Below are 230686 nucleotides of genomic sequence, written 5' to 3'. Positions count from 1 at the left end.
TCCACAGCGCAATGCCGTGTCCGTGCCACCACCAGATCAGGTTGGGCAGGATCAACAATGCAACCAGTGAGAACAACGCGATCACCGCCCACTTGCGACGTGAAGTGAATCCCTGAGTCATGATTGATTTTTTTGATCCGATGGCGAGGTGTGTTGTCCGCTGGATGCGTGAGTATCGACAGGCGACTGGTCGCTGGGGGCTACGTGCTCTTTCGCCTGCTCAAGCAGGGTGGCGCGTAAGTGCTTGAGTTCATGCGGCCAGTAGTTCTGCCGCGTCAGCACCCACTCATGCACTGTTGGCATGCCAAAGTCCGGTGGTATGACCTGATCTTTTTCCTGTTGATAGTGATCAAGTAATTGGATGCCCTGCGTGGGGTAGCCGGCGGCACCCAGCCTTGCGGCGACTTCCAGTGCGAATCCGGGGCGGATTTGCAAATCCAGCGCGCGGAGATAGTCCTCAAGCGCCGCATCAGGCTGGTGCTGTGCGAGTGCAATGCAGCCTCGCATGTAGAGGAAGTCCTGTTGTCGGCCGGTGCCTGCCAGCTTTGGGTTCTGGAGCCCATCGTTGATCAGATCGAGCAGGACTGCCGGCGTCAAGCCGGGGCAATCGCCGGTCACTGCTACCTGCAGGGTGCGGTCAAACCAGTTGGTAAACAACGATCCCGTGTTGGCGCTACCGCGCATGGCGGTGCGCGCTGCGGCGATGTCGTCCGGTCTGATTCCGCCGGTCATGCAGCGCGCGCCGATCAGGTTGAAGGCAAGTTGTACCTGGTCAGGTTGGGTGGTGAGCAGTTTTTCCAGTCGGCGTGCTGCGTCGTGTGGGTGACCGGCTTGCATCTGGACTTGCGCGGCGTTGGTCTGTGCTCTAGCCGAGTTGGGGTTGATGTCTGCCCAAATCAGTGCTTGTGCGTGCACATCGCCCCACACCTCGGTACTAGCATGGGTCATCAGCGCCAAGCCGAGCGGCAGCACAATCATCAGGCCACGCTTGAGTAAGGACCGTGTCCGGGTATCCGCCAGCCACAGCCCCAACGGCCAGAACATCAGTAATGCGGGCACGTAATTGCGATGTTCGAAATACAGCTCCAAACCAATCGATGTGGATTCGAGCAGCTGTCCTGCGAAGTAAAACAGGATAACCAGCGACCACTCGGGGCGGTATTTGCGCAACCGCCAGGCGACGCCGATCATTATAAGAACGGCAATGATGGCCGGTAATGTTGTTGCGGGGTGCAACAACGAGGCTGATGCGATGTATTGGTCGTTGAACAGTCCACTCGAAAACGCTCGCGGCACCCACAACAACGACAGGTAATCCAGCAGTATTCGCGGCTCAGTCAACAGGCGTTGCGTGGTCGACCAAGGCCGTACTCCTATGTTGTCACCTTGCAACACGCCAAGTACGGCGATACGAGTCAGGTACGCAAGAATGGCCGTCGCAGGAACAACCCCCAGTATCCACATGACGCCGCGATGGGCGAGTATCGCCTGCCCCGAAGGCAATGCGTACCGCGGTTTCAAGACAATGACTTCTATCAGCAGTGCATAGAAAGGCAACAGGGCGCCGTTGGCTTTGGCCAGGATGCCCAGCAGGGTGAAACCGCCTAGTCCAATCACGCTCCAGATCAGCCCGCTGCGGATGTTTCCTCGGGACAGTTGATCGCGCCCATGTAGCCAGATCAGAAGACCAGCCAGTACGCAAGTAGCGGGCAGCATCGCTTCGCGCTGGACGATATACAGGGTGGTGGATACTAGCAGCGGATGCAGCAGCCATAGCGCGGCGCCGAGCAGGGCGCCGATCTGATAGTCGCGGTATTCAAACGCAAATAATCGGCCAAGTTTGGAGAGCAGCGCATACAGCAACGCGCCGTTGAGCAGGTGCAAAATCAAGCTGGTGCGTTTGAACGGGTATGGATCAGCTGGCCAGTTGCGCGCGTCGAGCAGGAAGGTTAGCAGGGTCAACGGCCGACCGGTGGGATCGGCGGTGCCAGCGGTGATGTAACGCCAGAAGTTGGGCCAAGTGTCGATGGGGCCGGTCGCACCCAACGCCGGCAGATTCGCGAAATCGTCGAACAGGAAGCCGCCTTGCAAGCCGGGCCAGTAGGCGGCCAGCGTCAGTGACATGAATGCCGCCAGGGCGAGGAGTGGCTTTATGGTGTGGCGATGGGGCATGTACCGTCCGAAAAAAAAGGGCCGCCTAAGGCGGCCCTTCTGGGTATATGTCTTGCGGAAATTATTTGCGGCAGGAGGTCGGAAGATACTTGTCCGGCACTGTGCCACCGGCGCAATGCCACTCAACACTACCGCCGTGGGTGATGGCCGAAAGAACCAAGGTGCTCGGAGCGGTCGAGATGGCTTTATTGGCCTTGGGGCCGCCATAAGTGGCGGTAATCAGGCCAGCGGTCACAGCAACCTTGCTCACGTACTGACCAGAGATGCTGGAATCTTTGGCGAGACCTGCAGACGCATTGTTAGTAGGGAAAACGCCCCTGTTGCTGTAGAACTCGCCGATTGCGGTCTTGGCACCATCGGCCAACACAGCACCTTCAGACACCTGTGTGCGAATCAGATAGTCCTGGTAAGCCGGGATGGCGATGGCAGCAAGGATCGCGATGATCGCAACCACGATCATCAGTTCGATCAGGGTAAAGCCCTTCTGCATACTCTTCTTCATGGTGGTTCCTCTGTATTGGTTAGCTAACCGTTTGATGCCCCCTGAGCCCCAGTCCCGTGTCCCCCTAGGCGGGATCGGACCCCATACTCATGGTCAGGAACGACCAGGAAGCTCGCGGTAGAATCAAGCAGGTTATGTGCCACTTCTACCGCAGGTGTATTCCCGCACAACCGCAGGCATGGGGATTGTGCCTCTCGTCACGAAAGGCCGCAAGCGTTGTCTCGCCCCGTCTCCGAGTGCGCAAAATGTGATTTCAGTGGCGATCCTGTCATCTGTCGCGAGCGGGCAAATAGTGACGTTATTTGTCAGTTTGTGCGGTGGGCGTTGTAGATCGGCAAAGCTACTTCCGGCAAGTCGTAGGCAGGTACTTGTCCGCGACTGTTCCACCATTGCAACTCCAGGTGATGCTTCCAGAGTGGGTGATGGCAGAAAGTACCAGGGTGCTGGCTTTAATGCTGTTGTTGGCCTTGGGTCCGGCGAACGCGACCGTAATTTTGCCGGCAGGAGCCAGATCGAGGCTGGAAACGTATTCGCCGACGATTGAGGTATTTTTTGCCAGGCCTGCGGATTCGTTGGATCTAGGGAGCCGTCCTGTATTGGAGACGAAGTCCCATTCCGCCGCCTTGGCGCCGGTGGCCAGAACCATGCCTTCACTAACTTGCGTGCGCACCAGATAATCCTGGTACGCCGGAATCGCAATGGCAGCAAGGACCGCGATGATCGCCACCACGATCATCAGTTCAATCAAGGTAAAACCGGCGGAAATGCGCTCGCGCAACATGGTGTACTCCCCTGTGAGTGGCCATGAGACAGGCACGTTTTGTACCAAATGTGAAGAACTGGTGTGCGCTGGATCACACGGTGACAGGGAAGAAGCTTGGCTCGTTGGAAGGGGCGACCGGGTTGGCAAAGGGCGTGCTGCTTGCGTCGACTCCGCGCCACGCTTACCGTCGGGGTTTCGCCCAACCCTGAGGACAACCGATGAAACCCCTGATTGCAGCGATGCTGCTCGCGTTGGCTGTTGCGCCCGCGATGGCGGGCGATGTTGTGGACACTGCCTTCGTCAAGACCGAGGGCGTGCATGCATTCAATGTGCGCGACCTGGTGATGATGGATCGGGTCGGCGATCCGCAGCTGTCGCCGGACGGGCGATATGCCGCGTTTGGCGTGCGCAGCACGGATTACGCGGCGAACAAGGGTGTCAACGCGGTCTATGTGCTGGACCTGAGCAAGGACGGCCAGCCGGTGAAGGTGGTGGACAAGGGTAGTTCGGCGCGCTGGTCGGCGGATGGGCGCAGCCTGTATTTCGTGGCGCCGGCCAAGGGCGTGGCGCAGTTGTGGCGAGTGGATCTGGGCGGCAAGGGTGGTTTGAATCTTGCCAAACATGCGGCGGCTGTACAGGTGAGTCACGGCGTGCTGGATCTGGGTGGCTACAAGCTGTCACCGGATGGCAAGCAGGTACTGCTGTCGTATGAGGTGTTCACCGACTGCACCACGCTGATGTGCACCCAGCAGCGCGTCGCGGCACGCGACAAGGACAAGGCGAGCGGCACGCTCTACACCAAATTGTTCGTGCGGCATTGGGATACCTGGTCCAATGGCGGGCGCAACCAGTTGTTCGTCGCGGGCTTCGACGGCAAGGGGCAGTTGCCCGCCGAACCGAAACTGCTGAGCCGCGGCATCGATGGCGACATTCCGAGCAAGCCCTTCGGCGACGAGGGCGAGTTCGCGTTTGCGCCGGATGGCAAGAGCGTGTACTTCGACGTGCGCATTGCGGGCACGACCGAACCGTGGTCGACCAATTTCGACGTGTACAGCGTGCCGGTGGATGGCTCGGCCCTGCCGAAGAATCTCACCGTCGACAATAAGGCATGGGATGCATTTCCGGTGGCGTCACCGGACGGGAAGACGCTGTACTACCTGGCGATGAAGACGCCGGGTTTCGAGGCCGATCGCTTCGCGGTCATGGCGCTGGATCTGGCCAGCGGCACCCGGCGTGAAGTGGATCCGAACTGGGATCGTTCGCCTGGTGGCCTGACGATTTCCGCCGACGGCAAGACGCTGTATGCCACCGCCGACGACAACGGCCAGCATCCGCTGTTCGCGATCGACGCAGCCAGCGGCAAGGTCAGCCAGCTGGTGGGTGAGGGCACGGTAGGCGGCTATTCCATGGCTGCCGGCAAGTTGCTGCTGACACGTGATGATCTGAAGCGCCCGGCAGACGTCTATCTTGCTCAAGCCGATGGCAGCGCGCTGAAGCGGGTCACCCACTACAACGCGGCAGCCCTGAGGAACGCGAAGGTCGGCGATTTCGAGTTTTTCAACTTCAAGGGGGCGAACAACGCAACGGTGCAGGGCTACGTGGTCAAGCCGGTCGACTACCAGAGCGGCAAGACTTATCCGGTGGCGTTCATCATCCACGGCGGTCCGCAGGGCGCGATGGAGAACGGCTGGAGTTACCGCTGGAATCCCCAGACTTATGCCGGCCAGGGCTTTGCCGTGGTGACGGTGAACTTCCACGGTTCCACCGGTTACGGCCAGGCCTTCACCGACGCGATCTCCGGCGACTGGGGCGGCAAGCCGCTGGAGGATCTGAAGCTGGGCTGGAAGGCGGCGCTCGACAAGTACAGCTTCCTCGACGGCGATCGCGCCTGCGCGCTCGGCGCCAGCTACGGCGGCTACATGACGTACTGGATTGCCGGTGTGTGGAACCAGCCGTGGAAGTGCCTGATCGATCATGACGGCGTGTTCGACACGCGCGCGATGTACTACGACACCGAGGAGCTGTGGTTCGAGGAGCGCGAGAACGGCGGCACGCAGTACGAGCATCCGGAGAACTACGAGAAGTTCAACCCGCTCAACCACGTCAAGGACTGGCGCGTGCCGATGCTGGTAGTGCATAGCGGCAACGATTTCCGCATCCCGATCACCCAGGGCCTGGGCGCGTTCACGGCATTGCAGCGCCGCGGCATCCCCAGTGAATTCCTGACTTTTCCGGACGAGAACCACTGGGTGCTGAAGCCGCACAACAGCGTGCAGTGGCACGACGCGGTCAATGGGTGGTTGAAGAAATGGACGGCCAAGGACGCGCAGGGCGCAGTGTCGCACTGAGGCATCCCGCGCAATGAAAACGGCGGCCTTTGAGCCGCCGCTTTTTCATGTCTGTCCGAAGAGAGGCTGCGGATCATGTCCGCATCCCGATGCGGAAACGATCAAAACCACTTGGCCCGCTTCAGGCCCAGGTAGATGCCGCCGACGACCAGGATCATCACCGTGATCATCGCCGGATACGCCCAGGGCTTGCCGAGCTCGGGCATGTGCTGGAAGTTCATGCCGTACCAGCTGGTGAGCAGGGTCGGGGCGGCGAGCATGGCAGCCCAGCCGGCCAGTTTCTTCATCACTTCGTTCTGGCCGAAGCTGACCAGCGACAGGTTCACGGTGATGGCTGCTGCGAGCATTTCTCGCATGGCGCCGATGGATTCGTTGACGCGGAACACGTGGTCGTGGACGTCGCGGAAATACGCACGCAGCTCATCCGGGATCAGGCTCGGGTGCAGCCGTACCAATTGGCTGATGATGTCCTGCAGCGGTGCTACCGCCAGGCGCAGCGTCATCAGGTCGCGCTGCATGTCGTACAGCCGGTGCACGGTGCTGCGTTTGAAGGTTTCGGCGAAGATGTCCTGTTCCAGCTGCTGCAGCTCTTCGCGGAAGTCGCGCACGATCGGCAGCAGGTTGTCGACGATGAAATCGAGCACCCCATACAGCGCATAGCTGGGTCCGTTCGCCAGCAGTTTCGGCGTGTGTTCGCAGGTGCGCCGCGCCGGGGCGTAGGACAGCGAGGCACCATGGCGAACGGTGACCAGATAGCGCGGACCGAAGAAGATGTGCGTTTCGCCGAAGGCGAGATGGCTGTCGATCAGCTGGGCTGTCTGCACCACCAGGAACAGCGAGTCGCCGTAGGTTTCGATCTTGGTGCGCTGATGCGCGCTGTGCGCATCTTCGATCGCCAGATCATGCAGGCCGAATTCTTCCTGCAGCTTCAGCAGCAGGTACTCGTCCGGTTCGTGCAGGCCGACCCAGACGAAGGTATCCGGTTGTGCCAGCACATCGCTGATCGCGTCGAGCGTGACGTCGCCGATCCGGCTGCCATCCTTGCGATACGCAATGCAATTGACCACCATCGGCTGGGGGGGCATCGGTGGGGACGGCGCTGGCGGGGCGAGCAGGTTCATGCACGCATCATGCCCCGCGCTGGGAGATGGGGCAATTGCGCCTCGCTGCGCGCTAGCGGTTTCGGCGCAGGCTCCAGGCCAGTGCCAGCCAGCACGGCAGGGCAAACAGCAGCCAAGGCAGGTTCTGCTGCGTGGTGCCTGGCAGGAGGTGCAGCAACACGGCGGCCACGATGGCGAGCAGTTGCAGCACGATCACGCCGTCGATGAATCGCGAAGCGGCGAAGCCACGGCGTGAGCGCCACAGCGTCGGCAGCAACAGCAAGGCCAGCGGATTGAACAGCAGCAGGTTGGCGTTGGCCCACGCTGAGTGATGCGTGGTGAGCGTCCACAGCGCCAGTAGAACCAGGCCAATGAGGGTGGCTGAAACCAGATACAGGGTGCCGAGCAGGGCGTAGCCCGTCGGCCACCGGCGCCGCGTCATCACGAGGATCGCGCCGAAGAACAGACCGGCGAAGGCGAGCGGTACCCGCAAATCGGGGGCTGCCGCCGGCGGCACCTCCAGTCGATTGGGCGAGGTCAGCTGTTCGTCGCGCACCAGCGGCCGCAACCGGCCGTTGCCGTCATCGACGCGGACTTCGCGCAACTGGTCCTGCAGCACTTCGGGCAGGAAACTTTCCTGCCACGCGTTGAGCGGTTGATCGGCATAAGGCCCCAGGCCCAGATCGATCGCCAGCATCAGCCAGGGCTGCGCACTCATCAGGCGATCGGTCTGCTGGCGATAGGTCATGCCGCCGGCGCGCGGGGTCAGCTGCGCTTCCATCACGCCGCCCAAGGCCTTGTTCAGCGCGTCGCGCACACGCGTGGTGCAATTGTCGGCGTAGTAATCGTAGTCGTAGCGGGCATTTTCCGGGCGCAGGTTCCACAGCAGAAAGTCGCGCAGGGCAGCTGCCTGGTCGGCCGTCATCGCCAGTGCCTGCCGGGTGACCGAGCGGCCGCTCCCGATGTAGAAGCGTTCATCGACATCGCTGGGAGCCGCATCCATCAGGTAGTGCATGCGACCGCGGGCGAAGTTGAGGAAGAAATTCTCCTCGTTGAAATCGAACACCCCATAGTTGAAGTTGATCGCCTCGCCCGAGGCGCGGTCGCGCAGTTCGATCGCGTCGTGGCCGAAGCGCTCCCAGTAGGTTTCGCCCGGGCCGTAAGTTACCAGCGACACCTCGAGATTCGCGCCCGGTGCATTGGCGACGCCGGCATGGACGGGTGGGAGTGCGACAAGCAGCAGCAAGACGAATAGAAGCGCGTGTAGACGAGGGCGGATTCGCAGCGTGGAATGGGTCATGCAGACGCCTGTGCGCTTTTGCTCCTCCCGGGTTTGCGGGAGGCGGTAGGGAAGATGCTGTTTGCAGTGTAGCGGCAAGCGCTTCACCTCACGCCAGCCATTCCTGCGACCGAAGGGAGTCCCGTGAGGGGACAGTCAGTGGGCAAGACGAGCTACTTACGCATTACGCGGAACTGCTGCACGCGTCGGTCGTCGGCTTCGGTGACGTGGAACCGGTAGTCGCCGATGCACACCTCCTCGCCGACCTCCGGCAGATGGCCGAACTCGGAGGTCACCATGCCGCCGACGGTGTCGTATTCCTCGTCGGAGAAATCGGCGCCGGTCTGTTCGTTGAAATCCTCGATCGGAGTCAGTGCACTGACCAGCCAGCCGCCGCCGGGCTGTTCGTGCATCAGCTCGGGCTCTTCCTCGTCATCGTGTTCGTCGTCGATCTCGCCGACGATCTGCTCGAGCACGTCCTCGATGGTGATCAGCCCGGCGACACCGCCATATTCGTTGACCACCAGCGCCATGTGATTGCGCGAAAGCCGGAACTCCTCCAGCAACACGTTCAGGCGCATCGATTCGGGAATAAGCACGGCCGGGCGCAGGATGGTGCGGATGTCGAAATGCTCCGCCGCGCCGAAGAACTTGAGCAGATCCTTGGCCAGCAGGATGCCGAGGATCTCGTCCTTGTCGTCGCCGTGTACAGGGAAGCGCGAGTGGCCCGATTCGACCACGGCAGCGAGGATATCGGGCAGCGGCGACTCGGCCGCCAGCATCACGATCTGCGCGCGCGGCACCATCACGTCGTCCACGCTCAGTTCGGTGACCTTGATCGCACCCTCGACCATGGTGAGGGTGTCGACGGACAGCAGTCCGTTGGTCTGGGCGGAGCGCAGCTCCTCGATCAGCTCGCTGCGGTTGCGTGGCTCGCCGGAAAACATGTGGCCCAGACGGTCCCACCAGGTACGGTGTGCCGGGCCGCTGGTACTGCCAGGGTCGTCGTTCATCACTCGTTGGAATTCAGCCCGAAACCGGGCGGAAGGCCGATTCTAGCCGAAAAACCGTGACGGTTCGGGGCACAGGGCCTGGAGCTGCCTCACCTGCCATGCCCGATTGCCCGGGCTTGTCGCCGTAGCCCGCTGGCGGCGATGCGCTTGGCACGAGCACGACCTTTAGGCGTACGGATCGGCGATGCCCAGGCCGGCGAGGATACGCGTTTCCAGTGTCTCCATGGTCTCGGCTTCGGCGTCTTCGATGTGGTCGTAGCCGAGCAGGTGCAGCACGCCATGGATGGTCAGGTGGGCCCAGTGATCGCGCGGCCGCTTGCCCTGTTCGGCGGCTTCGCGCAGCACCACCGGCGCACAGATCGCCAGGTCGCCGATCAGCGGCAGCGCCACGCCCGGCGGCAACTCGGCGGGAAACGACAACACGTTGGTGGCGTAGTCCTTGCCCCGGTAGTCGCGGTTGAGCGCGCAGCCTTCGTCGAGATCGACGATGCGTATCGCCAGCTCTGCCGGTTTGCGCCGCCTGGCGCCGCGCAGCGCGGCTTCCGCCCAGCGGCGAAAACTGGCCGCGGAGGGTAGGCCGGCGCGGGGTACCGCGTAACCGACGGCGAGGGCGAGTTGCCGGCTCAAGGAGCGTCCTCGTCCTTTTGTTCGAATGCCTCGTACGCGCGCACGATCTTCGCCACCAGCGGATGGCGCACCACGTCTCGCGAGGTGAAGAACGTGAAGCTGATCCCGCTGACGTCGCGCAGCACTTCCACCGCCTGGCGCAGACCCGAGCGGGTGTTGCGCGGCAGGTCGACCTGGGTGACGTCGCCGGTGATCACCGCGACCGTGCCGAAACCGATGCGGGTCAGGAACATCTTCATCTGCTCGACCGTGGTGTTCTGCGCCTCGTCGAGAATCACGTACGAATCGTTGAGGGTGCGCCCGCGCATGTACGCGAGCGGGGCGATCTCGATCACGTTGCGCTCGATCAGCTTGGCCACCTTCTCGAAGCCGAGCATCTCGTACAGGGCGTCGTACAGCGGGCGCAGGTAGGGATCGACCTTCTGCGACAGATCGCCGGGCAGGAAGCCGAGCTTTTCGCCGGCCTCCACCGCCGGCCGCACCAGCAGCAGGCGCTGCACGCGGTTCGCCTCCAGCGCCTCGACCGCGCTGGCCACGGCCAGATAGGTTTTGCCGGTGCCGGCCGGGCCCACGCCGAAATTGATGTCGTGACTGGCGATCGCGTGCAGATAGCGCGCCTGGTTCGCGCCGCGGCCCTTGATCACGCCGCGCTTGACCCGGATCGCCACTTCCTGGGTACCCTCGGTCGACGGTTCGGTGATCGCGTCGATGCCCGATTCGGCCAGGTGCAGGTTGATTCGCGCGCCGGTCAGCGATTCGTCCCCGGTGGTGGCGTACAGCGAGCGCAGCACTTTTTCGGCGGCTCGGGCCGGCGCATTTTCGCCGATCACCTGGAAGATGCCGCCGCGATGGTTGATCTCCACACCGAGCCGCAATTCGATCTGCCGCAGGTGCTCATCGAACGACCCGCACAAGTTGGCCAGGCGGGCGTTGTCTTCGGGGTCAAGGGTGAAGTCGCGCTGGTTGAGTTCGCTCATAGGGCCGCGAGAGTAGCGCGCCGCTGGTGGAAGGGCCATCACGAGGGGGCTCGGCTATTGGCCAGGAGCAGGCAATTTGCGAAAAATTAAATTATGAATTAATTTATGGGAATGAACACTTCGGCCAGACCTGCAGCACCCCGCAAGCGCCGCGCCGGGCGTCCCAGCGGAGATGACCAGGACCTGCGCGCGCACTTGCTGGGCGTCGCGACAACGCAGTTCTCGCGCATGGGCATCGCGGCGACATCGCTGCGGATGATTGCCGGCGAGGCGAACGTGACGCCGGCCATGCTGCATTACTACTTCGGCGACAAGCCCCGCCTGGTCCAGGCCGTGATCGACGAGCAGCTGCTGCCGGCGTTGATGCCGTTGCGTGCGCAGATGAAACGCGCCGGCAGCGATCCCGCCGTGCTGATCGAGGCGTTCGTGAGCGGCATCGCTGGCGTGATGTCGAGTCATCCATGGCTGCCTACGCTGTGGGTGCGCGAGGTGCTGTGCGAAGGCGGCGAGTTGCGCGAGGTGCTGTTCGATCAGGTCGTTCCGGGCCTGCCGCAATGGCTGGCGCAGTGTTTCGCGGCGGCCCAGGCGGATGGACGGCTGAACGCCGATCTGGATCCGCGCCTGCTGGTGGTTTCACTGGTCGGTCTTACCCTGTTTCCCGCCGCTGGCGCACCGATCTGGCGTCGTGCATTCGGCGCCGAAGGGCTGGGACCGGAGGTCATGCTCAAACATACGCTTGCGCTGCTCGATCGCGGCGTGGGCACAGCGACATCAGGAGAAGCCGCATGAACGTCGTACGCATGATTCGCCGGATGGCCGTCCTGTTCGTCGTCGCCGGTCTTGCCGCCTGCAGCAAGCCGCCACCGCAGGCGTTGGGCACGCTTGAATACGATCGCATCACCCTGCCGGCGCCGGCCGCCGAACGCATCGTGGCGATCGACGTGCGCGAGGGTGAGCAGGTCGGGGCGGGCCAGCCACTGCTGCAACTGGACCCCACGCATGCCCGCTCCGAACTCGCTGCCGCCGAAGCGCAGGCGCAGCAGCAACGCGAGGTGCTGGCCGAACTCAGGACCGGGCCGCGCAGCGAGGAAATCGACAAGGCGCGAGCGAACCTGGCGGCGGCACTCGCGCAGGCGCGCGAGGCACGTGCTTATTACGCACGGCTGGCGCCCCTGAAAGGCAAGGGTTACGTGGCCGCAGCCGATCTCGATCGGGCCCGCGCGTCGGCTGGCGATGCCGGCGGACAAGTGGCGGCGGCTAGGGCCGCGCTGGACCAACTGCTGCATGGCACCCGCCCGGAGCAGATCGCGCAGGCGCAGGCCGCACTTGCGGCGGCGGTTGCGCAGGCCAGCGCGCAGCAGGTGCTGCTGGGCAAACTGGCCATCGTGGCACCGCGCGCCGGACGCATCGACAGCCTGCCGTACAGGCTCGGCGACCAGGCCCCCGTCGGTGCGCCGGTGGCGATCCTGCTGGCCGGCGATGCGCCGTACGCGCGCATCTACGTGCCCGAGCCGCTTCGCGCCGGCGTGCATCTCGGCGACGCGATCCAGGTGTTCGTTGCCGGACGCGACAAGCCGTATGCAGGCAAGGTGCGGATGATCCGCAGCGAGCCGAACTTCACCCCGTACTACGCGCTGACCGGCGATGACGCCGCGCGGCTGAGCTACCTGGCCGAAGTCACGCTTGGCACGGATGCTCTCGAGCTGCCCGCCGGCCTGCCGGTACGCGTCGAGTTCCGCGGGTCCACAAGGTGACGGCCGATGCCGACAGCCCGGCCATCCGTGCGCGCGGCCTGACCAAACGCTTCGGCAATCTGGTCGCGGTCGACCGCGTCGATCTCGAAGTGCCGGCCAGGCGTGTATACGGTTTCCTCGGCCCGAACGGTTCGGGCAAGTCGACCACCATCCGCATGCTGTGTGGCCTGCTGACGCCTACCGACGGTGAGATCGAGGTGCTCGGCCTCAGGATTCCGGCACAAGCCGACGAGCTGCGCCCGCATATCGGCTACATGACGCAGAAATTCTCCCTGTTTGAAGACCTCACCGTGCGTGAGAACCTGGAATTCCTTGCCGCGATCCAGGGCGTGCCGAAGGCGAAGACGAAAGCCCGCATCGACACGCTGGTCGAGCAATACCATTTCGGCGATCGGCAGAAGCAACTCGCCGGCACCATGAGCGGCGGCCAGAAGCAGCGCCTCGCGCTTGCCGGCGCGGTGATCCATGAGCCGGAGCTGCTGTTCCTGGACGAGCCGACCAGCGCGGTCGATCCGGAATCACGACGCGACTTCTGGGAGAGGTTGTTCGAGTTGGCCGACATCGGCACCACGCTGCTGGTCTCCACCCATCTGATGGACGAGGCCGAGCGCTGTCATCGGCTCGCGATCCTCGATCGTGGCGCGCTGGTCGCCGACGGCACGCCGCGCGAGCTGACCGCGCAACTGGAAGGGCGCACCTTCATCGTCGACACCGCCGATCCACGGCGTGCGCAGAAACTGATTGTCGATCTGCCGGGGGTACTCGGCGTCGCCCAGGTCGGCAACAGCCTGCGCGTGCTGATGGCCGATCGCGCGGCCGATGGCGGGGGCGCAGAGCATACCTGCCGGGTCATCGACGAGGCCCTGGCCGGGGCCGGTCAGCAGGCGAGCGCGAGTGCGACACCGGCGAACCTCGAGGACGTATTCGTCGCAGTCACCCGCGGTGGTGCAGATCAGCGCGAGCAGGCGGCATGAACTGGCGCCGGCTCTGGGCGATCGTGGTCAAGGAGCTGCGGCAGCTGAGCCGCGACCGGATCACGCTGGCGATGGTGATCGGCATCCCGGTGATCCAGCTTGTACTGTTCGGCTACGCGATCAACCTCAACCTGCGCGGGCTCGATGCCGGCATCGTGGACCAGGCCAATTCGGCCGGTTCGCGGGCGCTGGTGATGGACATGCTGGCCACCGACGTGGTCGCTCCGACCGCCCATGCGGATACGCCGCAGCAGCTGATGGCGATGATCCGTCGCGGCCAGATCAGCATCGGCATCGTGGTACCGGCGGATTTCGAGCTACGACGCGTCGACGGTCGTCCTGTCGCCCAGATCCTGGTCGATGGCAGCGACAGCACGGTGCAGGTGGCGGCGTCCCAGCTCGCGCAGACTCCGCTGGACAGCGCCGCGCCAGACACCCGCGCGCCGGCCACCAGCACGCCGGCGCAGCCGCGGATCACCGTGGTCGGTTTCTACAATCCGCAGCGGCGCTCGGCGATCAACATCGTGCCGGGTCTGATCGGGGTGATCCTGACCATGACGATGGTGTTGTTTACCGCCATCGCGATCGTGCGTGAGCGCGAGCGCGGCAACATGGAGCTGCTGATCGCCACTCCGCTGACCAGCGCCGAGCTGATGGTCGGCAAGGTACTGCCGTATGTGGTGATCGGGCTGGTGCAGACCACGGTCATCCTGGCGCTGGGCATCTGGCTGTTCCAGGTGCCGGTTCGCGGCAGCCTGCTGGACGTCTACCTGGCCACCGGTCTGCTAATTCTGGCCAACCTCTCGCTGGGCCTGTTGATCTCAAGCCGGGCACAGTCGCAGTTCCAGGCGATGCAGATCACCTTTTTCGTGTTTCTGCCATCGATCCTGCTGTCGGGCTTCATGTTCCCGTTCGCCGGCATGCCGAAGGTGGCGCAATGGATCGCCGAAGTGCTGCCGCTGACCCATTTCCTGCGATTGATCCGCGGCGTGATGCTGCGCGGTGCCAGCCTGTGGGAGCTGTGGCCCGACGGGCTGGCGCTGCTCGCGTTCATCGTGGTGATGATGGCCGCCGCGATCATGCGCTTCCGCAAGCGGCTGGATTGAACCGGCGCGCCTCGCGCAGCGGCTGGTTCAGAGGGCGCGGTGCATCACGTAGATATCGGTGGGCCCGAGTTGCGCGTGACGGAATGCGCCGGGCACCTGGCCGACGATACGGAAACCATGGCGCAGCCACAGGCGCACCGCGATCGCATTGCTGGCGACGACGCAATTGAACTGCATGGCGGTGAAACCGGCCTGGCGCGCCTGTTCAAGCGAGTGCTCGCACAATGCCGACGCAATGCCCTGGCCGCGAGCTTGCGGCGCCACCATGTAGCTGCCATTGGCCACGTGATCACCCAGGCCGATCTGGTTCGGTGCCAGCCGGTAGCAACCCAGCACCACGCCGTCGCGTTCGGAGACAAAACATCGCGATGGCGGTGTGGTCCACATCGCGCACGCGCGATCGATGCCGAGATCGGGCGGATACATGTAGGTGTCGCCACCGGCGAGGACTGCCTGAAACAACGGCCATACCCGCTCGAATTCTTCCGCGCCGATTTCCCGGATCACAGGATCGCTCATGAAGCCAGCGCCGCCGGCTCATCGGCCAGCTTCACGCGGCCACGCAGCGAGTTGCTCATCGCCTCGGTGATCTCCACGTCGACGAACTGGCCGATCAGGCGCGGATTGCCCGGAAAATTGACGAAGCGCATGTTTTCGGTGCGGCCGGTGAGTTCGCTGGGGTCGCGGGTACTGGGCTTTTCGACCAGCACGCGCTGCACGCTGCCGATCATCGCCTGGCTGATGGCCTTCGCATTCGCATTGATCGCCCCCTGCAGCCGGTTCAGCCGCGCATGTTTCTCCGCCGCCGGCGTGTCGTCGGCGAGGCCCGCCGCGGGCGTGCCCGGACGCGAGGAGAAGATGAAGGAGAAACTCTGGTCGAAGCCGATGTCGTCGATCAGCTTCATGGTCTTTTCGAAGTCTGCCTCGGTCTCGCCGGGAAAGCCGACGATGAAATCCGACGAGACGCAGATGTCCGGCCGCACCGCGCGCAGCTTTCGGATCTTCTGCTTGAATTCCAGCGCGGTGTAGCCGCGCTTCATCGCGCTGAGGATGCGGTCGGAACCGGCCTGCACCGGCAGGTGCAGGTAGTTGGCCAATTGCGGCACGTTGGCGTAAGCCTCGATCAGCGAGTCGGAGAACTCCAGCGGGTGCGAGGTGGTGAAGCGGATGCGGCCGATGCCATCGATCTGCGCGATAGCGTGGATCAGCACGGCGAGGTCGGCGATGCCGCCGTCGTGGGTGGGGCCGCGATAAGCGTTGACGTTCTGGCCGAGCAGGTTGACCTCGCGCACGCCTTGCGCGGCGAGCTGGGCGACCTCGACAAGTACATCGTCGAACGGGCGGCTGAGTTCCTCGCCGCGTGTGTACGGCACCACGCAGTAGCTGCAGTACTTCGAGCAGCCTTCCATGATCGAGACGAAGGCGGTCGGACCTTCCGCGCGCGGCGCGGGCAGGCAGTCGAACTTCTCGATCTCGGGGAAGCTGATGTCGACCTGCGGCAAGCCGCTGGCGCGCTGCGCCTCGATCAGTTGCGGCAGCCGATGCAGGGTCTGCGGGCCGAACACCAGGTCGACGTAAGGGGCGCGCTTGACGATCGCCGCGCCTTCCTGCGACGCCACGCAGCCACCCACGCCGATCAGTACCGGCTTGCCGTCCTTCTTGTGCTGCTTCCAGCGGCCGAGCTGGCTGAATACCTTCTCCTGCGCCTTCTCGCGGATCGAGCAGGTATTGATCAGGATCACGTCCGCCTCGGCCTCGTCCTGGGTCAACTCCATGCCGTGCGACGCCTTCAGCACGTCGGCCATCTTGGCCGAGTCGTACTCGTTCATCTGGCAGCCGTGGGTCTTGATGAAAAGTTTCATGGGAGCTGGCTTGCCGCTCATGGGTGGATACCGTGGTTCGTGAAGCAGGAGTTGCGATCCGCTGAACCGCGCAGTTTACCCGCGTGCCGGTGCGCTCGCCAGCTGATCGGCATGCTGGATCAAGCACTTGCGCCGGCCGTGCGGTGGTGTTGCCGAGGGCGGCCGGCTGCTTCAGGTTCTGCCATCGTCGGCGGAAGCCGGACTGCCCTGCGGTCGGCGCCTCCCTACCCAAATGCGCTGGATGGCTCACGAAATGGCCCGCGCACACTTGGCGCGGGCGGCGCATGGCGGCACACTGCCGGCCATGTCCGACGTCGCACGACATGGGGGAAGCGTCGATCCCGCGGGGAGCTTCCTGTTGCATCCGATCCTCTCCTGGGTCGCGCTGTGCTGTGCTCTGCTCTGGTGGCCGGCCGCCCACGCCGGCACGCTGTATCAATGCACCGGGGGCAGCGGCGAAACGGTGTTCAGCAGCAGCAAGGCCGGCTATCACCACTGCAGGGCGATCAGCGGCTACGACGCCCCGGTGCCGCGTCGTCCGGCGGCGCCACCGCTGCGGATATCGTTGACCGGGGTGACCGGATCGGTCGCGACCAGTGCGCGCGACCTCGCGGCTAACGGCACCCAGGCCATCTCGCTGTCCGGCGTACGAAGCAGCGTCGAGAGCAGCGCACGGCGCCTTGGCGACGTTCTGGTACAGCGCGCGTCACTGGGGTCCGTGAGCGGCTCGGCAGAAACCAGCGCAAAGCTTTCGTCGGCCGGGGGCGCCGCCGCGCCGGGTCAGTGGAACTATCGCGAATCGCACGACGCCCAGGCACTGGCCACACCGATGGCAGCGGCTCCGGGCAATCGCGTGCTGCGCGGCGCGGTCTATCGCATTGTGCGTGCTGACGGCAGCGTGGAGTACACCAACCTGCGTCCGGCCGGCCAGAAGGGTCGCGCCGTGACCATGCTCTTCAGCTATATCGCCACCTGCGCCGCATGCAATCTGCATTCGACGATTCGCTGGGGCAGCGTGTCGCTCAACCTCACCGCGTATGCCGACTCGATCCGCGCGGCCAGCATCGAATACGGTGTGGACGAGGCGTTCCTGCGCGCGATCATCCATGCCGAAAGCGCCTTCAATCCGCGTGCGCTGTCGCTCAAGGGTGCGCAGGGGCTGATGCAGTTGATGCCGGGCACGGCCAGCGACATGGGCGTGCTGGACGCGTTCAACTCCGATCAGAATATTCGCGGCGGCGCGCGCTACCTGGGCCTGCTGCTGCACGATTTCGACGGCAATGAACGGCTGGCCGCCGCGGCGTACAACGCCGGTCCCGGCGCGGTCCAGCGTTACAGGGGCGTGCCGCCTTATGCGGAAACCCAAGTCTATGTGGAGCGGGTGGACACCTTGCGCAAGCGTTATGGCGCCGCGATCCATCCGCCGCTGGCGTCGCGCGGATCGGGCTGACTCAGCGGTCGGGCAGCGCGTTTGCGCTCATTGCCGGCCGCTGCGCAAGAGTGACCTCGAGATGGAACGGGTTGCCATTGCGCAGGCCGGAGATCTGCACCTTGCTGCCAGGCTTGAGCGCCGCCTCACGGCGGCGCAGATCGGCCGGATCCAGGATGTCGTCGGTGCCGATGCGAAGCAGGATGTCGCGCGGCTGGATGCCGGCCTGCGCCGCCGGGCTGCCCGGATAGACCGTGGTCACCTGGGCGCCGCGCGCCGCTGCCGGCAGGCCGCTGTCGGCGGCCACCGGGACGAACGCGTAGTCGGCACCGATCCAGCCGCGCACCACGTGACCGGTGGCGATGATCTGGTCCAGCACTTTTTTCGCGGTGGTCACCGGTATGGCAAAGCCGATGCCCTCGGCGCCCGCGGCCTTGCCGATCAGCAGCGTGTTGATGCCGACCAGTTGCCCTTCGGCGTTGACCAGCGCACCGCCGGAATTGCCGAGGTTGATGGCCGCATCGGTCTGGATGAAATCCTCGGCGCTCGAACTGTTCAACTGGCGGCCGATCGCGCTGACGATGCCCATCGTCACGGTCTGGTTGAGTCCCAGCGGATTGCCGATCGCCAGCACCACGTCGCCAGGCCGCAATGGCTGCTGGCCGGCCATCTGGATCACCGGGAGATTGCTGGCGTCGATCTTCAGCACCGCCAGATCGGATTCCTCGTCCGCCCCCACCAGGGTGGCCTTGGCGATGCGGCCGTCGTACAGCAGTACCTGGATGTCGGCGGCGTGGGCGATCACGTGATTGTTGGTGAGCACGTAGCCCTGATCCTGTGCGCTGACGATCACGCCCGAACCCAGCGTCTGTTCGCGATGCTGGAACGTGGTGGGCTGGCCGCCGAACAGTTGCTGCAGCACCGGATTGTCGTACATGCGCACGGCCTGCTCGGTGACGATCTTGTTGGCATAGATGTTCACCACCGAAGGCGCGGCGGCGGCTACCGCATCCGCATAGGAGACCGGGCCGCGGCCCGGCTGATGCTGACCGAGTGTTGCCGTGGAAAAGGGGGCCAGGCCGAAGCGTTGGCGCAGGCGTTCGCCGCTGCCGGGCCAGAACAGGCCCACGACGAAAGCCATGGCTAGCCCGAGGATGGCGAATCGTGCAATGAACAGGAGCGTGCCGGCGGCATGTTTCATGTCGAAAGGAGAGCGTCCCGGCAAGTCGTGGCGAATGTTGCGGTGAAAGGGCTTCGCCCGATCCGGTTTATTGTACGAGGCCAGGCCTGACGCTACACTAACGCGATTTTTGCGGGGTCCCAAACCCCACCACAGACAGACATTGCAAGTACCGGAGAGCCTGATGGCGAACGAAGTCGTCGATCACGGCCGCCGCCGTTTCCTGACAGCAACCACCGCGGTGGTTGGTGGCATCGGAATCGTGTCGGCAGCTGTGCCCTTCATCAAGTCGTGGGAACCCAGCGCCCGTGCCAAGGCTGCTGGCGCTCCGGTTACCCAGTCGTTGGCCAAGATCGAGGCGGGCCAGATGTTGAGCGTGTCCTGGCGCGGCCTGCCGGTGTTCGTGCTCAACCGCACCAAGGCCCAGCTCGACACGCTGCCGATGGTGGACTCGCGTCTGGTCGACCCGAAGTCCGACGGCGCTTCCGCCGGGCAGCAACCGAAGTACGCGCAGAACGAAGCCCGCTCGATCAAGCCGGAATGGCTGGTGATCGTGGGCATATGCACGCACCTCGGCTGCGTGCCGGAGTTCGTGCCCGAGATCAAGCCCGAGCCGTTCGATCCGAACTGGAAGGGCGGCTTCTACTGCCCTTGCCACAAATCGCGCTATGACCTCGCCGGCCGCGTGTTCAGCGGCGTCCCGGCGCCGAAGAACCTCCAGGTGCCGCCGTACCATTTCATCGACGACAGCACCATCCAGATTGGCGTGGATCCGAAGGAGGCTGGCTAATGGCCAACGTATTCACAAGCATCGGTGACTGGGTCAATGAACGCGCACCGGGCATGATGCCGATGTACCGCGCGCACATGACCGAGTATTACGCGCCGAAGAATTTCAATCTCTGGTACTACTTCGGTTCGCTGGCCCTGCTGGTACTGGTCAACCAGATCGTCACCGGGATCTTCCTCACCATGAACTTCAACCCGAGCGCGGCGGGAGCCTTCGCCTCGGTCGAGTACATCATGCGTGACGTGGAGTGGGGCTGGTTGATCCGCTACATGCACTCCACCGGCGCTTCGCTGTTCTTCGTGGTGGTGTTCCTGCACATGTTCCGCGGCATGATGTACGGCTCGTACAAGAAGCCGCGCGAGCTGGTGTGGCTGCTCGGCATGCTGATCTTCCTGGTGTTGATGGCCGAGGCATTCATGGGCTACGTGCTGCCGTGGGGCAACATGTCGTTCTGGGGCGCCAAGGTGATCATCTCGCTGTTCGGCACCATTCCCTACATCGGCGGCACGCTGGTGGAGTGGATCATGGGCGATTTCCTGCCGGCCGATGCCACGCTCAACCGTTTCTTCGCGCTGCACGTGATAGCTCTGCCGATCGTGCTTTTGCTGCTGGTGGTGCTGCACATCGCCGCGCTGCACGAAGTGGGTTCGAACAACCCCGACGGCGTGGAGATCAAGAAGGGTCCCAAGGGCAACCGCTGGGATGCGTTGAAGCCGGCCGACGGCATTCCGTTCCATCCGTACTACACGGTGAAGGACCTGGTCGGTGTGGGCTTCTTCCTGCTGATCGCCGCGTTCATCATCTTCTTCGCACCGACGTTCGGCGGCTGGTTCCTGGAGCACGACAACTTCATTCCGGCGAACAACCTGGTCACGCCGTCGCATATCAAGCCGGTGTGGTACTTCACCCCGTTCTACGCGATCGTGCGCATGATCCCGTCCTTCCTCGGCTCGGCCGTGTGGGGCGTGATCGCCATGTTCGGTTCCATCGCGGTGTTGTTCGCACTGCCGTGGTTCGATCGCGGCAAGGTCAAGTCGATCCGCTATCGCGGCACCGGATACAAGGTGGCACTGGGGCTGTTCGTACTGTCGTTCTTCATGCTCGGTGCGGTCGGCGCGGGCATTACCGCCGAGGTGATTCCGGCGTGGTTCGGCGATATCGACGTGACGTTCTGGGAGAACCTGTTCGGCCGCTTGATGACGCTGATCTACTTCGGGTTCTTCGCCTTCCTTTGGGCTTACACATATTTCGGCTGGGAAAAGACCAAGCCGGTTCCGGAACGGGTGACGACGCATGACTAAGCGGCAGCTGCTAATGAAGCGGTACATCTTCCCGGTGGCGTTGGCGTTCAGTCTGATCGTCGGCAGTGTGTCGGTGCAGGCCGCGGAAGAGGGCGGCCTGCCTTCCGCCGGTACCAATGTGCAGGATCAGGCTTCGCTGCAACGCGGTGCCAAGCTGTTCTTCAACTACTGCGTCGGCTGCCACTCGCTGAAGTACGTGCGTTACGAGCGGATCGCCACGGACCTGGGCCTGTCCGAACAGGAGGTGATGCAGAACCTCAATTTCACCGGGGCCAAATTCGGTGAAAACGTGGTTTCGCACATGCCGGAAGATTCGGCCGCCAAGTGGTTCGGGAAGACACCGCCGGATCTGTCGCTGGAAGTGCGTGCGAAGGGCGCGGACTGGGTTTACGGCTACCTGAACTCGTTCTATCTGGACCCGAGTCGCCCGGTGGGCTGGAACAATACGGTGTTCCCGAACGCATCGATGCCGTTTCCGCTGTGGGAGTTGCAGGGCCTGCAGACGGCCGAAATGAAGCCGGCCAAGCCGGGTGCGGATCCGGAAGTGGAGAAGCTGGTGCTGTCGAAGCCGGGCAAGCTGACCCCGGCGCAGTTCCAGCAGGCCACCCGCGACCTGACCAGCTTCCTGGAATACGCTTCCGAACCGGCCGCGCTGCAGCGTCATCATTACGGTATCTGGGTGCTGTTGTTCCTGGCGTTCTTCACCTTGCTGGCGGCGATGCTCAAGAAGGAATACTGGAAAGACGTCCACTGAGCCGGGTCGCATCATCCGATTGCGGCGGCCATGAGCCGCCGCAATCGTCTTACCGATAGGGAATCGCCAATGGTCCAAAGCGTTCGCTCACGTACCGTACTGACGCTCTACACCACGGCTGATGACATCCAGTGTCATCGCGCCCGCCTGGTGCTGGCCGCCAAGGGCGTCAGCTACGAACGGGTACTGGTGGACCCGGCCAAGCCGCCGGAGGACCTGGTCGACCTCAACCCCTATGCGAGCACGCCGACCCTGGTCGACCGTGATCTGACCCTGTTCGACACCTCGGTGGTGTGCGAATACCTGGACGAGCGCTATCCGCACCCGCCGTTGATGCCGATCGATCCGCAGTCGCGGGCGCGCCTGCGGGTGGCGGCAGTGCGCATCGAGAAGGACTGGCTGACCGAGGTGGACATCATTCGGGCTGGTGGCCGCCCGGCGGACGCGGCGCGCAAGCGTCTGCGCGAGCAGCTGCTGTCGGCGGTGCCGCTGTTCAAGGCATCGAAATTCTTCCTCAACCCCGAGATGAGCCTGGCCGATTGCCTGGTGGCGCCGGTGATCTGGCGGCTGCCGTGGCTGGGCGTGGAGCTGGGTCGCGAAGGCAAGCCTGTCATCGACTATGGCGAGCGTTTGTTTCACAGTCAGGGTTTTGCGCGCAGCATGACCGATCAGGAAAAGGCGATGCGTCCCCTCCATGAGCAAGAATGAAACCGTGCCAATGACCTCCAATCGTCCGTATCTGTTGCGGGCGATCTATGACTGGATCAGCGACAACAACCTGACGCCGTACGTGCTGGTCGATGCCGGTTTCGCTGGCGTCCGGGTGCCGCCTCAGGTGGTCAAGAATGGCCAGGTGGTGCTCAACCTGGCGATGCGCGCCGTGGCCAACCTGGATCTGGGCAACGAGTGGATCAGCTTTCAGGCGCGCTTCTCCGGCGTCAGCCAGACGATCCAGATTCCGGTGCTGGCGGTGCTTGCGCTGTATGCGCAGGAAAACGGCCAGGGCATGATGTTTCCAGCCGAGGAAGAAGGCGGTGACATTCCGCCGCCCTCCGCGCCTCAGCCCGACCATGCGGAACCGGCGCCGCATGCCGATGCGGGCGGCGACAAACCCAAACGTGGCGCGCCGCATTTGCGGGTGGTCAAGTAACGGAGTGGTTGCGGCTGCCTGGTAGCAGGTGATCAGTGCAGCCGGTTCCCCGCGCGAGGTCGCAGCGGCACGACATTGTCCGATGGCGGCGGCAATGCTGTCCGGGTACCGGTCTCTTCGTGCGCCAGCAATTCGATCGTCGGCAGGCTGAGGCCGCTGAGCGCATCGCCGATCATCCACAGCCGGCCTGGTTCGCGGTCGTGACCATCGATGCTCACCTCGAAGCCGTAACAGCGTTCGAGCATGCGTAGTCCGTTGACGCGCCGCAGGCGCGCGCCGCGAAGCCCCACCGTTTCATCGAGCAACTGCAGGCCATGCTGCTGGCATTGCCGCCGAGCCTCCCGGGTCGCGCGCTCGCATGCCAGGCTCAGCTTCAGCCACAGTCCGACGATGCCGGCCAGGGCCAGCAACAGCAGAAGGTTGGAAAGATCGCTCATCGCTGCAGTGTGTGGGCCCCACCGATCGCGCGCAAGCGGGAGCGGTTCAGGCCAGCTGCAAACGCAGCGACAAGTCGATGGCGCGCACATGCTTGGTCAGCGCGCCGACCGAAATGAAGTCGACGCCGGTGCGCGCGAACTTGCCGATCGTTTGCAGGTCGACGTTGCCGGATACCTCCAGCGGCGTGCGACCGGCGGCGCGGCGCACCGCCTCGGCCATTCGGGCCAGGTCGAAATTGTCCAGCATGATCCGGTCCACGCCGGCATCGAGCGCCAGCGCCAGCTCATCGAGGTCTTCGACCTCGATCTCGAGCAGCAGGTCAGGGTGCAATTGGCGCGCCGCCCGAACCGCGGCAGCGATGCTGCCGGCGGCGATGATGTGGTTTTCCTTGATCAGGATCGCGTCGTACAGGCCGATGCGGTGGTTATGCCCGCCGCCACATCGCACCGCATACTTCTGCGCGATGCGCAGGCCCGGGATGGTCTTGCGGGTATCCAGGATGCGCACGCTGGTGCCAGCGACGGCGGCAACGTGCGCCGCGGTCACCGTCGCCGTGGCGGAGAGCAGTTGCAGGAAGTTCAGCGCCGAGCGCTCGGCCGTGACCAGCGCGCGCGCGTTCCCCGACAGGTGGCAGATCACGGCGCCGGCTTCGACCATTTCGCCATCGCTCACCTGCCAGTCGATCTGCACGGCCGGATCGAGCCGGTGGAAGCACGCATCGAACCATGCGGTGCCGGCGATCACTGCCGCGTCGCGGCAGGTCAGGACGGCGTGGGCATGGGCATCGCCAGGCAGGAGTTCCGCCGTGGCGTCGCCTGTACCCAGATCCTCGGCAAGGGCGCGCTCGACATCGACCGCGATCTGCGCGGCGTCCGGCGCAGCAAGCGATGGTGCACGGCTCATTCGATGTGGCTACCCGTGGCCGGCGTTGTTTCCGGCTGACTCAGCTTGCCGACGATGGCGTTCATCGCCCGGTCGAACAACGCGTTGGCGGCCAGCACGCGGGCCTGGCCGCCAGCGAGCAGCGCAGCGAGTTCCTGCGGGGGGTAATCGGCCACTTTCAGGCCACGCCGATTGACGAACAGATAACGGCCGCTCATCGGGCTGATCCACGACAGCTTGGCCCGGGTCATCGCTTCGTCCGCGAGGCAGAACTCCAGCCAGGTGCCTGGTTGCAGTGCCTGCACCTGATGCCATTCCGGGCTGTCCAGCGGAACTTCGACGGTTTCTTCCTCATCGTCGTCCTGCGTGGCCGCCGTGGTGCCGTGGTCGATGACCGGTTGAATGCTGTCGGGGATCGCCAGCATGGCCGCGTCCTCCTCGATGGCGACAACCTCGGCCTCCGCCAGCGTCTCGCCAAGCTGCTGCCGATAATAGGTGTGCAACTGGGCAAGCAGGCGCTCGACGTCCTGCTCCTGGAACGCCACGTTGGCCAGGCCCTGGCGCAGCGCCCGCTCGATTCCCGGCAGCATCTGGCGCAGGGCCTGGCGGCTTTCCGGCTGGGTCGCCGGGCGCGTGCTGGCGATGAAATCGTCGACAAAGCGCAGCGCGCTTCTGAACTCCGGGGATGCTTCGCCCTGCCGCAGCAGGGTCAGCACCAGGTGATTGGCCCAGGCTCGTGCCAGGATGCCATGCACCAGCGGCGGCAGTTTCTGCTCACCGATGCGATCGAGGATCTCGCGCGCGGCGCGGCGGCGCGCCTGTTCAAGTTTTTCGCGGCCGCGGGTGGATTCGGCCACACGCTGTTCGGCCAGCTCGGAGCGGCGCTTGTTGATGTCCTGGAACTGCTGCAGGTCGACCAGCAGGCGTTCGAAAATGCCCATGTCATCGTCGAAATCGTGCAGCAGCTGATCGACGATCGACTTCACCTTCTCGTGCAGGCGGTGGTCGCGGTCGGATTCCTCCGACCAGCCCTTGGCCTGTTCGGCCAGGCAATCCAGCAGCCGGCGCGCAGGGTGCTGGCGATGGGCGAACAGCTTGCGATCGAGAATCGCCGCCTTGAGATAGGGAATCTGCAGCCGCGCCAGCATCACCTGCATCGCGGCGGGCAGGTTGCGATCTTCCAGAATGAATTCGAACAGCATGCCTACCAGGTCGATGGTGTCCTCATCGATGGTGGCGACATGGCTGGGTCGCTCGCCGCGCAATGCGCCGATCTGGGTCAGCAGCTGGCCCTTCAGTTGCAGTACTTCGCGACTGAGTTCGGCGGCATCGCCCGGTTGCGCGTAAGGCAGCGGCCCGGCGCTGGCGATCTGGCTCTGCAGCACGCTGAGCGCGCCAAGCAACTCATTGGCCGAAGGCAACGGCCCGCTCATCGCATGCTTGCCCGCTCCGCCGCCGCCATTCACCCCACCGATGGCGGGTGCGCGGCGCGCACTGAACAGAGCGTGCAGGGTCTGCAGCAGATCGCTGGGAATTTCGCCGCCTTCGTCCGGCGTGGCGGTGGCGGCGCCGGTTTGCTGGTTGCCGCCATGGACGCTCCCGTCGGCGGCCTTTGCGTTGCCGCCGCGCACCACTTCGTGGCGCATCTGCGGGAGCACGCCGGCGCGCACCAGCTCGGCGTTGATTTCCTGGTAGAGCTCTTCCAGCGACGACAGCACGTAACGATCGAACAGCTTGTAGATGATCAGCTTGACGCGCATGTCCGCGCTGAGTTCGTGTAGCGCCTGGCGGAACGCCTGTGACAGGATGGCCGGCGCGACAGGGTTGCTGGCGTCGTCGACCTTGTGCCCGCCACAGATCACCGACAGCCGCTGATTGACCGCGAACAGGTCGCGCGACAGCCGCGATTCGTTCTTGCCGATCATGCTGGTGATTGCCAGCGACTCTTCCAATTCGTTGTCCGCCACCAGCGACAGCTCGACCGGACCGGACGACATCACGCCTGCGCTGGCCTGGGGCGGCTGCGCCGGATGGGCCAGTTCGCCAAGGTCGCGGTTGATCGTGCCGAGAAAGCTGCGCTCCACTGCGGGGCGGCGCTTGCGGACCTCGCGCATGCCATCGAAATAATGCATCTGGGCGGCGTTGTTCTCCGCCTTTTCGGCCAGATCGAACAGCGCATCGTCGACGTGCTCGAAGGCATTGCCGATCCACTGCTGCAGGCGTTTGCCGGCAATGCTGCGCACTGCGTTGAGCAACTCGCCGATGCGCTCGCTGGCGGGGCCTTGGCGCTGGCTCAGGTTGACGACTTTGGATGGATCACCGGCTTCGTTCATCGCCAACCCCTGAAAAACATTGCGGCGCACCACGCGACCCGAACCCGCCCGCAGACGCTGACGATAAGCCAAAGCGGGTGCCCGTGTCATGCATCGGGAGCCCGCGCCGGTCGGAGCGATCAAGCAGGACGTCAGGCGGGGGGGAAATCCGTCAGCTGCAGCGTACCGATACCTTCCTCGGGCAACATGACCGGAATGCCATCCTCGACCCGATAAACCACTTTTCGATCCGTCGTTATCAGTGCTTCGGCGATGCGCTCTCGCACCGCAGCGCCGGCGACGGATTCGACCTTGCCGGCAGCAATGGCGTCGTTCAGGGCATCGAGTTCGCGCTTGCTCAGCGGGCGCACCGGCGTTTTGCTGACCGGGCAGCACAGGATGTCGAGGAGGCGCTTGTCCATGGTGGTTGCGGGTGTGCCAAGGCTGGGAAAGCCCGTACAATAGCCGTTTTTGGGCGACCGGGCCATGACAGGAACTACCAAGCCGCCGCGCGTTGGCGTCGTAATGGGGTCGCGTTCGGACTGGGAAACCATGCAACACGCCGCCAATGTCCTTACCGAGCTGGGCGTGCCGCACGAGGTGCGGGTGGTCTCCGCCCATCGCACGCCGGATCTGCTGTTCAGTTATGCCGAACAGGCACGGTCGCGGGGTGTCCACGTGATCATCGCCGGCGCCGGCGGTGCCGCCCATCTCCCCGGCATGCTGGCAGCGAAGACCCGCCTGCCCGTGTTTGGCGTGCCTGTGCAGTCCCTGGCACTGAATGGCATGGACTCGCTGCTGTCGATCGCGCAGATGCCGGCAGGCATTCCCGTGGGCACGCTGGCCATTGGCCGCGCTGGCGCGGTGAACGCCGGCCTGCTGGCGGTCGCGGTGCTGGCGCTGCATGACCCCGGGCTGGCCACGGCACTGGACAACTGGCGTACGCGACAGACCCAGGCCGTGCTCGAGCAACCGGATCCCCGTCAATGAACGAACGTCGGCAGCCCGTGCTGGGTGTGCTCGGCGGCGGCCAACTGGCGCGCATGCTGGCGCTGGCGGCGGCACCGCTGGGCGTGAAGACGCTGGTGGTGGACAGTTCTGCCGATGCGTGCGCGGGGCAGGTCGCGCCATTGGCCGTGGCTGATTGGGCCGACTACGCGGCGCTGGAGATCTTCGCCAGGCAGGTCGACGTGGTCACCTTCGATTTCGAGAACGTACCTGCCCAGAGCGCGCACTGGCTAGCCGAGCGGGTGGCGGTTTTCCCGGCACCGGGGGCCTTGGCGGTGGCGCAGGACCGGCTGGCCGAGAAAACCCTGTTCCGCGAGTGCGGCCTTCCCACCCCGGACTTCAGGACGGTGGACACGCGAGAACAACTGGACGCGGCGCTGGCCGCGGTCGGCGTGCCGGCGATCCTGAAAACGCGTCGGCTCGGCTATGACGGCAAGGGCCAGTTCCGGCTGCGCGAGCTGGCCGATGCGGATGCGGCGTGGGCCGCGCTTGGCGCGCAGGCGTCGAAGCACGGCCTGATCCTGGAGGCGTTCGTAGCGTTCGAGCGGGAGCTGTCGGTGCTTGCGGTGCGCGGGCGCGACGGCGATTTCCGCACCTGGCCGCTGACCGGCAACTGGCATGTCGATGGCGTGCTGTCGATGAGCCTGGCGCCGGCGCCAGGCATCGACCTGCTGCAGCATCGTGCCACCGAACTTGCCCGCACCCTCGCCGAGCGGCTGGGTTACGTCGGCGTGTTCGCGCTGGAGCTGTTCGTCAAGGACGGCGAGCTGCTCGGCAACGAGATGGCGCCGCGCGTGCACAACTCGGGCCACTGGACGATCGAGGGGGCGCACACCAGCCAGTTCGAGAATCATGTGCGTGCCGTGCTTGGCTTGCCGCTGGGCGACACCGGTGCGCGCGGCATGTCGGCAATGTTCAACTGGATCGGTGACCTGCCCGATGCATCGCCGGTACTGCAGACGGTCGATGCGCACTGGCACGACTACGGCAAGCAGGCTCGGCCGGGGCGGAAAGTCGGTCACGCTACGGTTTGCGCGCCGGACGCCGAACGGCTGACCGCGCGATTGGCCGAGGTCGCCGGTCTACTCGGGCGCGAGGCCCAGGTGGCTCCGGTGCTGCGGCATTTGACCGAATCGTTTCGTTGAGGCTGTCGTAAACGGCCCGCCGGACAAAAAAAAACGGAGCCGCGAGGCTCCGTTCCTGTTTCGCCCGGTGAATCAGGCCAGGTTGCCGGCCGCGAACTCCCAGTTCACCAGATTCCAGAACGCTTCCACATATTTCGGGCGGGCGTTGCGGTAGTCGATGTAGTAGGCGTGCTCCCACACGTCGGTCGTGAACAGCGGCTTGTCGCTGCCGGTGATCGGCGTGGCGGCGTTCGAGGTGTTGACGATGCCGAGCGAGCCGTCAGGGCGCTGTACCAGCCAGGTCCAGCCGGAGCCGAAATTGCCGGCGGCGGACTTGCTGAATTCTTCCTTGAACTTGTCGAACGAACCAAATGCCTTGTTGATCGCGTCGGCCAGTTTGCCGCTGGGCTCGCCACCGCCTTTGGGGCTCATCGAGTTCCAGTAGAAGGTGTGGTTCCAGACCTGCGCGGCATTGTTGAACACGCCACCGGATGACTTCTTGATGATGTCCACCAGCGGGGCGTCGGCGAACTCGGTGCCTTCGATCAGCTTGTTGAGGTTGGTCACGTAGGCCTGATGATGCTTGCCGTAGTGGAACTCCAGCGTTTCGGCGGAAATGTGCGGCTCCAGTGCGTTCTTTTCATACGGCAGCGGAGGAAGTTCGATCGCCATGATGAGGCTCCTTAGCGGTGGCGGGGGAGAAGGGTCGGCGCCGGGCACGGCAGCTGACGGGTGACTGATACAATATCGGTCTGCCCGTATTGTAAAGATGAATCGTCAGCCTATGGACATCAACGAGCGAATCAAGGCGATGCTGGCCGAGCATCCCATCGTGCTTTTCATGAAAGGCACGCCGGAATTCCCGATGTGTGGTTTCTCCAGCCGGGCCGCGCAGGCGTTGACCGAGGCAGGCGCGGTGTTCCATGCGGCGAACGTGCTCGCCGATCCTCAGCTGCGCGCGGCCCTGCCGCATTTCGCAAACTGGCCGACGTTTCCGCAACTGTTCATCCAGGGTGAGTTGATCGGTGGCTGCGACATCATCGAGGATCTGAAATCCGCCGGTGAGTTGAGCCGCATGGCTCGTGACGTGGCGGGAGCGACGCCTTGACGGCACTGCCGCTTTCCCGCTTGCCTGCCGGCTGGCTGCCCACGGCCGATACCCTGGTCGATCGGGTGGTACTGGTCACCGGTGCCTACGGTGGCCTGGGCGGTGCGGTGGCGCGCGCGGCATCGCGCGCGGGCGCCACCGTGGTAATCACCGGCAAGCGCAAACGCCAGCTCGAGCAGTTGTACGACAGCATGCGCGCCGAGGGTCTGGCCGAGCCGGTGATCCATCCGTTGGACATGGAAGTGGCCACGCCACGCGAGTACGCCGCGCTGGCCGAAGGCCTGGAGCGCGATTTCGGTCGACTCGACGGGATCGTGCACGCGGCGGTCAGTTTCAGCGGGTTGACGCCGATCACCATGCACAAGCCCGACGCATGGCTGCGTGCGATGCACGTCAATGTGAACGCACCATTCGCATTGACCCAGGCGTGTCTGCCGTTGTTGACCCAGGCCGGCGACAGCGCGGTGGTGTTCGTGCTGGACGACCCGGCCCTGCTGCAGCGTGCCCACTGGGGCGGTTACGGTGTTTCGAAGGCGGCGCTGGAGCGGTTCGTGGCGATCCTGCATGAGGAAACGGACAGCAGTCCGTTGCGCGTGCATGCGATGCTGCCGGCGCCGATGCGCACGGCGTTGCGGCAACAGGCGTATTTCGGTGAAGACATCATGCAGCGAGTGCCGCCGGATGCCGCCGCCGCCGCAGCGGTCTACCTGCTGAGCGCACAGGGTATTGCGGCACGCGGTGCGGCACTGGATCTTCGAGGCGATTGAAGCCGGACTCCGGGTCCGCCGGAGCCGTAGCGCCTCATCACGAGGGAGCTGAGATGGAAACGCAGATGACCACGTTGTCGGCGGGAATCATGTTGTTTCTGATCATGGACCCGCTGGGCAACATCCCGTTTTTCCTGAGCCTGCTGAAGGATGTGCCGCCCCGCCGCCGCCGCCGTGTGATGGTGCGCGAGCTGCTGATTGCGCTGGGCGTGTTGCTGGCCTTCCTGTTCGGCGGCCAGTACATCCTCAAGCTGCTGCAGCTGAAACAGGAGTCAATCAGCATCGCCGGTGGCATCGTGCTTTTCCTGATCGGCATCCGCATGGTGTTTCCGCCGGCGGATGGCGGCGGCATTTTCGGCAAGCCCGGCCAAGGCGAGCCGTTCATCGTGCCGATGGCGATCCCCGGGGTCGCCGGCCCGTCGGCGATGGCGGCACTGTTGCTGCTGACGAACAGCCAACCCGGACGCACCGCCGACTGGGTGATCGCCCTGCTGCTGGCGTGGCTTGCCACCTCGGTGATCCTGCTCAGCGCCACCTATCTTTTCCGCTGGCTCGGCGAAAGCGTGCTTACCGCGCTGGAGCGGGTGATGGGCATGCTGCTGATCGCGCTGTCGGTGCAGATGTTCATGGCTGGCGTGGCCGCGTTCCTGCATCTGACTGTTTGAAACGATAGCACCGTCGAATCCGTCGTCCGTGACACTGCGAGCCACCGCTCAGCTGTCATAATTGCCCGCCAGGATGGGGAGGAATCCGAGGGCGCAGACATGCTGAGTATCGAACGATCCCTTACCGAACGTCTGCCGTGGCTGGCGCAATACCCGCGTATCCGGCGCCCGATGGCCGGGATGCTCGGGCGACTGGCCGACGAAGACGGTTTCAATCGCGTGCTGGCCCGGGTCGGCGGTGCTGAAGATTTCGATTTTGTCGAGCGCGTGCTGGATGTGCTTGGCACCAGTTATCGAGTCGATCCGGGCGAACGCGAGCACATTCCGGTGGACGGCCCGCTGTTGGTGGTGGCCAACCACCCGCTGGGCATGCAGGACGCCCTGGCATTGCTGCGACTGATCGGGTCGGTGCGCCGGGACGTGCGTTTTCTCGGCAACGACTGGCTGGCGGTGATTCCGCAACTGGGCAAGCTGATGTTGCCGGTGGATGTGTTCGGCAAGGGTGCGGCATCGCGCCTGCGCGGCATCTACCGGGCACTGGACCGGGGCGAGGCGCTGATCGTCTTTCCGGCTGGCGAAGTCTCGCGCGTTCGCCCCGGCGGTGTTCGCGACGGGCAGTGGTCAGACGGCTTTGCGAGGCTGTCGCTGCGCAGCAGGGCGCCGGTGTTGCCGATCCATGTCGCCGCACGCAATTCGGCGATGTTCTACGGTTTGTCGATGCTGGCCAAGCCGCTGAGTACGGCGATGCTGCCCCGCGAGGCGGTGGCGCCCGGTCAGCGGCAGATCGGTTTCAGCATCGGTGCGCTGGTCAGTGCCGAAGAGCTCGAGCAGCGCAGCGGCGGTTCGTCGAAACAGGCCACCCGGTTGATGCGCCGGCATGTATATCGAATCGGCCAACGCCGCTCCCCGATCTTCGGCGGGCAGGCGCCGCTGGCGTTGCCGGAGCCGGCCGATCAGGTGGCGGCGGAACTGGCGTGTTCGGAAAAGCTGGCTGATCTCGGCGACGGCAAGCAGGCATGGTTGTTCCGGGGCGCGATCGACAGCGTGGTGATGCGCGAGATAGGCCGCCTGCGCGAGTTGACCTTCCGCAAGGTCGGCGAGGGTACCGGTGCGCGACGCGACCTGGATGCCTTCGATCCCCTTTACGAACATCTTGTGCTGTGGGACCCGCAGGCACAGCGCATCGTCGGCGCCTACCGCTTCGGCCATGGGGGGCGGCTGATCGGGGAACGCGGCATCACAGGCTTGTATACCTCCAGCCTCTTCAACTATTCGCCGGCATTGGAATCGCGGTTGGCGCACGGCGTGGAACTGGGCCGCAGTTTCGTGGCGCCTGCGTACTGGCGTTCGCGGGCGCTGGATCAGCTGTGGCAAGGCATTGGCCTCTATCTGCAGCGACATCCGGAGCTGCGCTATCTGTTCGGTCCGGTCAGCATGTCGGTGCGCCTGCCACGCGAGGCGCGTGAATGGATCGCGGTGGCCTACCAGCATTACTTCGGTGCTCCGGGGTTGGCCGCCGCACGGCAACCTTTCGTGATTTCGCCTGAGGTCGTGCAGGTGGTGCGTGCTGCGCTGGAAGGCCTCGATGCCGCCGCGGGACTGGGCAAGCTCAAGCACCACCTGGATGCGCTGGGCGTCAGTCTTCCGATGCTCTATCGGCAGTACGTCGACCTGGTCGAGCCCGCAGGCGTGCAGTTTCTCGACTTCGGCGAAGACCCGGATTTTTCCGGCTGCGTGGACGGGCTGGTGATGCTGGACCTGGCCAACCTGAGGCCGGCAAAGCGGGAACGCTATCTTGGAAGATCAGCCTGAGCACGGAAGCGCGATGAATGGTGCTGCGATGGTGACGGGCTTTGGCCGGGTGCTTCGGCCGTTCCGGTGATCCGGCTTGAAGCAGCCCTTCCGGACGACGGTGTTGAAGTCGCAACGTGATGTCGATGTTATAAAAGTGTCATACAATGTCGTTAAGTTACGTTAACAATCGGCTGGCGGGCGGGAAAGGCGCAGCTAGCTGAAACATCCGGATCCGTCATCGCGATGAGTTCGGAAGTTCCACAACCGGGGTCTCCATGCGTGTATCGATGCCCTGCCTGGCGTGCGCCCGGGCAAGGCCGCGTTTGCACCCTGCAATTGAACACTTTTCGTTGCGAAGCCAAGGGTCGATCAAGAATGAATAGCCGAATCCGCACCAAACTTCTCCCGTTTGCCATTGCTTCGTTGCTGGCAGCGTCGCCAGGCATGGCCCAGAACGTGACTACGTCCGCTGTCAGCGGCCGCGTGGTTGATGGCACGGGCCGGGCGGTGGCCGGTGTGACCGTCCAGATCGTGCATGTGCCGTCGGGTACTACCAAGATCGTGACTACCGATGCCGATGGTCGCTACACCGCACAAGGACTGCGCGTCGGCGGTCCATTCAATGTCACCGCGTCGAAGGCCGGCCTGACCCAGGCCGAACAGGACAACGTCTACCTGCAGCTGGGCCAGTCGTCGGCCATCAACCTGCAGATGACCTCCGCTGCCGCGGCGGAAGCGAAGGATCTCGGCGCCGTTACCGTCAGCGCATCGGCACTTGCGCAGACTTTTTCCTCGGACAACAAGGGCCTGTCGACCAACATCTCGCAGGCCCAGCTGCAGGCAACGCCGCAGGGCAACCGCTCGATCGATGATGTGGCACGGCTGGATCCGCGCATCAACGTGACCGACCAAGGCACGGGTGCAATCTCCGCCAACGGCATGAACAACCGCTACAACAACGTCAGCGTCGACGGCGTCAGCCAGGGCGATCCGTTCGGCCTCAACGCCAACGGCCTGCCGTATCAGAAGTCGCCGATCTCGCCGGAAACGATCGCCGAGTACAACATCTCCACTGCCACCTACGACACCACTTCCGACACCGTCGGTGCCGACGTCAACGCGGTGACCAAGAGCGGCACCAACCAGTTCCACGGCTCGGTCTACTACGCTTATCGCAATGCCAATCACCTGGTAGGCGATGCCGGCTGGCTGGACAGCAGCAACCCCGGCTACCACTACAAGGGGTACCAGAAGGATTCCACCGGCGGCTTCAACGTGGGCGGTCCGATCATCAAGGACAAGCTGTTCTTCTTCGTCTCGGCCGAGCACGAGAAGACCACCGGCATCGGCGCCGATTCCGCCAACGGCCTGGACAACTCGCTGGGCCAGGGCCCATCGACCAGCAACAAGGTGTCACCGGGCGACCTGCAGAAAGTGATCGATGCGGCCAAGCAACTGGGCCTCACGCCGGGCGCGTTCGGAGGCCCGACCGGGCTGACCTACGATGACAAGCGCTACCTCGGCAAGATCGACTGGAACATCAGCAACGATCACCGAGCCAGCTTCACCTACCAGAACACCGAAGAGCAGTTGCCCGCAGTAGGCGGCAACAGTCCGAACAGCGTCGGCCTGACCAGCTACACCTATACCAAGGCCATCAGCACCAAGAACTATGTCGCCCACGTGTTCGACGACTGGTCGGACAGCTTCTCCACCGAGGCCAAGGTCGGGTTTCAGAAGTTCGTGCAGGACACCACCGCTCCCTATCAGCAGCCAGCGGTCAACGTGAACCTCTCGCCCACCGGCAAGGGCCCGTCGATCAACCTGGGCGAGGAACGCTTCCGCCACTACAACCACATCGATACCAAGAAATTCAGCGTGTTCCTGGCTGGCACCTACTACCTTGGTGACCACGCGATCAAGGGCGGCGTCGACTACCAGCGCAACAAGATCAACAACCTGTTCGGCCAGACCGAGTTCGGCCAATACAACTTCTGGGGCATCGACAACTTCCTGGCTGGCAACTACAACCGCTACGACCTGTACCACCCGGCGCCGGGCTACACGCTCAACGATATCGCCGGCAAGTGGACGTACAGCCAGTACAGCCCGTTCCTGCAGGACACCTGGCAGGTCAACCAGAATCTGTCGGTGCAGTACGGCGTGCGCGTGGACATCCCGCATTCGAGCACTCCGCCGGTCGCGAACACCGCGTTCGAGCAGACATTCGGCTATCGCAACAACTACACGGTCGGTTCCAGCAACCGGGTGGTGGAGCCGCGGCTGTCGTTCAACTATGCGTTCGACAGCGAGTACAAGACCCAGCTGCGCGGCGGTGTTGGCCTGTTCCAGACCTCGCCACCCACGGTGTGGATGACCAACCCGTACCAGAACAACGGCGTCACCCTGCTGAACTACACCTCGTTCGATCCGTCCACCGCGGCCTTCAGCCCGGATCCGTTCAACCAGAACATTCCGGCCGGCGGTGGCGCCGGCTCGATCGACACGATCGCCAAGGACTTCCGTCTGCCCACCGTGTGGAAGGCCAGCCTGGCGCTGGACCGCGAACTGCCATGGTGGGGTCTGGTGGCGTCGGCCGAGTACCAGCACATCCAGGTGCGCGACGGCATCCTGTACCAGGCGGCGAATTTCGGCGCACCCACCGGCGTGTTGCCCGATGGGCGCCTGCAATACTGGAAGACACCGGGCGAGGCGCCCACCTCGAAGGACGCGCTGGCCAACCATAACCGCGCTTTCAGCACGCAATCGACCCTGCTCACGAATACTCACAAGGGCAAATCCGACAGCTTCACGATGGCGTTGAGCAAGCCGTTCTCCGACGGCTTCTCGGGCAATGTCAGCCTGACCTTCAACCACGCCACCGACGTCGATCCGGGTACCGACACCATCGCCTACAACGGCTACCAGCGCGTGGCGCGACTGAACCCGAACAGTGACGTGGCTGCCACCTCCAACTACAGCATCGCCAAGAGTTTCAAGGCCTCGCTGAACTGGCAGCACAACTTCTTCGGCGACTATCGCACCCAGGTATCGATGTTCTACAACGGTCGCACCGGCAACCCGTACACATGGGTATTCACCAACGATGCCAATGGCGACAGCATCGCCGGCTGGGATCCGGCCTATATCCCGGCGGCCAACGATGCCAAGGTGGCGTATGCGGCGGGCACCAGCGCGCAAGTGATCAAGCAGTTCCAGGATTTCCTCGCCAGCGACAGCTATCTCCGCAATCACCGCGGCCAAGTTGCCAGCCGCAACGGGGACCGCACCGCCTGGGTCAACTCGCTCGACATGAGCTTCTCGCAGGAAGTGCCCGGCATCTTCAAGGGCAACAAGGGCGAGGTACGGCTCGACGTGTACAACTTCCTCAACCTCCTCAACAAGAACTGGGGCGAGGCGCGCAACACCGGCATCTATCCGACCCGCACGCTGGCCAGCTACGGCGGCGTGAACGCACAGGGCCAGTACGTCTACTCGCTGCCCACCGACAAGGCTGGCAACTACCAGCCGCAGCAGCTGCAGGTGTATGACGGCGGCTTCTACGACCCCAGCCGGGTGGTCTCGCGCTGGTCGGCCATGCTGACGCTGCGTTACACGTTCTGACCGGTTCGGCGGTCGCTTCACCATGAAGAAGCCGGCGCCCTCGGGCGCCGGCTTTTTCGTTGTCTTGACCTGCTCATGCGCGCGCATGAAGCTAAGCGGTCAGCCGCGGCACTGCATGAGGCAGCCACGCCGTTGGCGACTGGAGATCCGCAGGAATGAATCAGATGCAAACACTTGGCGCAAGCAAGTCAGCCACGGTAAGCGCCCGCATTTCGCCGGTTGGCGGGCTGGATATCCTCTCGCGCAACGAGGTGGTTAGGCTGCGTGGCGCCAGCGGTTCCGGGCTGCATGCGCTGTTGCGCCGCTGTGCGCTGGCGGTGCTGACCTCGGGCAATGTCAGTGATGACCCGCGCGCGATTCTTGAGCAGTATCCGGATTTCGACATCCAGGTGCTGCAACAGGATCGCGGCATCAAGATCGAACTCACCCATGCGCCGGCACAAGCTTTCGTGGACGGCCAGATCATTCGCGGCATCAACGAACTCCTGGTCGCCGTGGTGCGCGACATCGTCTACGTGTCGACGCAACTGGAACAAGTCGGGCTTGATCTGGATGGGTCGGCCGGCTTGACCCAGGGCGTTTTCGAAATTCTGCGCAATGCGCGCATCCTCAAGCCGCACATCGATCCCAATCTCGTGGTGTGCTGGGGCGGCCATTCGATATCGCGCGACGAATACGACTACACCAAGCTGGTCGGCTATCAACTTGGATTGCGTGGGCTGGACATCTGCACTGGCTGCGGGCCGGGTGCAATGAAAGGACCGATGAAGGGTGCGACCATCGCGCACGCAAAGCAGCGGCGCCGGAACAATCGCTACATCGGCATCACCGAACCGGGCATCATCGCCGCCGAGTCGCCGAATCCGATCGTCAACCATCTGGTGATCATGCCGGATATCGAGAAGCGGCTTGAGGCGTTCGTGCGCATGGGGCACGGCATTCTCGTATTCCCCGGCGGCGTGGGTACGGCCGAGGAGATCCTTTATCTGCTGGGCATCCTGCTGCATCCGGACAACGCAGGCATACCCTTTCCTTTGATCTTCACCGGGCCGCGCGAATCAGCCGCCTACTTCGAGCAGATCGATCGTTTCCTGCGACTCAGCCTGGGCGATGAGGTGGCACAGCACTACCAGATCATCGTGGACGATCCAGCGGCAGTGGCTCGCGCCATGATCAAAGGCGTCGACAAGGTGCGCAACAATCGCCTGGATACGAAGGATGCGTTTTTCTTCAACTGGGCGCTGCAGATTCCGCTCGAGTTCCAGCTGCCGTTCCGCCCGACGCATGTGGCGATGCGTGCATTGCAGATCCACCGCGAGCGGCCGCGACATGAGCTGGCGGCCGACCTGCGCCGGGTGTTTTCGGGCATCGTTGCAGGTAACGTGAAGGAGGAGGGCGTGCTGGCCATCGAGCAACATGGCCCGTTCGAGATCGATGGCGACATGGACATCATGCGTGCGCTGGACAAGCTGTTGCAGGCCTTCGTTGGCCAGCACCGCATGAAGCTGCCAGGCGGCACCGCCTACGTTCCCTGCTATCGAGTCGTGACCGCGTAACACTCTTGCGGTGTCTATCGGTGACGGGCTTGACAGCCAGTCACACCATCGACAAACTACGCAGCTCACGCCCGAATAGCTCAGCTGGTTAGAGCACTTGACTGTTAATCAGGGGGTCGCTGGTTCGAGTCCAGCTTCGGGCGCCAAGCATCACGGAAAGCCGGCAGATTGCCGGCTTTCTGCGTTAAGCGAGGGGCGGGCGCGCATTACGTCCCCTGGGCACAGGCGGCCGCTTGCTCTGCGTCGGCCGGGGCGCCGCGGATGCGGCCCGAGTTGGAGACGAAGACACTGAGTGCGTGCGCCGGATCGTGTGGCCGGCAAAACACGAGGGTGATGTTGCTCCCGCTGGCGCTGCCATCGGGGCGAAAGCGCACGACATGGCGACCAGCGCTGCTTCGGACAATGAGTTTTCCACCATAACCAGGGCCGGTATACAGCGGCCCGTGATCGGGCTGGTCGTCTGCATCCGTATCGTGGCCGAGCAGCCAGCCGTTGTCCCATCGCATGTCGTCGCTGCAACTTCCGCCGTCGCGAGAGGGGCAGAAAAGCGTGCGCTTGCCGCTGATGACGGCAGCCTCGCGTGCGTGTTGCAACGCCGCGATGAAATCGGTCTGGGCAACCTGCAACGCATTGCGATTCATCAGATTCCGCAGGGGTGGCGCCGCGATGCCGGCAAGCACCGCGGAAATGGCAAGCACCATGATCTGCTCAACCAGGGTCACTCCGCGCTGTCCATGGCGTCGCCTCGAACTCCTGGGAACCGTCATGGCACCGCTTCCTGCGTATCCGGAGACCCATGGTAGAGCGCTGGCGTCTTCGGGCCAGTAGCCCGCGAGGTGGCGTGAACGTCGGTATATGCTGACGCTTCCTGTCAGCAGGCTCGATTTAAAATGGCGCATCTCGCCCACATATGTAGCCGATGACCGACCGTTTCGAACTCGTTGCCCCTTATCAGCCCGCCGGAGATCAGCCGCTGGCGATCCAGCGCCTCGCCGAAGGATTCGAGGCGGGCCTTGCTGCCCAGACACTGCTCGGCGTGACCGGCTCGGGCAAGACCTACACGATCGCAAATGTCATCGAAAAGGTGCAGCGTCCAACCATCGTGATGGCGCCGAACAAGACGCTTGCGGCGCAATTGTACGGAGAGTTCAAGGAATTTTTCCCCAACAACGCGGTGGAGTACTTCGTCAGCTACTACGACTACTACCAGCCGGAAGCTTACGTGGTGGCGTCGGATACCTTCATCGAGAAAGATGCCTCGATCAACGAGCACATCGAGCAGATGCGGCTGTCTGCGACGAAGGCGCTGCTGTCGCGGCGCGACTCGATCATCGTAGCCACCGTGTCCGCCATCTACGGCCTTGGCAATCCGGAGGACTACCTCAGCCTGCGCCTGATCCTGGCCAAGGGCGAGCGTATCGACCAGCGCAAGTTGATCCACCAGCTGACCGAGCTGCAGTACACGCGCAACGAGATGGAGCTGCGTCGCGGCACCTATCGGGTGCGCGGCGAAATTGTCGACGTATTCCCGGCGGAGTCGGAGACCGAGGCTCTGCGCATCGAATTGTTCGACGGCGAAGTGGAGAGCATGGCGCTGTTCGATCCCCTCACCGGCGAGACCCTTCGCAAGGTGCAGCGCTACACTGTCTATCCGCGAACGCATTACGCCAGCACGCGTGAGAGCGTGCTCAACGCGATCGAGACGATCAAAGTCGAGTTGAAGGATCGGCTGGAGTTGCTCTACCGCGAGAACAAGCTGGTCGAAGCGCAACGCCTCGATCAGCGCACGCGCTTCGATATCGAGATGATGACCGAGGTCGGCTACTGTCAAGGCATCGAAAACTACTCGCGTCATCTGACCCGGCGCGCGCCCGGCGAGCCGCCACCGACGCTGTTCGATTACCTGCCATCGGATGGCTTGCTGGTCGTCGACGAATCGCACGTCACCGTGCCGCAGCTGGGCGCGATGTACAAGGGCGATCGCTCGCGCAAGGAGACCCTGGTGGAGTTCGGCTTTCGCCTGCCATCGGCAATGGACAACCGGCCGCTGAAGTTCGAGGAGTGGGAACAACGCGTGCCGCGCTCGATCTTCATCTCGGCCACGCCGCGCACTTACGAACTGGATAAATCCGGAGAGGCGGTAGTTGAACTGCTGGTTCGTCCGACAGGTCTGGTGGATCCCGAAGTGGAAGTGCGCCCTGTTCGCACTCAGGTCGACGATCTGCTCAGCGAAGTGCACAAGCGCGTGGCGTTCGGCGATCGCGTGCTCGTCACCACGCTGACCAAGCGAATGGCCGAGAACCTCACCGAGTATCTGGCCGAGCATGACGTGAAAGTGCGTTACCTGCATTCGGACATCGAGACGGTCGAGCGCAGTGAGATCATCCGTGATCTGCGTCTGGGGGAGTTCGACGTGCTCGTCGGCATCAATCTGTTGCGCGAAGGGCTGGACATGCCTGAGGTATCGCTGGTCGCGATTCTCGATGCCGACAAGGAGGGTTTTTTGCGTTCCACCGGTTCGCTGATCCAGACCATTGGCCGGGCTGCCCGCAATGTGCGCGGCAAGGCGATCCTCTATGGCGATCAGGTCACCCGTTCGATGCAGGCCGCGATCGACGAAACGGCCCGCCGCCGCGAAAAGCAGATGGCCTGGAACGAGCAGCAAGGCATCGTGCCGACCACCATCGTTCGGCGTATCGCCGATATCATGGAAGGTGCGCGGAGCGAGGCCGGCAATCGTCGTGGCAGCAAGTCTTCACGCAGCCGCGCGGTGGTGGCCGAGCAGGCCGCCGATTATGCCGGGCTGACTGCACAGCAGGCGGCGGGCATGCTGAAAAAATTCGAAACTCAGATGTACAAACACGCGCAGAACCTGGAGTTTGAGGACGCTGCCCGGCTGCGCGACCAGATCCACCGGCTGCGGGAACAGGCCTTGCGCTGAATGCCGGCCGCCGTATTGTCGGCAGCCGGTGTCTCCCGTATACTGCGCGGCTCGCGGACAGGGCAGCATCGCGAGACGGGCGGTTAGCTCAGCGGTAGAGCACTACCTTGACATGGTAGGGGTCACAAGTTCGATCCTTGTACCGCCCACCACATTGAATGCATCCGGCCGGCGGTTCCACAGATGCCCCGGCGGTTGCGCGAAATAGTCCAGAAGGCCGCCTAGCAGGGCGGCCTTCTGCTTTCATGTTTTCCGATGTCGTTTCTTGAGGAAGCGGCCCCGCCGGCGCGACGCCGTGCAGGAGCGCCTGAAGAACCCCAGGTCCTGTCTCTCCGCGGAACCAGCCGCCTGGCAACAGCGAACTGGTCATCCGGGTAGACGCCACGTAGGCTCGCGCCGTGGGGCGACGGTCCATCAGCGTTTTCCCGCCAACCGAAATTGTGGGTTGTTGTGTCCCTTCATCCGGCGGTTCCGTGTCATTGAAGTTGCGCGTGCGACGCGCCACCTGACCGAGCTTAAATTCAGCTTGCAGACAGCCGTTGAGCGATGTACGTTAAGGAACGGAACAGTCCTCGTTCAGGATGACGACGTGTACTGTCAACCAGCGGTCGTTGCGATGGCTTTTTTTTGTCATGCGACGGCGCCGGAAAGCTCGGAATGTTGGCTGCGAACAGGGTGTTGGACGCCTGTCGCCGCGCAGATGGGGTCATTGTTCATCGCCAACCGGTGAACACTGATGGGGTGGACGGGGAAGGGCGTGAATGCTTTTTCGCTGTCCCATACATGGAGTGAATAGGGGGACGATCGCGCTTGCGAACGCTTTTTGCGACGACGGGTCGAGCCGAGTTGGGCCTGCGGCTGCCTGAATGCATCGGCGCCGGCACAGATACCGCGTAGCGCGAATTCAAGAACACATAACCAGACACGGCTCGCTCGTGATCGGAAGCTCGCCGCCAGGTGCCTTTCCGGATCGCGAGACGGAGGCGCCTGGGAGCCGTCAATGCGGGGATTGGCGAACGCAGAGATGGTGCATACCTGACAAACGGCATTACTGGCGTCCTGCTTTCCCATGACGGACCAAGCATGCCGTGCAGAGCCGATCGCCCGAATTCAAAACTGGAAGCGCATTTACTGGGAGACATCGCATGGCCAAGCAAAGCAGTCAGAAGTTCATCGCACGCAATCGCGCACCGCGCGTGCAGATCGAATACGACGTCGAGGTGTACGGCGCGCAGAAAAAGGTGCAGGTGCCATTCGTGATGGGCGTGATGTCGGACCTCTCCGGCGCCAACGCGGGTGAACTGCCGGCCATTGAGGACCGCAAGGCACTGGAGATCGACGTCGACAATTTCGATAACCGCCTGCAGTCGATGAAGCCGCGAGTCACCTTTGCGGTGCCGAACACCCTGACTGGCGAAGGCAATCTCGCGGTCGACATCACGTTCGAAAGCATGGATGACTTCTCCCCGGCCGCCGTCGCCAGGAAAGTCGGTGCCGTGGCCAAGCTTCTTGAGGCGCGCACGCAGCTCGCCAATCTGGATACATACATGGACGGCAAGGCCGGCGCCGAAAACCTTATCGCGCAGGCGCTGAAGGATCCGGCCCTTCTGCAGTCATTGGTTTCGGCGCCCAAGCCCGCCGATGACAACAACAAAGACGGGGAGTAAGCACGCATGGCAACCGAAAATCTGGCCGAACAGGGCGGCGCCGTACAAACTCTGGATGCCGGCGACTTTGCTGCGCTGCTGAGCAAGGAATTCAAGCCCAAGAGTGATCGTGCGAAGGAAGAGGTGGAGTCCGCGGTCCGCACCTTGGCCGAGCAGGTATTGAACAAATCCGACATCGTGTCCGACGATGTGGCCCAGACCATCAGCGCCTATATCGCCGAGATTGATCGCAAGCTCAGCGAGCAGATCAACCTGATCATGCACCACGCCGACTTCCAGAAGCTGGAGAGCGCCTGGCGTGGCCTGCATCACCTGGTCAACAATACCGAGACGGATCAGCAGCTGAAGATCCGCGTGATGAACATCTCCAAGAAGGAGTTGGCCAAGACCCTCAAGCGCTACAAGGGCACGGCCTGGGACCAGAGCCCGATCTTCAAGAAGATGTATGAGGAGGAATACGGCCAGCTGGGCGGCGAGCCCTACGGCTGTCTGGTCGGCGACTACTACTTCGATCACAGCCCGCCTGATGTCGAGTTGCTTGCCGGCATCGCGCAAGTCGCTGCCGCCGCGCACGCACCGTTCATCTCGGCCGCGGCCTCCACCCTGATGGGCATGGACAGCTGGAACGAACTGGCCAACCCACGCGACCTGGCCAAAGTGTTCTCCACGCCGGATTACGCCGCATGGCGTTCGCTGCGCGAATCGGACGACGCCAAGTACATCGGGCTGACCATGCCGCGCACATTGGCCCGGTTGCCTTACGGCGCAGCCACGGATCCGGTCGAGGAGTTCAATTTCGAGGAAGACACCGCCGGCGCGGATTCGTCCAAGTACACCTGGCAGAACGCCGCCTACGCGATGGCGGTAAACATCAACCGCTCGTTCAAGATGTACGGCTGGTGCTCGCGCATTCGCGGCATCGAGTCCGGCGGCGCCGTGGAAGGCTTGCCGGCGCATACCTTCCCTACAGACGATGGCGGCGTGGACATGAAATGCCCCACCGAGATCGCGATCACCGACCGGCGTTCGGCGGAACTGGACAAGATGGGCATGATGCCGCTGGTGCATCGCAAGAACTCGGACATGGCCGCCTTCATCAGCGCCCAGTCGTTGGCCAAGCCGGAGGAGTACGACGATCCGGATGCCACGGCCAATGCCGCACTGGGTGCGCGTCTTCCCTACATGTTCGCGTGCTGCCGTTTCGCGCACTACCTGAAGTGCATCGTGCGAGACAAGATTGGTTCGTTCAAGGACCGCGATGCGATGGAGCGCTGGCTGACGTCATGGATCCTGCAGTACGTCGATGGCGATCCGGCGAACTCCAGCGAGGAAACGAAGGCGCGCAAACCATTGTCCGCAGCAGAGGTCGTGGTGGAGGAAGTCGAGGGTGCGCCTGGCTATTACACCTCGAAGTTCTTCCTCAAGCCGCATTACCAGTTGGAAGGTCTGACGGTGTCCCTGAGGCTCGTGTCCCGTCTGCCGTCCGCGGCGAAGGGTTGACCAGCATTGGTGTCACCTGGTTTCACAAAGCGTACGACGTAGCAAGACAACCACCAGCAGCTGTCGATGAAGATCGCACGGCCCGGCTGGTTCAACTTAAAACAGATGGTCCAGGAGAATTCTGATGGCACTAGACATGCATTTGAAATTGGAAGGCGGTTCGGTCAAGTTCACCGGCGAATCGAAGCATGCCAAGCACAAGGACGAGATTCAGGTCCTGGCGTGGTCGTGGGGGATGTCGCAGAGTGGTTCGTTCGGCCACGGCAGCGGTGGTGGTGCCGGCAAGGCGAATGTGCAGGACATCAGCATCACCAAGTACATCGACAAGAGTTCGACCTCGTTCATCAAGGCGCTGGTTACCGGCGACCACATGGACACGGTGACGCTGGCGGTGTCCAAGGCTGGCGGCAAGCAGGAGGATTACCTGACGATCAAGCTCACGAGCGCGATGGTTACCAGCTACAGCACGGGCGGGTCCGGTGGCGAAGACATGCTGACCGAGAACATCTCGATCAGCTTTGCGAAATTCGACGTCGAGTACTTCGCACAGAACGACAAGGGTGTCGTGGCATCGGCAGGCACCGTGGGTTACAGCGTCGAAGAAGTGGCGGTTAGCTGAACCCAGCTCCTCCGTTGCTGGCCGGAGTCCGAAACCTCCGGCGAATGTATGGGCAAGTCGGCTCTTAGGTCGCACGCCGGGCACCGTCCCGGCGTGCGACGGTTGGGGACAGCCTGTGCAGGTTTCAGCCGGTCATTGATCCATCCCCACTGATTGGGCGAGTCATCGACATCGCCCGGATGTGCTTGCGAGAAACGAAATGACGCCCGAAAGCAAGCTCAAAGAAGGTCGACTCGATGAAGCGCTGCAACTGCTGACTGTGGAAGTCCGCAGCAACCCGGCGGATGCCAAGCGCCGGGTTTTTTTGTTCCAGTTGCTGGCCCTGCTTGGGCAATGGGAACGAGCCCGCAACCAGTTGAATGTCAGTGGCGAGCTGGAGCCGCTCAACGCGATGATGGTTGGCGCCTATACGGAGGCGTTGAAAGGCGAGGCGGTGCGGGCGGACGTCTTTGCCGGCTTGCGTCTGCCGGTAGTCATAGGCGAGCCGGAACAATGGCTGGCTCTGCTGCTGCAGGCGCTCAAGCTGACCGCGGAAGGCCATCACGGGCAGGCTGCCAGCCTGCGCGACCAGGCCTTCGATCAGGCCATGGCCGTGAGTGGCAGCATCGATGGCACCCGGTTTGAATGGATCGCGGACGCCGACCCGCGACTGGGACCCTGCCTGGAAATCGTCGTTAACGGCGGGTATTCCTGGGTCCCGTTCTCGCGCCTGCGGGAACTGAAATTCGAAGCGCCCACGGACCTTCGCGACAAGATCTGGGTACCGGTGGAAGTCACCTGGGCCAATGGCGGCAAGGCCATTGGATTCATCCCCGGCCGCTACCCCGGCTCGGAGCGCAGCGGCGACAGCGACGTGGTGCTTGGTCGCAAGACGGAATGGATCGATGCCGAGGAGGGACTCCAGACCGGACTCGGTCAACGGATGCTGGCCACCGATGCAGGCGAGTACCCGTTGCTCGATGTCAGGCTGATCTCGTTCGACGCCAACTGATGGAGATACGTGCGAGCCATGGCTGAGTTGACCACCCAGGAAAGGCTTCAGCCATCGCTGCTGGATCGTCTTACCGACGACGAGCCGGGCAAGTTGGAGGAAAGTCGGGAGAAACGCGTGATCTCGGCCACACGGCTGCGCGATTGCGTTACGCGCGATGTCTCATGGTTGCTCAATTGCGTAAGTCTGGATGTGAGCGTGGATCTCGACGATTACCCCGACGTTACGCGCTCGGTGCTCAATTTCGGCATCCCTGACCTTACCGGCGTGTCGCTGTCGGGTATCAACTCGGAAACCCTGCAACGCCAGATCAAGGATGTGATTCTCGCCTTCGAGCCGCGGCTCACAGCCAGCACCCTTCGGGTCACGGTGAACTCCAATCAGAAGCGCATGGATCGCCAGGCGTTGAGGTTCAACATCGAATCGGAGATGTGGGCCCAGCCGATCCCGCTCAATCTCTACCTGAAAACCGAGGTGGACCTGGAGACCGGCAACTTCAAGGTCACGGAGGGCTTCGGCTGATCCATCATGGACCCACGCCTGCTGCGCTATTACAACCGGGAACTTCTACACGTCCGTGAAATGGGCGGCGAGTTTGCGCGCGAGTACCCCAAGATCGCCGGACGCCTCGGGCTGGAGGGCTTCGAATGCGCCGACCCTTACGTGGAACGCTTGCTGGAAGGTTTTGCGTTCCTGGCGGCCCGGGTCCAGCTCAAGCTGGACGCGCAGTATCCGGTGTTCACCCAGCATCTGCTGGAGATGATCTATCCGCACTACCTTGCGCCGATCCCTTCGATGGCCGTCGTGCAGATGCAACCGGATCTGAAGGAAAGCGGCCTGCTCGCCGGACACACGGTTGCCCGACACACCGCGCTGCGCAGCCTGACTGGAAAGGACGACCGCACCGCTTGCGAATATCGCACCGCCCACGATGTCACCTTGTGGCCATTGGAGCTTGTCGACGCGAAGTACTTTGAGACACCTGCAGCGATCGCGGCAGCCGGCGTGGCGTTGCCCGCGGGCAAGCCGGTGCGGGCCGGCCTGCGACTGAAGTTCAGGGTGACCGCTGGCGCCCAGGCCAACATGCTCGCGCTCGACAGTCTTCCGGTGTTCATTGCCGGTGCGGACGAGCTGCCCAAGCGGCTGTACGAACAACTTCTGGGTAACGCGGTGAGCTTCATCGTGCGGGCGCAGGGCGCCGCCGGCGAAATAAGCCAGAGCTTCGATGCCACGCACATCCATCGCAAGGGCTTCGAGGACGACGAGGCGCTGATTCCCTACAGCGGCCGTTCGTTCAGCGGCTATCGGCTGCTGCAGGAATATTTTGCATGCCCCGAACGCTTCCTGTTTGCCGAATTCACCGGGTTGAAATCCGTGCTGGCCCGTTCCAAAGGGAGCGAATTCGAGATCGTCGTGCTGCTCGATCGCAGCGTGGCAAGCCTCCACAATGCGGTCGATGTGAGCAACTTCCGTTTGTTCTGCACGCCAGCCATCAACTTGTTCCCGCGACGCGCCGATCGTATCCACCTGCAACAGGGCAAAGCCGAGTATCACATCGTCGCCGACCGAACACGGCCGATGGATTTCGAGATCCACAGCATCGGCAACGTGGAGGGCTTCGGCGACAAGCAGGAGCCGGAGCAACGCTTCCTGCCGTTCTACGGCTGCGACGAGCGCACCTGGCACAGCCAGCACTCCGCCTACTACACCATCCGTCGCGAGCCCAGGCTGATTTCGTCCCGTCAGAAGCGGCAGGGTGCGCGTTCCAGTTACATCGGCAATGAAATGTTCATTGCGCTGGTCGACTCCAGCGAAGCGCCTTATTCCACACAGCTGCGCCAACTCGGCATGCAACTGATGTGCACCAATCGCGACCTGCCACTGCAGATGCCGGTAGGCAAATCCAAGACCGATTTCACGCTGGAAACCGGCGCACCCGTGGAGGCCATCCGTTGCGTGGCCGGGCCGACCAAGCCCCGCGCATCGGTGGCCACCGGTGAAACCGCATGGCGATTGCTCAGCCACCTGCAGCTGAACTACGTGTCGTTGCTCGAGAACAACAGCGGCGAAGGCGCGTCGGCCCTGCGCGAAATGCTGACACTGTATTGCGACGAATTCGACTCGGCGGCATTGCGCCAGATCGAGGGCGTGAAGACGGTCAGCTCGCAACCCATCGTGCGTCGCGTGCCCGTGCCGGGCCCGATCACGTTCGGCCGCGGCCTGGAGATCACGCTCACCTGCGATGACGGCGCGTTCGAAGGCACCGGTTCCTTTCTTCTGGGCGCGGTGATGCAGCAGTTCTTCACGCGTTACGTCTCCATCAATTCCTTCACAGAAACCGTTCTGCGCACGCTGGAACGCAATGAGGTCGCCCGATGGCCCGCCCGGTTGGGAACACGCCAGATGCTGTAGCGCTGGAGAACGCGCTGCGCGACCACCCGGAGGCATTCGAGTTCTTCGATGCCGCCCGCAGGCTCGAGTGCGCGTTTCCCGAGTGGCCGCGGCTGGGCCATTCGGCCAAGGCGACGGACGATTTCGTGCGGCTGTGCCAGACGCCGTCGCTGGCGTTTGCGCCGAAGACGGTCGATCGCTATCAGCCGGGCGGCGCCGGCAAACCGGCACGTCTGCATGGGTTGTTCTTCGGGCTGTTCGGACCCAACGCGCCGCTGCCGTTGCACCTCACCGAATACGCCCTGGATCGCCAGATCAACGCGAAGGACTCCACCTTCAGCGCGTTTGCGAACATTTTTCATCATCGCATGATGAGCCTGTTCTATCGGGCCTGGGCCGACTCGCAGCCTACGGTGCACCTGGACCGCCCATCCGAGGATCGCTTTCGCCTTTATATGGGCGCGATGGTGGGCCTGGCCACGCCGAACCTCGACGACCGCGATGCGCTGCCGGATCAGTTCAAGCGCTTTTTTGCCGGCCGTCTGTTGCAGCAGACGCGCAACGCCGAGGGTCTCAAGGGGTTGCTTGAGCGGTTCTTCCGCATTCCCGTCGGCATTGTGGAGTTTGTGGCCGAATGGATGCGGCTGCCGCCGACGTCCCACCTTCGGCTCGGCGGCTCTGCCGAGGTAGCTGCATTGGGGCTCACCGCCGTCACCGGCGAATATGTATGGGGCAGCCAGCAGCGCTTTCGGCTGCGCCTGGGGCCGCTGAGCCGTGCCGAGTTCAACAATTTCCTGCCGGGCGGCAAAGCGCTCAGCCAGCTGGTTGCCGCAGTGAAAACCTATGTCGGCGAAGAAAAGGCATGGGATGTCCAACTCGTGCTCAAAAGGAACGACGTGCCCGCGACCCGGCTGGGCCAGAACGGGCGGATGGGCCTGACCACCTGGATGGGACAGCCGAAGCAGAGTGCCGATGTCGATGATGTCGTGTTGAAACCGGTGGGCTAGCTGGGCGCACGGGCCTGCACCGCATCGCCGGCACGAACCGAAAAGAATTCGCAACACCGGATTGGCTTCACACCAAAGGCAACCGGATCGACAACTACCCCAAAAGGATCAACAACCATGGCCGAGATCAGTCGCGGCGCCTTGTTCGGAAAGCTCAACAAGCTGGCTTTCCGGGGCATCGAAAGCGCTACCGTATTCTGCAAGCTGCGCGGCAATCCGTACGTGGAGCTGGTGCACTGGATCCACCAGATCCTGCAACTGCAGGACTCCGACCTGCATCGGATCATCAAGCAGTTCAACCTCAATCCCTCGAACCTGGCGCGCGACATCACCGACGCGCTGGATCGGCTGCCCCGTGGCTCCTCGTCCATCTCCGACCTGTCCAGCAATGTCGAGGAAGCGGTCGAACGCGGCTGGGTGTTCGCCACCCTGATGTTCGGCGAGGCGCAGGTGCGCACCGGCTACCTGATCGTCGGCTGCATGCGCACGCGCAACCTGCGCAATGCGCTGGTGAACATTTCGGCCGAGTTCGACAAGGTCAAGCCCGAGGCGCTGATGGATAAGTTCGCCGAGGTCGTCGCCGGTTCACCGGAGGATGGGCAGCTTGCGAACGACGGCTTCCGCATGGGCGGCGGCAGCGCGCCGGGCGATGCCAGCGGCGCGATGTCGCCGGCGCAGATGGGTAAACAGGAAGCGCTGGCGCAGTTCACCATCGACCTCACCGAGCAGGCGCGCAGCGGCAAGATGGACCCGATCGTCGGCCGCGACGACGAGATCCGCCAGCTGGTCGACATCCTCATGCGCCGGCGCCAGAACAACCCGATGCTGGTCGGCGAAGCCGGCGTGGGCAAGACCGCGGTGATCGAGGGCTTCGCCATGCGCATCGCCATCGGCGACGTGCCGCCGCCGCTGAAGGACGTGCAGCTGCGCGTGCTCGACGTGGGCCTGCTGCAGGCCGGCGCCAGCATGAAGGGCGAATTCGAGAACCGCCTGAAGCAGGTGATCGAGGAGGTGCAGTCGTCGACCCGGCCGATCATCCTGTTCATCGACGAGGCGCACACCCTGGTCGGCGCCGGCGGCGCGGCCGGCACCGGTGACGCGGCGAACCTGCTCAAGCCGGCGCTGGCGCGCGGCAACCTGCGCACGATCGGCGCCACCACCTGGGCCGAATACAAGAAACACATCGAGAAGGATCCGGCGTTGACCCGCCGCTTCCAGACCGTGCAGATCGACGAACCCAGCGAGGAGAAGGCGATCCTGATGATGCGCGGCGTCGCCAGCGTGATGGAGAAGCACCACAAGGTGCAGATCCTCGACGAGGCGCTGGAGGCCGCAGTGAAGCTGTCGCATCGCTACATCCCTGCACGGCAACTGCCGGACAAATCGGTCAGCCTGCTCGACACCGCCTGCGCACGCGTGGCGATCAGCCAGCATGCGGTGCCGGCGGAGGTGGACGACACCCGCAAGCGCATCCAGGCGCTGGAAACCGAACTGGGCATCATCGGCCGCGAGAAGAACGTCGGCGTCGAGGTGGCGGCGCGCGAGGAAGCCGCCAGCGAAAAGCTGGCGACGCAGAAGGCGCGGCTGGAAACGCTGGAGGCAAACTGGATCACGGAGAAGGAGCTGGTCGAGAAGATTCTCGATATCCGTTCCAGGTTGCGCGGCACCAGCGCGCCGGTCGAAGGCACCGGCAGCTCGCTGGAGGAGTCGGCCAACAAGGAGGCGGCGGCGGAAGGCGCGGCCGCGCTTGAAGGATCCGACCGTGCCGCGGCGCTGGAGGAGCTCAAGGGATTGCAGACGCAGCTGGCCGAGCTGCAGGGCGAGCACCCTCTGATCCTGGCGTCGGTGGACCAGCAGGCGGTCGGGTCGGTGGTGTCGGACTGGACCGGCATCCCGGTGGGTCGCATGGTCAAGAGCGAGGTCGAGACCGTGATGAACCTGGCCAAGCTGATGGGCGCACGCGTCATCGGCCAGGACCACGCGATGGAGATGATCGCCAAGCGCATCCAGACCTCGCGCGCGGGGCTGGTCGACCCGAACAAGCCGATCGGCGTGTTCATGCTCGCCGGCACCTCCGGCGTCGGCAAGACCGAGACCGCGCTGGCGCTGGCCGAGGCACTCTACGGCGGCGAGCAGAACATCATCACCATCAACATGAGCGAGTTCCAGGAAGCACACACCGTCTCCACTCTGAAAGGAGCGCCTCCGGGCTACGTCGGCTATGGCGAGGGCGGCGTGCTGACCGAGGCGGTACGCCGCAAGCCGTATTCCGTGGTGCTGCTGGACGAGGTCGAAAAGGCCCATCCGGATGTGCACGAGATCTTCTTCCAGGTCTTCGACAAGGGCGTGATGGAAGACGGCGAGGGCCGCCAGATCGACTTCAAGAACACCCTGATCCTGCTCACCACCAACGCCGGCACCGACATGATCGCCGGTCTGTGCAAGGACCCGGAGTTGATGCCCGACCATGAGGGCATGGCCAAGGCGTTGCGCGAGCCGCTGCTGAAGATATTCCCGCCCGCACTGCTGGGTCGACTGGTGACGATCCCGTACTACCCGCTGAGCCCGGAGATGCTGGGCAAGATCGTCCAGCTGCAGATCAACCGCATCAAGAAGCGCGTGGAAGCCCGCTACAAGATCCCGTTCGAGTACGACGAGGCCGTGGTGAGGCTGGTCGTCGAACGCTGCACCGAGACCGAGTCCGGCGGGCGCATGATCGACGCGATCCTCACCAATTCGATGCTGCCGGATATCTCGCGCGCGTTCCTGACCAGGATGATGGAGGGGGAACAGGTGGCGAAGGTGCAGGTGCGCGTTGAGGATGGGAATTTTTCCTACGGGTTCGGTTGAGACTCGGTCGGGCTGCAGATTTCCGCTCATTGTTGCCGGGCATTGCCGACTGCCACATGCCCTGCCGAGAGTGAGATCTCCAGTGGGGTACAGGCTGGCAATGCGGGCAGGACCTCGGGCGATGCACGCTGGCGGGCCGGATGTGGCGAGCGCAGTCCGCCGGCCTGCCGGCCGAAGAAGGTCTTCGAGTTTCGTTTCGATTGGGATGGATGAACCAAGTCAGGGGGAGTGAGCATGAACGAGCTGGCAACCAAGTTCGCGGCACGTGCGGCGGCATCGGCGATAAGCACCAAGCGCTACCGGCACATCTGGACGCAGGAGCAGGGTGGCGTCACTTATGGCGATGGCGTCAGCACATGGCCGGCGGTGTACGAACTGTCGACTTCCGCCACATCCACGGCACTGACGGTCAAGGTACTGATAGGCGCAACCGACGGAGGCGGCGGTTTTACGGCCGAGGTGGCAACCCGCTGGTCCATGGCGATCAAACGCGTATGGAGCGACAAGGCGGCGGTGTCAATCAATGAGACGACCGGCGGCACCTTGAAGACCCACACCAGAAGGATTCTTTTCGAAATTTCCTGGAACGATGCCAACGCCGAATATTCGGTGCAGTGCCGGCCCACACCAGGCATGGTGGGGCTGATCGCTTCCATCGATAGCGGAGCGGACAATGCCGCCCGGCGCCTCCACGTGGAGGCGCTGGGCGTGCCAAGCATCAAAGCTGCGGATTACGATATTGCATGGCCGCTTTGGAAAAAGACCGCGCTATTGCGCGACGTGGACCGTGACGCCGTATTCCACGGCACACCCAACATGCTCGAATGGGGCGCCCACGACAGCGAAGCAGTGCCGCACGAGTTCGGCCACACGATCGGTCTTCCGGACGAATATTTGACGACCCGGTACAACGGCGTGGCGGTCGACGCCGCGATCTACAACCAGCAGCCGTTCGGCACGAAAAGCATCATGAACAATACGGTGTCGAGCCGTGGATCCACGCTATATCCGCGGCACTTCAGCCTGATCGCCACCGATTTCAGGGATTTGATGAGCACGCTCGTCAATCCCGGAGGCACGTTTGGCGTGCCGACGATAAGCATGTTGTAAGGCGCAGGAAAGCCGAAGTGTCGTGACCGGATCGCTTGCCCTGCAGAATTCGATTGGGTACCGATGACCATTGCCGGTTTTACGTGTCGATGCAGCTGGCGGCGACGATGACCGTGCGGTCATTGCGGCGGGTTCTGCTCCGGCTCTGCGCATCATTCCCACCCGAAGGAGACTGAAAACTTGGCCATCGAATACCATCTCCTGGGCGCCAACAAGAAGGTCAACGAGATCGTCATGCTCGGCAGTCACGACGCCGCCATCACCTCGGGCGGTATCCGGGCGCGTACCCAGAACAAGTCGATCTACCATCAGGCCAAATGCGGCGTACGGATTTTCGATGTCCGTATTTCGGGGCAGCGGACAGGTCATGGCGGCGCCAAGCTTTCGGCGTTCCACGGCAAGAACACGCCCGAGATGAAATCGAAAACCGTCGGTGGCGTCACCCGGAATATCGAGGTCACCCGCATGGTTCTCGGCGATTGGGGCATGGATCTGGACGACATCCTCGACGGCGCCAAGCGTTTCGTGGACAAGTACCAGACCGAATTCCTGATACTCAAGTTCGACAAGTCAGCCAATTACGAGCTGATCCTGGAGGCTTGCCAGAACAAACTGGGCAACCGTATCTACAAGAAGACCGGCAACCTCGCCAACCACACGCTCAGCGACATGGCCGGCAAGGTGGTATGCGCCTTCATGCCGGACGGGTTCGCTGCGTTGAGCCATGCGGGCGCCACCATCGCTGACGGAGCGGCGCAGATCGTCAGCCTGTATCCCCATGGCACCATGCCGGACACCATCAACGGGCTGGTCTACTACGGCAAGGGCGGCACCTCGATCGCCCAACCGTCCAAGTACGCGCTGAACGCACCGGTCAAGGGCAAGTTCCTCGAGAACATCGACAAGCAGCGCAGGATTCTTGGCGATGCGAACACCGCGCACTACTCGCGCAACGTGCTGCGCATGATGTACTGGACCCAGACCGGCATGGTGCGAAGCATCAAGGGGCGCGACAAGAAGGCGTGGACGACGGGCTCAAAACTGCGCCTGAAATCGTTATGGGCCGAAGGTGGTTACAACTACCTCAGCAACAGCGTGCCGGAAGCCTTTCCGATGGATTCTCACGCCACCAATTTTCAGATCTACCTGCCGAATTTCGTCATGGTCGATTTTGCGGACGAACACAAGGGTCAGACGATTTACGACCTGAATTTGCTGACCCGGGCGGAAATCATCCAGTTGAACGGCAGCATCGGTCAGCCGGGCAACACCGTCAGTTTCAACGTCTAGTCGATGGCCGAGGGGCGGGGTTGCGCGCACTTTGCGCTATCCGGCAGAGCCTGAATACACAACCAATCCAGGGGCAACTCATGCCATCCAAACCACTAAGCATGGGCGAGTTCAAGGCCATGGGCGAGCTGGCACGCGCACGCCAGCAACTGGTCGTCAACATGTTCGGCGGCACCAAGTTGAAGTTCGGCACCAGCAGCCAGCTGTCAGCGGCCAAGCAGGTGTTGTCCACGGGCAAGAAGATCGTCTCGTCGGGCAACAAGCTGGCAAAAGGCGGCAAGGCCGCCAGTACGGTGGCAAGCGTGCCGGGCATGAAGGAGGCGGTGCAGGATTTCATCGTCCAGTGTGCCGACGTCGACAACATCCACGAGGTCATCGCGGCCATCACCGGCGAGGTGCTGGCGAACCTGGTGCATGAGATCACCCCGATTCTCGGGGTGGTGACCAGCGGTGTGAAGTTGGTCAAGGCCGGCAAGGCCGTGGCCGAGGATGGCTATCACCTGTACAAGAGCGACGACTACAAGGCCGGTTTTCGGCTGGGCGACCCCAGTGCGGCGGCCGAGGCGATCCAGATCATCATCAAGCGCGATCTCGCCAAACACTCGGTGCAGCTGGGGCAGCAGACGCTTGCCACCGGCGCCAAGATCGGTGGGCTTTTCGCGGATTTCGGCACCGCCACCACGGCCGGTATCGGTATCGCCAATTCACTGGCCAGCCTGGGCCTGCAGCTCTACGGGTTGGGCCTGGACATCAAGGACATGCGCGCCGGCAACAAGCGGCTGGCGGCGCCCAGCACGCTGAACCTCACGGTGTTCAACGAGTGCCCGATCCTTGGCTGCTACCTGCTGACGTGCGCCGATACGTCGGCGGTGGCCAACATGTTCATCGCCGACATCGGTTTGCCGGGCTGGATGGACAAGGTCGAACTGATGAAGAGGAAACAGATGGACCCCATGCTGAAGATCGCCACCAAGAACATCAGCAGTTCGCGGCTGCAATTGGAAGGGCTGGGCAGCGACAAGGGAACGCACACCAAGAAGGGCTTCTTCGCGGGAATCAAGAGCAAGGCGATGAAGCAGATCGGGCTGAGCTGAGGTGATCCGGTCGACAACAGGGTGGCGTCGCCTGGCGCTTTGCATGGCGAGTGCGCCGGGTCTGGTGGCAGCTGCGTTCGGCATGCCACAGTCCAACGCCGGTGGTCACGCGATCCATGACGGTGCCTGCACGCGCCGTGGCAAGCCGGGCTTGCCCCGCCGGTGCTGCCATGGGCGCGGGCAGTGTCGAAGGAGATTTCACGTGATGAAGGGCAAGGGGGCCGTACCGGTCTGCAATGAAGATGAAGCGGCACCGCGCCCGGGCAGTTTTGCACCGCGAAGCCTTGCCCGCGGCATGGTGGTTGCCGCAGTCTTGTTACTCGGCTTTTCTGGAGGGTGTGCCATGGGAGCGTCATCGCGGCTGGTTCTTTTCTCGGAGGTTCACGGCACCGTGCTCAAGGACGGCGTGCCGGTGGCCGGTGCCGAGATCCGGCAGGAGGCGGTATGGTCTGACAACAAGGATGAGATTCCCGCGCGGGTAGCCACAAGCGACGGGAACGGCAGGTTCTCGTTCCCTGCCTTGGAGCACGCCGCGGGAGCACTGCGGGTGGTTCCGCACCAGCCGGTGATCCTGCAGAAGCTGTTCATTCGCTACAACGGCGTCGATTACCCCGCATGGCGTCACACGAAGAACAGCTACGAGGAAAATTCGGAGCTGGACGGCAGGCGCATGGATCTGGTTTGCGAGTTGTCGCGCGAGCCCGATTTCGAAGGAACGCATTACGGAATATGCCGGGCTTCCTGAATCCGGAGCCTGCTCACCACGACGGAGGGGAACGACGATGTCAGTGGAACTTTCACCCGGCGAATCGGCCGAGATCGCCAACAGCGCATACGCGTTGCGCCTGTCGACCGACATGCTCGATGTGGCGACCGCCGCACCCAAGGCTCGCGATGCTTTCGACCTGCGCGGCGGCGTGCGCCTGACCGGCGTGACCGGCCTCGGTGCACCCGCGCTGCAGCAACGGACGGGTTTCGGCTACGTCGCCTTCGGCAAGGGCCCGCGCCAAGGCGAATGCCTGATTTCGGTGCGCGGCACGTTCAAGACCAGCGCCTGCGACTGGATCACGAATGCCCGCATGGCGGGAGTTCGCGGGCCGAGCGGCTTCTCGGTGCATGCCGGCTTCTGGGCTGCTGCCCAGTCGCTGCTGCCGCAGGTAAGAAGCGAGCTGCGCGGCCGCCACGATGTTTCCACCATCCACATTGTCGGCCACAGTCTCGGTGGGGCGATCGCCACGCTGATGGCGGACAGCCTCGGCGACACCGGCTGCGGTCTGAAGCTCTACACGTTCGGTGCGCCGCGATCCGGCGTGGAGCTGCACGCCGAATACCTCACCGGCAAGCTCGGCGCCGGCAACATCCACCGCGCATGGCACGACACCGATCCGGTACCGATGGTGCCGATCTTCCCGTACAGCCATGTGCCGTGCCGGTCGCTCGCCCATGCCATGAAGGGACCAGGCAAGCGGGTCAACGTGGATGCCCACCTGATGCCCGAATACATTCGTTCGGTGGGGGAATCCTCGTGGGCGTCGCTGCCGGTGCTGCAGCCGAAACTTGGCAGCCTGGAGAGCGCCGAGGCGTGGCTGGCCGAGGCGGCGGACAACGGTGGCATCAGTATCATGCTGTCGGCCACCGCGCTGCGGCTTATCCTGTCCGCGCTGGACTGGATCCTGAAGCAACTGGGTAACGCGGCGGGGCTAACGCTGCTAGGCGGCGCCACCATCATCGACAGTCTCGCCCGGCTGCTCTACAGCGGCGCGCTGCAGTCGATCCGCCTGGCGGGCATGGTCAGGAACCTGATGCTCGCTGCGATGCGGTTCATGGGGCGCGTTGTGGGCGCCGGCGTGAACATCACGGTAGGCTTCGTGCAGTACGTACTGGGCCTGTTGTTCAGATTCATCGCCACGGTGGCGCTGCGTGCCGTGGAGACGTTTACGGGTTAGCAGCCAGGACGGGTGACGTGCCCGGCCGCAGATCATCGAAGGTATGGCGGCCCGCGTCGCCGATCGACCCATCATCACTGGAGACCCATATGCCCCCAGCAGCGCGAATCACCGATATGCATGTCTGTCCGATGGTGACGGGCGTGGTGCCGCACGTGGGCGGCCCGATCCTGCCGCCCGGCGCGGTGACGGTACTGGTCGGCGGTCTGCCCGCTGCGCGGGTCGGCGACATGGCCACTTGCGTGGGGCCGCCCGATGTCATCGCGATGGGCTCGTTCAAGGTGCTCATCAACAAGATGCCCGCCGCACGCATGGGCGATGTGACGGCGCATGGCGGAAGCATCGTGCTGGGTTGTCCCACGGTGCTGATCAGCTGAAGGCGGCGTGCAACCGGTATGGACGCCAGCGACATGGAGGATGGCAATGAGGGCAGCTGGAAGGCCGATCGTGAATAGCCTGCGCGTGCCGGGATGAGGAGGGTGCCCGTCAGCCGTGCCCGGCACAAGCGCCATGCGGCGGGTGTCGATCACGGTGTGGTCGCCATGCTGCGCCAGGCGGTCGAGCTGCATCGGACAGGGCAGCTCGATGCAGCGGAAGCGTTCTACCGCAGGGCGCTGCAAACGCAGGCCGGGCAGCCCGATGCACTGCATTTTCTCGGCGTGCTGTGCCATCAGCGAGGGCGCAGCGATGAAGGGATACGGCTGATCCGGATGGCCTTGCGGGCCACCCCCTTGCATGCCGATGCGCACAACAATCTCGGCAACATCCACAAGGAAACCGGCGAACTCGCCGAGGCCGAGGCCTGCTATCGCCAGGCGTTGGCATGCCATGGGCAGCATCATGACGCGCTGAGTAATCTTGCGCTGGTGCTGGAGACCCAGGAGCGCTTCGAGGAGGCATTGCAAGCCTATGTCAAGCTGCTTGAGGAGGCGCCGCAGCTCAGCCTCGCGCATTACCTGATGGGCATGTACCTGCGCAGGCACGTGAACGAAATCGGAGATCTGGAGCAGGCTGTGGCCTGTTTCAGGGACGCGATCCGCTGCGACGCCAGCAATGTGCGCGCCCTCGATGCGCTGGGTGTGACGCTGTACATGCTGGGCCGGCAGGATGAGGCGGTGGGTGCCTATCGCGACTGGCTCGTCCGTGAGCCGGAGAACCCCGTGCCAAGGCACATGCTCGCTGCGTGCGGCGGCGAAGTTGCGCCGCCGCGGGCGGACGACGCCTATGTGCGCGAGGTGTTCGATCGGTTCGCCGAAAGCTTCGACGAGCAGTTGCTGAAAAACCTGGATTATCGTGCGCCGCAGGTCCTGGTCGGCGCGCTGATCGGCGTGCTCGGAGTGGCCGAAGGCGCGCTTGATGTGCTCGATGCCGGTTGCGGTACCGGCCTGTGCGGTCCGTTGATCAGGCCGCATGCGCGCCGGCTGGACGGCGTGGACCTGTCCGGCGGCATGCTCGACAAAGCCCGTCTGCGCGGCGGCTACGACGAACTGGCAGTGGCCGAACTGACGGCGTATCTGCAGGATCACCCGGAGGCCTGGGACGTCGTGTTGTCCGCCGACACGCTGGTCTACTTCGGCGATCTGGCCGAGGTGCTTGCAGCGACATCTGCGGCGCTGCGGGCTGGCGGCCGGGTGGCCTTCACGCTCGAGGCGATGGAGGGCGACCAGGACCGTCCCGTACTGGCGTCCAGCGGTCGCTATCGGCATGCGCGCGGCTATGTCGAACGCGTGCTGGATGCGGCAGGTTTCGTGGAGGTAAGCATTGCCCCATCGGCGTTGCGCAAGGAGGTAGGGCAGCCGGTGAATGGTTGGGTCGTGCTGGCCCGCAAGCGCGGGCACGGATTCGGATAGCGGGGGCGCGCGAGTTCACCGTGTTCCGCCGGCCCCGCGCATGGGCGACTCCGCGGTCAAGGCGGCGGATCGTCCAGGGTTGCCCGACGGTGTGAATCGGCTGAAGGCAGGCGTTCACCACGTCGCTTTCGGCCCGGTTCTATTGCTGCATCAGCTGGTCGGTGCGCTCGCGCATGCTTTTGGCCAGGCACCCGGCATCGCCGCCGCAGGCGTTCCTGGTCGTGAGCCAATGAGTCTGTTCCCGACGCACGTCGGCCGATTCTTCGCCAGCCAGCGAAAGAGCGCGCCGATAGGCCGCGGCAACGCTGCGGTCGTAGCCAGCCAACGCCGCCGATGTACAGATCGCCTGCTCGGCGGCGCTTTGGGCCTTGGCGCAGGCGAACGACGGCTTGATCGGGCTCGCTGCATTTCGGCGCTCAAGCACCAGTACAAAACCCGAATTATCGTAGTTCGTCAGCAGATGGTCGGGTGCCACGGGCACGATCCATGAGGCGTTCCATTCGGACGCTCCGTTGCTGCAGCCGATCTGTTCCGGAAGAACGGCGGCATCTGCCATAGCCAGCTCGAAATCGGACAGGGTGGGGTGCGTGGGCGTCCCCTCTTGCGGCGGCCGTGCAAACCGTTGGCTGATGAATTCCTGCAAGCCCGCTTTCGGTAGCGCAGTGACTGACGGGTTCTGGCAATCGCGCGTATTGTTATCGATGCTGATTGCCGAGGCGCTGATCGATACCGACCTGCCAAGCAGGCGCGGATCCTCCGGGAAGTACAGCCAGTGCGGCTGGTCCCGGTGGTCCACCGCGACATGAACCACCTCCCACGTGCCCGTCAGGGCAGCAAGCGGAGTCGTCGCCTGAGCGCTCCTCGCGCCGCAGCCGGCAAGCAACCAGACCACAGGCCAGGACAAAGCCCGAACACAAGAGCGCGGCATGGTCGGAATCATCGGGTTTCTCCGGCGGCAGCAGGTGCGCCGGACAGGCGCAGGCGCATGCCTGATCGATGGCTAGGGAGCATGGGTGTCCGGGGTATCAGCCGAGGCCTGCGCTTTGGCCTGGATCAGGATGGTTTCGAAATTGCCCGCCATCCTGGCAATGATCGCGGCCTTGTCATGGCCGTTGACCATCTGCCGCGCGCCGACATAGTCGGTATGCGCGCCATGGAAGTATCTGGCCAAGGTGTGGCCGTTGGCGAAACCCTTGCCGGTCAGCATCCCGTAGGCCATCAGCTTGTAGGCAGTCTCGGGTTGCAGCACCCGCTCGGGATTCAGCAGCAAGTCCAGGCCCATGTCCAGATTTGCGCCGGCGGAGGCGTAGTTGGACCACCATGTCAGTTGCACATAACCACGGCCGTAATAGCGCTGTTCGGTGCCGTCATCATCGGCATAGGCTTTCGCCGCCTTCGTGCCGGGCTTCGCGCCCATGCTGGCGCCCTTGTTGATGGCCACTTGCGAGCCCTTTGCGGTGACCGTGAACTGGTCGCCATCCTGTTCCGTGACACGCGCCTGGCCATCGGGCAGCGCTTTGACTTTGACCGCCAGGAAATAATTGCGGTTTGCTCCCCGCCCCACCTCGGGAACCGGCGACATGGTGATCACCCATCGCGTCGTGGACCGCACCAGCGGTTTGCCACTCTTGTCTCTTTGCGGCTTGCCGTGCTTGTCCAGCACGGCCTTGGGTTCGCTTTTCGGATGTGTGGTTTCCAGGCATGCGGTGGCGAGCATATAGGCCATCCAGCGGATGTCCTTGATGCGGCCATCGTTTTCCATGAACCCCACAAGCAGCTCCAGGTGCGGGATCGCCTCGATGTCGAAATGCGGATCCTTGCCGAAGTGCGTGATGAATCCATTGCGCAGTTTGATCCGGTCGAAGGTGCCGTTCCACGCATAGATCGCCATGGCGGCAAGGTCGGCCTTGGCCGAGGCCGCGGCGTCCGGCGCGCGGGCTGCCGGCTTTTGCTTCGCGGCCGCTACCGGCGCGTGGCCGCGGTGGGCCTTGCGCGCAGCCGGAACGTGGCCGGCTACCGGCTGCTGGGCGGTGGCACGCGTGTGGCCAGGATGGGTGGTCTGAAAATGGGCCATGGGGGTTCCGGTTCCCGATTGAGCCTGGTTGCGCAGTCTACCCGCATCGCGGCGGTGGTCGCCCGCCGTTGCCCCTCGCTGGCTGCGGGACTGGAAATGTCGTTCTGACGCGCCACCTCCCGCACGCCGCCCCGTTATGGTAAATAATGCCGTTCGCAAGACGCCGTGGCGGGCATTCGGGGGAGGGGATCTAGCAATGACCCAGCTAATGACATTGACGTCGGATCTCGGCGATAAACTGCTGCCCGCAAGCCTTTCCGGCAGCGAGCAACTCGGGCAGTTGTTCTCCTATCGCCTCAAGCTGCTGAGCAAGGACGGGGCGGTCAACCTGCTCGATCTGCTGGGCAGTTCGATGACCGTGAAGCTGGAAACCGACGGCTACACGCGTCATTTCAACGGCATGGTCGCCGAGGCCGCCCAGACTGGCTACGAGAGCTTCCAGGACGAGCGCTACGCCGAATATTCCGTGAGCCTGGTGCCCAAGCCCTGGCTGCTGCAGCACAAGTCCGATTGCCGCATCTACACCAACCAGTCGGTGCCGGATATCGTCAAGGCGGTGCTGGCCGAGATCGGTTACAGCGACGTCAAACTGAGCCTCAGCGGCAGTTATCCGGCGCGCGAATACTGCGTGCAATACCGCGAGGACTACTTCAACTTCATCAGCCGGCTGATGGAGCAGGAGGGCATCTATTATTTCTTCCAGCATGCCGCAGGCGTGCACACGATGGTGCTGGCCGACGCGCTGGGCGCCCACGCCAGCACCGACGGGTTTGCCGAGCTGCCGTACCGGCCGCAGGCGGCCGACCGCTCCGGCGCACAAGAGGCCGCCATCCACGAGTTCGCGGCGTCGCGCTCGGTACACACGCTCAAGTATTCGCTGACCGACTACGATCCGCTCAAGCCCAGGACCTCGTTGCAGGGGGTGGAAACGATCAGCAATGCCGATGAGAACCATGCCGTGGACGGGCTGGAATCATTCGACTACCCGGGCGACCACGACACCGCGGAGAACGGCAAGCACTACGCGCAGGTTCGCCTGGAGGCGCTCAACGTGGCGCAATCGCAATGCGCCGGATCCACCACCGCCTTCGGGTTGCTGACCGGGGCATTGTTCAAGTTGAAGGAGTTCCCGCGAGCGGAACTGAACAAGGAATACCTGGTTACCGCATCCACCGTGCATATCGACAACGCTGGCGTGATCTCCGGCGCGCAGGACGGCGATCTGTTCACTTGCAGCTTCTCGGCGATCCAGAGCCGGCAGTCGTTCCGCACCATGCCGACCGCGCTCAAGCCGATGGTCGCCGGCCTGCAGACCGCCGTGGTCGCCGGCAGCGACACGGCCGAAGACATTTCGGTGGACAAGTACGGACGTATCCAGGTGACGTTCCACTGGAACAAGCCGGACAAGAAGAACGCGCACATCTCCTGCCCGGTTCGGGTGGCCTCGTCGTGGGCCGGCAAGAACTGGGGCGCCGTGCATATCCCGCGCGTCGGGCAGGAAGTGGTGGTGAGCTTCCTGGAAGGCGATCCCGATCGCCCGCTGGTGATCGGCAGCGTCTACAACGCCGACAACATGCCGCCCTACACGCTGCCGGACAACAAGACGCAGAGCGGCATCAAGAGCCGCAGCCACGAAGGCGGCGCCGCCGCGGACTTCAACGAGATCCGCTTCGAGGACAAGAAGGGTAGCGAAGAGCTTTTCCTGCACGCGCAGAAGGACATGCGCGAGGAAGTCGAGAACGACCACTTCGTGCAGATCGACCACGACGAAACGGTCACCATCAAGAACGACCAGACCGAAGAGATCAAGCACGATCGCAAGCTCAAGGTGGGCAACGACGACACCCTGGACGTCACCCAGAACGGCACCACCACGATCGGCCAGAAGTTCAAGCTCAGCGCCGGTACCGAGATCGAACTGGTTACCGGGGCCTCCAGCATCGTCATGAAAAGCGATGGAACGATCGAGATCAAGGGCGTCAACATCAAGGTCACCGGCAGCATGGGCGTGAAAGTCGATGGCCAGGTGGAAGTCGGCATCAAGGCGGGCGCCACCATGGACATCGGTGCGGGAGCGTCCCTGAAGATGCATTCGGACGCGATACTGGAAGTCGCCGGCGGCGCCATGACGACGGTGAAGGGCCCCATGCTGATGCTGAAAGGCGAGGCGATGACGCAGGTGTCCGGCGGCATCATCATGATCGGGTAAGCGGGAGAACACACAGATGTCCGCAGTACTGCAAGCATCCATGCAGATGGAATTGTCCGAGCCGGCCAGCGCGATGCTCAAGGCCGACATGACACCGCAGACGGCGGTGCAGGCCCTGGTGGGTGCCGGCCAGGTGCAGGACGCACTGAAACTGCTGGCGCGGCTGCTTCCGAAGCGCTACGCGGTGGCCTGGCTGTGCCAGTGTGCACGCGATCAGCTGGTGAGCCCCGAGGACAAGGCCGGTGCTTCGCTGGCGGAGAAGTGGGTACGCGAGCCCAATGAAAGCAACCGGCGGGCGGCCTTCGAATTTGCCAACGCCGGCGGCTACAAATCGACCGGCGCGTGGCTGGCCGCCGCCGCCGGATGGTCGGGTGGCAGCCTGGCGCCGGCATCGCAAGCAACACCGGTGCCGCCGGCGGATCATCTGACCGCCTGTGCCGTGGTGGCCGGAATCAACATGCTGGCCGCGCTGGTGGCCGACAGGTTCGAGGCCCGCCGTGCCGGCTACATCGAGCCGGCAATGAACCTGCTCAACGGCGGTGCTGCTGCGGGCGCCGCCTGAGCCCACGCATAGCGCTTAAGCAAGCTTGCCCGATGTGCGGATGGGCGATACGATTGTGAACGGTCGTTTCGTCGTGCGCCGGGCTGGTCGAGAAGCGTCGAAGGGACCCGCGGCTCCCGAGCAGCAGAGTTCTCCGGGGGGCATCGGTATACCGGCGAAAGGCGCACTGTCGGGGACCGCCTGTTCAATCTGCAGCAGCCGCAAACAGGCCGTCCGCGGAGCGTGGTCCGGAGTGGCAGGGCGAGTCGGCATGCTGACGCGTTGCATGAGCAAGGGCGATCCATCCATCGCCGTCCAGGTTGGCTGACAGTTGCAGGGGAAATACGAGCGTGTCGATGTCGCAGAGCCTGATCCTCGCAGTTGCCGGCCGCCAGGCTGCCCAGTTCGGCAGTCGCAGCCGCAAGACGTTCGAGGCCGTGGGCGGCAGCATCGGCCGCTCCGAGGATTGCGACTGGGTGCTGAGTGCGTCCGGTGTTTCCCGCGTCCACGCCATGATCCGCTATCTCAACGGCATGTACTTCATCGAGGATCGCAGCACCAACGGCATGCTGCTGAACGATGCGCCGCTGATCAAGGGTGACCCTTCCGCATTGAAGGATGGTGACCGGCTGCTGATCGACACCTTCGAAGTCGAAGTTCACCTGCAGGCAGCCGTCGCCGAGTTGGCCATGACCGACCTGTTGGCGCCGGCGCCCGCAACGATCGCGCCCGCCGTCGCAGCCATCGATCCCCTGGAATTCGACCTGCTCGCTCCGGCGCCGTCGGTCGCGGCCCATTCGACTTCAGCCGCCGCCGTTCCGCTGGACGCCGGTCTGATTCCCGGCGCGCTCGAAGTGCACGCTGGCGGAGATCTTGATCCGTTGAGCTTTCTCGGCTCGGCCAACACCTCCTCCGGACTCCTGTCGGGTGCCACCACCGGCAATGCGAGTTCGAGCTGGAACCATTCGGCCAGTACCGAAGATTATTTCCGCCCGCCGATGACCACCGATCAGCGGCAAGCCAATGCCCTGCCGGAGAACTGGGATCTGACGATGGGCGATTTTTCGTCACCGCCCGCAGCATCCCGCCCACCGCCTGCCGCACCCGCACCCGCACCCGTCGCGCGCGCGCCGGCCGCGCCGGCGATGGCGACGACGAACGGCTCGGCGGCGTTACCTGCGGATGTCGACCAGATCTTCCGTGTCGTTGTCGACGGCGTGATGGAGGTCCTGCGCGCCCGTGCCGAAATCAAGAACACCTTCCGGCTGCCGGTCACCATCATCCAGCGCTCGGAGAACAATCCGCTGAAGTTCGCGCCGAATCCGGACGAGGCGCTGCAGAAGATCATGGCCCCGTCCAACGGCGCCTTCATGTCCGGCACGGCAGCGTTCGAGGATGCCTTCGATGATATCCGCTGCCATCAGATGGCAATGCTCGCCGGTGTTCGCGCAGCGTTCGAGTCGCTGCTGGTGCATTTCAATCCGGACAGGTTCGAGCAGGAGGCGGACGGCTCATCGAAGCGTTCGGCGTTCGCCGGCAAGGGCAAGTACTGGGACAAGTACCGCGAGAACTTCGACGGGCTGTCGCGCGACCCTGATGAATGCTTTCGCCGGCTGTTCGGCGACGAGTTCGCGCGCGCCTACGAAGAACAGTTGTCACGCCTGAAATCGGCGTGGAGAATGCAGAAGGCGGCACGTCCCTAGAGCACGAACGGGGCGGGGGAAGAATTCAGGGGACGCGGGGGCAAGCGGCATGCCGCCGCCGCGGGAATGCCCGGCAGCGCAGCCGGGGGCATCTCACAGGGGCAGGCGCGACGCATGACGGATAACAACAAGGTCGTCTGGAGCGAAGGTTTGTTCCTTCGTCCCCAGCATCTGCAGCAGCAGGAACGCTACCTCGAACGCTTCGTGGAACTGCGCGCCGGCAGCCTGCGCCCCTATGCGTGGGGGTTTTCCGAACTGGAGCTGGAGACCGACCTGCTCGCCATCGGCAAGCTGGGCATCAAGCGTGCCCGCGGCATTTTTCCGGACGGCACGCCTTTTTCGATGCCTGGCGACGACCCCTTGCCGCTGGCGCTGGAGGTCGACGGAAACTGGCGCGACCAGACCGTATTTCTGACCCTCCCACTGCGCTCGCCGGCGCAACCCGATAGTGGCCGACCCGACGCGCCCGCCGAAAAACTGTTCCGTTTCCGGGTACGCGAAACCGAGGTGCGCGATGCCTCCGGCAGTGTCGATGGGCTGACTCCGCTGGAGGTGGGCGGGCTCAACAGCCGGCTTCTGCCGCAGTCGCAACCGCTGGAAGGCCTGGCGCAGATTCCGCTGGCACGGATCGTGGAATGCCGTTCCGACCGGCGGGTGATCCTTGAGGATTCCTTCATGCCGACGGCGCTCAGTTGCCATGCTGCGCCACGGCTCACGACGTTTCTGACCGAGTTGCTCGGTTTGCTGCATCAGCGCGGCGAGGCGTTGGCCAGCCGTGTGGCGGTCACCGACCGCGGCGGTGCCGCCGAGATCGCCGACTTCCTGCTGTTGCAGGTGGTGAATCGCTATCAGCCGCTGATCGCACATCTGGCCGCGGCGCCGACACTGCATCCGGAAGATTTCTACCGCGTGCTGGCGGGCATGGCTGGCGAGTTGTCCACGTTCACCGCCAGCGGCAAACGCCCGCCGGCATTCCCGCCGTATCGGCACGAGGCGTTGTACGGAAGTTTCGAGCCGCTGATCGTTGCGTTGCGCAACAGCCTCAGTGCGGTCATGGAACAGACCGCCATTCCGATCCCCCTGCAGCAACGCAAGTTCGGCGTATGGGTGGCCGTCGTGCCGGACCTGAGCCTGCTCGACACGGCCGGCTTCGTGCTGGCGGCCAAGGCGGACCTCAAGTCCGAGGACCTGCGGCGGCAGCTGCCTGCACAATCGAAGATCGGTCCGGTCGAGAAGATCCGCGATCTGGTGAACCTGCAGTTGCCGGGCATCCCGGTGTCACCGATGCCGGTGGCGCCTCGGCAGATTCCGTACAACTCCGGCTACCTGTATTTCGAGTTCGACAAGAATTCGCCGATGTGGCGGGACCTGAAGACGTCCGGCGGCATCGCCTTCCACTTCGGTGGCGAGTTCGCCGGTCTCGACCTGCAACTGTGGGCGATCAGAGGTTGAGCGCATGAGCATCAACGGTCCCAATGACGACGATCCCCTGCGGGACGCCACGGTAGTGCGTCCGCGCGGTGCGCCGCCGCCAGCCCCCGCTCCGGCACCTGCAGCGAGGCCGGCGACGGCGCCGGCACGGGCCCCCGTCTCGCGCGCCGACATGGTGCCGCCGGCAGCCATCAGTGATTTTCTGGGCGGCGGATTGAACGCATTGGTGCAGGCGGCAAGCCCGCTGTTGCTGCTCGCCGTACAGCTGCGCAACAGCGTATCCCAGCCCGATGCGGCACACCTGCGCGATCAGGTGATTGCCCAGGTGCGTCAGTTCGAAAGCCATGCTCAGGCTGCCGGCATTGCCACGCAGACCATAACGGCGGCGCGCTACGTGCTGTGTTCCACGCTGGACGAATCGGTGATGAACACCCCATGGGGCCAGCAAAGCGGCTGGGCGGCCAAAACGCTGCTGGTGATCTTCCATGGCGAATCCTACGGTGGCGAGAAATTCTTCGTCATCCTCGATCGGCTGTGCGCGGACTTCTCGCGGCATATCGATCTGATCGAACTGATGTACATCTGCCTCGCATTGGGTTTTGGCGGACGCTACCAGATCGAGGCCGATGGCCGCGCCAAGCTGGCCGACATCCAGGAAGACCTGTATCGGCGGTTGAAAGGGCAGCGCGCTCCGGCAGCGGAGGAACTGGCGCCGCACTGGAAGGGCATCGAGGATCGGCGCAACCCGCTGGTTCGCCACGTGCCATTGTGGGTGATCGTGGCTGCCGGGGCGTGCCTGTTGCTGGGAGCCTTCCTGTACTTCTACACGCGGTTGAACGAGCTGTCTTCGCCGGTGAGCGCGCAGGTCGCGCAGATCGGGCTGAAGAGTGTGGTGCCGCCGGACGAGGCACGGCTCAGGCAGACGCAACCCCAGGTGGCGCGCAAGAGCCTGAAACAGTTGCTGGCGCCTGAAGAGCAGGCTGGCGCGCTGACGGTTGACGAGAAGCCGGACGGCTCCGCATTGGTCCGACTGAATGCCGCGGTCATGTTCGCCTCGGGCGGTACCGAGGTCGCCGCGAAGCAGATCCCGATGCTGCACGCGATCACCGCGGCGCTGAACCAGGTGCCGGGGCGCGTGATCGTGGTTGGCCATACCGACGATCAGCCCGTGCACTCGCTGAAGTTCAAGGACAACTACGCACTTTCGGCAGAACGTGCGCGTTCGGTGCTGCAGATCCTGGGTCAGGGCATCGACAACGCGGGACGGCTGGAGTCCAGCGGCGCGGGCTCATCGCAACCGATCGCGACGCCGGCCAACCTTCCGGAAAATCGCGCGCGCAACCGCCGTGTCGAAATCCTTTACAGCCCGGAGGACTGACCATCGTGGGCAAGCTTCTTGCGCTGTTCAAATCCCGCCTGTTCATCACCCTCGTCGGCCTGTTGCTGCTGTCGTTGCTGATCTGGTTTGGCGGTCCTTATCTCGGCTTCGGCGAATCGCAGCCGCTGGCGAGCCCGGTGGTGCGGTTGTTGCTGATCATCGCGATCGTGGTGGTCTGGGCGGTGTGGCTGCAGATCGCGCAGATGCGGGTGCGAGGCAAGGCCAACCAGATGGCCAGCGACCTGAGCGACCAGGGCGCACCGGCCGGCAGCGGTGAGCGCGATGAGCGCTCCGCCAACGAGCGCGCCCAGTTGCAGGGCCGCTTCCAGGAAGCCGTGGACACGTTGCGCAAGAATCGCAGCGGCGGCACCAATCTCTACGCGCTGCCGTGGTACGTGGTGATCGGACCGCCCGGCTCCGGCAAGAGCACCTTGCTGCAGAACTCCGGCCTCAATTTCCCGCTGTCGAACAAGTTCGGCAAGGAAGCGATTCGCGGCGTCGGCGGCACTCGCAACTGCGATTGGTGGTTCACCGACGAGGCCGTGTTCCTGGATACCGCCGGCCGCTACACCACACAGGATTCCGACCGCGGCGCGGACGCTTCCGCATGGACGGAATTTCTCACCTTGCTGCGCAGGTACCGCAAGCGCCGTCCAATCAACGGCGTGATCGTGGCGATGAGCCTGTCGGATCTGCTGACGCTCGATGCCAACGGTCGACAGCAGCACATCATGGCGATCCGTCAACGCCTGGACGAACTCGCCAAGCATCTGCGCATCGGCGTGCCGGCCTACCTGGTGTTCACCAAATGCGACCTTGTAGCGGGCTTTACCGAATTCTTCGACGACCTCAACCCGCAGTTGCGCAGCCAGGTGTGGGGCATGTCGTTTCCGGTCGACAAGACCATGGACGGCACCGCCGCGAAGCAGTTTCTCGATGAGTTCAACCTGCTGCTGGACCGGCTCAATACGCGCATCCTCGACCGTCTGCATGGCGAGCGCGACCGCAGCCGGCGCGCGGCGATCCTGTCGTTCCCGCAGCAACTGGGCGCCCTGCGCGAAATCACCCGGCAGTTTGTCGAAGGCGTGTTCACGGGCCACCAGTACGATGCGCCGCTGCTGCTGCGCGGTGCCTATTTCACTTCGGGCACGCAGGAAGGCACGCCGATCGACCGCATGATGGGTGCGGTGGCGCGCACGTTCGGCCTGGACGCTTCGCGGTTGCACGTGCCGGGTGCGCAGAGCCGCACTTTCTTCGTCGAGCGACTGCTCAAGGACGTACTGTTCAAGGAATCGGGTTTCGCCGGCACCAACCCGAAGCTGGAACGGCAGAAGACCCTGCTGCAGGCAGCGTCCTACGTCGGCGTGCTGCTGGTCTGCGCATTGCTCGTTTCCGGACTCGCCAGCAGCTATCGCCGAAACGGCGCCTATCTGGCGCAAGTGCAAGGGGCCTTGCAGAAGTATCCGGCGCGGAGCGACATGTCGCTGGCACCGAACCAGCAGGCGTACTTCGCGCTGGTGCTGGAACGGTTGGAGGCGCTGTCGGCCGCGGTGGATGTCGCCGAACAGCACAAGGCCGACGTGCCGCTGTCGATGCGCTTCGGGCTGTACCAGGGCAACGCCGTGGGCGGTGAAGTGCGTGACGCCTATTACCGCGAGCTCAACAGCATCCTGTTGCCGGGCGTGGCGTCGCAGTTCCGCGCCGGCCTCGCCGCGAATGCGGCCGATCCGCAGATGCTCTACTACTACCTGAAGGGCTACCTGATGCTGGGCGAGCCCAAGCATCTGGACCATGACCAGATCGTGGCCTTGGCCGGCATCGAATGGCGGCGGCTGTTTCCGAACGACCCAGTGTTGCAGAAGGCCCTGAGCAAGCACTTCGATGCGCTGGTAGGGCACGAGGGGCGCCTGCGTGCACTGAACCTCGATGCCGGGCTGGTGGAGCAGGCGCGCAATACCTTGCGGACCGCGGACCTGCCCACGCTGATCTACGGCAGCATCAAGCTCACCGCGGACAACGGCGGCTATGCGCCACTGCAGCTGGACAAGGAGCTCGGCTTGCTCGGCAACGTGTACCGACGCAAGAGCGGCGCGGCATTGTCCGATCCGCTGCCGGCGCTGTTCACCCAGCCGGCGTTCAAGGGCGAGGTCGACAAGGGGATCGAGCAGGCGGTGACGCAATTCGCCGACGACGACTGGGTATTCGGCGCGAGCAAGATCGACTCGCTGCAGAAGGCCCGGTTGGCGCAGCAGGTGCTTGCGCTCTACGAGCAGGATTACATCAAGGCCTGGGACGCCATCCTCGGCGATCTGGAATTGCAGCCGATCAACAACATCCAGGATGCCAGCGCCATCGCCGCCAAACTGGCCGGCCCCAATTCACCGATGAAGCTGTTGCTGAAGGTGGTCCGTGACAACACCCACGACCTGATGCGCGCGCCGCCTGCCGATGCCGCCGACAAGGCCGAGGACGTGGCAAAGAAGCTGGCGCAGAAGAAGGCCACCCAGACCGCGCTGGCGAGAGCGCTGGCGCAGGCCGGCGCGGGCGGTGGGGATGCCCCGGGAGCGGACGCGGCCAGCGCCAAGCCAGGCCAGGTGATCAGCGATCATTTCGAACAGATCAACAAGCTCAGCGAAGGCGCGCCCGGTGCCGCACCAGTCGACCAGACGCTGAAGGTGCTCGACGATCTCAGCAAGACCCTGCTGACGATGGGCGACTTCAGCTCCAGCGCAGGGCAGCCCAACCCGCAGTTGCTCATGGCACAGCAGGCAGCGGCGCAGTTGCCTGCGCCGGCTTCCGGCTGGTTCGCGGCACTCACCGGCAAGAGCCAGGCGTTGGTGGCCAGTGGCACCAAGGGTGCGCTCGACGACCAGTTCCAGCAGGTAGTCGCGAAGGATTGCGCGGACTACACGCGTGGTCGTTATCCGTTCTCGCCATCCAGCAACAACGACATTCCGTTGCAGAACTTCGGAGAGATGTTCGGCTACGGCGGCCGCTTCGACAGCTTTTACACGCAGACGGTCGGCAAGCTGATCGATGCGAGCGGTCGCAGCTGGCAATGGAAGACCGGCCCCGGTGCGGTCAGCGGTTCGGCCGGCATGCTGGCGCAGATGCAGGGCGCCGATCGCATCAAGCAGATGTTCTTCCGCAGCGGCAACCTGCCGGAGGTCGATTTCACCCTGCTCACCCCGGTGCTCGATGCCGGCATCGGCAAGCTGGTCATCAACGTCGATGGACAGAAGTACGAGTACCAAGCAGGTGGACCGACCAACGTCACCATGAAATGGCCGGGCCCGACGCCGGGCTCCGTCTCCATTTCCGCCTTCGATCCCGCCGGCGCGCTGCTGACGACGTTCGACTATCACGGTGACTGGGCGTTCTTCCGCGCGCTGCAGGCGGCCAGCCTGCAGAAGCAATCCGACCTGCGATTCGTCGCCAGCTTCAACTTTGGCGGCCACGTGGCGAAGGTGACGCTGCAGGCCAACAATCTCAAGAACCCATTCCTCAGCAACGCCTTGTCCAGCTTCCGGTGCGGGGGATAAGCGCGTGCCGAATCCCGCCGCCGGCTTTTTCGGGAAGCTGCCCAGTGCTGGGGATTTCGTGCAACGGCGCCTGCCGCCCGGCTTCGTCGACGCCTGGGATCGCCATTTCGAAAACGCAGTGGCGGAGAGCCGCAACGCACTGAATGCAGCCTGGCACGAGGCCTATCACGCCAGCCCGGCCTGGCGCTTCATGCTGTCGCCCGCTGTGTGCGGGGAATCGGCCTGGGCTGGGGTCATGGGGCCGGGCGTGGATCGGGTCGGCCGTTGTTTCCCGATGGTCATCGCCGCGCCGATCGCCGCTGATGCCGGGTTCTGCGCCCGCGCGCTGGTGGCAGGCGACAGCTGGTTCGAGCTGGCCGAGCAGGTGCACTTCGCCGCGCAAGCCGACGCTTCGGTCAGCGTGGATGTGTTCGACGAGCAGGTTGCCGCATTGGCCGGTCCGCTTGAGGCAAGGCAGCCAGACCCGCTGCAGTTTCTGCAAGGCATCGATTGGAACGCAGCCAGCCACTGGCGTCTGCCGCTGCCGGTGTGCACCGGCACGGGAGCGTTTCTCGGGGATCTATGGTCGCGCCTGGCGACCACGCCCGGCAGCTGGTGTCTGTGGTGGACGACGGGAACCGAGCGGGTGCCGGCAAGTGTATTGATCACCAACGGCCTGCCGCAGCCGGCGGCGTATGCCGGGTTTCTCGATGCCGGGTACAGCAGCTCGCCATGGCAGTCGATGGGGATGTTCGACAACGTGGCTCAGCATCCGGGAACTGTCGCCGACTTTGCCGCCAGGTCGATCGATGTGGCTCCGGCGACGCCGCCGCCAGCAACACCTGTTGCGTGGCTGCCGGACGATCTGGAGCTGTTCTCCGATCTGGGTGCGGTGCCGGCGTCCGCGGTTTCGCCAGTTCCTCTTTCCCATGCCGGCATCGACACGGCGGCGCCCGCTCCCGGGGGCGCTGGCGCTGCGGCATTGAGCCGGACCGATTGCGCGCTGACCCTGCTGGCTGCCGAGGTCGGCGCCCCGGATCCGCGACAGCGGGCGGCCGCCGCGGTCTTCGCGATTGGTCGGGATCTGGCCCCGGGCGACCTGACTGCCGGCATGCAGACCTTGCGCACGCGGATCATGGCGCTGAACCCGCCGCTTCGGCAGTCCAGCGAGGACCTGATCGATCCGGTGCTGGAGGATTGCGCGGTGATCGCCGTGCATGTTGCGGATGGCCAGGCCGATCTGCTGCGGATCGGCACGGCGGCTGCGTGGCATTGGAGGCGAGGGCGGCTGCAACCTTTCTTTGCCAGGAGCACGCCGTCGCCGATCGGCGATGCCGGAGCCGACGATGATTTCAATGATTTGCTGTTCAGCCGGGTTTCGCTGACCGCGCCCGGCCTTGGCGCGACGATGCAGCCGACCTGCAGCGAGGTCTTCTGTGCTGTCGAGGCAGGCGATCGCCTGCTGCTGATGGCAACCCAGCAATTGCTGCAACTGCCACCGGAAGTCCTCGCGTGCAGCCTTGCGATGCCGTCATGCGACGACGCGCGCCTGCACCTTGCCACCGCTGCAGGCCTTGGCGCGGATGCGACCCGGTGGCCGTTGGCGATCATCGAGATTGACGCATGACGACTCGATATGTTTCGGCGGGCCAGACGGTGACCGGGAAGGTCCGCAAGCACAACGAGGATGCGATCCTGATCCGCGACGAGGTCGGCCTGTGGGTGGTTGCCGATGGCCTGGGAGGTCATTCGGCCGGCGACTATGCCAGCACCATGATCGTCGAGCGGCTCGCCGCGTTGCCGCGTGCCGGCAGCGTCTTCGACTTCATCGAAACGATCGAGGACACCCTGGTCCAGATCAACGCCGATCTGCTGCAGACCGCGGCCACCCGCGGTGTCGACCTGATCGGTTCGACCGTGGTGGTGCTCGTGCATGACAAGGAGTTCATGCTGTGCGGCTGGGTCGGCGACAGTCGCGCCTATTGCTTCGAAGACAACCGCCTGCGCCAGATCACCCGCGATCACGTGCACGGTGGTGAAGACGACGTCACCCATTTCGGTGCCAATCCGGCGCCTCCGCAGGCTGGCTCCGGCGTGCTTACGCGCGCCGTCGGCGCCGAGGAGCAGTTGTTCGTGGACTGGGTCATTGCGGGCAATCGCCCGGGCACGGAGTTCGTGCTCTGTTCCGATGGCATCAACAAGGAAATGTCCGATGCGGAACTGGATGACGAATGCCGCCGCAACCAGCAACCGCAGGACCTCATTGTCAGCCTGTTCGAGCTTGCCATGAGCCGTGCCGGGCGGGACAACATTTCGGCAGTGGCCGTGCGCATCCAAGCATGAAAAATCCCCAATCATGAACTCCCTAGCCGAACTGGTCCGTGCCTACCAGGCCGAGACGCTGAAGCTCCCTGCGCTGTTCGAAGCGCTGGCGGCGCGCGGTGCCCTGCCCGATGCCGAGCATCGGGCGGAAACCGCGTGGCTTGAACAACAACGCAGCGCGGGTGACCTCGAGTCGCTTGTCATCAAGGCGCTGCTGGCCAAGCTGGCCGTCGTGCAGTCGCAGGCCGGTCCGGCACAGCCCGATCACGATGCCGACGCCACCATGGTCAAGCCGGCGACCCAGCGCCCGCCCGCGTCGATCGCCACGCCCGACGACGATGATGTCACCCGTTTGCAGCCGGCTTCGCAGCCCGCACCGGCCGACCTCGACGAGATCACCGTGGTCAAGCCGACCTCGCGCCCCGAACAGGTAGTGGCGGGGGATGAAGCCACGATGGTCAAGCCGGCCTCGGGGGCGTCGCGGCCGCAGGCGCCCGAACGCACCGGCACGCAAGGCACGCGCTCCGGCGTCAGCAGCAGCCAATCGAGCTGGCAGCACATTTCCGATGCGGAAGAGGGCGACTTCGTCACCGTGGGGTCTCTGCTCAAAGGCCGCTTCTATCTCGAGCGGGAGATTGGCCGCGGCGGCATGGGCGTGGTATTCAAGGCGCGTGATGAGCGCAAGGTGGAGGCGCGCGACCGCGATCCGTACGTCGCGGTAAAAGTGTTGAACGACGAGTTCCGCCGTCATCCCGATTCGCTGATCTCGCTGCAGCGCGAATCGCGCCGCTCGCAGCAGCTGGCGCACGACAACATCGTGCGCGTCTACGATTTCGACAAGGACCGCACCATCGTCTTCATGACGATGGAGTACGTCGACGGCTCGGACCTCAAGCAGGTCATTCGCGAGCGGGCCTTCAACGGCCTGCCGCTGGCCGAGGCCAGGCCGCTGATCGAAGGCATGGCGCGGGCGCTCACGCGGGCCCATGCGGCTGGCGTGGTGCACTCTGATTTCAAGCCTGCCAACGTCATGGTGACGCGCGAGGGCGTGCCCAAGGTTTTCGATTTCGGCATAGCGCGCGCCGGCAAGCACATGGGCGATGCGGTGGGCGAACAGACCGTGTTCGATGCCGGCACACTGGGCGCGCTGACACCGGCGTACGCCAGCCTCGAGATGATCCAGGGCAAGGATCCGGTGCCGGGCGATGACGTCTATGCGCTGGGTTGTGTCGCCTTCGAACTGCTGACCGGCAAGCATCCCTACGACAAGGCCAGTGCCGAAGTCGCCATGAAGGAAGGCCGCAAGCCGCCGCCGGTGAAAGGTCTGACCAAGCACCAGTACAAGGTGTTGTGCGCCAGCGTGGCGTTCACCAACGCACAGCGCCTGAAAAGCGCCAACGAACTGGTCGAGGGCTTGCGCGAGGTGGGCTTGCGCGAGCGGACCATGCCGTACCTGATCTATGGCGTGCCGGCGCTGCTGGCGGTGGCCGGCGGCGTGTGGGCCTGGACCAGCTACCGGCATAGTCATCAGGTGGCGGAGGTGATCGGCCGCTTCACCATGGTGCGGCCGGATCACTACGCCAACGAGAACCAGGCGCTGCAGGCGCTCAATGCGCTCGGCGACGACGATCGCAAGCGCATCGTGGTCGACCAGAACGACCTGATCCAGAATTTCCTGCTGAGCCGCATCGATGCCTACTGGGACCCGGCGAAGGATCGCTACGACTACGCCGGGACACAGCGGGTGTTCAAGCTGCGCGATGACCTGAAGTTGTATTCGCCGGCCCTGGACATCAAACGCAGCGCCGTGGAGAAACAGCGCAACGACCTGCTCAACACCCTGGATACCCAGCTGAGCCAGCAGATCAGCGCCGACGCCATCTTCGAGAATCAGCCTGACAACGTCGTCACGACCCTGGCGCACATCCGCGCCATCGATCCGGGCAGCGCGCTGCTCAGGAACGCCGAGCTCGAGCTCAAGTACGACGCGGCGATCGGCAAGGCCATTGACGCTGGACACGTGGACGAGGCCATGGCGGACCTCAAGCTCGCCAGCAGCCTGTTTCCCGACTCCAGTCACCTGAAGCAGCGCGCTGCGCAACTGGATGAACTGGGCAAGGCGCTGGCGGCACAACAGCAGCAGCAACAGCAGGCGAAGCTGCTGCAGCAGCAACGCGAGCAGACCTTGCAGACGCTGACCAGCTTGCTCGGCCATGCCAGCAATGCCGATGACTGGCGCAACCAGGCAGCCGCTGCGTACCGCGATACCGCAAAGCTGCTGCCGGATGATCCGCGCCTGGCGGAACAGGCCACCCGACTCAAGCAGGCATTGACGGCCCAGGCGACCGAGAAGCAGGCCGCCGGCGATCTGGCCAGTGCGATCGGCATCGCCGGGTTTGGCATCGAACTGTTTCCCGGCGATTCGGCGCTGTCGGCAACGCGCCAGACCTTGCTGGACCAGCAGAACAAGCTGGCGCAGCAGGCGGCTACGGAAGCTCAGCGCAATGCGCTGGCCAAGGGCCGGGTGACCGATTTGCTGGCGCGGCCGCTCGGCACGGTGGTCTGGTTGCAGGACCTCAAGAGCGCGCTGAACAATGCGCGCACCCAGATCGGCGCCGATTCGCCCGATTTCGCCGCGTTGCGTGGCGGTGTCGATGCCAGCGTGATCAAGCTCGCCCGCGATCGCATCGCCGCAGGCGATCTGGATGCGGCCGAGCGTATCGGCAAGGCGGGCCAGCAACTCGATCCCGCGGAAGCGGGTTATGCGAAAGTGCTGGCCGAGGTCAGCAACGCCCGCACCGTGGCCCAGCAAAAGAACCTGCAGCAGCAGGCACAGGCGCTCGCCGATGCCCGCACCCGCCTGGCCGCGCTCGGCGCGAAGCCGGCGCTGACGCCGGACTGGCAGCAGTCGGTGACGAGTGCCTTGCAGACCTTGCGTGCCGATACCTCGCCGGAGACTGCTCGCACCCTGGATGCCTTGGGTACGGCCATCGCGGGTGAGGCCAGTCGGTTCGCCGACCCGCAGCATCTGCCGCAGGCCCGCCTGGCGGTGGACTTCGGCCTGAAGTACATGCCGAAGTCGGCGCCCTTGCTCGCCGAAGATGCCAAGCTCGATGCGCTTCAGCAGACTCTCCAGGCGAAGGCTGCGCAGGAGAGTGCCGATGCCGAAGTGAAATCTCGCATCGAATCGATGAAGAGCGCCGTGGCGGCTGGCGATGTGGGCAAGGCCAGCCAGTCGCTGGCACGCATCCAGACCCTGCAACCGGACAACCCGTTCCTCAAGACCGAAGGACCGAAACTGCTCGCCGATGCCTATCTGGGCCAGGCGCAGGACACGTTCCAGAAAGGCCGCTACCAGAAGGCCGCGGATGTCATGGCGCAGGCCGTCAAGACCCTTGGCGGCAACGCCGAACTGCGTTCGGCCAAGGCGCGCTACGACCTCATAGCCGCCATCATGGCAGCGGGCAGACGGCCACTGGCCAGCGCCGACTACGACCAGTTGAAACGGCAGCTCGAGAGCGTTCGCCGCCTGGACGCCAGCGCGCTGGCCGAGCTGGAATCGGAGATGCGCATCCGCGGTCAGTTGCCCGCGAAATCGCTGGCCGAACAGCTGGATCGACTGAAACCGACCGGTGCCACACCGACCGGTGCCTCGACGCCCTTGCCGGCTTCGCCCGCCAATCCTGCCGAAGAGCCGCAGCCAACCGTCGTACCCGGCGCGACGCCGGGAATCGCCGGCAAGCCGGGTACTGCAACCCGGCCGACCCCGACCGGCGCACCGGCCGCGCCGGCCGAGCCCCCGGGGGCGGATCCCTGCGCCAGGCCCGGGCTGGCCGGCAAGGGCAAGTTCTGTTCCGACAGTATCGGCGGCGCGCGTGGCCCGCTGCTGGTCGTGGTGCCGGGGCCTGGCGGTGGCAAGGCGTATGCCATGTCGCGCGCAGAGATTTCGATCAACGAGTTCAATCAGTTCTGCCGGGCTACCGGCAAGTGTGCAGCCACCGCGGTGAACGACCAGGATCTGGGCAACGCGCCGATCAGCAACATCAGCCTTGATCAGGCCCGGGCCTATGCACGCTGGCTCAGCGACCTCAGTGGCGGCTATGCCTACCGACTGCCCACCGACGAGGAATGGGTGCGCGCGGCGAAGGCGGGCGGCGGCTGGAAGCAGGCTGAGGACAGCAACTGCATCCCGCCATCGGCCGGCGGCGCCGACGGCAGTGGTGCGGCGGTGTCGCCGCGCGGGCGTTCGCGCAACCCGTGGGGACTGGTCAACATGACCGGTAACGTGTGGGAGTGGGTGGTCGACGGCGGCAGCGTGATGGCGCGCGGTGGCAGCTTCAGCAGCTACTGGTCCGACTGCAGCGTCGACACCCGCCGCGCCGACAGTGGCTCACCTCAAAAAGATGTAGGTTTCCGGGTGCTCAGGGAGCTGAAATGACCGAACGCGAGCGGGCCATCAATCAGGATCTGCACGTGCTGGACGAAGCGCACCGGCTGGGCAGGATCACGCGTGCCGAATACCGCGCCCGTCGTCGTCGGGTGCTGGGTTCGCTGTACGACAGCAGCGGCGTGGTCACCGCACGCAAGACCCTGGTGCCCGGCATTGCAACGACACAGCGCGCACGCCACGTGCACCAGGGCCCGGCCGATGCGTCGGCGGCATCGGGACGCGCCTTGACTACCTTGCTGACAATGCGGCCGGGGCTCCCCTGGAAGCCGCTGCTGGCCATCCTGGCCGGCGCCGTCCTGCTGGTCTTCGTGGCCTGCTGGCTGCTGCGCGGAGCTTGACGGCAGTCGCCTTGGCCGGGCGGCTCGTTCTTCAGCCGGTCATGGGGCCGCCTGGTCTTTGCCCGACGTCATTCTTCATGCCTGGTCAGGTAAAGCAGCCCGCATCCCAACAGCGCAAGCGTGCCGGTCAGTCCGGACAAGTCCATCACCTGTCGATGGCGGCGCCATTCCTGTTCGTAGCTCCAATGAATCGTGCTGACAGCGGATTCGATCTGCATGATCACGCCAGCCCCGTTGACCAGCAGGTTCATCTGTTCACCGCGCAGCAGCCTGGCGCGCGGCGCGGCGCGGGGGTAGAGCGTGAATAGTCGATGCCAGGTTTCGCCGCGCTGGTTAACCGCGATCTCGATGAGCGAATCGCCGCCCGGGCCGATATAGACGCCGTCCATGACCCGCAGATCGGCCTTGCCGGGCAAGCCTGCAAAGCCGTAGCGACCCGCCTCGCCGAACCAGCAAATGGCCGCCAGGGCGACGATGGCCTGCAGGACCGGAAGCAGCGTCCTGTGCCGGCTCAGGCGCGGCATGCCAGTTGTCCCTGGACCTCGTTGATCGAATCGCGGATGCGCTTGCTGAAGACTGAATCGTCGTGGTGGATCAGTAGCAGGTGTTCAGTGGCACGGGTCATGGCGACGTAGAGCAGGCGGGCTTCGTCGGCTTCGCTCTGGCCGGGCTTGGGCAGCGAGCCGAGGCCGGGGATGATCACGAACGGAAACTCCAGGCCTTTGCTGGAATGCATGGTGACCAGCTTGACGCTGTCCTCGACCACGAACAGGGTGTGCTTGCCGGTGCCGTCGGCAAGCCGGCTGGGAATGCCGATGCGCTGCAATGCTTCGTGCAGCTTCTCGCCTTCCCACTGGTTGCGAAACAGTACGGCCATGTCGGAGTACGGGCGGCCGCCGGCGTATTCGTCGCGCAGCCGCGCGATCAACACGTCGAGTTGCGCGCGCGCGGTGTCGGTGCGTACCAGTTCGGGCAGCGCGCCGCGACGGCCGGCGCTCTGCGGCGCGATCAACGGTACGCCATCGTCATCGTCGCCGCGCGAGTCGAGCAGTTCGTTGGCGAACAAGCGCGCCACCGAGAGAATCTCCAGCGTATTGCGGTAGTTGAGCTTGAGGATGGTGGTGCGGCCCTGCGCCTGCACGCCGAGGCTCTTCCAGCTGATCTTGCGCCGATCGGCGTTGCCGTAGATGTTCTGTGCGTCGTCGTACAGCACCAGCAGCGAATTGGTGGCCGGATCGATCATCTGCACGATCAGCTTGTACCAGTCCGGCTCGAAATCGTGACCTTCGTCGATCAACACGGCGCCGTACTGGAAGCGCGGAATCTGGCCGCGATCCACGCCGGCGATCACCGCCGGCGGCAACGCCTCGAAGAACGCCTTGCCGTTGCCCGGCGGCAGCGGCTCGTTATAGGCCACCAGCATCTTGCGGCACCATTTGTGGAAGTTGTAGACCTGCACCTTCTCGCTGAGGCCGCGTTCGCCGATCAGCTGTTCGAGCCGTGCAGCCAGCGTCTTGTTGTAGCAGAGCACCAGGATGGGCTTGGATAGCTCACGCGCCAGCTGCATCGCACGGAAACCCAGGATCATCGTCTTGCCCGAGCCCGCCACGCCGTGGATGATCCGGTGCTCGTCGCCGAGCGAACGCGCCAGCTGCTCCTGCTGCGAGTCCATCACCTTGACCAGGTCGGGAATCTCCAGCGGACGCACGGCCGTATCGGTGGGGCCGAACAGGCCGAACTGGCCGCTGCCCGGTTCCACCCGCAACTCGGGGAAAAGGTGCCAGCGCACACGGTCGATCTGCGGCAGGGTCAGCGTTACCGGGAACACTTGCGGGAACATCGCCCACAGCCGCTCCTGGAACGCTTCGGCGTCGACCGTCTCGTACAGCTCGTCGCGACAGATCACCAGATGCTCGGGCAGCACCTCGCCCAGCGCACCTTCGCCGAATTGTCGGCGGGTGATATTGGCCAGCACCACGCCCCAGGCCCAGGGCATGATCAGCTTGCCGGCGTGGCGGGAACCCTGCGGATGGCGCAGCGCCGGATCGCGCTCCAGCACCACGCCGATTTCCAGCGCGTAGGCGCGCGCCTGCAACAGCGGGTTGTTCTCCTTGACCAGGCCGCGCTCGGTGACCAGGGTGAACTGGGTACTGTCGGCATGACGGATGGTGTCGGCCTTCCAGTCCTTCACCTCCAGCACCAGCAGGCCGCGGCGCGGGTGGAACACCACGAAGTCCGGATGGCGCTGCTTCAAGCCTACCGGCACGTCGTACCAGAGCAGGTAGTCGTCCTCCAGCTTTTGCTCCAGCCGCTCGGACACACGCTTCTCGCCGCCGGTCATGCGCGGCAGACAGCTATTGCGGGAGGGAATGAGTGTTGCCACGGGAGCCCCTGACTGACGTGTCCGGTGGACGTTAGCCGATAGGGCTGGGCTGTCAATGCTGACCGGAGCGCACGGGATTGCGGACACCGCCCGAGCAGGCGATGAACTCGCCCATCACCAATGCAGCAAGTGCTCCGGCGGCACATCCATGCGTCGGCAGGCGCGGCTGGCGATACCGTCCTTCAATGCGGCGCGGAATACGGGCGCGACCGCCCACAGCGCGTGGGCCGCTAGTCGGGCCTGGCGCTGTCGCCGGGAGGTGAAGCCCAGCATGTCGATGGCCCAGCCTGGAAGAAGCGCCGCGCCAGCGTGCAGAAACAGATCGCGCGACAACGCGGCCGCAGGCACCGGCAGGCGTACCTGGGACAACAGTTCGAGCACCGCGCGCGAGCGCTCGGTGAAAGCCAGTTCCGGCTGGATGCGGTGGAAGTAGTCAGCGACGGCCCGCTCCGAAGCAGGCACCGCGCGGGCACCCAGCGCCTCGGCGATCCGGCGCACCTCGTCGTAATAGCGATCGCCGGCCCCGGCGGGCGGCACCACATGGCTGTAGCGGCGATAGCCCTGCAGGAAACAGTAGGCCTCGGTGACGTGCACCCAGGTCAGCAGTGCAGGATCGTTGGCGGCGTAGGGACGTCCATCCTCGCCATGGCCGGTGATGTGCGTGTGGATCATGCGCACATGTTCGATCAATGCATCGGTCTGCGCGCGCGGGGCGTAGGTAGTGCCGCCGACAAAGGCGGTGGTGCGGCGCAGCCGGCCGAGCAGATCGCCGCGGAAATTGGAATGATCCCAGACGCCAGCCAGTGCCAGCGGATGCAGCGTCTGCAAGGTCAGCGCCGCCAGTCCGCCGGCCAGCATGCCGGGGAAGTCCGAATGCACACGCCAGGTGGCGCTGTCCGGACCGAACCAGCCCGGATCGCCCGGGGGATGATCGTAGTCGACACCGCCGGTCCGGGCGCGAGGAAAGGCGCTCAGCACCCAATGCCGGATCGCGGCGCGAGCGGGGCGGATTGGCGCGGCGGCAACCCGCGCAAGGAAAGTCGATGGCGATGGCATGGCAGCAGTCTAACCGGCGGCCATGCGCGCCAATCCACGTTCAGTTCTCGAGTGCGGCATCCAGCGTAATGGTGGCCTTGAGCACTTTCGAGACCGGGCAGCCCAGCTTGGTTTCCTGTGCGATCTTCTCGAACGTGGCTGCATCCGCGCCAGGCACCTTGGCCCGGCAATCCAGGTGGACGGAGGTGATCGAGAAGCCGTCGCCATCCTTGTCCAGCGTCACCGCCGCCCGGGTGTCGATGCTGTCGGCGGTGAGTCCGGCGTTGCCTAGTCCAAGCGCAAGCGCCATGGAGAAGCAGCCGGCATGGGCAGCCCCTATCAGTTCCTCCGGATTGGTGCCCGGACCGTCCTCGAAGCGGGACCTGAAGCCGTAGGGTGCCTCGCGCAGCACGCCGGTGTCGGTCGAAATGGTGCCTTGGCCGTCCTTGATGCCACCGGACCAATGCGCCGATGCGGACTTTTTCATGGCTTATTCTCCTGGAACGGCCTGTGCCGGTGGGCTGACGAACAAGTGCGCACTGTGCCGCGCGGTTCATGCAGGCGGCGCGAACGTATCGCCCGGAGGGCTTCACGCGCGATTGCCCGCGCAGCCCGTATGCTTGGTGATCGCCGCCCATCGGAGTTCGCATGCCGTTTGCCATTCAGCACGATCGCGCCGCGCATCGCTTCGAGACACGGGTGGAGGGTGCCAGCTGCGAGCTTGACTACACGTTGACGTCAGGCGCGAAGCCCGAGGTCATGACCATCACGCATACTCGTGTACCGGCCGAAGTGGGCGGGCGCGGCATCGCTGCCGCTCTGATGGAGGCAGCGGTGCAGACTGCCCGCGATGAAGGCTGGACGGTGCTGCCGGTCTGCTCCTACGCCGCCGTGTGGATGCAGCGCCACCCGGCATATCGGGATCTGCTGGGCTGAAACATCGCTATCATCCAAGGCATGGCCGACGTCACCACCTCCTGGAGAGATTGCCTTGTCCCGCTGGCTTGATCCATCCGCGCTGGTCGGCGCGGCGTGCCGTCCATGACCAAGTCGGCCAAACAAGGCGCCGTTGCGCGACAGGCAGGCGGCTGGCGTCCGTGGCGTTTCGTCAAAGGCCGCCCGCGCATGATCCTGTCGCTGGCAATCTTCATTGGCGTCGCCGGGGCCTTGTCGGCGTCGGGAATGCGCCTGTCCAACGCGGTGCTGCTCAGTTTCGATCTCGCCGCCGTGGTTTTTCTCGGTGGACTCGCGTACCTGTTCAACCATGCCGAGCCCGCGCACATGCGCAGCCAGTCCCTGGCACTGGATACCGGCCGATGGGGTGTACTGTGGGGGGGCGTGGCCCTGTCGGCGGTAGTTCTGATCGCGCTGGGCGGCGAACTGCATGCGGCCAAGGGCGGCGGCCTGCTGGAACTGGCCGTTGCGGTGGGGAGCATCATCCTGAGCTGGCTGTTCCTCAGCGCGATGTTCGCGATCCACTACGCGCATGGCTATTACGGCGACTACGGCGACAAGCACAAGGGCCTGGAATTCCCCGACACCCCCGAGCCCGACTATTGGGATTTCGTGTATTTCTCCACCGTGATCGGCATGACGTTCCAGGTCTCCGACGTGCAGATCACCAGCGACTACCTGCGCCGCGTGGTATTGCTGCACAGCGTGATTGCGTTCTTCTTCAACGTGTTCATCATCGCCATCACGGTGAACATCGTGGCCGGGCAGGGCGGCTGATCACACCGTCCAGCCGCAGGCCGGCAGGCAGCGAAGGACGCGAAGGGGCGGCATCGCCGCTCCATCCCGTTCTTTCAAGCATCCTCCGATGAACGCACGATCCGCCGCTTTTCCAGCCGCTGCCCTGGGCTGCGCCCTCGTCACCGCGCCCGCGATCCGCAGGCAGGTGAATCCGCCGGCGGCTTCTGCTGTGCGCGGCAGCGGCGGATACTTGGCACTACCGTCCGCAGGTCCTCGCGCATGAGCTCGTCGTTTGCCCGCCAGCTTGGTATCGAACATCCGCTGATCCAGGCCCCGATGTCCAGCTCGACACCACCGGCGCTGGTGGCCGCCGTGTCGAATGCGGGCGGGCTGGGCTCGCTGGGTGCCGGCTACCTGGAGCCGTCGGCGATCATCGAGCAGGCGGGGCAGATCCGCGCGCTGGGCGACCGGCCTTACGCCATCGGCCTGTTCGTGTTGCCGGATGAGTTCGATGCCGACATGGCCGCAGTGGCGAAGGCGCGCGCGCAACTCGATGCACTGATGGCGCGCGAAGGCCTCGACGTGCGTACCAGCCTGCCGTCGCGCTGGGCGCCGCGCTTCTCCGATCAGTTTGCCGCGCTGTGCGAAGCGCGCCCGGCGGTGGCGATGTTTGCCTTTGGCGTGATCAGCCCGGCGCAGCGGCGCGAACTTCAACGACGCGGGATCTACGTCATCGGCACGGCCACCACGGTCGCCGAGGCGCGTGCCTGGGCGGATGCCGGGGCCGACGCGGTGTGCGTGCAGGGTGCCGAGGCCGGTGGCCATCGCGGCACGTTCCTGCACCACGAGGAAGACGCGATGATCGGCCTGTTCGCGCTGCTTCCGCTGGTGGTCGGGGCGTTGTCCATCCCGGTGATCGCTGCCGGCGGAATCATGCACGGCCGCGGCGTGTTGGCTGCGGAGGTGCTCGGTGCGGCGGCCAGCCAGCTCGGCACGGCCTTCCTGGCTTGTCCGGAGTGCTCAGCCGCCGAGGCGTGGAAGCGGGATCTGCCGCACGTCGAGGATCACCAGGTCACCACGATCCGGGGTTTCTCCGGACGTGCGGCTCGCGGCCTGCGCAACCGCTTTGTCGAGGCGATGCCGGAGCCGGCGCAGGGGTTGCCGTATCCGGTATTGAATGCGCTCACCGCGCCGCTGCGCCGGGCGGCGGCGGCGTCTGGCCGCGGCGATCTGCTGTCGGAGTGGTGCGGTCAGGCGGCCAGCCTGGTACGGCCGCAGCCGGCTGCCGAGCTGGTGGCGCGCCTGATGTACGAATATCGCCTGGCACGCAGGGCGCTGGTGTCCTGACCGGGCTTCCGCGTCAAGGCGCCCTTGACGGCAAGCCGGTTATACTTCGCCCGCGCCATGTCGCGCTGCTCTTCCGCATCGAGGCTCATCCTCTTGAGTACTGCCCGCACGAACAAGTCCGTCACCACGGCCACCCTGCGCAAGTCGGTCATCGACGCGCTCGAAGAACTGAAAGCCAAGGATGTGCGCGAAATCGACGTTCGCGGCAAGACCTCCATCGCCGACCTGCTGGTGATTGCATCCGGCACCTCCGCACGCCATGTCAAATCCATCGCCGATGAAGTCGGCAAGTTCGCCAAGAAAGCGGGTGTGATGCCGCTGGGCGTGGAAGGCGAGCAGGAGGGCGAATGGGTACTGGTCGACCTGGGTGATGTGATCGTCCACGTGATGCTGCCACGCATCCGCGAGTTCTACGGCCTGGAAAGGTTGTGGACGGTGGGCGACCACGGGCACGAAGTCGACGCCGCGCAAGCGAGTTGAGTTTCGTGTGGGGCGCGTTGCCAGATTGCCCGCTCGCGTCAATCCCCTCCCGGCAGGGGAGACGATGCAGGCGCGGTGCTGCGCGCGAATTGCTCCATGAGAGCGGCGCATGCGCGCACGCCTGATCGCCGTCGGCGAACGCATGCCAGGCTGGGTGGCCGAGGGCTTTGCCGAGTACCGCAAGCGGCTCTCGCATGACCTGCCGCTGGAGTTGATCGAACTGAAGCCCGGCATGCGTGGCAAGGGCCGCGACGATGCCCGGGCGATACAGGACGAGGGCGCCGCAATACTCGCCGCCTTGCCGCACGATAGCCATGTGGTCGCGCTTGATGGCCGCGGCAAATGCTGGTCCAGCGAGGAGCTGGCCGCACAACTGGCGAAGTGGCGCATGACCGGGCGCGATCTGGCCTTTCTGATCGGTGGCCCCGATGGCCACGCGCCCGACGTGCTGGGGCGCGCTGACCAGCGCTGGTCGCTCGGTCCGTTGACCCTGCCGCACATGCTGGTGCGACTGGTGCTGGTCGAGCAGCTATACCGTGCCACCACGATCATGGGGGGGCATCCCTACCATCGCGGCTAGGCCGCGATATGCTTGGCCCCTCCCCATTCGCGGCCATACCTGCATGCCCATACAGATCAGGCAAGCCACCATCCTCGATCTCGACGCTGTGGCGCCACTGTTCGACAGCTATCGCCAGTTCTACGGCCAGCCAGCCGATCTGGCGCGAGCGCAGGATTTTCTGGCCGAGCGCATTCGCCTGCACGAATCGGTGATCCTGCTGGCCCATGACGATGAGGACGGAGAATGGCTGGGATTCACCCAGTTGTATCCGCTGTTTTCCTCGGTGCGCACGGTGCGCACCTGGTTGCTCAACGATTTGTTTGTCGCCGCGGCCGCACGTCGGCGAGGCGTGGCGAAGGCTCTGCTGGATGCGGCAGCCGGGCATGCGCGGGCGCTGGGTGCGGCCAGTCTGTCGCTGTCGACTGCGCTGGACAATGCACCGGCGCAGGCGCTGTACGAATCGATGGGCTGGGAGCGTGACCGCCAGTTCTGCGAGTACAGCCTCACCCTGTAAGGCGTTACGCTGGCGGCTCTTTCACCGGGCGTAACTCGCATGCTTCATCTCGCTTCGCAGTCGCCGCGCCGCCGCCAGCTGCTGGAACAGATCGGTGTGGCGTTCGCCGTGCTCCAGGTCGACGTGGCAGAACAGCGGGCCGCGAATGAATCACCGCGGGACTACGTGAGCCGGGTGGCGTGCGACAAGGCGCGTGCCGGCTGGGCCAGCTTGGATCATGCCGGCGACGTCGTGGTGCTCGGCGCCGATACCGAGGTGGTGCTGGACGACGAAGTCTTTGGCAAGCCGCGGGACGCGGACGCGGCGGCGGCGATGTTGCGTCGCCTGTCGGGACGTACGCATGCAGTGATCTCGGTGGTCTGGCTGGTCGGTGCCGCGGGCGAACAGTGCGGGAGCTGTGTATCGCAGGTACGCTTTGCGCAGCTGGACGAGCCCACCATCGCCGCCTATGTGGCCACCGGTGAGCCGTTCGGCAAGGCCGGTGCGTATGCGATCCAGGGTCGCGGCGCGATGCTGGTCGAGCATTTGCAGGGCAGTTACTCCGGGGTGATGGGGTTGCCGGTGTTCGAGACGGCCCGGTTGCTGCGCCGGTTCGGCATCATTCCGCCATGATGCCTTTCATCCGGCAAGGCCGAGCAGCACGAACCAACCGGCCACGCCCAGCAGGTTGTTGAGGCCGTGGGCGAGCACGCCGGGCCAGATCGAACCCGAGCGCAGCCGCAACCACGTCAGCACCAGTGCCAGCAGCAGCAGGTCCGGCAATGCGTACCACTGGAAATCCAGGCCGGGCAGGTGGATCAGCGCAAACGCCAGCGAACTGATCGCCACACCCCGGCCGATGCCCCAGCGTTCCAGCAGCGCCGACAACAGCACGCCGCGAAACAGCAACTCCTCCACCAGCGGGCCGACGCTCACCACTGCCAGCATCAACGGAATGCGCAGCGCCAGCGGTGCGCTGCTGCCCAGTTGCTGGATGGCCTGTGGCACCGCATGGCCGTGCGCCAGCAGCCAGGTCAACAGCGCACCCAGCCATGGCGCCATCAATCCGACCGCAACCGCCAGGGCGAAGAACCGTTGCCGACGTGGCGATGCAACCCCCAGTCCCGGCGGTTGTGCCTGCGACCACAGCAGAGGCCATCTGCGATGCGCCAGCCACAGCGTCAGTGGTGCTGCAATACCGAGCGACAGCGTCGCCAGCAAGGCCCCGGCGACAGGCTGTTCCAGCGCGGTGGGAATGGCATGACCGGGGCCCGGCCCATTGCGCTGGAGGGCCGCCATCAGGCTGATCATTCCCGCCGCCAGGGTACTGACGACCACTTGCAGCACGAAATAGGTGGCGATCAATCCCGCTGCGCTCCACAGGCCGGGAGCGCGTTCTGGCGTCGGCGGTGGGCGCGATGGCAAGGAAGGTGGCGGGGCAGAGCGGTTCACTTCCACATGGAAACCAGGCTGGACGATGTGTGCGTAGACGGGGCCGGGTGCGGTAATCGCAACCGGCCCCGGCGAGGATCGAAAGCCGGTTTCAGCCGATCAGCATGGCCCGGCCCACGCCAAACGAGGCCATCACCAGTACCGCGGCCCAGGCCAGCATGCCCATCACGAAGCCCGGGCCGCGTTTGCCGGCATCGGCGAGATAGGCCACCGCGTACCAGGCCCGGCCGACGATCCATACCAGGCCCGCGACGCCGGCCCAGCCGGTGAAGCCATAGTTCGCGGCCAGCCACAGCAGGGGCAGGAACATCACGGTCTGCTCCAGCGTGTTCATCTGAACCCGGTATGCGCGTTCGAATGCCGGGTCGCCGCTGGTCGCGGGCGCCTTCACCCCGTACTTGCCGCGGGCATGGCCGACGGCCCACATGGTGCCGAACAGCAGCAGCACGGTGAGCAGGGTCACCAGGGCGGGCAGATGGGTCATGCGGTGTTCCTCACGAAAGGTGGACTACTGTAGCCGCAGCAGCGCTTTGGCGCTGGCGCGACCGGCGCGCTATCGTCGGCCGGCGTCTGGACGCGAGCATCAGTCAACGAGGAACTTTATGGATTGGCGGAAAGGCGGCAGCAGCAGCAACATCGAGGTCGGCAGCAGCGGCGGTGGCCGGGGCTTCGGCGGTGGCGGCGGACGCATGGGAATCGGCGGTCTGATCGTGCTGGCCCTCATCGGCTGGGTGTTCTTCAAGAACCCGCTGGCCTTGCTCGATCAAGGTGGCCAGTCATCCGCGCCCACCGAGAACAGCACGCCGACGCAGGTGGATCCACAGCAGAAGGCCTTCGTCAGCGCGATCCTTCATTCTACCGAGCAGAGCTGGGGCGCGATCTTCCAGGCCAGGGGGGCGACCTACATCGAGCCCAAGCTGCACCTGTTCAGCGGCGGCGTGGACACGGCCTGCGGTGGCGCCGGCACGGCAGTGGGGCCGTTCTATTGTCCGGGCGATCAGAAGGTCTACCTAGACGTGGCGTTCTTCCAGCAGCTGCAGGACGAGCTGCAGTCCTCGGGCGATTTCGCGCGAGCGTATGTGATTGCGCACGAGATCGGTCATCACGTGCAGAAGCTCACCGGCGTGTTCGACAAGGTCGACGCGGCACGCCGTCGGGGTGCGCCGATGGACGGTGCCGACGGCTTGTCGGTGCGGCAGGAGTTGCAGGCCGACTGTTATGCCGGCGTGTGGGCCAACCACAGCCAGCAGGAGCTGAACTGGCTGCAGCCGGGCGATATCGAGGAGGCACTCAATGCCGCCAGCCACATTGGCGACGACACCTTGCAGCAGCAGGCGCAAGGTCGGGTACGCCCCGACACGTTCACGCATGGCACCTCCGAGCAGCGCGTGAGATGGTTCAAGACCGGCTTTGCCGGTGGCGACATGGATCAGTGCAATACGTTTGCCGGCGAACCCTGAGCGGGTTCTCTCCGTCCGGGCAGTGAAAGGCCCGCCGCACGGCGGGCCTTTCTCGTTCTAGAATTCACGGCTGCGCGCCTCGGGGTGCGCCTGAGTCGATTCGATGCAACATCCCTGTCTGCGCTGCGGTGTCTGCTGCAAGTTTTTTCGCGTGTCCTTTCACTGGTCGGAGGCCGAGGCCTCGCTGGGCGGATGCGTACCGCCGGAATTGACCGAAAAGTTCGACCCCCACCGGCTGGTGATGCGCGGTACCAATGCCGCGCAGCCGTACTGCGTGGCATTGCAGGGCACGGTCGGCGAAGCCGCGCACTGCGGCATCTACCCGCGACGCCCTTCGGTATGCCGCGAGGTCCCGCCGTCGTGGGAGTTCGGCGCGAGCAGCCCCCAATGCGACAAGGCGCGGCTCGCCCATGGCCTGCCGCTGCTGACACCTGCCGACTGGGTCGAGCCGTTCGATCCTGCCGGCCCGCTGACGCAGATCGCCTGACCGCATCGATCGAGTGCGCCTAGGGTGATGTGCCGGCGTCGTTGCGGAAGGCGAGCACGAACTGCTTCAGATCGCCGGCGCTGACGTCGGAGATGGCGACGTAGCGCATGCCGTCGGCCGTCCAGCGGATGACGGTGTAACCGTGGCGCTGTACTTCGGGTTGCGCGGTTGTCGTCGAATCTGTCGGCCACTGGTAGAGGTTGATCACATGCAGGTGCCGCTTGTAGATCAGGGCAGCGACGCTGCGTCCGCCGATCGCATCGAGACGGCCGCCGATCAACGGGAACCCCTCGCCGGCCAGGTCCTTCACTCGCGGCGAGAAGTCAAGCTTGCCCTCGAACCAGGGCTTTACTGTGTGCTGATCGGTCGACACCACGTCCGTCAGGTGGTGCGCCTGCAGCGAGCGGACGTGGCTGGAGACCGCCTCGGCCACGACCGGATTGCCGTCCTCCGCGCTGCGTTGCCGCAACGCGGTGATCCAGGCCGGGCTGGTGAGCAGCAGCGCGCCGGCAAACCCGGCGGCCATCGCGTAGGCGAGCGGCATGCGCCGGGGCCGGGAGGATGTCGGCGGGGCGGGCCTCGCCGTGGGTTGCGCGGCAATCCAGCGTTCGCGCAATGCATCGGGCGCGCGGTGGTAGAGCCCTGGTTGTGCCAGTGCCTTGCGCAGCCGCTCGTGGATGCCATAGCTCGCCGCGCATGCGGCGCAATCCTGCAGGTGCCTGGCCATGTCCGCGCTTTGCGCGGCGTCCAGTTCGTCGTCGAGATAGGCGTGCACCAGCAGCCGGGCGTCGTCACACGTCATGGCGGCGTACCTCCCTGGGACGGTGGGTCAGTTCTGCTCTCAGGCGGTCGCGGGCCCGGGCAAGCCGGGACATGACGGTGCCGATCTTCTGTCCGGTGATCGCGGCGATCTCCTTGTAGGAGCACTCTTCCAGCTCGCGCAGCACGAGCACTTCGCGCAGTGGAGAAGGCAGCCGTTGGAGCGCCAGCTGCAGGGTGCCGACGTCGACCGCCAGCAAGGTCAGGGTCTCCGGGGAAGGGCCTTCATCGACGAGCGGGCGGGTGTCTTCGTCCAGTGACTCGTGCAGGCCGCTTTGCGGAGTTTTCGTGCGCAGCGTGAAGTAGGTGTTCCGCACAATGGCGAGCAGCCAGACCCTCACGTCGTTGCCGTGGAAGCTGTCGAAGTAGCGCAGCGCCCGCAGCATCGCTTCCTGCACCACATCCTGCGCATCCGCATCATTGCGCGCGAGCCAGCGTGCGAGGTTGTAGGCCGCGTCAAGACAAGGCAGCACGAGCGCCTCGAAGCGTGCGCTGCGGATGCTGTCCGGGTTTGGCGGCATGACATGCAGATCGGCGGTCATAAGAGGACTACCTCGATTGACCTGACTTTATTCCGGACGCGCAGAAGCGGGAATAGGCGATCCAGGCGAGCGGTAATGCATGGAGAAGGGCAGCAAGGCATACGCGGCTTCCCATCCCCGGAGCGGTTGTTCGACCGCTCTCTCCTGCGGAGTGTTCATCATGCAAAAACACGACAACGAAGCCGGCAGCCGACGGCAGTTCCTCAAATGCATGGCCTGGGCCGGGGCCGGCACGCTCTGGTTGATGAAGGGCGGCGTGCTGCGCGCCCAGCCGTTCGGTGATGGTGCGACCACGGCATCTTCGGCAGACGCCAGCTTCAGCTTTGCGCAGATCAGCGACTCTCACATCGGCTTCCACAAGGAACCCAACATGGACGTGGTGGGCACCCTGCGCGCGTCGGTGGCGCAGGCCAATGCGCAGGCTGCGCCTCCGGATTTCCTGCTGCACACCGGCGATCTCACGCATCTGTCGAAACCTTCGGAGTTCGACACGCTGGCCGGCGTGATGCAGGAATCGCACGCGCGCAAGGTGTTCTACGTGCCCGGCGAGCACGACGTGATCGGCGACAATGGCGCCGAATTCTTTCGCCGCTTCGGCGAACGCCAGCACGCCGGCGGCTGGTACAGCTTCGACCATCGCGGCGTGCATTTCGTCGGTTTGATCAACGTGCTCAATCTCAAGGCCGGCGGGCTCGGCTCGCTGGGTGGAGCACAGCTGGCCTGGCTGAAAAAGGATCTTGCCGGGCTGTCGGCCGAAACCCCGCTGGTGGTGTTCGCCCACATGCCGCTGTGGCCGCTGTATCCGCCATGGGGCTGGGGCACGGAGGACAGCGCCGAGGCGATGGGCTGCCTGCGGCGTTTTGGTTCGGTCAGCGTGCTCAACGGCCATATCCACCAGATCCAGCAGAAAGTGGAAGGCAGCATCACGTTCTACACGGCGCGCTCGACGGCCTACCCGCAGCCGGCACCCGGTGTCGGCGCCGGGCCCGGGCCCATGAAGGAGGTCGCGCCGGGCGCGCTGCATCGCTATCTCGGCATCCGCGACATACGCCATGTGCGGGGCAGCCAGGCGCTCGCCGTGACCGAGGAGGTGCTGTCATGAAAGCGGCTGGCCCTGGATCGGCGCGACCGCGCGCGTCGTGTTGGTCTGCCGGCGCGCTGGTGATGGTGGCGTTCTGCTGCGTCGGCATCGTCTCGCCCGCCGCCATGGCTGCCTCGGCCTCGAAAGCCGTGCAGCCGCAGCAGCAGATACGGATACGCAACTTCGCCTTCGCGCCCTCGACGTTGACGGTGCCCGCAGGTACCCGCGTGGTGTGGACCAACCAGGACGAGGAGCCCCACGTGATCGCCAGCGCCGGCGCACTGTTCGCCTCCTCGAAGGGGCTGGACACTAGCGACTCCTACGCCGTGACGTTCTCCAGGCCGGGCACCTACGCCTACTACTGCTCGATCCACCCGATGATGGTCGGCGTGATCATCGTGCAGTAAGCGGGGCGATCGGGCCGTCGAAGCGGTAGATGTCCATCGCCAGCAGGCCCATGTCGATGCCGGCGTCGATCCGTTGCGCCTGCGTGTTCGCGCCCGCCGCGCCAAGCGCCACGAACAACGGCAGCAGGTGCTCGTCGGTGGGGTGGGCGCGCTCGGCGAACGGTGCCTGGCGGCGATAGTCGAGCAGCGCCTCGATATCGCCGGCAGCGAGCTTCTGTTCGATCCAGTCGATGAACGGCTTCACGTACGGCGCCTGCCGCTCGTCGCTGTAGCCAGCGCCAAGGTCATGCAGGTTGTGGGTGATGCTGCCGGAGCCGATCACCAGCACCCCTTCGTCGCGCAACGGCGCCAGCGCCTGACCCAGCGCGTACTGGTGGGCGGGGCCGAGTTCGGGGTGGATCGAGACCGGTACTACGGGAATGTCGGCGTCCGGATACAGCAGGCGCAGCGGCACCCACGCGCCGTGGTCCAGTCCGCGCGTGGGGTCGGCCCTCGGCGTCAGCTGCGCCTGATCCAGCAACTGCACGACGCGATCGGCCAGGACCGGCGAACCGGGTGCCGGGTAGCGCAGTTGATGCAGCGCCGCGGGAAAGCCGCCGAAGTCGTGGATGGTTTCCGGTGCGGCTGCGCTGCCGACCAGCGGCCGTCGCGACAGCCAGTGCGCGCTGGCCATGACGATCGCCTTCGGTCGCGGCAACACGGCCGCCAGTTCGGCCAGTCGTTTGCCGGTCAGCCCGGGTTGCAGGGCGGTCATCGGCGAACCGTGCGAGATGTACAGACTGGGCAGGGTGGTCATTGGGGGTTTGCTCCGCGGGAATCCATGCCGTCATGGTGGGGGCGCATGGAGGATATGCGGAGCCCGCTGGCGGAAACGATGTGTCGTCGGCAGCGCACGATGGCGGTGCGTCACTTGATCGTGGGGATGCCAAGCCCGAACCGCAGCGGATCGAGCAGCGCACCGTAGTGGCCTGCGCGCGCGGTATCGCGCTGCAGCGGCCGGCGCACCTGTGCCGCGCTGGCAGTGCGCACGCTGCGCGTTGCCCGATCGTAGTGGAGGCAGGCTGGATCGAACGGCAGTCCGCAGAATGCCAGCAGCGCGCGGATCTCATGTTCCGGCTCGGCCAGCAGCGCTTCGTAGCGCTGGATGCGGATGCGCCGCGGATCGGCGGCCTGCCACTGCGCCATCACGCGTTCGTAGTCGCGGATATAGGCGGCGATGTCGGTCAGCGTGCAGGCGAAATGCGGCAGCCGGTAGAACTGCTGCTTGTAGCAGGACCAGCCGGCCTCCAGCGCAGTGCGGCGGGCGTCCACGATGCGTGCGCCCGGCAGCATCGCAGCGAGCACGCCGGTGAGCAGCCAGTTGGACGGCAGCTTGTCAGTGTGGCGTGGCCTGGTCCGGCGCCAGCGCGCGGTGCGTTGCAGATAGCGCTGGCCCAGTCGCTGCCAGTCGTCGGCGCTGGCGCCGCCGATCCACTGCAGCAGCGGCTGGCGGCGGCGGGTGGATTCCTCGCCGAGCACCTGTTCCAGGTCGGGCAGTTCACTGGCGCCTTCGACCTCGGGATGGGTGGCGAGGATCTGCTCGAACAGCGTGGAACCGGAGCGCGGCAACCCGACGATGAAGATCACCTCGTGGCCGAGCGTGGCATCCGCAGGTGTCGGCAGGCCGGCCGAGGCGGCGAGCATCGCGTCGACGTGTGCATGGAACGCTCCCGCATGCCATGTCGCCAGCTCGCGCAGTTGCGCGTTGGCTGTGTTCAGTGCGGCAAACGCCTGCTCGTACTGGCACTGGTCCTCGTACGCCTTGCCCAGCGCAAAGCCCATCGCGATACGGTCAGGCGGGTCGATGTCGGTGCGGCGCAGCGCCGTCGCCAGCTGTTCGCGATCGATCCCGGACAAGGGCCGCGTCTTCATGTTCGCCAGCCCGCGCCAGGCGTCGCCGCAGGCGGGATGCAGCGCGAGTGCCTCGCGATAGCGAGCATCGGCATCGTCGAAACGGCCTGCGTGCACCAGTGCGTCGCCAAGCAGGATCAGCGCGGGCAGGAAATCCGGCGCCAGTGCGTGAACCTGCCGCAGCGCGTCGATCGCCGCGCCGGTATCGCCCTGTTGCTGCAGGTTGCGGCCGAGGTTGAACCACGGCATCGCTGACTCCGGCGCCAGCGCACAGGCCTGTCGCCAGCTGGCGAAGGCGTCATCCAGCTCGCCGGCGGCCTGTTGTACGTTGCCCAGATCGGAATGCGCCAGCGCGTAGTCCGGCCATTGCGCGATGGCCCGTTGCAACATGGCCCGCGCCTCGTCATGCCGCTGCGCGCGGGTGTGCAGGATGCCGTACAGCCGCAGCGCTTCCGGATGCTCCGGCGTCATCGCGAGAACCGTATCCAGCGCCTGCCGTGCGGCGCCTTCGACACCTTCACGAATGGCCTGTGCCGCCGCCTGCAGTTGCTGCACGGCTGCAGGTGCGAGACCGTCGAGACACGGTTCGGCACGGTTGCGCTGGCACTGTTCGATGGAAGGGCTGGACATGCGACGGTTTCGCAGCGGCGACGATCCAGCCGATGGTACGTCGTCGCGCGGGTGCTTATCGAGCGGCCCGTCGCCATCCTGTTTCTGCACGCATCAGTCGAACGACAAGATGATCGTGTTGGTGCGCCTGGTCGCGCCGCTGGCCCAGGGGCGAACGGCGCGATCCGAAACGGTTACTTGCGACGCGGCGGTTTGCCGCCGCTCGGCCGCGGCTTGAAGCCACCTGGCTTCTTGAAGCCACCCGGCTTGTGCGATGGCGGCGCACTGGTGCCGGTGTCGGTGCCGTCCCACTCGTGGATGCGCAACTGTTGCTGCACCACCCACACTTTCTTGAGGTGCTCGAACACTTCCGCCGGCATGCCTTCGGGCAGATCGATCAGGCTGTAGTGATCGCGGATGCTGAGGCGGCCGATGAACTGGCTTTCCAGGCCGGCCTCGTTGGCAATCGCGCCGACGATGTTGCCCGGCTTCACGCCATGTTCGTGGCCGACCTCGACGCGATACGTCCGCTTGCCTTCCTCGGTGGCATGCGCGCGCACCGGACGATGGCCGACGTCGCGCGGTGCCGCGTTCTCGTGCGCGCCATGTTCGCGCGGACGCTGCTCGTGCGCCCTGGGCTCGCGCGGCGGATGGCTGGCACCAGTCGTTTCGCGCGCACTCGGCGGACGTCGCTCGCTGCTCGTACGCTCGCGCGGTGCCGCGCGGTCGACGCGCTCGCGCGAGGCGGGTTCGTACTTTTCGCGCTTCGGCTGCGGCGCCAGCAGCAACGGCTGATCGCCCTGGGCGATGCGTGCCAATGCGGCGGCGATCTCGATCGCCGGCACGTTGTGCTCCTGCTCGTACTGTTCGATCAGCTGCTGAAACTGGCCGAGATCGCCCTGCGCTAGCATGTCGCTGATGCGCTGCTTGAACTTGCCGATGCGCACGTCGTTGACCACGTCGACCGACGGCAGCTGCATCTGCTCGATCGGCTGGCGGGTGGCACGCTCGATCGCGTTCAGCATGCCGCGCTCGCGCGGGCTGACGAACAGGATCGCGTCGCCGGCGCGGCCGGCCCGGCCGGTGCGGCCAATCCGGTGCACGTAGCTTTCGGTGTCGTAGGGAATGTCGTAGTTCAGCACGTGGCTGATGCGGTCCACGTCGAGGCCGCGCGCAGCCACGTCGGTGGCGACCAGGATGTCGAGCTTGCCGTCCTTCAGTTGCTGGATGACCCGCTCACGCTGTGGCTGGGCGATATCGCCGTTGATGGCGGCGGCGGCGAGCCCGCGCGCCTGCAGCTTGCCCGCCAGTTCCTCGGTGGCCTGCTTGGTGCGCGCGAAGATGATCATCGCGTCGAACGGTTCGGCCTCCAGGATGCGGGTCATCGCATCGAGCTTGTGCATGCCGCTGACGAACCAGTAGCGCTGGCGGATGTTCGGCGCGGTGCTGGTGGAAGTCTTGATGGTGACTTCGACCGGATCCTTCAGGTGCTTCTGTGCGATCTTGCGGATCACGCTGGGCATGGTCGCCGAGAACAGCGCGATCTGGCGTTGCGGCGGCGTCGCCTGCAATACCTTCTCGACATCGTCGATGAAGCCCATGCGCAACATTTCGTCGGCTTCGTCGAGCACCAGGAAACGCAGCTCGGACAGATCCAGAGTGCCCTTGTCCATGTGATCGATCACGCGGCCGGGCGTGCCGACCACGACGTGCACGCCGCGCTTCAGCGAATGCAGCTGTGGGCCGTAGCTCTGACCGCCGTAGATCGGCAGCACCTGGAAACCGGGGATGTGCGCGGCGTAGCGCTGGAACGCTTCAGCCACCTGGATGGCCAGTTCACGCGTGGGCGCCAGCACCAGAGCCTGCGGCTTGCCGGCGCGCGGGTTGATCCGCGACAGGATCGGCAGCGCGAACGCGGCGGTCTTGCCGGTGCCGGTCTGCGCCTGGCCGAGCACGTCGCGACCTTCCAGCAAGGGCGGGATCGTGGCAGCCTGGATCGGCGAGGGGGATTCATAGCCGACGTCGGCGAGTACACGCAGAACGTCGGGGTGCAGTGCGAGTGCGCCAAAGCCGGACGGAACCGGGGCGTTGTCGGAAATGGGGGCTGACATGGGGTACCTCAGAACAGATGGCAGCGTCGGAAATGCGACGCGCGGGTCGTGCATTCTACCAGCCTCCGCGTTGGTGCGTCCGGCTTCTCGCTGAACGCGGCACGGGCCGGGTAGCGGTTATGCTCTGCGGCCTGCCGGACGCGAGGATGCGCATGCCCGAAACGATTTCCGAACAGCGTCTGCATGGCGGCGTGCAGGGTTTCTATCGGCATCATTCCGAAGCCTGTGCCGGACCGATGCGCTTCGCCGTGTATCAGCCTCCGCAGGCCAGGGTGAAGCCGTGTCCGGTGTTGTATTTCCTTGCCGGGCTGACCTGCAGCGAGGAGACCGCCACGATCAAGGCGGGCGCACAACGGGCGGCGGCCGAACTGGGCCTGGTGCTGGTGATGCCGGACACCAGTCCGCGCGGCACCGGCATCGACGGCGCCACCGGTGACTGGGAGTTCGGCGAAGGCGCCGGGTTCTATGTCGATGCCACCGAAGCGCCTTGGTCGTCGCGCTTTCGCATGCACAGTTACGTGGTTGACGAACTGCCGGCCCTGATAGCCGCGCAGTTCCCGGTGGATGCGTCACGCAGCGGCATTTGCGGCCATTCGATGGGCGGTCATGGCGCCTTGACCATCGCCCTGAGGCATCCGGCGCGTTACCGGTCGGTGTCGGCGTTCGCGCCCATCGTGGCGCCCACCCAGGTGCCGTGGGGGCGCAAGGCGCTACCGCGCTATCTGGGCGACGACCCGCAGGGATGGACCGGCTACGACGCCTGCGAGCTGGTACGGCGACAGACGTTTCCCGGCACGATCCTGATCGACCAGGGCGAGGCTGATCAGTTCCTGGAAACCCAGCTGAAACCCGAGCTGTTCGACCAGGTCTGCGCCGAAGCGGGACAGCTGCTGCTGCTGCGCCGGCATGCCGGCTACGACCACAGCTACTGGTTCATCACCAGCTTCATCGACGATCACCTGCGCCACCATGCCGGGGCGATGGGATTGTTGTGAGGGAGGTTCATTCCCACGAAAGCGGGAATCCAATGTCTTCGATCTTGCGAAGTTCCTGCGAAGGCGAATGGAGCCGTGCTTTCGCGGGAACGGCGAGCGTGGCGAGCTTGCCACCCGGAGGAGTACCGCGTTCACCGGTGCCGATGGCTACCGCAAACGAACAGGGCGGCCACAAGGCCGCCCTGTTCGACATCACCTAAGCATTGGCTCAGGCCTTGGCGGCCGGGCGCGAGTTCGAGCGGCGGCGCTGATTGCCGGCGGCGTGATCGCCACGGCTTTGCGGCGCATAACCGTTCGGCCGCGCCGACCCGGCCGGCTTGCCCTGGCGCGGTGCACGCGACTGGCGCTGCCCGCCACCACCGCCACCGCCACCCTGTTTCGGGCGTGGCGCGCCGGCATCCAGACGCAGCGGGGCGGAGGGCTCATAGCCGGCGATCGGCGTGATCGCGATGTCCTGCTTGAGCAACTTGCGGATATCGAACAGCAGACCGCTTTCGTCATGGCTGACCAGCGAGATCGCCAGGCCTTCCATGCCGGCGCGACCGGTGCGGCCGATGCGGTGGACGTAGTCTTCGGCTACCGACGGCAGGTCGAAGTTGATCACGATCGGCAGCTGCTCGATGTCGATGCCGCGGGCAGCGATGTCGGTGGCCACCAGCACGGTAACGCGACCGCTCTTGAAGTCGCTGAGCGCACGAGTGCGCGCATTCTGGCTTTTGTTGCCGTGGATCGCGGCACTGCGCAGGCCCGAAGCATTCAGAAAAGTCACCAGCTTGTCGGCGCCATGCTTGGTGCGGCTGAACACAAGCGACTGGCGGCGACTGTCGACCGAGAGCAGGTGCAGCAGCAGGTCGCGCTTGCGCGAGGTATCGACCGGATGCACCTGGTGGCTGACCAGGGTGGTGACGGTATTCGGCGCCGAGACCGAGATCTCGCGCGGGTTGTGCATGAACTCCATCGCCAGCGTCTTGATCGCCGGTGCGAAGGTGGCAGAGAACAGCAGGGTCTGGCGCTTCTTCGGCAGCGTGGCGAGAATCCGCTTCAATGCCGGCAGGAAGCCCATGTCGAGCATGCGATCGGCTTCGTCCAGCACCAGCGTTTCCACGGCGGACAAGTCCAGCGTGCGCTGCTGCATGTGGTCCATCAGCCGGCCAGGCGTGGCGATGACGATGTCGACGCCGCGGCGCAGCGCGTTGATCTGCGGACCCATGCTGACGCCGCCGAAGATGGTGGTGGCGCTGACCTGCATGTGCTTGCCGTAGTCGCGCAGGTTCTCATGCACCTGGGCCGCCAGTTCGCGGGTCGGAGTGAGCACCAGCGCACGAGGGCGGCGGGTCATGGTCTGACCGGCGGTGGACAGCTTCTGCAGCAGCGGCAGCGCGAACGCGGCGGTCTTGCCGGTGCCGGTCTGGGCAGCGGCGAGCAGGTCGTGACCTTCCAGCGCGGGCGGAATGGCGGCGGCCTGGATCGGGGTGGGCTGGGTGTAGCCGTAATCGGCAAGCGCACGCAGCAACGCGGGCGCAAGGCCCAGCGAATCAAAAGACATGTAACACTCCTGAGCAACCCGGAGTGTTCATACCGTGTTGCAAACTAAGGGAAAGGGGCGGCATACACCGCAGCAATCAGAGCGACTGCGCCGACAAGTATAGCGGGACAAGGGCCCGGCGTCTGCATGGGCCGCGATCAACCTGAACAGAGTCGTTTCCGAGGGGGCATGAAGCCGCCTCAGCGGTGCGCGCGCGCCACGATCAGATAGCTGTTGTACGGGGTGCGTCCGCGCAGTGATTCGATGCACACGTCAAGCCCGGCATCTTCCAGCGGCCTGCGCAATTCGGCCGCCGTGGGATAGTGCTGCGCACCGCCGGGAATCCAGCCCGAGACGCGCAGGAAGAACTCCTCCACGCGGGTGGCATGAAAGCGCCAGTTCGGTTCGCGCAGCACGCTGCGGATGACCAGACAGCCGTCGGGCGCCAGGTGCCCTGCGGCTGCCTGCAGCAGGCTGCGTTGTCGCTCGGCGCTCAGATAGTGCAGCACGTCGAGCAGGGCAACGTGGCCGCGCACGGCGGGGAGTTCATCTGCACCGGCATGTTGCAGGTTCACCACGGCGTCGAGTCCGCCGCGATGTGCCGCACTCTGCGCAGCAAGGATCTTGCGGCGATCGTGGTCAAGCCCGACGTACGGCTGCACATGTCCCAGGGCATTCAGATACTGACCGAGCAGGCCGAGGCCGCAACCGATGTCCAGCAACGGCAACGGGGTGCCGGCGATGGCCGCCGCGGTGGCGGCATACGCGGGGTCGACGCGGAGCTTCCAGCGCACATGGCCTCGCTGCAGCCGGCCGTCGTAGCGCCTGGCGATAATTTCGTGGGTGGTGCGATCCATCCTGATCCTGCGTGACGGCGGATGCTGGCAGCCTAGGTCATCGCATGCGGATGTGCCATCGGCCGTCGCATGGTCGCGGTTGCGCGGCTGGGCACTGCGGCGTCTACGATATGGCCTCGTGCCATGTGTTCCGGGGAGAGTCCAGATGTCGCTGCTTGCACCTTTGCGTGAACTCGGTTCCACCCAGCGGCACACGGTGCTGGCCAGCTTTCTCGGCTGGACCCTGGACGCCTTCGATTACTTCCTGCTGACCTTCGTCATCGTCACGGTGGCTAAAGAATTCGAGGTGGGTACGGCGCAGATCACCTATGCGCTGTTCCTGACCCTGGCTGCACGGCCGCTGGGCGCGCTGCTGTTCGGACGGCTGGCCGACCGCTTCGGACGGCGGCCGATCCTGATGCTCGACGTGATCCTGTTTTCGGTGTTCGAGTTCGCCACGGCGTTCTCGACGTCACTCACCATGTTGCTGGTACTGCGCTTCCTGTTCGGCATCGCGATGGGTGGCGAGTGGGGCATCGGTGCGTCGCTGGCGATGGAGTCGATACCGGCGAAGGCACGCGGCGCGGTTTCGGGCCTGTTGCAGAGTGGTTATCCCTGCGGCTTTTTCCTCGCCGCGCTGGCGAACTGGCTGCTGGTTGACCACATCGGCTGGCGCGGCCTGTTCGTGGTCGGCGCGGTTCCGGCGCTGCTGGTGCTGTACATCCGCCGCAAGGTGCCGGAGTCGGAGGTATGGAAAGAAGGCGCGCGTGCTGCCAGCCGACCCGGTCTGTTCGAAGCGATGCGCGGGCGCTGGAAGCTGGCGATCTACCTGATGCTGCTGATGATGGCGTTCAACATGTTCAGCCATGGCTCGCAGGACATGTACCACACCTTCGAGGAAACCAGCCTGCATCTGCCCACGGGTTCGGCGGCGGCCTTCGTACTGGTCGCGTTGCTCAATCTGGGGGCGCTGGTGGGTGGGCTGTATTTCGGCGCGTTGTCCGAACGGATCGGTCGACGCAAGGCCATGATGATTGCCGCGTTGCTGGCGATCCCGGCGATTCCGTTGTGGATGTATGGCGGCTCGTTGATCCTGCTGGGCATCGGCGCGTTCCTGATCCAGGTGATGGTGCAGGGTGCCTGGGGCGTGGTGCCGACGCATCTGAACGAGCTGTCGCCGGTGGCGGTGCGCGGCACCTTGCCCGGATTCGCCTATCAGATGGGCAACCTGCTGGCAGCCGTCACCGCCACGGCACAAACGTGGCTCGCGCAGTGGCATGGGGGCGATTTCGCGTTCGCGATGTCCCTGTGGATGGTGCTGGTGGCCTTGTTGCTGGCCTTGCTGTTGTGGCTGGGGCCGGAGGCGCGCGGCGTGCGTTTTGGTTCGGCCGAGCGATCACCCTGAGCCGCGGCCACGGTTTCCGCCAGCTGCTAGAATCCGCCGTTTGATCCCCATCGACGAGACAGGCAATGAAGGCTGGCAAAGACAAGGTCATCGCAATCCATTACACGCTGAAGGTGGATGGCGAAAAAGTGGAAAGCTCGCACGATCGGGACGAGCAACTGTGGATCCTGCTCGGCCACGGTCAGCTGATCCCCGGGCTGGAAACCGCACTGGACGGCCATGAGCCCGGCGACACGCTGTCGGTGGACGTGGCTGCCGCCGACGGCTACGGCGAGCGCCAGGAAGGCCAGATCCAGCGCATGTCGAAAAAGTATTTCCCGCAGGCCAATCGCCTGAAGCCGGGCATGACCACCGTGCTGCAATTGAAGGAAGGCGGCCAGCGCGCGGTGACCGTGCACAAGGTCGGCATGAGCACGATCGACGTGGACGTCAACCACCCGATGGCTGGCAAGACGCTGCATTTCGACGTGACGGTGGGTGACGTGCGCGACGCCACCGAGGAAGAGATCCAGCATGGCCATGCGCACGCGCCCGGTGCCGAAACACATTGAGGGTGCGTGCATCGAGTAGACCAACGGCGCCCTTGGGCGCCGTTTTTTTGTTCCCGCGCCCGTGGGCAGGGCGGTGGAATCGTCGGATGCTCCGCTCCGTTCATCCGGTCACGCGAAGCGGTCGCAAGCCTGCTCAGTCCAGCACCCGCTTTCCATAAGCGAAGTGATCGCCCCAGTACGGCCCGTCGATGTCGTCCAGCCGTACGGTTCCGCCGCTGTTCGGCGCGTGCACGAAGCGGCCCTTGCCCACGTAGACCCCCACATGGCTGATGGCGCCGTCGATATCGAAGAACACCAGGTCACCGCTTGCCAACTGGGTCATGCGGCGCACATTGCGGCCGCCCATTGTGGCCATGTCGTGCGATGTACGCGGCAGCTTGATGCGCGCGGCAGTGCGATAGATGTAATCGACCAGGCCGCTGCAATCGAAACCGCCCGCCGGCGTGTTGCCGCCCCAGCGATACCGTGTGCCGACCAGCCCGATCGCGCGAAACAGGATGTCGTTCGCCTCACCTGCGCTGGCGGCCGAGGGCGCCCGGGGAGGCAGGTCGGCCAAGGCTGAGTGCGAAGTCCTGAACGTGGGTTGGCGATGCGGGCTGCCGGCGCACGCGGCCAGCAGCACAGGCACCAGGCATGGCAGCAGCCGCCAGGCCCAGCGCTTCAGTGCGGGCAGGGCGCCGCGGCTCGGAGGATCCGGATAACGCATGGAATAACCTCGGCGGAAGTTGGGCCGAGGTTATCAAATCAATAACTTGTATGGAAGTTTTCAGAAACTGGACGAGCCCTTGGGCGGTGCGGGGGGCAACGGAGCCAGGCTGAATTTCACGGGGACGCGCGCATGGCCTTCCACCGCCTTGCCGTGCCTTGTCGTGGGATGGAAATGCCACAGCATCGCGGTATCGGTGGCAGCCTTGACCAGGCTCGCGGCGACTTGCGGCGCAGGCTCGGCCCTGACCGTGCGCGGCTTGCCGTCGGCACCCACCAGAACGTCGAGGATGACCGTTCCCTGCTGGTTGTTCTTGATCGCATCCGCCGGGTAATGTGGCTGGATCAACGTGTTGTAGCTGAGGTCGGCGGATGCGGGCTGATCGGGCTGGGCAGGCACCAGGGCCTGCGTCGCAAACGCGCCACCCGCCATCATGGCCGCCATTGCGATGAAACCGAGCCGGCGACGCAGGGTGCCGGGACGATGACGCTGGATCATGTTCAGTCGCTCCTTCAGTTGGGGCTCGGACAGCCAGGGAATCAGCACCGGGGCGATGTTCATGCCGGCGCTGTGCAGCAAGGTATGTGCATATTTCCTTTCGTCCTGCGGCGCGCGGCGCAATACGCGGTCGTCGCACGCCAGTTCCTGATCCAGCCGCAACCGGGGCAGTGCCAACCAGACCAGCGGATGGAACCAGAGCAGGGCCGCGGCGAGGTCGGCCAGCAGGCTCCACCACGCGTCGCCGCGACGCAGATGCGCGAGTTCGTGCTGAAGCATCAGCCGCCGTTCGTGGGCATCGAAGCGGCCCAGGAAATCCGGCCGCAGCAACACCCGGCTGCGTGGCGCCCACAACACGGCCGGGCCTGCCGGATGCAGCCGCAAGCGGCCCGGGTCCAGATCACCCAGGTCCGCCTGCAGCGCACGCAGCATCCCGGCAGGCAGTGGGTTGCTCTGCCTCAGCACGCGTTCGTAGCCCAGCGCCAGCCGCAGCACGCATCCAAGAACACCGATCAGCCAGAGCAGGGTGACCCCATGCGGAGTGGACCCGGCAGGCAAGATCAGTTCGTCGATTGCGGTCGACGCAGGCAAAACCAGCAAGCTGGGAGCCGTTGTCCAGGTTGCAGGCGGCGACGGCAACCACGGCAGCAACGCCAGCAGCGGCGGCAACAACCACAATGTGAACGCCGGCCCGGCACCGAACGCCCGACGGGCCGGCTTGCGCAGCGCCAGCACCAAGGCCAGCCCGAGCGTCGCGTAGACCAATATGCCGGGCATCGTCAGCGCGACCTCTTCTCGATCGCGTCGAGCAGCTTGCGCAGCTCGGCGACGTCCTTCGCCGACAGCGCTTCATGCTGGCTGAAATGCGTCAGCAAGGGCGCGATCTTGCCGCCGAAGACGCGGTCCAGCAGGCTGCGGCTTTCCTGAAGCTGCCAGGCCTCTCGACCCAGCAACGGGGAATACAGAAAGCGGCGGCCGTCCTTCTGCGCGCTCACGGCACCCTTGCGGAGCAGGCGGTTGAGCAGGGTGCGGATGGTCTTGCCATGCCAGCCGGTGGGTTGCTGCAGGGCGGCGACGATGTCTTCCGAGCTTTGCGGCGCACGTTGCCACAACACCCCCATCACCCGGCTTTCCGCATCGCTGATGGAAACCTGTTTGTCCGGCATGTCGCCCGCCCCAAGGATTACATATGTAGTCTTCGCCGAACTATAGCGCCAGCGGCGACTTTCGCAACACTTTTCTCAAAGCAGTGGTTGTGATGCGGAGCCAACGGCGAGAGCGCTTGCGCCCGATACCAGCCAAATCTAATCTGGCGGCGGGTAACGCATGGGAGCAAGTCATGCATCGGTGCCTGTTTACGGTCCTGGGAATCCTGGTTGCGATGGCGTGTGTTGAAGCGCGCGCAGCGCCGGCGCCGCCGCCGGCGCCGCAAAGCCTGCTTGGCGATCTGCAACCGCTGAAGCAGGAGCTGTCCCGTTATACCTATCTCGTCGGGGCGATCCCCGGATTGTCGAAGAGCGACCAGCCGATGGCCCAGCAGTTGCTGGCGTCCGCCGAGGCGGAGCTGGGGCTGTACAGCGAGGCCGTCCGCGATTTTCCGCTGCGCACCCTGCTGCCCGCCGGTCTGACGCTGCCAAACGCGGCAGACTGGCATGGCGTGGATGCGGCCGATGCGATCGTGGCATTGGCCCGTGATCGCCGCCTCGTGATGGTGAACGAGGCGCATCACGATGCGCACACGCGGGCGCTGACCCTCGCCCTGCTGCCGCGGCTGCGCGCCATGGGGTTTACCCACTTTGCCGCCGAGGCTCTCGACGAACGCGACGCCGGCTTGATGCAGCGGGGCTATCCGGTTCGCCGCAGCGGCAGCGAGTACCTCCGCGAGCCGCTATATGGCGACATCGTTCGCGAAGCCATCCGGCTCGGCTACATCATCGTTCCCTACGACACGGACGGAACGCCGCAGGCGCGGGAAGACGGTCAGGCCAAAAACCTGTACGAACGGGTCTTCGCCGGGAATCCCCACGCCAAGCTTTTTGTCCATGCCGGTTACGCGCATATCGACAAGCAGCGAGGCCGTCTTGGCCCGGTCGAGCCGATGGCCATGCAATTGGCCAAGCTGAGCGGGGTCGAAGCGCTATCCATCGACCAGACCGACATTCGGGAAGAGAACCCCCGCAGTGAGGAACTGGCCTACCACGCTTTCCTGCACGCGCTGAAAAAATTCGAGACCATACTGCAGCCGATGCAGCCGCGCTTCGGTTCGGGCCCCGGTGACGTGCCGCAGCGGCCTGCCTCGGACGCTTACGCCCACCTCATCGCCGAGTTTCATCCGGCCCATGCCATCGTGTTGCTGCGGAATGCCGACCAGGTTCCCTGGAGCGCCCGGCCCGGTGTCTACGACCTCAACGTGATCCTGCCGCCGGCGAATACCGTCTCGTCCGATTACTCGCAGGGTCCGATCGTGCTGAATATCGATCATCGCAGGACGGCAATCCTGCCACCGGCAAATGGCGGACATCGGCCTGACTGGCTCCCGCTGGGCGATCAACGGATAGCGCTGCCGATCGACAGCGGATTCTGTGCGGGAAACTATCCCTGCATGGTCGAGGCGGACTATGCCGCCGAGTCAGCCGACGCTGTCGCGGCGGACCGCTACGTGTTCCTGCAGAAGGCGAAAAACAGCCTTTACCTGCGGCCGGGCAGGTACCGGCTGCGCACCGTCAATGTCGGCGGACACACGCTGGACGAACGCGACATCCGGATTGCGCAGCCCTGATCGACAGGGTTTCGTCCCGCCTGCATGGAATGGCGCACGCTATCGCGAGTGGACTTCGATCTCCTGCTCGGACAGCGTCTTGCCGCGGATGTCCCAGGCGCGCAGGCGGTAGCGACCCGGCCGCAGATACAGCTTGCTCACCGTATCCCCCTGTATGAAGGTGTAGCGATCGGCAGCGATCGCGTCGTCCGATTCACCCGCATATAGCGCTTCGACGACACACGGCGTGGTGACCTTGCAAAGCGTGGTACTCACGGCGTACGGAAAACGCTCATCGTGCAGGGTGAGCCATTCGGGACGCTGCGTGTTGACGAAATGCGCCAGCATATTCTGATTGCGTACCATGTCGTGCACGATCGTCGAAGGCTGCACATAGCCGCTCTCGACCGCTCCGAGGCCCGAGGTTGGCAGGATCACGTTGACATCGTACTGCTCCGGGTGGGCGCTCCACGGCTTGTTGCTGGCCCGGTTGAGCAATACGGTGGGACCGTCGGGTTTGAACACCTCGACGAGTTTCCGGTAGGCATCCGCTTCGCTCGGGATCTGCTCGCGGAACTGGGTCTGGTCGATCGACAGCGGCGTAATGCCGGTCAGATTCTGCAACTGCATCGCCATCGGTACCGTGCCGCCCAGGCGACCAGTGGCCTTGTCGATGTGCGCATACCCGGCATGCACGAACAGGCGGGCATCGGGATCCTTGGCAAATACCTTCCGATTGAGATTCTCGGCCTGGCCGAGTTCGCGTTCCTGCGTGGTGCCGCTGTCCACGTCGTAGGACACCACCTTGAAGCCCAGCTTGAGCGCCCGCCGCACGATGTCGCCGTACGATGGTTCGCGCAGATACTCGGTGCCGCTGCTCTTCACCGGATAGCCGCGTCGCTTCAGCTGCTCGTCCTTGTCCAGCAGCGCTTCGGCAGCGAAGTAGTTGAAGCCCAGTGCACGAAGGCGTGGCAGCAGGGCGAGCGTGAGCTGTCGAGTGTGCGCGTCATGGTGCGCCTCGTTGATCAACACCACGCGACGATCAGTCGCCATGCCGGCGATGACTTCGACGGCATCGGCTGACCTCCACTCTGCTGCGGTGGGCAGCGTGGTGTCCGCGGCGGTGTGGCTCTTCAGCGGGAAATCGCGGAGTGCCTCGTTGTACAGGCCAAGTTCGTCCTCGGTGGAGGCGAACATCTGCATCGCCAGTGCGTGGTCGGATTCCGGGAGATCCTGCATCGTCTTGACCAGATAGACATATCGGGCCAGGTCGTTGGGCTGCCGGTTCAGCGCGTGGAACATCGAGACAGCCTCGGGGCTGAACTTCTGCGCCGCGGCCGCTGGTACCAGCAGGGCGCCGAGAAAGAGCAGGGTGGAAAACCTTCGGAACGACATTCGGATCGGCATGCTCGGACCCCCTGGATGGTTCGCAGCTAGCGTGCCCGCGAAGCGGTCGCCAGGCAAGCACCCGGCGTCGCTCCTGCCGATCCAGCGCAGCGCGGTGAGCGCGACCGGTTTTGCGGCTGTCTCGGCGCCATCTGTGCCACCGCTGCCGGCGTGCGCTAGATTCGGAGCGTCCACGAGGGCATTGCGATGGCCACAAGTCATGACCTGATCGTTCTGGGCGCCGGGTCCGGTGGCCTGGCGACCGCTCTTCGAGCCGCCCAGCATGGTGCCAGGGTGGCTTTGCTTGAGCCGGCGGCGCTGGGCGGCACCTGCGTGCATCGCGGCTGCGTGCCGAAGAAGGCGCTGTGGTTCGCCGCGCAATGGGCGCAGGCGCAGCAGTTTGCGGTCGATGTCGGGTTCGCTTCGCGGCCGGGTCCGTTGGACTGGGAGCAGTTCCGCCAGGTGCGTGCACGATATATCGACGCGATCGACCAGCGCTACGCGCAGCGTCTGCATGATGCAGGCATCGAAACAATCCGCCAGGCCGGCCGCTTCGTCGCCGCGGACGCGATCGAGCTGACCGACGGCAGCCGCCTGCATGCGGCGCACATCGTGATCGCCACCGGCGCCGGTCCGCGCACATTGCCGTTGCCGGGGTTCCGGCTGGGCATGGTCTCCGACGACGTCTTCGCGCTGCATGCATTGCCACGGCGGGTGGCGGTCGTGGGCGGCGGCTATGTGGCGATGGAGTTCGCCAGCTTGCTGCGGACGTTCGGCAGCGAGGTGCAGGTGCTGGCGCATGATCGCCTGCTGGAAAGCTTCGACGCTGAGATGGTGGCTGCGCTACAAGGCCTGATGGAAGCACAAGGCATTCGCTTCGCCATGCGCAGCGCGGTGCAGACGGTGCACCGTGGCGACGACGGCATCCTGATCGGCGACGCCGTGGCCGGTTCACGCGGACCGTACGATGCCTTGCTGTGGGCGGTCGGCCGCGTGCCTGCCACAGAAGCGCTGCAGCTCGCCGCTATCGGCGTGGCGGTCGACGACCGCGGCCATGTACAGACCGATGCATGGCAGGACACCAATGTGGAAGGCGTGCATGCGATCGGCGACGTGACCGCGCGCAAGGCGCTGACGCCGGTAGCCGTGGCGGCCGGCCGCCGATTGGCGGATCGGCTTTTCGGCGGCCAGCCGGATGCCCGGCTCGACTACGCCAACATTCCCGGCGTGGTGTTCTGCACGCCGCCGCTGGGCATGGTCGGCCTGACCGAGGAAGCGGCTCGCGAGTTGCACGGCGACGCGGTCATCGTCCATCGCGGCCGCTTCGCGCCCATGCAATGGGCGTTGGCCGGCAGGCAGGGGCAAAGCTTGATGAAGCTGGTCTGCGTTGGCGACGACGAACGCGTGCTCGGCATCCATGCGCTGGGCCCGGGCGTCGACGAAATGCTGCAGGGCTTCGCCGTGGCGCTGAAGCTCGGTCTGCGCAAACGCGACCTGGAAGCGACCGTGGCGATCCACCCCAGCTCGGCCGAGGAGCTCGTGCTGCTGGACTGAGTACAATGATGCGCATGGACAATTTCACCTTGCATCGCGGCCAGGTGCCGCTATTGATCAGCCTGCCGCACGACGGCAGTTTCATCCCTGACGAAATCGCCGCGCGGATGCACCCGGCAGCCCGCCGCTCGCCGGATACCGACTGGCATGTCGGCAGGCTGTACGAACCGCTCGCGCGGGCGCTGGGTGCCAGCGTGCTGAAGCCGTTGATGTCACGTTACGTCATCGACCTCAACCGGCCTGCCGACGGACATTTGCTGTATCCGGGGCAGCGCGAAACCGGCCTGATACCCACGATCGGGTTCGACGGAGAACCGCTGTACCTGGACGGAGAAGCCCCAGACAGCAGCGAAGTTCAACGGCGGATGAATGATTTCTGGCAGCCTTACCACCAGGCGCTCACGCACGAACTTGCGAGGCTCTGCGCGGAGCACGGCAGGGCGGTGCTGTGGGAAGGCCATTCCATCCGCAGCCACGTGCCGATGTTGTTCGACGGCCGGCTGCCGGACTTCAACCTCGGCACGGCCGCGGGAGCAAGCTGTGGCGCGGCGCTGCAATCGCGGCTGCAGGCTTGCCTGGAATCGCAGTCGCGCTTCAGTTTTGCGGTCAATGGCCGCTTCCAGGGCGGCTACATAACCCGTCATTATGGCGACCTCGCGGCGGGTGTGCAGGCTGTGCAACTGGAGCTTGCGCAGCTCAATTACATGGACGAAGCGAGTTTCGAGTACGCCGCGGAGCGGGCACCGGCGGTGCAGGAACTGATCGGCCGGATGCTGCAGGTTTGCCTCGGCTAGACGCAAGGTTTTGCGCGCCTGCCCGCACGGGATGAAAGTCAATATCTTGCGTGCGGCGGCTGCTTGAACATTCGCTTTTGCGTTCAGCGGCGGTATGCGGTTTTCGCCGCATTGTCGATGCGTCGCGCCACCCGAGTTGCCGGGTTCCGGCCGGGTTCGCGATACCTTGAGAGGCCCGACATCATGATCCGTAAACTTCTGGCTGCTTCCCTGATCGTTGCCGGCATTGGACTTTCCGGTTTCGTACTGGCTCAGGCAACAACTCCGCAGACCACCCCGGCACCGCAGGCAGCTTCCGCAGCTCCCGCCGCATCGGCCACAGCGGCCAGTCCCACCATGGCTGCGAAACCGAAAACCCATCATCGCAAGCGTCACCATCACAAGGCGTCCACCGCTCCGGCGTCCGCCGCCCCGGCGTCCGCCAGCACCGCGGGCTGAGCCCTGCCGGGCAATACCTGAGTCGAGACCCCGCCGGTGCAGATCGGTGGGGTTTTCTTTGGCGATTGCTTGAACCCGGCTCAGTCCGAGGCCGGCCCGAGCGCCGCAGTGCATTTCAGTTCGATGGCGATTGGCGTCGGCAGCGCGCTGATGCCCAGCGTGGTGCGGCAGGCGTCGACTCCGGCGAAATATTCGGTATACAGCCGGTTGTAGATGGCAAAGTCGCGCCGCATGTCGGTCAGGAACACGGTCACGTCGACCAGGTCGCTCCACGCTGCGCCGCTTGCTTCCAGCACCGCGCGCACGTTCGCGAACACCTGCCTGCACTGCGCCTCGATGTCATAGCTCAGCAGCCGGCCGTCCACGTCATGCACATTGCCCGGGATCGCGTTGTCGCCAGGGCGGCGCGGGCCTACCCCGGAAAGGAACAACAGGTTGCCGACGCGACGCGCATGCGGATAGGCGCCGACGGGTGCGGGTGCGGTGTCGGTGCGGATGCTGCGGCTCACCCGGATGTCTTCCAGCGTTCGGCGAGGTTGGCCAGTGCCGTCTGATAGGCCTCTTGCAACTGTTCGTGACCACGGACATCCAGGCCGAGGTCATGGATGCAGCCGTCGTCCAGGCCATAGATCCAGGCATGCACGGCCAGCGGCTGACCCCGTTCCCAAGCCTCGCGCACCACCGTGGTATGGCACACGTTGAGTGCCTGCTCGATGGCATTCAGTTCGCACAGGCGGGCCTGGCGCACCGCGAAAGCCTGCGCCGGGTCGAGCTTGTCGGCGTGCTTCATGGCGATGTCGTCGATGTGCTTGAGCCAGTTGTCGATCAGGCCCAGACGGGAATGCTTGAGTACTGCGCCGACACCGCCGCAGCCGTAGTGGCCAACGACGAGGATGTGCTTGACCTCGAGCACGTCCACCGCGAACTGGATGGTGCTCAGCGCGTTGAGGTCGGTGTGCACCACCACGTTCGCCACGTTGCGGTGGACGAAGATCTCGCCGGGTGGCAGGTCGACGATCTGGGTCGCCGGGACGCGGGAGTCGGAGCAGCCGATCCACAGGTACTTCGGTGCCTGCTGTTGCGACAGGTGCTCGAAGAAGTGCGGGTCCTGCGCGGTGACGCTGGCGGCCCAGCGCCGGTTGTTGGCAAGCAGGTCTTTCAGTGAGTTCATCGACAATCCCGTAGGGGTGTTCAATAGCGTATGCAAATGTTTTTCGGCTCGGTGAAGAAGTGCAATGCGTCGGTGCCACCCTCGCGGCCGAGGCCGGATTGCTTGGCGCCGCCGAACGGCGTGCGCAGGTCGCGCAGCAGCCAGCAGTTGATCCACACGATGCCGAACTCGAGCTGGCTGGCGAGCCGATGAGCGCGCGACAGGTCCTGCGTCCACAGCGAGGCGGCCAGCCCGTAGCGGCTGTCGTTGGCGATCGCCAACGCCTCGGCTTCGTCCTCGAACGGGATGAGGCTGACCACCGGGCCGAAGATTTCCTGCTGGTTGGTCTGTGCCGCGGATGGCAGGCCTTCGATCACGGTCGGCGCGATGAACCAGCCGTTGGCGCAGCGCCCGAGCAGGGTGATCGCCTCGCCGCCGCACAGCACGCGGCCGCCTTCGGCTCGAGCCTGCTCGATGCAGCCGAGCACCTTGTCGTAGTGGGTCTTCGAGACAATGGCACCGAGGTCGCTGCCGGCGTCGGCCGGATCGCCGACGCGCAGTGCCTGCACGCGGGCCAGGTAGCGCGCGCGGAAGGCTTCAAGGATCGACCGCTGCACCAGCAGACGCGATCCGCACAGGCAGATCTCGCCCTGATTGGCGAAGCCCGAGCGCACGATGGTGTCCAGGTTCACATCGGAAAGGTCGGCGTCGGCGAACACGATCGCCGGATTCTTGCCGCCCATCTCCAGCGAGACCTTCTTGAACTGCGCCGCCGTCACGCCGGCGATGCGGGCGCCGGTGACCGTACTGCCGGTGAAGGAGATCGCCTTCACCAGCGGGTGTTCGGCGATGGCCTGGCCGACCGTGGGGCCACGGCCCTGCACGATGTTCAGCACGCCAGGCGGAAAGCCGGCCTCGATGCTCAGTTCGCCGAGCAGCGCGGCAGTGCAGGGCGTTACCTCCGAGGGTTTGGCCACCACCGTGTCGCCGGCGGCGAGCGCGGGCGCGATTTTCCAGGTGAACAGGTACAGCGGCAGATTCCACGGGCTGATGCAGCCGACCACGCCGAGCGGCTGGCGCAAGGTGTAGTTGATCGCGCCGGTGCCGGCTGCGCCGGTTTCCATGGCGTGCGACTGGCTGCCCCAACCGATGATCGCCGCCGCGAAGTAGCGCAGGTTGCTTACCGCACGGGGAATATCGAGCCGTCGCGCCAGGCTCAGCGGCTTGCCGCTGTCGCGCGATTCAAGTGCGGCGAATTCTTCCAGCCGTGCTTCGATCAGATCGGCCAGGCGCTGCAGCAGACGGGCGCGTTGCTCGATCGGAGTGCTGGCCCAGTTGGCCGCCGCGCGTCCAGCCGCTTCGACTGCGCTGTCGACATCGAATGAGTCCGAATCGGGGCAGCTCGCAAATACCGCCCCGCTGGCTGGTTCATGCACATCGAGCCAGGCATCGTGGTGGGGCGCCTGCAGGCGACCGTCGATCAGATTGGCTAAGCGCGGGATAGACATCTGCGCAAGCTTAAAACCTGCGTGCCGCAATTGCACCGGCTCCGGGAGCAACGTCAGCCGCGATGCCCCCCGCGCGGCCGGAACGCACCGCGATTGAACTCGCTTCCACGGCGACGATCCGCTCAACTCAACGCGCGCGTACGGCCGCCGTCCACCGCGATGCTGACGCCGTTGACATAGGCGGCGGCGGGGGTGCACAGGAATGCGATCACCGCGGCCACTTCGCTGGCCTCGCCGAAACGGCGGGCGGGGATCGTGGAGATCAGATCCTGCGCGACTTCGTCCTCGCTTTGATGCGCGGCAGCCGCCTTTGCGGCGAGCAGGCTGTCGAGGCGCCCGGTGCGCGTATAGCCGGGCAGCACGTTGTTCACCGTGATGCCATCGGCAGCCAGTTCGCCGGCCAGGGTCTTGGCCCAGCCGGCGACGGCAGCGCGCACGGTGTTGGAAACGCCCAGTCCGGCGATCGGTTCCTTCACCGACGTGGAGATCACGTTGACGATGCGGCCGTAGCCGCTGGCGCGCATGCCGGGCAGCAACGCCTGAAGCAGCGCATGGGCACCGAGCAGATGTTGCCGGAACGCGTTCTCGAACGCAGTCGTGGCCGCCGTGTTCGCCGATCCGCCCGGCGGCCCGCCCGTGTTGTTGATGAGGATATGCACGGGCGCGCTGGCGGCGATCTCCAGGGCGGCAGCACTGACACTGCTGGTGTCCAGCATGTCGACGCTGCGCCAGTCGTGGCGCTGCCCGGCGAAGGGGCGCGGCAGGCCCCCGGCGACCGTCTGCAGCACATCGGCAGAGCGCGCCAGCAGGGTGACGCTGGCGCCGAGTTCGGCCAGTTCGATCGCGCTGGCGCGGCCGATGCCTTGCGAGGCGCCGCAGACCAGCGCGTGGCGTCCGCTAAGATCCAGTTGCATGGGCTTTCCTCGGGTCAGTGCAGCAACAGGCGCATGGCGAGCGCCGCAAACCAGCACAGCCAGCCCAGCCATGGGCCGTAACGCCAGACTTGGCGCCAGCCATTGATGGTTGCATCGCCCAATGCGGGCAACACGGGCGAGCGCAGCACGTGCTGCATGCGGATCCAGGTGCGGAAGGCCGAAGCTCTGCCGTGGTCAGGCTCGGCAATGACCTGCCAATGTTCGGGATAGCGCTTGCGCAGCAGCCCGGCCAGCCGGAACTGGGCCAGGTAGGACATCAGGAACAGGCCGACGCCACCCACCAGCAAGGCGAGATACAGGACGATCACGGCGATCGGGTGTGACTGGCGGCCGGGTCGCTATCACCCTGGGCGCCACTGCTGGTGCTCCAGGGCAGCGGCAAGGTGGCACGCAAGGTGTTGAGCAGGCCATCGCCTTCGGACGCCTTCTGGCAGATCGCGCTATCGATGGTTTTCTTGTAGGTCTTGTTCATCATGCCGACCCACAGCGTACCGTCGGGGCCATGAGGAATGCTGAAGCTGCCGGCGGAGTTCATCTGCAAGGTCGCGGCGCTGCTGTTGGAGATCGACGCGGGCGATTGTTCCCAGTAGGTCTTGCCGGACTGCTGTTCGGCGGAGCTGTAGACCAACAGGTAGCGAGTCTTCGGATCGGTCACCTTGAGGCTGCCGAACGCGCCGGTGGTTTCGTCGCTCCAGCCCATGTGTTCGCACAATCCGATGTCCTCGGAATGGATCGGCTGAAAGCCTTCGTCCAGCAGCACGATGGTGGGAGCGAACAGATAGCTGGCGTGCAGCCAGCGACCATTCAATTCCGATTTCAGGGCGACCTGGTACGGCAGCTTCACGTCGGCGGGCAGGCGAAAGGCAAGAAAATAGCTGTGCACGCCGTTGAGGTTGGCGACCATGCTGCCGCTGCCCAGCGTGAACTTCTGCGGTTGCCACGGCAGCATGGAGCGATAGGAGAAATCGGCAAAGCTGCTGCAGCACGGCGTGGCCTGCAGCAACTGCTGCCGAGCTTGCTTGAGTGCGCCGGCCGCGTTCTCCGCTGGCGGCCGCAGGTTGGGCGGGATCAGCGCCTTGGCGTTATGGCATCCCGCCAACAGAGCGGTGAGGGCCAGGGCAGCGGCGATGGCGGCGAAGCGATACGGCATGGCAGGCAGGGTACTCAGAATTCTGCGGTTCCCGCAGCGCGCGGGTAGGGGATGGCATCACGGATGTTGGCCAGGCCGCAAATGTAGACCAGCAGGCGCTCGAAGCCGAGACCGAAGCCGGCATGCGGCACGGTTCCGTAGCGGCGCAGGTCACGATACCAGCCGTAGGTGGCGGGATCGAGCCCGAACTGGACCATGCGCCGGTCGAGATAATCCAGCCGCTCCTCGCGCTGGCTGCCACCGATGATCTCGCCGATGCCCGGCGCCAGCACGTCCATTGCCGCGACGGTTCTCCCGTCATCGTTCAATCGCATGTAGAACGCCTTGATCGCCTCGGGATAGTTCATGACGACCACGGGACGGCCAATGTGTTTCTCGGCCAGATAGCGTTCGTGCTCGGTCTGCAGATCGATGCCCCAGGCCACCGGATACTCGAATTTCTGTCCCGATTTCTGCAGGATCGCGATGGCGTCGGTGTAGTCGATGCGTTCGAACGGCTGCGCGACGAACGCTTCCATCCGGCTGATCGCGTCCGGCTGCACGCGCTCGGCGAAAAACGCCATGTCGTCCGGGCGCTCGTCCAGCACGGCCTTGAAGATCGCCTTGAGGAAACCCTCGGCGCAGTCGGCGTTGGCGGCGAGATCGGCGAATGCGATCTCGGGCTCTACCATCCAGAACTCCGCCAGGTGGCGCGGAGTGTTGGAGTTCTCGGCGCGGAAGGTGGGGCCGAAGGTATACACCTTGCTCATCGCCAGGCAGTACGCCTCGACGTTGAGCTGGCCGGACACGGTGAGAAATGCCTCGCGGCCGAAAAAATCCTTGCGGAAGTCGATCTTCCCGTCCGGTGTGCGCGGCAGGTTGGCGAGGTCCAGCGTGGACAGCCGGAACATGTCGCCGGCGCCCTCGGCGTCGGAGGTGGTGATGATCGGCGTGTTGATCCAGAAAAAGCCCTGCTCGGTGAGGTGGCGATGGATCGCCGTCATCATCGTGTGGCGCACACGGGTGATTGCGCCGAACAGGTTGGTGCGCGGGCGCAGGTGGGCGACCTCGCGCAGGAACTCCATCGAGTGCTGTTTGGGCTGGATCGGGTAAGTTTCCGGATCGTCGACCAGGCCGGTGACGATCAGCTCGCTCGCCTGCAGCTCGAAACGCTGGCCCTTGCCCTGCGATGGCACGAGGGTGCCGCTGACGATCACGCCGGCACCGGCGGTGAGGTGCCTCACCTCGCTCTCGTAATTGGCCAGCGTGGCTGGTACCACCGCCTGGATCGGGTCGAAACAGGAACCGTCAGTGACGTTGACGAAAGACAGACCGGCCTTGGAATCGCGGCGCGTGCGTACCCATCCACGCACCGTCACCGTGCTGCCGGGCTCCTCCTTGCCGGACAGAGCCTGTTTTACGCTCACTAACGTCGGGCTGACCACGGCCATCGTTGAAACTCCTGCTGATGCACCGCATGTCGGCGCAAGAATGAACGGCGTGCGCACCGCGGCGCGCAGGCCCAAACCGGCATGATAATGTAGCCGTTGCCCGCGCCGCGACTTTCCGGGCGACTCGAATCAGGTTGAATCCATCGTCATGAGCATCACCATCACTCCCGCCGCCCATGAACGCATGAGCCATTTCCTGGCAGGCACGCCGGCCGCCGCAGGTGTGCGTTTCGGGGTCAAGCGCACCGGCTGCTCCGGCTTTGCATATGTCGTGGATCTGGCCGAGTCGATCGACGAAGGCGATCAACTGGTGGAAGTGGACGGCCTGCCGTTGATCGTCAACGACAAAAGCCTGGCGATGGTCGAGGGCACGGTGATCGACTTCCAGCGGCAAGGCCTCAACGCCAGCTTCGTGTTTCACAACCCCAACGCCACGGGCGAATGCGGTTGTGGGGAGAGTTTCACCGTCAGCTGAGTCGTGTTGCATCGCCGGTCATGTATTTCAACGACTTGCGTGACTCTGGGGCGGCATCGTACAATCCCGCTTCTGTCTGCACGCGTTCAGGTGTCGGCAGGACACTTGCCTCACCGCATCGGCGGGAGGCTGCAAGGCCGCAAGGCCGCATCCACAAGGAGTCAAACCCCAATGACCCTGCGTCATTACGAAGTTGTGTTCATGGTCCATCCCGACCAGAGCGAGCAGGTTCCGGCCATGCTCGAGCGCTACAAGGCGCTGATCGAAACCGACGGCGGCAAGATCCATCGCCTGGAAGACTGGGGCCGTCGTCAGCTGGCCTACCCGATCGTGAACCTGGCCAAGGCACATTACGTGCTGCTCAACATCGAAGTCAGCCAGAACGCGCTGAACGAGCTGGAGTCGGGTTTCCGTTTCAACGACGCGGTGCTGCGCCACCTGGTGATTCGTCGTGACGAAGCCGATACCGAACCGTCCTTCATCCTGAAGTCGAAGGAAAAAGACGACGCCAAGTCCACCCGTCGCCGCGATGACGACAGCGATGGCGAAGGCGAGGGCCGCCCGCGTGGGCGTGACCGCGATGACAACGATCGCGACAGCGACGACTGATAGGAACCCAGACCATGTCCAAGTTTTTCCGCCGCCGCAAGTTCTGCCGCTTCACTGCCGAAGACGTGAAGGAGATCGATTACAAGGATCTCAACACCCTGCGCCAGTACGTCACCGAGAACGGCAAGATCGTGCCGAGCCGCATCACCGGCACCAAGGCGCGCTATCAGCGTCAGCTGGCCACCGCGATCAAGCGCGCCCGCTTCCTCTCGCTGCTGCCGTACACCGACAACCACGACGTCTGATCGCGGGCTGCCACAGCCTCGTGCTGTGGTGGCGGTTTCGCCCGGCTACGGCCGGACGCGACTTCAGAACACCCTTCGGACAACCGTCCTCTGGCTGCGCCGGGCCACACCGGTGCTAACGAACAGGAAAGCATCATGGAACTCATTCTTCTGCAAAAAGTCCGTGGCCTCGGCACGCTCGGCGACAAGGTCGTCGTCAAGCCGGGTTATGGCCGCAACTTTCTCCTGCCGCAGGGCAAGGCCGTTCGCGTCAATGCCGCCAACCTGGCGGCGTTCGAGCAGCGTCGCACCGAGTACGAAGCCAAGGCCAGCACGGCGCTGGCTGACGCGGAGGCGCGCAAGGCCAAGCTGGCCGATGCTTCGGTGACCATCTCCGCGCATGCCAGTGCGGAGGGCAAGCTGTTCGGTTCGGTCGGTCCGCGCGACATCGCCGAAGCGCTGGCTGCCGCCGGCCATGCCGTCAACAAGGGTGAAGTGATCCTGGGCGAAGGCCCGCTTCGCAACACCGGCGAGTACGACGTGGTGGTGAGCCTGCATGCCGACGTGCAGACCACGGTCAAGGTGATCGTGGTCGGCGACAAGTAAGCCGATTGCATGTGATACCAGGAACGGGCGCCGCAAGGTGCCCGTTTTTTGTGGAAGCGGCTCGTTTCCATCGAGCACGCTGCCGTGCGCTCCGGATCGAGCCCGGCGCGCGGCTGGGAGAGGACGGAAGCAGAGGGCTCCCGCGACGCCGCTGTCCGCTCTTATCCCCCGTCATCCCCAGCTTATCCACAGACTTGTTGTCTCGACGGGTGAGACGGCGCCGCGCATGATGGGTGTCGGTATGACCACCCGCACGATGTCGGCGCCAAGCGGGTCGGTCGTGGGGGCAATTCTCCTGAGGTAAGTCGATGTCCTTCGTGCCCGAACGCAAACCTTCGTCTCCCGCCATCGAGGCGCTGCGCGTGCCGCCGCATTCCATCGACGCCGAACAGGCGGTGCTGGGTGGCCTGATGCTGGCGCCGGATGCGCTGGACAAGGTGGCCGACAGGCTGGCCGAGCAGGATTTCTACCGCAAGGACCATCGGCTGATCTGGCGGGCGATCAACGAACTGGCGAACAAGGGCATGCCGTGCGATGCGGTGACCCTGGGCGACTGGTTCGACAGCAACGGTCTGGCCGAGATGGTCGGCGGCGCCAGCTACCTGATCGAGCTGGCCAACAGCACGCCGAGCGCGGCGAACATCGCGGCGTATGGCGATATCGTGCGCGAGAAGTCGGTAATGCGGCAGCTGATCGACGCCGGCACCTCGATCACCGAGGACGGCTATCGGCCCGAAGGCAAGAGCGTGCAGGAGGTGCTGGAAAGCGCCGAGCAGCGCGTGTTCCACATTGCCGAATCCGGCGCGCGCGGCAAGAAGGACTCCGTTTCGATGCGCGAGGCGGTGAAGGATGCCTTCCGCCTGCTCACCGAGCGCTACGAGAATCGCGGCCAGCTGACCGGCATCACCACGGGCTTCAATGACCTGGACAATCTCACCTCGGGTCTGCAGCCGTCCGACCTGATCATCGTGGCGGCGCGCCCGTCGATGGGCAAGACCGCGTTTGCGCTGAACATCGCCGAGACCGCCGCGCTGCGCAGCAAGAAGGCGGTGGTGGTGTTCTCGATGGAAATGTCGGCCTCGCAGCTGGCGTTCCGCCTGATCTCCTCGGTCGGCCGCATCCATCAGCAGCACCTGCGCAATGGCGATCTGCAGGAGGAAGACTGGCCGCGCGTCTCCAACGCGATCTCGATCCTGTCCGATGCCAAGATCTTCATCGACGACACGCCCAGCCTGTCGCCGGTGGAGTTGCGCTCGCGCTCGCGCCGCCTGCATCGCGAGCATGGCGGGCTGGGTTTGATCGTGATCGATTACCTGCAGCTGATGCAGGTGCCCGGCAACAAGGAGAATCGCGCCACCGAAATTTCAGAAATCTCGCGTTCACTCAAGGGCCTCGCCAAGGAGTTGAACGTGCCGGTGATTGCCCTGTCGCAGTTGAACCGTTCGCTGGAACAGCGCGCCGACAAGCGCCCGATGATGTCCGACCTGCGCGAATCCGGCGCGATCGAGCAGGACGCAGACGTGATCATGTTCATCTATCGTGACGAGTACTACAACAAGGAATCGCCCGACAAGGGCATGGCCGAGATCATCATCGGCAAGCAGCGCAACGGCCCCACGGACACCTGCAAACTGACCTTCCTCGGTCATTACACCAAGTTCGAGAACTACGCGCCGGACTCGTTCGTGGGAAGTTTCGATTGAGAGCCGGGAAACGGGGGTCGGGAATGCCGATTCGGAACTCCTGCAAGGCGACGCGTCTCTGCACCCGCTCCCATGCGCGCAGCTCGAAGGAGCGGTCCGGGGGGAGGGGAGCGCTCCTGCCTCAGCCTCCAGCAACATCCGGCGCCCGCGTGTTCCGCGGTTGCCGATGCCCCATGCGGGACGTCCGGCCGTCATGAGTCGCGCTACCGTAGCCACCATCCATCTCGGCGCCTTGCGCCACAATCTGGCGCGGCTGAAGATGCTGGCCGCGCCTGCGCAAGTGATGGCGGTGGTCAAGGCCGACGCCTATGGCCATGGGCTGGAACGGGTCGCCCGCGCACTCGATGGCGAGGCAGAAGCGTTCGCGGTGGCTGCGCTCGGTGACGGCCTGCGCCTGCGCGCAGCGGGGCATCGCCAGCGCATCGTGGTGCTGTCCGGCCCGGATACGGCCCGCGACATCGCCGAGATGCAGCGGCTGCAGCTGGACGCGGCGATCCATCACGACGTGCAACTGCAATGGCTGGCGCAAGCCGACCCGGCGCGCGGACGTCTGCGCACCTGGCTGAAGATCGACAGCGGCATGCACAGGCTCGGTTTCGCCCCAGAGCGGGTGGCAGCGGTGCATGCGCAACTTGCGGCCACGCCGGGCGTGGATCCGGATATCGGCTTGCTCACGCACTTCTCCGATTCCGAGGTGTTCGATGGCGGGCAGACGCCGGCGCAGATTGCCCGCTTCGCCGAAGCAACACGGATGTTCGGCGGCCCGCGATCGCTGTCCAACTCCGCGGCCGTACTCGGCTGGCCCGACGCGCGTGGCGACTGGGTGCGTACCGGCGGACTGCTGTACGGCTTGTCGGTGGTCGACGGCAAAAGCGGCGCCGACTTCGGCTTCCGTCCGGCAATGACGCTGACAACGCGCCTGATCGCGATCAACCCGATCAAGCGCGGCGAGCGGGTCGGCTACAACGGCACCTGGATCTGCCCCGAGGACATGCCGGTCGGCGTGGCCGCCGTCGGCTACGGCGACGGTTATCCGCGCAGCGCCATCGCCGGCACGCCGGTGCTGGTGGGCGAGCAGCGCGTGCCGCTGATCGGTCGCGTCTCGATGGATCTGATCACGCTCGACCTGCGCGACGCGCCGGCCGCGAAAATCGGCGATCGCGTATTGCTGTGGGGGCCGGAACTGCCGGTCGAACACATTGCCGCACAGTCCGGCACGATCTCCTACGACCTCACCTGCGGCATGACCCGGAGGGTGCTGTTTGTGGAAGACGAAAGCTGACGAGACCCTGCGCCAACGCGTCTCGCGGTTTGCGCCAGTCGCAGGCTAAGCTCACCGCTATCATCAGCATCGACAGGAAAACCGCATGGCCAAGGCCAAGACTGCCTACGTCTGCACCGAGTGCGGTGCCGAGCACAACAAGTGGCAGGGTCAATGTGTGGAATGTGGGGTGTGGAACACGCTCAGCGCGATCGTGCTGACGCCGGCATCGGCAGCCGTGTCGTCGGTCGGCGCGCAGCGTTCCAGCTATGCCGGCAACGCCGCGGGATCGGCGCGGATCACGCCGCTGACCGAGGTGGCGCTGACCACCGAGGCGCGCACACTGACCGGCATCGGGGAGCTGGACCGGGTGTTGGGCGGCGGCCTGGTGCAGGGCTCGGTGGTGTTGATCGGTGGCGATCCCGGCATCGGCAAATCGACCCTGTTGCTGCAGATGCTCGGCACACTGGGTGCGCACCTGCCCAGCGTGTATGTCACCGGCGAGGAATCGCTGTCGCAGGTGGCTTCCCGCGCGCAGCGCCTGGGCCTGCCGCTGGAACCGCTGCAGGCGCTGGCCGAGACCTGCATCGAGCGGATTCTCGAACAGGCCATGACGACCCGCCCGCGCGTGCTGGTGATCGATTCGATCCAGACCATCTGGACCGAGCTGCTCACCGCCGCGCCCGGCTCGGTGTCGCAGGTGCGCGAGTCCGCGGCCAAGCTGACCCGCTTCGCCAAGGAGACCGGCACTTCCGTGTTTCTGGTCGGTCACGTCACCAAGGAGGGCGGTATCGCCGGCCCGCGCGTGCTCGAGCACATGGTCGATGCAGTGCTCTATTTCGAGGGCGAATCGGGCTCGCGCTTTCGCATCCTGCGCGCGTTCAAGAACCGCTTCGGTGCGGTCAACGAGCTGGGCGTGTTCGCGATGTCGGACAAGGGCCTGCGCGAGGTGCCGAATCCGTCGGCGATCTTCCTGTCCTCGCATGCGGGGCCGACCTCGGGCAGCGCGGTGATGGTGACGCGCGAGGGCAGCCGGCCGCTGCTGGTCGAGGTGCAGGCGCTGGTCGATCAATCTTCCCTGGGCAATCCGCGCCGCTTCGCGCTGGGGCTGGATCAGAACCGCCTGGCCATGTTGCTGGCGGTGCTGCATCGGCACGGTGGCGTGGCGGCCTACGACCAGGACGTGTTCGTCAACGTCGTCGGCGGCATCCGCGTGCAGGAAACGGCGGCCGACCTGCCGGTGGTGCTGGCGGTGTTGTCGAGCCTGCGCGATCGGCCGTTGCCCGAACAGGCCATCGTGTATGGCGAGGTGGGCCTGTCGGGCGAGATCCGCCCGGTGCCGAATGGCGAGGAGCGTCTGAAGGAGGCGGCCCACCACGGCTTCCGCCGCGCGATCGTGCCGAAGGCGAATGCACCGAAGAAGGGCAGGGTCGGCGAGATGGAGGTGGTCGGGGTGGAGCGCTTGAGCGAGGCGATCGACGCCTGCCGCTGAACGGCTTCAGGCCATCGAGCGATGCAGGATCACTTCGAGCACGAATTTCGAACCGAAGAACGCCAGTACCAGCATCGCCATGCCCAGCAGGGTGAGGTTGACCGCGCTGCGTCCACGCCAGCCGTGGCGCCAGCGGCCCCAAAGCAGGGCGCCGAAAATCAGCCAGGCAACAATGGTCAGCACGGTGGTATGCACCAGATGCTGCGCGCGGATGTTGGCGATGAACAACAGGCCGCTGAGCAGGGTCAGGGTAAGCAGGGCGAAACCGACACCGATCAGGCTGAAGAGCAGGGACTCGGTCTGGGTAAGCGGCGGCAGAGCACGGATCAGCCGCCCGGGCCGATGCGTGCGCAGGGCACGTTCCTGCACGGACAGCAGGATGGCCAGCACCGCGGCGATCGACAACAGGCTGTAGGCGAGCAGGGCGATCACCACGTGCAGCTTGATCTGCCAATCGATCGGCACCGGCGTGGTCGCCGGTGCGAGAAAGACATCCAGCGCCAGCAGCAGCGCCGCCAGCGGAAACACGATCACGCCAAGTCCGGCAACCGGCCGCGACAGGTTGACCAACAAGGTCAGCGCCGCGACCACGCAGGCTACCAGCGACAACGCCGCAAAGAAATGCAGATCGACCCTGCCGCCATGCGCACCCAACAGGACGCCGGCATGCAGCAGCACGGCCAGGGTCGCGGTGCCCAGGCCCAGGCGTCGAGGCGTGCGCGGGCAACCGGTCAACGGTGCTGCCAACAGGCTGGCGGCGCCGATGTACAGCGCGATGGCAAGGATGGAAGGCAGGGTAAGTGACATGACGCGCAAGTGTCGCACAGGGCCGATCGTGGCGTGAATGCGCACCGGCGGCCATCGAGCACTTGCAATATTTAGATATTTGTCTAAATATATAAACACGACGAACGAGCGATGCAATCGATGAAGCAGCAGGAAGTCTTCAAAGCCATGGCCGATCCGACCCGTCGGGCGATTCTCAAGCGCCTGCAAAGCGGCGCGCTTAGCGCCGGCGAGATCGGTGAGGCGTTCGACATTACGCCGGCGTCGCTGTCGCATCACTTCAACGTGCTCAAGCAGGCCGATCTGGTGCGTACGGAGCGGCGCGGCCAGTACATCGTGTATTCGCTCAACAGCACCGTGTTTGAAGACCTGGCGCGGATGCTGATGGACCTGTTCCCGTCGAAAGGGAACGCTGGAGGCAAGAAATGAAATCCGTGCGCACCTTGATCGTCTCGGTCCTCTTCATGGCCATCGCCGTTGGCACGACGGTCTGGCTGTACCCCCGGTTGCCGGCGCAGGTACCGATCCACTGGGACATGAATGGGCTGGCGAACGGCTATGCACCCAGGTTTTGGGGCGCGGCCATGTGGCCTCTGCTGATTTCCGGTCTGGCCGTGCTGACAGTGGTGCTGCCGGCGATTTCGCCGCGCCGGTTCGAGATCGAGCCCTTCGCCGGCATTTACGGTGCGCTGATGCTGGTGATCCAAGGCGTGATGCTGGTGATCGGAATGACCGCACTGCTGGTCGGGGCCGGGTTCGCGTTGCCTTTGTCGACCATCGTGCCACTTGCCGTCGGCGTGCTGTTGATGGTGTTGGGCAACTACATGGGCAAGTTGCGCAAAAACTTCTTCATCGGCATCCGCACCCCGTGGACGCTGGCCAGCGACGCGGTGTGGGAACGCACGCATCGTCTGGCCGGCTGGGTATTCGTGCTGGCTGGCATGGCGATGGTGATCGCCACGCTAGCTCACGCCATGCCGGGCTGGGGGCTGGTGGCGATCGTGGCCATGCTGCTGATCCCGTATGTGTACTCGTTCTTCGCATACCGCGCCATCGAAGGGCGCCACTGACCATTCCTCCAATCTCATCCTGGACACCCTGCAAGGAGATACCTGATGAAACTGCTATCGCGCACGCTGGCTGCGCTGTCGGCGGCCCTGCTTCTCGCTGCGCCGCCCGCGCATGCGGGTGACGCCTGTGTGGAGAACTCGGCGGCATCGCTGGAGGCGCTCACTAGAGGCGACTTTGCCGATGCGCGCGCGCATTTCAATGCTGCGATCGGCAAGCAACTCGATGCCGCCAGGCTGAAGCAGGCATGGACGCAAGTACAGGCGAGCGCCGGCGCTTATGGCGGTCACGCTGCATCCGCGCGCCAGTTGCTCCAGGGCGAACCGGCGGTGGTCACGCCGATCACTTTCGCCAAGATGCCGTTGGACCTGGTAACTAGCTGCGATGCACAGGGCTCCATTGCTCACTTCCGTTTTCTGCCTGCCGCGATGGTCACGTCGGTCGAACCGGTGAAGGCACAGGTCGAGGCCGACGGCGTGCGGGTGTCACCGCTGGATGTGCCGACGCCGGTTGGCCCGCTGCAAGGGGCCCTCACCATGCCGGTTGGACGAGGGCCGTTCCCGGCGGTTGTGCTGGTGGCCGGTTCCGGAGCGCATGACATGGACGAGAGCATCGGCCCCAACAAGCCGTTCCGCGATATTGCAGAGGGTCTGGCGCGTGCCGGTATTGCCTCGCTGCGCTACGACAAGCGTCCTTTCGACTACCCGCGGGGCTGGGGTGGCAAGGACGGTCCTGTCATCGATGCGGAAGTGACGGATGATGCGGTAGCGGCTGTCCGTCTGCTGGCTGCACAGAAGGTAGTCGATCCGCGGCGCGTGTTTGTGCTTGGTCATAGCCTGGGCGCGATGATGGCGCCGCGCATCGGCAAGCGCGCCCCCCAGCTGGCTGGTTTGATCCTGATGGCTGCGCCGACGCGTACATTGCTGAGCGTGCTGGCGCAGCAAATACACGACCAGAATCCGCAAGGTCCCGACAAGTCGGCCCTGCGGGATATCGAAGCCATCCGCAACGAGCAGCGATTGCTGGCGCAGGTCGGACCGGGTCTGCCCCCGCAAGGCACGTTCATGCGACAACCCCAGAGCTATTGGCTGAGCCTGCACGACTATCACCAGATGGCCGTGGCTAAGTCGCTGTCCGTGCCGATGCTGTTCCTGCAAGGCGATGCCGATTTCCAGGTCTCGCCGACGCTGGATTTCGCACAGTGGAAGCAGGGTATGGCCGGCAGGTCCAATGCGACCTTTCACCTTTATCCGGGCTTGAGCCACCTGTTCATGCCAGCCAACCAGACCGGCGACGACTACTCGAAACCGAGTCGCGTCGACCCGCATGTCATCGGCGACATCGCCAGCTGGATCAAGGCGTAGCCATCGATCCAGCATTGAGCAGGCGCTGCGTCCGCTATAATCAGCGGTTTCCAGCCCAGTGCCGATCCCATGTTCGAGTCGCTCAGCCAACGCCTTTCCACCACCGTCAACCGCCTGCGCGGCCGCGGGCGGCTGACCGAGGAAAACATCCGCGAGGCCCTGCGTGAAGTGCGCATCGCACTGCTGGAAGCGGACGTGGCGTTGCCGGTGGTGCAGGCGCTGATCCAGCGAATCAAGGTTCGCGCAGTCGGCCAGGACGTGATCAAGAGTCTGTCGCCCGGACAGGCGCTGGTGAAGGTGGTCAGCGACGAGTTGACCGTGGTGATGGGTACCGCCAACAGCGAACTGAACCTGGCCCAGCAACCCCCGGCCGTGGTGCTGATGGCAGGCCTGCAGGGTGCCGGCAAGACCACGACGGTTGCCAAGCTGGCGCGCTTGTTGACCGAGCGCAAGAAGAAAAAGGTAATGGTCGTCAGCTGCGACGTCTATCGTCCGGCGGCGATCGAACAGTTGCGTACGCTGGCCGAACAGGTCGGGGTTAAGTTTTTCCCGTCGGAGGCGGGCCAGAACCCGGTGCAGATCGCGAAGGACGCCATCGCCGCCGCGCGACGCGAGGTGATCGACGTGCTGATCGTCGACACCGCCGGCCGGCTGCACGTGGACGAGGCGATGATGGCCGAGATCAAGGCGTTGCACGCCGCGATCACGCCGGTCGAAACCCTGTTCGTGGTCGACTCGATGACCGGCCAGGACGCCGCCAACACGGCCAAGGCGTTCAACGAGGCGCTGCCGCTGACCGGCGTGATCCTGACCAAGACCGATGGCGACGCCCGCGGCGGCGCGGCGCTGTCGGTGCGCTACGTCACCGGCAAGCCGATCAAGTTCCTCGGCGCCGGCGAAAAGAGCGATGCGCTGGAACCGTTCCACCCGGATCGCCTGGCCCAGCGCATCCTCGGCATGGGCGACGTGCTGTCGCTGGTCGAGGAGGTGGAGCGCAAGGTCGACCAGGACAAGGCGCAGAAGCTGGCCCAGAAGGTGATGAAGGGCAAGCGCTTCGACCTGAACGACATGAAGGACCAGCTGGAGCAGATGGGCAACATGGGCGGCCTCGCCGGCCTGATGGACAAATTGCCGGGCATGTCCAGCCTGCCGGACAGCGTCAAGTCCAAGGTCAACGATGGCGAAATGAACCGGATGATCGCGATCATCTGTTCGATGACCAAGAAGGAACGCCGCCACCCGGACCTGCTGAACGGCTCGCGCCGCGCCCGCGTGGCGCGCGGCTCGGGCACCCAGCCGGCCGACGTCAACCGGCTGCTGAAGCAGTACATGCAGATGGAAAAGATGATGTCCAAGCTGTCAAAGGGTGGAACCAAGGGCCTTATGCGGCAGATGCGCGGCGCCATGAAAGGCATGGGCGGCATGGGTGGGTTGCCTCCTGTGCGTTGATTACGTATCGGGAGCGGGTGGCCGTTGCTCCGTTCAAAGATTTCAAAGTCTTCCCTTTTCCCGAAAACCCGCTAAAATGCCCCGTTTACCGCGCACGTCTCTCGTGTGCCTGCCGCCCGTCCGGCAATTCTGGAGTTTTACCATGGTCAAGATTCGTCTTTCGCGCGGTGGCGCCAAGGGCCGTCCGTTCTACCACGTCGTCGTGACCGACCAGCGCAGCAAGCGCGACGGCCGCAACATCGAGAACATCGGCTATTACAACCCGGTCGCGTCGGGCAAGGACAAGCGCCTTGAGCTGAACGTCGAGCGTGTCAAGGAATGGGTAGGCAAGGGTGCGCAGTTGACCGACAAGGTCGCCGCCCTGGTCAAGGAAGCGGGCAAGCAGCAGGCCGCTGCCTGAGTATGGCTGCAGCCAGTCGGCGCGTCCTGATCGGACGCATCGTCGGGCTGTACGGTGTGCAAGGCTGGCTCAAGATCGAATCCTGGGCTGAGCCGCGCATGCGGATCTTCGACTACCAGCCGTGGCTGCTCACCGCAGCGCCGGGTGTGGAGACGCAGATTGCGGGAGCGAAGGGTCGCACGCAGGGCAAGGGCATCGTGGCCCAACTGCCCGGTGTGGACGACCGGGAACAGGCAGCAGCGCTGATCGGCCATGACATCTATGTCACCCGTGACCAGTTGCCGCCTACCGCGAAGGATGAGTATTACTGGGTCGATCTCGAAGGACTTGAGGTCGTCACCACGGAAGACGTGAAGCTGGGGCGGGTCAGTCACCTGTTCGCCACCGGTGCCAACGATGTCGTGGTAGTGAGGGATGGCGCTCGCGAGCGGTTGATCCCCTTCATCCAGGGTTCGTATGTGCGTTCAGTGGATTTGTCCGCGGGGCGCATGGTGGTGGACTGGGATCCTGAATTCTGACGTCGCCGGGTTGCGGGACATAAGGGCAAGGATCATGCGCATCGATGTCGTCAGCCTGTTTCCCGACTTCGTGCGCCAGTGTGCCGCTGTCGGTGTGGTGGGACGCGCGCAGCAACGCGAGTTGCTGCAGGTGGAAGCCTGGAACCCGCGCGACTACGCCATCGACAGGCATCGTAGTGTGGACAGCAGCTCGTACGGCGGCGGTCCCGGCATGGTGATGATGATCGAGCCGTTGCGCACGACCCTGGCGGCCATGCGCGCGGCGGCACCGGAAGCGGTGCATCTGATTTATCTCAGTCCGCAGGGAACGCGGCTGACGCAGGGCAGGGTGGAAGCGCTGGCGAAGTTGCCGCGCATCGGCCTGCTTTGTGGACGTTACGAAGGTGTGGACGAGCGTCTGCTGGCGCACGAGGTCGACGAGGAGCTATCCATCGGCGACTATGTGCTGTCCGGAGGCGAGCTGGCCGCTGCGGTGATCATCGATGCAGTGGGGCGCTTGCAGGACGGTGCGTTGAACGACGCGCAGTCGGCCGAGCAGGATTCATTCTCGGATGGCCTGCTGGATTGTCCGCATTATGGAAAACCGGTGCATCATGCACTGGGTGATGTGCCGGAGGTGTTGCTGTCCGGTGACCATGCGGCGATTGCCCGCTGGCGCCTCAAGCAATCGCTGGGACGAACCTGGTTGCGCCGCCCGGACTTGTTGTCGCAGTGCTGGCTGGATGCGGAATCCCGTGCGCTGCTTGAAGAATTCCGCCGTGAACATGTTCGTCAGGAACATTCACGGCAAGACGATGCGGTCGAGTGATGACCGCAGCATTGATACCGCTAAAGTGAACCGACAGGTGCGCCATGAACAAGATCATTGAACAGTTCGAATCCGAGCAGATCACCCGCCAGCTGCCGGACTTCGGCCCCGGCGACACCGTGGTGGTCAACGTCAAGGTGAAGGAAGGCAACCGTGAGCGCGTGCAGGCGTTCGAGGGCATCGTCATCGCCAAGCGCAGCCGTGGACTGCACTCGGCCTTCACCGTGCGCAAGATATCCCATGGCACCGGCGTGGAGCGTGTGTTCCAGGCGCATAGCCCGGCCATCGACTCGCTCACCGTGAAGCGCAAGGGCAAGGTTCGCGGCGCCAAGCTGTATTACCTGCGTGGCCTGGAAGGCAAGGCCGCCCGCATCAAGGAAGACATCGCCGCTGCTGCCGCCGCCAAGGTCAATGCCAAGGCGGCTGCCGCCGCCGCTGCCGCCGAGTAATCTGCGCCGTCAGTGCTGCACAAGAAAACCCGCGGAGCGATCCGCGGGTTTTTTTGCGTGAAGCGACTCCGGTGCAGCGCAGCGGTGCACCGGGGGCTCATTCATCCAGTCGCTGGGGCTGCTGCAGGAAGTTGCCCTGCACGAAGTCCACGCCGCAGGCGAACAGCAATGACGTGCTGGTCGCGTCCTCCACCCATTCGGCGATGGTCTGGCGTTTCAGTTCGCGGGCCTGCTGGCAGATCTCGGTGATCTTGCGCTGGCTGTCCGGGTGTTGCGGAAGCTCGGCCATGTAGCTGCGGTCGATCTTGAGGTAATCCGCGTCGATATGGTTGAGCAACTGGAATGAATTCAGACCCGAGCCGAATTGCTCCAGTGCGAAACGGCCGCCGAGTTTCTTCCATCCCTTGACGAACTCCTGCGCCGGCCGCAGCAGCGTCATCACTTTGCTTTCGGTCATTTCCAGCACGAGATGGCCACGCTTCAGCGCCGCCCGGCCCAGTCGCTCGGCCAGCCATGGCAGCAAGCTGTCGTCCTGCAGTGAAGCGGCGGTGAGCTTGATGAAGAAAATGGTCTGCTGGCCCTGTGCTTCGCGCGACTGCAGCGAGCTGATGGCCCGGTCCAGCACCCAGCGGTCGATCGCGCAGGTGAGGTTGTGCTTCTCGGCTATCGGCATGAAGAACCCGGGCAATACCTCGCCTTGGGGACCGCTCATGCGCAGCAGGATCTCCGAGTAGTCGCCCTCTGCATCCTGCAGGCTGATGGTCTGCTGGTGATAGAGCATCAGACCGTTTGACGCCAGCGCCTGCTGCAGCAGTTCGAGCCAGTAGCGATCGCGTTCCTCGTCGGCTTTCTCGCGCGCCGCCGGGTCATGCAGTTCGACCTGGCTGCCGCCCAGGCTCTGCGCCGTGCGCAACGCCAGGCTGGCCTGGTTGAGCAGCAGCTCGGTATTGGCATTCTTCTCGCCCAGCAGGCTGCCGCCGATGCTGGCGGTGATGGTGATCGAGCGGGTGCCGGCATCGAAGATCTCGGCGCTGACGCTGTGCTGGAGTTTGGCGATCCAGCCTTTGATCTCCTCGTCCGTGCGCGAATCGAGTATCACGCCCAGCGTGTGCTCGGCGAGCATGCCGGCGACATCGTCGGCACCCAGCAGCATGCGGATGCGATCGGCGAAGCCGGCCAGCAGTTCATCGGCCTTGCCCAGGCCGATTCCCCCCACCAGCGAAGCCCAGTTGTCCGGCTCGACCAGCAACAGCGACTGGCCCTTCTTGCCCTTGGCGGCCGCCGTCACGGCATCGTCGACGCATTCGAGCATGCGCGCGCGATTGAACAGCCCGGTAACCGGGTCGCGTTGAAGCTGTGCGAGTACCGTCGGATCGACCAGTTGCCGGCGGAACACAATCTGCAGACAAGGCTCGCCCTCGAACGTGGCCGGGGCGAACTCCACCGTGGCGTCGAAATGGCTGCCATCGGCGCGCCGCGCGTGCAGGGCAAGATGCGATGGCATCTTCTCCTGGCGTGCATGGCCGCGCAGCAGGGCCTTGAACTCGTCGGCGTGGGCCGCGTCGATCATGTCCAGCACCGGCAGCCCCAGCAGATCGTCGAAACTGTCGTAGCCGAAGGTTTCCAGATAGGCCTGGTTGGCGCGCACGTGCATGCCTTCGTGGACATAGGCGATCGCGTCGGTGGACGAATCGAGCAGCGCATCGCAGCGTCGCTCCGACTCCCGCAACGAGGTTTCCAACCGGCGCACCTGGCGGCGGGTCTGCAGTGCATCGAACTCCCGCTGCAACACCGCGATCAACTGCTTTGGCTGGTTGCGTGATGCCACCCCGCGCGCGCCATGTACGAAGAGATCGGCAATGACCTGGTTCTCGAAACTGTTGACCAACCCAAGCAGGGAATAGTCGCGGCCGTAGGCATCGAGTACCTTCACGGCTTCGGGCAGCGTGATTCCGGCAACCGCTGGATCGAACATCACCACGTCCGGCTCCAGCTCGTTCACGGCCGTCTGCAATTGTTCGACATTGGTGGCGCGTGCCGGTCGCACGGCAATACCGGTATTGCGCAACAAACTGATGATCTGCTCCGCTTCCTCGAGCGAGTTCTCGATGAAGAGGATCTTGATGACGTAATCTTTTTTCATGGGGCGCTGGGCTGTCCGTTGATCGCCATGGGCCGTGCGAGTCGGTTTGCAGGCTCGTCCGTCATGGATGTTTGTAACGGATTCCGTCATCAGCCGCCAGCGGAAAACCGCACAACAGTGACTGCCGCCTGCTCACAGCGCCCGCTTGGAGGCGTCGCCACCCACTTCGCGGACCAGCCTGGGCACCAGATAGCCCGGCAGTCGTGCGCGAAGCTCGTCCACCAAGGCTAGTGCGCGGCCGTCGTCGACCTCGAAATGCGCGGCGCCCTGCACGCGATCGAGCTGGTGCAGGTAATAAGGCAGCACGCCGCTGGCGAACATGCGTTCGGACAGCGCAGCCAGCGCATCGGCACCGTCGTTCACGCCGCGAAGCAGTACCGATTGGTTGAGCAGGGTGGCGCCGGCGGCACGCAACCGGGCGCAGGCGGCATCGACATGCGCATCGAACTCGTTGGCGTGGTTCGCGTGCAGCACCACCACTTTTTGCAGCGGCAAGGCGGCCAGCCAGTCGATGAAGGTGTCGTCGATCCGCTCAGGCAGCACCACCGGCAGGCGAGTGTGGATGCGCAGACGAATGACGTGAGGCAGGTCGCTCAGGCCCCGGGTCAGCTCTTCCAGCTTGTGCGTGGCCAGCGCGAGCGGATCCCCTCCGGAAAGGATCAGCTCACGGATCGACGGATCGGCCCGCACCAGCGCCAGCGCTTCACGCCACTGCGATGCGGCAGCGATCTCCTCGGCGTAGGGAAAGTGCCGGCGGAAGCAGTAGCGGCAGTTCACGGCACAACTGCCGCTGGCGATCAGCAGCGCGCGACCCTCGTACTTGTGCAGGATGCCGTGCCCGGCCCGGGACGCCATGTCGCCCACGGCATCCGTCGTGAATCCTTCGACCCGATCGTGCTCGGCGCGTTGCGGAAGCACCTGCAGCAGCAGCGGATCGGCCGGGTCGTTGTGGCGCATCCGCGCGACAAACCCGCGGGGAACCCGCAGGGCGAAGCCCGCATCGTCGGGCGGCAGCAGGTCGGTGCGGTCACCCAGGCCGAGCGTCTGCAGCAGTTCGCCGACGTCGGTGATGGCATCCCGCCACAGCTCGCGCCAGCCGGGCGCAGGCGGCGATAGGCGGGGATGGGGGCTTGCGGTTATCATGCTGGGCCTTGGAGCGGGCGCTGAAGCCCGTGACAAATATTCATTTTAGCCGCCCCTCGGGCGAAATCGACTCTGGAGCAGATAGCGCATGGCGACCCTCGGCCTCAATGACGTCAAGACGGGCAAGAAGATCATTCACAACGGCGACCCGTGGCTCATCACCGAAGCGGACTTCGTCAAGCCGGGCAAGGGGCAGGCGTTCACCCGTATCCGCATCCGCAACCTCAAGGACGGCCGCACTACCGAGCAGACGCTGAAATCCAGCGACTCCTTCGAGGAAGCCGATGCCACAGATACCGACATGCAGCTCTCGTTTATCGACGGCATCGGCAAGGATCGCGTGTGGCACTTCATGAACATGGAGACCTTCGAGATCATACCGGCGACCCTTGCCGCCATGGGCGATGCGTGGAAATGGCTGAAGGGCGAGGAAGAGTGCGTAGTCACCGTGTTCAACGGCAGCATCATCGCCGTGCAGGCACCGAAGTTCGTCGAACTGAAGATAGTCGAGACCGATCCGGGCGTGCGCGGCGACACTTCGGGCGGTGGCGGCAAACCGGCTACCCTGGAGACGGGTGCCGTGGTTCGCGTGCCGCTGTTCGTCAATCAGGACGAAATCATCAAGGTCGACACCCGCACAGGCGAGTACGACAGCCGCGTCAAGTGACGTAACTCGGCCCGCTCGCTCGCGGCCTTGGCTCCGATGTGTCACCCCGGCCAAAGCCGGACGAGCGCGCAGCGCGAAGAACGCCAAGGGCGAGCGGAGTGAGTCATCCAGTGGAGTGCTTGTGCGCAGCGCACAGATGCCTTTCGCAGTGTTGCAACGGAAAGGCGCTGGAATCCGGTCTTCGCCGGAATGACGATGCCGAGACACGACGATACTGGGGCGGGGCGCCGCAAGGTGTGCCGCCCCAGGTCGTATCCATCCTTTGCCGAATGAGTGAGCGATGAGCCAGACCGCCCCACAGCCCGTCGACCTGGTGATCGAAGCACGCTGGGTCGTGCCGGTCGAGCCGCACGCGGTGGTGCTGGAGAATCACGCGGTGGTGGTGCAGGGCGACCGCATCGTCGCATTGCTGGCGATTGCCGCTGCCCGTGCTGCCTACGCGCCGCGTGAACGCGTCGAATTGCCGGAGCACGCGCTGATCCCCGGCCTGATCAACAGCCACACGCACAACCCGATGACCCTGCTGCGCGGCCTCGCCGACGACCTGCCGCTGATGGTGTGGCTGCAGCAACACATCTGGCCGGCCGAAGCGAAAGTGATGGGGCCTGAGTTCGTGCGCGATGGCGTGGAGCTCGCCGTGGCCGAGATGCTGCGGGGCGGCACCACCTGTGCCAACGAGAACTATTTTTTCCCCGACGTGATTGGCGCGACCTACCGGCGCATGGGTTTTCGCGCGGTGGTCGGCCTGCCGGTGATCGAGTTCCCGACCGCGTGGGCGAAGACGCAGGACGAGTATTTCGAGCGCGCCGGCGAAGTGCACGACAGCTTTCTCGGCAGCAATCTGGTCAGTACCGCATTCGCGCCGCACGCGCCGTATACGGTGTCCGACGAGAGCTTCGAGCGCATCCGCATGCTGTCCGACCAACTCGACATCCCCGTCCACCTGCACACACACGAGACTGCGCACGAGGTCGAGGACGAGAAGGCCAAGAGCGGCTTGCGACCCTTCCAGCGCCTGCAGAAACTGGGCCTGGTCAACGACCGCCTGATCGCCGTGCACATGACCCAGCTGACCGACGGCGAGATCGCCGCGTGCGCCGCCGCAGGCGTCTCGGTGGTGCATTGCCCGGAGTCCAACCTCAAGCTGGCCTCCGGCTTCTGCCCGGTGGAAAAGCTGCGGCTGGCCGGGGTCAACGTAGCGTTGGGCACGGATGGCTGTGCGTCGAACAACGACCTGGACATGTTCGGCGAGATGCGCACCGCCGCGCTGCTCGCCAAGGCGGTCGCCGGTGACGCGGCAGCGTTCGATGCGGCATTCGCGTTGCGTGCGGCCACGCTCAACGGTGCCAGGGCGATCGGGCTGGACGCCAGGATCGGCTCGATCGAGGTCGGCAAGCAGGCCGACTTCGCTGCGGTACGGCTCAGCGATCTCGAAACGCAGCCGATGTTCCACGTCATCTCGCAACTGGTCTACGCCACCGGCCGACATCAGGTCAGCGATGTGTGGATTGCCGGCCAGCGCAAGCTGGCCGCACGCGAACTGGTCGGCGTCGATACGGCGGCGATTCTCGAAAAGACGCGGTCCTGGCGCGAACGCATTGCCACGGCCTGAACCGAGCGGAGAGCGCCATGAACCGTTATCTCGTCCTGATGATCCGCCGCCCCGGCCTCGATCCGGCGGTGGTGCCGTTGCACCTGGCATTCCTGGACGAATTGCGCGAGGAGGGGCGCATTGAGCTTTCCGGCGGGTTCAGCGACGCATCCGGCGGTGCGTACCTGCTGCGGGCGGTCGATCTGGCCGAGGCAAACACCCTCGTGCACCGCGACCCGGCACACATCAGCGGCGGCTGGGATATCACGGTGCACGAATGGCAGGCGCACTAGACTTCCCCGGTGACCATTGAGGATTCCACGATGCAGAACGCGGCCAACGTCAACCCCGCAGAAATTGCCCGCTTCGACAGCCTGGCTGCACGCTGGTGGGATCCGGATGGCGAATCGCGTCCGCTGCATGATCTCAACCCGGTGCGCACCGCTTACGTCGCCGCGCGCTTGGATTTGCCCTCTGCGCGGGTCGCCGACGTCGGTTGCGGCGGCGGCCTGCTGAGCGAAGCGCTGGCCCGCGCCGGCGCGAAGGTCACCGGCATCGACCTGGGCGAGAAGGTGATCGGGATTGCGAAGCTGCACCTGTACGAGTCGCGGCTCGACATCGACTACCGCGTGCAGTCTTCGGCCGCGCTCGCCACGGCCGAACCGGAAAGTTTCGACGCGGTGTGCTGCATGGAACTGATCGAGCACGTACCCGACCCCGCCGGGCTGGTGAACGACCTGGCCGCGATGCTGAAACCGGGCGGCCGGCTGGTCATCTCCACCATCAACCGCACCCCGGCCGCGTTCGGCGCGGCGATCGTCGGTGCCGAGTACGTGATGCGCATGCTGCCGCGGGGCACTCATCATTATGCGCAATTCCTGAAGCCGTCCGAGCTGGGTCGTCTGCTGCGACATGCCGGGCTGGAACTGGAGGATGTCTCGGGGCTGGGCTACAACCCGCTCAATCGCAAGGCGTGGTTGAGCAGGGTCACCGCCGTCAATTACATCCTCAGCGCGCGCAAGCCTGCATGAAGCCGCTGCCCGGGAACATTGAAGGCGTGCTGTTCGACCTCGACGGCACCTTGCTCGACAGCGCCCCCGACCTGTACGCGGCGTTGCTTGCTCAGTGCGCGGAAGAGGGCGTGCCGTCGCCGCCGTACGCGCCGGTGCGCGAAGTGGTTTCGCGTGGCGCCCGTGCCGTGCTGCGCTGTGCCTTTGCCGAGCGCGGCGAGCCCGCGCTGGAGGCGCTGACACCACGTTACCTGCAACTGTACCAGGACGTGATGGGGCAGCAGACGCGAGCTTTCGATGGTATCGATGACCTGCTCGCCAGGGTCGAAGCGCATTGCCTGCGCTGGGGCATCGTCACCAACAAGGCGGCCTTTCTCACCGACGAACTGATCCGGCGCATCGGCTGGACCGGCCGCGCCAGCGCCGTGGTATCCGGCGACACCCTGGCGGTGAAGAAGCCCGATCCGGCCCCGGTGCTGCTGGCCTGCGAGCGCGCCGGCGTGGCAGCGGCGCGTACGCTGTTCATCGGCGATGACCGTCGCGATATCGTGGCCGGCGCCGCGGCGGGGCTCTACACGATGGCCGTGAGCTGGGGCTACCTGGACGGTGGCGATCCCCACACATGGGGCGCGGACAGGGTGCTGGATCACCCGGCCGAGCTGGCCGAATTGCTGCAGTTGCAACCGCTTGTCGCATGATCGAACTGGTCGAACAAAACGCCGTATTGCAGAGTTTCATCGACAAATGGCTGGCGGTGCAGCCGCAGCAGCGCGTCGCGCTGGTGTTCGTCGATGGACGGCGCTATCCCGGCCACGTCGCGCTGGCTGCGCTGGAGCAGGAACTGCTCGGCGCCGCCTATGGCATTCGTGAGCCGCAGGTCGCCGCGGCCAAGCTCAACTGGTGGGCCGAGGAGCTGGCTGGTGCGGCGGCCAGCGGCGGCCGTCATCCGCTGACCCAGGTGTTGTTCGACGACGAGCGCGCCCATGTCCTGGGCGGCGACCTCTGGCTCGCGCCGGTGCTGGCGGCGATGGCCCAGCTGGAACAGGGCACCGCCGCGGACTTCGCCGCCCAGTTGGATGCGGCCATGCCACTGCACGGCGCGCTGGCCGCATTGGAGACGGCCTGGTGGTATGGCGCTGCCGCTTCGCCTGCGCAGGCCGCGCAGGTCGCCACGCTCAACCACCTGCTGTACGCACTGCTGCGGCTGGAGCACGATGCCGAGCGCGACCGCCTGCCCTTGCCGATGTCGCGGCTGGCGCGGCATGGACTGAGCCGGGCGCAACTGCGCTCCGTTGGCGAGGCGCGACAGCAGGCCGTCAAGGCGCAACTGGATGACTTGCTGGCCGGCTGGAAAGTGTCGGCCACGCTGCCCGGCCCGTTGAGCGTGTTTCGCGCACTGGAATCGCGACACGCCAGCAGGCTGGCGCAACAGGCCGCACATGCCGCCGACGCGCTGGCCGCCTTGCAGACTGGACAGCCGCGAAGCAGTCTTGTCACCACCTTGCAGGCGTGGCGGGCCGCTCGTGCATGGCGCCGGCAAGTGGCGTAAAAATCATCCGGAACGCAGCGTTTCCACCACATCACTATTGCGCAGCGGTCTGCCTGCCCCAAAATCGTCTGCTTCGCGGCGAGTCACTGCCGATGTCAGGAACCCACCATGCCGAACCAGGAAAATACCGCGCGTCTCCTTCCCGACGTTGCCGTGCACGCGCAGCCGCATCTTGCTGGTGCGCTGGACTGGGTCGGCATGGCCGAGATTCAGGTGCCGGTGCTTTTCGATGCAGGCGATGGCCAGGTGCAACGCACCGGCGCGAGGGTCGGCGCTTTCGTCAACCTGGCCCGGCCGGACAAGCGCGGCATCCACATGTCGCGCCTGTACCTGCAGGTCGAGCAGGCGCTGAGCACCCAAAGGATCTCCGTCGATTCGCTGCATGCCTTGCTGCGCGGTTTTCTGGATTCGCATAGAGACCTTTCCGACCGCGCCTGCGTCAGCATCCAGTTCGAGCACCTCGTGCGCCGCCCCGCCTTGCGCAGTGCCAACAGCGGCTGGCGCGCGTACCCGGTGTGCATGGAAGCCAGCCTTGCCGGCGATGATTTCCTGCTCGAATTCGGCACCGAGGTGGTCTATTCCTCGACCTGTCCCGCCTCTGCCGCGTTGTCGCGCCAGTTGATTCAGGACCAGTTCGCCAGCGACTTCGGCGCGAATCAACCGATCGATCACTCGGCCGTGCTGGCGTGGCTCGGCAGCGAGCGCGGCATTGTGGCCACGCCGCACGCCCAACGAAGCGTCGCGCGCCTGCGCGTCCGCCTGGTGCCGGGCGCGGGCTTTGATCTGATCGACCTGATCGACCGCGTCGAGCATGCCCTGGGCACGCCGGTTCAAACCGCCGTGAAGCGTGAGGACGAGCAGGCCTTCGCGCTGGCCAACGGCAGCAACCTGATGTTCTGCGAGGATGCCGCCCGACGCATCCAGAAGGCCCTCGACGCCGACGCCGCATTGAGCGACTTCCACATCCGCGTCGAACACCAGGAAAGCCTGCATCCGCACGATGCGGTGGCGTACGCGAGCAAGGGCGTGGCGGGCGGTTACGGTTCGGCACCCTGACGGCTCTTTCCCGCCCATCCAGGAGAGCGGCGGTCGCCGGCAAGCCGCCTTCTGCGCGAACAATTTCAGCCGCGAGGTTCCATCCATTCAGGCGGGTTGATGGATACGTGCGGATGAATCGTTCGTCCTCGACGGGACGAAATCGCCGAAGTCCCTGGGGTGAAAGCCGAAGCAGCGTGACGGACGGGGCCTCGTGTCCGCGTGCTTCCTTCCGGCACGTTCAGCCAGTCACTGGACGTCCGCCGAATCCCCCCGGCAACGACATCGGGGATAGTGGAAATGCTCCGGCACCGGGTCGTCGCCGCCGGTGCACAGGGGCTGGCAACGCAGCAGCCGCCAAACGGCAAGCAGGCTGCCGCGCCAGGGGCCGAAGCGGCTGACGGCAATCCGTGCATAATCCGAGCAGGTAGGGTGAAACCGGCAGCGCGGGCCCAGCAGCGGACTGAGCCAGCGCTTGTACAAACCGATCAACCACAGTATCAAACGGGTCAGGAGATTCACGTAACCAGAACGGCTTGCGGCATGTAGTGGTACAAGTATTCCAGATGCAGGCTTGCTGGTGTAGAACACATCGGCTATAACACCCGGCCGCCACGGCCAAAAACGGTGAAGGGATATGGCGAAAACGACTCGCAGTTCGACCGCCGCTAAGGCGCAGAAAGGGAAGACTTCGGCCAAGGCGCATGACGCTGGCGCCGGCAAGTCGAAGACAGCTGCCACAAAGGGGCGGACCGTGAAGAGCGCCAAGACACCTGCAAAGAAGACCGTGAGCAAACCCGTCAGCAAGGCTGCGACCAAGAAGGTCGTGGCCAAGCCGAGCGCGGCCAAGAAGGTCGTGGCCAAGCCGAGCGCGGCCAAGAAGCCGGTGGCCCGGCTGGCGGCCGCGAAGGCCGCGACCAAGCCGTCAACCAGGAAGGCAGCGCCGGCCAAAAAATCCGCGGCCAGAAAAGCGGTGGCGAAAAAAGTCGCGATCAAGAAAGTGGCCGCCAGCAAACCGGCCATCAGGAAGCCCGTCGCCAAGAAGCCAGCGCCGACGAAAGTCGCCGTCAAGAATGGCAAGGGCAAACCCGCAGCGGCCAAGAAAGCCAAGCCCGGCGCCAAGCCGGCAGCGAGCAAGACGGCTGCACCGGCAAGGCAGTTGGCGAAACCGGCAACGAAACCGGTCGACAAGACAACCGCCAAGCCGGCCAAGGTCGTGGCCAAGCCCGTCAGCAAGCCGGCGACGAAGGCTGCGCCGACCCCGGCTCCGGCCATCAAGAACGTATCCCCGGCACCCGCCAGCAGCCTGTTCAAAGGCAAGGTGGCGAGTGCAACCGCCATGGTGACGCCGCGCGCAGCTCCTGCTGCGGCGAGTCACGCTTCCTCTCACAAGAATCAGAAAACCTCGTCGTCCTCAATGAATAAATTGGCTACAAAAAAACTCGATAACGGCATCACCCGTGAAGACGGGCGGTACGCGCTGCCTTCCACCAGCAACATCACGTTGCCCAAGGGTTACCACCCTTCTGCCAACGAGGAGTACATGAACCCGCAGCACCTGGCCTACTTCCGCAACAAGCTGCGCGACTGGCGCGACCAGCTGGTGGAGGAATCTCGCCAGACCATGGACAACCTGCGCGAGGAAGTGCGCGATGTGGGTGACGAAGCCGAGCGGGCTACCCGCGAAACCGAAAATTCGCTGGAGCTGCGGACCCGCGACCGTTACCGCAAGCTGATCTCCAAGATCGACAAGGCGCTGCGCCGGATCGAGGAAGGCAGCTACGGTTTCTGCGAGGAGACCGACGAGGAAATCGGCATTGACCGGCTTGATGCGCGCCCGATCGCGACCTTGTCGCTGGATGCACAGGAGCGTCGCGAACACCTGCAGAAGCAGATGGGCGACTGATTTCAGCCAGGCACCATGGAACGACAAAGCCCCGCTTCACGCGGGGCTTTGTCGTTCAGCGCCTTGCCGCCAGGAAAGGGCGGAAAACGCTCAAGCCAGCGCCTGCGCCGCATACCCCTTCAGTTTCGCCAACATCGCAGCCAGGCCGTTGGAGCGGGTAGGCGAGAGATGCTTGGCCAGGCCAATCGCGGCAATGAACTGCGGCTCGGTGGCTACAATTTCCTGCGCGGAACGATCCGAATACACACGCAACACCAGGGCGATCAGGCCGGAGACGATCGCCGAATCGCTGATCGCCTCGAAGTGCATCCTCGCCGCATTGCCGCTTGGCACCAGCCACACCATCGACTGGCAACCGTGTACGCGATATTCCTCGCTCTTGCATGCCTCCGGAAACGGCGGCAGCTGCTTGCCGAGATCGATCAGGTATTGATAGCGCTCGGTCCAATCGCCGAAGAACGCGAACTCCTCGGCGATGTCCTGCTGTACCTGTGCGGCGCTGGTGAGGGTGATGCTGTTCATGCGGGCATTATCGCGCGAACGAGCTGAATTCGCGCCGCGGGCGGTACCTCAACTCTTCTGCACGCTCCAGCGCGTGCCTTGGGCGCCATCCTCGATGGCGATGTTCATGGCCGCCAGTTCGTCGCGGATCGCGTCGGCGCGCTTGAAGTCGCGCGTAGCGCGGGCGGCGCGGCGCTCTTCCAGCAGCGCGTCGACATGCGCGGCATCCACGACCTGTTCGCCGCCGCGCTTGAACCATGCTTCCGCATCCTGCTGCAGCAGGCCGAGCAGGGCGCCCCCACCGAGCAGGGCAGCCTTTGCCTCGGCGGCGCCGGACTGGCGTGCGGCATCGGCCAGCACTGCCAGTTCGGCCAGCGCCTGCGGGGTGTTGAGGTCGTCGCACAGAGCGGCTTCGACGCGCTCGGGTACCGGCAAGTCGCCTGCAGGCAGTTCGACGTTGGTCAGGTCGCGCAGCACGCGATACCAGCCGTCGAGCGTGCTCACCGCCTGTTGGATGGCGCCTTCGGACCAATCCAGCGGTTGCCGGTAATGGCCGCTCAGCAACCGCAGACGCAGTGCCTCGGCCGGGTGCAGCTTCAGCAATTCGTGCACCAGCAGGACATTGCCCAGCGACTTGGACATCTTGCGGCCGCCGAACGTCAGCATGCCGTTGTGCATCCACCAGCGCGCGAACACCTTGCCGCCGTGTGCACAGGTGGATTGGGCGATCTCGTTTTCGTGGTGCGGGAACAGCAGGTCGACGCCGCCGGCGTGGATGTCGATGGTCTCGCCCAGATGCGCTGCGCTCATCGCCGAGCATTCGATGTGCCAGCCGGGACGTCCGATGCCCCATGGGCTGTCCCAGCCGGGCAGGTCCGGCGTGGACGGCTTCCACAGCACGAAGTCGGCCGGGCTGCGCTTGTACGGCGCCACCTCGACGCGCGCGCCGGCCACCAACTCCTCGGTGTCGCGGCGGGACAGCTCGCCATAGGCGGGAAACGACCCGACGTCGAACAATACGTGGCCTTCGGCGGCGTAGGCGTGCCCGCTGTCGAGCAGGCTCTCGATCATCGCGATGATCGGGCCGATGTGGGTGGTGGCGTGCGGCTCGATATCCGGCGGCGCGACGCCCAGTCCGGCCATGTCCTCGCGATAGGCCTGCGCGAAGCGCTCGGTGATCGTGCCGATCGGCACGCCCTGTTGCTGCGCGGCCGCGTTGATCTTGTCGTCCACGTCGGTGATGTTGCGCGCGTAGATGACCTGCGGGTAATGACGGCGCAACAGCCGGGCCAGCACGTCGAACACCACCGGTCCGCGCGCGTTGCCGATGTGCACGTAGTTGTAGACCGTGGGGCCGCACAGGTACATGGTCACGCGCTCGGGGTCGAGCGGGGCGAACGGTTCGGTGCGATGGGTCAGGCTGTTGTAGAGCGAAATCGGCATCGTGGCATCCGCATCGTGGGGCGCGCATAGGCGGTGCGCGGCCAGCCCGGCATCTTAACAAGGAGTAAGCGCGTTGGCGGCGCCGGGTCGGTTCTAAGCGTGTATTCAGCGTGATTTTGTTCGAATGCAGTCATTGCGCGCGTTGGCGCGTCCAGATGTTTCCCGATGGAGGTCGCAATGACCAGGTTATGGCTCTCCGCGCTCGGGCTCGCCCTGATCGCCACCGGTGTCGGTGCGCAGGATGTGCGCGGCCCGAATGTTGACGACAACGCCCACTACGGCTGGGCGGATGTTCTGCGCGCGGATCCGGTGCAGGGTATTTCGCGCACGGAAGTGCCGCGCCAGGAATGCTACGAGCAGCCCGTGGTCCGCCATGAAGGTGGCAATGGTGCGGTGGGTACCGTGCTGGGTGCGGTGATCGGCGGCGTGCTGGGCAATACCGTGGGCAAGGGTGATGGCCGCAAGGCCGCCACCGTGGCCGGCGCGGTGGCGGGTGGCGCGGTCGGCAACCGGGTCTCGGACCGGGGCCGCGATTACGAGGACACGCAGACGCAATGCCGCCAGGTCAGCGCCATCAGCGAGCAGCGGCGGGTCATCGGTTACGACGTGGAATATCGCTATCGCGGTGAGGTCTACACCTCGCGCCTCAACTACGACCCCGGCGAACGGCTGCGGGTGCGCGTGCAGGTCGACCCGGCCGACTGATCCCCCATCCATCGCCGCCTTCGGGCGGCGATGTGATTTCCGCTATTCAACTTCTTGTTGCACAGCAGCGGGATTGCCGCCATCATGCGCACTCGCGACCCGGAATCTGCATGTCTTCAGCCGTCTATACCGCCACCGTACTGACCAGCGCCCGCGCGGCTGCTGGCATGACGTCGCGTGCGCGCCGACCGCTGGATGGACCTTCAGCCGGGTAGGCAGTCGCACGCGTTCCATGTGCATCGACGACAAAGCCCGGCCATCGCGCCGGGTTTTTTTGTGTTCTGGGCTGTACTTCACGCGAATCCATCCGCCACACCCCGGCCATCCAATGGCCGGACTCTTCACCAAGGGCACCTTCACCCATGACCATTCGGCACTTCATCACCACCCAGGATTACAGCCGCGCCGAGATCGATGCGTTGCTGGAGCAGGCCGCCGCGTTCAAGCGTTCGCCGCGCGGCCAGCAGCTCGCCGGCAAGTCGATCGCATTGCTGTTCTTCAATCCCTCGATGCGCACCCGCACCAGCTTCGAGCTGGGCGCGTTCCAGTTGGGTGGCCACGCGATCGTGCTGGCGCCGGGCAAGGACGCGTGGCCGATCGAGTTCGAGGTCGGCAGCGTGATGGACGGCGATACCGAGGAGCACATCGCCGAGGTGGCGCGGGTGCTCAGCCGCTACGTCGACCTGATTGCCGTGCGTGCGTTCCCGAAGTTCCAGGACTGGTCGGTCGATCGCGAGGATAAGGTCATCAAGGCCTTCGCCCAGTACGCCACGGTGCCGGTGATCAACATGGAGACGATCACCCATCCCTGCCAGGAACTGGCCCACGCGCTGGCGCTGAAGGAGCACCTGGGCGACCTGCAGAACAAAAAGTACGTGCTCACCTGGACCTATCACCCGAAGCCGCTGAACACCGCGGTGGCGAACTCCGCGCTGCTGATCGCGACGAAGATGGGCATGGACGTGACCTTGCTGTGCCCCACGCCCGATTACGTGCTGGACGAGCGCTACATGGCGTTTGGCCGTCTGAACGCCGAGCAGAGCGGCGGCTCGCTGAAGGTCAGCCACAACATCGAGGAAGCCTATGCCGGCGCCGACGTGGTCTACGCCAAGAGCTGGGGCGCGCTGCCGTTCTTCGGCCGCTGGGAGCAGGAAAAACCGGTTCGCGAGGCGAGCAGGCACTTCATCGTCGACGAGGCGAAGATGGCGCTGACCAACCATGGCCTGTTCAGCCACTGCCTGCCGCTGCGCCGGAACATCAAGGCCACCGATGCGGTGATGGATTCGCCCGCCTGCATCGCCATCGACGAGGCCGAGAACCGCCTGCACGTGCAGAAGGCGGTGATGGCTTCGCTGATCGGGCAGGGCTGAGCCGTCATGTACACGCCGAAGCATTTCGTGGAAAGCCGCGTCGAATCCCTGCACGGGCTGATCCGCGCGTACCCGTTCGCCACGCTGGTGACCCGCGCGGCCGACGGATTGACGGCCAATCACCTGCCGTTCGAACTCGTCGGTGAGGTGCTGCACGGCCATGTCGCCCGCGGCAACGAACTGGCGCGACTGGACGGCGCCGAAGTGCTGCTGGTGTTCCAGGGCCCGGACGGCTACATCAGCCCGAACTGGTACCCCAGCAAGCACGAGACCGGGCGCGAGGTACCGACCTGGAACTACGCGGTGGTGCACGTGCACGGCCGGCTGCGCGTGATCGATGACGCGACGTGGCTGCGTCGTCTGCTGGAAACCTTGACCGATCACCATGAAGCGGGCCAGCCGCAGCCATGGAAGATCAGCGACGCGCCGGACGACCATATCGAGACCTCGCTGCGCGCGATCGTCGGCCTCGAAGTCTCGATCGATCGCATCGAAGGCAAGTTCAAGCTGAGCCAGAACCATCCCGCGCGCAACCGCGCGGGCGTGATCGCCGGGCTGCGCGAGCGCGACGGCGATGGCGACGCGGAACTGGCCGCATGGATGTCCCAACAAGAGGAATCGAAACCGTGAACCATCAGCATCACTATCGCGTCGCCGTGGAGTGGACCGGCAACCTCGGCAGCGGCACGGACGGCTACCGCAACTACAGCCGCGACCACGTCATCCGCATCGACGGCAAGCCGGCGATCGCCGGTTCCTCCGACCCCACCTTCCGCGGCGATGCCGCGAAGCACAATCCCGAGGACATGCTGGTCACGGCATTGTCGACCTGCCACATGCTGTCGTATCTGCACATGGCCACCGTGGCCGGCGTGGTGGTGACGGCGTATAGCGATGCTGCCGAAGGCACGATGGCCACCGAAGGCGATGGCGGCCGCTTCGTCGAAGTGGTGCTGCGCCCCACGGTGACCATCACTGCCGCCAGCGACCCGGCCAAGGCCGAGGCCGCGCACGAGGCGGCGCATCACGCCTGCTTCATCGCCAATTCCGTGAATTTCCCGGTGCGCTGCGAGCCGCGCGTCGTCGTCGAATCCGCCTGACCACCCTTCTTTCCAGGATATGCAAGCCATGAGCAAAGACATCGTCCTCGCCTTCTCCGGCGGCCTCGACACCAGTTTCTGCGTGCCTTATCTGCAGGAGCGCGGCTGGGCCGTGCATACCGTGTTTGCCGATACCGGTGGCGTGGATGCCGCGGAGCGCGCCTTCATCGAAGGGCGCGCGCAGGAGCTGGGCGTGGCCAGCCACGTCACCGTGGATGGCGGCCCGGCGATCTGGAACGGCTTCGTCAAGCCGTTCGTGTGGGCGGGCGAGGGTTACCAGGGCCAGTACCCGCTGCTGGTGTCCGACCGCTACCTGATCGTCGAAGCCGCGCTGAAGCGCGCCGCCGAACTCGGCACGAAGGCGATCGCGCATGGCTGCACCGGCATGGGCAACGACCAGGTGCGTTTCGACCTGGCGGTGAAGGCGCTGGGCGACTACCAGATCGTGGCGCCGATCCGCGAGATCCAGAAGGAGCATACGCAGACGCGCGCGTACGAGCAGAAGTACCTGGAAGACCGCGGCTTCGGCGTGCGCGCCAAGCAGCAGGCCTACACCATCAACGAGAACCTGCTCGGCCTGACCATGTCCGGTGGCGAGATCGACCAGTGGCAGGCGCCCGGCGCCGACGCGGTGGGCTGGTGCAAGCCGCGCGCCGAATGGCCGTCCAAACCGCTGCGGGTGAAGATCGGCTTCGTCAACGGCGAGGCGGTGACGCTGGACGGCGAGGCGATCGCCGGGCACACCATGCTGGCGAAGCTCAACGGCCTGTTCGCGCAGTACGGCGTGGGTCGCGGCCTCTACACCGGTGACACCACGATCGGCCTCAAGGGCCGCATCATCTTCGAGGCGCCGGGCCTGACCGCGTTGCTAACCGCGCACCGCGCGCTGGAAGAGGCCGTGCTCAGCAAGCAGCAGAACCGCTTCAAGCCCGAGGTGGCGCGCAAGTGGGTGGAGCTGGTCTACGAGGGCTTCTTCCACGACCCGCTGAAGACCGACCTGGAGGCGTTCCTGGCGTCCAGCCAGTCCACCGTCAACGGCACGGTGACGCTGGAGACGAACGGCGGCAGCGTCGGCGCGGTGGCGGTGGAGTCGAAGCACATCCTCAACGCCAAGGGCGCCACCTACGCGCAGTCGGCCGACTGGGGCGTGGAAGAGGCCGAGGGCTTCATCAAGCTGTTCGGCATGAGCAGCACGCTGTGGGCCGAGGTCAATCGCGGATGAGCGCACTGCTCGATGCCACGTTGAAACACCTGGAGGCGCTGGTCGGTTTCGACACGCGCAACCCGCCGCGCGCGATCGATACCGGCGGCATCTTCGACTACCTGCGCGCGCAACTGCCCGGCTTCGAGGTGACGGTGACCGACTTCGGCGCCGGCGCGGTAGCCCTGCACGCGGTGCGTGGCCAGCCGAAGGTCCTGTTCAACGTGCACCTGGACACCGTGCCGGACTCGCCGGCCTGGACCGCCGACCCGCACGCGCTGCGGGTCACCGCCGACCGTGCGATCGGCCTGGGCGCGTGCGACATCAAGGGGGCGGCGGCTGCGTTGCTGGCGGCGGCCAATGCCAGCGACGGCGATCTCGCACTGCTGTTTTCGACCGACGAGGAGGCGAACGATGCGCGCTGCATCGCCGGCTTCCTGCGCGAACCGCATGCCTACGACGCGGTGATCGTGGCCGAGCCCACGAAGGGCGAGGCGGTGCTGGCGCATCGCGGCATCCAGTCGGTGCTGATGCGCTTTGCCGGCCAGGCCGGACACGCCTCGGGCGAGCAGAAGCCCGGCGACAGCGCGCTGCACCAGGCCGTGCGCTGGGGCAACGCGGCGCTGGAGTTCGTGGCGGCGCAGTCGCACGAACGCTTCGGCGGACTGACCGGCCTGCGCTTCAACATCGGCCGCATCGAGGGCGGCATCAAGGCGAACATGATCGCGCCGAGTGCCGAGGTCCGCTTCGGCATGCGGCCGCTGCCGACGATGGACCCGGACCGCTTGCTGACCCAGTTCCGCTCGCTGGTCGAGCCGGCGCCGGTGGAGTTCGCGGAAACCTTCCGCGGCGCCTCGCTGCCGGCCGGCGACACGGCGAACGCCGAGGCGAACCGGCTGGTCGCGCGCGACCTCGCCGACGAGCTGGGCATTCCGGTCGGCAACGCGGTGGACTTCTGGACCGAGGCTGCGCTGTTCTCCGCCGCCGGCTACACCGCCTTCGTCTACGGCCCCGGCGACATCGCGCAGGCGCACAGCGCCGACGAGTGGGTCGGACTGGACCAGCTCGAGCGCTATGCACAAACGGTTTATCGAATCATCGAGAAGTCCGGCCAGGGAAGGCCGGTTTTTGACTCTGGCGTTCACGGATGAACGCAAGGAATAAACATGGAAACGCATAAGCACACCCGCAAGACCATCGTGCGCCTGCTTTCGAGCATGGGCAGCGCGAAGGAGATCCAGCAGTACCTCAAGCGCTTCTCCGAGCTGGACGCCAAGCGCTTTGCCGTGGTCAAGGTCGGCGGCGCGGTGCTGCGCGACGAGCTGGCCGATCTCGCCTCGTCGCTGACCTTTCTGCAGCAGGTCGGCCTGACCCCGATCGTGCTGCACGGCGCCGGCCCGCAGCTGGACGAGGAGCTGGCCGCCGCCGGCATCGAGAAACAAACCATCGATGGCCTGCGCGTGACTTCGCCGAAGGCGCTCGGCATCGTGCGCCGCGTGTTCCAGCAGCAGAACCTGAAATTGGTCGAGGCGCTGCAGTCGATGGATACGCGCGCCACGTCGGTGGCGACAGGCGTGTTCATGGCCGACTACCTGGACCGCGATACCTACGGTCTGGTCGGCAAGGTCCGCAGCATCAACCTGGCGCCGATCGAGGCCAGCCTGCGCGCGAACTCCATCCCGGTGATCGCCAGCCTGGGCGAAACCGACGAAGGCCAGATCCTCAACATCAATGCCGACTTCGCCGCCAACGAACTGGTGCGCGTGCTGCAGCCGTACAAGATCGTGTTCCTCACCGGCACCGGCGGACTGCTCGACGAGCACGGCAAAGTGATCGATTCGATCAATCTGAGCACCGAGTTCGATCATTTGATGGCGCAGCCGTGGATCAACGGCGGCATGCGGTTGAAGATCGGGCAGATCGCCGACCTGCTGGCCGACCTGCCGCTGACTTCATCGGTGTCCATCACCCGCCCGTCCGAACTGGCCAAGGAATTGTTCACCCACAAGGGTTCCGGCACCCTGGTGCGGCGTGGCGAGAAGGTGTTGCGCTTCGATTCCTGGGACGGCGTGGACCGCGCGCGCATGCGCGGGCTGATCGAGTCCAGCTTCGGCCGCACCCTGGTGCCGGACTATTTCGAGCGCACCACGCCGATGCGCATCTACGTCAGCGAGAACTACCGCGCCGCGATGATCCTCACCGAGGTGGACGGCTTGCCGTATCTCGACAAGTTCGCCGTGCTCGACGACGCGCAGGGCGAAGGCCTGGGCCGCGCGGTGTGGCAGGTGATGCGCGAGGAGAATCCGCGGCTGTTCTGGCGCTCGCGCCACGGCAATCCGGTTAACCCTTTCTACTATGCCGAGTCGGACGGCTGCCTCAAGCAGCCGCGCTGGAAGGTGTTCTGGTACGGCATCGACGGTTTCGACACGATCTCCCGCTGCGTGGCGCATTGCGCGCAACGCCAGCCGACACTGGTGGATTGAGCCATGGACACGAACAGGAAAACGGTAGGCATCGTTGGCGCGCGCGGCCATACCGGGATGGAACTGATCCGCCTGATCGCGGCGCATCCGGTGCTGCAACTGGCCTTCGTTTCCTCGCGCGAGCTGGACGGCCAGCGCGTGGCCGATCACGTCGACGGTTTCGCCGGCGAACTGCGCTATGCCAGCCTGGATCCGGCCGCGGTCGCGGCGCAGGGTGCTGACGTGGTGATCCTGGCGTTGCCCAACGGCAAGGCGGCGCCGTTCGTCGAGGCAATCGACGCGACGAAGCCGGACACGTTGATCCTCGACCTTTCCGCCGACTACCGCTTCGACCCGTCGTGGTACTACGGCCTGCCGGAACTCACCCGCGGGCAGTGGCGGGGCGAGAAGCGCATCAGCAATCCCGGCTGCTACGCCACCGCGATGCAGCTCTCCATCGCGCCGCTGAAGGACCTGCTGGCTGCGCCACCGGTGTGCTTCGGCGTCTCCGGTTACTCCGGCGCCGGCACCACGCCGTCGGACAAGAACGACCCGGAGAAGCTGCGCGACAACCTGATGCCGTACGCGCTCACCAGCCACATGCACGAGAAGGAAGCGTCGTTCCGGCTCGGCGTGCCGGTGGAGTTCATGCCGCACGTGGCGCCGCACTTCCGCGGGCTCACCGTCACCACCAACCTGTATCTCACCCGCCCGCTGAAACGCGAGGACGTGCTGCAGCGTTTCCGTGCCGCCTACGACGGCGAGAAGCTGGCCGTCGTGACCGACGAGGCGCCGTGGGTCAGCCGCATCGCGCACCGCCACCATGCCGAGGTCGGCGGCTTCGCCGTATCGGCCGACGGCAAGCGCGTGGTGATCGTGGCCACGCTGGACAACCTGCTGAAGGGCGCCGCCACCCAGGCGATGCAGAACATCAACCGCGCGATCGGCGTGGACGAGTACACCGCGATTCCGCTCTAGCCGATTTCAGGACACCACCATGACCCAACCCCTCTGGCAAAAAGCCGGCATCCGGATCGACGCGAAGATCATGCAGTTCCTCGCCGGCGACGACGTGCTGCTGGATCGCGAGTTCTTCCTGCACGACATCACCGCCAGCAAGGCGCACGTGGAAGGGCTGGCCAACATCGGCGTGGTCAACGCCGACGAAGCCGCCGCACTGAAGCGCGAGCTGGATGCGCTGGCCGACGATTTCACGAGCGGCGGGTTCGTGCTGGACGAGCGCTACGAGGACGGCCATTCGGCGATCGAGGCCCGCCTCACCGAGCGCCTCGGCGACGCCGGCCGCCGCGTGCATACCGGGCGCAGCCGCAACGACCAGATCCTGGTCGCCACCCGGCTGTGGCTGAAGGACAAGCTGGCCGCGCTGGAGGCGCATTGCCGCGCGATCGCCGAGGCCTGCCTTGAGCGCGCGTCGCAAGAAGCCGTGCCGATGCCCGGCTACACCCACCTGCAGCGCGCCGTGGTCTCGTCCACCGCGATGTGGTTTGCCGGCTTCGCCGAGGGCTTCATCGACAATGCGCTGCGCGCGCGCCAGACGATGACGTTGATCGACGCGAATCCGCTCGGCACCGCCGCCGGCTACGGCGTGAACATGAAACTCGACCGCGAGCACACCACCCGCGCGCTCGGCTTCGCGCGCATGCAGATATCGCCGATCTACGCGCAGCTGTCGCGCGGCAAGTTCGAGATGGCCGTGCTGGAGGCGATCGGCGGCGCGCTGCTCGACCTGCGCCGGCTGGCGTGGGACCTGTCGCTGTTCACCACCGCCGAATTCAACTTCGTCAGGCTGCCGGCCGAGTACACCACCGGCAGCTCGATCATGCCGAACAAGCGCAACCCCGACGTGATCGAACTGCTGCGCGCCAGCTACGCCAGCGTGGCCGCCGCGCGCACCGAGATCGAGCAGCTGCTGTCGCTGCCGTCCGGCTACCAGCGCGACCTGCAGTTCTCCAAGGGTTCGCTGTTCCACGGCGTGCGCCACGGCCTGGGCGCACTGGAGCTGGTGCCCGACCTGCTGGCACGGCTTGAGTGGAACGCGGGCGCCATGCGCGCCGCGATCGAGCCGGCGATGTACGCCACCGACGTGGCGATCGAACAGGCGGCCGTCGGCGTGCCGTTCCGCGATGCGTATCGCGCGGCGGCGGAAACCGCGGCATCGGCAGGGCAGGGGCGCACGCCCGAAGGCAGCCTCGCCGCCCGCGTCTCGCCGGGCGCCGGCAACGACTTGCGGTTGGATGAATTGCGCGTTCGTCTGCGCGCACTCGACGGCTGAGAGGCCTCAGGGCATGGCGATGATCGACACGAAGACAGTGCGCGACGTTTTGCCCGAACAGGTGTTGCCCAGCTGGCGCCGTGCCGTGCTCAAGGTGGGCAGCAACCTGCTCGCCGCCGACGGCGGCGGCCTCACCCCGCGCTATGCCGCTGCGCTGGCCGCCTTCATCGCCGCCAGCCACGCCGATGGCCGCGAGGTGGTGCTGGTGTCCTCCGGTGCGGTGGCGGCCGGGCGCGCGCTGCTGCGCCAGCATGCGCGCGACAGCGGCGGCCTCGCCGCGCGGCAGGCGCTGGCCGCGCTGGGCCAGGCACCGATGATCGCGCTGTGGCAATCCCTGTCCGCGCGGCCGGTGGCGCAGGTGCTGCTGACCCACGACGACCTGCGCAACCGCCGCCGCTACCTCAACGCGCGCGCCACGTTGCGCGAGCTGCTGCAGCTCGGCGTGCTGCCGGTGGTCAACGAGAACGACACCGTTTCGGTGGACGAACTGAAGCTCGGCGACAACGACAACCTCGCCGCCATCGTGGCCGCGCTGGTCGACGCCGACCTGCTGCTGATCGCCTCCGACGTCGATGCGCTGTACAGCGCCGACCCGCGGCGCGATCCCGCAGCCGTGCCGATCGCGCAAGTGGCCGTGCTGACCCCCGAGATCGTCGCGATGGCCGGCGACAGCGGCAGCGCGGCCGGCACCGGCGGCATGCGCACCAAGCTGCAGGCGGCGGCGAAGGCTGCTGCCGCCGGCATCCCCACGGCCTTGTTCAGCGGGCGCGAGGCGGCCACCGTGCAGGCGCTGCAACGCGGGCGACTGCGCGGTACGCTGATCGCCGCGGCTTCCACGCGATTGCAGGCGCGCAAGTACTGGCTGCGCCACGCACCCGCCGCATCGGGCCGCATCCGTATCGACGCCGGTGCGGTGAAGGCGCTGGCCGGCGGGCGCGTCTCGCTGCTGCCGGGTGGCGTGCTTGGCGCCGACGGCGAGTTCCACCGCGGCGACCTGGTGGAGATCGTCGACGCGTACGGCGCCGCCGTCGCGCGCGGACTCAGCCAGTACGGCGCCGCCGAGGTACGCCGACTGGCCGGCCGGCACAGCCGCGAGATCGACGGCGTGCTCGGCTACAGCTACGGCGACGAGGTGGTGCACCGCGACGACCTCGTCGGCATGAACCGCCCGGTCGCGTCCGGGCAGGAGATCAGCGCATGAGCACGATCCGCGAACAGGCACTGGCTTGCCGCGACGCAGCCCGGGTCGTGGCGGCGCTGGGCAGCGAGGCGAAGCGTGCGTTGCTGCGCGACATGGCCGCGGCGCTGGAAGCGCAGTCCGCCGCGGTGCTGGCCGCCAACGCCGAGGACATGCGCCAGGCCACGGCGAAAGGCGTGCAGGGCGCCATGCTCGACCGGCTGCGGCTGGACGAGGCGCGCGTGGCCGGCATCGCCGGCGCGCTGCGCGAGGTGGCCGAGCTGCCCGATCCGGTCGGCGTGACGACCCGCCGCGAGACGCGGCCGAATGGCCTGTCGGTCGAGCGCGTGCGTATCCCGCTCGGCGTGATCGCGATGATCTACGAGGCGCGACCCAACGTCACCGCCGACGCCGCGGCGCTGTGCCTGATGGCCGGCAACGCGGTGATCCTGCGCGGCGGCTCCGAGGCGATCCATTCCAACCTCGCCATCGCCGCGGCGTTGCACACCGCGCTGCGCGCGCACGGCGTGCCCGAGGCGGCGGTGACGGTGCTGCAGGATCTTGGCCGCGAGGCGATGGTCGAGCTGCTGCAACTCGTCGACATCGTCGACCTGGCCATCCCGCGCGGCGGCGAAGGCCTGATCCGCTTCGTCGCCGAACACGCGCGCGTGCCGGTGATCAAGCACTACAAGGGCGTCTGCCACCTGTACGTGGACCGCGCCGCCGACCTCGGCCTGGCGTTGAACCTGCTGATCGACGGCAAGACCTCGCGCCCCGGCGTGTGCAACGCGCTGGAGACGCTGCTGGTGCATCGCGACGTGGCCGATGCGTTCCTGCCACGCGCCACGCAGGCACTGCGTGAGCGCGGCGTCGAACTGCGCGGCGACGAACGCAGCCGCGCCCTGGTACCCGACATGCACGCGGCGACCGACGACGACTACGCCGCTGAATTCCTCGACCTGATCCTCGCCGTGCGCGTGGTCGATGACCTCGACGCCGCCATCGCCCACATCCGCCGCTACGGCTCCGACCACACCGAAGTCATCGCCACCGCCGACCAAGCCGCCGCGCAACACTTCGTGCAGGCGATCCGCTCCGCCGTGGTGATGGTCAACGCCTCCTCCCGCTTCAGCGACGGCGGCGAACTCGGCCTCGGCGCCGAGATCGGCATCTCCACCACACGGCTGCACGCCTACGGACCGATGGGCGCCGAAGCGCTCACGGTGGAGCGGTTTGTGGTTCGCGGGGATGGGCAGGTGCGACATCCACAGAGCCGGGCGCAGTGTTGAATGTCCGTTTTCGACCAGGAAGAGACGGTCGGCTACCTCAGATTCATGCCGCAAAGCTGCCGTTCAATGACGTATCCGGTCAGCTGAACTTTCACTTTTCATGCAGCCAAACGTCCGCCGCAGGCCTCGGGCGATTGCCCGCCGCCAGTCGCGGCGGTCGTAGGCGTAGTCGCTGACCGGCAATGTGCCACCAGCGCTGATTGGTGTCCGGCATCGCATGGCTCGCCCAATGCCTGCATCGCGGCCTGAGCATAGTCCGAATCGAAATCGTTGCGCCCCAGGTTATCTGTCAGTGACTGGGCCGCGCAGCCACGGGCAAGGCTCGGCGCGACCCAGTTGGGCCAGCGCGTGGACGACGCTGTGGTGCGGCTCATGTCAACTCCCTAACCTCGGGCGAGCAACCCGTATCTGGGACGATGTCAACCAAGAGGATGGCTGTCGCCGATGGACATCACGCCAGGAGCATCTCCCGCTACCGTGGTCGCCACGGTAGCGGGAGACGGGAAGCACAAGCACAACCGTTGCGTGGCAGTGACGGCCTACCCTCAGAAGTGCTTGGTAAGCCCCACCGACAGCGCGTTGTCGTGCAGGTGGCTGGCGAACAGGCCCTGGTAGTCCAGCGACAAATTCCACGATCCACCGATCTCGGCGCTGACCTTCGCTCCGACTTCGCCCATGCCGCGGCCAACCGCGGTGCCGGGCAGTGCGAAGAGCGTGCCGTCCTGGGCGGTAACCTGCACCGTGGATGCGTTGCCGCGCGCGGCAAAGCGGTATCCCAGCTGCAGCTGCGGCACGTAAGTGACTTGGCCAGCCTGGAATGCGCCGGTGAATGCCAGTGCCGCGTATGGTTGCAGCGAAGTGGATGTGCTGCGCGATCCGATGACAGCGTAAGCCGGCGCCAGCGGGTTGCGGCTGGCCACCTGCTCGTCGAAGCCGTCCAGCGCCTGGTGCTGATACAGCACTCCGAGCTTGGGCGTCAGCTGGCCACCCGCCAGCGCGATTGGCCACGCGGCCTGCAGACCGCCGGACAGCATATTTCCGCTGGGGTCGGCATTCGCCAGACCGATGCCGGTCTCGCGGTTGACGCGGTAGTTGCTGTGCAGCGCGTCGGCGGTGGCTGAGAGCACCAGCGGGCCTGCTTCGGCAAACCCGTAAAGCCCGGCATGGACGTTCTGGATCCGGTTGCGGCCACCGATCCGGGCGGTGGCCTTGATCTGCCCTGCACCGGCGTCTATACCCAGGTGGACGCCGTCACCCAAGTTGCCATCGGCGCCGGCCAGCAGGCTAAACCCCGTGGAGTCCAAGCCACTGGAGCCGTCCAGTGACGCGTTCGAGCCGGTCGCTTGCAACCATACTCGGGTCCTGCACGACGGCGATGCCGTTGCGTCGTCTTGGGTGGCCTCGTCCCCGGAACAGGACGGCCCGTGGGGGGTGAGCGCGGCGTCGAGAAGGCGACCGAGCGTCTGCTGACCTTGCAGCGCCACGATGCGCATCAGGTTGGCGTAGATCGCGCCATCGCGCGGCGCCACTTTGATGTCAGCCGGAGTGGGCGGTGGCGGCGGTGGCGGCGGTGGCGCCGGAGCAGGAGCAGGAGCAGGAGCAGGAGCAGGAGCAGGAGCAGGAGCAGGAGCAGGAGCAGGAGCGGAAGCGGGAGCGAGCTCCAGGCTGGCGGACGTGCCGGTATAGGTCAGCGTGGAATTCAGCGCGGCGGGCACGGAACCGGAGGTGTTGGTGGTGGCGAACGTGCCACTGAGGGCCGTGGCCTGAATCACGCTGTAGCTGGTGGCGGTATAGGTGCCCGGCGCATAGATCAGCACCAGCGTGCCACCGAGGGTAGCCGTGCCCAGCACCCGCAGTTGGGAGGCTCGCGTCGGCGTGATGTCGACCTGCAAGGTACCGACGGCGTTCTGGGTGTAGTTGCCGTCGACGGTCAATACGCCGACAGAACCGCCGGGCCAGACGATGCCGTCGTTGATGACGCTGCCGCCGATGCTGCCGTGGCCGCGCAAAATGCCACCATGGTTGACCTGCACATTGCCGTCGATCGACGCTGACGGCGTGGCCGCGTCCCCCACTTCCAGCGTGCCGCCGTTGATCGTGGTGCCGCCGGTGTACGTATTGACGCCGGTCAGCGTCTCCATGCCGTTCGTCAGCGTGAGACCACCGGTGCCGCCGATGGCGCCACGGAAAGTACCGGCGGCATTGCTGAGCGTCAGTGTCTGCGCACCCAGGGTCACCGCGCCATTGCCTGCCAGGCTGGTGATCGTCGTGCCAGCTGTTGTGCCGGAAATATCGAACGTGCCGCTGTCGGTCAGTCCGCTGGACGCCGCCACGCTGCCGCTGCCGGTGAGCACCAGCGAGCCGGCGCCGATGGTCGTGCCGCCGCTGTAGGTGTTGACGCCGGTCAGCGTCAAGGTGCCATTGCCAGTCTTGGTCAATGTACCCGCGCCGGAAATCACGCCCGATGCGGTGAGGTCGGCGTCGGTCTGGAAGGTTCCGCTGTTCGTGAGGGTCACGTTGCGCGCGGTGCTGAACGCCGCCGTGTTTTCCAGGGTACCGCCGTTGAAGGTCAGGTTGCCTGCTGCTGCGCCAAGATTGCCATCGCTGGAGATCGACAAGGTGCCGGCGTCCAGCTTCCATGGCGTCACCGCGGCCGTGCTGCCGGTGAGCGTCCAGCTACTGGTGCCGGTTTTCGCGTAGGTGGTGAAACCGTAGTACTGGGGCGTGCCGGTGTAACTGGTCGGTGCCGTGGTCACGAGGGCGGAGACGTCGAACGTGCCGTTGCCGGTGCCGCCGGAATCGCCACCCAGCGTGAAGGTGTCGCCACCGTTCGTCGTTCCGCTGGTGCTGACCACGTTGCCGATGAAACGGTAGCCGTTTTCCAGCGTCAGCGTGTTGCCGCCACCGGAAAAGTCCACGGCATCGGCTCGCGTGGTGCCGCCACCGGCCAGGCCGCCGCTGATGCTGCCGGCGTTGATGATGGTGCTGCCGCCCGTGCCGACCACACCGGCACCACCGGGACCACCGGTTCCAACGGTACCGGAGAGGCTGGCGCCAACCGTGCCACCGGTGCCGCCGGTGATGTTGCCGCTATTGGTGAGCGTGAAGCCGGCCCCGCTGACGCCTGCACCGCCGGCTCCGCCGTTGCCGCCGTTGAGGAAGCCGTAGGTGCCGCCGGTGCCGCCAGTGCCGCCAGTACCGCCGGTGATGCTGCTGCTGTTGGTGAGCGCGAAGCCGGTCCCGCTGACACCCGCGCCGCCGATACCGCCACCGGAGCCACGGCTGCCGTAGCCACCGGTGCCGCCAGTGCCGCCGGTGATGCTGCTGCTATTGGTGAGCGTGAAGCCGGTCCCGCTGACGCCAGCACCACCGTTGCCGCCGTTGCCGCCGTTGCCGACCCAGCCGTTGTAGCCGCCGGATCCGCCAGCGCCGCCGCCGCCGCCAAGGCCGCGGGAGCCACCGGAGCCGCCAGTACCGCCGGTGACGCTGTCATTATTGGTGAGTGTGAAGTCGGTCCCGCTGACACCCGCGCCGCCGGTGCCGCCGGTGCCGCCGGTGCCGCCGTTGCCACCGTTGCCGCCGCCGTAGCTGCCGCTGCCACCGTCGCCGCCGGTGCCGCCGGTGCCGCCGGTGCCGCCGGTGCCGCCGGTGATGTTGCTGCTGTTGGTGAGCGTGAAGCTGGTACCGCTGACGCCCGCACCACCGATGGCGCCGATGCCGCCGCTACCGCCGGTGCCGCCGGTGCCGCCGTATTGGCCGTAGCCACCGTAGCCTCCGGTGCCTCCCATGCCACCGAAGCCGCCGGTACCCCCGGTGATGCTGCCGCTATTCGTGAGCGTGAAGCCGGTTCCGCTGACGCCCGCACCACCGATGCCACCGGTACCGCCAGGGTCGCCGGTGCCGCCGGGTGGGCCAGAGAGGCCAGGGTCGCCAATGCCGCCGTCGCCGCCGGTGATACTGAGAATGTTTGTCTGAGTCTGACCAGACGTATAACTTGTCCCTACGCCGCCGTCGCCGCCGGCGCTGCCATTTGTGCCACAGATGTGCGTCGCATCCGACGTACAAGCTGCCGCTGCCGGCAGTGCAACGCCGCTCAAAGCCAGCGTGAATGCCATAGCGCAGGCCAGCGCCAGCGGGCGCCTACGGCCGAACGGGCGTGCGTCAACGACACCGTGATTGCTTACCCCCGGCGAGTGCGACAGCTCGGAAGCGACCTGGACGACGCGCAGAGCGCGGTTCCAGACAAGGCGGTAGGTGCAATTCATGATGAGGTCCGGCGGATGGGCAAAGGCATAAAGTGGGCGAGCGTCTTCAGATCAGCCCGACCGCGGCGGGGTGGCGCACGGGATCGCGCCAAAAGGCGTCACCGGCAAAGCGTTGGAACAGATCCGGCGGCAGCAGGGTGGAGCGTTCGATCGGAGCGACTTTGGGGCGCACGTCGTGCAGCCCCGGCGTGCCAGCCTTGGCATCGAACGCGCGGGCGTCGTAGCTGACGCGCTGGAAATCGTGCTGGAAGACCGGCTCGCCGAGAAAGTCGTAAATCGCGGCGAGCGTTCTGTCCGGCTCGGCGGTGAGAGTTTCGTACTGCACCAGCAATAGCCTGTCGGCATGAGCGCCGTAGCAAGCCTCTTTCAATGCGTCATAGGCATAGCCAAGCAACCCATCAGCACCGGCGAGGGCGTTGGCGCGGGTGTAGATGGTCCCGCCCGGCGTGTAGTTGAAAATGGACGAGGGGCTGAAGGCGTTCTGCTGAATCAAGCGCTCGATGCTGTCGACGATCCACGGCACCTGGCGCACGCAGGCGATGACCCTGGTCGTCGGGAACAGCTGGCTGAGCGCCGGCAGGCGCGCGCACCAGGCGCGGTTGGTGTCGAAGATGACTTCGGCGGGACAATCGGCGTAGTAGTTGTCGAACATCCCGCGCAGCACGCGCTGGCGCTGGGTGTCGTCGATGAAGACACTAAACTCGCTGCGCCCACTCATTTCGCCGAGAAGCGCACCGAACATGCCGGCCAGCGGCCCGGACATGCCCGCGCGAAAGCGGGGGTTTTGGCTGAGAATGGCTGAAAGCAGAGTCGAGCCGGACCGCGGCAAGCCCGAAATAAAGTGAAACTGGCGTTCCATGTGTTCTCTGCGCTGTTTTTACGCGAAACCAATCCACGCCTTGCGGCGTCGATGCGACTGCTATCCGCGTTATTTGAAATAAGCACGAAAAACACCAGAGAACCCAGCAATGTTCATGCCGCATCGTCAAGACGCATATCGTGGTGCTCGCCGCAAATTCCTGGTGTGCAGGCTCGGTGACGCTACGTCACCTTGTGACGCCAAGCGCGCGCGATTGCAAAAAAGCGGTTCAGGACCCACGGCTGGCTCGACTGGCATTTGCGCGTTGGTGCAGCGGTCCGGTGGGGCACAGCACAGCGTCCGACGCCCGGACAGTCGATCGAGTGACATGAGAGGGCCTATGGCACCTAGAAATCAGGGTTGCCAACGAATGCGCGTGATGCCGGCCAGCGGGCTCCTGGAAAACGATGCGGCGCGGCAAAGAGAATATGGCCAACTTCTCGACCATTTCGGCATCGGACCTGACCACCCTCGTAAACGACCCACGAGACTGATTGGCCATCCCGAAAGCTGCCGTTCGCGACCGGCTCAAATAGGTCGATAGCGGACATAAGCAGTCAGGGTATCGAATCCGTCAGCCACGACCCCACTCCCGCACCGCCTCCGCAAACGCCAGGCAATCCGCAAACCGGTTGTACAGCGGCGCCGGCGAGATGCGGATCACGTCGGGTTCGCGCCAGTCGCCGATGACGCCGTTTGCCATCAGGTACTCGAACAAGGCGCGGCCGCGCTCGCGGCCGCCGGTCACGCGGATCGACAGCTGGGCGCCGCGGCGTTCGGGTTCGGTGGGGGTTACCACCTGCAACACGTCGGCCAACTGGGTCTGCACCAGCCATTCCAGATAGCCGGTGAGCTGCAGTGATTTTTCGCGCAGGCGATCCATGCCGGCGCGGCGGAAGATTTCCAGCGACACGCGCAGCGGGGCCAGCGCCAGGATCGGCGGGTTGGACAGTTGCCAGCCGTCGGCGCCGGGCGTGGGTTGGAACTCTGGACCCATCTGGAAGCGGGTGGTCTTGTCGTGGCCCCACCAGCCGGCGAAGCGCGGCAGCCTGGCTTGCGCGTGGCGCTCGTGCACGAATGCGCCGCCGACCGCGCCGGGGCCGCTGTTGAGGTATTTGTAGCTGCACCAGATCGCGAAGTCGGCGCCGCTGTCGTGCAGCTGCAGCGGCAGGTTGCCGACCGCGTGGGCGAGGTCGAAGCCGACCGTGCAACCGTGCCGGTGGCCGAGCTCGGTGATTGCCTTCAGGTCGAACGCCTGGCCGGTGCGGTACTGCACGCCGGGCAGCATCACCAGCGCGATCTGCTCGCCATGCTCGGCCAGCGCACGCTCGACCGCCTGCATCGAGGTGGTGCCGTTCGGTTCGTCGGCCTCCAGTTCGATCAGCGACAGCGCGGGGCTGAAGCCGTGGAAGCGGATCTGCGACTCCACCGCGTAGCGGTCGGTGGGGAAGGCGCCGGCTTCGATCAGGATGGCGTGGCGCTCGGGCGTGGGGCGGTAGAAGCTCACCATCATCAGGTGCAGGTTCACGCCCAGGGTGTTCATCGCTACCACTTCGCCGGGCCGGGCGCCGACCACGGCGGCGAGGTCGTCGCGCACGAACTCGTGGTAGTCCATCCAAGGCAGGCGGCCCTTGAAGTGGCCTTCCACACCCAGCTCGCCCCAGTAGTCCAGCTCCGCGTTGACCGCATCGCGCACCGCGCGCGGCTGCAGGCCGAGCGAGTTGCCGCAGAAGTACGTGCTGTCGCGGCCTTCGTGCGGCGGGATCAGGAACTCGCCGCGGAATGCGTGCAGCGGATCGGCGGCGTCCCGGGCACGGGCCCAGTCGGTGGTGGCCTGGTAGTCGGGCATCGGGTGTCCTGGGCTTCGCTTTCGTGGGGCGGCTGAAGCCGCTGCCACGGGTGGGATGAGGGAGCGCTACTTCAGTTGCGCAGCGATCGCGTCGCAGCCTTTGTCGAATTCGGCCTTCCACGCGGCACCGGCCTGGGTCTGGCTGGGGCGCACGCAGCGGAGCTGGATCGCGTGGCCGTTCTTGAACCAGTAGTGCTCGGTGTAGCTGAAACCGGTGGCGTTTTCCTGCGCGGTGTAGACGTTGCTGTTCGGTGCCGGCGGCACCTCGGCGGCCTTGTAGCCGGGCAGCGCCATGGCTTTCGCGGTGGCTTCGCTGCGGTACTGGTTGAAGCCGTTGACGTCGTCCACCCGCTTCACGGTGACGGTGACGCGGGCGAGGCTGTTCTTGCCGGTGGGCGAGGGGTCGGGCACCTGGAACACGCGGGCTTCGGGGTCGCCCTGGGTTTCCATGATGCCGAGCCAGTTGTCCGGCGTGCTGAAGCTGACGCTGCCGTCGGCCATGCTGACCTCGGTGGCGTGGACGCTGCCGGCCAGCAGCAGGGTGATGGCCAGGACGATGACGGGCGAGGTGGCGCTGCGCAGGAAACTCATGCTGATTCCTTGGAGACGGAGTCGGGGACGAAGCGGTGGCGGGGCAGGCCCAGCCATTCCAGTGCGGTGCCGTGGAACAGACGGGCCCGATCGATGTCGTTCAGGCCCAGCGCCTCGATGCCGCTGCCCGGTTCCTGTTCGCCCAGCGGGAAAGGATAGTCGGTGCCGAGCATCACCTGCTCGACGCCCGTCACATCCAGCAGATAGCGCAGGGCCTGGTCGTCGTGCACGCAGGAGTCGAAATAGAAACGCTTGAGATACTCGCGCGGGTTGCGCGGGTTGTCGGTGGCGACCAGGTCCGGACGCATCTTGAATCCATGCTCGATGCGGCCGATGGTCGAGGGGAAACTGCCGCCGCCGTGAGCGAGCATCACGCGCAATTTCGGTAGCCGCTCCATCACCCCGCCGAAGACCAGGCAGCAGGCGGCGCGCGACTGTTCGGCGGGCATGCCGACCAGCCACGGCATCCAGTACTTCGGCATGCTGGCCATGCCCATCATGTCCCACGGGTGCACCAGCACCGCGGCACCGAGATCGGCGGCGGCCTCGAAGAACGGGAACAGCTCCGGCGCATCCAGGTTCCAGTCGCCGCAGTGCGAGCCGATCTGCACGCCCTGCAGGCCCAGTTCGTCGATGCAGCGCTCCAGCTCGCGCACGGCCAGCTGCGGCGCCTGCAGCGGCACCGTGCCGATGCCGGCGTAGTGGCGCGGATAGTCGCGGCAGAGGCCGGCCATGTGCTCGTTCAGATGGCGATGCAGCTCCAGCGCCTGGTGTCCCGGCGCCCAGTACGAGAACAGCACCGGCACGGTGGAGATCACCTGCACGTCGACGCCGAAGCGGGCGTAGTCGTCGATGCGAGTCTGCGGGTCGAACGCCGAATCCCACACCTCGCGGAAAAACCGGCTGTCCTTGTAGATGCGGTGGCGGCCGTCGGTATGCGTCATCACCGGGAAGCGGTCGTCGCCGTACTTGGCCGCCAGGTTCGGCCAGTCGCGGGGCAGGATGTGCGCGTGGGTATCGATCTTGAGCATTCGTGGAGTGTAAAACCTCCGCGCCGCGGCGTCGCGCGGGTTTACGGCCCGGGCCGGGCCGCGATGGCGGCGACCCCGGGCTGGCTGCGCTTCATCGCATAGGCCAGCGCCTGGATGTTGTCGACCAGGCGGTCGCTGATCCGCGCCAGCAACTCGCTGGCGGCGCGATCGGGGGCGTCCTGGGTCACGGCGACGAGCGCACGCTGCAGGTTGCGCAGGTCGGGCGAAGCGTCGATCGGGCGCTGTTCGCGCAGGGCGGCGGCGATGTTCTGCAGGGCGTCCGCCGCGTGTTCGGCGAAGCGGCGGATGTCGGCTTGCGCGGGCAGGGCGGCGACATCGTCGATCACCGCTTCCAGGGTCATCGCGGTGCGTGCCAGCCGGTTGCCGTTGGCGAACAACGCCCGTGCCAGCGCCAGCAGTTCGGGCGGAGTGGCCGGCTCGGTGCGCATGCGGTCGATCGAGGCCTGCGCGTTGATGCGCGCGGTGCGCGCGGCAGTGCGCGCGTCGCGATGGGCGCCGCGCTGGTCGGGCAGCGCCAGTGCGCGCAGGTAACTGGCATAAGCATCCAGCATCACCGCCAGCGCGGCACGCGCGCGGCCCCGTTCCCAGGTGGGCCATGCCACGTAGGCGAGCAGCGCCATGCCGCAGCCGAGCGCGGTGTTGATCACCCGGTCCGACACCGCCGCTCCCGGACTGACGCCCTCGAACGAAAGCAGGATCACCACGGTGCCGGTCAGCGCCGCCACGGCGATGCCGTAGTGCGCGGTGGCCAGATAGCGAAACGCCATGCACAGCACGGCCATCAATGCCAGATGCGCCCAGGGTTCGTCCGGCGTGATGTACAGCAGCACGGTGGTGAGAATCAGGCCGAGCACGGTGCCGAGCACGCGCAACAGGCCGAAGTTGAAGGTGGCGGCGAAATCCGGCCGCAGCACGATCGCCGCTGTCATCGGCAGCCAGTAGCCATGCGGCAACTGCAGCTGGCGCGAGATCCACAGCGCGGCGCTGAGGCAGACTGCCATGCGCACGGCATGACGGAACGCCACCGATCGCGGGGTGAGGCTGGCGCGCAGGGTGGGCCAGATCGAACTGCTGCGCAGGCTCTTGGGCAGCTGGGTTTCCGCCGCGCTGGCACGCAGTTCGCCGCGGCTGCCCGCCCAGTCGGCGTTGCGCACCGCCGCAGCCAGCTGGCCGGACAAGGCATGGATATGCGCGGGCAATCCGCCGCTGTCGGCAGTTCCGCCAAACAAGGCGCGCTCGCTGGCGCGCAGGGTCTGCAGCGCGTGTCCCGCCTGCTCGGGAGACTCGCCCTGCTCCAGCGCCTCGGCAATTGCGGCGAGCACGCGCGCGGCATCATCGCGGAACAGGGCGTGGGTGGTCGTATCGGCGTGCAGCTCGCCCATCGCGGTGAGCTCCAGCCGGATCCGTTCGGCCAGCTCCAGCAGGACGCTGAATGCCTCCATGGCGCGGCCATGGGCGCGATGCCGTCCCAGCAAGGTCTGCTGCAGCGTGGTCATCGCCTCGGTCAGTGCAGGCACCTCGGCGTCGTCGTGCGTCGGCTGCCGGGCCAGCACGGCCAGCCCGGCGTACACGTTGGCCAGCGCCTGGCGCTCGGGCCAGTAGCGCTGCAGCGGCCATGCCGCCAGCGAGAACGCGGCAAGCAGCAAGCCACCGGCGAAGATCAGCGCGGCGCTGCCAAGGGCGGCGCCCAACGTGGTGGGCGTGGACGCCGTGATCACCAGCAGGATCATGCTGGTCATGCCCACCCGCGCGGTGTCGGTGCCGAATACCACCAGCAAGCCGCCGAAGAATCCGCACGCCGCGGTGGCGAGCAGGATCGGCAACAGCTCACCGCCGATCAGGAAGCCCACCAGCGCGGCAAGACCGGCGGCCAGCGACGCCAGCACCAGCTGCCGCAACCGCTGACGATAGGGCCCGGGCTGATCGGAGAACATCGTGTCCAGCGCACCAGCGGCCACGCCCAGCCCGATCTGCGGATGACCCATGGCCATGCCGATGCCCAGTGGCAGCACCACCGCCGCGGTATTGCGCACGACCACCCGCAACGGCACATCCGGCCGCTTGATGACGGTCAGGCTCTCGATCGCGTGGGCGCGTAGCGAGTAGTCGCTGGATGGCATGGGTATGTCGTTGGCTCGCTGGTGAGCGTTGATTCTGCCCTATGCCGGCGCAGACCGCTGCGATGGATGCCGCGCCGCGCAGGCGATGCCTGCTCAGTCGCTGGTGCCATCGTCTTTCGGCATGCCCTCGTCATCGAAGGCTGCCAGTCGAGCAGTGACACGAGCATCAGCGCGATAGCGCTGGCGCAGCGTCCGCAGGTCGGCCGGCAGCGAGTTGCAACGCAACTTGTCCATCGCACGATTGACCTCGGCGTCGCGCGGCGAACCGTCACCGCCGAACTCCCCCGCGAAGTGCTGGCAGTTCCCGCTGCGCTCGATGAACTGCGCTATGGCCCGGGGCCAGTTGCCGTCGGCAGGATGCGCGGGCGTGTGTGCGAACGCCGCCAGCGTGGCAAGTGCCGCCAGCGGCAGTCCAAGCGGATACCTCGGCCAGCGACCGAGTCGGCGAGCAGCTTCGTGCGCGGGACGACTCACGCGCGACCGGCGAACTCGCCCGTGAGCGTGTTCACCCATACCTTTTCGTCGTTGCTGATGTACTCGGGCACCTGCACTTCGATGCCAGTGTTCAGCTTGGCCGGCTTGTTGCGCTTGGTGGCGCTGGAGCCTTTCATTTCCGGCGCGGTGTCGACGACGGTGAGGACGACGCTGGTCGGCACCTGCAGGCCGACCGGCGCATCGTCGATCAGCTGCACGTAGTAGCCCTCGATGCCCTCCACGATGTAGCCGGCGTTGTCGCCGACCAGTTCGGGCGAGAGCGGGTACTGGGTGTAATCCTCGGCATCCATGAACACGAACGCGCCATCGTCCATGTACGAGAAATTCGCCGCGCGACGGACCAGGTCCATCTCGCGCAACTCATCGTCGGCGCGCAGGCTGAGGTCGAACTTGCGCCCGCCGGGGATCGAATACAGGGTGAAGCGGAACGTGACGTTGCCGCCACGCGCGCTGGGCGAGCTGCGCTCGATGTCGCGCACCTGGTAGACGGTGCCGTCGTGTTCGACCACGTTGCCTTTCTTGACGTCGGAAGCTTTCATGCGATGGATTCGTATGGAGTGAGGTGGGAAGCGGAGAGATTACTTCGGCTGCAATCGGACGGCGCCATCCAGCCGGATCGTCTCGCCGTTGATATAGCGGTTGCCCAGGATGAAGGCGACCGTGCTGGCGTACTCGCCGGGCTGTCCCAGCCGCGAAGGGAACGGGATCGAGGCGCCCAGCGACTGCTGCACGGCTTCGGGCATGCTGTCGACCATCGGTGTCCAGAAGATGCCAGGCGCGATCGTCGCCACGCGGATGCCGAAGCGCGCCAGCTCGCGCGCCATCGGCAAGGTCATGCCGACCACGCCGCCCTTGGACGCCGAGTACGCGGCCTGGCCGATCTGGCCTTCGTAGGCGGCGACGGAAGCGGTGTTGATGATCACGCCGCGCTCGCCGTCCTCGCCCGCCTCATTGTTCTGCATCAGTGCGGCCGCGGCCTTGGCCACGTTGAAGCTGCCGACAAGGTTCACCATCACGGTGCCGGCGAAGTTGGCCAGCGGCATCGGGCCTTCCTTGCCCAGCACGCGGCCTGCGCCGAGGATGCCGGCGCAGTTGATCAACACGTTGAGGCCACCCATCGCGTGATGCGCGGCAGCCACGTTGGTGGCCACGCCTTCCTCGGAAGTGACGTCGGTGCGGAAGAAACGGGCGGCATTGCCCAGTTCCTTCGCGGCGGCGTGGCCCTTGTCTTCGTTGACGTCGAACAGCGCGACCTGGCCGCCGTGGGCGACGAAGTGCTGCGCCACCGCGTGGCCGAGTCCGGACGCGCCGCCGGTGATGATTGCCTTGACTTGGTCGAGGTGCATGGGAATCCTTGATGCCGATGTCGAAAAACCGCCATGGTAGCTGACCGCCGCATGCGGCTGCAGGCTGAACGCGAAACCTGTCATGGCAGCGGATTCATGTGGCATTGGGGTAATTCCGGCCATGTTGGCGTCGACCGCCGGATTCATCCGGTGACTTTCCATCCAGTGCAAAGGGAGCAACGCATGAACAAGCTATTGAGTCTGTCCGCCGCGTGTGGTGTAGCGTTGATGTTGGCAAGCGGCTCCGCGCTGGCACAGGATCACGGCCGTGGTCACGGCCACGGCCACGACAATGGCCGACATGGGCACAACGATGGCGATCGCGGCCATGGGCACGATCGCGACCGGTATGTGCGAGACGATGATGATCGAGACCATGGCCGTTACGGCAGCTGGCACGATCGCGGCCGCCATGAGGGCTGGTACCACCGCGGTGGTTACCTGCCGGTGGAATACCGCACCCGTTACGTGGTGACCGACTGGCGCCGCGACCGCCTGCGCGAACCGCCACGCGGCTATCACTGGGTGCGCAGCGACAACGGCGATTTCCTGCTGGTGGCGATCACCACCGGCGTGATCGTCGACCTGCTGCTCAACCAGTAAGTCGCCTTGTCGACTTGACGGCGCGTCCGCACCGCGGGCGCGCCGTTTTCATGCGCACGCGGTTCGGCCGAGAAGGTTGCGCAGCGCCGCGGTATCGGCGAGCGTCGGAAACGGCTTCACCGCCGATGGAGGCGTCGCGGCTGGCTGCAATTCCTTCTGCCAGACACTCACGTCCCACCATTGGCGCAGCTTGTAGCCGCACTGGCGCCATACGCCGGCGGAAGTGAAGCCCATCGCTTCGTGCATTGCCACGCTGGCGGTGCCGGGCAGGGTGATCACGCCGACCGCCTGGGTGATGCCCTGCAGCCGCATCACGTCCAGCAGCACGCCATAGAGCCGGCGCGCGATGCCGCGGCGCTGCGCGTCGTGGCGCACGTAGATCGAGGTTTCGGCGATCCAGTCGTAGGCGGCGCGCTCGCGGAAGCGCCCGGCATAGGCGTACGCCAGCACTTCACCGGCGCCCTCCCACACCAGCCACGGGTAGTGCTGCAGGCGTGCGCGGATGCGCTCGCGCATCGCATCCACGCCCGGCAGTTCGGTTTCGAAGGTGGCCACGCCATCGGTGACCGAAGGCGCGTAGATCGCGTGGATGGCGGCGGCATCTTCGTCGCGGGCGATGCGGATCATTGTTGGGTGGCCTTCAACACTTCTCGTATTTCCAGTTGCGCCGCTTGCCTTCGGCCAGCCACTCCAGGGTGGTGGCGAGGCGCTTCTGGCGGGTGGCGTCGGTTTTTGCCTCGGCGATCCACTCGACGTATTCCCGTTGTGCCCCGGGCGGGAAGCTGTCCCAGGCCTTGCGCGCGGCGACGTGCTGTCGCTTCGCGAGCAGGGCGGACAGCTCGTCCGGCAGCGTCGGCGCGGGTTTCGCGGCGGCCTTCGGGCGCGCCCTCTTTACGCCGGACTCGTTCAGCGCCATCGCCTTGCCGAGGTACGCGATGAGCTGCTTCCTCGGTGGCAGGTCCTTCAGCGAGGCGAGCTTGCCGAACTGGCCCATGCCGTCCTCGTCGTTGCCGCCGGTGACTTCCTTCGACAGCCAGAAGCCGAAGCCGCAGTGCTGCTTGAACGACGCCATCATGCACATCGGCGCGCCCTTGTAGCTGAAGAACGGCATGCTCCACTTCAGGCCTTCTTCGACCTCGGGGCAGGCGGCGTGCACGAGGGCGCGCAGATGTTCCAGGATCGGCCGGGCGAAATCGGCGGATCTCTCGATGTAGGCGTCGATGCGGGGATCGTGGTTCGTCATACCTCACCTCACAGGTCACGGATGAAATAGCGATCGCAGCCGTGGTGGCCGGTGCCGCCCATCGCGTTGCACAGGGCCGTGAAACCGCTGCGCTTGTACAGCGTCTGGGCGGCGTCCATGCCGGTCAGCGTTTCCAGGTAACAGCGTTGGAAGCCGTGCGCGCGGGCAGCGTCGAGGCAACGCTGCATCATCGCCGTGCCCGCACCGATGCCGCGGGCGGTGGGCAGGAAGTACATCTTGCGCAACTCGCAGACGTCGGCTTCGCCGCCTTCGAGTGGCGCCACGCCGCCGCCGCCGATCACCGTGCCGTCCCGCTCGACCACGAAATAGCTGCAACGCGGTTGCGCGTAGGCCTGGTACATGGTGTCGACCTCGGTGTCGTGGATCGCGAAGCCGGGACCGTCGGCACCGAACTCGGGCATCACGCTGCGGATGATCGCAGCCATGGCCGCATTGTCGGATGGTTCGATCGGGCGGATCAGGAAGGTGCTGGTCATGGGGTCATGTCGGGGCTGCGATAGGTGATGCCGTCCTTCATCACGAAGACCGGTTTCTTGAGGGCGTCGATCTGCGTGCTGGGGTCGCCGCCGAACGCGGCGAGGTCGGCCGCCAGGCCAGGCGCGATGCGGCCGAAGCGCTGCGACTGGCGCAGTATCTTCGCTGCCACGTCGGTGGCCGCGTGCAGCGCCTGCGCTGGAGTCATGCCGTCGCGCACCATCGCCGCAGGCTCGCGCCAGTTGGTGCCATGCGCGAACACGCCGACGTCACTGCCGTTGCCGATGATGACGCCCACTTTCAGCGCGGAGCGGAACGCGCGCTCGGCTTCCTTCATGGCCGGCGTCGGTTCGGACTTGCCCGGCACGTAGTGCTGGAAATATTCCGAGGTGGCATCGACCGCGGTGAGGGTGGGCTCGTAGGCGGTGCCGTGCTGCTTCAGCAGTCTGAAGGTCGCCTCGCTGGCGCCGTAGCCGTGTTCCACGCTGTCCACGCCGGCCTCCACCGCCATGCGCACGCCGGCGTTGCTGGCCGCGTGCACGGCCACCGGGCGACCGATCTGGTGCGCGGTGTCGACCAACGCCTTCAGTTCCGCGGACGTGAAGGTGGGTGCGGTACTGCCGTCGGGACCGACGCGGTAGTCGCCGTAGATCTTGATCCAGTCCGCGCCGCGCGCGGCCTGCTCGCGCACCGCGGCCATGGCCTGGTCGACGCCGCTGACCTCCTGCGCGCCGCCGTGCAGTTCGATATCCGGACGGAAGCCGCGCGGGCCGGGGCCGTAGCTGGCGGTGGCGACGATCGCGCGGGTGGCCACGAACAGTCGCGGGCCGGGAATCAGCCCTTCATCGATTGCGCGCTTGATGGAAACGTCGGCGAAACCGGCGCCCTCGGTGCCGAGGTCGCGCAAGGTGGTGAAGCCGGCCAGCAAGGTGGCCTTCGCGTGGGCGGCGGCTTCCAGCGTGCGGTAGTCCTGCGGCTCGGCGAGCACCTGGTCGTTCCACAACATCTCGTTGTACGGATGCAGGAACAGGTGCGAGTGCAGGTCGATCAGGCCGGGGGTGAGCGTGGCGCCGGGCAGTTCGACGCGATGCGCGCCGGCCGGTGCGTGGATCGAGTCGGCCGGACCCACGGCGGCGATCGCGCCGTCGTGCACCAGCACCGCCCAGCCGCTGTGCGCGGCATCGCCGTCGCCGGTCCACACGCGCTCGGGCAGCAGCAGCCGGTCGCCTTGCGGCGTGGTCGCGGCAGCGGGCAGGGTACACAGCAGGAACAGCAGGATCGCCGCCGTCTGCCACCAGGTCTTCAGGCTTGCGCGCATCGCTTCGTCCGGTCAGCCGAAGCGCTGATGATAGCGAGCTTTCAGACGGCGGCGGTGCGCGCCCGGGTGACCCGGCTGGCGGTTTCCTTGTGCAGTTGTGCGGCCAGCCAGGCGCCGGCGGCGACCAGCAGGTCGAGGTCGATGCCGGTGTCCATGCCCATGCCGTGCAACATGTAGACCACATCCTCGCTGGCCACGTTGCCGGTGGCGCCCTTCGCGTACGGGCAACCGCCGGTGCCGGATACGGCGCTGTCGACCACGCGCACGCCTTCCTCCAGGCAGGCCAGGATGTTAGCCAGCGCCTGGCCGTAGGTGTCGTGGAAGTGCACGGCCAGCGCCGTCATCGGCACGTCCTGCGCCACTGCGTGCAGCATCGCGCGCGCCTTCGCCGGCGTGCCCACGCCGATGGTGTCGCCCAGCGAGATCTCGTGGCAGCCCAGCTCGTGCATCCGGCGCGCCACGCGTACCACGTCGCTGACCGGCACCTCGCCCTGGTACGGGCAGCCAAGCACGGTGGAGACATAGCCGCGCACCCGCACGCCGTCGGTCCGGGCCTGTTCCATCACCGGGATGAAGCGCTCGATCGACTCGTCGATCGAGGCGTTGATGTTCTTGCGGTTGAACGCTTCCGACGCGGCGGTGAACACCGCGATGTCGGTGGCGCCGACCTCGCGCGCGCGCTGGTAACCCTGCAGGTTCGGCACCAGCACCGGGTAGCTCACGCCCGGTACCTTGCGGATGCCGCGGAACACCTCGGCCGCGTCGGCCAGTTGCGGCACCCACTTCGGGCTGACGAAGCTGGTCGCCTCGATGGTCTGCAGGCCGGTCGAAGACAGCCGGTCGATCAGTGCGATCTTCACCTCGGCCGGCAGCAGGGTCTTCTCGTTCTGCAGGCCATCGCGGGCGCCGACTTCGACGATGCGGACGTGGCTGGAAGCGTTCATGCGTGACTCCAGGGAAGTATCGTCTACCAGCTTTCGCTGGAATGACGTCAATAGAAATCAGGCGTCGGCGAAACGCACCAGTACCGCGTCTGCCTCGACGAATTCGCCCTGCGTGGTGCTTACGCTTTCGATGGTGCCGGCGCGTGGCGCCTTCAAGGCCAGTTCCATCTTCATCGCCTCCATCACCAGCAGTTCCTGGCCCTGTTCGACCACATCGCCGGCCTGCGCCTTCACCAGCACGATGCGGCCGGGCATCGGCGCGATGACCTGGTTGCCGCCGGCGGCGTCCTTCGCCTCCCAGGCGAACGCGGCGGCGCGGCTGAAGCTGTAGCGCTGGCCGCTGGCGTCGTGCAGCAGCACGCGCGCCGCGTCGGCACGCAGCGGCACGCGCTGCGATTCGCCGTCGAAGCGGGCGCTCAAGTGGTCGCCCAGCAGCCGCGCGCCGCGCACCTCGCAGATCGCGTCGCCGTGGCGCAGTTGATAGTTGCCGGCGTGGCCATGCGCGTCGACGTCGTACCGCCGCTCGCGGGTGGTCAGTGCCACGATGCGTTTGCCGGCGTGTCCGATGCGCCACGCATCGGCGCATGCCCAGGGGGAATGCGGATCGGGCGAACGCGGATCCGCCGCGCCGCCGCTGACGCCCGTCTCGTCGTGGAGCAGCGCGGCCGTGGCGGCAGCGAACAGCACGGCGTCGGCCGGCGTCACCTCGCCGACCAGGAATTCGTCCAGGTGGCGATCCAGATAGCCGGTGTCGATGCGACCCTCGACCACCGCCGGGTGCCGCACCAGCCGTTCGAGAAAACCGATATTCGATTTCGGCCCGATGATCTCGCACACGGCCAGCGCCTCGCGCAGCCGCTGCAGGGCTTGCGCGCGGGTGGCGTCGAACACGATCAGCTTGGCGATCATCGGGTCGTAGAAGATGGTTACCGTGTCGCCTTCGACCACGCCACCGTCGAGGCGCACATGCGGCGACGGGGCGGGCAGGCGCAGCGCCTGCAGCTCTCCGGAGGCGGGCAGGAAGTTCTGGTCGGGGTCCTCCGCGTACAGGCGCACTTCGATCGCGTGACCGTCCGCGTGGACTTCATCCTGCCGCAGGGGCAACGGTTCGCCCGCGGCGACACGCAGCTGCCATTCGACCAGGTCCAGGCCCAGCGTCAGTTCGGTCACCGGGTGTTCGACCTGCAGGCGCGTGTTCATCTCCATGAAGAAGAACTCGCCGCTCTGCGCCACGATGAATTCCACCGTGCCGGCGCCGACGTAATTCACGGCCTGCGCGGCAGCCACGGCAGCGGCTCCCATCGCGGCACGGCGAGCCTGGTCAAGGAACGGTGAGGGGGTTTCTTCCAGCACCTTCTGGTAGCGGCGTTGCGCCGAGCATTCGCGCTCGTTGAGATGGATCACCTGGCCGAGGGTGTCGCCGAATACCTGGAACTCGATATGCCGGGGGTGTTCGACGTAGCGTTCGAGAATGACCCGGGCATCGCCGAAGGAACTGGTCGCTTCGCGTTGTGCCGAAGCGAGCGCATCGACGAATTCGCTTGCGTTGCGCACGATGCGCATGCCTTTGCCGCCACCACCGGCGGCGGCCTTGATCATCAGCGGATAGCCGGTCATCGCTGCCTGTTCGGCAAGGAAGGCGGTGTCCTGGTTCTCGCCGTGATAGCCGGGCACCAGCGGCACGTCATGCTGCGCCATCAGCGCCTTGGCAGCCGCCTTGGAGCCCATCGCGTCGATGCTCTCCGGTCGCGGGCCGATGAACGCGATGCCGGCGTCCATGCAGGCGCGCGCAAAGCCGGTGTTCTCGGAGAGGAATCCGTAGCCGGGGTGGATCGCCTGCGCGCCGGTTCTCCTAGCGGCATCGAGAATGACATCGCCGCGCAGGTACGAGTCGGCCGGACGCGGCCCGCCGATCGGCCATGCCTCGTCGGCGAGCCGCACGTGCTGCGCATCCTTGTCCGCCTCCGAATACACCGCGATGGTGTGGATGCCGAGGCGGCGGCAGGTGCGGATCACGCGGCAGGCGATCTCGCCGCGGTTGGCTATCAGTACGCGTTCGAACATGCAGAATCCTTGAAGCCGTTCGTATCGATGCAAAGCCATTCAAACTAGCAGATTGCCGGGTCGTCGCCGATGCGCGGCGCAGCATCAGGGCTTGGTCGTCGTCCCGGCAAGCGGGTGATCGGGGCCTGTCGCCGGAGCCCACGGAATTTTCACGGCTGCCCCCGCATCGAGCAGGCCGTAGTCGACGACGAGGTACTTGCCCCGGATCCGGGCAGCCGCGGATGTACCATGCCTCGCAGCTGCCGACGGCGTCATGCTCAGGCCTCTTGCTGGGCGCCACCCACCCACGCCGGCGCACGCTTGTCGAGGAAGGCGCCGAGGCCGTGCTGGCCTTCCGGCGAGACGCGCAGGCGGGCGATCAGTTCGGCGTTGGCGATGTCGATGCGCTCGGCCTGCGCCGGGTCGCTGCCGCCGATGCGCAGCGCAAGCTGTTTCGCTTCGCGCTGGGCCAGCGGGCCGGCCTTGGCCAGCAGGTAGAGCTGGCGTTCGACCGCTTCGTCGAGTTCATTGCCGGCCACGGCGGCATGCAGCAGGCCGATGCGTGCCGCCGTGGCGGCATCGAACACTTCGCCGGTAACGAACAGCCGGCGCGCCTCGCGCAGCCCGATCGCGGCGATCACATAGGGCGAGATCACCGCCGGCACCAGACCCAGCTTCACTTCCGACAGCGCGAACTTGGCGGTGTCGACGCCGACCGCGATGTCGCAGCAGGCGACCAGTCCCACGCCGCCACCGTAGGCGGCGCCGTTGACGCGCGCGATGGTCGGCTTGGACAGGAACTGCAGGTTGCGCATCAGCCGGGCAAGGCGCAGCGAATCCTCCCGATTTTCCTGCTCGCTGGCGCCGGCCATGCCGCGCATCCAGTTGAGGTCGGCGCCGGCGGAGAAGCAACTGCCGTTGCCGGTCAGCACCACGGCCCGTACGGCCGGATCGGCGTCAGCCTGCGCCAGTGCCTGGGTGAGTGCGGCGATCAGGGCATCGTCGAAAGCGTTGTGGATTTGCGGACGGTTCAGGGTGAGCCAGGCGACTGCGCCGCGGCGTTCGCTGAGGATGGAATCGGTCATCGGTCGTCCCCGCAAATACCCCCATGATAAACGCAGCCCATCGCAGTGACGTGGCCGCATGCAGCGGCACGGACAAAGGGCTACAATGCGAACAATTCTTATTTGAGAGGCCGCCGTGCGCCTGTCCGATCTGCCCAAGGGAGCTCCCGCCGTGGTTGACCACGTGCACGATGCGCACGCGGCGGACCCGATCGCGCAGCGCCTGCGCGATCTTGGCTTCGTGGATGGCGAACCGGTGCGGGTGGTGGCAATCGGGCCGATGGGCGGTGACCCGCTGCTGATCCAGATCGGCTACACCCGTTTTGCCCTGCGCCGCGCCGAGGCGGCCCGGGTCAGCGTGCGTACCGAGGTGACGGCATGAGTACCTCGACCTTGCGGATCGCGCTGGTCGGCAACCCGAATTGCGGCAAGACGGCGTTGTTCAATCTGCTCACGGGCGGCCGCCAGAAGGTGGCGAATTACGCCGGCGTCACCGTCGAGCGCAAGGAAGGGCGCTTCACGGCGCCATCCGGGCGTGTACTGCAGATACTCGATTTGCCGGGCACGTACAGCTTCGAGGCGAACAGCCCGGACGAACAGATCACTCGTGACGTCTGTGCTGGAAACTATCCGGGCGAGGCGGTACCGGACCTGATCATCTGCGTGGCCGATGCCACCAACTTGCGTCTGCATCTGCGTTTCGTGCTGGAGGTCAAACGGCTGGGGCGACCGGTGGTGCTGGCGCTGAACATGATGGATACCGCGCGCCGCCGCGGTATCGAGATCGACGTGCCGGAACTGCAGCGCCGCCTCGGCGTGCCCGTGGTCGAGACCATCGCGGTGAAGCGTGGCGGGGCGCGGGCATTGATCGAGCGTGTCGACGGCGAGATGCCGATGGCGGCGCCGGCACAACCGGATGACCCCGCCAGCCGCGCCGAGCTGCATGCACAGGTGCGCGAGATCCTGCGTGCGACGGTGGCGATGCCGCGCGCCACCGCGGAGCTCGACGACGCGCTCGATCGGTGGGCGCTGCATCCGGTGTTCGGGCTGGCGATCCTCGCCCTGGTGATGTTTCTGGTGTTCCAGGCGGTGTATGCCGCCGGCAAGCCGATGAGCGATCTGATCGGCGGTGGCTTCGGCTGGATGGGCGAGCACGTCGCCGCGCTGATGCCGGCCGGGCCACTGCAGAGCCTGGTGGTCAATGGGCTGTTCGGCGGCCTCGGCACGGTGCTGGGTTTCCTGCCGGTGATCCTGGTGCTGTTCCTGTTCATCCTCACGCTGGAGGAATCGGGTTACCTGCCGCGCGCAGCCTTCCTGCTCGATCGCCTGATGCTGTCGGTGGGGTTGACCGGGCGCTCGTTCATTCCGCTGCTGTCGAGCTTCGCCTGCGCGATCCCCGGCATCATGGGCACGCGCAGCATCCAGGATCCGCGCGACCGTCTGGCCACCATTCTGATCGCCCCGCTGATGACCTGTTCGGCGCGACTGCCGGTGTATGCGTTGCTGATCGGTGCGTTCATTCCCATCCGCTACGTGTTCGGCGTGTTCAACCTGCAAGGCATTGTGCTGTTTGCGCTGTATCTGGCCGGCATTCTGGGGGCGATGGCGGTGGGCTGGGTGATGAAGCGCCTGCGCCGCGACAAGAGCGAACATGCGCTGCTGATGGAGCTGCCGTCGTACCGGATGCCGAAGGTGCGCGACGTGGCGATCGGCCTGTACGAGCGCGGTGCGATTTTCCTGAAGCGCCTGACCGGCGTGATCCTCGGGCTGACCGTGCTTATGTGGTTCATCTCCACCTTCCCGTCGCCGCCGGCCGGTGCGACCGGGCCGGCCATCAACTACAGCTTTGCCGGCTACCTCGGGCGCGGCTTGCAATACATCTTTGCGCCGATCGGCTTCAACTGGCAGATCAGCCTGGCGCTGATCCCGGCGTTCGCCGCGCGCGAAACGGCGGTGGCCGCGCTGGCCACGGTGTATCTGGTCGGCGGCGAGGCCGCCGGCGGGCTGGGTCATGCGCTTGCCGGGCAGGTTTCGCTCGCCAGCGCGCTGTCGTTGCTGGTTTGGTTTGCGTATGCGCCACAGTGCATGTCCACGCTGGCGGTGATCCGCCGTGAGACCAACTCCTGGCGCAACGTGGCGATTTCGTTCGGCTACATGTTTGGCATGGCCTACGCGGCGTCGTTCATCGTCTACCAGGCGGCGAGGTTGCTGTCATGAGCACGAGCCTGCTGCTGCAGTACGTGGTGATCGGCGTGGCGGTTCTGATCAGTGCGCTGATCGTGTTCCGCAAGCTGGCGCCCGAACTCACCAATCGTTGGCTGGCTGCGGCCTCCATCCACTTCAGTCGCCACGGGCGTGCCGGATGGGTGCGCGCGATGGGTCGTCGCCTGCAACCCAGGCAGGCTACCGGCAACTGCAGCGATGGCTGCAGCACCTGCGGCGCCTGCGGCAGCAAGCCGCCGGCGGCGGCGCGGGTCGAAGCGGTGCCGCTAGAGTTTCGTCCGCGGCGGTGAGAGATCGGGGCGGGATTCCCGCTGCAGGGAGTGTCCCCGCAAAAGGCATCAACGAAGAAGCCGGCTTGCGCCGGCTTCTTCGTGCAACCCGAGTCGCGCAGCCGGCTTACGCCAGTTCGCGGATCTTCGCGTTGAGGCGGCTCTTGTGGCGGGCCGCCTTGTTCTTGTGGATCAGGCCGCGGGCGGCGTAGCGATCCATGACTGGCTGCGCAACCGTGAACGCGGCGATGGCGCCGGCCTTGTCCTTGGCCTCGATGGCCTTGACGACCTTCTTCAGGGCGGTGCGGACCATGGAGCGGGCGCTGATGTTGCGCAGGCGGCGCTGTTCGGACTGGCGCGCGCGCTTCTTCGCGGACTTGATGTTGGCCAAGGTAGAACTCCGGAATGCAGGGTTGGGGTTGGAAAAAGACGCCAATTATGCGGTCGATTCGCCGATGCGTCAATCATTTAGGCGGCGCGGACGGGCTGCGACCGGGCTGCGCCCCATGCGGTATCGGGATTCTGCCACATCACGGGCTGTCATCCTGCCCGCGGCGGCTGTCAAACTACGCGCCCTCGGCCCGGCCGATGCAGACGATCAATGACAGCCACATGAAGTCTCCCACCATGTTCCGCGGGCTGCTTTCGTTCAGCAGCATGACGATGATCTCGCGGGTGCTCGGCCTGGTGCGCGACATGTCGATCAATGCGGCGTTCGGCGCCAACGGTGCCACCGACGCGTTCTGGGTGGCGTTCCGCATCCCCAATTTCATGCGCCGGCTGTTTGCCGAGGGCTCGTTCTCCACCGCGTTCGTGCCGGTGTTCACCGAGGTGAAGGAAAGGGGCTCGCATGCGGATCTGAAGCGCCTGATGTCGCGGGTGTCGGGCACGCTCGGCGGCGTGCTGCTGGTGATCACCGCGCTGGGAATCATTTTTGCGCCGCAGGTGACCACGCTGTTTTCGCCTGGTGCGATCGACGAGCCGGGCAAGTTCGAGCTCACCGTGGAATTGCTGCGACTGACCTTTCCGTTTCTGCTGTTCGTGTCGCTCACGGCACTCTCCGGCGGTGCGCTGAACAGTTTCCATCGTTTCGGCCTGCCGGCGCTGACGCCGGTGATTCTCAACCTGTGCATGATCGCCGGTGCGCTGTGGCTGTCGAAGCGGCTGCAGACACCGATCATGGCGATGGGCTGGGCGATCCTGGTCGCCGGCGTGCTGCAACTGCTGTTCCAGTTGCCCGCATTGCGCGGCCTGGATCTGTTGACCCTGCCGCGCTGGGGCTGGAGCCATCCCGAGGTGCGGAAGATCATGCGGCTGATGGTGCCGACCTTGTTCGGCTCGTCGGTGGCGCAGATCAACCTGCTGTTCGATACGGTGATCGCCTCCTATCTGATCGTCGGTTCGCAAAGCTGGCTGTCGCAGGCGGATCGTTTCCTGGAGCTGCCGCTGGGTGTGTTCGGCGTGGCGCTGGGTACGGTGATCCTGCCTTCGCTGTCGCGCCACCACGTCACCACCGACAAGGCGGGGTTTTCGCGCGCGCTGGACTGGGGCCTGCGGATCACGCTGCTGATCGCCGTGCCGGCGATGTTCGGGTTGATGCTGCTGGCAGGGCCGCTGGTCGCCACGTTGTTCCAGCATGGCCACTGGACCGCGCACGACACCGACATGGCGACGCTGTCGATCACGGCGCTGAGTTTCGGGCTGCCGGCGTTTGCGCTGGTGAAGGTGCTGTTGCCGGCGTTCTATGCACGCCAGGACACGCGCACGCCGGTGCGCGCGGGCGTCGCCTCGCTGCTCACCAACATGCTGCTGAACGTATTGTTCCTGGTATTGCTCTTCGAGCTGTGGGCGCCAGCCGGGTTGAAGCAGTTGCCCTGGCTGGACGGTCTGGCGCAACTGCCCGGCCTGCACATGGCCCTGGGCCTGGCCAGCGCGGTGGCGGCCTACGTCAACTTGTACCTCTTGTGGCACTGGTTGAAGAAGGCCGGTGTGTACCAGCGCCAGCCGGGGTGGTCGCGGCATCTGTTGCGCCTGGCGCTGGCGTGCACGGCGATGGTAGCCGTGCTGCTGCTGGGGCGCTGGCTGTGGCCCGACTGGTCCCAGGTGCGCTGGCTTACCCGGCTGTGGCATCTGCTGGTGCTTGTGACGACGGGGGGTGCAGCGTATGTCGGCACGCTGTTTGTGCTCGGCTTCCGGATGCGCGATCTGCGCAACGCGTGAAGCCTTCGTCGCCAGCAACCGCGTCCGCGCGGCCGTTATACTGACGCGATGATGAGACTTTCCAGGGACGTGGCTGGCCCATGCCTGGCCCCGCGCGGCAGCGTGATGGCGGTCGGCGCATTCGACGGCCTGCATCGTGGACACCAGGCACTGCTGACCCAGGTGCGCGCTCGCGCGCAGGCGCTCGGCGTCAGTCCGGTCGTGGTGAGCTTCGAGCCGCTGCCACGGGCGTTCTTTTCCGCCGAACCGGTGCCGCGCCTGTCCAGCGTGCGCGAAAAGCTGCGCGGGTTTGCTGCCGCCGGTATGGAACACACCCTGCTGCTGCGCTTCAACCAGGCATTGACGGCGATGTCGGCAGAGGACTTCGTGCGGCGCGTGCTGGTCGAGCGGCTGGCTGCACGCGAGGTATGGGTGGGGGGCGACTTCCGCTTCGGCCACAAGCGCGGCGGCGATGTCGCCCTGCTGGAGCGGATGGGAGCGCAGCTTGGCTTTGCCGCCTGCACGATGCCACCGGTGCAGCTCGATGGCGCGCGCGTCTCGGCCAGCCGGGTGCGGGCCTTGCTGGCTGCGGGTGAATTTGCCGGCGCCGAACCGCTGCTGGGCCGGCCGTTCGTGATCGAGGGCAAGGTCGAGTACGGCAACCAGCTTGGCCGCACGCTCGGCTATCCCACCGCGAACATTCATCTGCAGCGGCGGGTTAGTCCGGTCCAGGGCATCTTTGCGGTGCGCGTGGGGCTGGGTGAAGGCGAATGCAGCTGGCCCGGCGTGGCCAGCCTGGGCGTACGCCCGACCGTTAACCAGGTCGGGCAGCCGCTGCTCGAGGTGCACTTGTTCGACTTCGACGGCGACCTGTATGGGAAGCGCATGGCGGTGGAGTTCGTCGCCAAGCTGCGCGACGAACAGAAGTTCGACGGGCTGGAACCGCTCAAGGCGCAGATGGCGCTGGATTCACGCCGGGCGCGCGAACTGCTGGGCATGAATCCGCGACTGGTCGAAGTGTGAACCGGCTTCCGGCACGCGCACGTATCGTTTAAGTTTGAACTCTTTGTCCGCGCAACCGGCGGACGGCAATATTTCAGTGATGGCATCCACGCAATGACCCACGATTACAAGAGCACGATCAACCTGCCGCAGACGGATTTCCCGATGCGCGGCGACCTGCCCAAGCGCGAGCCGGGCTGGCTGGCCGAGTGGGAGCGGGTCGACCGCTATGCGCAGATCCAGCGGAAGACCGCCGATCGCGACAGCGTGTTCGTGCTGCACGACGGGCCGCCGTACGCGAACGGCCCGATCCACATCGGCCACGCGGTCAACAAGATCCTCAAGGACATGGTGGTCAAGTCCAAGCTGCTGGCTGGTTATCGGGCGCCGTACGTACCGGGCTGGGACTGCCACGGTCTGCCGATCGAGATCGCGGTGGAAAAGAAATTCGGCAAGCCGGGCGACAAGCTCGATGCCGCCGCCTTCCGGCAGAAATGCCGCGAGTACGCGACCGAGCAGGTCGATACCCAGCGCACCGATTTCAAGCGGCTCGGTGTGCTCGGTGACTGGCAGCATCCGTACCGCACGATGGATTTCGGCTATGAGGCCGACATGCTGCGCGCGCTGGCGCGCATCATCTCCAACGGCCATGTGGTACGCGGCGCCAAGCCGGTGTACTGGTGCTTCGATTGCGCCTCGGCGTTGGCCGAAGCGGAGATCGAGTATGGCGACAAGGTCTCGCCTGCAGTCGACGTGGCGTACGACGCGGTCGATGCGAGAGCGCTGGCGGCCAAGTTCAACATGGACGCAGGCGATGCGATCGCCGCCGTTCCGATCTGGACCACCACGCCGTGGACCCTGCCGGAAAGCCAGGCGGTGTCGCTCGGCGCCGATCTGGAATACGCGCTGATCGAGGGCCCTGCGCGAAACGGCAGGCGCGTGCTGCTGGTGGTCGCCGGCGCGCTGGCCGACAAGGCGGCGCAGCGTTACGGCATCGGGCAGGCGACCGTGCTGGGCCATGCCGAAGGCAGGGCGCTGGAAGGCCTGCAGCTGCACCATCCGTTCTACCCGCGCGAGGTGCCGGTGATCCTCGGCGAGCACGTCAGCGCCGAGGACGGCACCGGCGCGGTGCACACCTCGCCCGACCATGGCGTCGAGGATTTCGTGGTGGCGCGCGAGTACGGCATCGGCTTGCTCAACTACATCGAGCCGCGCGGCACCTATCGCATCGACACGCCGGCCGCCGATCCGCTCGCGTTGGGCGGCATGCACATCTGGAAGGCGAACGACGCCATCGTCGATCTGCTGCGTCAGCGTGGCGTGCTGCTGGCGTTCGCGAAAATCGAGCACAGCTATCCGAACTGCTGGCGCCACAAGACGCCGGTGATCTACCGCACCACGCCGCAGTGGTTCATCTCGATGGAACAGGCCTCGCTGCGCGAGACCGCACTCACCTCGATCAAGAGCGTGCGCTGGGTGCCAGGCTGGGGTGAGGAACGCATCGCCGGCATGGTTGCCGGGCGTCCGGACTGGTGCATCTCGCGCCAGCGCACCTGGGGCGTGCCGATCGCGCTGTTCGTGCACAAGGCCACGCAGCAGCCGCATCCCGATTCCGTGGCGCTGCTTGAACAGATCGCGAAGAAGGTGGAGCAGGGCGGCGTCGATGCGTGGTTCACGCTGGATGCGGCCGAGCTGCTGGGTGATGACGCGAACGACTACGAAAAAGTCACCGATGTGCTGGACGTGTGGTTCGACTCCGGCGTGACGCACTACGCGGTAATCGGCCAGTGCCCGGAACTGCAGCAGGGCGCGGCGTCGCACTACAAGGTGATGTATCTGGAAGGCTCCGACCAGCATCGCGGCTGGTTCCAGTCCTCCTTGTTGACCTCGTCGGCAATCTTCGGGCGCGCGCCGTATCAGGAAGTGCTCACGCACGGCTTCGCTGTCGATGCGAACGGCCGCAAGATGTCCAAGTCGCTGGGCAATGTGGTGGCACCGCAGAAAGTAATGGAGTCGCTGGGCGCGGACGTGCTGCGCCTGTGGGTGGCCTCGGCCGACTACCGCAACGAGATGACCGTCTCCGACGAGATCCTCAAGCGCGTCTCCGACACTTACCGGCGCATCCGCAATACCGCGAAGTTCCTGCTCGGCAATCTGGATGGTTTCGATCCGGCAAGGCATCTGCTCCCGGTCGAAGACAGCCTGCTGCTGGATCAATGGGCGATCCAGCAGGCGCATGACGTGCAGCAGGCTGTGCTGGCTTCCTACGAACGCTATGACTTTCCGGAAGTGGTGGCGCGCATCCAGAACTTCTGCACCAACGAGCTGGGTGCGCTGTACCTGGACATCACCAAGGACCGGCTCTACACCATGCCGACCGACAGCCGTGGCCGGCGCAGCGCGCAGAGCGCGATGTACCGCATCGCCGAGGCGCTGGTGCGCTGGCTGGCGCCGATCCTCAGCTTCACCGCCGAGGAAATCTGGCAGGCCATGCCGGGCGAGCGTGGTGACAGCGTGCTGTTCGAGACCTGGTACCAAGGCCTGGCAGACACGCAGAACCTGCCGGACCAGCGGCGCTACTGGTCCGACCTGCTGGCAATCCGCGACAGCGCTTCACGCGTGCTCGAAGGCATGCGCAAAGCCGAACAGATCGGCGCGGCACTGGAAGCCAAACTGGTGGTTCATGCCGACGCCGCGATCCAGTCGCGCTACGCGGAAGTCGGCGACGAACTGCGCTTCTTCTTCATCACTTCCGACTTCACCCTGGCGCCACCGACGCCGCACGCGGACGATGCGGTGAGAATCGAACTGGGGGGGGCCGAAGCCTGGATCTCCGCCACCGTCAGCAACGCCGCAAAGTGCGTGCGCTGCTGGCACCGCCGCGACGATGTCGGCAGCCATGTGGAACATCCCGAACTGTGCAGCCGCTGCGTCAGCAACGTCGAAGGACCCGGCGAGAACCGCCGCTGGTTCTGACCTGGTCCGTCCACAGCGGGAACCGCTGTTCTTCCTCCCCTGCAAGGCAGGGGAGGAAGAACATCTCGAAGTTTGTTCTTCACCGAGCCTCCTTGTCCCATGACTGCAAAACCCAACGCACTGCCCTGGCTGTGGCTCTCCGGCCTCGTCATCGCTCTCGACCAGCTCAGCAAATGGTGGGCATTGCAGGCCTTGCAGCCAATGGGTGTTCCGCATGCGGTGGTTCCCGGCCTTCTCAACTGGACGTTGGCCTTCAATCGAGGCGCAGCCTTCAGTTTTCTGGCCGATGGCGCCGGTTGGCAACGCTGGTTCTTCGTGTTGCTGGCACTGCTGATCAGCAGTGTGCTGGTGGTATGGATGGCTCGCACGCCCCGGAGCGACTGGCGCACCGGCCTGCCGCTGGCGATGATCGTCGGTGGCGCCCTAGGCAACCTGGTCGATCGCCTGCATGCCGCGCAAGTCACCGATTTCATCCAGGTGTACTACCGCCAGTGGAGCTATCCGGTCTTCAACCTCGCCGACTGCGGCATCAGCGTCGGCGCCGTGCTGCTGATCGCGTTCGGCCTGTTCGCCAGCAAGCCCGCGGATCGCGTGCGATAATTCGACCCCGATCTTCAGGCACCGTGGAAGCGGCTTCAGCCGCGTTCGGCATGGCCGGCAGTGTCGCGAACGAAGCTGCTCCCACAGGATCGAACACCGAGACCCCCCATGGACATCGTGCTTGCCAATCCCCGCGGTTTCTGCGCCGGCGTCGACCGCGCCATCGCGATCGTCGAGCGCGCGCTGGAATCCTATGGGGCGCCGATCTACGTCCGCCACGAGGTGGTGCACAACCGCTATGTGGTGGACAAGCTGCGCGCCGATGGCGCGGTGTTCGTCGAAGAACTGGACGAGGTGCCGGACGGCGCCACGGTGATCTTCAGCGCACATGGCGTGTCGCAGGCCGTGCGCGAGGAGGCCGAACAGCGTCACCTCAAGGTGTTCGACGCCACCTGTCCGCTGGTCACCAAGGTGCATATGGAGGTGGCGCGCCTGGGCCGCATCGGTCGCAGCGTGGTGCTGATCGGCCACGCCGGGCACCCCGAAGTCGAAGGCACGATGGGCCAGTGGAACCCGGCCAACGCCGGCGAAATCCTGCTGGTCGAATCACTGGAATCCGTCGACAGGCTTCGCCCGAAATTCCCCCATCTGTTGTCGTACGTCACCCAGACCACGCTGTCGGTGGACGACACCAAGGCGATCATCGAGGCATTGCGGGCGAAGTTTTCCGACATCGAAGGCCCGCGCAAGGACGACATCTGCTACGCCACCCAGAACCGCCAGGATGCCGTGCGCCGTCTCGCCGACGCGGTAGACCTGATGCTGGTGGTCGGCTCGGTCAACAGCTCCAACTCCAACCGCCTGCGCGAGCTGGCCGAGAAGCAGGGCGTCCGCTCGTTCCTGATCGACGGCGCCGAGCACATCGAGCGCAGCTGGCTTGACGGGGTGTCGCGCATCGGCCTCACCGCGGGCGCGTCCGCCCCGGAAAAGCTGGTGCGCGACGTGATCGCCCGCCTGCAGTCCTGGGGCGCGGGCGACGTGCACGAACTGGATGGCGAGCCGGAAAACATCACGTTCGCACTGCCCAAGGAACTGCGTACCATCGGTGGCAGTTCGGCCAGCCTCTGAGCCCGCGAGCTTGCACCATGGCGCCCCGCAACGTAAAATCTGCGGCTCTTTGCCGGAATAGCTCAGTTGGTAGAGCGGCGCATTCGTAATGCGTAGGTCGTAGGTTCGATTCCTATTTCCGGCACCAGCACTTCAAAGGCCCGCAACTGCGGGCCTTTGTTTTTCGTGCTTCGGCTGGCGCTGTTTCGTCCGCGCTGCAGGACGTTGTCGCGCCGTTGAACTGGCGCCGGGCGTGACCGCAGTCATGTTTTTCCCGCTGCCGATGGCCGCTCGTCGGGCAATTTCTACCGCTTGTCGGCTGGGGACTGGTCAGGACCAGCCCTCTCGTTACATTGCACGCAGGGGTATCAGGGAGAATTCCATGCAAGTCTTGTCGCGTCAGCGAGGCGTGTCGCTGATTGAAGTGATGATGTCGGTGCTGATCTTCAGCATTGGCCTGATCGGTCTGGCTGGCCTCATGGTCATGTCCACGCGCTCCAATCATTCCGCTTACCTGCGCACCCAGGTGACGTTTCTGGCCAACAACATGGCTGACCGCATGAGCGCCAATCCGGAAGCGGTGTGGAAGGAGAACTACGACAGCAATGCTTATCCGGTGGCGGCAGCTACGGTGGGCTGCGGCTCCGGTGCAGCCTGTACCCCTGCGGAGCTGGCTGTTCACGATCAACGACTTTGGAGCAACCAGCTCCGGACATTCCTGCCCAATCCGGTCGCCAAGATCGACTGCGGCGGGGTAACCAGTGCCGGTTACGACCCGACATCGCAGCTTGCCTTGCGTCCGCCTTACGGTGGCAGTTGCAAGATGATCATCCAGTGGAGCGAGCAAGGCACTGGCGACGTGGATCACCGGGCCAGCACGACACAAACTTTTGCCTGGGAGTTCCAGCCGTGATGGCCCCTATCTTTTCGCGCGGCCAGCACGGCCTGACCCTGATTGAACTCATGGTGGCGATGGTGCTTGGCTTGCTGGTGGCGGCCGGCATCGTTACCGTTTTCGCTTCCACGTCCAGCAGCAACAAGGCGCAGAACCAGCTGGCCAGGCTGCAGGAGGAAGGTCGCTTTGCGATCACCCGGCTCAGTTCCGACCTGAGCATGGCCAACGGCCAGTACTGCACCAACAGCGGCGGCGTGGCCAAGCCCGGTTCGGGTGGCACCTACCTGGATCATCTGCGTACGCCGAAGGTATATGCCAAGAACCTGATTGGCGCGCTTGGGGACGTCACCACGAACTGGGGCGCGACCAGTGGACTCACCTATCCGGCAGCGCCAACGGCGTCCTACAGCATGCCGTCGTTCCTGTTCATGCGCGGCTATGACTGCAAGCTCACCGCATGCACGCCGGTGGATCCGCATGACTACGTTGCCGGCATTCCAGCAATGGGTGTTGCCCTGAACAGCCGCGTCAAGGGCTCGGACGTGGTCACTGTGCGCTACGTCAACCCCTCCGCCGGCTGGTCCATCGGTTCGGCAGGTGGCAGTACGATCGCCACCAGTTCAAGCGTGGGCACGATCACCTCGATAACGCTCAAGCCGCTCAGCAACGAGCCGCCGGCCAGCAATTTCACCAATGGCGATCTGGTGATGTTGGCCGACTGCTCGAACGCGCAGATTTTTCCTGCCAGCGCTTCCAGCTCCGTGATCACGCCGTCGACGGATACCACGCTGGTCTACACCGACAGTACGCCGGCCGCGCAGCAACCGGAGTCGGCCCCTGCCGTTTTCAGCGTCAATCGCGACCTGCAAACCGTCACGTACTACCTGAAGGTCGTCAGCGTCAACAATGACGGCAAGGCGCCCTTCACGGGCGCGTTGATCCGGCGGGTCAACGGCGCGGTTGCAGGTCGTGGCGGCTCCGAGGATGAGCTGGTACGCGGCGTGGAGCGGCTGGACTTCCAATACGGTGTGCAGGACGCCAGTGGAAAGACCAGCTTCCTCTCGGCCAAGGATGTGGATGACTCCACTGCCTGTCCGCCATCGGAGATCAACGCGGTGACCTCGGTCGGCTGTCTGTGGCGAGGAGTCAAGAGCATCGAGGTGAGCCTGCTGATGGACGGCCAGGTGCCGCTCTACACACTTGCCGCCAGTGATCAGCAGTACCGCTACAGCGCCGACACCAACACGGGATTGCTCGCGCCCAGCGGCCATGCCATCAAGCCCACCGACCAAGGCTTCCCCGACCAGTTGCTGCGACGCGAGTTCACCGCCCTGATCGCCGTGCGCAACTACAACCCGTAACAGCCTCGTCGGTGCGGGCATCAACCGAGCCGCGAGCGAATGGAGCAAGTCATGTCGATCACTAGCAAGCTGCCCTCGATGCATCCGGCCAGGCGTGCCCAGCGTGGTGCCGTGATGGTGGTGGCGCTGATCTTTCTGCTGCTGCTGACCATCCTGGCCATCAGCGCTTCCGGCCGCTCCTTGCTGCAGGAGCGCATGGCTGGTGGTCTGCGCAATGCACAGCAAGCCAGCATGAGCGCGCAGACCGCCCTGCGTGGTGCCGAATGGAAGCTGTGGACGAGCACCAGCAATATCGGCAGCCACCTGAACTGTGGTTCGGGCATTTTCACGGATTGCTACATCTTCGACCCGCTCAGCCCGGTCACGGACGTTGTGAACTTCCGTACCAAGCAAGGCTGGGTGACGGCGGGATCCACCGAGTACAAGGGATTTGGCGGGGGCATGGATTACACCGATTTTGCCGGTACGGCCGAAAGCGGCAACCTGGCGAAGAACCCGCATTACGTCATCGAGGACCTGGGTGTGGAGTTGCCACCTGGAGTCAGCGGCAGCCTGCATGAGTCAGGCGCAACAGGTTCCAGCGGTGGCGGCTCATCCAGCGTCAGCCGCCATATCTATCGCATCACTGCGCGCGGCGCGGGCGCCAGCGAAAACACCGTGCGCGTGCTGGAAAGCACGTTCGCGGCCAAGAGCAATTGAGTCGGAGTATCCAGGCCATGCTTAGTCTTCATTTTCTTGCCAAGCGCTTACCCTCCGCCGTGATGGGGGGGCTGCTTACCCTTGGCGGTGGCTTGTCTGCGCCTGTGCCGGTGCAGACCTCGCTGTCGGTCATGGCACTTGTTGCCGTCGGCAGCACCTTTGCATCTGCGCCCGCGTCCGCGGCGACGGTGGCTACATCCAGCATCGTGGAGCTCAGTCCGACGCCGCCGAATGTGACCCAGGCTGTGCCGCCCAACATCGTGGTGACCTTCGACAACTCCGGGTCGATGGCCAGCAACTTCATGGGTGACAACCGGCCGTTCGACGGTGGCAGCTGGAGTGGACCGTGGCGCTGTGCCGGACTGATCGATCCCCGTGTCACCACCGCCTCAGACATTCTTTCCCGCGCCATGAACGGCGTGTACTACAACCCGAATGTCGTTTATACGCCGCCGGTCAAAGCGGACGGAAGCACTTTTCCGGACGCTGACGCGAGCCTGCTGAAAGTGCCGCTCGACGGCATCGGGATCAACCGGCCTTATTCGCCGGTGACGGCCGCGACATCGGCTGGCTACAACAACAACCCCAATAGTTCGACAAGCGGTGCGGTGAGCGGTCTAACGAACTTGACAGGGACGGTCACGCTCAATTACCCGTCGACCAAGTACGCTGCTTTCGGCGCTACGTGCGCGGCTAATGCCGATTCAGGATCGTGCCAAACCAATGACTCTGGTACGCGCAATGGCAACTACGTTTATTACGTGGCTAATAGCGATGGCTCTACCGGCAGCGGCACGGCCACGATCTATTACGGCAGCAACCTCAGAACCAGAAACAGCAGCGCCAACAACTACACCAGAATTACAGGCGACAATACCTCCGCGACCGCTAAGTACTCCACCTGGACCGTCACGGATAAATCTGGAGCGCCAAGTGGGCTGAGCAACGATAACCGCTGGAAGTGCGGCTATGGGAGTTCGCCTATGGATGGCTATAGCACCGGTCCGGACGGGACAACCTATCCCAATGGCGGTCCGTACTATTACCGTTACAAGTCGTCGGCACCGACGATCACGGTGGACAGTTTTGGCAATCCGGATGCCACCGGCCGAGGAAACCTGTACAACGCGGCCAATTGGGAAGCGGTTGCCGTTCCCAACACGACGGCTACCATCAACGGCCAGTCGGTGAACCAGTGGCAGAACTTCGCCAACTGGTATGCGTACTACCGCACGCGCAACCTGATGACGCGTACGGCGTTGTCGCGGGTGTTCGGTTCGCTCGGCGCTGCGACCGATAGCGGCGGCTTCGGCAACAGCATTCGTGTCGCGTGGCAGGTGCTGAAGAACGACAACTACTTGTTGCCAACCAACGCCATCATCACAAGCTTGCTGGATGCCCAAGGTTGCGACGCTACGGCGACGAACCCGCTGACGACCCAGCAGCAGACCGGTACGGTGACCACGCCGCCGTCTTGCTATCGCAGTGCATTCTTCAACTGGATATTCCAGGTCTACGGCGGCAACGACACGCCGAATCGCGCGGCCACGATCCGCGCCGGCGAGTTCTTCAAGCGCGGCAATGGCAATACCGGGGGTACCGGCGATCTGCACGATCCGTACTGGGATCCGCCCAAGGTCAGTGGCGCCGACGGCCTGGAGCTGGTGTGCAGGCAGAATTACCACATGCTCGTCACCGATGGCTATTGGAACGAGAGCTCGAACTACACCGTGACCGGGATCAACACGGCCACGACTGCCGTGACGCTCCCGGATAACACGGCCTACTCGGTTTCGAACGCCGAGTCGCGAGTGTTCTGGGATGTCCAGGGCGCGAGCCAGTACACGCCTTCGCTTGCCGATATCGCCTTCAACTATTGGGCAACCAACCTGCGCTCGGATCTTTATGATCCGGCCAACGGCAAGATCGTTCCCCCGTACATGCCTGACACGACAACGGGCGTGGTTTCAGGCGCCACTTCGGCGGCACTGGAGAAGTATTTCAACCCGAAGAACGACCCGGCCAACTGGCCCCACCTTGTGCAATACATGGTTACCCTGGGCGTGCCCGGCAAACTCACGGCTTCCGATGATGTCGACTGCGTCGACAGCACCAACGATCTCTGCAAACTGCGCAAGGGGCAGACCAACTCCAGTGGTAGTACTGGCTGGACGGCACCACTGAACAACGATCCGACGGGTATCGACGATACCTGGCATGCTGCCGTCAATAGCCGTGGCGACTATTTTAACGCGGCCAATCCCCAGAATCTGGTCGATCAGCTCACCAAGATCCTGACCAACATTACGGTGCGCAACGTGCCGGCCACGACCAGTGCATTGAATACCAGTGTGCTGGTGCAGGGCGCGTTGGGTTTCTCGGCGGGCTACAGTTCCGGCGACTGGAGCGGCGTGTTCCAGGCAATCAGCGCGAATACGGATGGCACAGTGTCCGGTCTGCAATGGGACGCAGCCACCATCCTGACGGACTCCACCAAGACCGATCCCAGCAATCGCCAGATTCTTACGTCAAAGGAGAAGACGGATGGCAGCTTCGATAGTGGTGTGGCCTTCAAGACATTCACCGATCTGGACGGTACTGCGCAGACCGCGCTGAGCGGTTCCCCGGCGAACTCGGGTACCGCGGACACCGGGCAGGCACGCCTGGATTACCTGCGCGGCGTACGCACGCTGGAAGGGACCACGTACCGCACCCGTTCCAATCTGCTTGGCGCCATCATCAATTCGCAAGCGGTGTATGTTGGCACTCCATCGAGCGGCTACCGCAATAGCTGGCCGACCGGTTCGCCCGAGGAATTGGCGACGGTCAACGATGCCACCACGTGTGACGAATCGGCTCCGACCCTGGCTACCTGCCACAGCTACGAAGCATTCGTGAGTGCCTACAAGGATCGCACCCCGGCGGTGTATGTCGGTGCCAACGACGGCATGCTGCACGCGTTCAACGCCAAGATGGTGCTCGCTGGTACCCCGCCACTGTCGGTGCCGGACTCGAATGCGGGCAAGGAGATGTTTGCGTATGTGCCGCGCGCGGCATACGCCAATCTCGGCAACCTGACAGCGAAGGGCAACGTGAAGTTCGCCCCCACGGTGGATGCCACTCCGGTGACACGCGATGTGTATTTCAGCGTCGACACCACGGCGCCGGCCACCAGCAAGGGTTGGCACACGATCATGGTGGGTGGCCTGCGTCTTGGCGGTCGCGGCGTTTACGCGCTGGACATCACCGATCCCTCCACCGTGACCGAAGCAAATGCAGGTTCGAAGGTCCTGTGGGAGTTCACCGCGGACAAACCCGCCGTCACCGGTGTGGGCGACCCGGCCGACCTGGGTTATACGTTCGGCCAACCGAATATCGGCCGCCTGGCCAATGGCAAATGGGTCGTACTGGTACCGGGTGGCTATTTCCCCGATTGCAGCAAATCGGACAAACCTGCCAACTGCGCCACGATCGCGGCCTCCTCCAATGGCTATAGCGCACTGTTCATACTTGACGCTCAGACCGGTGCGCTGATTCGCGAACTGAAAACGCTGACGACGGTTACCGGCGTGACCAGCGGCGGTTTGTCTTCCGCGGTACTTGGCGACTACAACAACGATCAAGTCGATGATGTGGCGTTTGCCGGTGACCTCAGCGGCAACTTGTGGCGCTTCGACCTGACCGACTCCAATCCGGCCAACTGGCAGTCACATGTAACGCTTGCGTACCAGCCAACCACTCAAGGGGCACAGCCCATCACCGTGATGCCGCGATTGTTCCCGGATCCGGCAACCAACCGCTTCATCGTGGTGTTCGGTACGGGCAAATACCTTGGCGCCGCTGACAACACCAGCGATAGCGCGGCCACGCAGTCGATCTACGGCATCCGCGACAAATTGGACAGCAGTGGCAACTCGATCACGGCCGTCCGCACGAATCTCCAGCAGCAGAAGCTGTATCAGGCCACATCCACCAATGGCACCACAACGGTGCGTGGCCTGACCAACAACTCGCTGACGGCAGGGCAGGATGGCTGGTACATCGATCTGGATCTGACCGCCTCGCCGGGCGAGCGTGTGGTGGTCACCGCGGGCGCCTTGTTCGATACCAATCGTGTGATCGTCACCACCCTGATTCCGGGTACGCAGGATCCCTGCAATGCAACGATCGGCGGCGCGCTAATGGTAATGAACGCCGCCACTGGCGGTGCGGATGGTGGTCTTTCCAGCCCGTCTGGACCCACCAGTTGGGGCACGGGGGTCACCGGAGTCAGCGTTGTCGGTGGTCTGGTGAACAACCCGCCTACCGGTGGCTCGGTGCCGGTGGCTACGGTCATCGGTGGCGGCAAGCTGCTGATCCCGGGCCTGCAGTTGAAAGGCGGCGGCAGCCTGGGCATCGACGATGCCATCTGGCGGCGCCGTTCGTGGCGGGAGTTGAACAATGACCAGTAACGCCGACAGAGGGATACAGGCTATGGCACGCGTACGCGGTTTCACCCTGCTCGAACTGATGATCGTGGTGGTGATCATCGCGATACTCGCGGCGATCGCGATACCGACGTACGGTCGTTATGCCATTCGGGCGCATCGGGTGGATGGTCAGGAATTGCTGTTGCGCATTGCCAATGCGCAGGAGCGGTTCTATGCGACCAATAATCACTATGGCGCATTGACCGATCTGGGTTACACCGATCCGCTGGTGTCCGATAAGCAGTATTACAGCGTAAGCATGGATCCTGCCGCGGCCAGCACCACGCAGGTGTTCACGGCAACGGCGGCGCCGCTCGGGGGGCAGACCAAGGATGATTGCCAGAACCTCACGATCAACAATGCGGGCGTTAAGGCTTCCTCCGGCACCACCACCAACGGCAGCTGCTGGTGAACGCGATGATTCCCATGCCATGTCGTCAACGCGGTTTCAGTCTGCTCGAGCTGATGATCACGCTATCGGTGGCAGCGATCCTGCTGGTGATCGCCGTCCCCAGTTTTCGTGACCTGATGCACCGCAGCCAAGTCAGTTCGGCCAGCAACGAGTTGCTGGCGAGCCTGGCCTATGCCCGCACCGAAGCGATCACCCGCGGCCAGCTGGTGTCGATGTGCCCGAGCGCGAACGGTGCTGCGGCATGTGCCGGCGGCAAGACCTTCGACACGGGCTGGATCGTTTATACCTACCCGGCGGGCGCGGCGTCTGCCAATGTGGCCTATGCGGCCTCGTCGATCCTGTTGCGCGCCACGACAGTGCGTGCCGGCGTGTCCATGCAGTCAAACAGTGCCGCGGTCATCACGTTCGGCCAGCAGGGTCAGCTCAGGCCCAGCAGTACGGCACTGACCTTCGTGACCTGTTATCGCGATGGCAGCAGCGGTACCGGGCAAAGTACCGCGAAGGTTCCCGGGGCGCAGCTTGATGTGAACGGCTCCGGTAGCGTGACCACCAAGTCGTTGGCAGATGGGGATAGCTGCACGCCGTAATCGCCGCGCATGAGTGACGCAGCTTCCCGGCAAGCTCGGCTTGCCGGGAAGTGATCAACGGCAATCTGTTTAGCGGCAATGCGCTCAGCGTCCTCACTCCGCTCAATCGCGCGCAAGCCGTTCGGCCAGCCCTGAATAGCGACGGGTGCGCCGCTCGGTTGCACCGTCAATGATGGCTGGACTGCCAAGCAGGCTGAACCAGTGGCGCGCGCGGGTAATGCCGGTGTACAGCAATTCGCGGGTCAGCACGTTGCTCGGCTCGACGGGCAGCACCAAAGCCGTATGTTCGAACTCCGAGCCCTGCGATTTGTGCACGGTCATCGCGTACACCGTACTGACTTCCCCCAGGCGCGACGGCAGCACGTGGCGGATGCGGGTGGCTGCGCCGGTGCCGGTGCTGGCCAGGAATGCCACCGACAGGCGCGGCTTGCCGCTGTCGTCGGGCAGGCGCAGGCAGATGCCGACGTCGCCATTGGCGAGGCCCAGACCGTAGTCGTTGCGGGTGACCATCACCGGACGCCCCTCGTACCATCCAAGGCTGGTTTCGATCAGCCCCCGCGCGTGCAGCGCTTCGGCGATCAGCTGGTTGAGCCCTTCCACACCGTAGGCACCGTGCCGCAAGGCGCACAGCAACTGGAAGCGGTTGAACGCCTGCAGCACGTCACGCGCCCACTGATCGTGCGCTGCGGCATCCGCAGCGGGTGCAGGGCGATCGCGCTGGAGCAGTTCCAGATAGTGGCGATAACCCCGAGGTGCCGCAGCATTGCCTGGGTCGAGGAAATATTCGTGGTTGCCATCGATGGCCATCCCGGCCAGCTGGGCGCGAGTGGCTGACGACGCCCATGCAAGATCGATGGAAGGCACCCCGAGCAACTCGCGTACCGCGCGAGTGTCCCCGCGGTTCACTGCGCGGGCGAGTTGACCGATGCCGCTGGCGTCGCCGAAACGGTGGCTGTGACGCAACATGGCCAGCTGCTGATCGAGCGGCTGTGCGTCGTCACGCATGAACGAGCGGATGTCGTCGCCGGTGGTCGCGCGCAACCAGTGGGCAGTGGCGTCGTCGTAGTGGCCATCGTCGGCGCGGCGGCAAAGGTCGCCCAGCACGGCGCCGGCCTCGACCGAGGAAAGCTGATCCTTGTCACCGATCAGGATCAGCCGCGCCGCTGCCGGCAATGCGGCGAGCACGGCAGACATCATTTCCAGATCGATCATCGATGCTTCGTCGATGACCAGCACATCTAGATGCAGTGGATTGGCGCGATCGTAGTGGAAGCGGCGCGTATCCGGTCGCGCACCGAGCAGGCGATGCAGGGTGTCGACCTCGGCGGGTATGGCGGCACGCACGATGTCGTCCACGTCCAGTCGCGCCAGTTGCGCGGCGATGGAGGCGTTCAGCCGGGCGGCTGCCTTGCCGGTAGGTGCAGCGAGACGGATGCGCAGCGGCCGTGCATGTTCGCGCAGATGCAGGGTCTGCAGCAGGCCAAGCAGACGGACCACCGTCGTGGTCTTGCCGGTGCCGGGACCGCCGGTGATGACGGTGAATGCACCGCGCGCCGCCAGTGCGCAGGCGATCCTCGGCCAGTTGGGGGCGGGATATGCGCGAGCGGCTTCAGCCGCGATGCTCTCCGGCTGGTTGGCAGCGATAGCATCGCGACTGAAGTCGCTCCCACCGGTGCCGGGGAACAATCGCGCCAATTCGTCAGGGAGCTGCGCGGGCACCTCCTGCGATCGGCTCAGCCGTTCGCGGATCGCCGTTGCCACCAGGCATTCGTGATTCCAGTAGCGGCGCAGGTACAACCGCGAGCCATCCAGCACCAGCGGTGCGGTGGCGGGGCGGCCGTCGCAGCCATCGGCAACCAATGGCGAACTCATCAGTGCGGCTCGCTGATCGTCGAGACCGCGCAACCGGTTGCGCCAGCTCGATGGCCAATCCTGTTCATCAGCCTGTTCCGCGAGCGCGTCAAGATCGAGGCACAGATGGCCGTCGGCGAGCTGGCGACTGAGCAGTGCGGTCAACCACAGCAACGACGGCGAGGCCTTGCCGTCGCGTTCGGCCATGAAGTGTGCCAATGCCGCATCCAGCGGGCGCAGCCGATGCTGCTCGATGTCCAGGTCGAACATGCGCTCATGCGACATCGTGCAACCCTTCGTGACTGAACAGCTGATCCATCGCTTCGATAAGCCCAAACGGAAGACGTTCGTGGTGCACGCCATGCCCGGCGTCGTCGACGCCGCGCAGGTACAGGTAAAGCACGCCGCCGATGTGCCGCGCATAGTCATAGCCAGGCAGGCGCGCGCGCAGTTGCCGGTGCAGCGCCAGCGTGTAGATCGCGTACTGCAGGTCGTAGCGGCTGTGCAGTACCGAGTCGCGCATGGCATCCACGGTGTAGGCCGCGTTGTCGCTGCCGAGCCAGTTGGATTTGTAGTCGACGATGTAATAGCGGCCGTCGTGCTCGAGCACGAGATCGATGAAGCCCTTGAGCATGCCGTTGAGGCGGTCGGGCAGCAGCGGCGGGCGCGGTGCCCCCTTCAATGTGTGGCGGGTGACCAGGTGATCCAGCGCGCGGGTGTCGACCCGATGGGCCTCGAACCAGAATTCCAGCTCGGCGCGGACGGCTTCGGCATCGGTGAGTGCGGCCAGCGCCAGCGCGCCTCCATCGGGCAGCGGCAGCGCCGCGCCAAGGAAAGCCGGCAGCCAGGTCGCCAGCGTTTCGCTCCAGGCCTGCCAGCCGTGCCGCTGGCAACGATGGGCGATCAGCTCCCTCAGTGTGGATGGCGCGCCGGCAGCGCTGGCGAAGCCCTCATCGGCAGCCCACTCCAGCAGGCCATGCAGGAAGGTGCCGGGCTCGGCACCGCGCGGAAAGGTGTGGATGCTGGGCGAGGTGTCCGGCTTGATCGGCATGCGTGGCTCGACCTGCTCGGCGCCCGCCTCAGCCAGCACATCCTGCTGCGCGGTTTCCGGCGCGGTTTGCCGCGACGCGTGTTCGGCTTCGGCAACCTTGAGCGCGCTGTAGCTGGCGATCCACCATGGTTCGACTGGCTGGCCGCGGTATGCGCGAGCGGGCTGGTCCGGCACGGGCTGGCTGGCGGGCTGATGGCGCGACGTACCCGCGGCAGCGGGCAAGGTATCGATATGGATGTCTGGATGTCCGTTCCGGAGTTCTTCCAGGCGCGTGCGCAGCACTTCCTCGTCGATCGGTCCGCCGCCGGCGAGCACGTAGCCGAACACGGACTTGTGCAGGCCGGAAGACTTCCGCTGGCCGTCCTTGAGGTTGGCAATGCCCAGCCAGCAGGCGTGGCGGGCGCGTGTCAGCGCCACGTACAACAGGCGCATATCCTCCTGCAGGCGCTCCCGTTCGGCCTGTTCCAGCGCGAACGCGGAGGGCTGCAGATCCAGTGCAGGGCGGTCGTCGCGATCGTGCCAGACAAAACTGTCGCTGGACTTCACCTCGCGCAGGCTGCATGCGAACGGCAGCAGCACCAGCGGGTATTCCAGGCCTTTCGACTTGTGGATGGTGACCACCTTGATCAGTGCCGCCTCGCTTTCCAGCCGCACGATCTGCTCGTCGGCGGTGTCGGCCTGGGCATCATCGGCCTGGGCGATCTGGGTGGCGAGGTGACGGATCAGCGCGTGCTCGCCGTCCAGCGCGGCGGCGGCCTGCTGCAGCAGTTCGGCCAGGTGTAGCAGGTTGGTCAACGCACGTTCGCCATCGCTGCGCGTCAGCAGTTGCGCGGGCAGATCGAACAGGTGCAGCAGGTCGTGCAGCATGGCCAGCACGCCATGCCGCAACCAGCTGTCGTGCAACTGCCGAAAGCGCTCTCCGCTGCGCTCCCAGTACTGCTCGTCGAGGTTGAGCCGATCGAGTTCGGCATAGCTCTGGCCCAGGGTGGGGCTGGCCAGCGCGGCGCGCATGGCGCGATCGGAGCCGGGTTCGGCGCAGGCGTGCAGCCACAGCAGCAGGTCGCGCGCCTCGGCCGAGGCATACACCGAATCGCGATCGGACAGGTACACGCTGGCCAGCCCGCGTGCCTGCAATGCACGGCGCATGTCCGCTGCTTCGGGCCCCTTGCGGACCAGGATCGCGATGTCACCGGGGACCAGTGGAGTGGCTATCCCATCCTCGGTGGTGAAGCCGCAGTGTCCTTGCCGGGCAGCATCGAGCCATTGCACCAGCGTGGCGGCGGCGTGTTCGGCCATCAGTTTCTGATAGGCGCCCTTGCTCATCGGTTCGGCCTGGCGGGCCACCGCCAGTTGCAGGGCAGGCATGAGCTGGCCGTGCAGCAGCAACCGCTCCTTGCGGCCGTGTGCGGTGACCTGCAGGAACGGCAGCCCCTGATCACCCTTGCCGAACAGGAACGCGCCTTGCGGATGCCGTTCGGCAAAGTCGAACACACGATTGACCGCCTTCACCATCGACGGGGTGGAGCGGTAATTGGTGGTCAGCGTCCAGGTCGGCCGGGCGGCGCTGCGGCGCGCCAGCAGGTAGGTATGGATATCCGCGCCGCGAAAGCCGTAGATCGCCTGCTTGGGGTCGCCGATCAGCAGCAGGCCGGTGCCGGCCTGACGACCGTAGATGCGCTGGAAGATGCGCCATTGCAGCGGGTCGGTGTCCTGGAACTCGTCGATCAGGGCGACCGGATACTGGGTGGCGATGGTCTGCGCCAGCCGTTCGCCGGTGTTGCCGTGCAGCGCGGTGTCCAGCCGCTTGAGCATATCGTCGAAGCCGAGCTGGGCGAGGCGTTGCTTGGTGGCTTCCAGGCGTGCGCTGACCCGCGGCACGGCGTGGGCGAGAATCAGCGCGCGCAGGTCGGCAAGCAGTGCGGCAGGTGCGGGCAGATCGCCGATGGCGGCAAAGGCGGCGTGTTCGGGCGGGCGGAATTTTGTCCTGGTGGCGCTGGCGAGCTTGGCCTGCGCGTAGCGCGCCAGCACGGCTGCATCCACTTCGCCACCGGCAGCCCAGCCACGCATCGCGAGCAGGTCGCCGGCGAAGTTTTCCGGCCTCATCATGTGGGCCTTGAAGGCACCGGCCTGCATCGCCTCACCCAACATCGCATCGATCGCCTCGGCGTCGGCCAGCCACAGTGCGCGTGCCTGTTGCTGTGCTTGCCGCAGCGGCGACAGCTGCGTCTGCATCGCGGCGGCGAGGTCGGCGACAACGGGCAGCGGATGGCCGTCCAGGCGCAGGTTTTCCGCAGGCTGACGCAGCAGGGGACGTAGCGATGCCTGCAGGTGCCGCGGGGTTTTCCACAGCGAGGTGACCTGCGCGGCATCCGCACTGTCGAGCGCAAAGAACTGCTGGCGCCAGTAGTCTCGCACGGCTTCGGCGAGCAGTTCGCTTTCGTCGCTGGTGGCGGTCTGCACGAAGGCGTGGCCGCTGTCGAAAGCATGCTGGCTGAGCATGCGCTGGCACCAGCCGTGGATGGTGTGCACCGCGGCCTCGTCCATCCATTGCGCAGCCAGCTCCAGCTGGCGCGCGGCGCGGGCGCGGGCATCGGCGTCGGGATATTCGGCGACCAGCGCAGTGAGGAAATCGTCGGCCACGCCGCGTCCGCGGAACACCTCGGCGGCTTCGCTCAATCGCGTGCGGATGCGTTCGCGCAGCTCGGCGGTGGCGGCCTTGGTGAAGGTGACCACCAGGATCCGCGGTGGCAGCAGCGCAGCGGCGTGTTCGCCGTGACCGAGCACCAGTCGCAGGTACAGTGCGGCGATGGTCCAGGTCTTGCCGGTGCCGGCGCTGGCTTCGATCAGCTGGATGCCTTGCAGCGGCAGTCGCAGTGGATCGAGTGGGGCGATGCGGTTCATGCGCCGACCTCCGTCGGCAGCACGGCGTCGGCCAGCGCCTGATACAGAGGCAGCCAGTGTTCGAAACCGCCGGCGTGCAACGCGCTGAAATCGGGCCACGCGCGGGCGAGGCAGGCATCCTCGTCGCGCTCGCCCGGTATCGGCACGAAACTGTTGCCTTCGTAGCTGAGTGTGGCGGCGGCAACCGGATCGCGCTCGACCGAGCGCAGCCACGCATAGGCGGTCTTGCGCGCGATCGGCAACGGCGCCTGCATGCCCGCCTGCAACGCCGCCAGCAGCTGATCGAGCCGCCCGGCGGCGTCTTCGCACGACAGCGCACGCAGCACCGGCTGCGCATCCGCGCTGATCACGCGGGTCTGCATGGCCAGGCCATTGGCATTGGCCAGCAGGTGGATGATCCACGCCGGGATCAGCTTTTCATGGCGCAGCGCGCCGTCCTTCGTCAGCAGTGCGCCGTTGAGCAGTTCCAGCCGGCCATGGCGGCCGGCATCGTCGTGGCGCAGGTCGGTCAGCCAATCCTCGATCAGCAGGCCTGCGCCGGCATGATGCAGCTCATGTTGCGCGTCGGTCAGCGGCCACTGCCGGCAGGCTTCGTGCCAGCTCGCGGCGAGCCCTCTGATCTGCTCGGTGATCTGCGTCTGCACGAGTGCGCCGAAACCGGCCGGCGGCAAGCGGCCTTCGTCGTGCAGGCGGCGGGTGGCGCCGGCGATGCTGCGATCGACGTCGACCCTGGCCGGATCGATCGCGGCATGCAGCACCGACTGGCTGGCGCCGTAACGCTGCAGGCCGTCGAGCGCAAACGGCTCGTCGTCGATGGTGTCGTCGCCGGCCTGGCCGAAATACACCTTCAGCCGCTGGTTGAAGAAATACGCCACCGGCTTGCTCAGGAAGCGCTGCAACTGGCCGACGCCCAGCGCCGTATCGGGCTGCCATGGCGCGAGTGTGGCCGGCGCAGGTGAGGCGGTTGCGCCGCGATGGACCTGCTGCCATTCGCGTGCATAGGTGAATACATGCGGCTCGTCGCCCGCGCTGAAATAGCGCCGGCTGAACGGTTGCAGCGGGTACTCGGTGCTGAGCGCGGCGAGCAGACGCGTGCCCGACTGGCCATCGTCCAGCGGGTCGCCTTCCCGGTGCCAGCCGGCGGCCAGGTAATCGCGCAGCTGGCCGACCAGCACCGATGGCGGCAGCACGCTGTTGTCGCGCGCACTGCGGCCAACCCAGCTCACGTGCAGCGCGTCGCGGGCGGACAGCAGGGCTTCCAGAAAGAGATAGCGATCGTCCTCGCGCCGCGAGCGATCGCCGGGACGGCTGTGCCCGGGTTGCGCCATCAGGTCGAAGTCGACCGGCGCCTGCTGCCGCGGGTAAGCCCCGTCGTCCATCCCGAGCAGGCAGACCACGCGAAAGGGAATGGCGCGCATCGGCATCAGTGTGCCGAAACTCACCGCGCCGCCCATGAATCGCTGCGACAGCCGGCTCTCGTCGATCGCCTGCAGCCAGTGCTCGCGCACGATGGTGAGCGGGATGGCATCGGCAAAGCCGGCCTCGGTGCAGGCCTGTTGCCATTCGTCCAGCGCCTCGTCGAGGCGGCCCAGCCGCAGCGCGTCCTGCCCGTCGCCGCGGTCGAAGAAATCTGTCAGCAGGGCGTGCAGGCGCGTGCTCCACTCCGCCGGCGTGGCTGGTGTGCGGAACTCTCGCCAGTGGTGTTCGAGCCGGTCCAGCAGCAGGCTCAACGGGCCGAGCAGAACGGCGTCGAGGCCACCGACTTCGGCGTACGGCGCGATGCCGTCCAGCGACTCGCCGTCACCGACGGCATAGCCGAGCAACATGCGGCGCAGGCCGAAACGCCAGCTGTTCTGCTCCAGCGCCGGCAGTTGCAGGCTGCGCTTCTGTTCGCCATCCAGTCCCCAGCGGATGCCGGCCTCCTCGATCCAGCGCCGCAGCATGGGCAGGCCCGACTCGTCGAAACCGAAGCGCGCGCGCAGCGCAGGCACGTCGAGCAGATCCAGTATTTCGCTCACGGTGAAACGCGATTCGGGCAGCGCCAGCAGATGCTCCAGCGCGACGATCAATGGCTCGCTGCCGCGCGCGGATTGATCGGCCACACTGCAGGGCAGGTGACGCGGGTCGCCGGGGGGCAGCCGTCCGAACACTGCCTGCACGTGCGGTGCGTAGGTCTGGATATCCGGCACCATCACCATCACGTCGCGCGGCGCCAGCGGCTTGCCGTCGCGCGCGGCGCGCTCGAACATCGCCAGCAGCTGGTCGTGCAGCACCTCGACCTCGCGCTGCGGGTTGTGCGCGATGTGGAAGCGCAGCGAGGCATCGCCCTCGTGCCACGGCCTGCGCTGCGCAGCATCGGCCGGCAGCGGTTCAAGATCGAGAATGGCCTGCTGCACTTGCTGCAGCAGGCCATCGCCATCCACGTCCTGGAACAGGTCGATGCCGCGATCGATGGCGGCGAATTGCTGGCGATAGCGATCCGGCTGGTCGCAGGCATCGAGCAGGCGGATGTAGTCGCGGCCCTGCTTGCCCCAGGCGGCGAGCAGCGGGTGGGCGTGCAGATGCAGGTCTTCGTAACGCGGCTGGGCGGGCAGGCCTGGCTTGTCGGGCTGCCGGCGCTGGCTGGCCTTGAGCAGTTCGCGTTCCTCGATGATGTCGGCCCAGTAGTGCCGGCACGGGTTCGCCACCACCAGCAACACCTGGCAGAAACGCGCCAGCGCGGTGAGCGCCTCCAGCGTCTGCTGCGGCAGGGAGGACAGGCCGAACACCACGATGCGCCGCGGCAGCGCCGCGGGTCGCCCATCGAGCGACTGCACGCGTTCGACAAATGCCTGGTGTACGGCAGCGCGGTGGCCATGCCGCTGCGCCGGGCCGACATCCTCCAGCAACAGGCGCCACAGCCGCGGCTGCCAGCGCTGATCGGCGGCCAGCGGAGTGCGGCGGGCGCGCAGCGCATCGTGCAGTTCGTCGCAACCGTGCTCCCAGTCGTCCAGCCAGTCGGCGCGATAGACCTGGTATTGGTCGAACAGGTCGGCGACGCGGGCGGCCAGCTGATGGCGCTTCTGCCAGTCCGGATCGGCGCCGAGGAAATCACGCAGCGGGGTGAACGCCTCCTCGCGCAGGTGCTGCGGGATCAGCCGAAGCAGTCGCCAGACGAGCCGCGACTTGTCGAACGGCGACGTCGCCGGTACCGCGTCGCGGCCCAGCACCGCGCGATACGCCGTCCACAGGAAGCGGCCCGGAAGTTGCACGTCGACCGCGGCGCTGATGCCCAGCCCGCCGCTGGCGGGCGCACGCGCCAGCGCCAGCTTCAACCACTGCGCAATGCCGTTGCTCTGCACCAGCATCAGCTCGTTCTCCAGCGGCCGCAACGGTGCGCGCGCAAGCCACGCCGTGAGCAGGTCGCGCAGATCCTCAAGACGGTTGCCGTGCAGCACCATCAGGCCGGGTTCGATCGGGGTGGTGTACGGGGGTGACGAAAGTGAGGTCACAGCGGGCGGTGCTCGTTTTCGCTCATGCGGGGATTGTCTCCGAGTGCGCCTGGATTGTCGCCGCCAGCATGGCTGGCCGTCGTCTCAGCGTCTGCGTCAATGGGTCGAGAATATCGGACGCGCGAGTCCGTTCGCTTGTCGATCCGGCGACCGCCCGTTCGTCGCATCACAGAACACGGGAGCTGGTGCGTGCAATCGCCGGTTTCCGCGCCCCGCCAACGATACCCACGGAGACACGACGATGCGATTCATGGTGATAGTGAAAGCGGACCAGGACTCGGAAGCCGGCGTGATGCCGAGCGAGCAGCTGCTGACCGAAATGGGCAGGTACAACGAGGAGCTGGTGAAGGCCGGCATCATGCTGGCAGGCGAGGGCCTGCAGCCCAGTTCGAAAGGGGTGCGGGTGAAGTTCTCCGGCCATCAGCGCACGGTGACCGACGGGCCGTTCGCCGAAAGCAAGGAGCTCGTCGCCGGCTTCTGGCTGTGGCAGGTGAAGTCGAAGGACGAGGCGATCGAATGGCTCAAGCGCGCACCGTTCGATGGCGGCACCGAGGTCGAGTTGCGCCAGGTGTTCGAGGCGGAGGATTTCGGCGCCGAGTTCACGCCCGAGCTGCGCGAGCAGGAAGAGCGGCTGCGGGCGCAGATCGCCACCAAGTCCTGAGCCGGCCCTCGATCCGGCCTCAACGGAAACCCCATTGGAGTATCCCCATGCAACTGACCAACTACCTCATCTTCAACGGCAAGGCCGAAGCGGCATTCAAGTTCTACGAGCAGGCCTTGCGCGGCAGGATCGCGATGATGATGCGTTTCGGCGAAGCGCCCGGCTGCGAGAACATGCCGCCGGAAACCCGCGACTTGCTGATCCACGTGCGGCTGGAAATCGGCGACCAGGTGCTGATGGCCTCCGATTGTCCGCCCGACCGCCCGTACGATGGCATCAAGGGGTGCTCGGTGTCGGTCCAGGTCGACACGGTCGCGGAAGGCGAACGCCTCTTCAACGCACTGAAGGATAACGGCACGGTGCAGATGCCGTACGAGAAAACCTTCTGGGCCGAACGCTTCGCCATGCTGGTCGACCAGTTCGGCGTGCCGTGGATGATCAATTGCGAGAAAGACCAGTAACCCCCCGCCTCGGGTTGTCGGGCATCTCCGGCAACCGATGGCACCACCGTACTTCAACGCCCCGACCGGAGCTGCCCATGTTCAAGATCATCCTCATCATCGTTGTCGTCCTGATCGTCGCGGTGCTCGCCTTCGCGGCGACCCGGCCCGGAACATTCAAGCTGGAGCGCGCCACGACAATCAAGGCCTCGCCCGAAAAAATCCTCGCATTCATCAACGACTTCAGTCGGTGGACCGTCTGGTCGCCGTGGGAAAAGCTCGATCCAGCCCTCAAGCGCAGCTATGGCGGTGCGGCGAGCGGCCCGGGCGCAATCTACGAGTGGCAGGGAAACAGCAAGGTTGGCCAGGGCCGCATGGAAATCCTGGCCTCGTCGGCACTCGCCACGTCGATCAAGCTGGATTTCATCAAGCCGTTCGAGGCGCACAACATCGCCGATTTCACGCTGGTGCCGCAAGGCGATTCGACCACGATCACCTGGGCGATGCATGGTTCGAATTCCTTCATCGCCAAGCTCATGCACCTGTTCTTCAACATGGACAAGCTGGTCGGCGCGGACTTCGCGCGCGGGCTTGCCAACCTGAAGGCGGCCGCCGAGGGAAGCTGATCCGCTCTTGCGTCAACGGAAGGCAGATGGTCTGATCGGCCGCCATGACCACGACCGATACCCACCGCGCCATCGACGCCGTCTGGCGGATCGAATCGGCCAGGCTCATCGCCGGTCTCGCACGCATGGTGCGCGACGTCGGGCTGGCCGAGGAGCTGGCGCAGGATGCGCTGGTCATTGCACTGGAGCAGTGGCCGCAGTCGGGCGTGCCGGACAATCCCGGCGCGTGGCTGATGACCACCGCCAAGCGTCGCGCGATCGATCGCCTTCGCCGCAGCCAGCTGCTCGCGCGCAAGCACGTGGAACTGATGCACGAGCTCGAGAGCGAGCAGGAACACGCCGTGTCGCAGGTAGAGGCAGCACTGGATGATCCGATCGGCGACGATCTGCTGCGGCTGATCTTCATCGCCTGCCATCCGGTGTTGTCGGTCGAGGCACGCGTGGCGCTCACGTTGCGATTGCTCGGCGGCCTGACCACCGAGGAAATTGCCCGCGCGTTCCTGGTGCCGGAGCCGACGATCGCACAGCGCATCGTGCGCGCCAAGCGCAGCCTGGCCAAGGCCGAGGTGCCGTTCGAGGTACCGCGTGCCGAGGAGCTGGCGGCGCGCCTGTCGTCGGTGCTCGAGGTGATCTATCTCGTGTTCAACGAAGGCTATTCCGCGACGGCCGGCAGCGACTGGATGCGTCCGGCACTGTGCGAGGAGGCATTGCGACTGGGCCGCGTGCTGGCCGGGCTCGCGCCCCGCGAACCGGAGGTGCACGGCCTGGTCGCGCTGATGGAAATCCAGGCGTCGCGTTCGCGCGCCCGCGTCAACGGCAAGGGCGAACCGATCCTGCTGCTCGAGCAGAACCGCGCGCACTGGGATCGCCTGCTGATCCGTCGCGGGCTGGTGGCGCTCGATCACGCCGAGAAACTTGGCGGCGCGCTCGGCCCTTATGCGCTGCAGGCAGCCATTGCCGCCTGCCACGCACGGGCGCTGACGGCAGAGCAGACCGACTGGCCGCGCATCGCCATGTTGTACGGCACGCTCGCGCGGGTGATGCCGTCACCCATCGTCGAGTTGAACCGTGCAGTGGCGGTGTCGATGGCATCCGGGCCTGCCGCCGGGCTCGCACTCGTCGATGCGCTGGCCGGCGAACCGGCACTGGCGAACTACCACCTGCTGCCGACCGTGCGCGGCGACCTGCTGGCCAAGCTCGACCGTCCCGACGAGGCCCGCGCGGAATTCCAGCGCGCCATCGCGCTCACGCAGAACCAGCGGGAACGTGAACTTCTGCTGGAGCGTGCGCGGGCCTGCGTGAAGCGCAGCGATCCGACTGTTTCGTGATCGCTGCGGCAACCGGCAGTCCGGGCAAGCCCTTGATCTTCGGGGAGTTGGATGACGCCTTTCCGGCAGGGCTTCATTTTCACCATAAAAGGTGAAAACATGGTGGCATGAGCCTGCAGCTGACCACCCGCCAATCCAACATCCTGGATTTCATCCGCGACCGCCTCGAACACGCCGGCCAGGCGCCGACGCTGGAAGAGATCGGCCAGGCGATGGGCCTGGCCAACGTCAGTGCGGTGCTGAAGCACGTGCGTTCGCTGGAGGCCAAGGGGCGGCTGGCGATCGAGCCGAACCGTCCGCGCGGCATCCGGCTGGTGACCGCCACCGATCCGGCCGATGCCGACACCATGGAACTGCCGCTGGTGGGCCGCATCGCGGCGGGTGAGCCGCTGTTTTCCGACGCGCGGGTCGAGCGCACATTGCGCGTGTCGCGCTGGCTGTTTCCGCTGAAGCCGGATTACCTGGTGCGCGTGGTCGGCGATTCGATGCGCGACGAAGGCATCCTCGACCAGGACATCGTGGGCGTGCATGCCACACCGGTGGCCCGTCACGGTCAGGTGGTCGCGGCGCGGGTGGGTGGCGACCGCTTCACCATCAAGCGGTTGTACTGGCAGGGCGAGGTGATCCGGTTGCTGCCGAACAGTCCGGGCTATCAACCGATCACGCCGGACCCCAGCGACGACTTCGCCATCGAAGGCCTGTTTGCCGGTTTGCTGAGGGGCAGCTGATGGCTGCGTTGGTGGCCTTGTCGAACCTGCTCGATGCACGCCAGGTCTGGCGCGGTCGCACCATGCCGGTGCCGGCCGGCGACCAGCCGACCGGGTGGTTGGCGCTGGACGCGGCGCTTCCCGCCGGTGGCTGGCCCGATGCGGCATTGACGGAGATTCTGCTGCCGGCCGATGGCGTCGGCGAATTGTCCCTGCTGTTGCCCACGCTGGCGCGGCTCAGCCAAGGCAGGCGTCCCGTACTCGTCGTGGCGCCGCCGTATGTGCCTTGCGTGGCCGGCTGGCAACAGCACGGAGTCGACATGCGGCGAGTGGAAATCGTCGCGGCGCCGGATGCCGACGTACTGTGGGCCACCGAGCAATGCCTGCGTTCGGGCAGCTGCGCCGCGGTGCTGGTATGGCCGCGCCAGGCCGACGATCGCGCCTTGCGCCGGTTGCAGGTGGCAGCCGATGCAGGCAAGGCGCTGGGTTTTGCGTTTCGCGATCGCAAGCATCTGTCGGTGGCCTCGCCGGCGGCCCTGCGACTGGAGATCGAAGCGGCGCCGCGCGCCCGGGTATGGGTACGCAAGTGCCGTGGCGGTGTTGTGCCGTCGCAGGCTTTTCCGTTTCCCCGTTCGCTGCATTGATGGCCGCCGATCATGCTGTGGGCCTGTGTACTGTTGCCGCATCTCGCGCTGGATGGCGTTCTGCGCCGTCGCGCGAATCACGATCCGCTGGTGCTCGTGGATGGCGCGGCCAATGCGCGCAGCATCGTGGCGGTCAACGCCGCGGCGCGCGAAGCGGGCTTGCGCGTGGGCCAGCGCCTGATGGCTGCCCGTGCGCTGCTGACGACCTTCGAGGCGTTGCCCTGCGACCACCAGGCGGCTGATCGCTGGCAGCGCTTCCTGGCCGCAGTGGCGTATCGCTACAGCTCCGAGGTGAGCCTGCTGCCGCATGCGATCGTGCTGGAGGTGAGCCGCAGCCTTGGCCTGTTCGGCCCGTGGCCGCGGTTTGAAACCATGTTGCGCGCCGACTTCACCGCGCTGGGTTTCCGCCACCGCATCGCGGTGGCGCCCACGCCGCATGCAGCCTATGTGCTGGCCGGGGTCGGGGATGGCCGGGCGGTGCTGTCACCCGATCAGCTGCCTCATGCATTGCAGGCCGTACCGACACGCAAGAGCCGCTTGCCGGCGGCTTCGATCGAGGCGTTGTCGGGCATGGGCATCCGCACGCTGGGGCAGTTGCTGAAGTTGCCGCGCGATGGCCTGCGCCGGCGTTTCGGGAATGAACTGCTGCAGGCGATCGATCGCCTGATCGGCGAGTTGCCGGCCGGACTGGACGGCTACCGCCCGCCGGATGTCTTCGATCTGCGGATCGAACTGAGCCACGAAGTGGAGAACATCGCCGCGCTGGTGTTTCCGCTGCGCCGCATGATCGGCGACCTCGCCGCCTACCTGGCGGGCAGGGACGGCGGCGTGCAGCGGTTCACGCTGCGGCTGGAGCATCGCGACAGCAAGCTGACCGAGGTGCCGGTGGGCCTGCTGGCGCCGGAGCGCGACGCCGGCATGCTGTTCGAACTGGCGCGGGGCCGTCTGGAGCAGGTGCAACTGCCCGAGCCCGTGCTGGCCCTGCGATTGATCGCACGCGACCTGCCGAGCTTCGTGCCGGCAGGTCGCGACCTGTTCGACGAACGCCCGGCCAACGCACTGCCGATCGAGCAACTGCGCGAGCGCCTGCGCGCGCGGCTGGGCGACCGCGCCGTCTACCGGCTGGGCAGCACCACCGATCCGCGCCCCGAATGCGCGCAGGCGGTAGCCGAATCCAGCGCCGCCTACCATGAGCCGCATCCGCGCCCGACCTGGCTGCTCGCTCGCCCCACACCACTGCGCGGTCCGGCGCCGCGCATCCTGGCCGGCCCCGAACGACTCGAAACCGGCTGGTGGGATGGCGCCGAGGCGTGCCGGGATTACTACGTGATCGAGACCTCGCTGGGCCAGCATGCGTGGGCTTTTTGCCAGCCCGGCGAACAAAGCGGCTGGATGCTGCAGGGCTGGTTCGCATGAGCGACTACGCCGAGCTGCATTGCCTTTCCGACTTCTCCTTCGGTCGCGGCGCATCGAATGCAGGGGAGTTGTTCGAGCGCGCCAGGGCCTGTGGCTACAGCGCGCTGGCGATCACCGACGAATGCTCGCTGGCCGGCATCGTGCGCGCCTATCAGGCCTCGCAAGAGACCGGATTGAAACTGATCGTCGGCGCCGAGTTCCAGCTCGCCGAGGGCCCGAAGCTTGTGCTGCTGTGCGAGAACCGGCAGGGCTACGCCGAGCTGTGCAAGTTGATCACGCGCGGGCGTCGGGCGTCGGAAAAGGGCACCTACCGGCTCACCTGCGCGGACCTGCGGGGCGGGCTTCCGGGGACGCTGGCCTTGTGGATGCCCGGACTGCGGCCCGATATCGCGCAGGGCCGCTGGCTGCGCGCCACCTTCGGCGATCGCGCGTGGCTGGCGGTGGAACTGCATCGCGGACCCGACGATGCCGCGCGCCTGCGTGCGCTCCAGGAGACCGGTCGTGCGCTGGATCTCCCGCTGGTGGCCAGCGGCGACGTGCACATGCACGTGCGCCGCCGGCTGGCGCTGCAGCACACGCTTACCGCGATTCGACATCGCGTGCGGATCGCCGAGGCGGGCGCGTTGATCTTCCGCAACGGCGAACGCCATCTGCGCCGGCGCGATGTACTGGCCAAGCTCTATCCCGAGGCCTTGCTGCAGGAAAGCATGCGCATCGCCGGACGCTGCACATTCCAGATGGGCGAACTCAAGTACGAATACCCCACGGAACTGGTCCCGCAAGGCCATACGCCCACCAGCTGGCTGCGCCACCTTGCCGAGCAGGGCATGCACTGGCGCTGGCCGCAGGGCGCGAGCGACAAGGTACGCCAGTTGATCGACGACGAACTGGCACTGATCGCCTCGAAGAAATACGAGCCGTTCTTTCTCACCGTGCATGACATCGTCCGCTTCGCGCGCAGCAAAGGCATCCTCTGCCAGGGCCGCGGCTCGGCCGCCAACTCCGCCGTGTGCTTTGCGCTTGGCGTGACCGAGGTGGATCCGGAGGTCAACAAACTTCTGGTGGCGCGCTTCATCAGCGAGGACCGCGACGAGCCGCCCGACATCGATGTCGATTTCGAACACGAACGGCGCGAAGAGGTGATCCAGTACGTCTACGGCAAGTACGGACGCGAGCGCGCCGCGCTGGCCGCCACCGTCATCTGCTACCGCGGCCGCAGCGCGGTGCGCGATGTGGCCAAGGCGCTCGGTCTTCCGCTGGACCAGGTCGACCAGCTCAGTGATGTCTTCGCCCGCGGCTGGGGCGACAGCAGCGCCGATGAGCGGCTGCGCGAACAGGGCTTCGATCCGGACAGCCCGGTCATCCGCCGCGTGCTGAAGCTCGCACTCGAACTGCTCGGCATGCCACGGCACTTGTCACAGCATGTCGGCGGCTTCGTGATTTCCAGCGTGCCCCTGCATGAAATGGTGCCGGTGGAGAACGCGGCGATGCCGGATCGCACGATCATCCAGTGGGACAAGGACGATCTGGACACCATGCGCATGCTGAAGGTCGATTGCCTCGCGCTGGGCATGCTGACCTGCCTGCGCAAATGCTTCGGCTTGTTGAAGGACGAATATGGCATCGTCAAGACGATCGCCACGATCGAGCCGGACGACGGCGACACCTACGCGATGATCCGGAAAGCCGACACCGTCGGCGTGTTCCAGATCGAAAGCCGCGCGCAGATGGCGATGCTGCCGCGGCATCGGCCGGAGAATTTCTACGACCTGGTGATCCAGGTGGCGATCGTGCGCCCCGGCCCCATCCAGGGCGACATGGTGCATCCCTACCTGCGGCGCCGGAACGGCGAGGAGCCGGTGGTCTATCCGTCGCCGGCTTTCAGGGACGTACTGGAACGCACGCTCGGCGTGCCGCTGTTCCAGGAGCAGGTGATGAAGCTGGCCATGGTCGCCGCCGGCTTCACCGCCGGCGAGGCCGACAAACTGCGCCGATCGATGGCTGCCTGGAAACGGCATGGCGGGCTGGAGCCGCATCGCGAAAAGCTGATGCAGGGCATGCTGCGGAACGGTTATGCGGCGGCTTTCGCCGAGCGCATCTTCGAGCAGATCAAGGGTTTCGGCTCGTATGGTTTTCCCGAGTCGCATGCGGCCAGTTTTGCGAACATCGTCTATGCATCGTGCTGGCTGAAATGCCATCACCCGGCCGCATTCGCCTGCTCGCTGCTCAACGCGCAGCCGATGGGTTTCTATGCGCCGAGCCAGATCGTGCAGGACGTGCAGCGCCATCGCGTGGCCGTGCACCCGGTCGACGTGCGCTACAGCGACTGGGACTGCACGCTGGAAGCCGACCCGCGCAACGCCGCCGGTTCACGCGCGATCCGGCTGGGCCTGCGCATGGTGCGAGGCCTTCCCGAGGCCGCGGCGCAGCGGCTGATGGCGGCGCGTGGACAACGCGTCTTCACCGACATCGCCGATCTGTGCGGACGTGCCAGCCTGGATCGCCGCCAGCAGAGTCTGCTGGCGGATGCGGCCGCGCTGCGCGGGCTGGCCGGTCATCGTCATCGTGCACGGTGGGCCGTCGCCGGCGTCGAGGCGCAGCTGCCGCTGTTCGGCCATGATAGCCCGGCCGAACAGGCCGTCACGCTGCCGCTGCCCACGCAGGCCGAGGATACGCTGGCCGACTATGCGCGACTCGGGCTCAGTCTCGGGCCGCATCCGCTGCGGCAGATCCGGTCCAGGTTGCGCGCGGCCCGCTGCATCGACGCAAAGGCGCTGCGCACCCTGCCGCACAACAGTCGCGTGCGGGTGGCTGGCCTGGTGACCTCGCGCCAGCAACCGCAGACGGCCAGCGGCATCATCTTCGTAACCCTCGAGGACGAACACGGCCTGGTCAACGTGGTGGTGTGGCGGCACGTCGCCGAAGCGCAACGGCGCGCTCTGCTCGAAGCCCACCTGCTGGCGGTGGAAGGCCAATGGGAGCACGTGGATGGCGTCAGCCATCTGATCGCCCATCGTCTTCAGGATCTGACCGCGCTGCTGGGCCCGCTGGATGCGCGGTCGCGGAATTTCCACTGAGCACCGATGACGCCGCTAGCCTTCGTCGCGCAGCGGACCGCCGTCCTCCGGCGAAGGGCTGTGCTGGGGTTCGGGGTTGCGCGGGGTCGGCGGTTGTTCGGGCGGATGGCCACTGCGTTTCAGCTCGCCGCGCCAGCGCGGCAAGGCTTCGGGATGATTGGCCTGGACATAGGCGATGAGCCCTTCACGCACGTGGCAACGCAGATCCCAGCCACGGCCGGAGTCGGATGAGCTGACCAGCACGCGCAACTGCATGGCATGTTCGCCGGCATCGGTCACCTGCAGCACGCAGACGCGGCCATCCCACTCCGGCGCTCCGCGGCACAGCCGCTTCAGCTCGTCTCGCAACGGCGCCAGCGGCATGCGGTAATCCAGCATCAGGAACACCGTGCCGATCAACTGCGAGCCGGTGCGCGTCCAGTTCTGGAACGGATGCTCGATGAACCAGTTCAGCGGCACCACCAGCCGTCGTTCGTCCCAGATTCGCACCACCACGTAGCTGCCGGTGATTTCCTCGATGCGACCCCATTCACCTTCGATGATCACCACATCGTCCAGTCGGATCGGCTGTGTCAGCGCGATCTGCAGGCCGGCAATCAGGTTGCTCAACACCGGTTTGGCGGCCAGTCCGATCGCCAGCCCGGCCACTCCGGCGGAGGCAAGCAGGCTGGCGCCGAGCTCGCGCACGCCGGGAATCGTCAGCAGGATGATCGACAGGCCGATGACGATCACGACGACATCGGCGGTGCGCCCGAGCACGCGCACCTGGGTCACCACGCGGCGCGCCTGCAGATTGTCGGCCACGTCTATCGGGTAACGCCGGATCGCCGCGCCTTCGAACGCACCGATGCAGCGCACCGCCAGCCACGTACCCACCGCCAGCAACGCAATCTGCAACAGATGCAGCAACAGGGCGAACGCGGTGGACGTGGCCGACGCCGGCCAGACGCGCAGTGCCACCGACAGCGTCAGCAGCGGCATCAACCATTCCATCGGCCCGCTGGCACGCTGCATGATGTCCGATGCCAGCGGATGATGTTTCGACAGGCGCCGCAGCACCGCATGCGCCGCCGCGCGAAACACCATGGCGAGCAGCAGGCCGACGACCACGGCCAGTCCCAGCCGCACCCATACATCCTGCAGCCATTGCGTGAAAAACTCTTGCACCATGCCGCCAGTCTGGCGCAGGCGATGTGGACAGGATGTCGGCCCGCTGCGTGGCTCCATGCGAACCGGGTACGCAGGGCGGTCACGACATGCGCGCCACGAGCCGACGCGCGCCGCATGTGCGAGCGGTTCGAACGGCGGCAGTGCCTCAGCCCAGCTTCTCCATCATGTCGTCCAGGTTCTGCCGTGTGTCATCGATACCCGCCCACGGATCCTTGCGCTGCCGCGCCAGCCGTTTCGGCGTGGAACGAATATCGAAGTCGTGTCCGCTCTTCAACTTGCCCAGCTCGTCCCAGCGTAGCGGCACGGCCACCGGGGCACCGCTGCGCGCGCGCAACGAATAGGAGGCCACGCTGGTGGCGCCGCGGCTGTTGCGCAGGTAGTCCACATAGATCAGGTTGGTGCGTCGCGATTTGCTGGCGGTAGCGATGAACTCCATCGGATGCGCCTGTGCCATCGCGCTGGCGAAGGCGCGCGCAAACTCCTTCACCTGCGGCCACGGACAACCGGGGTTGAGTGGAACCACCACGTGCAGGCCCTTGCCGCCGGTGGTGCGCAGGAATGACGCGAGGCCGATCTGGTCGAGCAATTTTCGCACCAGCCGCGCGGCGGCGATCATCCGCTCCCAGGCCACGTCCTCGCCGGGGTCCAGGTCGAACACCATGCGGTCGGCACGGTCCGGCTGTTCCACGGTCGCGCCCCAGGGGTGGAACTCCAGCACGCCGAACTGCACCAGCTCGATCACCGAGTCGGCGTCCAGCGGATAGATATAGGTAGCCTGCGCGCCGGATTCTTCCTTGAGCTTCGCGCTGCCCACGTGCTTCAGTCCCTGCATCAGGTGTTTCTGGAAAAAGCACGCCTTGGCCGTGCCTTCGGGGCAGCGGATCACCGAGGTCGGGCGGCCGATCACGCCGGGCAGGAACCACTTCATCACGCGGGTGTAGTAGTCGGCCACGTCCTGCTTGGTGTAGCCGTCGTCGGGATACACCACGCGGTCGGGGTGGCTGATCGCGATGTCCGCGGGCTTGCCCTTGCGGGCCGATGTGCTGCCGGGTGCGGGGGGCCTGGCCGCCGGCGCGGCTTTGCGCGGCGCGGCGCGATCCGAATCGGAAAGGTCGGTGGCGGTCTTGTCGGTACGCATGCTCTTCAGGCTCGGTTGGCGCAACAGGTTCTTGTTGCCGATGCCGCGGTAGTACACCTCGGCGACCGCGGCCGGCTTGACCCATCGCGCATCGCGCAACAGCGGGTCGACCGCGGTCAGCTTCACGGTGGGTTTGTGGCTGCCATTGGCGGCGATGGTGCCGGCCAGTTGCCGCAGTTGCCGATCGGAGAATCCGGTGCCCACGCGCCCCACATAGATCCAGCCGGTCGCCACCGCGGGATCGGGCCGCGCCAGCAACAGCGAGCCGAACCCGCTGCGGCTGCCTTTGGGTGGCGTGTAGCCGACCACCGCGAATTCGTCGCTTTCCAGTCGCTTGATCTTCAGCCAGTCGTCGCCGCGGCCGGCATGATAGGCAGAGTCGACGCGCTTGGAGATGATGCCTTCCAGTTGCTGCTCGGTGGCTACCCGGAATGCGTCTTCGCCGTTGCCGATCGCGTGCGTGCTGAAGGCCAGATGCTTCGGTGCATGGGCCAGCAGCTTTTGCAGCAGCGCCTTGCGCTCCAGCAGGCCGACCCGCGACAGGTCGCTGCCTTCGAGATACGGCAGGTCGAACAACACGTAGATCAACGGCAGTTGCGCCTCGCCCGAAAGGGTTTGCTGCAACCCGTTGAAGTCGCTGTGGCCATCGGCATCCAGCGCGACGAGCTCGCCGTCCAGCCGCGCCGAATGCAGGCCGAGCGATGCCAGCGATTGCGCGATGTCGGGCAGACGATCGTTCCACGGCAAGGCGTTGCGCGACCACAGCTTCACCTCGCCACCGGCGATCGCGGCGAGGATGCGGTAGCCGTCCCACTTCACCTCATGCAGCCATTGGTCGCCCGCGGGGGGCGTCTCGCGCAGACGGGCCAGTTCGGGTTTGAAGAAATCGTTGTCGGCGGGCGCAGGCCGCGCGCCAGCGAGCGCCGCGGCGGCCTTGGCCAGCCGCAGCCGGGACACTTTCCTGGCTTTCGGGATGGACTTCCTGCGGGTCGCGGATTTCTTTGCGGCGGCCTTGGTCGCTGGCGTCTTCGCGGCGGCGCGCGTGCTGCGGGCCATTTTCGCATCGAGCAGGTCGTCGGCTTCGACGTCGCCGGCGAACGTGTCCTTCGCCTTGATCAGGAACCACGCCGGCTGGCGCTCCTTGCGGCCGCTGCGGACCAGATGCCAGCCACCCTTGAGCCGCTTGCCGAACAGCTCGAATTGCAGGTGCCCCTTCTGCAACTGCTCTTCGGCATCGCCCCTGGTGGTCCACACGCCGATGTCGAACTGGTCGACGTGGCCCTTGCCGTAACCGTGTTCTATGTCGCCTTCGAAGCCGGCGTAGGACACCGGATGGTCTTCGACCTCCACGGCCAATCGCTTCACTCGTGGATCGTAGCTGGGGCCTTTCGGCACCGCCCAGCTCTTCAGCACGTCGCCCACCTGCAGCCGGAAATCGAAGTGGCGGCGGCTGGCGTGATGCAGCTGCACCACGAAAATGGCCCGGTGCCCGGCGGCTGCGGCATCGTTGGCGGCAGGTTCGCGCGTCCTGGAGAAATCGCGCTTGCGCTGATAGTCCCGCAGGCTGCTCACGTCATCGGTCACCTGGAAAGGCCGCCGGGTGGCGCGGCGGGTTCAGCTGGCAGGCCTGTTAGACGCGGATATCTTCACCTTCGCCTCGTTCCGGTCCTCGCGTCCTGCGGCTGCCTGGATCGCACGCCGGCGTTCGACGGTGGCCCTGGTGCTTCGGGCGTCATGCTTGGTCGCGGACATCTGGCGGGCACTCGGCATCGGGGCGCCACGTTAGCGGGCGATACGTGGGTCCCGGGTGAAACGCGCATCACGGCCTATTTGACAGTGCGTCCACATCGACATCGAAATAGTCCGCGGACGACCTCTCCATCCGCTGCCGGAGAATCGTCATGCGCGGAGAAAGAACCCGCCACGCCGCCGCGAAGGACGGCAAGGAAGGGAAGGCGTCCTGATCGCACCAGCCACCGGAGAGCACGCCATGGCACGACCCATCTGGAGCGGAACCCTCTCATTCGGCTTGCTCAATGTGCCGGTGTCGCTGATGACCGGCGAGCGCAGCGTCGACCTGCATTTCCGCATGCTGGACAGCCGCAGCAACACGCCGGTGCGCTACGAGCGCGTCAATGCCGAAACCGGCGAGGAAGTGCCCTGGAAGGAAATCGTCAAGGCGTTCGAATACGCCAAGGGCAGCTACGTCGTGCTGGAGCCCGAGGACATCAGATCCGCCTCGTCCGAAGGCCGTGAAGTCGTCGACGTGAAAGCCTTCGTCGACGCGGATTCGATCGGCCCGGAGTACTTCGAAAAGCCGTATTTTCTGGTGCCGGGCAAGAAGGCCGAGAAGGGTTACGTGCTGTTGCGCGAGACGCTCAAGCGCACCGGGAAGATCGGCATCGCGCGCGTGGTGATCCGCACGCGCGAGTACCTGTCGGCCGTGATGCCGCGCGGCGACGCCTTGATGCTGATGCTGTTGCGCTATCCGCAGGAACTGGTCGACGCGGGGGAATACAAGATTCCCCAAGGCAAGGCGTCGGAGTACCGGGTCTCGGACAAGGAGATCCAGATGGCCGAACAGCTGATCGAATCGATGAGCGACGAATGGAAGCCGGACGACTATCGCGACGAGTTCCGCGACCGCCTGCGCAAGGTCATCGAGAAGCGCATGAAATCCAGCGGCGTGGTCACGCCGCCGCCCGACGAAGAAGCCGAGACCCCGGAGAACGCCACCACCAACGTGGTCGATTTCATGTCGCTGCTGCAGCAGAGCCTGGCCACCAACAAACGCACCCCGGCGAAAAAGGCCGTCGCGAAAACGGCGCGCAAGACGGCCGTCAGGAAGGTTGCCGCGCCGCGGAAGAAGGCGCCGGCCAAGAAGGCCGCGAAACGCACGACGACCCGCAAGGCCAGCTGACCACGGCGGCCACGGCAGGCCAGCCGCACGCGCCGATCAGTGGTCGTCCATGCGATGCAATGCTTCCTGCACGATGCAATCGGAATGTCCGCAGCCGCATTCGCCGTCGCTGGTCACTTGCTGGCGGCAGCGATCGCTGCAGTACTGCTGCGGCTCGCTGACCTTGCAGCCGCAGCCCGGATGCGCGCAGGGTTCGGTGGGGTTGGCGTTCATGCTTGCTGTCCTCCCGGATAATCGCGGCGTCGGTGTCGACGCCCGGTTGCATCGTGCCGGGCCGCACCGTCGATGGTGCGTGAATCGCCTTGCGCGCACGGAAGATTCTTCTGCGCGAAAGTTCCTGCGTCGGCGCGAGCACTACTGAACCTTCACCGGGCGATTTCTAAGCTGCCGCTTTCTGCCGAGGGAGCCGCTGATGTCGATGCCTGCCGATGGACGGAAAGGAAACCTCCCGATCGCCGGTGATGCATCGGCCGACGCTTCCCGCCGCGCGTTCCTGAGGACCGTGGCGGTGCTGGTTCCCGCGGTGGGCGTGCTCGGCGGCTGCCGCACGTACAACCCGTCCGCGCACGCAGCCGCGCCGGTGTATTTCAGCCAGGCCGAGAAGAACTTCATCGACGCCGCCACGCAGCGGCTGATTCCTGCCGATGCGCTCGGCGCCGGTGCGAACGAAGCTGGCATCACGCAGTTCATCGACCTGCAGCTTGCCGGTGCCTATGGCCGCGCCGAACGCTGGTACATGCAGGGGCCTTGGCCTGCCGGCACCGACCAGCAGGGTTTCCAGCTGAAGTACACGCCGGCGCAGATCTATCGCGAAGCGATCGGCGGCATCGAGGCGCATTGCTCGCAGCAGTACGGCAAGCCCTTCGCGCAACTGACCGCCGCGCAGCAGGACGAGGTGCTGCACGCGCTGGAGGATGGCAAGGTCGAGCTGGCCAACGTGCCCGCCAAGACGTTCTTCGCGCTGCTTTGGCAGAACACCCAGGAGGGCTATCTGGCCGATCCGGCCTACGGCGGCAATCGCGATTTTGCCGGCTGGAAGCTGATCGGGTTCCCCGGCCCGCGCTACAACTACATCGAGGAGATCGACAAGTTCGGCCAACCGTATACGCAGCCGTTCGTGAGCCTGGTCGGTCGCCATCCGGGTGCGCGCGGCATGGGAGAGCCCTGATGGCGACCAGGCTTCCCCCGGTCGACGTGGTGCTGGTCGGCTTCGGCTGGACCGCGGCGATCGTCGCCCAGGAACTGACCGATGCCGGTGCGCAGGTGCTGGCGCTGGAGCGCGGCGAGTTCCGCGATACGGTGCCGGACTTCGCCACCAACATCATCCAGGATGAATTGCGGTACGCGGTGCGCAAGCAGATCTTCGAGTCGCCCGAACGCGAGACGTTGACCTTCCGCGACAGCGCCGACCAGACCGCCTTGCCGATGCGCCATCTCGGCTCGTTCCTGCCGGCCGCGGGCGTCGGCGGTGCCGGCGTGCACTGGAACGGCCAATGCTGGCGCTTCCTGCCCAGCGACTTCGAGATCCGCAGCCAGGTCGAGCAGCGCTACGGCAAGGGTTTCATTCCCGCCGGCATGAACCTGCAGGACTGGGGCGTGACGTACGACGAACTCGAACCGCACTACGACCGTTTCGAATACCTGTGCGGCGTATCCGGCAAGGCCGGCAACCTCGGCGGCGCGAAGCAGGCCGGCGGCAATCCGTTCGAAGGTGCCCGACGGCGCGAGTATCCCCTGCCGCCCCTCAAGCGCAGCGCGTCGACCGTGCTGTTCGACAAGGCGGCGCGCGCGGCGGGCTTCGACCCGTTTCCGTGCCCGGCAGCCAATGCATCGCAGCCGTACCGCAACCCGCTCGGCGTGCAGATGGGCCAGTGCACCTATTGCGGCTATTGCGAGTGGTTCGGCTGCGGCAACTATTCCAAGGCCAGCCCGCAGACCACGATCCTGCCGGTGCTGCTGAAGAAGGACAACTTCCGCTTTCGCCCGCGCAGCAACGTCATCCGCGTCAACACCGACGGCCGCGGCAAGCTCGCCACCGGGGTCACCTATGTCGACGTGGACGGCAACGAGTTCGAGCAGCCCGCCGGCCTGGTGGTGTTGTGCGCGTTCGCCCAGCACAACGTGCATCTGCTGCTGCTGTCGAAGATTGGCACGCCGTACGATCCGCGGACTGGCGTGGGCGTAGTGGGGCGCAACTACGCCTACCAGATCACTTCGTCGGTCGACATCTTCCAGAAAGAGATCCTCAACCCGTTCATGGGTGCCGGCGCGCTCGGCCAGGCGGTCGACAACTTCAATGGCGAGAACTTCGACCACGGTCCGCTCGGCTTCATCGGCGGCGGCTACATCGCGCTGTGGAACACCGGCGGCCGCCCGATCCTGCAGCACTACCTTCCCGAAGATGCGCCCAAGTGGGGTGCCGGCTGGAAGAAGGCGATGCACGAGAACTACCTGACCTCTGCCTCGATCGCCACCCACGGCAGCGTGATGAGCTATCGCAACAACTATCTCGACCTCGACCCGACCTGGCGCGACGACTACGGTAGCCCGCTGCTGCGCCTCACGTTCGACTACCAGCCGAACGAGCACGCCATGTCCGATTACCTCACCGACCAGGCCGCCAAGATCGCGCAAGCGATACCGGCCGCAACCCATCACGTGAAGAAGCGCGAGGGCCGCTACTCGATCGTGCCGTACCAGACCACCCACAACACCGGCGGCGCGGTGATGGGCAACGATCCGGCGACCAGCGTGGTGAACCGGTACCTGCAATCGTGGGACGTGCCAAACCTGTTCGTGATGGGTTCAAGCGTGTTTCCGCAGAACCCCGGCTACAACCCGACCGGCACGATTGGCGCGCTGACGTTCTGGGCGGCCGATGCGATGAAGCGCTATCTGAAGAATCCCGGCCCGCTGGTGACGACATGAACATGCCGCATAGCGGACGCTCGCTGTCGCTGGGTTGCGCCTTGCTGCTGGGCGCAGGCATGGTTGCCGCCAACTCGACCGATGTCGCGCGCACCAGCCCCGGGCCCTATGCCTCGACCACGCGCGGCCGCTATCTGGTACGGGCCGGTGACTGCATGTCCTGTCATACCGCTGCCAGCGGCGCGCCGTTCGCCGGCGGCCGCGCGGTACCGACGCCGTTCGGCACGATCTACTCGACCAACATCACGCCCGATCGCGACACCGGCATCGGCGCGTGGAGCGAGGACGACTTCTATCGCGCGATGCATGAAGGGATCTCGCGCGACGGCCACCATCTGTATCCGGCGTTTCCGTACCCGTGGTTCACCCGCATCAGCCGCGACGACGTGCGCGACATCCGGGCCTATCTCGGCACCGTCACCGCCGTGCGCCAGGACAACAAGCCCACCAGGCTGCCGTGGCCGCTCAGCATGCGGGCGGCGATGGCGGTGTGGAACGGCATGTACTTCGACGAAGGCATCTACCAGTCGGATCCGACGAAGTCGGCGCAGTGGAATCGCGGTGCCTACCTGGTGCAGGGCGTCGGGCATTGCAGCGCCTGCCACGGCGACAAGAACTTCGCCGGCGCCGTCGACACGGATCACCCGCTGAATGGTGGTTTCGCCGAGCACCAGTTCGCGCCGAGCCTGGCCGGCGGCAGGCGCGACGGCCTCGGCGACTGGAGCGAGCAGGACATCGTCGGCTACCTGGCCCGCGGCCACAACGCGAAAGCCAGCGCGGCCGGACCGATGGCCGAGGTGGTCGAGATGTCGACCCAGTACCTGAGCGAGCCTGACCGTCGCGCCATCGCCGTCTACCTGAAGAGCCTGCCGGCTGCCGGGGAAAAAGCCGTGGCCGCCGCGGATGCCGACACGATGAAGGCCGGCGCAGCGTTGTACCTCGACAACTGCGAAGGCTGTCATCTGCGCGCCGGCACCGGCGAGGCCGGGGCGTTTCCGCCGTTGAAGAACAGCTCGGCCATTCAGGCGGTCCAACCCGATACGCTGATCGCGGTGATCCTGCAGGGCGCCCACGTGCCGGCCACCCGCGCCGATCCCACCGGGCTGGCCATGCCCGCTTTCGCGGACAGGCTGGACGATACGGAGGTGGCGCAACTGACCACCTATATCCGCAACGCATGGGGCAACCGGGCCAGCAGCGTTGCCGGTGACGCCGTGCATGACTTGCGCAAAAAGCTGTCCTCGAACCCGGCTCGTTGAGTGCCTGGCGCAGAGTCGCCGCGCGGTTCGACGTCGCTGCTGCGCGGCAACGCTCCGGATCGTGGGGTCAGGGCGGTCCGTCCTCGCTCGACCGCCCGGGCTTGGCGCAGCGCCGCCGACGCGAAGTCGAAGCCGCGCTGGCCTTCCACTTCGCGTCGAATTTGCGGTGCGCCAGCGGGCTTTGCTCTGTCAGGAATGAAACGCCTGCTTGATGTCGCGCATCTGGTCATGGCCGTGGCGCACGGAGGTGTAGACATCGGTGATCACCGACATCGCGGCAGGCGAAACATCTTCGTCCTTCATGGCATCCTCGAACTTGGACTTGAGGTGATCCTCGCCGCGTTCCACTTCGTCCACCACCGCCTTGTTGTCGTTGGAGGTGAGGCTGGCGCGCAGGTTCACGAACATGCGGTGGGCGCTGGCCAGCGCGGTGCCGTCGTCTTCGGGTTCGCCGCCGAGCGAACGCACGCATTGCTGCAGCGTCGAAGCGGCGCTGCGTCGTTCGCCCGAACGCGCGCGAAACAGCGACGTCAGCTGCTCGCTCTTGGCATCCTTGGCAGCCTCTGCGTAGCCATCGGCACTGTCGAGCGTGGTGCCGATCAGGCTGTTGAGTACCTTGATGTCATGCTTGTTGTTCATCGAAATGTTCTCCTGTAGGACTCGGATGGAAGCCCGAAGTGGGCAGGGGAATCGCCGCCCGCAGTGAACGTCAGCCCATGTGATGGTTGCGCCATGGTTCTGTTCAGACGCATGGGGAGCGTTCAATCAGCTCGGCGGCGTGCGCTGCCGCCAGGTGCTGGAAGCTTGCCGCCGCCACTCACGCAACGGTAACCGCATCGCCGCGAAAATCGCGGGGCCGGCCATCGCAGCAGGAGCGGATATGAAGACACGTCATGTATTCAGCACCCCCGATGTGGATGCCGCGGAATCCGCCGTGCAGGCGTTGCGCCAAGCGGGCCTGGCCGACGACTGCATTTCCTTGATCGCGCGGCATGACATCGAGAACCAGCAGATCCCCGAGAACCAGCAGGAAACGAGCGACGATTTCAACCGCGGCGGCATCAAGGGCCTGCTTGCCGGTGGTAGCAGCGGCTTGCTGGTCGGGCTGGTTGCCATGGCGGTGCCGCCGCTGGGGCTCACGCTTGCCGGCGTCGCGGCGATGACCATTGCCGGCGCCGCGGTGGGCGGCTGGGTAGGCATGCTCACCGGCACCGCCGAGCCGGGCGCGGTGCGCCGCAAGTTCGACGACGAGATCGCGGCCGGCCGCGTACTCGTCGTCGTCGACGGCGACGTGGCGGCGCTGGCCATTGCCGATGCAACCCTGCTCGACGTGGGCGCCAAGCCGTTGCCTTTCAGCGCACCCACCGTCGTGTCCTGATCGGGGCACGCGGGTCTGCCACGGCGCAGCCCGCAACATCCTCTGCACGGTCCGCTGACGGGCGCTGGAGAAGACTCCACCGGTATCGGCCGATGCCGCGCGGAGAGAAACAGATGGGCAATACGAACATTCCCCAGGACGGCGCTGCCGATACCCGCAACAGCCGGGATACGTTGACCAGCGAGAACCAGCTCACCGACGAGCAGCGGCGTCAGCGTTCGGCCCAGAAGGGCGGCGCCGGCGTGGGCCCGTCGCCCAGCCGTCCGAAAGATGCGCCCGCGCGGATTCCCGGCCAGTCGCGCGGACCGGCGAGCGACGCGGATCGCGCGCGGGGCGACAGCAAGCGCGATCGGCGCGACAACGCCGGGGAGCCCGCCGAAGGCGAGCCCGACAGCCCGCGCAGTACCAACGGTGCCGGCGACTCCGCAGCCTACGAAGGCCATGCGAACACCGGCCATTCGCCGCCCGGTGCAAGCTGATCCGGGGTGCTCGCGCCTGGCAAGGCTGCTTCAACCAGGCGGCCCGATGTGCCGCGTTGCCGGAGAGCATCCTGCGGAGGCCGTGATCGCCATGCCGGTGCGCGAAGTCATCGCATGGCAAGCGTCGGTACGTGCGGCACCCTGATCCGGCAGCTTTTGCGTGGGGGGTGCTTCAGGCGTTTGAGCGTACGGTTGCAACGCGCATGCGCGGAGTTCCGGCAACGCAGGCCTGCCGCGTTCTCTGGAGATTCGCGCCCTTGCCGGTCGATCTTTGCACCATGCAGACTATCGGCGCATCGTCGTGCGCCGATGTACAACCCACCCGTCGAAGGCCTTGCCGTGAACGAGGAAGTGGCCTATCCGCGCTTCGCCAGCCGCGGCCGCACGTTCGTCTACGTGTTGCCGTGCCGCGAGGAGGACATCCTGAAAGTCGGTTTCTCGCGCGACCCGCTGGACCGGTTCCGCACGCTGCACCGGCGGTTCTACGAGTTCTTCGATCTGGAGCGCGGCCTGCTCGTCGACACCGATCACCTGCGCGATGCCCGGCGCATCGAGAGGTTGTTCATCACCACGTTCGCCGAATGGCGTGCACCCGCGCCGCTGGTGGTGCCGCGGGCGGCGGCCGGGCATACCGAATGGTTCCGCGGGGTGTCGCCGCAGGTGGATGCGCTGGCACGCGAGCTCTGCGCGGAGCAGGGTCTTGCGCTGCACGCCCCACTGAGCGGGTGGCTGCGCGACAAGTTCGCCGACTGGAGCGAACGGCTGTTTGGCTGGTCCGAACGCATGCTCGAGATGATCGAGTACGAACGCTTCAACATGCCGCCGCATGGGCGCGGCGGGCGCGCCGACAGCGCGCTGCGCGACGTGCTCGATGCCTATGTGGCCATGGGCATGGCGGTGGAAGATCGCGTGCCGCCTGCCGTGCTTGCCTGGTACCACAGCGACGATTATTTCGGTGACCGCTGATCCGGCTTGGAAGCGGGCTGGGGCTGCGCGGCAGCACACGCAGGGTGCCCGCAGTGGCAACCTTCGGGCTGGTCGGACAGCGGCGATTCCACCCGCTTGCGGCAATGCTCGCTGCAGTACGCATCGTCCGGACGAACCGTGCACAGGCAAACAGGATGGGCGCACCGGGGATGGCTGGACATGGCGGCGTCCTGGAATGGGGTTGGACTAGCAAAGCCGAAACGGGGCGAATGCAATGTGATTTTCCTTGGCGGCGGGCAGGCACCCGCGGCGGCTCCGGCTGGACTACTCTATCGGGGCAGGTTCGGGCGGTTTTTACGACGGAGTCGGTCTGGTGCACTCCAGGCATCGCCGCCTGAATCACCCTTGAGGGTTCGCGGTGGGCATCATCGTGTCCGCGGGGGCAGCACGCCGGGGCTGGTGGATCCGCGGATTATTTTGACCATCCAGTCTTATGCTGGGTGCGCGGGCAGCGGCAGGGGAGGGCGATGACGAGCAAGCAGGCACGTGGCGAGCTGCGCGAGCGCTTCTACCGGAGCGTGGCGGAGACGTTGTCGTTGCTGCACACGGCGCCAGGCTACGACCGCCGACTCGCGCTGACCGAAGTGGCGCGGATTCTCGCCGCCACCATGGATCTGCCGCTGGTCTGGATCGGCCGGCGGGAACCGGATCACGCAACAGTCGACGTGCTGGCGGCGGCAGGCCCGGAAGCAGGGTACGCGGCGAACCTGGAGATCAGTGTCGACGAACATGGGCCCGGGGGCCGCGGCCCCGTCGCCAATGTCCTGCGCCAGGGCAAGGCGCGCGCGGTCACCATCGAAGCGCCCGAGTTCGCGCCATGGCGCGAAGCCGCCCGGCAACACGGTCTGGGCTCGTGCATCGTGGCAGCCGTCACCATTCGCGACGGTGGCCAGCTCACGCTGGCCGCTTACGCCCGCTCGGGCGCACCGCTGCTCAGCGACGAGCTGCTCGACTGGGCCCAGCGGCTGGCCGACGAGCTGGCGCGGTTCTGGGATCACCAGGCGCTGCTCGAACGCAACCTCAGGATGAGCCGATACCGCGACGCCCAGCGCATGATCCAGCGCGCGCTGCTCGAACAGCCGGACCCGGCCGCGGTGTACCGCACGCTGGCCCAGGCGCTGGTCGATATCGCCGGGGCAGCGGCAGTCGAGGTGTTCGCCAGCGAGGACACCGGCGAGCTGTTGCAGCGAGTGGCCCTGGTCGGCCCGATGGCCGATGCGATGCAGCTGTTGCCGGTGCCGTCGCGCCACAGCCTCGGGCCGACCTTCTACACACCTACGCTCGCGTTCATGCAAGGCAGGCCGGTGGTGCGCGTGCGCCCCGCCGAGAATCCGCAGGCGGCCGCCGCGTGGAGACAGGGGCCGCTGGCCACGATCGGGGCCGTGGGCTGCTGGCCGCTGTTCGGTGCCGCCGATGCTGACGGAGCCCTCGGCGGGCCGTCCGGCGTGTTTGCCGTGATTACCGCCGAGGCCGATGCATTCGACGCGGAGATGTGCCTGCTGGTGGACGAAATTGCCGATGCCGCAGGCCTCGCGCTGCGCCAGCATCAGCAGCGCAGCGCCTTGCTGCAGAAGCAGGAGCTGCAAACCTATCTTGCGCTGCACGACGCGTTGACCGATGTGCCTAACCGGCGCGCGCTGGACCATCACCTGGCCAGCGTGCTGGCGCGGGCCGAGCAGCAAGGCCGCATCGTGGCGGTGGGTCTGCTCGACCTGGACGATCTCAAGCCGATCAACGACCGCTACGGCCATGCCGCGGGCGACCGGATCCTGGTGGAAGTAGCCGGCCGTCTGCGCGGGGCGTTGCGGGTCGAAGACTACGTCGCGCGCCTGGGTGGCGACGAGTTCGTGCTGGTGTTCGAGGACCTCGAGCGCGAGCAGGATCTGGATCTGCTGCTGGCCCGCGTCTGGCAGGCGCTGCAGCAACCGCTGCTCATCGATGGCGCCACCTTCCACCTCTCGGCGAGCCTGGGCATGGCGCTGTATCCGATTCATGCGCAGGCGAACGGCGAGCAGCTGATCCGCTGCGCCGACCAGGCGATGTATCAGGTCAAGGCGCGCAAGCGGCAGCGCGACCGCTGGTGGGCGTTGCCGGCCCGGCCAGGGAATGCCGAGGCGTCCGCCGGACACGACGGACGCGGGCCACCGCCCTATGGCGAGGTGGCGGCTGAGCTGCTGGGGCCATGGTTCGCCGCGCTGGAAGCCCAGTTGCCGCGCATGGCGGAGGGCTATTACGCCGAACTGCAGGCGCATGAGGGCGCCGCCAGCCTGCTTGGCGTGTTGCTGCCGGCCGACGTGGCGATGGTCAAACAGCGGTTGTGCTGGCACCTGTCGATGCTGCTGCGCCCCGGTCTCGATACGGAGACCCATCAGGCCGGCGCGATGCGGGCGGGCTTTTTCCATGCGGCCTGCGGGGTAGAGGAGGTCTGGCTGCTGGAGGCGATCGAGGCGCTGCGCGATATTTTTGTCGGCATGCTGGACTCCGGCGCCCATCGCGACCACCGACCCCTGTCGATCGTGCTGCAGCGACTCGCGCTGGATCGGCAATGGCAACTATTGAGCATGCGCGAGACGCAGCGTCGCCGGGTTGCATTGCTGGCCGCGCTCAATGTGCTGGCGTGGTCGGCCGATGGCTACCTGGAGCTCATCCAGGGCGTGGTCGACGCACTGACCGCGAATGACGAGATTCTGGCCTGCGCGGTGGGTCGTCCCGATGCGGCGGGGCAGCTGACGTATGAGGCCGTAGCGGGCGAGGCGTTTGCCGATTACCTGCGCGCGCTCTGTCGTGGCGAGACCTCGCCGATCGGGGTGCAGGTCGACTCGGCCGACGGCGGCGGCCCGACCGGTCGCGCCTGGCGCACTGCCACGATTCAGCGTTGTGCCCACTACGGCAGCGATCCAGCCATGCTGAACTGGCGCGAGATCGCCGCCCGCGTGGGGATCGTCTCCAGCGTCGCCGTGCCGCTGTGCCCGTTGCCGCGCACGCCGGCCGCGGTGCTCACCATCTACAGCGCTTACGCCGGCGGATTCCAGAGCGAAGACCAGCGGGCGTTCATCGAGCAGATCAAGACGGTGCTGGATCTGGCGCTGGCGAGGCTGGCGCCGCCAAGGCCGGGGGCCGAACTGTTGCCGTTCTTCATGCGCGAGCGCTGGCGCGCGCTGATCGCCACCGACGCCGTGCAGATGCATTACCAGCCGGTGGTCAGGCTGGCCGATGGCCGGGTGACCGAACTCGAGGCGCTGGCGCGGTTGCGCGACGACGACGGCGATACCCTGTCGCCGGCGAGATTCCTGCCGGCGCTGGGCGACGCCGACCTGATCGTGCTGTTCCGGCAGGGTTTGCGGCAGGCCATGGCATGTCGTCAGGCCTTGCTGCAGGCAGGCTACGCACTCGACGTGTCGATCAATGCGCCGGCCGCGGCGCTGACCGATCCCCGCTACGCGGAGACGGCCGCCGCGTTGTTGGCCAACAACGCCTGCCCGGCCCAGGCGTTGCTGTTCGAGATACTCGAATCGCCGATCGGCACCGACCACACGGCGCCGGCCGGCATGGCCGGCATGCAGGCGCTCAAGGCGCTGGGCGTGCGGCTGGTCGAGGACGATCTGGGTGCGGGCTACAGCACGCTGATCCGGCTGCGCCAGTGGCCGTTCGACCGGGTCAAGATCGACCAGGCCATCGTGCGCCAGATCGGCGACGATCCGCTGCCCGCGCTGCGCTTCATCCGGCAGCTGATCCGGCTAGGCCACGATCTCGGTCTCGAGGTCGTGGTGGAGGGCCTGGAGACGGCGGGATCGGTCGAGGCTGCGCTGATTCTGGGTGCCGACCTGGGGCAGGGGTACATCCTGGCGCGGCCGATGCCGGGCGCGGCACTGGCTGACTGGCTGGCCGGCTTCCAGGCCGGTTGGGATGCGCGCCGTCCGGTCACCGCCGCGGGTGCGCTGGCGGCGGCGCTGGTATGGGAAGAACAGTTTCTTGCGTTGCCGCCGGGGTCGCTGGCGTGGCAGGCGCATGCCGAAGCAGGTGATGCTGTCGGCCGCTATCCGGGTGGAGAAACATCGCCAGCACTGCACGACAGCCAGGCCGCGATGATGACGGCAGCCATCGGCGGGCCGGCCGACCCGGTCTATCGCCGGACGCGCGACGCATTCCTCGCGCACTTGATCGAACGCGTGCACGTCGAGGAACGCCGTACCGAGGGCCTTGCCGATGCAGGCGCCACGACCGGGCAAGCGCCGGCTGCGGCCGCGCCCCTCGTGGACGACCAGTGGCGGGCCGGGAACTGGCCCGTCGGTTGAAATGCGGCGGCTGCGGCAGGATCGCTATCCACCGAGCAAGTTTTCACGCGCCGAGGAAGCTCCCCGGCGCCCGCTTCCTTGCCGCCTTTGCGCGGGTTTCCCCATCTGCCGCCGTTTTTCAAAACTAACGGACGCTGTCATACCATCGGGATTCCAAGATTCCGGAACACACCGTGGCCGATAGCGAAATCTCCGGGCGCACCGCGCATCCAACAGGATCCTTGCTTGGCGATCTCGGCCAGGCGCTGCTCGAAGCGATGCCGATGCCGGCCTGCATATGCGATACGCAGGGACTGATCGTGACCTGCAATGCCGCGGCGAAGGAATGCTGGGGCGGCACGATGCGGGCGGGCATGAGGGGTGATGCGTTCCTGCGAACCCCGCCGTCATGGCGGCACGGCGGAGACGACGCGCTGCCGGAAAGCCCGTTGGCGTTGGCCCAACGTACCGATGCCGCCGTGCGCGACATCGAAGTCACCGTCGAAACCGCGCAGGGCGACCACCGATGGGCGTTGGCGAGCGTGGCGCCGTTGACGGATCGCCACGGCGCCACCCGGGGCTTCATCTGCAGTTTCGGCATCACCCAGCCACAGGACGACATGGAGGACCTGTTCGAGAATGGGGCGGTGGGGCTCCATTTTGTCGCGCCGGACGGGACGATATTGCGTGCCAACCGGGCGGAGCTGGAGTTGCTGGGCTATTGCCGGGACGAATACGTGGGTCACAACATCGGCGAGTTCCATGCTGATCAGGACGTGCTCGCGGACATCCTCACCCGGCTCCGGGCCGGCGAGGCGATCGACAAGCATCCGGTACGCCTGATCGCGCGGGATGGCCAGATCCGGCATGTGCAGATCACCTCCAGCGGCTGTTTCCGTGACGGCAGCTTCACCCACACGCGCTGCTTCACCATCGACGTCACCGAGCAGAAGCGGCTGGCCGACGCGAGACAGGAGCGCGAAAAGCTCGCGCACCAACTCCTGCAGGCGTTGCCGATGGCGATCTACACCACCGACGCGCAGGGAAGGATCACCTTCTACAACGAGGCCGCTGTCGCCTTCGCCG

General features: G+C 65.5%; 202 protein-coding genes, 3 tRNA genes and 1 pseudogene (2 of these 206 running past the window's edge). 131 read left to right on the top strand and 75 right to left on the bottom strand.

Annotation, left to right across the window (positions count from 1 at the left end; translation table 11 throughout):
* The 4 genes from ACFPME_RS16080 to ACFPME_RS16065 form a co-directional block, all read right to left on the bottom strand.
* Window positions 1-121, bottom strand: partial view of a phosphoethanolamine transferase gene (locus ACFPME_RS16080; protein WP_377306680.1) — the start only. Its footprint begins 1679 nt before the window's first position; only the first 121 of its 1800 coding nucleotides appear in the window; it begins with the start codon at window positions 119-121; its stop codon lies beyond the left edge, outside the window.
* On the bottom strand, window positions 118-2124 hold the full coding sequence (locus ACFPME_RS16075; RefSeq protein ID WP_377306679.1) for a tetratricopeptide repeat protein: 2007 nt from the start codon (window positions 2122-2124) through the stop codon (window positions 118-120). Before ACFPME_RS16075 ends, ACFPME_RS16080 begins: the two co-directional genes overlap by 4 nt.
* A 109-nt stretch (window positions 2125-2233) precedes the next feature.
* Complete coding sequence (locus ACFPME_RS16070) at window positions 2234-2674, bottom strand: pilin (RefSeq protein ID WP_377306678.1); 441 nt, start codon at window positions 2672-2674, stop codon at window positions 2234-2236.
* A 340-nt stretch (window positions 2675-3014) separates the two neighbouring features.
* Complete coding sequence (locus ACFPME_RS16065; protein ID WP_377306677.1) at window positions 3015-3455, bottom strand: pilin; 441 nt, start codon at window positions 3453-3455, stop codon at window positions 3015-3017.
* 200 nt (window positions 3456-3655) lie between these two features.
* Between ACFPME_RS16065 and ACFPME_RS16060 the strand changes: the two genes are divergently transcribed.
* Window positions 3656-5785, top strand: coding sequence for a dipeptidyl-peptidase 5 (locus tag ACFPME_RS16060; protein WP_377306676.1), 2130 nt, complete (start codon window positions 3656-3658; stop codon window positions 5783-5785).
* 101 nt (window positions 5786-5886) lie between these two features.
* Here the strand turns inward: ACFPME_RS16060 and ACFPME_RS16055 are convergent, their stop codons facing one another.
* The 5 genes from ACFPME_RS16055 to ACFPME_RS16035 form a co-directional block, all read right to left on the bottom strand.
* Window positions 5887-6906, bottom strand: coding sequence for a magnesium and cobalt transport protein CorA (locus tag ACFPME_RS16055; protein ID WP_377306675.1), 1020 nt, complete (start codon window positions 6904-6906; stop codon window positions 5887-5889).
* A 52-nt stretch (window positions 6907-6958) separates the two neighbouring features.
* Entirely contained in the window at window positions 6959-8185 is a 1227-nt protein-coding gene (locus tag ACFPME_RS16050; RefSeq protein ID WP_377306674.1) for a lipoprotein N-acyltransferase Lnb domain-containing protein, read from the bottom strand.
* 152 nt (window positions 8186-8337) lie between these two features.
* Window positions 8338-9177: an HlyC/CorC family transporter gene (locus ACFPME_RS16045; protein WP_377306672.1), complete on the bottom strand. Its 840-nt coding sequence runs from the start codon at window positions 9175-9177 to the stop codon at window positions 8338-8340.
* A gap of 165 nt (window positions 9178-9342) precedes the next feature.
* The gene (gene ybeY, locus ACFPME_RS16040; RefSeq protein WP_377306671.1) at window positions 9343-9804 is read right to left on the bottom strand and encodes an rRNA maturation RNase YbeY; all 462 of its coding nucleotides are present in this window, start codon (window positions 9802-9804) and stop codon (window positions 9343-9345) included.
* Window positions 9801-10781, bottom strand: coding sequence for a PhoH family protein (locus ACFPME_RS16035; protein ID WP_377306670.1), 981 nt, complete (start codon window positions 10779-10781; stop codon window positions 9801-9803). The genes ybeY and ACFPME_RS16035 overlap by 4 nt, the downstream gene beginning before the upstream one ends.
* A gap of 105 nt (window positions 10782-10886) precedes the next feature.
* On the opposite strand from ACFPME_RS16035, the gene ACFPME_RS16030 reads away from it, so the two are divergent.
* From ACFPME_RS16030 to ACFPME_RS16015, 4 genes are read left to right on the top strand one after another with little or no spacing between them, the layout of a single operon-like run.
* Complete coding sequence (locus ACFPME_RS16030) at window positions 10887-11570, top strand: TetR/AcrR family transcriptional regulator (protein WP_377306669.1); 684 nt, start codon at window positions 10887-10889, stop codon at window positions 11568-11570.
* Entirely contained in the window at window positions 11567-12535 is a 969-nt protein-coding gene (locus ACFPME_RS16025) for an HlyD family secretion protein (RefSeq protein WP_377306668.1), read from the top strand. The genes ACFPME_RS16030 and ACFPME_RS16025 overlap by 4 nt, the downstream gene beginning before the upstream one ends.
* Window positions 12536-12558: 23 nt before the next feature.
* Window positions 12559-13509 carry an ABC transporter ATP-binding protein gene (locus ACFPME_RS16020; protein ID WP_377306799.1) on the top strand — a complete coding sequence of 317 codons (951 nt, stop codon included), beginning with the start codon at window positions 12559-12561 and terminating at the stop codon, window positions 13507-13509.
* Window positions 13506-14615: an ABC transporter permease gene (locus ACFPME_RS16015; RefSeq protein ID WP_377306667.1), complete on the top strand. Its 1110-nt coding sequence runs from the start codon at window positions 13506-13508 to the stop codon at window positions 14613-14615. Before ACFPME_RS16020 ends, ACFPME_RS16015 begins: the two co-directional genes overlap by 4 nt.
* A 27-nt stretch (window positions 14616-14642) precedes the next feature.
* Here ACFPME_RS16015 and ACFPME_RS16010 read toward each other — a convergent pair whose 3' ends face one another.
* Window positions 14643-15134 carry a GNAT family N-acetyltransferase gene (locus ACFPME_RS16010; protein WP_377306666.1) on the bottom strand — a complete coding sequence of 164 codons (492 nt, stop codon included), beginning with the start codon at window positions 15132-15134 and terminating at the stop codon, window positions 14643-14645.
* Window positions 15131-16498 (bottom strand): tRNA (N6-isopentenyl adenosine(37)-C2)-methylthiotransferase MiaB, encoded by a 1368-nt coding sequence (gene miaB, locus ACFPME_RS16005; RefSeq protein WP_377306664.1) that lies wholly within the window; start codon window positions 16496-16498, stop codon window positions 15131-15133. Before miaB ends, ACFPME_RS16010 begins: the two co-directional genes overlap by 4 nt.
* 232 nt (window positions 16499-16730) lie before the next feature.
* Between miaB and ACFPME_RS16000 the strand changes: the two genes are divergently transcribed.
* A complete protein-coding gene (locus ACFPME_RS16000; RefSeq protein ID WP_377306663.1) occupies window positions 16731-17927 on the top strand; it encodes a lytic transglycosylase domain-containing protein in 1197 nt (398 codons plus the stop codon).
* Between the two features lies 1 nt (window position 17928).
* On the opposite strand, the gene ACFPME_RS15995 is transcribed toward ACFPME_RS16000, so the two are convergent.
* The gene (locus tag ACFPME_RS15995) at window positions 17929-19107 is read right to left on the bottom strand and encodes a S1C family serine protease (RefSeq protein WP_377306662.1); all 1179 of its coding nucleotides are present in this window, start codon (window positions 19105-19107) and stop codon (window positions 17929-17931) included.
* Window positions 19108-19270: 163 nt separating this feature from the next.
* Between ACFPME_RS15995 and petA the strand changes: the two genes are divergently transcribed.
* The 5 genes from petA (at window position 19271) to ACFPME_RS15970 (ending at window position 23081) form a co-directional block, all read left to right on the top strand.
* Window positions 19271-19876: a ubiquinol-cytochrome c reductase iron-sulfur subunit gene (gene petA / locus ACFPME_RS15990; RefSeq protein ID WP_377306661.1), complete on the top strand. Its 606-nt coding sequence runs from the start codon at window positions 19271-19273 to the stop codon at window positions 19874-19876.
* Window positions 19876-21177: a cytochrome b gene (locus ACFPME_RS15985; protein ID WP_377306660.1), complete on the top strand. Its 1302-nt coding sequence runs from the start codon at window positions 19876-19878 to the stop codon at window positions 21175-21177. Before petA ends, ACFPME_RS15985 begins: the two co-directional genes overlap by 1 nt.
* Before the next feature lie 13 nt (window positions 21178-21190).
* A complete protein-coding gene (locus tag ACFPME_RS15980; protein ID WP_377306798.1) occupies window positions 21191-21931 on the top strand; it encodes a cytochrome c1 in 741 nt (246 codons plus the stop codon).
* A 69-nt stretch (window positions 21932-22000) separates the two neighbouring features.
* On the top strand, window positions 22001-22639 hold the full coding sequence (locus ACFPME_RS15975) for a glutathione S-transferase N-terminal domain-containing protein (RefSeq protein WP_377306658.1): 639 nt from the start codon (window positions 22001-22003) through the stop codon (window positions 22637-22639).
* Window positions 22626-23081, top strand: a complete 456-nt coding sequence (locus tag ACFPME_RS15970) for a ClpXP protease specificity-enhancing factor (RefSeq protein ID WP_377306657.1) — start codon at window positions 22626-22628, stop codon at window positions 23079-23081. Before ACFPME_RS15975 ends, ACFPME_RS15970 begins: the two co-directional genes overlap by 14 nt.
* Before the next feature lie 32 nt (window positions 23082-23113).
* On the opposite strand, the gene ACFPME_RS15965 is transcribed toward ACFPME_RS15970, so the two are convergent.
* The 4 genes from ACFPME_RS15965 to ACFPME_RS15950 all read right to left on the bottom strand — a co-directional run bounded on the left by ACFPME_RS15965 (window position 23114) and on the right by ACFPME_RS15950 (window position 27135).
* Entirely contained in the window at window positions 23114-23518 is a 405-nt protein-coding gene (locus tag ACFPME_RS15965) for a DUF3301 domain-containing protein (RefSeq protein ID WP_377306656.1), read from the bottom strand.
* Between the two features lie 46 nt (window positions 23519-23564).
* Window positions 23565-24422 (bottom strand): carboxylating nicotinate-nucleotide diphosphorylase, encoded by an 858-nt coding sequence (gene nadC / locus ACFPME_RS15960; RefSeq protein ID WP_377306655.1) that lies wholly within the window; start codon window positions 24420-24422, stop codon window positions 23565-23567.
* On the bottom strand, window positions 24419-26734 hold the full coding sequence (locus ACFPME_RS15955) for a DUF1631 domain-containing protein (protein ID WP_377306653.1): 2316 nt from the start codon (window positions 26732-26734) through the stop codon (window positions 24419-24421). The genes nadC and ACFPME_RS15955 overlap by 4 nt, the downstream gene beginning before the upstream one ends.
* Before the next feature lie 131 nt (window positions 26735-26865).
* Complete coding sequence (locus ACFPME_RS15950) at window positions 26866-27135, bottom strand: Trm112 family protein (RefSeq protein WP_377306652.1); 270 nt, start codon at window positions 27133-27135, stop codon at window positions 26866-26868.
* 64 nt (window positions 27136-27199) lie between these two features.
* On the opposite strand from ACFPME_RS15950, the gene purE reads away from it, so the two are divergent.
* Entirely contained in the window at window positions 27200-27703 is a 504-nt protein-coding gene (gene purE / locus ACFPME_RS15945) for a 5-(carboxyamino)imidazole ribonucleotide mutase (RefSeq protein WP_377306651.1), read from the top strand.
* Window positions 27700-28866 carry a 5-(carboxyamino)imidazole ribonucleotide synthase gene (locus ACFPME_RS15940; protein ID WP_377306650.1) on the top strand — a complete coding sequence of 389 codons (1167 nt, stop codon included), beginning with the start codon at window positions 27700-27702 and terminating at the stop codon, window positions 28864-28866. The genes purE and ACFPME_RS15940 overlap by 4 nt, the downstream gene beginning before the upstream one ends.
* A 72-nt stretch (window positions 28867-28938) precedes the next feature.
* Here ACFPME_RS15940 and ACFPME_RS15935 read toward each other — a convergent pair whose 3' ends face one another.
* Window positions 28939-29517, bottom strand: coding sequence for a superoxide dismutase (locus tag ACFPME_RS15935; RefSeq protein WP_377306649.1), 579 nt, complete (start codon window positions 29515-29517; stop codon window positions 28939-28941).
* A 112-nt stretch (window positions 29518-29629) separates the two neighbouring features.
* Between ACFPME_RS15935 and grxD the strand changes: the two genes are divergently transcribed.
* The 7 genes from grxD to ACFPME_RS15900 all read left to right on the top strand — a co-directional run bounded on the left by grxD (window position 29630) and on the right by ACFPME_RS15900 (window position 38505).
* Window positions 29630-29953: a Grx4 family monothiol glutaredoxin gene (gene grxD, locus ACFPME_RS15930; RefSeq protein WP_377306797.1), complete on the top strand. Its 324-nt coding sequence runs from the start codon at window positions 29630-29632 to the stop codon at window positions 29951-29953.
* Window positions 29950-30720, top strand: a complete 771-nt coding sequence (locus ACFPME_RS15925) for an SDR family NAD(P)-dependent oxidoreductase (protein ID WP_377306648.1) — start codon at window positions 29950-29952, stop codon at window positions 30718-30720. Before grxD ends, ACFPME_RS15925 begins: the two co-directional genes overlap by 4 nt.
* A gap of 65 nt (window positions 30721-30785) precedes the next feature.
* Complete coding sequence (locus ACFPME_RS15920) at window positions 30786-31385, top strand: YhgN family NAAT transporter (protein ID WP_377306796.1); 600 nt, start codon at window positions 30786-30788, stop codon at window positions 31383-31385.
* 99 nt (window positions 31386-31484) lie between these two features.
* Window positions 31485-33197, top strand: coding sequence for a bifunctional ornithine lipid synthase OlsF (gene olsF, locus ACFPME_RS15915; protein ID WP_377306646.1), 1713 nt, complete (start codon window positions 31485-31487; stop codon window positions 33195-33197).
* Window positions 33198-33554: 357 nt separating this feature from the next.
* Window positions 33555-36803, top strand: coding sequence for a TonB-dependent receptor (locus ACFPME_RS15910; protein WP_377306645.1), 3249 nt, complete (start codon window positions 33555-33557; stop codon window positions 36801-36803).
* Window positions 36804-36967: 164 nt separating this feature from the next.
* Window positions 36968-38359, top strand: a complete 1392-nt coding sequence (gene ppnN / locus ACFPME_RS15905) for a nucleotide 5'-monophosphate nucleosidase PpnN (protein WP_377306644.1) — start codon at window positions 36968-36970, stop codon at window positions 38357-38359.
* Window positions 38360-38428: 69 nt separating this feature from the next.
* Window positions 38429-38505, top strand: a tRNA-Asn gene (locus ACFPME_RS15900).
* Between the two features lie 60 nt (window positions 38506-38565).
* On the opposite strand, the gene ACFPME_RS15895 is transcribed toward ACFPME_RS15900, so the two are convergent.
* Window positions 38566-39126 (bottom strand): GspH/FimT family pseudopilin, encoded by a 561-nt coding sequence (locus tag ACFPME_RS15895; RefSeq protein ID WP_377306795.1) that lies wholly within the window; start codon window positions 39124-39126, stop codon window positions 38566-38568.
* 152 nt (window positions 39127-39278) lie between these two features.
* Here ACFPME_RS15895 and uvrB point away from each other — a divergent pair, with 152 nt between their 5' ends.
* The 17 genes from uvrB to ACFPME_RS15810 all read left to right on the top strand — a co-directional run bounded on the left by uvrB (window position 39279) and on the right by ACFPME_RS15810 (window position 59615).
* Window positions 39279-41300 carry an excinuclease ABC subunit UvrB gene (gene uvrB, locus ACFPME_RS15890; protein WP_377306643.1) on the top strand — a complete coding sequence of 674 codons (2022 nt, stop codon included), beginning with the start codon at window positions 39279-39281 and terminating at the stop codon, window positions 41298-41300.
* A 77-nt stretch (window positions 41301-41377) separates the two neighbouring features.
* A tRNA-Val gene (locus ACFPME_RS15885) sits at window positions 41378-41452 on the top strand.
* Window positions 41453-42445: 993 nt separating this feature from the next.
* Window positions 42446-42967, top strand: a complete 522-nt coding sequence (gene tssB / locus ACFPME_RS15880) for a type VI secretion system contractile sheath small subunit (protein ID WP_113724048.1) — start codon at window positions 42446-42448, stop codon at window positions 42965-42967.
* Between the two features lie 6 nt (window positions 42968-42973).
* Window positions 42974-44467 carry a type VI secretion system contractile sheath large subunit gene (gene tssC / locus ACFPME_RS15875; protein WP_377306641.1) on the top strand — a complete coding sequence of 498 codons (1494 nt, stop codon included), beginning with the start codon at window positions 42974-42976 and terminating at the stop codon, window positions 44465-44467.
* Between the two features lie 124 nt (window positions 44468-44591).
* Window positions 44592-45086 carry an Hcp family type VI secretion system effector gene (locus ACFPME_RS15870; protein WP_181524731.1) on the top strand — a complete coding sequence of 165 codons (495 nt, stop codon included), beginning with the start codon at window positions 44592-44594 and terminating at the stop codon, window positions 45084-45086.
* 199 nt (window positions 45087-45285) lie between these two features.
* Window positions 45286-46077, top strand: a complete 792-nt coding sequence (locus ACFPME_RS15865; protein ID WP_377306639.1) for a type VI secretion system accessory protein TagJ — start codon at window positions 45286-45288, stop codon at window positions 46075-46077.
* A gap of 18 nt (window positions 46078-46095) precedes the next feature.
* Complete coding sequence (gene tssE / locus ACFPME_RS15860; protein ID WP_377306637.1) at window positions 46096-46599, top strand: type VI secretion system baseplate subunit TssE; 504 nt, start codon at window positions 46096-46098, stop codon at window positions 46597-46599.
* 6 nt (window positions 46600-46605) lie between these two features.
* On the top strand, window positions 46606-48489 hold the full coding sequence (gene tssF, locus ACFPME_RS15855; RefSeq protein ID WP_377306636.1) for a type VI secretion system baseplate subunit TssF: 1884 nt from the start codon (window positions 46606-46608) through the stop codon (window positions 48487-48489).
* A complete protein-coding gene (gene tssG, locus ACFPME_RS15850; protein ID WP_377306635.1) occupies window positions 48453-49475 on the top strand; it encodes a type VI secretion system baseplate subunit TssG in 1023 nt (340 codons plus the stop codon). Before tssF ends, tssG begins: the two co-directional genes overlap by 37 nt.
* Before the next feature lie 117 nt (window positions 49476-49592).
* Window positions 49593-52325, top strand: coding sequence for a type VI secretion system ATPase TssH (gene tssH / locus ACFPME_RS15845; RefSeq protein WP_377306634.1), 2733 nt, complete (start codon window positions 49593-49595; stop codon window positions 52323-52325).
* 234 nt (window positions 52326-52559) lie between these two features.
* Entirely contained in the window at window positions 52560-53435 is an 876-nt protein-coding gene (locus tag ACFPME_RS15840; RefSeq protein WP_377306632.1) for a hypothetical protein, read from the top strand.
* 180 nt (window positions 53436-53615) lie between these two features.
* The gene (locus ACFPME_RS15835; protein WP_377306630.1) at window positions 53616-54725 is read left to right on the top strand and encodes a phosphatidylinositol-specific phospholipase C domain-containing protein; all 1110 of its coding nucleotides are present in this window, start codon (window positions 53616-53618) and stop codon (window positions 54723-54725) included.
* A gap of 80 nt (window positions 54726-54805) precedes the next feature.
* A complete protein-coding gene (locus ACFPME_RS15830) occupies window positions 54806-55819 on the top strand; it encodes a hypothetical protein (RefSeq protein WP_377306629.1) in 1014 nt (337 codons plus the stop codon).
* Between the two features lie 205 nt (window positions 55820-56024).
* Window positions 56025-56564: a DUF6795 domain-containing protein gene (locus ACFPME_RS15825; RefSeq protein ID WP_377306794.1), complete on the top strand. Its 540-nt coding sequence runs from the start codon at window positions 56025-56027 to the stop codon at window positions 56562-56564.
* Between the two features lie 37 nt (window positions 56565-56601).
* Window positions 56602-57765, top strand: coding sequence for a lipase family protein (locus ACFPME_RS15820; protein WP_377306627.1), 1164 nt, complete (start codon window positions 56602-56604; stop codon window positions 57763-57765).
* An 89-nt stretch (window positions 57766-57854) separates the two neighbouring features.
* Window positions 57855-58142 (top strand): PAAR domain-containing protein, encoded by a 288-nt coding sequence (locus tag ACFPME_RS15815; protein WP_377306625.1) that lies wholly within the window; start codon window positions 57855-57857, stop codon window positions 58140-58142.
* Between the two features lie 102 nt (window positions 58143-58244).
* Window positions 58245-59615, top strand: a complete 1371-nt coding sequence (locus tag ACFPME_RS15810) for a tetratricopeptide repeat protein (protein ID WP_417715025.1) — start codon at window positions 58245-58247, stop codon at window positions 59613-59615.
* A gap of 139 nt (window positions 59616-59754) precedes the next feature.
* Here ACFPME_RS15810 and ACFPME_RS15805 read toward each other — a convergent pair whose 3' ends face one another.
* A complete protein-coding gene (locus ACFPME_RS15805; protein ID WP_377306624.1) occupies window positions 59755-60555 on the bottom strand; it encodes a lysozyme inhibitor LprI family protein in 801 nt (266 codons plus the stop codon).
* Between the two features lie 60 nt (window positions 60556-60615).
* A complete protein-coding gene (locus ACFPME_RS15800) occupies window positions 60616-61848 on the bottom strand; it encodes a hypothetical protein (RefSeq protein WP_377306622.1) in 1233 nt (410 codons plus the stop codon).
* A gap of 37 nt (window positions 61849-61885) precedes the next feature.
* Here ACFPME_RS15800 and ACFPME_RS15795 point away from each other — a divergent pair, with 37 nt between their 5' ends.
* The 10 genes from ACFPME_RS15795 (at window position 61886) to ACFPME_RS15750 (ending at window position 79582) form a co-directional block, all read left to right on the top strand.
* Window positions 61886-63898, top strand: a complete 2013-nt coding sequence (locus tag ACFPME_RS15795) for a type VI secretion system Vgr family protein (protein WP_377306621.1) — start codon at window positions 61886-61888, stop codon at window positions 63896-63898.
* A 16-nt stretch (window positions 63899-63914) separates the two neighbouring features.
* The gene (locus ACFPME_RS15790) at window positions 63915-64460 is read left to right on the top strand and encodes a DUF6931 family protein (RefSeq protein ID WP_377306620.1); all 546 of its coding nucleotides are present in this window, start codon (window positions 63915-63917) and stop codon (window positions 64458-64460) included.
* 335 nt (window positions 64461-64795) lie between these two features.
* On the top strand, window positions 64796-66142 hold the full coding sequence (gene tagH, locus ACFPME_RS15785) for a type VI secretion system-associated FHA domain protein TagH (protein WP_377306618.1): 1347 nt from the start codon (window positions 64796-64798) through the stop codon (window positions 66140-66142).
* 114 nt (window positions 66143-66256) lie between these two features.
* On the top strand, window positions 66257-67594 hold the full coding sequence (gene tssK, locus ACFPME_RS15780) for a type VI secretion system baseplate subunit TssK (protein ID WP_377306617.1): 1338 nt from the start codon (window positions 66257-66259) through the stop codon (window positions 67592-67594).
* Window positions 67595-67598: 4 nt separating this feature from the next.
* Window positions 67599-68951 (top strand): type IVB secretion system protein IcmH/DotU, encoded by a 1353-nt coding sequence (icmH, locus tag ACFPME_RS15775; protein ID WP_377306616.1) that lies wholly within the window; start codon window positions 67599-67601, stop codon window positions 68949-68951.
* 5 nt (window positions 68952-68956) lie between these two features.
* A complete protein-coding gene (gene tssM, locus ACFPME_RS15770) occupies window positions 68957-72493 on the top strand; it encodes a type VI secretion system membrane subunit TssM (protein ID WP_377306614.1) in 3537 nt (1178 codons plus the stop codon).
* A gap of 4 nt (window positions 72494-72497) precedes the next feature.
* Complete coding sequence (gene tagF, locus ACFPME_RS15765) at window positions 72498-74099, top strand: type VI secretion system-associated protein TagF (RefSeq protein WP_377306612.1); 1602 nt, start codon at window positions 72498-72500, stop codon at window positions 74097-74099.
* Window positions 74096-74815 carry a PP2C family protein-serine/threonine phosphatase gene (locus ACFPME_RS15760; protein ID WP_377306611.1) on the top strand — a complete coding sequence of 240 codons (720 nt, stop codon included), beginning with the start codon at window positions 74096-74098 and terminating at the stop codon, window positions 74813-74815. The genes tagF and ACFPME_RS15760 overlap by 4 nt, the downstream gene beginning before the upstream one ends.
* 13 nt (window positions 74816-74828) lie before the next feature.
* On the top strand, window positions 74829-79232 hold the full coding sequence (locus tag ACFPME_RS15755) for a protein kinase domain-containing protein (RefSeq protein WP_377306610.1): 4404 nt from the start codon (window positions 74829-74831) through the stop codon (window positions 79230-79232).
* The gene (locus ACFPME_RS15750; RefSeq protein ID WP_377306609.1) at window positions 79229-79582 is read left to right on the top strand and encodes a hypothetical protein; all 354 of its coding nucleotides are present in this window, start codon (window positions 79229-79231) and stop codon (window positions 79580-79582) included. The genes ACFPME_RS15755 and ACFPME_RS15750 overlap by 4 nt, the downstream gene beginning before the upstream one ends.
* Before the next feature lie 68 nt (window positions 79583-79650).
* Here ACFPME_RS15750 and ACFPME_RS15745 read toward each other — a convergent pair whose 3' ends face one another.
* The 4 genes from ACFPME_RS15745 to ACFPME_RS15730 form a co-directional block, all read right to left on the bottom strand.
* Window positions 79651-80106, bottom strand: coding sequence for a hypothetical protein (locus tag ACFPME_RS15745; RefSeq protein ID WP_377306608.1), 456 nt, complete (start codon window positions 80104-80106; stop codon window positions 79651-79653).
* Window positions 80094-81965 (bottom strand): 3'-5' exonuclease, encoded by a 1872-nt coding sequence (locus ACFPME_RS15740; protein ID WP_377306607.1) that lies wholly within the window; start codon window positions 81963-81965, stop codon window positions 80094-80096. The genes ACFPME_RS15745 and ACFPME_RS15740 overlap by 13 nt, the downstream gene beginning before the upstream one ends.
* A gap of 114 nt (window positions 81966-82079) precedes the next feature.
* Window positions 82080-83021, bottom strand: coding sequence for an oxygenase MpaB family protein (locus tag ACFPME_RS15735; RefSeq protein WP_377306605.1), 942 nt, complete (start codon window positions 83019-83021; stop codon window positions 82080-82082).
* 40 nt (window positions 83022-83061) lie between these two features.
* Complete coding sequence (locus tag ACFPME_RS15730) at window positions 83062-83487, bottom strand: OsmC family protein (protein WP_377306604.1); 426 nt, start codon at window positions 83485-83487, stop codon at window positions 83062-83064.
* A gap of 161 nt (window positions 83488-83648) precedes the next feature.
* Here ACFPME_RS15730 and ACFPME_RS15725 point away from each other — a divergent pair, with 161 nt between their 5' ends.
* From ACFPME_RS15725 to ACFPME_RS15695, 7 genes are all read left to right on the top strand, one after another.
* Window positions 83649-83936, top strand: coding sequence for a GNAT family N-acetyltransferase (locus tag ACFPME_RS15725; protein ID WP_377306603.1), 288 nt, complete (start codon window positions 83649-83651; stop codon window positions 83934-83936).
* 105 nt (window positions 83937-84041) lie between these two features.
* Window positions 84042-84731 carry a DUF1345 domain-containing protein gene (locus tag ACFPME_RS15720; protein ID WP_377306602.1) on the top strand — a complete coding sequence of 230 codons (690 nt, stop codon included), beginning with the start codon at window positions 84042-84044 and terminating at the stop codon, window positions 84729-84731.
* A 240-nt stretch (window positions 84732-84971) separates the two neighbouring features.
* Window positions 84972-86039 (top strand): NAD(P)H-dependent flavin oxidoreductase, encoded by a 1068-nt coding sequence (locus tag ACFPME_RS15715; protein WP_377306601.1) that lies wholly within the window; start codon window positions 84972-84974, stop codon window positions 86037-86039.
* Between the two features lie 93 nt (window positions 86040-86132).
* Window positions 86133-86519 carry a ribosome silencing factor gene (rsfS, locus tag ACFPME_RS15710; RefSeq protein WP_377306600.1) on the top strand — a complete coding sequence of 129 codons (387 nt, stop codon included), beginning with the start codon at window positions 86133-86135 and terminating at the stop codon, window positions 86517-86519.
* A gap of 109 nt (window positions 86520-86628) precedes the next feature.
* The gene (gene rlmH / locus ACFPME_RS15705; protein WP_377306599.1) at window positions 86629-87099 is read left to right on the top strand and encodes a 23S rRNA (pseudouridine(1915)-N(3))-methyltransferase RlmH; all 471 of its coding nucleotides are present in this window, start codon (window positions 86629-86631) and stop codon (window positions 87097-87099) included.
* A 43-nt stretch (window positions 87100-87142) separates the two neighbouring features.
* Window positions 87143-87595, top strand: a complete 453-nt coding sequence (locus tag ACFPME_RS15700; protein WP_377306597.1) for a GNAT family N-acetyltransferase — start codon at window positions 87143-87145, stop codon at window positions 87593-87595.
* A 39-nt stretch (window positions 87596-87634) separates the two neighbouring features.
* The gene (locus ACFPME_RS15695; protein WP_377306596.1) at window positions 87635-88207 is read left to right on the top strand and encodes a Maf family protein; all 573 of its coding nucleotides are present in this window, start codon (window positions 87635-87637) and stop codon (window positions 88205-88207) included.
* Between the two features lie 6 nt (window positions 88208-88213).
* Here the strand turns inward: ACFPME_RS15695 and ACFPME_RS15690 are convergent, their stop codons facing one another.
* Together ACFPME_RS15690 and ACFPME_RS15685 are read right to left on the bottom strand one after the other, a co-directional pair.
* Window positions 88214-88939: a CPBP family intramembrane glutamic endopeptidase gene (locus ACFPME_RS15690; protein ID WP_377306594.1), complete on the bottom strand. Its 726-nt coding sequence runs from the start codon at window positions 88937-88939 to the stop codon at window positions 88214-88216.
* A gap of 178 nt (window positions 88940-89117) precedes the next feature.
* The gene (locus ACFPME_RS15685) at window positions 89118-89510 is read right to left on the bottom strand and encodes an MAPEG family protein (RefSeq protein ID WP_377306593.1); all 393 of its coding nucleotides are present in this window, start codon (window positions 89508-89510) and stop codon (window positions 89118-89120) included.
* A gap of 118 nt (window positions 89511-89628) precedes the next feature.
* Here ACFPME_RS15685 and ypfJ point away from each other — a divergent pair, with 118 nt between their 5' ends.
* Together ypfJ and ACFPME_RS15675 are read left to right on the top strand one after the other, a co-directional pair.
* Complete coding sequence (gene ypfJ, locus ACFPME_RS15680; RefSeq protein WP_377306592.1) at window positions 89629-90486, top strand: KPN_02809 family neutral zinc metallopeptidase; 858 nt, start codon at window positions 89629-89631, stop codon at window positions 90484-90486.
* A 103-nt stretch (window positions 90487-90589) separates the two neighbouring features.
* Complete coding sequence (locus ACFPME_RS15675; RefSeq protein ID WP_377306591.1) at window positions 90590-90973, top strand: YkgJ family cysteine cluster protein; 384 nt, start codon at window positions 90590-90592, stop codon at window positions 90971-90973.
* Window positions 90974-90992: 19 nt separating this feature from the next.
* On the opposite strand, the gene ACFPME_RS15670 is transcribed toward ACFPME_RS15675, so the two are convergent.
* Window positions 90993-91775: an anti-sigma factor family protein gene (locus ACFPME_RS15670; protein WP_377306590.1), complete on the bottom strand. Its 783-nt coding sequence runs from the start codon at window positions 91773-91775 to the stop codon at window positions 90993-90995.
* On the bottom strand, window positions 91765-92334 hold the full coding sequence (locus ACFPME_RS15665) for a sigma-70 family RNA polymerase sigma factor (RefSeq protein WP_377306589.1): 570 nt from the start codon (window positions 92332-92334) through the stop codon (window positions 91765-91767). Before ACFPME_RS15665 ends, ACFPME_RS15670 begins: the two co-directional genes overlap by 11 nt.
* A 160-nt stretch (window positions 92335-92494) precedes the next feature.
* On the opposite strand from ACFPME_RS15665, the gene ACFPME_RS15660 reads away from it, so the two are divergent.
* Both ACFPME_RS15660 and ACFPME_RS15655 read left to right on the top strand, forming a co-directional pair.
* Window positions 92495-93436 (top strand): metallophosphoesterase family protein, encoded by a 942-nt coding sequence (locus tag ACFPME_RS15660; RefSeq protein ID WP_377306588.1) that lies wholly within the window; start codon window positions 92495-92497, stop codon window positions 93434-93436.
* Window positions 93433-93822: a cupredoxin domain-containing protein gene (locus tag ACFPME_RS15655; RefSeq protein WP_377306586.1), complete on the top strand. Its 390-nt coding sequence runs from the start codon at window positions 93433-93435 to the stop codon at window positions 93820-93822. Before ACFPME_RS15660 ends, ACFPME_RS15655 begins: the two co-directional genes overlap by 4 nt.
* Here ACFPME_RS15655 and ACFPME_RS15650 read toward each other — a convergent pair.
* The 3 genes from ACFPME_RS15650 to ACFPME_RS15640 form a co-directional block, all read right to left on the bottom strand.
* Window positions 93809-94618 (bottom strand): DODA-type extradiol aromatic ring-opening family dioxygenase, encoded by an 810-nt coding sequence (locus tag ACFPME_RS15650; protein WP_377306585.1) that lies wholly within the window; start codon window positions 94616-94618, stop codon window positions 93809-93811. The genes ACFPME_RS15655 and ACFPME_RS15650 overlap by 14 nt on opposite strands.
* Before the next feature lie 110 nt (window positions 94619-94728).
* On the bottom strand, window positions 94729-96342 hold the full coding sequence (locus ACFPME_RS15645) for a sulfotransferase (RefSeq protein WP_377306584.1): 1614 nt from the start codon (window positions 96340-96342) through the stop codon (window positions 94729-94731).
* A gap of 173 nt (window positions 96343-96515) precedes the next feature.
* Window positions 96516-98432: a DEAD/DEAH box helicase gene (locus ACFPME_RS15640; protein ID WP_377306583.1), complete on the bottom strand. Its 1917-nt coding sequence runs from the start codon at window positions 98430-98432 to the stop codon at window positions 96516-96518.
* Window positions 98433-98578: 146 nt separating this feature from the next.
* Between ACFPME_RS15640 and fghA the strand changes: the two genes are divergently transcribed.
* Window positions 98579-99427, top strand: coding sequence for an S-formylglutathione hydrolase (gene fghA, locus ACFPME_RS15635; RefSeq protein ID WP_377306582.1), 849 nt, complete (start codon window positions 98579-98581; stop codon window positions 99425-99427).
* A gap of 208 nt (window positions 99428-99635) precedes the next feature.
* Here the strand turns inward: fghA and ACFPME_RS15630 are convergent, their stop codons facing one another.
* Window positions 99636-100973 carry a DEAD/DEAH box helicase gene (locus ACFPME_RS15630; RefSeq protein WP_377306581.1) on the bottom strand — a complete coding sequence of 446 codons (1338 nt, stop codon included), beginning with the start codon at window positions 100971-100973 and terminating at the stop codon, window positions 99636-99638.
* Between the two features lie 179 nt (window positions 100974-101152).
* Window positions 101153-101809 carry a class I SAM-dependent methyltransferase gene (locus ACFPME_RS15625; protein ID WP_377306580.1) on the bottom strand — a complete coding sequence of 219 codons (657 nt, stop codon included), beginning with the start codon at window positions 101807-101809 and terminating at the stop codon, window positions 101153-101155.
* 145 nt (window positions 101810-101954) lie between these two features.
* Here ACFPME_RS15625 and ACFPME_RS15620 point away from each other — a divergent pair, with 145 nt between their 5' ends.
* Complete coding sequence (locus tag ACFPME_RS15620) at window positions 101955-103193, top strand: MFS transporter (protein ID WP_377306579.1); 1239 nt, start codon at window positions 101955-101957, stop codon at window positions 103191-103193.
* A gap of 65 nt (window positions 103194-103258) precedes the next feature.
* On the top strand, window positions 103259-103744 hold the full coding sequence (locus ACFPME_RS15615) for an FKBP-type peptidyl-prolyl cis-trans isomerase (RefSeq protein WP_377306578.1): 486 nt from the start codon (window positions 103259-103261) through the stop codon (window positions 103742-103744).
* A gap of 133 nt (window positions 103745-103877) precedes the next feature.
* Here the strand turns inward: ACFPME_RS15615 and ACFPME_RS15610 are convergent, their stop codons facing one another.
* The 3 genes from ACFPME_RS15610 to ACFPME_RS15600 are packed head-to-tail and all read right to left on the bottom strand — an operon-like array spanning window position 103878 to window position 106114.
* On the bottom strand, window positions 103878-104450 hold the full coding sequence (locus tag ACFPME_RS15610; RefSeq protein ID WP_377306577.1) for a C40 family peptidase: 573 nt from the start codon (window positions 104448-104450) through the stop codon (window positions 103878-103880).
* 60 nt (window positions 104451-104510) lie between these two features.
* A complete protein-coding gene (locus ACFPME_RS15605; RefSeq protein ID WP_377306576.1) occupies window positions 104511-105725 on the bottom strand; it encodes a TonB family protein in 1215 nt (404 codons plus the stop codon).
* A 2-nt stretch (window positions 105726-105727) separates the two neighbouring features.
* Window positions 105728-106114, bottom strand: a complete 387-nt coding sequence (locus ACFPME_RS15600) for a BlaI/MecI/CopY family transcriptional regulator (protein ID WP_377306575.1) — start codon at window positions 106112-106114, stop codon at window positions 105728-105730.
* Between the two features lie 215 nt (window positions 106115-106329).
* Between ACFPME_RS15600 and ACFPME_RS15595 the strand changes: the two genes are divergently transcribed.
* On the top strand, window positions 106330-107727 hold the full coding sequence (locus ACFPME_RS15595) for a hypothetical protein (RefSeq protein WP_377306573.1): 1398 nt from the start codon (window positions 106330-106332) through the stop codon (window positions 107725-107727).
* A gap of 39 nt (window positions 107728-107766) precedes the next feature.
* Here the strand turns inward: ACFPME_RS15595 and ACFPME_RS15590 are convergent, their stop codons facing one another.
* Window positions 107767-109113 carry a hypothetical protein gene (locus ACFPME_RS15590; protein WP_377306572.1) on the bottom strand — a complete coding sequence of 449 codons (1347 nt, stop codon included), beginning with the start codon at window positions 109111-109113 and terminating at the stop codon, window positions 107767-107769.
* A 186-nt stretch (window positions 109114-109299) separates the two neighbouring features.
* Here ACFPME_RS15590 and gorA point away from each other — a divergent pair, with 186 nt between their 5' ends.
* Complete coding sequence (gene gorA / locus ACFPME_RS15585) at window positions 109300-110646, top strand: glutathione-disulfide reductase (RefSeq protein WP_377306571.1); 1347 nt, start codon at window positions 109300-109302, stop codon at window positions 110644-110646.
* Window positions 110647-110660: 14 nt separating this feature from the next.
* Window positions 110661-111440: an N-formylglutamate deformylase gene (gene hutG / locus ACFPME_RS15580; protein WP_377306570.1), complete on the top strand. Its 780-nt coding sequence runs from the start codon at window positions 110661-110663 to the stop codon at window positions 111438-111440.
* A gap of 518 nt (window positions 111441-111958) precedes the next feature.
* Here hutG and ACFPME_RS15575 read toward each other — a convergent pair.
* The 7 genes from ACFPME_RS15575 to asnS all read right to left on the bottom strand — a co-directional run bounded on the left by ACFPME_RS15575 (window position 111959) and on the right by asnS (window position 118051).
* On the bottom strand, window positions 111959-112387 hold the full coding sequence (locus ACFPME_RS15575; protein WP_377306569.1) for a RidA family protein: 429 nt from the start codon (window positions 112385-112387) through the stop codon (window positions 111959-111961).
* Complete coding sequence (gene can, locus ACFPME_RS15570; protein WP_377306567.1) at window positions 112384-113049, bottom strand: carbonate dehydratase; 666 nt, start codon at window positions 113047-113049, stop codon at window positions 112384-112386. Before can ends, ACFPME_RS15575 begins: the two co-directional genes overlap by 4 nt.
* Window positions 113050-113069: 20 nt before the next feature.
* A complete protein-coding gene (locus tag ACFPME_RS15565) occupies window positions 113070-114536 on the bottom strand; it encodes an aldehyde dehydrogenase (RefSeq protein ID WP_377306566.1) in 1467 nt (488 codons plus the stop codon).
* Window positions 114537-114658: 122 nt separating this feature from the next.
* Window positions 114659-115450, bottom strand: a complete 792-nt coding sequence (locus ACFPME_RS15560) for an SDR family oxidoreductase (protein WP_377306565.1) — start codon at window positions 115448-115450, stop codon at window positions 114659-114661.
* 14 nt (window positions 115451-115464) lie between these two features.
* Window positions 115465-115779, bottom strand: a complete 315-nt coding sequence (locus tag ACFPME_RS15555; RefSeq protein ID WP_377306564.1) for a hypothetical protein — start codon at window positions 115777-115779, stop codon at window positions 115465-115467.
* Window positions 115776-116621: a MalM family protein gene (locus ACFPME_RS15550; RefSeq protein WP_377306563.1), complete on the bottom strand. Its 846-nt coding sequence runs from the start codon at window positions 116619-116621 to the stop codon at window positions 115776-115778. Before ACFPME_RS15550 ends, ACFPME_RS15555 begins: the two co-directional genes overlap by 4 nt.
* A 14-nt stretch (window positions 116622-116635) precedes the next feature.
* A complete protein-coding gene (gene asnS / locus ACFPME_RS15545) occupies window positions 116636-118051 on the bottom strand; it encodes an asparagine--tRNA ligase (protein ID WP_377306562.1) in 1416 nt (471 codons plus the stop codon).
* 148 nt (window positions 118052-118199) lie between these two features.
* On the opposite strand from asnS, the gene ACFPME_RS15540 reads away from it, so the two are divergent.
* From ACFPME_RS15540 to radA, 7 genes are all read left to right on the top strand, one after another.
* Window positions 118200-118526 (top strand): HesB/IscA family protein, encoded by a 327-nt coding sequence (locus ACFPME_RS15540; protein WP_377306561.1) that lies wholly within the window; start codon window positions 118200-118202, stop codon window positions 118524-118526.
* A 171-nt stretch (window positions 118527-118697) separates the two neighbouring features.
* A complete protein-coding gene (rpsF, locus tag ACFPME_RS15535; RefSeq protein ID WP_377306559.1) occupies window positions 118698-119135 on the top strand; it encodes a 30S ribosomal protein S6 in 438 nt (145 codons plus the stop codon).
* A 14-nt stretch (window positions 119136-119149) separates the two neighbouring features.
* On the top strand, window positions 119150-119380 hold the full coding sequence (gene rpsR, locus ACFPME_RS15530) for a 30S ribosomal protein S18 (protein WP_007081973.1): 231 nt from the start codon (window positions 119150-119152) through the stop codon (window positions 119378-119380).
* 135 nt (window positions 119381-119515) lie between these two features.
* Window positions 119516-119965 (top strand): 50S ribosomal protein L9, encoded by a 450-nt coding sequence (rplI, locus tag ACFPME_RS15525; RefSeq protein ID WP_377306558.1) that lies wholly within the window; start codon window positions 119516-119518, stop codon window positions 119963-119965.
* Window positions 119966-120273: 308 nt separating this feature from the next.
* The gene (locus ACFPME_RS15520; RefSeq protein WP_140650073.1) at window positions 120274-121668 is read left to right on the top strand and encodes a replicative DNA helicase; all 1395 of its coding nucleotides are present in this window, start codon (window positions 120274-120276) and stop codon (window positions 121666-121668) included.
* A 193-nt stretch (window positions 121669-121861) separates the two neighbouring features.
* Window positions 121862-122950, top strand: a complete 1089-nt coding sequence (gene alr / locus ACFPME_RS15515; protein WP_377306557.1) for an alanine racemase — start codon at window positions 121862-121864, stop codon at window positions 122948-122950.
* Between the two features lie 85 nt (window positions 122951-123035).
* Window positions 123036-124421 (top strand): DNA repair protein RadA, encoded by a 1386-nt coding sequence (gene radA / locus ACFPME_RS15510; RefSeq protein WP_377306556.1) that lies wholly within the window; start codon window positions 123036-123038, stop codon window positions 124419-124421.
* A gap of 6 nt (window positions 124422-124427) precedes the next feature.
* Here the strand turns inward: radA and ACFPME_RS15505 are convergent, their stop codons facing one another.
* Window positions 124428-125228 (bottom strand): cytochrome C assembly family protein, encoded by an 801-nt coding sequence (locus ACFPME_RS15505; protein ID WP_377306555.1) that lies wholly within the window; start codon window positions 125226-125228, stop codon window positions 124428-124430.
* Between the two features lie 111 nt (window positions 125229-125339).
* Here ACFPME_RS15505 and ACFPME_RS15500 point away from each other — a divergent pair, with 111 nt between their 5' ends.
* From ACFPME_RS15500 to rplS, 8 genes are all read left to right on the top strand, one after another.
* On the top strand, window positions 125340-125636 hold the full coding sequence (locus tag ACFPME_RS15500) for an autorepressor SdpR family transcription factor (protein WP_377306554.1): 297 nt from the start codon (window positions 125340-125342) through the stop codon (window positions 125634-125636).
* Window positions 125633-126277 carry an SdpI family protein gene (locus ACFPME_RS15495; protein WP_377306553.1) on the top strand — a complete coding sequence of 215 codons (645 nt, stop codon included), beginning with the start codon at window positions 125633-125635 and terminating at the stop codon, window positions 126275-126277. Before ACFPME_RS15500 ends, ACFPME_RS15495 begins: the two co-directional genes overlap by 4 nt.
* 45 nt (window positions 126278-126322) lie before the next feature.
* On the top strand, window positions 126323-127639 hold the full coding sequence (locus ACFPME_RS15490; protein ID WP_377306552.1) for an alpha/beta fold hydrolase: 1317 nt from the start codon (window positions 126323-126325) through the stop codon (window positions 127637-127639).
* Between the two features lie 69 nt (window positions 127640-127708).
* Window positions 127709-129088 carry a signal recognition particle protein gene (ffh, locus tag ACFPME_RS15485; protein WP_377306551.1) on the top strand — a complete coding sequence of 460 codons (1380 nt, stop codon included), beginning with the start codon at window positions 127709-127711 and terminating at the stop codon, window positions 129086-129088.
* Window positions 129089-129230: 142 nt separating this feature from the next.
* The gene (gene rpsP, locus ACFPME_RS15480; protein WP_113724110.1) at window positions 129231-129488 is read left to right on the top strand and encodes a 30S ribosomal protein S16; all 258 of its coding nucleotides are present in this window, start codon (window positions 129231-129233) and stop codon (window positions 129486-129488) included.
* 2 nt (window positions 129489-129490) lie between these two features.
* Window positions 129491-130006 (top strand): ribosome maturation factor RimM, encoded by a 516-nt coding sequence (gene rimM, locus ACFPME_RS15475; protein WP_377306550.1) that lies wholly within the window; start codon window positions 129491-129493, stop codon window positions 130004-130006.
* A 34-nt stretch (window positions 130007-130040) separates the two neighbouring features.
* Window positions 130041-130814: a tRNA (guanosine(37)-N1)-methyltransferase TrmD gene (gene trmD, locus ACFPME_RS15470; protein ID WP_377306549.1), complete on the top strand. Its 774-nt coding sequence runs from the start codon at window positions 130041-130043 to the stop codon at window positions 130812-130814.
* 44 nt (window positions 130815-130858) lie between these two features.
* Window positions 130859-131263 (top strand): 50S ribosomal protein L19, encoded by a 405-nt coding sequence (rplS, locus tag ACFPME_RS15465; protein WP_377306548.1) that lies wholly within the window; start codon window positions 130859-130861, stop codon window positions 131261-131263.
* A 97-nt stretch (window positions 131264-131360) separates the two neighbouring features.
* Here the strand turns inward: rplS and ACFPME_RS15460 are convergent, their stop codons facing one another.
* Together ACFPME_RS15460 and epmB are read right to left on the bottom strand one after the other, a co-directional pair.
* Window positions 131361-133406, bottom strand: a complete 2046-nt coding sequence (locus ACFPME_RS15460) for an EAL domain-containing response regulator (RefSeq protein WP_377306547.1) — start codon at window positions 133404-133406, stop codon at window positions 131361-131363.
* A 132-nt stretch (window positions 133407-133538) separates the two neighbouring features.
* The gene (gene epmB, locus ACFPME_RS15455; protein ID WP_377306546.1) at window positions 133539-134549 is read right to left on the bottom strand and encodes an EF-P beta-lysylation protein EpmB; all 1011 of its coding nucleotides are present in this window, start codon (window positions 134547-134549) and stop codon (window positions 133539-133541) included.
* 88 nt (window positions 134550-134637) lie between these two features.
* Between epmB and efp the strand changes: the two genes are divergently transcribed.
* The 7 genes from efp to folE2 all read left to right on the top strand — a co-directional run bounded on the left by efp (window position 134638) and on the right by folE2 (window position 140422).
* Window positions 134638-135216 carry an elongation factor P gene (gene efp / locus ACFPME_RS15450; protein WP_377306545.1) on the top strand — a complete coding sequence of 193 codons (579 nt, stop codon included), beginning with the start codon at window positions 134638-134640 and terminating at the stop codon, window positions 135214-135216.
* A gap of 280 nt (window positions 135217-135496) precedes the next feature.
* The gene (locus ACFPME_RS15445; RefSeq protein ID WP_377306544.1) at window positions 135497-136828 is read left to right on the top strand and encodes a TRZ/ATZ family hydrolase; all 1332 of its coding nucleotides are present in this window, start codon (window positions 135497-135499) and stop codon (window positions 136826-136828) included.
* Window positions 136829-136845: 17 nt separating this feature from the next.
* Window positions 136846-137100: a YciI family protein gene (locus ACFPME_RS15440; protein ID WP_377306543.1), complete on the top strand. Its 255-nt coding sequence runs from the start codon at window positions 136846-136848 to the stop codon at window positions 137098-137100.
* A 30-nt stretch (window positions 137101-137130) separates the two neighbouring features.
* Entirely contained in the window at window positions 137131-137838 is a 708-nt protein-coding gene (gene ubiG, locus ACFPME_RS15435; protein ID WP_377306542.1) for a bifunctional 2-polyprenyl-6-hydroxyphenol methylase/3-demethylubiquinol 3-O-methyltransferase UbiG, read from the top strand.
* Window positions 137835-138515: an HAD-IA family hydrolase gene (locus tag ACFPME_RS15430; RefSeq protein WP_377306541.1), complete on the top strand. Its 681-nt coding sequence runs from the start codon at window positions 137835-137837 to the stop codon at window positions 138513-138515. The genes ubiG and ACFPME_RS15430 overlap by 4 nt, the downstream gene beginning before the upstream one ends.
* Window positions 138512-139366, top strand: coding sequence for an isoprenoid biosynthesis enzyme family protein (locus ACFPME_RS15425; RefSeq protein ID WP_377306540.1), 855 nt, complete (start codon window positions 138512-138514; stop codon window positions 139364-139366). The genes ACFPME_RS15430 and ACFPME_RS15425 overlap by 4 nt, the downstream gene beginning before the upstream one ends.
* 108 nt (window positions 139367-139474) lie before the next feature.
* Window positions 139475-140422 (top strand): GTP cyclohydrolase FolE2, encoded by a 948-nt coding sequence (folE2, locus tag ACFPME_RS15420; protein WP_377306539.1) that lies wholly within the window; start codon window positions 139475-139477, stop codon window positions 140420-140422.
* A 228-nt stretch (window positions 140423-140650) separates the two neighbouring features.
* Here folE2 and yidD read toward each other — a convergent pair whose 3' ends face one another.
* Window positions 140651-140923 carry a membrane protein insertion efficiency factor YidD gene (gene yidD, locus ACFPME_RS15415; RefSeq protein ID WP_377306538.1) on the bottom strand — a complete coding sequence of 91 codons (273 nt, stop codon included), beginning with the start codon at window positions 140921-140923 and terminating at the stop codon, window positions 140651-140653.
* A gap of 115 nt (window positions 140924-141038) precedes the next feature.
* Here yidD and dksA point away from each other — a divergent pair, with 115 nt between their 5' ends.
* The gene (gene dksA / locus ACFPME_RS15410; RefSeq protein ID WP_377306537.1) at window positions 141039-142307 is read left to right on the top strand and encodes an RNA polymerase-binding protein DksA; all 1269 of its coding nucleotides are present in this window, start codon (window positions 141039-141041) and stop codon (window positions 142305-142307) included.
* A 90-nt stretch (window positions 142308-142397) separates the two neighbouring features.
* Here dksA and ACFPME_RS15405 read toward each other — a convergent pair whose 3' ends face one another.
* Both ACFPME_RS15405 and cysS read right to left on the bottom strand, forming a co-directional pair.
* Entirely contained in the window at window positions 142398-142829 is a 432-nt protein-coding gene (locus ACFPME_RS15405) for a SufE family protein (protein WP_377306536.1), read from the bottom strand.
* Window positions 142830-142877: 48 nt separating this feature from the next.
* Window positions 142878-144251, bottom strand: coding sequence for a cysteine--tRNA ligase (gene cysS, locus ACFPME_RS15400; protein ID WP_377306535.1), 1374 nt, complete (start codon window positions 144249-144251; stop codon window positions 142878-142880).
* A gap of 177 nt (window positions 144252-144428) precedes the next feature.
* Between cysS and ACFPME_RS15395 the strand changes: the two genes are divergently transcribed.
* The 11 genes from ACFPME_RS15395 (at window position 144429) to ACFPME_RS15345 (ending at window position 155848) form a co-directional block, all read left to right on the top strand.
* Complete coding sequence (locus ACFPME_RS15395; RefSeq protein ID WP_377306534.1) at window positions 144429-144956, top strand: glycine zipper 2TM domain-containing protein; 528 nt, start codon at window positions 144429-144431, stop codon at window positions 144954-144956.
* Window positions 144957-145318: 362 nt separating this feature from the next.
* Window positions 145319-146326: an N-acetylornithine carbamoyltransferase gene (locus tag ACFPME_RS15390; protein WP_377306533.1), complete on the top strand. Its 1008-nt coding sequence runs from the start codon at window positions 145319-145321 to the stop codon at window positions 146324-146326.
* A gap of 6 nt (window positions 146327-146332) precedes the next feature.
* Window positions 146333-146956, top strand: coding sequence for an FMN-binding negative transcriptional regulator (locus tag ACFPME_RS15385; RefSeq protein ID WP_377306532.1), 624 nt, complete (start codon window positions 146333-146335; stop codon window positions 146954-146956).
* Window positions 146953-147426, top strand: coding sequence for an OsmC family protein (locus ACFPME_RS15380; RefSeq protein WP_377306531.1), 474 nt, complete (start codon window positions 146953-146955; stop codon window positions 147424-147426). The genes ACFPME_RS15385 and ACFPME_RS15380 overlap by 4 nt, the downstream gene beginning before the upstream one ends.
* A gap of 28 nt (window positions 147427-147454) precedes the next feature.
* Window positions 147455-148648 (top strand): argininosuccinate synthase, encoded by a 1194-nt coding sequence (locus tag ACFPME_RS15375; protein WP_377306530.1) that lies wholly within the window; start codon window positions 147455-147457, stop codon window positions 148646-148648.
* Window positions 148645-149778 (top strand): acetylornithine deacetylase, encoded by a 1134-nt coding sequence (locus ACFPME_RS15370; RefSeq protein WP_377306529.1) that lies wholly within the window; start codon window positions 148645-148647, stop codon window positions 149776-149778. Before ACFPME_RS15375 ends, ACFPME_RS15370 begins: the two co-directional genes overlap by 4 nt.
* 15 nt (window positions 149779-149793) lie before the next feature.
* Window positions 149794-151110 (top strand): acetylglutamate kinase, encoded by a 1317-nt coding sequence (locus tag ACFPME_RS15365; RefSeq protein ID WP_377306528.1) that lies wholly within the window; start codon window positions 149794-149796, stop codon window positions 151108-151110.
* 3 nt (window positions 151111-151113) lie between these two features.
* On the top strand, window positions 151114-152067 hold the full coding sequence (argC, locus tag ACFPME_RS15360) for an N-acetyl-gamma-glutamyl-phosphate reductase (protein WP_377306527.1): 954 nt from the start codon (window positions 151114-151116) through the stop codon (window positions 152065-152067).
* 19 nt (window positions 152068-152086) lie between these two features.
* Window positions 152087-153382: an argininosuccinate lyase gene (gene argH, locus ACFPME_RS15355; RefSeq protein WP_377306526.1), complete on the top strand. Its 1296-nt coding sequence runs from the start codon at window positions 152087-152089 to the stop codon at window positions 153380-153382.
* 13 nt (window positions 153383-153395) lie between these two features.
* On the top strand, window positions 153396-154583 hold the full coding sequence (proB, locus tag ACFPME_RS15350) for a glutamate 5-kinase (RefSeq protein WP_377306525.1): 1188 nt from the start codon (window positions 153396-153398) through the stop codon (window positions 154581-154583).
* Window positions 154580-155848, top strand: coding sequence for a glutamate-5-semialdehyde dehydrogenase (locus ACFPME_RS15345; protein ID WP_377306524.1), 1269 nt, complete (start codon window positions 154580-154582; stop codon window positions 155846-155848). Before proB ends, ACFPME_RS15345 begins: the two co-directional genes overlap by 4 nt.
* A 545-nt stretch (window positions 155849-156393) precedes the next feature.
* On the opposite strand, the gene ACFPME_RS15340 is transcribed toward ACFPME_RS15345, so the two are convergent.
* From ACFPME_RS15340 to ACFPME_RS15295, 10 genes and pseudogenes are all read right to left on the bottom strand, one after another.
* A complete protein-coding gene (locus ACFPME_RS15340; protein ID WP_377306792.1) occupies window positions 156394-159636 on the bottom strand; it encodes an autotransporter outer membrane beta-barrel domain-containing protein in 3243 nt (1080 codons plus the stop codon).
* Window positions 159637-160035: 399 nt separating this feature from the next.
* Window positions 160036-160113: pseudogene (locus tag ACFPME_RS15335) on the bottom strand (ESPR-type extended signal peptide-containing protein); the annotation flags it as partial.
* Window positions 160114-160159: 46 nt separating this feature from the next.
* Window positions 160160-160972, bottom strand: a complete 813-nt coding sequence (locus tag ACFPME_RS15330) for a sulfotransferase family protein (protein ID WP_377306523.1) — start codon at window positions 160970-160972, stop codon at window positions 160160-160162.
* A 574-nt stretch (window positions 160973-161546) separates the two neighbouring features.
* The gene (gene kynU / locus ACFPME_RS15325; protein WP_377306522.1) at window positions 161547-162821 is read right to left on the bottom strand and encodes a kynureninase; all 1275 of its coding nucleotides are present in this window, start codon (window positions 162819-162821) and stop codon (window positions 161547-161549) included.
* A gap of 66 nt (window positions 162822-162887) precedes the next feature.
* Entirely contained in the window at window positions 162888-163412 is a 525-nt protein-coding gene (locus tag ACFPME_RS15320) for a hypothetical protein (protein ID WP_377306521.1), read from the bottom strand.
* Window positions 163409-164443: an amidohydrolase family protein gene (locus tag ACFPME_RS15315; RefSeq protein ID WP_377306520.1), complete on the bottom strand. Its 1035-nt coding sequence runs from the start codon at window positions 164441-164443 to the stop codon at window positions 163409-163411. The genes ACFPME_RS15320 and ACFPME_RS15315 overlap by 4 nt, the downstream gene beginning before the upstream one ends.
* Before the next feature lie 41 nt (window positions 164444-164484).
* Complete coding sequence (locus ACFPME_RS15310) at window positions 164485-166584, bottom strand: FUSC family protein (RefSeq protein WP_377306519.1); 2100 nt, start codon at window positions 166582-166584, stop codon at window positions 164485-164487.
* Window positions 166585-166677: 93 nt separating this feature from the next.
* On the bottom strand, window positions 166678-167058 hold the full coding sequence (locus ACFPME_RS15305) for a hypothetical protein (RefSeq protein ID WP_377306518.1): 381 nt from the start codon (window positions 167056-167058) through the stop codon (window positions 166678-166680).
* Window positions 167055-167618, bottom strand: coding sequence for an elongation factor P-like protein EfpL (gene efpL / locus ACFPME_RS15300; RefSeq protein ID WP_149364405.1), 564 nt, complete (start codon window positions 167616-167618; stop codon window positions 167055-167057). The genes ACFPME_RS15305 and efpL overlap by 4 nt, the downstream gene beginning before the upstream one ends.
* 39 nt (window positions 167619-167657) lie before the next feature.
* The gene (locus tag ACFPME_RS15295) at window positions 167658-168425 is read right to left on the bottom strand and encodes an SDR family NAD(P)-dependent oxidoreductase (RefSeq protein WP_377306517.1); all 768 of its coding nucleotides are present in this window, start codon (window positions 168423-168425) and stop codon (window positions 167658-167660) included.
* 183 nt (window positions 168426-168608) lie between these two features.
* Here ACFPME_RS15295 and ACFPME_RS15290 point away from each other — a divergent pair, with 183 nt between their 5' ends.
* On the top strand, window positions 168609-169028 hold the full coding sequence (locus ACFPME_RS15290; RefSeq protein ID WP_377306516.1) for an RcnB family protein: 420 nt from the start codon (window positions 168609-168611) through the stop codon (window positions 169026-169028).
* 48 nt (window positions 169029-169076) lie between these two features.
* On the opposite strand, the gene ACFPME_RS15285 is transcribed toward ACFPME_RS15290, so the two are convergent.
* From ACFPME_RS15285 to ACFPME_RS15255, 7 genes are all read right to left on the bottom strand, one after another.
* Window positions 169077-169655: a GNAT family N-acetyltransferase gene (locus ACFPME_RS15285; protein ID WP_377306515.1), complete on the bottom strand. Its 579-nt coding sequence runs from the start codon at window positions 169653-169655 to the stop codon at window positions 169077-169079.
* A 13-nt stretch (window positions 169656-169668) separates the two neighbouring features.
* Window positions 169669-170271 carry a YdeI/OmpD-associated family protein gene (locus tag ACFPME_RS15280; RefSeq protein ID WP_377306514.1) on the bottom strand — a complete coding sequence of 201 codons (603 nt, stop codon included), beginning with the start codon at window positions 170269-170271 and terminating at the stop codon, window positions 169669-169671.
* Window positions 170272-170279: 8 nt separating this feature from the next.
* Window positions 170280-170768, bottom strand: coding sequence for a GNAT family N-acetyltransferase (locus ACFPME_RS15275; RefSeq protein ID WP_377306513.1), 489 nt, complete (start codon window positions 170766-170768; stop codon window positions 170280-170282).
* The gene (locus tag ACFPME_RS15270; RefSeq protein WP_377306512.1) at window positions 170765-172084 is read right to left on the bottom strand and encodes a metal-dependent hydrolase family protein; all 1320 of its coding nucleotides are present in this window, start codon (window positions 172082-172084) and stop codon (window positions 170765-170767) included. The genes ACFPME_RS15275 and ACFPME_RS15270 overlap by 4 nt, the downstream gene beginning before the upstream one ends.
* 41 nt (window positions 172085-172125) lie before the next feature.
* Complete coding sequence (locus ACFPME_RS15265; RefSeq protein WP_377306511.1) at window positions 172126-173028, bottom strand: hydroxymethylglutaryl-CoA lyase; 903 nt, start codon at window positions 173026-173028, stop codon at window positions 172126-172128.
* A gap of 57 nt (window positions 173029-173085) precedes the next feature.
* The gene (locus tag ACFPME_RS15260; protein WP_377306510.1) at window positions 173086-175092 is read right to left on the bottom strand and encodes an acetyl/propionyl/methylcrotonyl-CoA carboxylase subunit alpha; all 2007 of its coding nucleotides are present in this window, start codon (window positions 175090-175092) and stop codon (window positions 173086-173088) included.
* A gap of 257 nt (window positions 175093-175349) precedes the next feature.
* Entirely contained in the window at window positions 175350-176156 is an 807-nt protein-coding gene (locus ACFPME_RS15255) for an enoyl-CoA hydratase-related protein (protein ID WP_377306509.1), read from the bottom strand.
* 115 nt (window positions 176157-176271) lie between these two features.
* Here ACFPME_RS15255 and ACFPME_RS15250 point away from each other — a divergent pair, with 115 nt between their 5' ends.
* The 3 genes from ACFPME_RS15250 to ACFPME_RS15240 are packed head-to-tail and all read left to right on the top strand — an operon-like array spanning window position 176272 to window position 178648.
* The gene (locus tag ACFPME_RS15250; protein WP_377306508.1) at window positions 176272-176517 is read left to right on the top strand and encodes a FeoA family protein; all 246 of its coding nucleotides are present in this window, start codon (window positions 176272-176274) and stop codon (window positions 176515-176517) included.
* Window positions 176514-178352 (top strand): ferrous iron transporter B, encoded by a 1839-nt coding sequence (gene feoB / locus ACFPME_RS15245; RefSeq protein ID WP_377306507.1) that lies wholly within the window; start codon window positions 176514-176516, stop codon window positions 178350-178352. Before ACFPME_RS15250 ends, feoB begins: the two co-directional genes overlap by 4 nt.
* Window positions 178349-178648, top strand: coding sequence for a DUF6587 family protein (locus ACFPME_RS15240; protein ID WP_377306506.1), 300 nt, complete (start codon window positions 178349-178351; stop codon window positions 178646-178648). The genes feoB and ACFPME_RS15240 overlap by 4 nt, the downstream gene beginning before the upstream one ends.
* 106 nt (window positions 178649-178754) lie before the next feature.
* On the opposite strand, the gene rpsT is transcribed toward ACFPME_RS15240, so the two are convergent.
* Window positions 178755-179018, bottom strand: coding sequence for a 30S ribosomal protein S20 (gene rpsT, locus ACFPME_RS15235; protein WP_072760571.1), 264 nt, complete (start codon window positions 179016-179018; stop codon window positions 178755-178757).
* A gap of 221 nt (window positions 179019-179239) precedes the next feature.
* Here rpsT and murJ point away from each other — a divergent pair, with 221 nt between their 5' ends.
* From murJ to ACFPME_RS15175, 12 genes are all read left to right on the top strand, one after another.
* Window positions 179240-180847 carry a murein biosynthesis integral membrane protein MurJ gene (murJ, locus tag ACFPME_RS15230; protein WP_377306505.1) on the top strand — a complete coding sequence of 536 codons (1608 nt, stop codon included), beginning with the start codon at window positions 179240-179242 and terminating at the stop codon, window positions 180845-180847.
* Between the two features lie 48 nt (window positions 180848-180895).
* The gene (locus tag ACFPME_RS15225; protein WP_377306504.1) at window positions 180896-181849 is read left to right on the top strand and encodes a bifunctional riboflavin kinase/FAD synthetase; all 954 of its coding nucleotides are present in this window, start codon (window positions 180896-180898) and stop codon (window positions 181847-181849) included.
* A gap of 93 nt (window positions 181850-181942) precedes the next feature.
* Complete coding sequence (gene ileS, locus ACFPME_RS15220; protein WP_377306503.1) at window positions 181943-184804, top strand: isoleucine--tRNA ligase; 2862 nt, start codon at window positions 181943-181945, stop codon at window positions 184802-184804.
* Between the two features lie 99 nt (window positions 184805-184903).
* Window positions 184904-185404, top strand: a complete 501-nt coding sequence (lspA, locus tag ACFPME_RS15215; protein ID WP_377306502.1) for a signal peptidase II — start codon at window positions 184904-184906, stop codon at window positions 185402-185404.
* A gap of 108 nt (window positions 185405-185512) precedes the next feature.
* Window positions 185513-186472 carry a 4-hydroxy-3-methylbut-2-enyl diphosphate reductase gene (gene ispH, locus ACFPME_RS15210; RefSeq protein ID WP_377306501.1) on the top strand — a complete coding sequence of 320 codons (960 nt, stop codon included), beginning with the start codon at window positions 185513-185515 and terminating at the stop codon, window positions 186470-186472.
* Window positions 186473-186523: 51 nt separating this feature from the next.
* Window positions 186524-186599 (top strand) — tRNA-Thr (locus tag ACFPME_RS15205).
* Window positions 186600-186833: 234 nt separating this feature from the next.
* Window positions 186834-187364: a type IV pilus modification protein PilV gene (gene pilV, locus ACFPME_RS15200; protein ID WP_377306500.1), complete on the top strand. Its 531-nt coding sequence runs from the start codon at window positions 186834-186836 to the stop codon at window positions 187362-187364.
* Window positions 187364-188707 (top strand): PilW family protein, encoded by a 1344-nt coding sequence (locus tag ACFPME_RS15195; protein ID WP_377306499.1) that lies wholly within the window; start codon window positions 187364-187366, stop codon window positions 188705-188707. The genes pilV and ACFPME_RS15195 overlap by 1 nt, the downstream gene beginning before the upstream one ends.
* A 51-nt stretch (window positions 188708-188758) precedes the next feature.
* Window positions 188759-189406 (top strand): pilus assembly PilX family protein, encoded by a 648-nt coding sequence (locus ACFPME_RS15190; RefSeq protein WP_377306498.1) that lies wholly within the window; start codon window positions 188759-188761, stop codon window positions 189404-189406.
* 17 nt (window positions 189407-189423) lie between these two features.
* Window positions 189424-193857, top strand: coding sequence for a PilC/PilY family type IV pilus protein (locus ACFPME_RS15185; protein ID WP_377306497.1), 4434 nt, complete (start codon window positions 189424-189426; stop codon window positions 193855-193857).
* Window positions 193847-194287 (top strand): type IV pilin protein, encoded by a 441-nt coding sequence (locus ACFPME_RS15180; protein WP_377306496.1) that lies wholly within the window; start codon window positions 193847-193849, stop codon window positions 194285-194287. Before ACFPME_RS15185 ends, ACFPME_RS15180 begins: the two co-directional genes overlap by 11 nt.
* A 14-nt stretch (window positions 194288-194301) precedes the next feature.
* Window positions 194302-194874, top strand: a complete 573-nt coding sequence (locus ACFPME_RS15175) for a GspH/FimT family pseudopilin (RefSeq protein WP_377306495.1) — start codon at window positions 194302-194304, stop codon at window positions 194872-194874.
* Between the two features lie 102 nt (window positions 194875-194976).
* On the opposite strand, the gene recD is transcribed toward ACFPME_RS15175, so the two are convergent.
* The 3 genes from recD to recC are packed head-to-tail and all read right to left on the bottom strand — an operon-like array spanning window position 194977 to window position 204168.
* Window positions 194977-197010 carry an exodeoxyribonuclease V subunit alpha gene (gene recD / locus ACFPME_RS15170; RefSeq protein WP_377306494.1) on the bottom strand — a complete coding sequence of 678 codons (2034 nt, stop codon included), beginning with the start codon at window positions 197008-197010 and terminating at the stop codon, window positions 194977-194979.
* Complete coding sequence (gene recB, locus ACFPME_RS15165; RefSeq protein ID WP_377306493.1) at window positions 197000-200677, bottom strand: exodeoxyribonuclease V subunit beta; 3678 nt, start codon at window positions 200675-200677, stop codon at window positions 197000-197002. The genes recD and recB overlap by 11 nt, the downstream gene beginning before the upstream one ends.
* Complete coding sequence (gene recC, locus ACFPME_RS15160) at window positions 200674-204168, bottom strand: exodeoxyribonuclease V subunit gamma (RefSeq protein ID WP_377306492.1); 3495 nt, start codon at window positions 204166-204168, stop codon at window positions 200674-200676. Before recC ends, recB begins: the two co-directional genes overlap by 4 nt.
* 241 nt (window positions 204169-204409) lie before the next feature.
* Between recC and ACFPME_RS15155 the strand changes: the two genes are divergently transcribed.
* The 8 genes from ACFPME_RS15155 (at window position 204410) to ACFPME_RS15120 (ending at window position 213067) form a co-directional block, all read left to right on the top strand.
* On the top strand, window positions 204410-204829 hold the full coding sequence (locus ACFPME_RS15155) for a YciI family protein (protein WP_377306491.1): 420 nt from the start codon (window positions 204410-204412) through the stop codon (window positions 204827-204829).
* Between the two features lie 47 nt (window positions 204830-204876).
* Window positions 204877-205290 (top strand): VOC family protein, encoded by a 414-nt coding sequence (locus tag ACFPME_RS15150; RefSeq protein ID WP_377306490.1) that lies wholly within the window; start codon window positions 204877-204879, stop codon window positions 205288-205290.
* On the top strand, window positions 205260-205895 hold the full coding sequence (locus ACFPME_RS15145; protein WP_377306489.1) for an SRPBCC family protein: 636 nt from the start codon (window positions 205260-205262) through the stop codon (window positions 205893-205895). The genes ACFPME_RS15150 and ACFPME_RS15145 overlap by 31 nt, the downstream gene beginning before the upstream one ends.
* A gap of 44 nt (window positions 205896-205939) precedes the next feature.
* Window positions 205940-207223, top strand: a complete 1284-nt coding sequence (locus ACFPME_RS15140; RefSeq protein WP_377306488.1) for an RNA polymerase sigma factor — start codon at window positions 205940-205942, stop codon at window positions 207221-207223.
* Between the two features lie 107 nt (window positions 207224-207330).
* Window positions 207331-207951 carry a transcriptional repressor LexA gene (gene lexA / locus ACFPME_RS15135; protein ID WP_377306487.1) on the top strand — a complete coding sequence of 207 codons (621 nt, stop codon included), beginning with the start codon at window positions 207331-207333 and terminating at the stop codon, window positions 207949-207951.
* Window positions 207951-208574, top strand: coding sequence for a translesion DNA synthesis-associated protein ImuA (gene imuA, locus ACFPME_RS15130; RefSeq protein WP_377306486.1), 624 nt, complete (start codon window positions 207951-207953; stop codon window positions 208572-208574). Before lexA ends, imuA begins: the two co-directional genes overlap by 1 nt.
* Window positions 208575-208586: 12 nt before the next feature.
* Window positions 208587-209990, top strand: coding sequence for a Y-family DNA polymerase (locus ACFPME_RS15125; protein WP_377306485.1), 1404 nt, complete (start codon window positions 208587-208589; stop codon window positions 209988-209990).
* A complete protein-coding gene (locus ACFPME_RS15120; RefSeq protein WP_377306484.1) occupies window positions 209987-213067 on the top strand; it encodes an error-prone DNA polymerase in 3081 nt (1026 codons plus the stop codon). Before ACFPME_RS15125 ends, ACFPME_RS15120 begins: the two co-directional genes overlap by 4 nt.
* A 15-nt stretch (window positions 213068-213082) precedes the next feature.
* Here ACFPME_RS15120 and ACFPME_RS15115 read toward each other — a convergent pair whose 3' ends face one another.
* Both ACFPME_RS15115 and ligD read right to left on the bottom strand, forming a co-directional pair.
* Window positions 213083-214237: a mechanosensitive ion channel family protein gene (locus ACFPME_RS15115; protein WP_377306483.1), complete on the bottom strand. Its 1155-nt coding sequence runs from the start codon at window positions 214235-214237 to the stop codon at window positions 213083-213085.
* A 145-nt stretch (window positions 214238-214382) separates the two neighbouring features.
* Window positions 214383-216947 (bottom strand): DNA ligase D, encoded by a 2565-nt coding sequence (gene ligD / locus ACFPME_RS15110; RefSeq protein ID WP_377306482.1) that lies wholly within the window; start codon window positions 216945-216947, stop codon window positions 214383-214385.
* Between the two features lie 418 nt (window positions 216948-217365).
* On the opposite strand from ligD, the gene ku reads away from it, so the two are divergent.
* Window positions 217366-218295: a non-homologous end joining protein Ku gene (ku, locus tag ACFPME_RS15105; protein WP_377306481.1), complete on the top strand. Its 930-nt coding sequence runs from the start codon at window positions 217366-217368 to the stop codon at window positions 218293-218295.
* 36 nt (window positions 218296-218331) lie between these two features.
* Here ku and ACFPME_RS15100 read toward each other — a convergent pair whose 3' ends face one another.
* Complete coding sequence (locus ACFPME_RS15100; RefSeq protein ID WP_377306480.1) at window positions 218332-218508, bottom strand: hypothetical protein; 177 nt, start codon at window positions 218506-218508, stop codon at window positions 218332-218334.
* Between the two features lie 199 nt (window positions 218509-218707).
* Here ACFPME_RS15100 and ACFPME_RS15095 point away from each other — a divergent pair, with 199 nt between their 5' ends.
* The 3 genes from ACFPME_RS15095 to ACFPME_RS15085 are packed head-to-tail and all read left to right on the top strand — an operon-like array spanning window position 218708 to window position 222482.
* The gene (locus ACFPME_RS15095; RefSeq protein ID WP_377306479.1) at window positions 218708-219463 is read left to right on the top strand and encodes a gluconate 2-dehydrogenase subunit 3 family protein; all 756 of its coding nucleotides are present in this window, start codon (window positions 218708-218710) and stop codon (window positions 219461-219463) included.
* Window positions 219463-221223 carry a GMC family oxidoreductase gene (locus ACFPME_RS15090; RefSeq protein WP_377306478.1) on the top strand — a complete coding sequence of 587 codons (1761 nt, stop codon included), beginning with the start codon at window positions 219463-219465 and terminating at the stop codon, window positions 221221-221223. Before ACFPME_RS15095 ends, ACFPME_RS15090 begins: the two co-directional genes overlap by 1 nt.
* Window positions 221220-222482, top strand: a complete 1263-nt coding sequence (locus tag ACFPME_RS15085) for a c-type cytochrome (protein WP_377306477.1) — start codon at window positions 221220-221222, stop codon at window positions 222480-222482. The genes ACFPME_RS15090 and ACFPME_RS15085 overlap by 4 nt, the downstream gene beginning before the upstream one ends.
* A gap of 189 nt (window positions 222483-222671) precedes the next feature.
* Here ACFPME_RS15085 and ACFPME_RS15080 read toward each other — a convergent pair whose 3' ends face one another.
* The gene (locus ACFPME_RS15080) at window positions 222672-223121 is read right to left on the bottom strand and encodes a PA2169 family four-helix-bundle protein (RefSeq protein WP_377306476.1); all 450 of its coding nucleotides are present in this window, start codon (window positions 223119-223121) and stop codon (window positions 222672-222674) included.
* 241 nt (window positions 223122-223362) lie between these two features.
* Here ACFPME_RS15080 and ACFPME_RS15075 point away from each other — a divergent pair, with 241 nt between their 5' ends.
* The 5 genes from ACFPME_RS15075 to ACFPME_RS15055 form a co-directional block, all read left to right on the top strand.
* Window positions 223363-223860 (top strand): hypothetical protein, encoded by a 498-nt coding sequence (locus tag ACFPME_RS15075; RefSeq protein WP_377306475.1) that lies wholly within the window; start codon window positions 223363-223365, stop codon window positions 223858-223860.
* Window positions 223861-223973: 113 nt separating this feature from the next.
* The gene (locus tag ACFPME_RS15070) at window positions 223974-224339 is read left to right on the top strand and encodes a hypothetical protein (protein WP_377306474.1); all 366 of its coding nucleotides are present in this window, start codon (window positions 223974-223976) and stop codon (window positions 224337-224339) included.
* A 309-nt stretch (window positions 224340-224648) separates the two neighbouring features.
* Window positions 224649-225305: a GIY-YIG nuclease family protein gene (locus ACFPME_RS15065; RefSeq protein WP_377306473.1), complete on the top strand. Its 657-nt coding sequence runs from the start codon at window positions 224649-224651 to the stop codon at window positions 225303-225305.
* A 488-nt stretch (window positions 225306-225793) separates the two neighbouring features.
* Window positions 225794-229621 carry an EAL domain-containing protein gene (locus tag ACFPME_RS15060; protein ID WP_377306472.1) on the top strand — a complete coding sequence of 1276 codons (3828 nt, stop codon included), beginning with the start codon at window positions 225794-225796 and terminating at the stop codon, window positions 229619-229621.
* Between the two features lie 173 nt (window positions 229622-229794).
* A protein-coding gene (locus ACFPME_RS15055; protein ID WP_377306471.1) for a PAS domain S-box protein crosses the window boundary here: on the top strand, window positions 229795-230686 show its beginning. It continues 2264 nt past the right edge of the window; 892 of the gene's 3156 nt are visible here — the first part of the coding sequence; its start codon is at window positions 229795-229797; its stop codon lies beyond the right edge, outside the window.

Source organism: Rhodanobacter umsongensis, assembly GCF_042654965.1.
GTDB classification, from domain to species: Bacteria; Pseudomonadota; Gammaproteobacteria; order Xanthomonadales; family Rhodanobacteraceae; genus Rhodanobacter; species Rhodanobacter umsongensis.
This window is presented reverse-complemented; position numbering and strand designations above follow the sequence as displayed.

Bases quoted from the DNA above. Each gene is read 5' to 3' on its own strand.
- ACFPME_RS15070 (WP_377306474.1), top strand. From the start codon at position 223,974: ATGGGCAATACGAACATTCCCCAGGACGGCGCTGCCGATACCCGCAAC.
- ACFPME_RS15980 (WP_377306798.1), top strand. From the start codon at position 21,191: ATGAAGCGGTACATCTTCCCGGTGGCGTTGGCGTTCAGTCTGATCGTC.
- miaB (WP_377306664.1), bottom strand. From the start codon at position 16,498: ATGAGCGGCAAGCCAGCTCCCATGAAACTTTTCATCAAGACCCACGGC.
- ACFPME_RS15330 (WP_377306523.1), bottom strand. From the start codon at position 160,972: ATGGAACGCCAGTTTCACTTTATTTCGGGCTTGCCGCGGTCCGGCTCG.
- ACFPME_RS16055 (WP_377306675.1), bottom strand. From the start codon at position 6,906: ATGAACCTGCTCGCCCCGCCAGCGCCGTCCCCACCGATGCCCCCCCAG.
- recD (WP_377306494.1), bottom strand. From the start codon at position 197,010: ATGTCGCATGAGCGCATGTTCGACCTGGACATCGAGCAGCATCGGCTG.
- rplI (WP_377306558.1), top strand. From the start codon at position 119,516: ATGGAACTCATTCTTCTGCAAAAAGTCCGTGGCCTCGGCACGCTCGGC.
- imuA (WP_377306486.1), top strand. From the start codon at position 207,951: ATGGCTGCGTTGGTGGCCTTGTCGAACCTGCTCGATGCACGCCAGGTC.
- ACFPME_RS15190 (WP_377306498.1), top strand. From the start codon at position 188,759: ATGTCGATCACTAGCAAGCTGCCCTCGATGCATCCGGCCAGGCGTGCC.
- ACFPME_RS15560 (WP_377306565.1), bottom strand. From the start codon at position 115,450: ATGCAACTGGATCTTAGCGGACGCCACGCGCTGGTCTGCGGCGCCTCG.
- ACFPME_RS15060 (WP_377306472.1), top strand. From the start codon at position 225,794: ATGACGAGCAAGCAGGCACGTGGCGAGCTGCGCGAGCGCTTCTACCGG.
- ACFPME_RS15610 (WP_377306577.1), bottom strand. From the start codon at position 104,450: ATGCGTTATCCGGATCCTCCGAGCCGCGGCGCCCTGCCCGCACTGAAG.
- petA (WP_377306661.1), top strand. From the start codon at position 19,271: ATGGCGAACGAAGTCGTCGATCACGGCCGCCGCCGTTTCCTGACAGCA.
- ACFPME_RS15670 (WP_377306590.1), bottom strand. From the start codon at position 91,775: ATGACGTGTGACGACGCCCGGCTGCTGGTGCACGCCTATCTCGACGAC.
- ACFPME_RS15430 (WP_377306541.1), top strand. From the start codon at position 137,835: ATGAAGCCGCTGCCCGGGAACATTGAAGGCGTGCTGTTCGACCTCGAC.
- ACFPME_RS15500 (WP_377306554.1), top strand. From the start codon at position 125,340: ATGCAATCGATGAAGCAGCAGGAAGTCTTCAAAGCCATGGCCGATCCG.
- ACFPME_RS15940 (WP_377306650.1), top strand. From the start codon at position 27,700: ATGAACGAACGTCGGCAGCCCGTGCTGGGTGTGCTCGGCGGCGGCCAA.
- ACFPME_RS16035 (WP_377306670.1), bottom strand. From the start codon at position 10,781: ATGAGCGAACTCAACCAGCGCGACTTCACCCTTGACCCCGAAGACAAC.
- ACFPME_RS15700 (WP_377306597.1), top strand. From the start codon at position 87,143: ATGCCCATACAGATCAGGCAAGCCACCATCCTCGATCTCGACGCTGTG.
- ACFPME_RS15640 (WP_377306583.1), bottom strand. From the start codon at position 98,432: ATGTCAGCCCCCATTTCCGACAACGCCCCGGTTCCGTCCGGCTTTGGC.
- ACFPME_RS15595 (WP_377306573.1), top strand. From the start codon at position 106,330: ATGGCGTGTGTTGAAGCGCGCGCAGCGCCGGCGCCGCCGCCGGCGCCG.
- grxD (WP_377306797.1), top strand. From the start codon at position 29,630: ATGGACATCAACGAGCGAATCAAGGCGATGCTGGCCGAGCATCCCATC.
- ACFPME_RS15180 (WP_377306496.1), top strand. From the start codon at position 193,847: ATGACCAGTAACGCCGACAGAGGGATACAGGCTATGGCACGCGTACGC.
- ileS (WP_377306503.1), top strand. From the start codon at position 181,943: ATGACCCACGATTACAAGAGCACGATCAACCTGCCGCAGACGGATTTC.
- ACFPME_RS15370 (WP_377306529.1), top strand. From the start codon at position 148,645: ATGAGCGCACTGCTCGATGCCACGTTGAAACACCTGGAGGCGCTGGTC.
- rimM (WP_377306550.1), top strand. From the start codon at position 129,491: ATGGCTGCAGCCAGTCGGCGCGTCCTGATCGGACGCATCGTCGGGCTG.
- ACFPME_RS16025 (WP_377306668.1), top strand. From the start codon at position 11,567: ATGAACGTCGTACGCATGATTCGCCGGATGGCCGTCCTGTTCGTCGTC.
- ACFPME_RS15865 (WP_377306639.1), top strand. From the start codon at position 45,286: ATGACGCCCGAAAGCAAGCTCAAAGAAGGTCGACTCGATGAAGCGCTG.
- ACFPME_RS15365 (WP_377306528.1), top strand. From the start codon at position 149,794: ATGGAAACGCATAAGCACACCCGCAAGACCATCGTGCGCCTGCTTTCG.
- ACFPME_RS15675 (WP_377306591.1), top strand. From the start codon at position 90,590: ATGCAACATCCCTGTCTGCGCTGCGGTGTCTGCTGCAAGTTTTTTCGC.
- epmB (WP_377306546.1), bottom strand. From the start codon at position 134,549: ATGATAACCGCAAGCCCCCATCCCCGCCTATCGCCGCCTGCGCCCGGC.
- rplS (WP_377306548.1), top strand. From the start codon at position 130,859: ATGAACAAGATCATTGAACAGTTCGAATCCGAGCAGATCACCCGCCAG.
- ACFPME_RS15405 (WP_377306536.1), bottom strand. From the start codon at position 142,829: ATGAACAGCATCACCCTCACCAGCGCCGCACAGGTACAGCAGGACATC.
- ACFPME_RS15795 (WP_377306621.1), top strand. From the start codon at position 61,886: ATGACCCAGCTAATGACATTGACGTCGGATCTCGGCGATAAACTGCTG.
- ypfJ (WP_377306592.1), top strand. From the start codon at position 89,629: ATGGATTGGCGGAAAGGCGGCAGCAGCAGCAACATCGAGGTCGGCAGC.
- rpsF (WP_377306559.1), top strand. From the start codon at position 118,698: ATGACCCTGCGTCATTACGAAGTTGTGTTCATGGTCCATCCCGACCAG.
- ACFPME_RS16070 (WP_377306678.1), bottom strand. From the start codon at position 2,674: ATGAAGAAGAGTATGCAGAAGGGCTTTACCCTGATCGAACTGATGATC.
- ACFPME_RS15285 (WP_377306515.1), bottom strand. From the start codon at position 169,655: ATGATCCGCATCGCCCGCGACGAAGATGCCGCCGCCATCCACGCGATC.
- tssG (WP_377306635.1), top strand. From the start codon at position 48,453: ATGGCCCGCCCGGTTGGGAACACGCCAGATGCTGTAGCGCTGGAGAAC.
- dksA (WP_377306537.1), top strand. From the start codon at position 141,039: ATGGCGAAAACGACTCGCAGTTCGACCGCCGCTAAGGCGCAGAAAGGG.
- ACFPME_RS15065 (WP_377306473.1), top strand. From the start codon at position 224,649: ATGTACAACCCACCCGTCGAAGGCCTTGCCGTGAACGAGGAAGTGGCC.
- lspA (WP_377306502.1), top strand. From the start codon at position 184,904: ATGACTGCAAAACCCAACGCACTGCCCTGGCTGTGGCTCTCCGGCCTC.
- ACFPME_RS16030 (WP_377306669.1), top strand. From the start codon at position 10,887: ATGGGAATGAACACTTCGGCCAGACCTGCAGCACCCCGCAAGCGCCGC.
- ACFPME_RS15985 (WP_377306660.1), top strand. From the start codon at position 19,876: ATGGCCAACGTATTCACAAGCATCGGTGACTGGGTCAATGAACGCGCA.
- ACFPME_RS16045 (WP_377306672.1), bottom strand. From the start codon at position 9,177: ATGAACGACGACCCTGGCAGTACCAGCGGCCCGGCACACCGTACCTGG.
- ACFPME_RS16000 (WP_377306663.1), top strand. From the start codon at position 16,731: ATGGCCCGCGCACACTTGGCGCGGGCGGCGCATGGCGGCACACTGCCG.
- ACFPME_RS15760 (WP_377306611.1), top strand. From the start codon at position 74,096: ATGACGACTCGATATGTTTCGGCGGGCCAGACGGTGACCGGGAAGGTC.
- nadC (WP_377306655.1), bottom strand. From the start codon at position 24,422: ATGAGCCGTGCACCATCGCTTGCTGCGCCGGACGCCGCGCAGATCGCG.
- gorA (WP_377306571.1), top strand. From the start codon at position 109,300: ATGGCCACAAGTCATGACCTGATCGTTCTGGGCGCCGGGTCCGGTGGC.
- ACFPME_RS15520 (WP_140650073.1), top strand. From the start codon at position 120,274: ATGTCCTTCGTGCCCGAACGCAAACCTTCGTCTCCCGCCATCGAGGCG.
- ACFPME_RS15185 (WP_377306497.1), top strand. From the start codon at position 189,424: ATGCTTAGTCTTCATTTTCTTGCCAAGCGCTTACCCTCCGCCGTGATG.
- ACFPME_RS15375 (WP_377306530.1), top strand. From the start codon at position 147,455: ATGAGCAAAGACATCGTCCTCGCCTTCTCCGGCGGCCTCGACACCAGT.
- ACFPME_RS15615 (WP_377306578.1), top strand. From the start codon at position 103,259: ATGAAGGCTGGCAAAGACAAGGTCATCGCAATCCATTACACGCTGAAG.
- ACFPME_RS15755 (WP_377306610.1), top strand. From the start codon at position 74,829: ATGAACTCCCTAGCCGAACTGGTCCGTGCCTACCAGGCCGAGACGCTG.
- ACFPME_RS15750 (WP_377306609.1), top strand. From the start codon at position 79,229: ATGACCGAACGCGAGCGGGCCATCAATCAGGATCTGCACGTGCTGGAC.
- ACFPME_RS16010 (WP_377306666.1), bottom strand. From the start codon at position 15,134: ATGAGCGATCCTGTGATCCGGGAAATCGGCGCGGAAGAATTCGAGCGG.
- pilV (WP_377306500.1), top strand. From the start codon at position 186,834: ATGCAAGTCTTGTCGCGTCAGCGAGGCGTGTCGCTGATTGAAGTGATG.
- ACFPME_RS15935 (WP_377306649.1), bottom strand. From the start codon at position 29,517: ATGGCGATCGAACTTCCTCCGCTGCCGTATGAAAAGAACGCACTGGAG.
- ACFPME_RS15600 (WP_377306575.1), bottom strand. From the start codon at position 106,114: ATGCCGGACAAACAGGTTTCCATCAGCGATGCGGAAAGCCGGGTGATG.
- fghA (WP_377306582.1), top strand. From the start codon at position 98,579: ATGCGCATGCCCGAAACGATTTCCGAACAGCGTCTGCATGGCGGCGTG.
- tssE (WP_377306637.1), top strand. From the start codon at position 46,096: ATGGCTGAGTTGACCACCCAGGAAAGGCTTCAGCCATCGCTGCTGGAT.
- ACFPME_RS15970 (WP_377306657.1), top strand. From the start codon at position 22,626: ATGAGCAAGAATGAAACCGTGCCAATGACCTCCAATCGTCCGTATCTG.
- ACFPME_RS15910 (WP_377306645.1), top strand. From the start codon at position 33,555: ATGAATAGCCGAATCCGCACCAAACTTCTCCCGTTTGCCATTGCTTCG.
- ACFPME_RS15290 (WP_377306516.1), top strand. From the start codon at position 168,609: ATGAACAAGCTATTGAGTCTGTCCGCCGCGTGTGGTGTAGCGTTGATG.
- feoB (WP_377306507.1), top strand. From the start codon at position 176,514: ATGAGTACCTCGACCTTGCGGATCGCGCTGGTCGGCAACCCGAATTGC.
- ACFPME_RS15425 (WP_377306540.1), top strand. From the start codon at position 138,512: ATGATCGAACTGGTCGAACAAAACGCCGTATTGCAGAGTTTCATCGAC.
- ACFPME_RS15310 (WP_377306519.1), bottom strand. From the start codon at position 166,584: ATGCCATCCAGCGACTACTCGCTACGCGCCCACGCGATCGAGAGCCTG.
- ACFPME_RS15155 (WP_377306491.1), top strand. From the start codon at position 204,410: ATGCGATTCATGGTGATAGTGAAAGCGGACCAGGACTCGGAAGCCGGC.
- ACFPME_RS15735 (WP_377306605.1), bottom strand. From the start codon at position 83,021: ATGCCATCGCCATCGACTTTCCTTGCGCGGGTTGCCGCCGCGCCAATC.
- ACFPME_RS15625 (WP_377306580.1), bottom strand. From the start codon at position 101,809: ATGGATCGCACCACCCACGAAATTATCGCCAGGCGCTACGACGGCCGG.
- ACFPME_RS15695 (WP_377306596.1), top strand. From the start codon at position 87,635: ATGCTTCATCTCGCTTCGCAGTCGCCGCGCCGCCGCCAGCTGCTGGAA.
- olsF (WP_377306646.1), top strand. From the start codon at position 31,485: ATGCTGAGTATCGAACGATCCCTTACCGAACGTCTGCCGTGGCTGGCG.
- hutG (WP_377306570.1), top strand. From the start codon at position 110,661: ATGGACAATTTCACCTTGCATCGCGGCCAGGTGCCGCTATTGATCAGC.
- ACFPME_RS15125 (WP_377306485.1), top strand. From the start codon at position 208,587: ATGCTGTGGGCCTGTGTACTGTTGCCGCATCTCGCGCTGGATGGCGTT.
- ACFPME_RS15720 (WP_377306602.1), top strand. From the start codon at position 84,042: ATGACCAAGTCGGCCAAACAAGGCGCCGTTGCGCGACAGGCAGGCGGC.
- rpsR (WP_007081973.1), top strand. From the start codon at position 119,150: ATGTCCAAGTTTTTCCGCCGCCGCAAGTTCTGCCGCTTCACTGCCGAA.
- ACFPME_RS15540 (WP_377306561.1), top strand. From the start codon at position 118,200: ATGAGCATCACCATCACTCCCGCCGCCCATGAACGCATGAGCCATTTC.
- ACFPME_RS15115 (WP_377306483.1), bottom strand. From the start codon at position 214,237: ATGGTGCAAGAGTTTTTCACGCAATGGCTGCAGGATGTATGGGTGCGG.
- ACFPME_RS15315 (WP_377306520.1), bottom strand. From the start codon at position 164,443: ATGCTCAAGATCGATACCCACGCGCACATCCTGCCCCGCGACTGGCCG.
- purE (WP_377306651.1), top strand. From the start codon at position 27,200: ATGACAGGAACTACCAAGCCGCCGCGCGTTGGCGTCGTAATGGGGTCG.
- ACFPME_RS15565 (WP_377306566.1), bottom strand. From the start codon at position 114,536: ATGTCTATCCCGCGCTTAGCCAATCTGATCGACGGTCGCCTGCAGGCG.
- ACFPME_RS15085 (WP_377306477.1), top strand. From the start codon at position 221,220: ATGAACATGCCGCATAGCGGACGCTCGCTGTCGCTGGGTTGCGCCTTG.
- ACFPME_RS15665 (WP_377306589.1), bottom strand. From the start codon at position 92,334: ATGACCGCCGATCTGCATGTCATGCCGCCAAACCCGGACAGCATCCGC.
- ACFPME_RS15275 (WP_377306513.1), bottom strand. From the start codon at position 170,768: ATGACCAGCACCTTCCTGATCCGCCCGATCGAACCATCCGACAATGCG.
- ACFPME_RS15080 (WP_377306476.1), bottom strand. From the start codon at position 223,121: ATGAACAACAAGCATGACATCAAGGTACTCAACAGCCTGATCGGCACC.
- ACFPME_RS15955 (WP_377306653.1), bottom strand. From the start codon at position 26,734: ATGAACGAAGCCGGTGATCCATCCAAAGTCGTCAACCTGAGCCAGCGC.
- ACFPME_RS15345 (WP_377306524.1), top strand. From the start codon at position 154,580: ATGAGCACGATCCGCGAACAGGCACTGGCTTGCCGCGACGCAGCCCGG.
- ACFPME_RS15715 (WP_377306601.1), top strand. From the start codon at position 84,972: ATGAGCTCGTCGTTTGCCCGCCAGCTTGGTATCGAACATCCGCTGATC.
- ACFPME_RS15255 (WP_377306509.1), bottom strand. From the start codon at position 176,156: ATGACCGATTCCATCCTCAGCGAACGCCGCGGCGCAGTCGCCTGGCTC.
- ACFPME_RS15075 (WP_377306475.1), top strand. From the start codon at position 223,363: ATGAAGACACGTCATGTATTCAGCACCCCCGATGTGGATGCCGCGGAA.
- murJ (WP_377306505.1), top strand. From the start codon at position 179,240: ATGAAGTCTCCCACCATGTTCCGCGGGCTGCTTTCGTTCAGCAGCATG.
- ACFPME_RS15320 (WP_377306521.1), bottom strand. From the start codon at position 163,412: ATGAGTTTCCTGCGCAGCGCCACCTCGCCCGTCATCGTCCTGGCCATC.
- ACFPME_RS15920 (WP_377306796.1), top strand. From the start codon at position 30,786: ATGACCACGTTGTCGGCGGGAATCATGTTGTTTCTGATCATGGACCCG.
- ACFPME_RS15100 (WP_377306480.1), bottom strand. From the start codon at position 218,508: ATGAACGCCAACCCCACCGAACCCTGCGCGCATCCGGGCTGCGGCTGC.
- asnS (WP_377306562.1), bottom strand. From the start codon at position 118,051: ATGGCCGTGGTCAGCCCGACGTTAGTGAGCGTAAAACAGGCTCTGTCC.
- cysS (WP_377306535.1), bottom strand. From the start codon at position 144,251: ATGCCGATTTCGCTCTACAACAGCCTGACCCATCGCACCGAACCGTTC.
- uvrB (WP_377306643.1), top strand. From the start codon at position 39,279: ATGACCGACCGTTTCGAACTCGTTGCCCCTTATCAGCCCGCCGGAGAT.
- can (WP_377306567.1), bottom strand. From the start codon at position 113,049: ATGAACTCACTGAAAGACCTGCTTGCCAACAACCGGCGCTGGGCCGCC.
- tssB (WP_113724048.1), top strand. From the start codon at position 42,446: ATGGCCAAGCAAAGCAGTCAGAAGTTCATCGCACGCAATCGCGCACCG.
- ACFPME_RS15280 (WP_377306514.1), bottom strand. From the start codon at position 170,271: ATGACGAACCACGATCCCCGCATCGACGCCTACATCGAGAGATCCGCC.
- ACFPME_RS15460 (WP_377306547.1), bottom strand. From the start codon at position 133,406: ATGAAAAAAGATTACGTCATCAAGATCCTCTTCATCGAGAACTCGCTC.
- ACFPME_RS15095 (WP_377306479.1), top strand. From the start codon at position 218,708: ATGTCGATGCCTGCCGATGGACGGAAAGGAAACCTCCCGATCGCCGGT.
- ACFPME_RS16075 (WP_377306679.1), bottom strand. From the start codon at position 2,124: ATGTCACTGACGCTGGCCGCCTACTGGCCCGGCTTGCAAGGCGGCTTC.
- ACFPME_RS15260 (WP_377306510.1), bottom strand. From the start codon at position 175,092: ATGTTCGAACGCGTACTGATAGCCAACCGCGGCGAGATCGCCTGCCGC.
- argH (WP_377306526.1), top strand. From the start codon at position 152,087: ATGACCCAACCCCTCTGGCAAAAAGCCGGCATCCGGATCGACGCGAAG.
- ffh (WP_377306551.1), top strand. From the start codon at position 127,709: ATGTTCGAGTCGCTCAGCCAACGCCTTTCCACCACCGTCAACCGCCTG.
- rpsP (WP_113724110.1), top strand. From the start codon at position 129,231: ATGGTCAAGATTCGTCTTTCGCGCGGTGGCGCCAAGGGCCGTCCGTTC.
- ACFPME_RS15120 (WP_377306484.1), top strand. From the start codon at position 209,987: ATGAGCGACTACGCCGAGCTGCATTGCCTTTCCGACTTCTCCTTCGGT.
- ubiG (WP_377306542.1), top strand. From the start codon at position 137,131: ATGCAGAACGCGGCCAACGTCAACCCCGCAGAAATTGCCCGCTTCGAC.
- ACFPME_RS15605 (WP_377306576.1), bottom strand. From the start codon at position 105,725: ATGCCCGGCATATTGGTCTACGCGACGCTCGGGCTGGCCTTGGTGCTG.
- ACFPME_RS15820 (WP_377306627.1), top strand. From the start codon at position 56,602: ATGTCAGTGGAACTTTCACCCGGCGAATCGGCCGAGATCGCCAACAGC.
- ACFPME_RS15655 (WP_377306586.1), top strand. From the start codon at position 93,433: ATGAAAGCGGCTGGCCCTGGATCGGCGCGACCGCGCGCGTCGTGTTGG.
- recB (WP_377306493.1), bottom strand. From the start codon at position 200,677: ATGAACCGCATCGCCCCACTCGATCCACTGCGACTGCCGCTGCAAGGC.
- ACFPME_RS15550 (WP_377306563.1), bottom strand. From the start codon at position 116,621: ATGCCGTATCGCTTCGCCGCCATCGCCGCTGCCCTGGCCCTCACCGCT.
- ACFPME_RS15225 (WP_377306504.1), top strand. From the start codon at position 180,896: ATGATGAGACTTTCCAGGGACGTGGCTGGCCCATGCCTGGCCCCGCGC.
- argC (WP_377306527.1), top strand. From the start codon at position 151,114: ATGGACACGAACAGGAAAACGGTAGGCATCGTTGGCGCGCGCGGCCAT.
- proB (WP_377306525.1), top strand. From the start codon at position 153,396: ATGGCGATGATCGACACGAAGACAGTGCGCGACGTTTTGCCCGAACAG.
- radA (WP_377306556.1), top strand. From the start codon at position 123,036: ATGGCCAAGGCCAAGACTGCCTACGTCTGCACCGAGTGCGGTGCCGAG.
- ACFPME_RS15730 (WP_377306604.1), bottom strand. From the start codon at position 83,487: ATGAAAAAGTCCGCATCGGCGCATTGGTCCGGTGGCATCAAGGACGGC.
- ACFPME_RS15895 (WP_377306795.1), bottom strand. From the start codon at position 39,126: ATGACGGTTCCCAGGAGTTCGAGGCGACGCCATGGACAGCGCGGAGTG.
- efpL (WP_149364405.1), bottom strand. From the start codon at position 167,618: ATGAAAGCTTCCGACGTCAAGAAAGGCAACGTGGTCGAACACGACGGC.
- efp (WP_377306545.1), top strand. From the start codon at position 134,638: ATGGCGACCCTCGGCCTCAATGACGTCAAGACGGGCAAGAAGATCATT.
- ACFPME_RS15725 (WP_377306603.1), top strand. From the start codon at position 83,649: ATGCCGTTTGCCATTCAGCACGATCGCGCCGCGCATCGCTTCGAGACA.
- ACFPME_RS16060 (WP_377306676.1), top strand. From the start codon at position 3,656: ATGAAACCCCTGATTGCAGCGATGCTGCTCGCGTTGGCTGTTGCGCCC.
- ACFPME_RS15440 (WP_377306543.1), top strand. From the start codon at position 136,846: ATGAACCGTTATCTCGTCCTGATGATCCGCCGCCCCGGCCTCGATCCG.
- ACFPME_RS15660 (WP_377306588.1), top strand. From the start codon at position 92,495: ATGCAAAAACACGACAACGAAGCCGGCAGCCGACGGCAGTTCCTCAAA.
- ACFPME_RS15150 (WP_377306490.1), top strand. From the start codon at position 204,877: ATGCAACTGACCAACTACCTCATCTTCAACGGCAAGGCCGAAGCGGCA.
- ACFPME_RS15090 (WP_377306478.1), top strand. From the start codon at position 219,463: ATGGCGACCAGGCTTCCCCCGGTCGACGTGGTGCTGGTCGGCTTCGGC.
- ACFPME_RS15805 (WP_377306624.1), bottom strand. From the start codon at position 60,555: ATGATTCCGACCATGCCGCGCTCTTGTGTTCGGGCTTTGTCCTGGCCT.
- ACFPME_RS15630 (WP_377306581.1), bottom strand. From the start codon at position 100,973: ATGTCTTTTGATTCGCTGGGCCTTGCGCCCGCGTTGCTGCGTGCGCTT.
- trmD (WP_377306549.1), top strand. From the start codon at position 130,041: ATGCGCATCGATGTCGTCAGCCTGTTTCCCGACTTCGTGCGCCAGTGT.
- folE2 (WP_377306539.1), top strand. From the start codon at position 139,475: ATGCCGAACCAGGAAAATACCGCGCGTCTCCTTCCCGACGTTGCCGTG.
- ACFPME_RS15790 (WP_377306620.1), top strand. From the start codon at position 63,915: ATGTCCGCAGTACTGCAAGCATCCATGCAGATGGAATTGTCCGAGCCG.
- tssK (WP_377306617.1), top strand. From the start codon at position 66,257: ATGACGGATAACAACAAGGTCGTCTGGAGCGAAGGTTTGTTCCTTCGT.
- ACFPME_RS15505 (WP_377306555.1), bottom strand. From the start codon at position 125,228: ATGTCACTTACCCTGCCTTCCATCCTTGCCATCGCGCTGTACATCGGC.
- ACFPME_RS15950 (WP_377306652.1), bottom strand. From the start codon at position 27,135: ATGGACAAGCGCCTCCTCGACATCCTGTGCTGCCCGGTCAGCAAAACG.
- ACFPME_RS15975 (WP_377306658.1), top strand. From the start codon at position 22,001: ATGGTCCAAAGCGTTCGCTCACGTACCGTACTGACGCTCTACACCACG.
- ACFPME_RS15495 (WP_377306553.1), top strand. From the start codon at position 125,633: ATGAAATCCGTGCGCACCTTGATCGTCTCGGTCCTCTTCATGGCCATC.
- ACFPME_RS15265 (WP_377306511.1), bottom strand. From the start codon at position 173,028: ATGAACGCTTCCAGCCACGTCCGCATCGTCGAAGTCGGCGCCCGCGAT.
- ACFPME_RS15590 (WP_377306572.1), bottom strand. From the start codon at position 109,113: ATGCCGATCCGAATGTCGTTCCGAAGGTTTTCCACCCTGCTCTTTCTC.
- tssC (WP_377306641.1), top strand. From the start codon at position 42,974: ATGGCAACCGAAAATCTGGCCGAACAGGGCGGCGCCGTACAAACTCTG.
- ACFPME_RS15175 (WP_377306495.1), top strand. From the start codon at position 194,302: ATGCCATGTCGTCAACGCGGTTTCAGTCTGCTCGAGCTGATGATCACG.
- ACFPME_RS15815 (WP_377306625.1), top strand. From the start codon at position 57,855: ATGCCCCCAGCAGCGCGAATCACCGATATGCATGTCTGTCCGATGGTG.
- ACFPME_RS15645 (WP_377306584.1), bottom strand. From the start codon at position 96,342: ATGTCCAGCCCTTCCATCGAACAGTGCCAGCGCAACCGTGCCGAACCG.
- ACFPME_RS15825 (WP_377306794.1), top strand. From the start codon at position 56,025: ATGAAGGGCAAGGGGGCCGTACCGGTCTGCAATGAAGATGAAGCGGCA.
- ACFPME_RS16015 (WP_377306667.1), top strand. From the start codon at position 13,506: ATGAACTGGCGCCGGCTCTGGGCGATCGTGGTCAAGGAGCTGCGGCAG.
- ACFPME_RS15390 (WP_377306533.1), top strand. From the start codon at position 145,319: ATGACCATTCGGCACTTCATCACCACCCAGGATTACAGCCGCGCCGAG.
- ACFPME_RS15140 (WP_377306488.1), top strand. From the start codon at position 205,940: ATGACCACGACCGATACCCACCGCGCCATCGACGCCGTCTGGCGGATC.
- ACFPME_RS15995 (WP_377306662.1), bottom strand. From the start codon at position 19,107: ATGAAACATGCCGCCGGCACGCTCCTGTTCATTGCACGATTCGCCATC.
- ACFPME_RS15620 (WP_377306579.1), top strand. From the start codon at position 101,955: ATGTCGCTGCTTGCACCTTTGCGTGAACTCGGTTCCACCCAGCGGCAC.
- ACFPME_RS15295 (WP_377306517.1), bottom strand. From the start codon at position 168,425: ATGCACCTCGACCAAGTCAAGGCAATCATCACCGGCGGCGCGTCCGGA.
- kynU (WP_377306522.1), bottom strand. From the start codon at position 162,821: ATGCCCGACTACCAGGCCACCACCGACTGGGCCCGTGCCCGGGACGCC.
- ppnN (WP_377306644.1), top strand. From the start codon at position 36,968: ATGCAAACACTTGGCGCAAGCAAGTCAGCCACGGTAAGCGCCCGCATT.
- ACFPME_RS16065 (WP_377306677.1), bottom strand. From the start codon at position 3,455: ATGTTGCGCGAGCGCATTTCCGCCGGTTTTACCTTGATTGAACTGATG.
- ACFPME_RS15870 (WP_181524731.1), top strand. From the start codon at position 44,592: ATGGCACTAGACATGCATTTGAAATTGGAAGGCGGTTCGGTCAAGTTC.
- tssF (WP_377306636.1), top strand. From the start codon at position 46,606: ATGGACCCACGCCTGCTGCGCTATTACAACCGGGAACTTCTACACGTC.
- ACFPME_RS15685 (WP_377306593.1), bottom strand. From the start codon at position 89,510: ATGACCCATCTGCCCGCCCTGGTGACCCTGCTCACCGTGCTGCTGCTG.
- ACFPME_RS15840 (WP_377306632.1), top strand. From the start codon at position 52,560: ATGAACGAGCTGGCAACCAAGTTCGCGGCACGTGCGGCGGCATCGGCG.
- ACFPME_RS15385 (WP_377306532.1), top strand. From the start codon at position 146,333: ATGTACACGCCGAAGCATTTCGTGGAAAGCCGCGTCGAATCCCTGCAC.
- tssH (WP_377306634.1), top strand. From the start codon at position 49,593: ATGGCCGAGATCAGTCGCGGCGCCTTGTTCGGAAAGCTCAACAAGCTG.
- ku (WP_377306481.1), top strand. From the start codon at position 217,366: ATGGCACGACCCATCTGGAGCGGAACCCTCTCATTCGGCTTGCTCAAT.
- rlmH (WP_377306599.1), top strand. From the start codon at position 86,629: ATGCGCGCACGCCTGATCGCCGTCGGCGAACGCATGCCAGGCTGGGTG.
- alr (WP_377306557.1), top strand. From the start codon at position 121,862: ATGAGTCGCGCTACCGTAGCCACCATCCATCTCGGCGCCTTGCGCCAC.
- ACFPME_RS16050 (WP_377306674.1), bottom strand. From the start codon at position 8,185: ATGACCCATTCCACGCTGCGAATCCGCCCTCGTCTACACGCGCTTCTA.
- ACFPME_RS15395 (WP_377306534.1), top strand. From the start codon at position 144,429: ATGACCAGGTTATGGCTCTCCGCGCTCGGGCTCGCCCTGATCGCCACC.
- ACFPME_RS15650 (WP_377306585.1), bottom strand. From the start codon at position 94,618: ATGACCACCCTGCCCAGTCTGTACATCTCGCACGGTTCGCCGATGACC.
- ACFPME_RS15490 (WP_377306552.1), top strand. From the start codon at position 126,323: ATGAAACTGCTATCGCGCACGCTGGCTGCGCTGTCGGCGGCCCTGCTT.
- icmH (WP_377306616.1), top strand. From the start codon at position 67,599: ATGAGCATCAACGGTCCCAATGACGACGATCCCCTGCGGGACGCCACG.
- ACFPME_RS15445 (WP_377306544.1), top strand. From the start codon at position 135,497: ATGAGCCAGACCGCCCCACAGCCCGTCGACCTGGTGATCGAAGCACGC.
- ACFPME_RS15340 (WP_377306792.1), bottom strand. From the start codon at position 159,636: ATGGGAGGCACCGGAGGCTACGGTGGCTACGGCCAATACGGCGGCACC.
- ACFPME_RS15830 (WP_377306629.1), top strand. From the start codon at position 54,806: ATGCCATCCAAACCACTAAGCATGGGCGAGTTCAAGGCCATGGGCGAG.
- ispH (WP_377306501.1), top strand. From the start codon at position 185,513: ATGGACATCGTGCTTGCCAATCCCCGCGGTTTCTGCGCCGGCGTCGAC.
- ACFPME_RS15270 (WP_377306512.1), bottom strand. From the start codon at position 172,084: ATGCGCGCAAGCCTGAAGACCTGGTGGCAGACGGCGGCGATCCTGCTG.
- tagH (WP_377306618.1), top strand. From the start codon at position 64,796: ATGTCGCAGAGCCTGATCCTCGCAGTTGCCGGCCGCCAGGCTGCCCAG.
- ACFPME_RS15965 (WP_377306656.1), bottom strand. From the start codon at position 23,518: ATGAGCGATCTTTCCAACCTTCTGCTGTTGCTGGCCCTGGCCGGCATC.
- ACFPME_RS15745 (WP_377306608.1), bottom strand. From the start codon at position 80,106: ATGCCGCGCCTGAGCCGGCACAGGACGCTGCTTCCGGTCCTGCAGGCC.
- ACFPME_RS15240 (WP_377306506.1), top strand. From the start codon at position 178,349: ATGAGCACGAGCCTGCTGCTGCAGTACGTGGTGATCGGCGTGGCGGTT.
- lexA (WP_377306487.1), top strand. From the start codon at position 207,331: ATGAGCCTGCAGCTGACCACCCGCCAATCCAACATCCTGGATTTCATC.
- ACFPME_RS15195 (WP_377306499.1), top strand. From the start codon at position 187,364: ATGGCCCCTATCTTTTCGCGCGGCCAGCACGGCCTGACCCTGATTGAA.